Source organism: Shewanella indica (genome assembly GCF_033842865.1).
GTDB lineage: Bacteria > Pseudomonadota > Gammaproteobacteria > Enterobacterales > Shewanellaceae > Shewanella > Shewanella indica.
The window spans coordinates 1,318,505-1,490,000 of the sequence record NZ_JAWXXR010000001.1; the positions used below are offsets into that span (position 1 = coordinate 1,318,505).

Consider the following 171,496-nt stretch of genomic DNA (forward strand, 5'->3'; position numbering starts at 1 on the left):
ACGATCATAAAGGTTGGGACTGTCAAAACTGAGTTTGGCCGGTGCAGCCAACAGCTCAGTCAATCTGTGGGCAAAGCTGCGAACATGCAGCAGTGCCTGGGTTGGCACATCCTGCACGTAGCGCTTGGCAGTCCGGTACTCCCGGGCCAAGTCTTCCGACACACTGGCAATAAAAGCAACATCATCCAGCACAGTCTGACCTCACAAGGCCGCAGGAGCGGCCAGTAGAGAGTTGATTATTAACCCTTACGGGCAACCCGATAAAGGCGGAATAAGGCCACATTGACGAACAAACCAATGAAAGCCACCAAGGTATCCACCAGCAACTGCAGTGGCATACCACCAGCCTGCCCAAGTTGCGACAGCACACTCCCCATGATCAGTAGCGGAAAGTAGCTCAGCAGCACCAAGATTGTCTTGCCGGTGAGTCCGCTACTGAACTCAAAACTGGCCTTGATGGCCTGCAGCGGGGTCAGACGCTCGACCACCACCATAAAGTTAACAAAAGCCAGGCGGGCAAACAGATACAGGCTGATCCCCATCCCCAGGATCCATACTGGCCCTATGGCCGCCAGGATCATAGTCGGTGCAGCAATCGCCATGCCGGAGAACACCCCGGCCAACATCAAACCCGGCACAAACGCCAGACTGGACTTTAACACCTGGCCCGTGCTGGGCTGCATCCCCTCGGTACGCAGTTCCATAAACAGAGTCAAGGCCGCGATAAGCACAGAGAAGATCACCATCAAGGCGATCACCGCCAGCATATGAGGGGTACCGAATTGTGGATTTTCAGGATCGGCACTTTGCAACTCGGTACCGAGCCACATTTGAATACCCACCTGCAATAGCAGCAAGGGAACGGTCAGCATTGCCAGCTGAACGATATGATTACGGAAGAAGTTATAAGCTTCGGTCAGGATGGCAGACAGAGACATGCAGCTTTTCCAAAAAGGTTGTAATTAAAGGATCAAGATAGACGCCAAGGATACCCAAATTCCCACGCCAATGCACAAATGAAATACAGCAAAACGACCGCCTGTCACGCAAAAGCCGTGCATCGGCGCCTGAGATAAGACTAGAATATGGCCCCAGAACACCTTTTATATGCATAGGAAAGCAGAAATGAAAGCTTATATCACAGCAGCCGTAATCATGGGCTCACTGATGGCGGCCCCAGCGCAAGCCGGGTGGTTCGACAAACTCACCAGCAACCCCCAAACACAAGCCGATACGGCCACCAATAGCCAGACCGCCACTCAAAACAGTGAGCTGGTCGGCACTGTGATGTCACAGCTGGGCCTGACCCAAACCCAGGCCAAAGGTGGCCTTGGCAGCCTGCTCGGACTGGCCAAGACGTCATTGGGACAAGAATCTTTCTCTCCCATTGCCGACAGCATACCCGGTATTGACGGCTTGCTGGCCGCAGCGCCCAAGCTAGATGGCAACTCAGGGATGACGGGCCTATTGTCCAAAGCCGGCGACCTGGGTAACTCCTTGCAGGGCAGCGCCATGGTCTATGATGCCTTTGCCAAACTTGGGATCTCCAAAGAGCTGGCTGCGCCCATGATAGATATAGTCAAAAACTACCTGCAAAGTAGCGGTGGCGAAGGCACAGCCGATCTCCTTGTCAAGGGGCTGGGCTCACTGCTGTAAAGCGGTTCACGCTATCAAAGGGGAACCCGCGGCCACTGATGGCGTCTAAAAAATGTGGCCGCCCGGTTAAAGCGCGCATCGGCAAGGCCGGATTTACCCGGCGCCAAGCCGCAAACCGCGTGGCCCGACATGTTTAGAGCCTATACTGAACCAACTGACAGAGAAGCCTATGATCGCCAAGCTCAAGCAGTTTTTGAATGCCCATCAACAGAGTCAGTCCCCGCAGGAACAACAGAAACAACTGGAACTGGCAGCTGCCAGCATGTTGTTGGAAGTGGTTTATGCCGATGAGGAGATGTCCGGCACCGAATCGCAGCTGTTGCCCGAACTCCTGGAACAAACACTGGGTTTAGCTGCCGAAGCAGCGGCTGAGCTGATAATTGAGGCGAAGCGGACCCGTCACGATGCCACCTCACTGTTTGAGTTCACCTCGGCCATCAATGATAGCTTTACCCTTGAGCAGAAGCAGCAGCTGATCCTGGCGATGTGGCGTGTGGCCTATGCAGACGGCGAATTGTGCCGCTACGAAGACCAGATCATTCGCCGCTGTGCCGACCTGCTGTATCTCAAACACTCTGAGCTTATCCAGCTGCGCAACCAGGCCATGACTGGCAACTCAGACTGAACCAGCCCTTTATTGCATGCTTTTATTGCATGCTTTTATTGCATAGGAATCACCGGCGGCAATTGGCGTTTCTGCCACTGCCGCTGCAGTGTCAACAACACAGCCAACACACACAGCAAACCCAGGGCGTAAGCCATGGCGCTGCCGAGTGCAAACGCCAGCAAGACACAAAGCGCGCAGCTTAGCAGTACCAAAGGCAGGTAGCGTTTGCTCAGCAAGCGAATGGCTGCCAGCATGGACAACAGATAGATCACCACAAATACCCCATTACTCCAGGCAATCAACTGCTCAAGCTGTTGGCCTGAAATATAGGTCAGCACTATCACCAGCCCCATCACACCAAGCACAGCCGACAAAGCCCTGACCGGCACCTGATAACTGTTACGCTCACGGAACCAGGCCGGCAATATTCCCTCGGTACTGAAGCTCCAAAGCAGCCGCGATACACTGGCGGCATAGACGTTCACTGCCGCCAGACCACTGGCAATACCCAGCACACCTATCACCTGAGCGCCGTATCCGCCAAGCAGGGTATCAAATGCCCCTATCATAGCGACCTTGGTATCCACCTCCACCAGCAATAACAACAAGGTACAAACCAGATAAACCGCGCCGACCAAAATCACCCCTATCACCATGGCGGGGATCAAGTCTCGATCCGGGCGCTGGAAATCATTGGCCAAGTGGGTCATGGCCTCCACACCGAGGAAGCTCCAGAAGGCGATGCCTATTGCCAGCATCACACCGTCATAGTCGGGAGTGGAATGAGCGGTCAAAGACAGCAACTCACCGGCCTTGGCACCACCGGCGCCGAACATCATCACCACCACGGCCACAATCCCCAGTGTCAGGGCAAATTGCGCCTTGGCAGAAACCTGAATTCCCCTGAGATTGAGCAGCCAGAGCCCGAGCAGAACCAAGAGTTCGCAGCCCACCTGCACCCAACCGGATACGGGGATCAGGGCGTTAACGAATTGGAAAGTCATCAAAATGGCGGCGGGCGCACCGATAGGCACAGCCATCAAAAAACTCAGGCCTATGGTGCGACCCAAGGTACGGCCAAAGGCTCGTTCAACAAAATAGGCGGGGCCGGCAGCGTGAGGGAAACGGCTGGCCAGACGGGCAAACACCAAGGTCACCGGAATAATGGCCAGGGTCAACAGAGCCCAAGCCAGTAAGGCGCCACTACCGGCCTTATCGACTGTCATCTGCGGCAAAATAAACACCCCGGTACCCAACAATGTGGTGGCCATTAAGCCGGCACCCTGCCAGCGTCCGATTGTTCCTGTAACTTGATTCATCTGCTAAATTATCAGTATCTTGAATGGCGCCAGTATAGTCGTTCTCCGGCAGAATTTCTGTCATTCGTTTCCGTCAAATACGGCTTTTAAGCCGACGAAATGACGGCAAATCGGCAAAAAACACACAAAACGTCAGGTAGCATGGATAAGTTCGATAAAGCAATCATTAATGCGCTTAAAAAAAACGCCCGTCGAAGCATTTCAGATGTGGCAGCCGAAGTGTCGCTGTCCCGCAGTGCCGTCTCAGACAGGATCAAGAAGCTCGAGCAAAACGGTGTGATCCGTGGTTACCAATTGCTGCTCAGTGAATCCCAAAAAGAAGCCGTCAGTGCCTACTTTGAAATTCAACACAAATGCCCCCGCTGCAGCGATGTAGTACATGTGTTTCATGCAATTCCCGAAGTCGTCACCTGTCACGGGATCTCCGGCGACATGGACCTGCTGGTATTCGTCAAGACTCCCTCGATGCGGCGATTGCACGAGATCCGTGAATATATAGACACTCATACTGAGATAGTGAAGATTAAAACCCATGTGGTGATGAGCGAGTGGATTAATAACCAGTGAATTAAAACCAAGAAAAGCCACCCGCGTGCTCATTAGGTGGCGAGTCCCGTGGAGGATCGGGAAATGCGTCAAAGGCGCAATAACAAAGTGGCTTCCTGCCCAATCACTTCCTTGTCAGCAACGTAATAACGTTGCTTCAGGATGCGGCGGTGCTTGTTCTTGACTGCAAAGCCGCCGCATTCCTTAACCTCTTATCAGTGGCAGTCTTTACAACCCGCTGCCGGGTCTTTTTCTTCGTGAGCTGTGTGACAGTCAGTACAGCTGAGCACGCCATCATGTTTCTTGTGTGCCTCACCTTCGAGCGAATTCATATCACCGTGACAGGAAGCACATTGCTCGTTTTCAAAGGCATAATCGGCAGAAGGCGAACCATCTTTATGGCAGGCTTCGCAGCCGGACATTTCCGTGTGAGAATCAGCTATTGGGGCTGCCAGCAGTGAACCGGAGAAACCCAGAGCCATCATCAAAAGCATTTTTTTCAACATCACATTTTCCTTTTTATGGGGGTTAAGCAATCGTCATTTGTCCTGTGTACAGGATGAAGTGGCGCAGCAAAATGACCCCCAACAGACTCAGGGTTGCTGTCGCTGCCACATAAGACCATTTACGCTTGGCCGTGGCGGTCATAAACAGATTCATTGCCAGTGGGATAGAGAGACCACAACCCAGGATACCGAGCCAGAACACCCAACCCCAGAAACCTTCCCCGATGGCATTGAAGGCCGCAACTTTGCTTTGGCCACCGGTGAGCACCAGCCCGACAAAGAAAGTGAAGATCACCGCAATTTCCACCAGGATAAGAGGGATCTCTATCTTGTGAATAAAGTGCACTTCTTTGCCGTCGGGGTTGCCCTTTAGCAGCACACCACCAAGTAGAGACGCCGCCGCACCGGAAGATAGACCGGAGATCAGGAACAGCAACGGCAGTACCGGATTCTTCAGCATGGGGTAACCGGGCAGAGCCGACAGCAGGAAGCCGGTATAAGCCCCCAACGCCAGAGACAAGATCACCAATAAACCTGTTAAGCTGGGTTCATGTTTGGCCAAAAATCCGGTCACTTTGAGCACCACGGGGAAGCGTTGCTCACACCAGTCATCTATCGGTTGACGGAACACCATGGCAATCCAGGCGAACATAAACACCATATAGACCATGAGGATCATCACCCCGATGGACATCACCGAAGTGGGGTTATAGAACACCAAAATCTTCCAGAAATGGAACGGCTTGGTCAGGTCGATGACCAAGATCCCCAAACCTGCCATCACAGTGAGTGGGGCGACCAAACAAGCAGCCTGGACAAAGCCAGAGCGCCAGGCATCCTGTTGCAGGCAACGGTGTTTCAGCAATACGGCAAAGAACATGGCGCCCGCCGAAACCCCGGCGAAGAACAGATAAAACGCAATGGGCCAGTGCCAAACCAAAGTATCAAAATGAAAAGGACTCATAGCTTAATCTCCCCCTGTTTGGCCACTATCTTGAACAGCTTGGGCCGGGTGCCGAGATCAACCTTGGATCTCTGGGTTGGGTTGGCCCGAATCATCTGCACCACTTCTGAACTCGGATCTTTCAGGTTACCGAATACCAAAGCCTTGGTTGGGCAGGCTTCTACACAGGCCGGCTGTTTGCCCTGCTTGAGTTGAGTCTCACGGCAGAAATCACATTTGTCGGCCGCTTTGGTAACTGGGTTAATAAAGCGCACCTGATAGGGGCAAGCCGCAATACAGTATTGGCAACCGACACACTTCCAGGCATCCACAGTCACAATGCCGGTTTTCTTGTCCTTGAACGCCGCACCAGTTGGACAAACGTTGACACAAGGCGCGTCTTCACAGTGCTGACAAGACTTACGGCTAAAATGGTAAAACTGGTTCGGGTATTCACCATATGGGCCAGTGCGAATAATCTCCAACCGCGAGACCCCTTCAGGTACCTGGTTCACTTCCCGGCAGGCATCACTACAGGCGTTACAGCCAATACACTTGGTTTCATCATGGAGCAGGGCATAGTTGATGCCAGAGTCATGATCGGCGCTGGCAACCGCCTCATTGCCACTCAATGGATAGAGAGAGGCACCGGCCATCAGGGCACAGCCCCCTTTTAAAAAACGTCTTCTGGAATTTTCCATTACTCTTACCCCTTAGTTGACCGTATGACAGTCACGGCACAGCTTGCTGTGCTGTGTGCCAGTTGCTTGCTTCATTGGATCGTCCAACGGGTGCAGCTTGTGACAGGCGGCGCAACTCAACTTGTCGGCGTGAACATTGTGGGTCCACTCTTTCTCAGCCAATTTCTGTGGCTGGTGACACTTGAGACAAGTGGCATTCTGGGTTGCTGGGGCAATCCCTTCCTGAGGAGTAAAAACTCTTAAATCATTGGGTTTTCTTGGATGTTTTCCTTTTTCCCCATGACAGGTACTACAACTCATATTGAGCTGATCCTGACCATGGTGCCCCTGCATTAAGCCATTGCGTTTGTGACACTTCACACAGGGATCACTGTTGATTTTCAACGCGGTCTCGGCATAGGCAATGCCGCTTACCCCCAACAAACAGGTCATAGAGGCCGCGCCTAATATTGCACGCCATCGAATACTGGACATCTCGGGTCCTCACTTTCAATTGGATATACAGGGACTAAAGGGTAGCGGTCTAAACCGCCACCCGTTATTGCAGCCTAAGCCGTCAACATCTGCTCAAGGTGCTGTGCATCCAGAGGATTAGAGCGTTTCATATCGATGAGGCGAACGTTGAGCTTTTCGAGTAGGCTCTTTGAGTTGGCGCTTTCAGCATCACTGAAATCTGAAATTACCATTTTTATTTCTGAAGAATTCTGATCTATCAATACATAGTCCAGGCGCGAGTGACTCGCGGTCGCATGTGGGTCAATATCAACCACTGACTCCAACGCCACATTGCTACAAACTTCGTATCGACCATTGGTTAAAGACTTCAGAGATTTAAAAAAATCTAAACTCTGCTTGTCAAAGAACCTATTTTTGAGCTTTATCTCTTCGGCATTCTTTTCATCTGACTTAAAGAACTTGATACATGTCATCACAAACACCACCAGCACGAATGGCACTGCAATAAAAAGCACGAAGTAGATAAAGGCATAACTTAGAATAACTGAAGTATCCATATAACCCTCCAAACATCATTTTTAGTTTTAATACGCTTATTGCGCAGTTGAATTATTACTATCTACAGCAATATTAATTTTGATCGTCATCAAATAACCGTTGAGGAAAAGATTGAAAGATCGAAACATAAGACACTGACTACATTGCTATTTTCTAGAAAACGTTCTGCTAAAAATAAGAAATAGCATTTAGATAAAGCGATATTTGGAAATGTATTATTTCACTATGTGAAATACACACAGTTAATGAGAATCTCTCTCACAAACCTCTTTAAATTAGTCAAAAAAACAGCATTTAGTGATCTAGAATACAGAATCGAAAATAGCTTCGAATAAAATTATTCTTTCTGAAAAAACAGGTTAATATAGATGCTGAAGGTACCACTAAAGGAGTATTGCAGATGAACCATATTGACTTTGAAAAGCTGGATATTTTGAGCCTTTCCATCCTTGTTAGCTTATATGAAAACAAATCTGCAACACACGTTTCAAAGCTTTTAAATGTACCAGCCCCAAAAATAAGCCGTTGTTTAAAAACTGCCAGATCTATTTTTGGTAACGAACTATTTCTAAGAAAAAAGTATGGCCTTATTCCCAATGAATTTGCGGCTAAGGTTTACCCTATTGCCAAAGAAATAGTGAACAGTGCCAAGGGCTTCAATCAGCTTGGCAATCCAGCTATGGCGGGCAATAAAAACTTTGAACTTGTCACGCCGGGTCTTATCTCTTACGCCTATCCCAAGGCCTTGATGCAGGCCATTAAACAACAGAACAAACAGCTGCATATCAATTTGAATTCCTGGAGCTGTAACTCATTGCAAGGGCTCATAGATGGCAACATCAGTGCAGGACTTTGCAGTTGTCACTACCCACAAGAACTGCAATCTATAGGCAGCAAATTACAGATTGAAGCCCTGAGAAAACTAGATAGCCTCTACCTTATCTGCAACAAGAATCATCCGCTGCTCTCCCGCGAGCTAACGTTGGAAACCATCGCCGAGTATCCTTACATCAACACAGATTTGAGCATAGGCCCCAACACTCTAAGCCCATTTGAAGATTACTGCCGGATCAACAATCTGGATTTGAATGTCGAAATGACTATCACCGGCATCTCCTCCCTGAGTGCCTATCTGGAAGCCTCACAGGCGGTGGCTTTGGTGCCCTACAAGGCGGTATTCGATCTGTTGGGCGAAGAACCTCTGCTACACCTTTGCAAGCTGTCGGAAATGGAAACCACTCGCCTGTTCAATGTCACTGAGCCGCTGACACTGACACTGCTTAGTCCCAGCGGCCAACAAGACCCGGATCTGGAATGGATACGTTCACAGTTGCGTTTGGTGAGCGGGACCTTACTGTAGGCTTGTGATAACAATCTAAATAGGATCTCAGCCCGCTCTTTACGACTTGAAGTATACAGACAGATTTGCCCAAGAGTTCATACAATAGCGCTGCCAAAAGCGGTACACTAATGCGCATTCGATACTGGGTAAGCCGTCTATGCAAATCAATTCTCACGCCGAACTCAATCTCCTTTGGGGTTCCCTCATACTTGAAGAACTGGCACGCCTTGGGGCTCAGCATGTGTGCATGGCACCGGGCTCGCGCTCAACGCCTCTGACACTGGCAGCCGCCCGCCAGGACAAACTGAAACAACATCTGCACTTTGATGAGCGAGGACTGGGTTTTATGGCACTCGGACTCGCCAAAGCCAGTCGAGCTCCGGTGGCCATTATCACCACCTCGGGAACAGCCGTGGCCAATTTGTATCCGGCCATAGTCGAGGCCTGGTTAACTCAAGTCCCCTTGGTCGTGCTTTCCGGCGACAGACCGCCGGAGCTGATAGCTTGCGGCGCCAACCAAGCCATACTCCAACCGGCGATTTTCGGCCAATATGCCAAGCAGTTAAACCTGCCGACACCGGATCTGGCCATAGCTCCCCAAGCGCTGCTGACTCAGATTGATGAAGCCGTGGCCAACCAAAGCATGCCGGTCCACATCAATTGCATGTATCGTGAGCCACTGTACCCAAGCAGCCTGGATGCCCCCAGAAGTCAAGCCATAGAGCATTACCTGCAACCTCTGACGAACTGGCAACAGGCAAGCACACCCTATAACCAATATGCAGCTGTAGGCATGGGACAAGTCCCCAGTTGGGATACCATGGCGCGTTTTGTTCACGGCAAGGGTGTTATCATCGCCGGCACCCTGGATAGTGTCGATAATCCACAAAAGTTGGTCGAACTGGCCAGCAAACTCGGTTGGCCGCTGCTGACAGATGCCCAGTCTCAGCTGCGCCAACATCCTGCCGCGATAGGCAATGTCGACCAACTGCTGCTCAACCCCAAGGGCCGAGCCCTGCTGCAACAAGCCGACCGGGCACTGGTGTTTGGTGGACGCCTGCTGTCGAAACGCTTAATAAGTTATCTTGAACAGCAGAACTGGCACCAATATTGGCAAGTATTGCCGCAGCAGATGCGCCTGGATCCCAGCCATAAACCCAAGCAGCTCTGGCTGGCAGAGCTGCAGCAGATAGCCGCGCTTGAGTGGCCACGCTCGTCCTCCGCCAATTGGGCGCTGGAGCTCACCGCCCAGAATGAGGCGCTCAATGAGCTCTTTGTACGCCAAATAGATAACGGCGAGTTCGGTGAGGCCCAGGTGATCAGGGCCATAGCGGCAACCCGCACCGGCGAACAACAGCTGTTTATCGGTAATAGCTTGCCGGTGCGGCTTTATGATATGTTCGCGCCCATCAGTTGCTGCGCCGCCATCACCTACACCAACCGCGGTGCTTCGGGGATAGATGGCCTGCTGGCAAGTGCCTGCGGCGTCGCCAACCACAAGGGTCAGGCCACCACCTTGGTGCTCGGCGATCTATCGGCGCTGCACGACCTCAACTCTCTGGCGCTGGCACGCCAGGCTCAGGGGCCGTTGGTGATAGTGATACTCAACAATGATGGCGGCAATATCTTCAATATCCTGCCGGTGCCGGACGAGCAAGTAAGGGCTCACTATTACCGATTAAGCCACGGACTGGAGTTTGGTTATGGTGCGGCCATGTTTGGCCTGCCCTACAATAGGGTGGAAGACTTCCAAGGCTTTATGGATGCCTACAGTGAAGCACTCAACTATAACGGCGCCTCGGTCATCGAGGTTTGCGTCAGCCAAACCCAGGCCAGCGACCAGATAGCCAGCATAGGCCAATGGGTAAAACAAAGCTGATGTTAGCCACAACGACTCAGGGTTCAGCAACCCAGCCGCCTTTGGTGCTGCTGCACGGTTTTCTCGGCAGCAGCTATGATTGGCGCGAGTTGCTGCCGCTCCTGAGTCAGGACTACTACTGTATTGCGGTCGATCTCCCGGGACATGGCCGCAGCGGTGATATCCAAATCGACAGCCCAGGCTTCAGTGACTGTGTTGCCTTGCTGCGTCATACACTGCTCAAGGCCGGCATCGCGCGCTTTCACTTGTTGGGATACTCGCTTGGTGGCCGTATCGCACTGCATCTGGCTCAAACCTGGCCCGAGGCGTTGCTGAGCCTGCATCTTGAGTCCTGTCACCCGGGCCTGTTATCCCATGATGAACGTCAGCAGAGGGCGATGGCCGATAAGCTGTGGGCCGAACGTTTTAACACTATGCCGATTGAACAAGTGCTGGCCCTCTGGTATCAGCAAGCGGTATTTGCCGACCTATCAAGCGCCGAGCGAGAAGGTTTAATTGAGAAACGCCGCCATCAGCAGCCGCTTGGCCTAATCAGCTGTTACCAGGCCACTTCACTGGCACTGCAACAGGATCTGCGCCAGGTGCCGGCCAAGCTTGCTTGCCCAAGCCACTACTACCTCGGGGAGCAGGATGGCAAGTTTGGCGCTCTCGCCAAGGCCTGGCAGCCACAAGCCGGATTCAAGCTGCATACCATTGCCGATGCGGGCCATAATAGCCATCAGGCCCAACCCGGCGCTTTTGCCACGGCGCTCAAAGGCGCCCTGAACGCGATTTCAAGGGGTGAATGATGCATCCAGACTCACTGTCACTGGCCCGCTATAGGCTGCCGCTGGAAACCTCACTACCTGTGGGTAAGCAAAGAATCGAGCAGAGATCCGGGCTGGTTATCAAGGCCAGTTGCGGCAACGAAGAACATTTTGTGGAAGTCGCCCCCTTGAGCGGCCTGGATGCCAACGGCGAGCCACTGCTGGGTTTTAGCCGTGAATCGCTGGCGGAGGTGACAGAAGCAGCCTTGGCACTGATGCAAGCACTGGCCGCCAAAGAGCTTAAGTTGAGTCAGGCGGCCGATGCCTGTCAGTATCCCTCACTCGCCTGGGGGCTAAGTCTGCTCGATGCCAAACTCAAGGGACAACTGCCACAGCGCTGGCCGGCCGTTGAAACCATCCCGCTCATCTACCACAGAGAAGAAGAGCCACTGGCGCTACTGCAACAAAGGCTGGCGGCGCTTCCCGATACGGTTCTCAGAGCCAAGATAAAAGTCGCCCAGACCAGCATGGTCCAAGAGCTCAGACTGATCCATGCTGTATTGGCCGCCAAACCTCATCTCAAACTCAGGCTGGATGCCAATCAGGGCTTTGAGTATCAACAAGCTGTGGATTTTTGCGCTTGTCTGCCCAAAACCAGCATTGAATATATTGAGGAACCCTGCCGCCGCGCCGACGATAATCCGGCCCTATTCAAGGCCACAGGGATCCGCTATGCCCTGGATGAAAGTCTGCTGCAAAGTGAGTTTGTACCTGACTGCAATGACTTCGCGAGCGGCCTGACCGCGCTGGTGCTTAAACCTATGTTGCTCGGCAGCTTAACCAGACTGCAAACCCTGATCGAACAGGCCGAAGCGGCCGGTGTGCGCGCCCTGTTGAGCTCCAGCCTGGAATCTTCTCTGGGAATTGCCGATCTGGAGGCGGTCAGTGCCCTCTTGACCCCCAATGAAGCCCCCGGACTGGATACTCTGGCGCCTTTCGGACGCGATATTATTGTCGGTCAAGGCCACAAACCCTGTCTGGACTTTGCCGAGCTGGAACTCTTGGGTCAGTGGCCCTGTCTGTAACCGCCAAGCTCTGACAGCCTCTGCAACCTCCAATTTCAGTAACAGGAGAGCACATGACCTACTCGCCCCTTCACCTCAGTGGCCAACAAACGCCGGATGCCATCGCCTTGGTAGAGGGCGGTATCTGCCATAGCTATCAGGCAGTAAGCCGGCAGGTGTTGGCGCTCGGCACCGAGCTGCGAGCCTTGGGGTTGCAGCGCGGGGATAAACTGGCCTGTGTGGCCACCAACTGCCGCGAGCTGATATTGCTGTATTGGGCTTGTCTGGATCTGGGGCTGCTCTTTTGCCCGCTGTCACCCAAGTTTCCGGATAGTCAGCTCCAGGAGCTGCTTGAGCGTTTTCATATTCGCTTTATCTGGTGTCCGGATAACACCAGAAATAAGCTTTGGCAAACGCGGGATATCACCCGAGTGCTGGCGGATTTTGCTATTCTCGAATCGAATGGTATCCCAGCCGAGATAGCCACGGTCTCGGCCGATACGCCGCTCAATATCATTCTTACCTCGGGCTCCAGTGGCAGCCCCAAGGCCGCAGTCCACTGCCTTAACAACCATATCGCCAACGCCAATGGCAGTCGGCAGTTGATCCATTTGGCAAATGGTGATGCCTGGTTACTCTCGCTACCGCTGTTCCATATTGGAGGTCTGGCCATTCTCAATCGCTGCGCCCTGGCCGCCGCGGCCGTGGTGCTGCCGGATAATGAGCTGACTATGGCAGCGCAGTTAAAGCGCGATGCCATCACTCATCTCTCATTGGTGGCCACCCAGTTGCAACGCCTATTGGACGACAACCCCGAAAGCCTTATGGGGGTAAAGTGCCTGCTACTTGGCGGCGGTGCCATAGGCCAAGGCCTGCTGGACCGGCTATCCCCCTTGAAAGTGAAATCCTTTACCAGTTACGGCATGACAGAGATGGGCTCGCAGATCACCACGGGATTCGCCCGCAGTGATGGCAGCAGTGGCCGCCTGTTACCCGGGCGCGAACTCAAAATAGAACAAGGAGTTATCTGGGTCAGGGGCGAGACCCTGTTTATGGGTTATCTGCAGCCGGATGGCAGCATAGTTAAAGAGACCCAAGACGGTTGGTTCTGCACCAAGGACAAAGGCTTCTGGAGCCAGGATGGGCTACTGCATATTCAGGGGCGGGTCGACAATATGTTTATCTGCGGCGGCGAGAATATTCAACCGGAAGAGGTGGAAGCGGCGCTGAAACGGCACCCGGCCATCCTGGATGCCATTGTCTTTGGTGAAGATAACCCTGAGTTTGGTTTACTACCGGCCGCCATTTTGCGTTATCGAGGCTCACAGGCGCCGAGCGAAGCCGAGTTGACCGCCTTCCTGGCAGACAAGCTGGCCCGTTTTAAACGCCCGAGGCACTATTATCCCTGGCCGCAACAGGTTGCCGAGGGGTTCAAAGTACAGCGCAAACAGGTTATTGCCGCTATCTGTTCAGCCATGAAGTCTTAAAAGTTCATTCTGTAAAAAGCGTTTACAAAAGTCAGCTTCACTCAATGGATGCGAAAAGTAAAATCCCTGTCCCAGATTGCAACCGAGATTTTGCAATAACTTAAGCTGGGCAGCCGTTTCAATACCTTCAATAACTAGCTGCATATCCAATGAATCCGAGAGCGCTATCACACTGGATATCGCCGCCTTACATCTGGGCTCTGTATCCAAACCTTCCACAAAGCAGGCATCCAGTTTCATCTGTGAAAAAGGCAGATCACACAGGCGAGCTAAAGATGAATGTGCGGCACCGAAATCATCAATCGCCAATTCACAACCCAACATACGTAAACGGATCAAATTCTCCATGTTGAGGGCCGGTGCCAATATAAGTCCAGACTCTGTTATCTCTATGGTAACCAACTTAGGCGGAAGCTTATAATCCCGAATCAATTTGGAAATTTGATATACAAGTTCAGTGGAGTTTAATTGGGAAATGTCAAGGTTGTAGGCAAGCGATAAGCGATAGTTCTGTTCCAACAATCGCTTTTGCAATTTGATCCCCTGATGGAATAATTGAAGAAACATCTCGTCCAGCAGGCCATAACGAATGAGAGGTTCAATAAACAGATTAGGATGCAGTAACCCAAACACGGGATGCTGCCATCGCGCCAACACTTCCGCTCCTTCTATTTGTAAATCAGTAACGCTGAACTTGGGTTGATAGAAACCAACAAATTGATGTTGCGTGACCGCATCCTTAAAATCCTTGAAGTTTAACGAAAACCAATCCGGATGTAACTCCGGCTCAGTTGGTATCTTCGGCGGCTCATTGAGCTCACGATAACACTTGATCATGGCATTCAAGTTTTCAATTGTGGGCGACTTAGCCAAATCACCCAGATACTGAAATCCCAATAGCTTAACCATCTGAGACACCGCCCGACGCAGATCTTTGTCAACATCACTATAAAGCGCTACCCCACGGATTTTGAATCTGGCTCTTGCCTGGCGCAAGAAAGACAAACCATCGGTTCCAGCCAACATCAAGTCGCAAATTACGATATCGACCTCCCTATGCTGTTGTAACCAGGAAAAAGCGGCTGTCGCGCAGCCAAAGCTGAAGACTTCCACACAAGTTAGCGACTTGAGGTTGTGCTCCAGCACAGTGCGTTGAAAAGGATGATCCTCAAGCACCAACACCTTGCATTTCTTCATTGTTTAAGCCAAAAAAATGATATGGATATAAATGGCGGTCAGCATCATTTATCTGCAAAAATAGCTGACATTTGCTTTATTAAAATTAACCAAATCCTTATATGGCTATACTTACGCCAACACACCGAAAATGGTCTATATCACACTATTCCTAATTTACTTTGAAGCGATATATATTCAACCATATTATAGTAATTGTAAAACCCAAGAGAAAAGGCTGAAAGTTCAGTAGGAAATATCCTACTTACATGTAAAAATTATTCTGTAACAATTGGTTTAGAATGATAAGAGGGGTAGATATTTATAATATGAAGAACATTATTGTTGTTGATGACCATCCTGTGGTGATTATGGCCATAAAAATCATACTCGAGCAAAATGGCTTTCATGTCATAGCCACAACAGATAATGGAGTTGACGCGCTGAAGCTCATTCGAGAGCATCAACCAGATGCCGTTATTCTGGATATAGGCATACCACAACTAGATGGTCTAGAGGTGATTAACAGGTTAAATAATGTGGACTTTCCACCTAAAATCCTGGTGTTGACGGCACAGCCATCCGAGTACTTTGTTACCCGCTGTATACAAGCAGGCGCCTCTGGTTTTGTCTCAAAACAAGAGGATCTAACTGAGGTTTTAGGGGCTTTGAGGGCGGTGTTATCTGGATATTCCTACTTTCCCAACAATGCTTACATTCATTATAAGCAGAACAAACAACTGCCGGAGTCAGATAAGTTGGCACAATTATCAGGCCGAGAAATGATGGTACTTCAACAACTGTCACACGGCCTTTCCAATAAAGAGATTGCCGATCGCATGTTACTCAGTAATAAAACCATAAGTACATATAAGACTCGTTTACTGGAAAAGCTTAACGCTCGTACCCTGGTCGATCTTATCGAAATATCCAAGAGAAATCATATTATATGAAGAAAGCACCACTTCTATTGGCGCTATACTTAATATTGCTTTTTGTCACTTTTACTTCAAAGCAAGCAAAAGGGGCTCAATTGCATACTCCAACACTCTCAGGCCATGCCAGTATGAGTGAAATAGAGATAGATTTAGCCGATGAGCAGTGGCAGTGGTTACAAACACAGCAAAGTATCCGGGTAGGAGTTACGACACCTGACAATCCACCTTTCGATATGACAATGGATGGCAACAGTGACTATTACGAGGGCTTGAGTGCCGATTACTTGCAGCTTCTTTCCGACCTCCTAAAAGTCAGAATAGAGCTACGTTTATTTAATAACAAAGAGGACGCTATCTTAGCTATCAAGGACGGCGAATTGGATCTGCTCACCGGGGCCTCTGATTACGAAGCATCCCAAGGATTACTACTAAGCCGGGCTTATGTCGATAACCAAGCCGCATTATACACTTCAGAAAAAGTGCCTTCAGAACAAGCTCCGACTCATATTGCCATGGCTTATGATTACCTGCCAGATGCCGACTTAACCACACTTCTTCCTAAAATCCAAATCACCCCCTATCCCTCCAAAATAAAAACGGTAGCCGCAGCTGTATTTGGTGAAGCTGATGCCGTTATCATGGATCTGTTTTCAGCCAACTATATAGTTAACAACTATTTTGCCAAGAAGTTACGGATTAAGAAATTATTGCCCGTTGATACTCAAGGCATAAGCTTTGCTTTAAGCAATGATAAACAGCAACTTAAAGAGATAATAGATGATGCATTAAATCAAATCCCGCAAAGTGAGCATTGGGCCATCAAAAAACGTTGGAGTGGAGGCGGCCTGAATCTATCCAAAAAAAAACTCGGTCTGGATCTGACTGATACAGAATTAGCTTGGTTAAAGCGACATCAGCCTATAAGAATTGCAGCCAATAAGTTTAATGCACCTATGACCTATTTCGATCAAGAAGGCAGATTACATGGTTTCGCAGCTGATATTTTGGAGATTATAAAGCTTTATAGCGGGATTGACACTATCATTATCCAGACGCAAAACTTCCATGAAATTGCCAAGAGCCTACAAGATAACAGTGCTGATCTAGCATTGTTATCACCTTCAGATAAACGTAAAAAGGAACTGATTTTCACTAAAGAGTTAGCTTATGCTCCATTTGTATGGATCTCCCTTAAAAACTCTCACATCAATCAGCAAAAAAATAACTTAAAAATAGCCTTACCAACGGCACATATCTCTACGGAAATGTTACCTGAAGTATTACCTCAGATTAAAGTTCTAGAAGTAAGCAACTATATGGAAGCCCTTGAGGCCACGCTAAAAGGTAAGGTAGATGCCACTATAGCCCCGCTTGGGGTCGCAGATTATTACGTCAATCACTATTATGACCACAAACTTGAAATACAGGGTATTTTTGATAGTTTACCGCCGGCGACTGCAGCCTTTGCCACGAGCAAAGGTAACCCTGAATTAATCAGCATTCTCAATAAGGTTCTGGCCATTATTCCCGCAGATGAGTTGCAATCTATAGGAAATAGATGGCGCGGCAATGCCGTCCCCGGACAAGAGACCTGGCGTGACTATAAGTATACTATCTATTCCATCACTATTGCCGCTATATTGTTGATTACTGCATCTTTAATCTGGGCCTGGTTCACTCGTAGCCACTATCTCAAACGGTTAAAGGTAAAAAAGGAACTGCAAAAACAACTTATATTTATGCAAGAGGTTATTGACAGCATCCCCCACCCTATTTATGTACGCAATACAGAGCGTAAGCTAATTCTCTGCAATCAAAGTTATTTACAATTTTTCCACGTATCAGAACAGGAATTGATAAACAGAACAGTGTTGAAAAACGGTGACAGAATCAAAGATGTTCACACCATAGATCAAAAATATATTCAAGCCATAGATGAGAACAGAGCATGCTACGAAGATAGGCGTATATATATTGATGAAAAACCTATTGATGTGTATCACTGGTTCCGCCCTTATAAAAATGAACAAAATCAGATCCAGGGGATTGTCGGTGGATGGATAGATGTCAGCGACCGAATTGAATTAATGCAACAGTTGAGCCTAGCCAAGGAACAGGCCGAAAAGGCCAGCGTGGCCAAGACTCAATTTTTGGCGACTATGAGCCATGAAATACGCACCCCCATGAATGCGATTATAGGCTTGCTGGAGCTATCGATAAAACGCTCCCAGGAAAACTTGTATGATTTTAAGCCTATTCGTGTTGCTTATGACTCAGCCAAAGGGTTACTGGAACTGATTGGCGATATACTCGACATTGTTAGAATTGAGGCAGGGCAATTAAGCTTAAACCCTGTACAGACAGAACTAAGGCAAACGCTGGATTCGGTAATACGTATCTTCGAAGGTATTGCAACCCAAAAGGGCTTGCAATTATCGTTGGAAGTTGACCCTCAACTACCAACGTATGCGCTGCTAGACCCCCTAAGAATCAAACAGATACTGTCCAATCTAATAGGTAATTCCATAAAATTTACCGAGCAGGGCAATATAGTCCTCACAGCACTTAAAGCGAAAAACGCCGCAGGTCAGAATGAACTGGTCTTCCAAGTTGCCGATACAGGTATAGGCATGCCAATTGAAGAGCAACAGGACTTATTTAATCCTTTCGTTCAAGCCCAAAATGGTGCCCACAACAAAGGGGGAACCGGTCTGGGTTTACCTATATGCCGTTCCCTGTGTGAGATGATGGGCGGTTCTATTACTTTGGTTAGTGAACCAGGGCAAGGAACATGTATCAATATCCGAATACCTTTACAAATCGCCAATACCGATACTGCTGAAGAAAATCAAACCTCTTCTGTACCAGATGCCCTCCCAGCAACCCAAGCACAACATGTATTAATAGTCGATGACCATCCAGCCAACAGACTGCTGTTGTCACAGCAACTTAAATATATGGGGCACAGCATTGATGAAGCAAACGATGGTCAGGAAGCGCTCCAACTCTTCAACCAACACCCTTATCGAATCGTCATTACCGATTGTAATATGCCGGAGATGGATGGTTATGAGCTTAGCCGCAAGCTGAGACAACTTGAGAAAAGCCGTAATCTATCGCCAGCTGTTATCTTAGGTTACACAGCCAATGCCCAGCTGGAAGTCAAAAAAATCTGCATCGCCGCAGGCATGAATGATTGCCTGTTTAAGCCTATCAGTTTATCTGAGCTTAAAAGCACCTTGGATAGCTTCCATCAAGTACTTGAACAAGATGTTCCAAAGCCCAGCTTCCTACCTAGTACATTGGATAAATTAACCGGTGGCAATTTAATGCTAACAGAGCAGTTACTACATGAATTATTGAATGCCAATGAAGCTGACCTAATAAGTTTGAAATCAGCATTGAAAGATGGGGATGAAGATAAGACCAAGAGTATAGCCCACAAAATTAAAGGTGCGGCGAAGATTATTTCAGCTACTTCCATAGTCAAACATTGCGAGCAGTTAGAACAGGCAGAAACCCTAGAAGAAGCAAGTGTGTATCTGGTTACACTCAGTAATTCATTGGAGCATCTTGCTGAAGATATAAAAGCATACCTAATTTCAGAGAAAAACGAAACGATAGATTTTACAATCTAAATTTAGCTTAAATTTTCTATAAAATAAAACACCCAAGTTATTTCAACAACAAACACAAACTTGGCTACAAAGTAAACTATAAATATTTTTGCTGTGACCTTCTCGGCATCAACAGATTTTACCGCTTGATATTTATGGTACGCATGGCTATTATAAAAGTTTAATATTTATCAAAAGATTAATAGATTGCGACAATTGAACAACTAGATATTACACATAAGATTAAAAAACTATAAAAAGCATCACCCGTGTAGGACTTTTCCTATAGGGTTATTGTCATTTCCGATCCAATCCCAATCCTCTTTCATTCTAGTCACTACTAATTGTAGTATCAGCATCGAAGTGGTTCGAGCTTAGCTTGAAAATATGAAGCTCAATTTTAAGTTGAGATCTTAGGTTTTCCTAGGCTTCTAAATTCTACAAGTATAAAAGCGCATACCACCTATTCTTTAAATATTAAGGATTAATAGGTACACATATGAAGAAAATAATTGTATTAGCGGTATCTTTAGCTGGTTATGCTTCTCTAGGAACAGCTAACGCAGCATCAACAGGTACTATTCAATTCGTTGGTGAAATCACTGGAGCCACTTGTAATGCTACGGTTAATGGCACAGGCAACGCCACCGTAACACTGCCAACTGTCAGTAACAGTCAACTTCAAGCGGCTGGTAATACCGCCGGGAAAACCAGCTTTACCGTTGAGTTAAGTGATTGTACTGCACTAGGTACTATGACTCAGGGTTCTGCTTTCTTCGAGAGCGGCTCAGCAGTCAATATAGCAACTGGTCGTCTTAAAAATACCGCGGCAAACAATGCCGCAAGTAACGTGACATTGCAGTTACGTGACGCTTCATCTGATACAGCAATCAAAGTTGGCGACTCGAGCCAAACTACTACAAACACTTATGTCAATTTGCCAACCACAGCCGGAGGTAAGGCTCAACTTCCTTACACTGTAGAATATTATGCTGAAAATGCGGTGACTGCGGGTAAGGTTAATTCATCAGTAGTTTATTCAATCCAATATAAGTAAACCTTTTATTAAATAAGATATATAGGGGGGATCTCCCCCCCCTATCATCAAAAAGGATAATACAGTGCTTCGCTTCTTTTACCTTATTCTAATTATGGTTACATTAATATGTACTATAGGAGTTGCACCACAAGCATTAGCCAGCGTGGTGATTACTGGCACTCGTGTAATTTACCCTTCTGATGCGAATGAGGTGAGTGTAAAGCTGGATAACAGGGGAGAAACTCCTGTTTTGGTTCAAAGCTGGATTGACAATGGTGAAATTGATGAAAAACCTGACTTCATCGATGTTCCATTTATCATTACTCCTCCTGTAAATAGAATTGATCCAGATAAGGGACAGACTCTAAGAATACGTTACACAGGGGATACTCTTCCGACTGATAGGGAGAGTTTATTTTGGCTAAACGTACTTGAAATCCCTGCAAAACCAAGCTCAGAAAGCAATGAAAACTATTTGCAAATGGCGTTTAGAACGAGAATAAAGCTATTTTACCGACCAAACTCATTAGCGTTTGACGTTAAGGATTCTATAGAAAAGATCAGTTTCAACCGACTAGACAATGACACTGTAAGAGTTGATAACCCAACTCCTTTCCACATTTCCTTCGCCAAGATAGTATCCAATGAAAAAGAAATAGAAGGAGAGATGGTATCGCCACATTCATCGTTGAAGTTCCAACTACCTAACCGAATAGGAAGTAAAGTTGAAGCCACTTATATCAATGATTACGGCGCCATGAAACTTCAGGAATATTTAGTTAAATAATTAATAGCCTAATATGGATAACAATATTGGCATCAGCTAAATAACTAAATCGAGGTCAAATTGAAAAAATTACCAATCAGTAATTTTATTACATTATTAGTAGTGGGCTATACACTATCATTTGGCTGTAGGATAACTCTTGCTGATACCTCCCCATCTGTTGGTGCATCATCTACTAGCGTTACATTTGATTCATCTCTATTGAACATGGTGGGATCAGATAGCTTCGATTTAAGCTATTTTCAAGATGGCGCATCTGCTCTTCCTGGAAATTATAAGTCGGCAGTATATATCAATGGGGTATTACTTGGCTATTACAATGTTGAATTCAAGGTAGACAATAAGAAAAAGGTATATCCATGCCTGAGTCAAAAATTGATAAAAGACATTCAATTCAATCCAGATGAATTACCCATACCCATTGATAAAAATATCGATTCATGCATTGACTTGAAAAATCACATCTCTACGGCATACGTTAACTATGATAGCGGAACTCAACACCTTGACATTATTGTGCCTCAAGCCTATCTGTACAATAAGGCAAGGGGGGAAGTTCACCCTGAACTATGGGATGAGGGCATCAACTCTGGTATTTTTGGATACAATATCAATGGTTATAGTAGCCGTTCCAATGGAGAAAATTACAACTCATTATTTGCCAACTTTAGAACCGGAATCAATATCGGAGCATGGCAACTAAGACATAATGGTAACTACTCTTCAATTGAAGGAGGAAGAGAGAACTATAACGCTATAAATACATATATACAACGTGATATCCCTTCATGGAGAAGTAGTGCTTTAGTTGGACAATCAAATACTTCTGGACAAATATTTGACACCTTACCTTTCGTTGGACTTCATTTGGCAAGCGATAGAAGAATGTTACCTGAATCTCAGCAAGGCTACGCACCTCAAATAAGAGGTGTAGCTAAAACTAATGCGCGAGTTTTTATCCGCCAAAATGATCAAATCATTTATGAAACCAATGTAACTCCCGGTGAATTTCTAATTAACGATCTCTATCCTACCGGTTTTGGTGGGGATCTTGTTGTTACTGTAAGAGAATCTGATGCCAGTGAACACTCATTTAAAGTACCCTACGCTTCTGTAACCCAGTTGTTAAGGCCAGGTACAATACACTATGAATTTACCGCAGGTAAAATTCATAGTGATAGCTTATTAAGTAATCCTGATATCTATCAGGCGACTTACCAGTATGGTGTCAATAATACCTTTACTAGTTATGGTGGACTCCAGGCCAGTGATGATTATTACGCCGTGCAACTTGGTGGTGCTATCGGTTCTTCCATTGGTGCATTTGCTCTGGATATTACCCACGCAAGAACCCGCTTGGGAGACGGAGTTGAACCTATGGATATTAGTAAGAGAGTAGAAAATATAACAGGACAAAGTTATCGACTAAGCTATAGTAAGGCTATCAGCGAAACAAACACTAACTTGTCATTGGCTGCATATCGATTCTCAACCGATGGGTATATGGACTTTATGACAGCAATGCATACCCGTGATGCTGTATCTTTAGGAGATTCACCAGAGAATATTTTCAGATCTAAAAATCGCTTTACTGTTACCGCAGCACAGAGTTTACCTAATAATTGGGGACAATTTTATTTAAGTGGCTCATTACAAGATTATTGGAACCAAAAAGGGACAGAAAAGCAATATCATTTTGGATATAACAATCGTTATAAAATTTTGTCTTATGGTTTAAGTATAAACCGTAGCTTTTCCAGTATAGGAACAGAAGAAACCAACTATTTATTGAGCTTTAGTCTGCCCCTTGGAAAAAGTAACTTCTCGCCGCAGATGATGGTCGACCTTTCCCATGACACCAATGGCAATAATAGCCAGCAGTTGGCGGTATCTGGTGTATATGGAGCCGAAAGTGAATTAGGTTATGGTGCAACTATTACCAATACTGATAACGGCGGAACCAGTCATTCACTCAACGCCAATTATCGAGGGCATGCAACCACACTAACAGGTAGTTATAGCCATGGAAATAACTACAACAGCGCTGCGGCAGGGATTAATGGCACTGTCATAGCACATTCAGGTGGAATAACACTCACCCCCTATGTAGCCAATACCTTTGCCTTGATTGAAGCTATAGGTGCTGAGGGAGCAAGTGTATCTTCATATCCTGGTATTCATCTTGATAGCAATGGTTATGCTGCCGTACCTTATTTGAAACCTTATCAGATAAACGAGATTAACATTGATCCAAAAGGAACCTCTGCCGGGGTTGAATTGGAATCTACTTCTCAGAAAGTAGCCCCTCATGCAGGAGCTGTGGTGAAGTTAAGCTATAAAACCAAGCAGGGTAATCTGATTTTGGTCAAAGCAACCTATGAAGGAAACCCATTACCATTTGGGGCTTATGTTACAGATGGTCAAAACAATCATGTTGGCACTGTAGGCCAAGGTGGCGTTCTTTATGCCAGAGTCGATAAAAACAGTGGACAATTAAATATAAAATGGTCAGAACCTGATTCAAAAAGTTGCTCAATTGATTATGAAATAAAGAAAGATTTACCAAATTGGATCCATAAATTCAAAGCTGCTTGCCACTAACCAACTGAATTAACAAGCTTAGAAAAGTTTCACCTAAAGTAACAGGTAGATTAAGATGAAGTGTATAAAAAATTTTTTTTGGATCTTCTTATTGTTAGTCATAGGAGGATACTCTAGCGTAGCGGAAGCGATCCAATGTTCTCGAACCTCATCTTTAGTTAACGCACAAATGCCTTTGGCTGTAAATAACTTAACTGTTGGCCCTGACACGCCTAACGGCACAGTTATATTTAGGCAAGATTTTCGCGTAGGACAAAGGCTATCCGTACATTGCACCCCTTCAAGCTCGCCATATCAAATTTATAGGAGTTATAATTATACACGCATGCCATTGCCTAGTTCGCAATGGTATGGCGGACCTTATCCTAGAGCAACTATTTATCAAACCGGAGTGCCGGGTATTGGCGTAATGATATTAGCAGAGAATAGGCCTTTACCTATAGATATAAAAGCTAACGAAGTCACACCAGCGAATCAGTTCACTAATTATAATTTAAACTTAGGCATGGTTTTATTTTTCATTAAAATAGGAAATGTACAACCGGGAACTATTAGAGGATTTAACTTACCTTCCAGCAACATAAGGTTTAAAGCGCCTGGTGCTAATGTTTTATTGGCAAGATTAGCAATCACCGGCTCTATCAATATAGTGTCGCAAACGTGCAGGGTATCGAATGTGACTGTCCCTATGGGACAGCATAAGATAGGTGATAAATTAACAGGAAAAGGGAAAACCACTGAATGGGTCGACGCATCCATCAGGCTGACTAACTGTCCGAGATTTTACGGCACCCTAAAAGATGGTAAAAATACCAACTACAATTACACCACAGGCGTAGTGAACACCGGAAATTACACTCAAAATGCGTTGGGAGTATCAATATCACCTAACACAAGTACGGTAGATAATAGTGCAGGTATTATGAGTATCAAGTCCGGAACCAATAGCGCTCAAGGTGTTGCCATTCAGCTTGCCGAGTTTTCCAATCGTAGATTTAACAATTATATAAAGTTTGGAACTCCTTGGATATATACTTTATCAAATGAAAATAGTACAACTTTTACCATTCCACTGAGAGCAAGATATATCCAAACCGAATCAGAAGTCACTCCCGGTAGAGCTGATGCTACGGCTACTTTTACCTTGACATACAAGTAACATTAATAAAAATAATAGTTTTAAAAAAGGCAGCCAGATGGCTGCCTTTTCTATCAATTTTTTAATCAAGGATAATACTGAAATAAACTTAAGAACAGTAAGGTTGAAAATCAGCCTAATGTCATAATCAAGGAGGCTCGCCAACGACGATAATGATATGGCAAAATAGGTTGTGGCAAGACCCAGCGAGATTCACTGTCACTCTTGTAAAGCGGAATATCTTGGCTTCTTAAGAAACGCTCCAAACGAAAAGGGTGTAAACGACAAAAAATAATGTCACAGCCTGCCAACTGCTCAACGTGTAACTCATCTTTTGATATGCAAAGTCCAGCATCCATCAGCCAATAAAGTGTCTGATGATAAATTTCATATTTATGCTGTTTTAGAAAAGCTATGCCCCAACCTGGTTCAGCCGTTAATGCCAACTCTCGGTAAGTTCTGAAATCCATTTACAGCCTCCAAAAGATAGTTTAGGCAGACTATAAAGGCTTGCTTCAATTATATCGTTAAGAAAAATCTCTATTAATGTAAGAAAGTTCTGACATTGAAGTTCTGTCAAATCTCATTACTAGTAACCTGTCCAAATAACTCTCTTTCATGACATTGCTGACTAAAACAGACTAAAAATATTTTCCATAGTAAGCTAATAGCGGGTTTTCTAGACGGCGTTGTTGCCTAAATAAGCGGAACCTTTTTCGCTTTCCATGATCTGATCTTGCATAACAGGTCTTCGGTCAGTTTCATGGGTAAGTCAGAACGCAATATCACCAATTGGAAGCAATACAATCAGGCATTAGTCAACCGTGGTTCGGTTACCTTCTGGCTGGACGAGGCAGCGGTTAACGCTTGGCATTGCACAAAGCATCACGGCGGTCGTGGCCGTGGCTTTCAATTCAGCGACACCGCCATCGAAACCGCCTTGATGCTCAAAGGGATTTTTAAGCTGTCATTACGTGCGACCGAAAGGTTCATCAACTCCTTATTTCAGCTGATGAAAATACCGTTAATTGCTCCAGACTACAGCTGTATCAGTAAACGCGCCAAGACGGTGAACGTCAAGTACCGCAATCCCTCAAGAGGTGCGGTAGCGCATGTTGTCGTCGATGCCACAGGCCTCAAAGTGTATGGCGAAGGTGAATGGAAAATGCGTAAGCATGGCAAAGAAAAACGTCGGGTTTGGCGCAAGCTTCATTTGGCTATCGATGCCGCTACACATGAAATTATCGGTGCGCAAACAAGCCTTGAAACTGTAGCAGATAATGAAGTATTTCCAGCGTTACTGGCTCCCCTAAGACGCAAGCTTAGACAAGTCTCCGCTGACGGGACTTACGATACCAAAGCTTGTCATAAATTATTGCGACGAAAGCAGGCGAAGCCAACGATTCCACCCCGCTCAAATGCCGGATACTGGGAACCAGGGCATCCTCGAAATGAAGCTGTGGATGCACTCAAGGCAGGAGAGTTGAAGCAATGGAAATTGATGAATCACTACCATCAGCGTTCCTTATCTGAGACCGCCATGTATCGCTACAAACAACTCATTAGCGCCAAATTAAGTTTGCGTGACTATAACGGGCAGGTGGGTGAGGCATTAAACAAAGTCATAAGACTGGGTATGCCTGTTCGCCAGAAAATCTCGTAAAGCAGCTGAAAGCCTAGGGGTAGTTGCGTTCAAGCGAATGATTTGATCAACAACGCCTTTCTAGACTGTTACTAATGCAGTCTCCGAGTATGACGGAAAATAATCCTCTGCATTGAGAGCTGTGGAGCACTGCGTTATCCGACTTCGACAGACTCCGGCATACCTTCAGGCAGATGCCTTGAATGCCAATTGCTGTGCAAGCCACTCTCTACAAAAGAGAAGGCCACAAGGACTTATTCTCACCTTCCTTAAACGCTTACATTCAAAAGGTCTCTATCTACTAATAAGCACTTGCTGCAAAAATTAAAAGTATCAGGAATTTAGAAACCGATGTAATTGGGGAAAGGCACGATAAGGTTCACCAAATCTAAATAGGTCAGATTGATCTATTTAGATTTGGTTGACCGTTATTTTTTACCAGAAAAATTTACATCATCAACTTAGCGGCTATCGCGCTTTTGCTGCAACGCTTCGGCGCCCGTTGCCACCATTCGCAGTTGAGTCACCAGTCGGTCGGCCAGAATCTTGCGATCGGCCCGTTTCATATCCAGGGCGGCGGCGCCGGCATTGAACACCAGAGTCACCAATGCTTCGGCCTGTGCCCTGGCCAACTCAGGGCTGCGGCCGGCGGTGTCCTCGGTGTAGTGCGCCAGTTCCGAGATAAAGTGTTCAATCTCCCGCGCCACAGCGGCACGAAAGGCGGCCGAGGTGCCTGAGCGTTCATGCAACAGGATCCTGAATACGTTGGGGTTGGATTCCAGTACTTCCATAAAGGTGTCGACCGAGATGCGGATAACACTGCCGCCGGCCTCGGCGCGCTGACGTCCCTTACGCATCATCTGTCTCAGCGTCAGGCCACCTTCATCGACCATGGTCAGCCCTAGCTCATTCATATCCTTGAAATGACGGTAGAAAGAGGTTGGCGCTATATTGGCTTCCCTGGCCACTTCCCTAAGACTCAGGCTGGAAAAGCTACGCTCGGCACTCAGTTGATTGAATGCTGCATCCACCAAGGCGCGGCGGGTTTTCTCTTTCTGCTGTGCTCTGATACCCATCTTTATTCCATTCACTGGATCTGTTGCGCAAATAATACAGGCTTTACTCAATAATCACATCCTCGGCTGGTGTCACTGTGATTGTGCTCCAATAGCAACTTAGCATACACTTGTTAGCTTAAAGCGTTTTGGAAGTCATCATAATGAAAAAACCTCCCCTCATCTGGACCAACCTGATCCTCTTCCTGCTGACGTTTGCCGGTGCCTGTATTCTGGTGCCTTGGCGAGGCATCAGTCATGGTTTTGAGCTCAGCGAGTGGCTCACCTTCGTACTGTTGGCCTTCGCCAGTGGTTTGTCTATCACCGCCGGTTACCACAGGCTGTGGTCACATAAGGCTTATAAGTCTCACCCTGCCGTGCGTTTCCTGTTTGCCCTGGGCGGTGCGCTGGCTTTGCAGAACAGTGCCTTGCATTGGGCTTCGGATCATCGTATCCATCACAAGCATGTGGATGACAATGACAAGGATCCCTATTCAGCGAACATGGGTTTCTGGTATAGCCATATTGGTTGGATGCTCAGGGAATATCAGGCACAGCGTTATCACGACTATAACAACGTCAGAGACCTGCAAAACGATACCATAGTCATGTGGCAGCATAAGCATTATCTGCTGCTGGCACTATTGATGAATGTGGGCCTCCCCGCTCTGCTTGGTTGGTTGAACGGCGATATCCTGTCGATGTTGCTGCTGGCCGGTCTGCTGCGCCTGGTAGTAGTGCATCACTGCACCTTTTTTATCAACTCGTTGGCGCATATCTGGGGCAAACAACCCTATACAGATCGCAACAGTGCCCGAGACAACGGCGTGCTGGCACTGTTTACTTATGGTGAGGGTTACCATAACTTCCACCATATCTTTGAAAACGATTACCGCAATGGTATCCATTGGTGGCATTACGACCCTACCAAGTGGCTGATCCGTTTCCTGTCCTGGTTTGGCCTGACCAAAGATCTGCGCAAGAGCCCCCAGGAGCGCATCGAAGCCGCCAAACTGCAGATGCAACTCAAGCGCGCCCAGCATAAGGTGGCCCATCTGCCCAATTGCGAGGAAATCCTGGAAAAGCTGCAGGCAGAATACGAGGAATTGAAGAGCCACTTGCTGGCCTACTTTGAAGCCAAGAAGGCGCTGCTTGAAGCACGCAAGCAGCAATTGGCCGATAAGCATCTGCTGTCTCAGGTGACGGAAATGCGCTTACGTTTTCGCGCCCAACGAAAACAATGGCGCCAACTGCAAGCCAGCATAGCCTAAAACCTTGTCGTAGCCACCCAAGGCCTGGCGATCGGCTTAACAGAATTTACCTGAGTTGTGAAACGGTCGGCTTGTACTGCGGCCGTTTCTGTTTATGATCAGGGGTTATTTCAATCACTCAGGGACCCGGCTATGTCAGATCAGTCAGTCAAACTCACGGAGTACAGCCACGGCGCAGGTTGCGGTTGCAAGATTTCTCCCAAAGTCCTCAGCACCATTTTGGCCTCTCAATTGCCGGACTTTAAAGATCCCCGCCTGTTGGTCGGCAACCAGAGCCGGGATGATGCGGCCGTGTATCAGTTGGATGATCACACGGGCATTATCAGCACCACAGACTTCTTTATGCCGATAGTCGATGACCCTTTCACTTTCGGCCGTATCGCAGCCACCAATGCCATCAGCGATATCTATGCCATGGGCGGCAAGCCTATTATGGCGATTGCTATTCTGGGCTGGCCGGTGAACAAGCTGTCACCCGAGATTGCCCAGCAGGTAGTGGATGGCGGACGCCAAGCCTGCATGGATGCCGGGATCATGTTGGCAGGAGGCCATAGCATAGATGCACCCGAGCCTATTTTCGGCCTGGCAGTAACCGGCACAGTGGCACTGGAGCACCTCAAGCAGAACGATACCGCCAAGGCGGGTGACAAGCTCTATCTCACCAAACCTCTGGGAATTGGCATACTGACTACGGCACAAAAGCAGAAAAAGCTGGCACCGCAGGACGTCAATATCGCCCCCGAAGCCATGTGCCAACTCAATAAAATAGGTGCCGAAGTCGCCAAGATAAGCGCGGTTCACGCCATGACAGATGTGACGGGCTTTGGTCTGGCGGGCCACCTGCTGGAAATGTGTCAGGGCTCCAACCTCAAGGCCAGCATAGATACCGCCAAACTACCACTGCTGGAAAAAGCCTCCGAGTATCTGGCTGTGGGTTGTATCCCGGGCGGCACCCACAGAAACTTTGACAGCTACGGTGAGCACCTTCCCGAGGTTTCCGAGCAACAAAAGGCCTTACTGTGCGATCCGCAAACCAGCGGCGGCTTACTTATCGCTGTCGGCGCCGAGGGTGAGGCAGAACTGCAGCAACTGCTGACCAGCCAAGGGCTGGAGCTACACTGTATAGGTGCGCTCGACTGCCGCGACGACAGTCAGCAGTGGGTGGAGCTTATATGAGTCGACAGATAATCGCGCCTGCAGAATACCGGGAGATCTTCCTATCCGATCGTCCCCTGGTCGATCTGCGGGCGCCGGTTGAGTTTGCCAAGGGTGCCTTTCCTGCCAGCACTAACCTGCCATTGATGAACGACAGCGAAAGGCAGAAGGTAGGCACCTGTTATAAAGAGCATGGGCAGGCCGCCGCCATAGAGCTCGGCCATTCGCTGGTCAAAGGCAAGATCAAGGCCGCGCGTATTCAAGCCTGGCTGGATTTCTTCAGCGCCCACCCAGATGCCAACCTCTACTGTTTTCGGGGTGGTCTGCGCTCTCAACTGACCCAGCAATGGATCCGCGAGGCTGGTCTTGAAGTGCCCTATATTCAGGGCGGCTACAAGGCGATGCGCCAATACCTTATCGATACCATAGATAACACCCCGCAGCAGCAACAGCTGTTGATCCTCAGCGGTATTACCGGCTCAGGCAAGACAGAGTTTATTCTCAGTCGCAGCGAGTCTGTGGATCTGGAAGGTACAGCCAATCACCGAGGCTCAAGCTTTGGCAAAAATGTTACTCCGCAGCCCAGTCAGATCAATTTTGAAAACAGCTTGGCTCGGGAGCTGTTGAGGCATCAAGAGAGGCAAGAGTCCTGCCTGCTGCTGGAAGACGAAAGCTTCCTGATAGGACGCCGCGCCATACCCAAAGTCTTTTTCAGTGCCATGCAGCAGGCGCAGGTTTTGGTGTTGGAAGAGCCACTGGAGGCCAGGCTCCCCCGCCTTCTGGATGAGTATGTGCACAAGATGCAGCGAGGTTTTGAACAGCATTATGGCGCCGAAGAAGGCATGGCGGCGTTCGGTGCCTATCTGCGTCAGAGTGTCGAGGGCATACGCAAGCGTATGGGGCACCAACAAACTGAGCAACTGCTGGAGCTGGTCGACGCAAGCTTGCAGACACAGCAGCAACGCAACACTACAGAACAACATCTGGAGTGGATCTCACTGCTGCTGGAGAAGTATTACGACCCCATGTATCAGTACCAGCTGGAGAAAAAGGCCGAGCGGATCATCTTCCGCGGTGACCGTCAGGCCATTCATCAGTGGCTGGATGAGAGGCGATCAAACCGCCAGCAATGAGTGTAACGACGGGCCATCAAGCTTAATTGGCTCTTCGGCAAACAAAATGAGCCCGGCTGCGACCGGGCTCTTTCGTTGACATGACCTTAGCTATCAGATTTAGCCAGCAGATCGGCTACCCGCTGCTGCAACGAGTGACGGCTCTCTTCTGCGCCGGGTACCTGAGCTGCGATATTGACCTTAAGCCTGGACCAGAAACGTCTTGGCCGGGTCGTCAGGGCATGGCCATCTTTGTGGCTGAAATAAGATCCCCACAAACCTTTGAGCGCCATTGGCACCACAGGCACAGGATCCTTTGCCAGTATCTGTTCGATACCGGGCCGGAACTGATGCAATTCACCGTCGGGAGACAACCTACCCTCAGGGAAAATACACACTAACTCTTCATTGGTCAGCGCCTGGTGGATACGCTCAAAGGCCCGGGTATAGGTATCAATGCACTTTTTCGGTGAGCAGATAGGGATCACCCCGGCGTGGCGGAACAGATACTTGAGCAAGGGCATTTCACTTATGCTCTTATCCATCACAAAGCGCACCGGGCGAGTGGATGCTCCCAGCAGCACCAAGGCATCGACGTAACTGACATGGTTACACACCAGCACGGCAGCCCCCTGCTTGGGGATGTTTTCCCGGCCTTCCACCTTGAGACGATACAACAAATGGCTCAGCAGATAACTGATAAACCTCAGCGTAAACTCAGGCACCTGGCTATAGACATACAACGCTACCACGGCGTTGAATACCGCCAGCAGAGTAAATAACTGAGGAATCGACAGGCCCACCAGCTCCAGCAATATTATCGACAATATCGCCGAGCACACCATAAACAGAGCATTGATGATATTGTTGGCGGCTATGGCTTGGGCACATTCACCCGGGGCCGAGCGCGACTGAATAAAGGCATACAGAGGCACAATAAACAGGCCGCCACTGACCCCCACCATAAACAGTGCCAACATCAGCCTGAAGTGTTCACTGCGGCCGACAAACTCACTTATGTCGTAGAGATATCCCGCCGGCAGTTGGCTGTAGTCAGGAATGGCCCACAGCAGATCCAGGCCAAAGAAGGTTAACCCGGCCACCCCGAAAGGCAGCAACCCCAGCTCTACATGGCCAAAGGAGAAGCGCTCACAAACAAAGGAGCCGACCGCAATACCTATGGAAAACAGCGCCAGCAGCAGTGACACCACAGTGGCGTCCGAATGCAGCGAGCCTCTGGCAAAATTGGGGAACTGGGTCAGATAGGTGGCACCCAAAAACCAGAACCAGCTAATCGCCAGAATCGCCATCCAGATTGACGGCGTTTGCCGCACTCGCTTGATACTGGCCAAAGTACCGGACAGGGGCGCAAAGCGTACCTTATCTATCGGCAGCGGCGCCGGCAATGATGGAATCGCCCGGCTGGAGAGGAAACCGGCCAAGGCCAGCACACATACGGTTATTGCGGCCCACATCAGGCCGTTATCACTGGTTACCAACAGCCCGGCACTCAGGGTGCCTATCAAAATAGACAGAAAGGTACCCATCTCTACCCAGGCGTTACCGGTGACCAACTCATCTTCTCTAAGCGCCTGCGGCAAGAGCGAGTATTTTACCGGGCCAAAGTAGGCCGATTGAGTGCCGGTGAGAAACAGCAGCAGCAACATCAACATATAGCTTTGCGCCATAATCGCCGCGGCGGCGCAGGACATGATGATAAGCTCCAGCAGCTTTAATCTGCGGATCATCAGCGCCTTGTCCATATTGTCGGCCACCATGCCCGCATGGGCAGAAAACAGAAAGAAAGGCAGAATGAAAATCCCCGCCGCCAGATTGACAAACAGATCCACACTCATCGGCAGGTTCTCGACCTGACTGTAGGTCACCAGCAGCAGCAACACATTTTTGTAGATGTTGTCGTTAAGCGCCCCCAGACACTGAGTGGCGAAATAGGGTAAAAATCGTTTGCTCAGGAACATACGCCATCCTCCTGTTGCATTGCTGTCCACCACAAGTGCACCTGAAATGTCAGTAACTGCAACCAAGAAGCCTGACTGAAGAGCTTATCGTCCAGCGCCAGGCCGGTCAGCCCATGGATACTGCTCCAGAAGCTGCGACTGGCGAGTGCCAGCTTGGATGAGGGCAAGTTTGGCAACAAGTCACCGAGTTGCAGTTCGAGCAAGCCTATCAGCTCGGCAATCAGCTGTTGTTGCGATTCCGGCAGAGGTTCTTCCGGCCCCAGATGTAAGGCAAACACCAAACGAAATGCCTGGGGTTGGCTATGGGCAAACTCGGCATAAGCCTTGGCCAGTGCCAACAGCTTCTGCTCGCCGGTTGCGAATGTTTGTTCGCACACCAGCTGTATTTGCTCAAGCAGACGCTCCAAGACCCTGGCGGATACGCTCAGGAGCAGATAGTTGTAGCTACCAAAGAGGTTGATTAAGGTACTGGGGGCATAGCCCACTTGGGAGGCGATCCGTCTAAGACTCAGGCCGGTATATTCCTCCTGATTCAACAACTGCTCGACGGCATCCAGTGCCATGAGGCGGATCTCTTGATGACTGTGTTCCTTACGTCTTGCCATAGTGTCCATTCCTGAAAAGAGATGGCAGCAGACTAACAGCCTTTAAAATAAAAAACAATGTTCACAATATGACATTTTTTAATCAGAATTACGAAAGGCAATTGATATCTTCTAAGGTAATCACTACCTAAAAGTACACCAAATAATATGACTTCAGCTTACTGCCTCTAGTTCTAATAGGGTCAAAACGACAATAGGCCAGAAGCACTGCTTCTGGCCTATTTTACCTGTGATATGCATCCACTTGTTTAACGCATGGTAACAAACTCTTCTGCGCCTGTTGGATGGATAGCAACTACGGCATCGAAGTCAGCCTTGGTGGCGCCCATCTTGATGGCAACGCCAAAGCCTTGAAGGATTTCATCCATGCCAAAGCCGATACCGTGGATCCCGACAACTTTTTCATCGGCGCCGGCACAAACCAGCTTCATCTTACAGGCTTGACGGTGCGCAGTAACCGCTGTGTACATGGAGGTAAAGGATGAAGTGTAGACTTTCACCTGATCCTCACCGAAACGTTCTTTGGCCTCAGGCTCTGTCAGCCCCATGGTGCCAATTGGCGGGTGGCTGAAGACCACTGTCGGGATGCAGTCATAGTCCATCTTGGCATCCGGCAAGGCGCCAAAGAGACGCTCTGACAGCAAGCGACCCGCCTTGACGGCAACCGGTGTCAGCTCTACTCCGCCAGCCATGATGTCACCGACACAGTAAACCCCTTTGGCGCTGGTGTTTTGCTGGGCATCTGTTATCACATATCCCTTGGGATCCAACTGCACATCGGTATTTTCAAGGCCGATATTGCCTGTGGCCGGTGCCCGACCTATGGCCCAGATCAGGCAGTCCACTGTGTACTCTTCAGCGTTTTCCAGCACCAGAGTCAGGCTGCCATCGGCGTTTTTACGCACTTCCTTGGGAATGCTCTGGGTATGCAGCGAAGGCCCTTCGCTGGCCATGGACTCCATCAGTGTTTCATAGAGCATGGGGTCGAAGTTACGCAGCGGCGCATGTTTGCGTACAAACAGATGGGTTTCACTGCCCAGGGCATGCAATACACCGGCAATTTCCACCGCGATATAACCGGCACCCACTACGGCTACCCGCTTGGGCTGTTCACGCAGGGCAAAGAAACCGTCCGAGTCTATGCCATATTCAGCCCCGGGAATGTCGGGAATGCTGGGCGCGCCGCCGGTAGCGATCAAAATATGCTCGGCACTGTAGTGTTCGCCGTCAACCTCAATGGTGTGGTTATCAACAAAGCGGCCATAGCCGTTAACCACTGTCACCTTGTTGTTGGCCAGACCGCGTTCGTAAGAGCCATGGATCCGTTCGATATAGGCTTCACGACTGGCCACCAAAGTGTTCCAGTCAAACTGGTTGACGCTGACATCAAAACCGTAATCTTTGGCATAGAGATGCATGGCTTCGGCCACTTGGGCGCCATACCACATGACCTTCTTGGGCACACAGCCGACGTTGACGCAGGTACCACCCAGGTGTTTGGCTTCAATCAGCAAGACCTTGGCGCCACGCATAGCGGCTCTGTTGGCTGACGCAATACCACCGCTGCCCGCACCCAGGCAGATATAGTCAAAATGTTGTGCCATGTTTATCTCCGTAGATTGATACTGACTCACTCGCCCAACAGGGCGACCTCCCGTCTGGCGGGATACTTGTGAGCCATTGTAGGGGGATTCAGATCAAGTGACCAGACCAGAGTCTGCCGGTAAAAATTTCAGTGGTACAAGCTGCAGCGGGAATAATCCTGGGTCTCTGGCCCTGAGCCTGAGCACTTGAGGCAACGAAACTGCTGTTGATGCTCGCCGAGTTCAGCCTGCAAATATCTGGCAGTGTGGGAATCTTTCTGCCTGAGGCGCCGCTCCAGCTCTGTCATTCGCTTATCCAACCAGCGACAACCGGGATCATCGGCGATTTGGCGGCGAGGCTTGGATGGCTTCTTTTTTCGGGATTTGGTTGGTTTACTGTCGCGCGAGGCCTTGGGCAGGGGCGCAGACTCATATTCAAGTGCGGCTTCAAACTGCTGTGGAATGGCAATAGGATTGCCCTCGCTGTCGAGCACCCACCCCAGAGGGAGCGAACCAGGCTCTTTGCCCGGGTCGCTGAGTTGCTTATCTATTGAGGGCTCTGAACCCGACACTGGATTCAGGTCTGGATTCAGGTCTGAGCTTGATTCGGCCTGGGATTCAACCAATGGGGCGACTCCCAACCAAAGGAGCAGGCAGCAAAGCCCGCCGATTCTGTAGGTTAACATTCCCTGTCCCTCCGCATCGATCCGTCGACGCTTTTTGTCTTCACATCAGAGTCTAGAAGCTGCGGTGAATGTTAGCCAATTTAAAACTGCCACTCTAGATGCAAGCCGGCATAAGACTGAGCCAGATCGCCATGCCAACCCTCCTCTTGCGCCTGCTGCTTGATATCGTCCTGCGCTATGCTGTGGCTCAAATGCAAGGAAGCCACCAAAGAAGGGGTTAATGAGTAGCATGCCTCTACACCAAACTGCAGATGATTGGGGCCATCATGAGTCTGGCTGGCATAGCCAAAGTCGAATCCCTGGGTCACATAAGGGGTCAGAGTCAATTGCTCGTTCACTTGCCAGTGGCTGTGCAGGCTCAACTCAACAAAATAACCAGAGGCTTCAGTAGCATAGGTATAGTTAATCGATGGCGTCAGCCAGCTCAGCCCCTGATAGGCGAGATAGGCGTACACCTCATTGTCATGGCCGCGCTCATCACCGTAAAACTCCAACCGCTGCATGCCGACACCGGCTTCCACTGATTCGAGTGGGTTGAAACAGTATTCCACCCCGGCATTGAGCTCGGCGTAGTTCACACTGTCGGCTCGGCCAAACAACACGAAGGCCCCCAGGCCATCACGGCTATGGTGAATGCCACTCCAGGCAATCCCGCCCGCAGACAAGTTGTCACGCCCCTCGGAAATATAGCGGCTGTCCCACCCCAGCATGAGTTGGGTTTCAGTGGCCTCATCGGCCAATAATGGATTGCAGCACAGGAGTGTCAGCAACAAGAGCGGATAGCGCATAAAACGTACCAAACTTACAAAGTAAAGTTTATTTTATTCCACCACCCTATTATGTAAATGATAACGAATCGTGTTTTAGATCCAGTTATCATTTATGATTTTTTTGTGCATTGACGGTAGGCTCTCTTCCTCGGTAGCAGTGACTCGTGACTCACGGGTATTTCACTGCCGAGTTTGGCGGCTATGTTTCACTGCTATGTTTCACTGCTATGTTTCACTGCTATGTTTCACTGCTGTGTTTCACATCTGTGCCACTGCTATGGCACCAATCGCTTTTATCACCTTGATAAATCACAGCGGAACCCTTATCTATTAGCCACGCCCCTGAATATTCGCCGCCATGGCGGCAAGACCAGGCACCCAATGCAGGCCCTATGGCCCACGCCCAAAGAGAGGACAGACAATGACCAATCCGCTGCTGACAGCACAGGAGCTGCCACCCTTTTCCAGTATCAAGGCCGAGCACATTCAACCGGCGGTCGAACAGGCCATAGCCAAATGCCGCGATAAGATAGAAGCCGTGCTGGCCGCAGGAGGCCCCTTCACTTGGGAGAACCTGGTGGCCCCCCTGGAGCAGGTGGACGATGAGCTGAGTCAGATCTGGTCGCCGATTTCCCATATGAATTCAGTACTCAGCAATGAAGAATGGCGCGCCGCCCACGATGCCTGCCTGCCACTACTGTCTGAGTACAGCACCTTTGTCGGCCAACATCTGGGCCTGTATCAGGCCTATAAAGAGCTCAAGGCCTCGGCGGAATTTGCCCAGCTCAGCCAGGCACAACAGACTGTGATAGAACATAGCCTGAGAGACTTCGAACTGTCGGGAATAGGCCTCAATGATGAACAAAAAGCCCGCTATGGAGAGATTGTAAAGCGTCTGTCTGAACTCAGCAGCACCTATTCCAACCAACTGCTGGATGCCACACATGCCTGGAGCAAGCTGGTTACCGATGAAGCCGAATTGGCCGGTCTGCCAGAGTCTGCCATTGCCGCCGCCAAGGCGATGGCAGAGGCCAAAGAGCAGCAAGGTTGGCTGTTCACCCTGGATTTTCCATCCTATCTGCCGGTCATGACCTACAGCGACAACCGCAGTCTGCGTGAAGAGTGCTACCGCGCCTTTGTTACCCGCGCTTCGGATCAAGGCCCCAATGCCGGTGAGTTCGACAATGGCCCGCTGATGGACGAGATCCTGAGCCTGCGCCATGAGTTGGCACAGTTACTGGGCTTTGATACCTATGCCGATAAGTCTCTGGCCACCAAGATGGCGCAATCGCCCGAGCAGGTTATCGCCTTCCTCAATGAGCTGGCGCTGCGCTCCAAGTATCAAGCCAAGGCCGAGTTGGCCGAACTCAAGGAGTTTGCCAAGGAGCATTATGGTGTAACCGAGTTGGCGGCCTGGGATCTGGGTTACTACGGCGAAAAACTCAAGCAGCACAAGTATGAGATATCTCAGGAAGAGCTACGTCCCTTCTTCCCCGAAGACAAGGTGCTCAGCGGCCTGTTCTACACCATCAAGCGCTTGTTCGGCATGGATGTCAAAGAGCAGCAGGATTTCGACAAGTGGCATAAAGATGTGCGCTTTTTCCACATATTGGATGCCGAGGGCGAACACAGAGGCAGCTTTTATCTGGACCTCTATGCCCGTGAAGGCAAGCGGGGCGGCGCCTGGATGAATGATTGCCGTACCCGACGTATGACGGCCACAGGCCTGCAAAAACCGGTAGCCTACCTCACCTGTAACTTCAATCGCCCTGTGGGTGACAAGCCGGCGCTGTTTACCCATGACGAAGTCACTACCCTGTTCCACGAATTTGGTCATGGTATTCACCATATGCTGACCCGCATCGATATCGGTGGGGTTTCCGGCATCAATGGCGTACCTTGGGATGCCGTGGAGCTGCCAAGCCAGTTTATGGAGAACTGGTGCTGGGCCGAAGAGGCGCTGGCGGAGATCTCCGGCCATTATCAGACCGGGGAGCCGCTGCCCAAGGCGATGCTGGACAAGATGCTGGCCGCCAAGAACTTCCAGTCCGGCATGATGATGCTGCGGCAACTGGAGTTTTCTCTGTTCGACTTCCGCCTGCATCAGGAGTTTGATCCGGCCAAGGGCGCCCATATTCAGCAGATGTTGGATGAGGTTCGACGCCAGGTGGCAGTGGTCACACCGCCTGAATTCAACCGCTTCCAGAATGGCTTCGCCCATATCTTTGCCGGAGGTTATGCCGCCGGCTACTACAGCTACAAGTGGGCCGAAGTGTTGTCTGCCGATGCCTTCTCCCGCTTCGAGGAGGAGGGTATTTTCAACGAGAGCACAGGACGCGACTTCCTGCATAACATACTTGAGATGGGCGGCAGTGAAGAGCCTATGGTGCTATTTACCCGCTTCCGTGGCCGCGAGCCCAGCATAGACGCACTGCTGCGTCACTCGGGGATCCAAGCCTGAGACTGAAGCAATTGATTAGGCGCCTTAGGGCGCCTTTTTTGTGAGCCAGTTCTCGCTTGCCGTCTGGTATGACCTTTGGTAGCCTTTAATGCCTCTCAACTCTTGGACCCTTTGATGAACCTCTACTTTCGCCTGTTTTGGCTGCTGCTCTGGCGAGTGCGCCGGGCAAACGATATCGGTTTTCTCGGCACCAGCCGCATCCGTTATCGGGCTTTACCGAGTGACTGTGACATCAACCTGCACCTGACCAACTCCCGCTACCCGGCATTTATGGATCTGGCCCGCACCTATATGATGGCCGAAATGGGCTTGCTGAAGCGCTTTCTAAAACTGAAATGGATGCCGATAGTCAATGCCGCCGAATTCACTTATGTAAGGGATATCAGGCCATTACAGCAGTTTGAAATTGCCTCTCGCGTGGTTGGCTGGGATGAAAAGTATTTCTACATAGAGCAACGTTTCCTGTCGGACAGAGGCCTGCATGCCATAGTGCATGTCAGAGGTTTGTTCGTCTGCAAACGCAAACCTGTACCCACGGAAAACCTGTTGACGGAAGCCGGGTTCGATGAGACCACGCCCGAGTTACCGGCGGAGATCATCAAGTGGAAGTCATTCCTGGATCTCAAAAAGGCCCGCAACAGCTGAATTCTTGTTCAGGGGATGGGTCTGAGCCCGCTGCTGGCCTCCTCCTGAGCCAGAGTTACTTCATCCTGCACCAACATCCAGGAACCTCGCAATTGCGCCTGCAGCCAGTAGCGCCCCAAATGCTGGTAATCCAGTAAATTGAAACTGCGCTGCAGGTAACCAAGACAAGGAATTAAGGCACAATCGGCCAAAGTGAACCCATCTCCGCACAGCCAATGATGCTCAACCAGGCGCAAGTCCAGCGCCCGCAGGCAAAGTCTGAGACGGTTTTCAATTTGACGCTGCACCAGAGGAAGTTGCTGTTCTTCCGGTAAGCTATATTGCTGTTCCAACTGATAGAGGCTGTTGTTAAGGTCGTTGTCGGCAATTCTGTCATAGAGACGTACTTGCAGATTGAGCTCGGGCTCCTTGGGCAACAACCGGGTGCCGGCGGCCATTTTATTGTCCAGATACTCTATGATAATGCTGGATTCAGGCAACAGGCTGCCGTCCTGACACACCAAAAGTGGCAGCTTACCGGATGGATAGAAATGCAGATAGTGTTGGCGCTCCAATGGATCCTGCAGATCCGTTACCCGGGGAAAGAAGTTTGCCTGCTTTTCATAAAGTGCCAGCAGCACCTTTTGCGAATAACGCGACAATGGATGGTAGTAAAGCTCCATAGACAGGGATCCCCATGGTTACCAACTTTAACTTTAGTTGCTGGCTACCGCTTAGGGAAGGCGTGAACAGTTACCATGAGTGCCGCGAGCAGTTATCCGTCCTCTGTTTAGCCCTACTTCTGCTTGAGAAAGTCCCACATGTAGAGATGTGATGAGCACCTTTTCAGTCGGTAAACTTGCTAGCTGATTTCAAAGTCTCCACTTTGTTCTCAATCGCCATTTATGACATCAAACGTCTGTTGGGGCTGAACGTTCACTGAAAAAGCCCCGCTTGATCAGTCTTGAAACCAAGCCTCAAGTATGACTGTTAATCCGCTGCCATCTTTACCCCGATTGGTATTACACTGGTGCGGCAGCAACTGAGCCAATCAAAAGGGAAAAGCACATGATCAAGCCGGAAGATTTTGCCACCATCTATGCCAGAGCCTGTGAGCGTAAAGGTGGCGCCGAGCAACTGGAGAGCCTGTTACCCAAAGTCTGTTCCACAGAAGAATTGCTGGAATATACAGATGCCGAGTTGCTTTCAGCACTCAGCAAACAGGTATTTCAGAGTGGTTTTGTCTGGAAGGTAGTGGAACACAAATGGCCGGCCTATGAAGAGGCCTTCTTTGGCTTTGAACCCATGAAAGTGTTGATGCTCTCCCCTGAGCAGCTGCAGGCCAGAGCTGAGGACAGTCGCCTTATTCGCCACCAGAAAAAGACCCAGGCCATTTATGACAACGCGCTCATGGTGCAGGATATTGCCAGAGAACACGGCAGCCTGGCCCGTTACATCGCCCTCTGGCCAGTGGAGGAGATCACCTCACTGTGGCAAGAGCTCAAACGCCGTGGGGCACGCCTGGGTGGCAATACCGGCCCCTATTTTCTGCGTGGTATAGGTAAGGACTGCTTCCTGTTGACCGCTGATGTCCAAAACTATCTCAAGAGCCACAAACTGGTAGATGCAGGCTTCAGCTCAAAGAGCGGCCTGGCCCAGGTACAAGCTGTATTCAATCATTGGCAGCAGAGCAGCGGCAGGAGCATGGCCGCCATCAGCCGCATCCTGGCTTGTAGCACAGGGGATAATCGTATCTGAGGCCTGAGATAAATTTGACTTAAATACAAACAAAATAGTTGCAATCGAAAATGAGAACCATTATCATCTGTTTTGCGTTCCAAAACTCATCCTTAACTGAGAGTCAGTTAACCGCTAGTCGACTGAGATTTGCTTGAAGTTATGGTGTTCCTGAGTTTGCAAAGCACGACATTGCTCACACACTCTTTTAGGCCGGGTTAACTACCCGGCCCTTTTTTGGCTGATTGTTATTGTCGAAGCTTTATGCCCCTTATCCCCACTAACTATTTTTCCCTCTCACTGCTGTTTCAAAAGTTTGATGCCCTTCGCTACAAACCAATATTGGGAGAATCAGGCACCAAGAAAGGGGCCGAAATCTGGATTTAGCAGCAAAACTGCCAATGGTTTTCGACCAGTGATTTAGATTCAAACGCATCAAAAAACCACTTACTAATCAAATATTTTTGATAAACACCCAAGATGAGAACAATTAGGCCGGAAAGATTTTATCTAGAAAGGGCAAAAAAACAGTTGCAAACATAAATGAGAATGATTATTGTTAACTTGCGTTCCAAAACTCATCCTTAGCTTTAGGCCTGCATTACCCGCTGAGAGTTATGGTGTTCCTGAGTTTGCAAAGCACGACATTGCTCACACACTCTTTGTGGCCGGGTTAATTACCCGGCTCTTTTTTTGTTTGCACGCCAAGCCTATAACCTACCCGAACAGCAGACCATCATAGGGGCCTGACTGATCCTCTTTAGCTATATGATAAATACTGACAGTAAACTGCGTCCCCTTACCCAGAGTCGAACTGACCTCTATGGTGCCGCCTATACGCTTGATAATACCGTAGCTCAGCGACAAGCCCAGCCCGGTACCATCCTTACGGGTGGTATAGAAAGGATCGAATATCCGGCTCAACTGCTCCTGCGGGATCCCTGAACCTTCATCTTCAATCTCTATCTTGATCCCCACAGGTTCATCCTGCTCCACCCAGTCATAGGTGCGGATCCAGATCCGCCCCTTGCCATCCATAGCATGAGCGGCGTTGACCACCAGATTGATCAACACCTGCAGTAATTGTGGACGATTCACCTGCACCGGATAACTGGCGTTCAGCTCAGGCAACAACACCACTTCCTGCTTACCCAATGAGTGACGCACCAGCAGCTGCATCTCTTCAATAATAGGTGTGATTTGATGCATCTCCAGCGGCGCATTGAATTCACCGGGACGACTGTACTGCAGCAAGCTGCGAATAATTGTACTGATACGGCCTACCTGCTGGATGATGAGGTCTATTTCCTCCTCAACGACCTCAGCGTTGTCACCAAGCTCCACCCGCAGCAGTTCCATATTACCGAGGATTACGGCGGTAGGATTATTGATCTCATGGGCAATCCCAGCGGTCAATTCCCCTAGGGCGGTCAGTTTTTCATTGGTCACCAACTGCTGACGGGTTTCGTTCAGCAATTGTACGTTGCGCTGCAACTCTTCGGTTTTTTCCTGCAGGCTACGGGTACGTTCCTCGACCTTCATCTCCAATTGCTCGGCTGCCGCTTGAATTTGCGCATTGCGGCGCTGCAACAAATCGAGCATACGGTCAAACTGCTCTGCCAGGTTGGCCAGCTCATTGTCTCTATCCAGTCCCAGCTCACCGATACGCAGGTTACGCCCGGACTGCACCGCCTTAACCACTTGATGAATTCGTTCAATCGGTTGCAATAAACTGTAAGCGCCGCGATAAACCAAGAGTCCGGAAACCAGCAACACCAACATCAAAATGGTGCCCAACTCTATGATATTAAGCAGATAGTTGTGGATAAAAGGCGACTCGGAAAACCCGGAATAGATCATGCCTATCCGTTGACCGCGGATATCGGTCAACGGCGCATAGGCCGAGATAAACCAGTCATTGTAAACAAAGGCTCTATCAACCCAGAGTTGGCCTTTGACCAACACCTGCTGACGTACCTCCTCCGACACCAGTGTGCCCAATGCCCGGCCGCGATTCTCATCTTCTTTGGGGAAGAAATGCAGAGGCACATTGGTGCTGATACGGATATTGTCGAGGAAGATGGTCACAGTGCCTATGGAACGTTCCGGCAGTGTGCCCTTGTCATAGACCAGATCGCGAATATGATCGACGATGCGAGTGTTGCGGTTAAACAAGATCCCACCATCCAGATACCAGCCGATCTTGCCGTTTTCATCGGCTACCGGCAGCAGGCTGCGGCTGAGCATACCCCGCTCTTCAACTTCCCTATCGGGATTTTGTGCCCTCAAGGTCATTTTCACCGGGATCTTGGCACGTTCGGCCAACTCGGGATCGATTCGCGCCAGCCGCGAGCTGGAGAGTACCATCAACCCGGAATAGGCGCTTTGTCCCTGAACCAAGGGCAACATCTGCCGCAAGTCCGGATCGGCCGCCGCATCGGCGATTCTAACCAGACGCAAAAAATCGAGATCCAATGCCTTGCGTTGCTGATCCAGAAAAACATTGAGCTCTTTCTTTTTCAGCTGTTTACCTTCGAGTATAGAGCGAAAGTGGGTCTGGAAGTCGAAGGACTGCATCACATGTTCCAGCTGTTTTTCCTGGCGCTCCTGCACGGCATCCAAGGTGTTATTGGCCACGGTCAGGTCTGCTTTGACCTTCATAAACAGCTGTTTGCCTGTGTAGCTGATGTTCCAGTAAATGGTGATAAACACCAGGCTCACCAGTGTCAGCAAGATGGGCAACAGAGTCAGGATCAGAATGCGATAACGCACCTTTGCCTGTAGCTGCTGCCAGCTCAGGCCAAAGAGCCGTTTGAACAGTGACAAGCTCAGACCTCCGACTCGCAGTCAAACCACTCTTTGTATTTACGATCCAGTGTCTTGCGAGACACTCCCAGCACCCGGGCTGCCGCCGACTTGTTGCCTCCGTGGGAGTCAACGACGGCGGTGACATGGTCTTTCTCCACATCCTTGAGCGCCCAGTCGTGGGGATAGCCAGGCTGAGCATTCAGTTCGGCCTTGGGCTGTTCTTTCCAGTATTCCGCCGGTGGCTTACCGAGCAGAATGCAGCGCTCTATCATGTTACGCAATTCGCGGATATTCCCCGGCCACTGATGTTGCTGCAGTTTGAGCAGGTCCTCATGGCTCCAGACCACCTCTTTCACCCCGAGCTCTGCGGCCAACTGACGGGTAAAATGATGGGTCAATTCCACCACATCATCCGGCCTTTCCCGCAATGGCGGGATCACTATGTCGAGCACATTGAGACGGTAAAAGAGATCGCGGCGAAAATGCCCGGCTTCAACCTCTTCGGCCAGTTTACGGTTGGTTGCCGCTATCACCCGAACATCAATATTGACTTCTTTCTCGCTGCCAACCGGACGAATCGCTTTTTGTTCCAGCACCCGCAGTAAGGCCGTCTGCATTTTCAGCGGCATTTCCCCGATCTCATCGAGGAAGATGGTGCCGCCGGAGGCAAAACTAAATAAGCCTTCCCTATTGCCCTTGGCGCCGGTAAAGGAACCTGCAGTATGACCAAAGAGTTCACTTTCCAACAACTCTGGGGCAATGGCGCCGCAGTTAACCGGTACAAAGGGGCCCTGACGACCACTGAGCAGGTGAAGTTGCCTGGCCACCAGCTCCTTGCCCGTGCCGGACTCGCCTTCGATAAGCACTACGGCATTGGTCGGTGCCACTCGCTCAATCACCCGCTTGACCTCCATCATGGCATCACTGTTGCCTATGATGGTGGAGGAGTAGCCGCTGGACACTTCCCGGCGCAGCATCAGGTTTTCCCGCTTCAATAAGCGCCGCTCGATGCAGCGATCGACCGCCTTCATCATCTGCTCAAGATGAAAGGGCTTCATGATGAAGTCGGAAGCGCCGGCCCTAAGTGCCTGAATAGCCACTTCCATATCGGCATAGCCCGTCATAAAGATGATGTCGGAACGCCGCTCTTGATCATCCAGCGCCTCACGCCACTCAATACCTGAGCGGCCGGGCAGACGTATATCCACAATCAGCAGATCGAAGTGACAACGGCTTCGCAGTTGTTCAGCTTCTTCTATGCTGGCGGCGGTTTCTACCAGGGCAAATTTCTTTGCCAGCGCTTTGTTGAGGAAACTGCGCATACCGGGCTCGTCGTCGACGATCAACACGGACACGGCAGAAGGCATTGGCTTAGACTTAAGTGGCTTTTCTATCTGGCTCATATTGTCGGCTTCAGGACATTTTGACTCAATTGAAATAGATTCTATCATTGATACGGTAAAAATTGGTCACTATGAACCAGCGAAAAAGCCGATTGGGACAATTTGTCTGACACTTATTTACCAAGCTTGGGATCCAGTTCACATATTGGATCCCTCAATATCGGTTTATAGCTGACATTCATCTTTGGCACCCAAATTGCTTTATTGGGTGCGAGTACAAGGCCGTGGCCCGCTGGCTTATGGGTTCGGCACACTTATAAAATCATGCCAAGGAGCAATAATGTTGAACTTGAAACAACTGCTGGGTCTTGCCATTGCGGCAGGCCTGATGATCTCTGCCCCGGCTTCCGCTCAGGAAACCATCAAGCTGGCCACCACCACAAGTACTGAAAACTCAGGTCTGCTGGGTTACCTGCTGCCAAAATTCGAATCTGAATCAGGTTACAAGGTACAGGTGATCGCCACAGGTACAGGTAAAGCCCTGAAACTGGGTACCCAAGGTGACGTGGATCTGGTGATGACTCACGCTCCTGGCGCAGAAGCCAAGTTCGTTGCCGACGGTTTCGGTGTTGAACCTCGCGGTATCATGGAAAACGACTTTGTTGTCCTAGGCCCAAAGAACGACCCTGCCAAGGCTCGTGACAGCAAGAATGCCGAAGAAGCCTTCGCCAAAATCGCCAAGTCAGGCGTACCTTTCGTATCCCGTGGTGATGACTCAGGTACTCACAAGAAAGAACTGTTGATCTGGAAAGCCGCCAACGTGACTCCAGACTTCAAAGGCTATACTTCTGTAGGTCAAGGCATGGGTAAAACCCTGCTGATGGCTAATGAACTGCAAGGTTACACCCTGTCTGACCGTGGTACTTTCGTGGCTTACAAAGCCAAACTGGACCTGAGTATCGACTTCGACGGCGGCGCCACTCTGGCCAACCCTTATCAGGTTATCCTGATCAACCCTGCCAAATACCCTGATCTGAATCACAAAGGTGCACGTGCCTTCAGTGATTGGTTGATTAGCAAAGAAGCACAAAGCATGATCAACAGCTATAAAGTTCAAGGTGAACAACTGTTCAAGGCAACTTACGGCAAATGAGTGAAGGCTGGTTAGCCCTTATACAGCAGGCCCTCGGCCTGCTGTTTTCCAGAGACCCCGAAGTCTGGTCTATTATCTCCGTCTCTTTCTCGGTATCTTTCGCGGCACTGCTGATCACCTTGCTGCCGTCCATGATACTGGGGTTCGCCCTGGCGTTTGTTCAGTTTCCCGGTCGCTGGCTGGTAACCAACCTGGTGCAAACCCTGCAATCCATTCCCACTGTGGTGGTTGGCCTGTTGGCTTATCTACTACTGACCCGTAACGGTGCCCTGGGCGACCTGCGCTGGCTCTTTACCCAAAAGGGGATGATCCTCGGGCAGATGATGATCTGCGCCCCGGTACTGATAGCCATGAGCCATGCCGCCTTCACCAGTGTCGACCGCCGCGCCTGGGAAACCAGCCGCACCCTGGGTGCCAGTTGGAGCTCGGCTATCTGGGTGGTTTGCCGCGAGCTGAGAGTACCGCTGTTACTGGCGATTATCGCCGCGTTTTCCCGTATCATTACCGAAGTCGGCTGTTCCATGATGGTTGGTGGCAATATAGCCCATGTTACCCGTAACATACCCACCGCGATTTCGCTGGAAACCAGTAAAGGGGACTTCGCCCAGGCCATAGCCCTTGGCTTGGTGCTGCTGGTGCTGGCACTGATACTGAATTTTGCTCTGGGTACTCTGCGCGGCAGGGCCAATCCCAGAAGTCATTAGGACGCTTGATGATAAAGCTGATAGCCCAAGATCTTGAGATGCGTTTTGGTGAACGCCTGTTATTTCGCGCCCGGCAACTGGAGTTTTGCCAGGGCGAAGTCATCTATCTGCAAGGTGACAATGGCTGCGGTAAAACCACTCTGATGAAGCTGCTGGCCGGCTTACTCAAGCCCAGCGCCGGTACCATCTATACCCAAGGATTTCCAGCTGCGCCCTGGTGGCGAGGTGATACCTTGCTCGGCAAGGCTATTTACCTGCATCAGCACCCATACCTATTTGAAGGCAGTGTCAGCTACAATCTGCAACTGGCGCAGAAATACAGCAGCCTGGATAAAGCCGAGCAGCGCACTAGGATGCAAAGCGCGATAGAAAATGCCCAATTGGGGAAACTGCTCAAGACTAACGCCTCAACGTTATCCGGCGGCGAACGGCAACGGCTGGCACTGGCCAGAGCCTGGCTGTTGAAACCCAAGTTACTCATGCTCGATGAGCCCATATCCAATATGGACAGGGCATCGCAGCAAACCGTTTTTGCTATGATTGCCGAATTAAAGCAACAAGGTACTGGGCTGCTGATCAGTAGCCACCAGCACTCAGAGCTGACAGCACTTTGTCACCAACATTGGCATATAGAATCACAACAACTGACAACCTCAGCCAATTTGAGACTGGCCACGGAAGAACTGCAGGAGGAGAACTATGTCGCAGCGCATTGATGCGGTAATACTCGCCGGAGGCATGGCCAGGCGTATGGGCGGAGAAGACAAAGGACTGGTAGATCTGCTGGGGCGTCCCATGATTGCCCATGTTATCGACAGGGTAAAACCTCAGGTGAATCAGATCCTGATCAACGCCAACCGCAATCAAACACGTTATGCTGAGTTCGGTTTTCCAGTCATTGCCGACCTGGAACAGGGCTATCCCGGGCCGTTGGCGGGGATGATCAGCGCCCTGGACAAAACAGACGCCGATCTGCTGTTAGTGGTGCCCTGCGACTGCCCTTTGCTACCCAAAGACCTGGTTGAGCGCATGGCGCAAAAACTATTGGCATCAGAAGCGGATCTCGCCGTGGCATCCGACGGCGAGCGGGAGCAGCCAGTGGTTATGCTGCTCAAACCGACGGTGAGAGATTCGATGCAGGCGTTTCTCGATTCAGGCAGGCGCCGTATTGATCTCTGGTACAGTGAGCACCCGGTAGTGGTTGAATCATTCGCAGATCAACCCAACGCCTTTATTAACGTCAACACCAACGAACAAAAACAACAACTCGCGGCGGAAATATCCCAAGCTTAAGAGGTTTCTATGAGCACTGTCTTTACCAATCCCCTGTCCATTCCCGTGTTGGGCTTCTGTGCCTATAGCGGCACAGGCAAGACCACGCTGCTGAAGCAGTTGATCCCTGAACTGAATCGTCGTGGTTTGAGACTGGCAGTGATCAAACATGCCCATCACAACTTTGATATCGATGAGCCGGGTAAAGACAGCTATGAGATGCGCAAAGCCGGTGCCAGACAGATGTTGGTGGCCTCCCATGTACGTTGGGCCTTGATGACAGAAGATCCGCTGGACAGAGATCCGGACCTGCTGCATCTACTCGGCCAACTGGAACAGGACAAGGCCGATCTGGTGTTGGTGGAAGGCTTCAAGAAACTGGCGCTGCCCAAGATTGAATTACACCGAGCCGCCCACGGAAAACCCTTTATCCATACCGAGGATCCCAATATCCTCGCAATAGCCTGCTGTGACGAAACCAAGCTGCCAGGGGAGATCCGCCGCCTGGATCTCAACAATGTGGCGCAAATTGCTGATTTTGTGCAGCAGTATGTTCGCGATTATCGCCCCGAGTCCAAGCCCTCTTCAGCAAGAGCCCTGCCCTTAAGCGCCTGTGAGCTCGGCAGTGAACAGAATCTGTCGGTACGTCAAGGCATTGACCATATCCTGGAGCAAGTCAAACCCGTCACAGAGACAGAGCTGTTGACGCTCGATGAGGCCGACAATCGTATTCTGGCCCAGGATGCAATATCACCTGTGAATGTGCCACAGCAGACCAACTCGGCAATGGATGGTTACGCCTTCGCGTTTCAAGACAACATGTCACAACCCTTTGAGCTGAAAGGAGAAGTTCTGGCCGGTCATCAATATTCTGGCCAGTTGCAGCCGGGTGAAGCGGTACGAATTATGACAGGTGCGCCGGTTCCTCTGGGTGCAGATACCATTCAACCCAGAGAGCTTGCCACTGAAACTGATGGCAAGGTCAGCTTCAGTGGCAAAATCTACCGCGGCCAGCACGTGCGTCTGGCGGGTGAAGATATAGCCCAAGGCGCCGTTGCCCTAAGTGGTGGTACACGTTTGGGCGCTGCCGAGCAAGGCCTACTGGCTTCGCTGGGACTGTTTGAGATGCCCCTCAAACGCCGCCCCAGAATTGCCGTATTCTCCACCGGCGATGAAGTCAGCCAACCCGGCACTGAGCTGAAGGCCAACTGCATCTACGACTCCAACCGCTATACCATCAAGGCGATGGCCAAGCGTCTGGGCTGTGAAGTGCTGGACTTGGGGATCATCGAAGACTCAGAAGCGGTTCTAAGCCAAACATTGAGCCAGGCGGCGACTCAGGCCGATGTGATCATCAGCTCGGGCGGGGTGTCTGTCGGCAATGCCGATTATATCAAAACAGTGCTGGCCAAGCTGGGAGAAATCAACTTCTGGCGTATCAATATGCGCCCGGGACGCCCATTGGCATTCGGTAAGATAGACCAAACATTGTTCTTCGGCTTGCCCGGCAATCCTGTGGCCGTGATGGTCTCTTTCCTGATGTTTGTTCAACCTGCATTGCGTAAACTGGCCGGTGAACCAAGCGGGCAGCCAAGACTATTGCCGGCGATTGCCGATGAAGCCATGCGCAGCCGCAGCGGCCGCACCGAGTTTAGCCGCGGCATCATGACCCTGGGAGATGACGGCCAATTGCACGTACGCACGACCGGTGCCCAGGGCTCAGGCATGCTCAGCTCCATGGTCAAGGCCAACTGCTTGGTGATTATCGGTGAGGCCGATGAACGCATAGAGGCGGGTGAAACCGTCTATGTACACCCGTTTGCAGACCTGCTCTGAGGCTGCCCTTGAACAGCCTGAGTGACGGCTTTGGCCGCAAAATAGAGTATCTGCGCCTCTCCATTACCGACAGGTGTGATTTTCGCTGCATCTATTGCATGAGTGAAGATCCCTGTTTTCTAGCGCGGGAACAGGTATTGAGCCTGGAGGAACTGGCTTTTATCGGCCGCGCCTTTACCGAGCTTGGCGTCAGCAAGATACGCCTCACCGGCGGCGAACCCTTGGTACGCAGCGATTGCGACCGTTTGGTGGCGCAGCTCGCGGCATTACCTGGGCTCAAAGATCTTTCCATGACCAGCAACGGCTCCAGGCTGGCCAAACTGGCTCCGGCGCTGAAAGCCGCCGGCTTGAACCGCCTCAATATCAGCCTGGACACCCTAAAGAGCGAACTCTTCACCACCCTGACCCGCAACGGCAAGCTGGAGCGAGTGCTCAAGGGCATAGATGCCGCCAAGGCAGCCGGCTTTGACAGGATCAAGATCAACGCCGTGATCCTCAAGGGACGCAACGAAAACGAAATTATCGATCTGCTGGAGTATTGCCGTCAAAAGCAGCTGGATATCGCCTTTATCGAAGAGATGCCTCTGGGTGTGATGGAGGAGCGTTCTCTGCCAAGACACATGAGCAGCAGTGATGTCAGGGAAATTATCAATCAACGCTGGCCCTTGAGCCTGTCATCCAAGCGTACCGGCGGCCCGGCACGTTACTACAGCATGGCCGACAGCCCTATCCATATAGGTTTTATTTCACCCCACAGCCATAACTTTTGCCATGAGTGCAACCGGGTCAGAGTCACGGCCGAAGGCCGCTTGCTGCTGTGCCTGGGGAATGAACACTCGCTGGATCTGAAGCAGATCATCCGCAGCCATCCAGGTGACATAGACGTGTTGAAGCAAGCTATCTTCGAGGCGATTCAGCGCAAGCCCAAGGAGCATCACTTCGACGATCCCAATCAGGTGCAGATCCTGAGGTTTATGAACAGCACGGGTGGCTGATACCTGCCACCGTGCTACACTGGCGATTCGACCTCAATCAAACTATTTTTGCCCATGGCACTGACCCGCAAACAGTGGAATAACATCATTATTCTGGCCTCCATTTTGATGGTGTCGGTACTGACCTTGCTGGATAAACGCATGAACTCGGTGCCAGATACCCGCGAGCTGTTTGACAGCCATACTGAACTGCAACAGCTGCAACTGGACGGGATCTGGTTGGCACAGGCCGCCACTGGCCAATGGCAGTGTGATCCCAAGGTGCTCAATTGCGCCGACTGGAGTCAAGCCTGGCTCAGTATTCGGGTATCACCATTGGCCAGCAAGCCTGAACTCACCCAAGATGAGCGGCCACAAGAGTTGCTGCTGAAAGTCAGCGGCGCTGCCGAGCCACAACTTTGGCTGTTTTATCCCCATCAAGGACTGCTTAAATCTGCCGCCGGGAACTGGTATCTTATTCCCCCCAGCCTCAGAAGTGGTGTTGTACCTCTGCTGAGTGTATCCACAAGCTGATAGAGCAGAGAGCCTTATGCCAGAATTGCCGGAAGTGGAAGTGACCCGCCTCGGGGTTGCGCCGTATCTTGTTGATCAGACCGTCAGTAACCTTATCGTTCGGAATCCTTCACTGCGTTGGCCGGTACCTGAAACGGCCCGCAATATCATAGGACAGACCATCAGAGCCGTGCGCCGCCGCGCCAAATACCTGCTGCTGGATACAGATGCCGGTACCTGCATAGTGCATCTGGGGATGTCCGGCAGCCTGCGGATTTTGCCCCGTAGCACACCGGCGGAGAAACACGACCATATAGATTTGGAGCTGGAAAACGGCCGGGTGCTGAGGTTCAACGATCCGCGCAGATTCGGTGCCTGGCTCTGGTGCGAGTTGCCGGAAACGGCTCATCCACTGCTGGCCAAACTGGGCCCCGAACCCTTAACGGATGCCTTTAATGTCGAGCAACTGCACGCGGCACTCAAGGGCAAGAAGAAGGCGATAAAACTTTGTCTGATGGACAATGCCATTGTGGTGGGTGTCGGTAATATCTATGCCAACGAAGCCCTGTTTGCCGCCGGGATCCACCCGCAGGCCGATGCCGGTAAAGTGGATAAAGAGCGGCTGACAGTGCTGGTCGCCGAGATAAAGCTGATCCTGGCCCAGGCCATCAAACAGGGCGGCACCACACTGAAAGATTTCACCAATGCCGAAGGTAAACCGGGTTACTTTGCCCAAAAGCTGCATGTCTATGGCCGCGGTGGGGAAACCTGCACCCAATGTGGCCATCTATTATCCGAAATACGCCTGGGACAGCGCACCACAGTGTTTTGCAGCCTGTGCCAGACGCGCTGACCCAAGGCTATTCCCGCATCCACTGCCCCGGATGCGGGGTGTAGTAACTGACCATAGTCTTGGGCGACTGACATTCGGGCAGACTCGCCGATGCCGACAGTAAATACCAATCTTGCCTGTGGGCCGAGCCCATATTCTGCCCCTTACTCAAATCAAAGCATTCAAGGGTTACCCAACCGGGAACCAGGAGATAGCGTTGTTTACCTTGTTGCAGCCACTGCCAGGCCCGGCGCTCCTGCTCGGCAGTGGATGCCAGATAGCTAAAATGGGTAATACTTATGGGAGAAAACAGAATAAACTGCTCCTTGAAGCGGATTAATCCAAGCTCAGCTTCCTCACCTATCACCTCGGCAGTATGTTGCATCAAAGCCTTGGGAGTACGTATTTCATCGAGTAACAGATAACCCCAGGTGCTGACCAGGAGCCATCCCAGAATAGTTACAGCGCCGGCCCTGAACAGCGAAGGCTGCTTCCTTAGCCACCAAATCAAAATTAGCCAGGAGGAACCCAGCACCATAAACAGGTAGCCGATACCTGTGAGATCATCGGTATAGTCCGCCAACCTCTCAAGCAACTTGGGATGATGCAGCAATGCCAGCACCCCAAGAGTCAGCAGCAAGCCCCCCAACAACCACAACAGGGCGGACACCAAACGCTCAAACCACAGACACAACTGTGCTCCCTGCAATGCAGCCGCAATGGCCAGCGCGGCCATCGGCAGTGCCGGTAAAATATAGAGATTGCGCTTACCTGGGCTGATACTGAAAAACACCACCACCAACAAGACCCATAACAGCAAGACGGCAATGCCTGGGTCTGCCTTAATGGCCGCCCAGAGGCGCTTTCCGTAAGCCAATGCCAATAAAGGCAGAGGGAACCAGAGCCAAGGAATGACACTGAAAACAAAGAAATACCAAGGTTTGATATGATCCCAGGCGTTGACGTAACGTTCACCCGTTTGCTTAAACAAAATATTGTTCATGTAAGCCAGGTGATCCGGGCTCGCGGATGCTTGAACCGTCAGTATCATGGGAACCAACCAGAGCGCAATTACGGCCAACATGGCGACCGGCCCCAATAGCGCCCGCCAGCGCCAGCTCTCTCGCCATAAGCCTCGTTGCCAGCTGTAAAATGCCAACGGCAACAGCAACAGCAGAGGCAGAAAGCCAACCCCCTTGGTGATAACCCCCAACCCCATAAAGCCCCAGGCGGCGAAATACCAGCCCCAACTCGGCCCTTTGAGGAAATGGCGCAAGAGGCCATAACACCCTAAAGTAATCCAACACATCACCATGGCATCTATCTGAGCATTCTTGGCCTGCATCAAAAATTGCGGCACCAATAGCAGCAGCAGAGCAGCATTGCGGCCAGTGCGAACATTCCAAAGTCTGGCGCCCAGATCGTAGACCAGCATCACTGTCAACAAACCACACAGGGCATTGGGCAGCAAGAAAGCCAGCTTGAGGTCACCAATCAAGGCGTAGCAAAGTGCTATGGCCCACATGAAAACCGGCGGTTTATCAGGATAAAATTCGCCGCCGCGACTGGGAAACAACCACTGACCGCTACTGACCATTTCTCTGGCAACTTCGACAAATCTGGGTTCGTCAGCAGGCCAGGGAGAGCGGAATCCAATTCCCAGCAACATAATAAACAAGGTCAGCCAGAACAATGCCCAAAACACCCTGGTGTAACTATCACTGTCAAAGTAGCTACGCAGCCAATTCATCAAAGCTCCTGTTTGTCTGTGACCAAATCATCCACCTGACGACTCAGGCGATTGCGGTAAAGGTAAGTTCCTATAAAGCTGGAAAGCAGCAAGAGCACCAGGCTGATGCCGAGTTGATACTGATCAGACAAGCCCAAGCCGGCCCCGGCATAGGCAAAGATCAGCATCTGCGGTAAATAACCAATGAAACTGCCAAGCAAAAAACCGCCGACAGGAACCCGGGTTGCCCCGGCGAAAAGATTGGTCAACAGGTTGCTGCCCACAGGTAACAGCCTAATCATTAATACTTTGAGCCAGGTGCGATGGATGATCATCCGTTCAAAACGTTGCAGCCGTATACCAAAACGTTTTTGCAAGAATTCGCGTACCGTCAAACGGGCACAGTAAAAGCTGAGAAGGCAACCCGCCAAGGCGGCAAAGGTAGAAAACAGGGCGCCAACAGCCCCCCCAAGCGCGAAGCCGAAAACAAAGGCAATGATCTGTCTCGGGCCGCCCACTGCGGTAAACAGGGTGCCCACAGCAAACAGTAACGCCAGTCCACCACTCCCTTGGCGCTGAATAAAGTTGGCAACCCAGTTGCTGTCGGTGAGATGCTCAAACCAGCCGGCCTGAACGGCCAACATCAGCCCAAGCAAGACAGAGAGCAACAACAGTGTCTTTAGCAAACGCTTCAACTTAATCCCGGCGGCTGTGTTCAATGCTGTCTATCTCGGCAATTTTGGCCCGGCGGATCAACCACATCACCCCCAAGATATCGACGATTCCCACCCAGAGTCGATTCCAGGCAGTATATTTTGAAATACCGGCTTGTCTATCTCTGTGATTAACCACGGAAATACGCACATCTCCCCCAATACGGCGGATAAGCGCCGGAATATACCTGTGCATATGGTTGAAATAGGGAAGTTTCAGAAAACTGGCTCGTGGAAACAGTTTAAGGCCACAGCCGGTATCCGGAACGCCATCGTGCAACAAAGCATCGCGTACCCGGTTAGCAAAACGGGATTGAAAGCGTTTCCAAGCCGTGTCTTTACGGTGCTTTCGATAACCTGCGATACAAAAATCAGCACTGTTCATTTGCGGGATAAGCCGGATCATGGCGGGGATATCCGCAGGATCATTCTGCCCATCGGCGTCCAGGGTCACTATATATTCCCCCTTGGCCTCGCGCACTCCCGTGCAGATAGCCGTGCTCTGACCTGTACTGCGTTTATGACGGATAACTCTGGCATCACAACCATTTTGTTCTGCGGTTTGTAACACTTCGTTGGCAGTGTTATCGCTGCTGCCATCGTCCACAACCAGAATTTCAAATGGAGTTGTACTTGCCAAGGCCTGACAGATTTCATTAATGAGAGGGCCTATATTGCCGGCTTCGTCTTTGGCGGGTATTACGACTGAAATCAAAAATAAGCTCCCGGGATACTGACCTAAAAACAGTTCAAGCCTATGTTCCATAGGCTTGAACTGCAGCATAGAAGTCGTTTCTTAAGGCTAAATTATGTCAACGCCGCTTTTTACGCAACCATTAAAACCAATGCTGATAACATTTTAATTACAGACATAAAAAAGCCGGCTAAGCCGGCTTGGGGAAGGTGTTATTTCTCAGAATCTGTATTCGTAACTGCCAAATAGGCTGGCATCTGTATCGTTATCAGTATCGAATTCTGAACGGGAAGCAGTTCCCCCAAAAGTCATCATTCCCTTCAACAAGGGCATTCGATAGCTGAGCTCCAACATCAATAGGTCTTCCTTGGCAGGCTGAGGTGCCCAACCATGAGAAGGAGACTTGCCGTCTTTATTGAGTTGAGCATAACGCAGGTAAGCGTTGATGCCGTGGCTGTCGGCAAATTGCCCAACCAAACCCAACACATAAACCTTGGCATCGCTGTCATAGGTGGATCCCAAAGAACGTTGATAGTAACGTGAACCACTCAGGTAAGTGCTATGTTCATAGAAACAGTTAAACACATTAGGGTCGCTACCACAGGCTACCATTGTATCCGTATACTCAAAGAACAGCTTATATTGCTGCTGCGCCAGGTTGAAGCGGGTATCAGCGCCCACCAGCATGCCACAGTCGGCAATCTGCCATGGCGCCGAACCGCTGGAGTCTTCACAGGTGCGCTCCAGATAAAGGCCGAAAGGCACGTTAAACAGAGTGTCGGCATAGCGAATATCGAAACCCGCCATCTGGTTGCCTATCTTGGACTGCATGGAAGGGTCACAGTTAGGATCTCCATCGGCACACTCGGTACCACCTGAAATAGCATCCCAGAATGAACCAAAACCGCAATCCTGCCCCTCACCACAGAATTGCGTGGTCCAGGAAAGGCCTATTTCCAACTGTTTGAAGGGTCTGACACTGCCACGCATATTCCACAGCAGGGTATCTTCAATGGCCCTGTCGTCGTTCATCCAACTGATACCAGTAGTCAAGGTCCAGGGACCAATCCAGGATAGCCAAGGGGTTTCAAAGCCAGCGGCATTGTTACGACTGAGCATCACAGACGGCATGGGCCTGGCATTATTTGATTTATGCAAGGCCGAATCAAATCCAGGCCCCCACCACTGCTGCACAGCGCCTGCGGTCACTATCCAATTGCCCAATACCACAGCCATGTAGGAATCATCCGGACGAGCGTTCTCATCATCCTGAGCATCATATGCCCCGGTTCCTGCAACCTTGAAGGCAAAACGTTCTCCGACATATTCATAGGAGGCACTCAGTTGTCCCTTCTCACGATAGTCAGAACCAAAATGTTGAAATCTGGCAGCATCGGTTGCCGCCGTTGCCTTGATGGCCGCACTACCGCGACTGTCTATCGCCTGACGATAGTAAAAATTCACCCTGGAAAAGGCGTCGGTCAACGCCGGGGTCAGTGTGGCCGGCTCAACTTTGGCCAAGTCGGCACCGATACCTGCCCACATCAAGGGATAGGTATTGACCGGAACCGTGATTACCCCGGCATCGGCCAGCGCTTGTATATCGGCTCTTAAATAAATGTCAGAACTATCGACCCAAGGCGCCGCTTGACTCATAGTACTCATTCCCAGGCCAATGCCCAGCACCAAGCTTTTGTACAAAAAACTTCTCATTGAAATTAACTTCCTTGCTTTTTGATTCGGGTAACCAAGGCCTTGGCAACATCCGGATGAACAAATTGACTGACATCGCCCCCGTGCAGCGCGACTTCCTTGACCAAGGTCGATGAAATAAAAGAGTTTTCTTCCGCAGGGGTCAAAAAGACACTCTCCAGCTCAGGGTGGAGCCGACGATTCATATTGGCCAGTTGGAACTCATATTCGAAATCAGACACAGCGCGCAGCCCCCGCACCAACACATTGGCACTCTGTTCTTTGGCAAAGTCCACCAGTAGCCCGGTAAAGCCAACCACCTCGACATTATCCAGATGTGAGGTCACCTTGTTGAGCATGGCGACCCTTTCTTCCAGAGTAAAACAAGGCTGCTTCGATGGACTGGCTGCCACACCTATCACCAAGTGAGAAAATAGCGCAGCGGCACGTTGGATAAGATCCGCATGCCCATTGGTGACAGGGTCGAATGTTCCGGGATAGATGGCTTTCGTGTACATGACTCTGTGCCCTAAATTGATGGTGTAATCGCGCCTAGTTTAACGAGTTCTCTCCCTGGATTGAACCATTGACATCGAATCAGCTTGGTTAACCGCTTAACAGCGGTTGTACCCAAAGAGTCTGAGTTCAAGGCATTTGGTGACCCATGCAATTCTTTCAGACATGAAACCTGGTTATGAAAGACGAAAACACAGATCTATGGAATTTAAATTGGTATACTGACACGCCTTTTTTCGTGAGTGATCCATTGATGTTCACGAGGATGTAGACATCAATGGATCACTTAAGTTTTTACAATGAGTTGATTTTTTCATATGTTAAAAAGAGTATTGGTCATCAAACACGATAAAATTGGCGACTTTGTCCTCATGTGGCCTGCACTGTATCTACTCAGGCATGCTTTACCGCAAGCCAGTATTGAAATGTTTGTCTCTCCAGCCGTAAAGCCATTTGCTGAAGTATGCCCTTATGTTGACCATGTCATTGTCGATAACGGCAACGATGAAGAGATTGGCGAAGCCATCAGCGCCAGGCAATATGACGCAATTCTCATCTCTCAATCCGAATACCGTATCTACAAAATCTTACGTCACATAGATGTTGCCTATAAACTCGCTCCTAAGCATAACTGGTACCAATATCTCTATAAACACAGAGCCAACGTTCAGTATCGTAAGGGAGAGCCTTGTTGGCGTGGTGCTTGCTTACTGGTAGAGCACTTCCTTAATCATTTTGGATACAGTATCCCAGCGCTTCCCAAACAATATTGGGATAAACAAGCCGTGCGAGACAAATGGCAAGCCTATTACGGACATTATTCAGGTGAAAAGTTGATCTTTGCTCATCCGGGTACAGGTGGGTCATCCGGTGCGCTCGCCCCAAAGGACTTTGCCTACCTATTAACACAGATAAACGCCAATACTAAAATCGACTGTAAGTTTGTACTCACCTTTAACGGTGACGAAGAAGCATTAGCGCAAATAATCAATAAAGACTTACAAGCTAACGGAGTCAAAGTGGTGATGGCCAAACCTTTAGCCGGCCTTGCCGACTTTGCCGAATCACTGGTCGCTGCCGACATGTTTATCGCAGGTTCAACAGGCCCATTACATATCGCTGGGCTCCATGATGTGCCGACTGTAGGCTTTTATGCGGGGAGGCGTTCAGCGCCCAAAATTCGCTGGCAAACTTTGACCCAGAGCCACAAGCGTCTAGCCTTTACTCCACCGATAGGCAAAAAAACTGGCCGAAATATGGCACTAATCGATTTTGACGCTGCGGCACAGGAAATTGCTCAGTTCCTAGATACCTTTTATGGTGAGCCCCAACCACTCACCTCGGATTTATAACATTTAGCGACTCGACATTTATACGAGTCACACGAAAATTGGAAAATACTTATGATAGTAGTCACAGGTGCCGCAGGCTTTATTGGTAGCAACTTAGTTAAAGCGCTCAATAACTTAGGGCGTAGTGATATTATTGCCGTAGATGACCTGACCGACGGCACCAAGATGTTTAATCTCGCCGACTGTGAAATCGCCGATTATCTGGATAAAGCAGACTTCATCGAACAGATCAACCAGGGACAATTCGATAACAAGGTTGAAGTAATCTTCCATCAAGGCGCCTGTTCGTCAACCACTGAGTGGGACGGCAAGTTTATGATGGCTAACAACTACGAGTATTCCAAAACCCTGCTCCACTTCTGTGAGCGTACCGGCAGCCAGTTTATCTATGCATCCTCGGCCTCTGTTTACGGCGGCAGCGATAAGTTTGTCGAGCAGCGGGAGCTGGAAAAGCCGCTCAACGTCTATGCCTACTCCAAGTTCCTGTTCGATCAATATGTCAGGCAACATAGCTTCACGACTCAAGTGGCCGGACTACGTTACTTCAACGTTTATGGACCAAGGGAACAACATAAGGGCGGCATGGCTAGTGTAGCTTTCCACTTCAACAATCAGATTAAGGCGAATGGTATCTGCCGCCTGTTTCAGGGCCACGACGGCTTCGAAGATGGCAAACAACTGAGAGACTTCGTGTATGTCGAAGATGTAGTCAAAGTCAACCTCTGGCTATGGCAAAATCCAAGTGTCTCAGGGGTGTACAACTGTGGTACGGGTCAAGCACAGAGCTTCAACGACGTGGCCAATGCGGTGATCGCTTATCACGGTAAGGGGGAAATCGAATATATTCCTTTCCCGGATAAGCTCAAAGGCGCCTATCAAAGCTATACCCAGGCGGATCTCACTCGACTTAGGGCTGCTGGATATACTCAGGCCTTTAAAACAGTCGAGCAAGGAGTACCCGAGTATCTGGACTGGCTGGCCGCGCAACACTTTATCGGTCAGTAATTAAGCCTTGAGGAGCCCATTTGTAATGAAAGACAATCAATTGAAAACAGCTATTTTTACGCTTGCTATTGGTGATGAAAATCCCATGTACCGTGCCGCGTTACTCAGTTTCGAAAGATATGCCGAAAAAGTCGGTGCTGATCTTATCGTTTCAAAGGAGCTCCATTACCCAATCACCATCACAAATCCAAAACATACCGCCAGCCCTGCGTGGACAGAGAAGTTATATATCAAGGAGTTATTGAAAAAATACGATAGGGTACTGTACCTGGATGCCGATATCATTATTACTCCAGATGCTGACAACATTTTTGAAGTTTATAATGAACTGGATACTATTTATCTATTTAATGAAGGACAGTTGCTAGAGCGTCAACCTGTGATAGACAAAATCTCTGCTATCATGGGTGAAATAAAAGACTGGCCCAAAGAAAATGGACGCCCTGTCTACTATAACTTAGGCTGCATGCTAATTTCACGCCAATGTCCATTATTTGATATTGCCTCATTATCTGATCTTCAGAAACTTTGTAATCACATAAAGTACTATGAACAAACTTATGTAAATTACCTGATACAACGTGATAATCTCAAAAATAAGAGCATATCCTCACAGTTTAACCGCATGGATGTTTTAGGGGCAGATAATTATAAACAAGCCAGCTTCATCCATTATGCTGGTAGAGGCTATACTAACTCTTCCTTAAAACGTGAAGTCAGATTTGTAAACGACTTTTGCGACATCTTTGCTAACCAAATAGATGCTGACACTTTAAAAGAAATCAAAAGCGACGGCTGGGAATTGTTTATCGACAAAGCACATAAGCGTTATAAGCTACCGAGATCGATCATCAGTGCCTTGGCCAAAGCCTTCGTCACCATTTAAGGAAATAGCTAAAACTCATGATGAAGTATAAGGTTTTCGTTATCAATCTAGCCCGCTCTAAAGAGCGGATGGCCCATATTACCGAGCAACTCAATCGTGTTGGAGTCCCCTTCGAACGCATAGAAGGCGTTGATGGCAACCTACTAACAGATGAAGAAATTGAACAGGTTTCTCCTGCCAAATTAGTGCAAAAAAACTATTACAGGGCGCTAAGTAAAGGAGAGGTCGGTTGCAGTCTTAGCCACAAAAAAGCATGGCAAAAAATTATCGATGATGACTTGGATTTTGCCTTCATTCTTGAGGATGACATCTACCTAGAAGACAATTTCTCAGAAGTGGTCGACTTAATGCGAAACCTACCCACAAAAGAATGGGACTTCATTAAGCTTTATCCACTACGCAAGGGTGGCCAGAGCAATATTAGGAATGCTTATACTTACCATAAGCACAAATTTATTAGTTATCATAAGTTTCCAATTAGCGCTGTAGCACAGGTAGTGAGTAAAAAAGGAGCTAAAGCACTTATCAAAAACATGCCTTATGTGGTACAACCAGTTGATGGACACCTAAAATCCTGGTGGACGCTAGGTATTTATCCTTTTGGACTCATCCCATACTGCGTTTCAGTCGATCTGACGGGCCTATCGGACATCAACCCTCATGGGGGGCTTGAAAAGATGAAGCAACGCAAATTAACCAAGCTATATCTTAACTGGCAACGCGCTCTGGCGCGGCTTTTTGCAACGCCTAAGCTTGACAAAAAATTCACACAGTTTACCAACTATCTAAAATAGAGATTCTTGTGTCTGTCATAATTGAACATTCAAGCATACTGAAAGCTAAGCGTGTCTTGTACATGACACACTTGGCCATTGGTGATTTTGTCTACCAAGGTGTTTGGTTACGCGCCCTTAAAGCAAAATACCCTCATCTTAGTATCGATATCTGGTTTGACGACTGTCGCAGTAAGCCCCACGATTGGGCTAAAGGCCGCAACAAAATTCTATCGGAATGGATAAATGCAATAGGGGATTTCGACGACGTTTATCCTATTGTGAGCAATTTGGATCAACGTCAAGCAGCAATCCAAACAGCTCGAGAAAAAAAATACGATATCATCATTTTCGTAGGGAAAAATCGTAGCGAACAATTTGCAAAGATTGCACGTCAGATCTCATCGACAGCCATAGTTGTCGCCACCATGAACTACACCCTAAAAAATCTATTTACCAGTAAAATCTATGCTGGCAAACTCGATGGTACTCTCAACTACCGTGACATAGCTAAAAAAAGCTCACATGTTACAGACTTCTATGGTCATTGCTTTAATCAATTTCTAGGATTAGATACCACAGATCTCATTAACGGCAGTAAACAACTCGATATTTATATTAGTCCAGAGTATCAATCAAGTGTCCAACCCGTGATAACCTCACTCACACAGGGTGACTCAAATAAACTCATTATTTTTATCAATCACCTATCAACGGCGACGAAAAAAGACTACCCCTGGCCTCAAGTAAAACAACTGATCCAGCTGCTTAATTCAAAATATGCCAACCTGGTATTCATAGTCAATACACCGCCAGATAAGCTTGAATCTGTCACTGCAGAGATAAGAGCAGATAAAGATTTAAATCCAAAGCAGATCACTACCTTTACTGCACTGAATAATTTCTTTGAACTTCCAGCTATCATAGGTCTTTGCGACCTGAGCATAAGCGTCGATACTGCTACTGCTCATCTCGCTGTATGCATGTCGAAGCCTCAAGTAACCCTAATGGCCAGCGACTTTAAGCTCTGGCAACCACTGGGGGATAGCATCATCCTTGAAGGTACAGGTAAAGCAAGCTCTATTGCCCCTCACCAAGTCGCCAATGCAGTGGAAAAGCAAATCCTAAACTTCTATGGTGAAACAGAAAAATTTCAGCCTTTAAACAACAATTGAGTATATGTTGAACATAAACCTGGGCAGGGGAAACTTAATAATGCATTATTTATTAATGCTTTATATTTAGCCCACCAACACCGAGGCTTTAATATCAGGGCTTGTAAAACGATTAAACAAGCAAGAGCTTAAGTAATTGGGCTGCAAGTGGTAAAAGTGCTGAAGTTTTATTCCATTACCCTTAAGAGGACTCACAGAGGCTCAGATAATCGGCAACAATTTTGTCGATGGTCACCTGCGTAAGGATCTGACTGTCGGCAAAAGGCGGATAATACTCCAAGGCTTGCTCCAACTTCCGACTTAAAGCCTTACTATCCCGTCTCGGCACCAGATATTTAGCCAGTTCACCCGTTAAAATCTCATCAGGTCCATGGGGGCAGTCGGTACTGATCACAGGTGTGCCGCACAATAATCCCTCGACCAGGACATTACCAAAGCCTTCATAATCGGAACTGAGCACCAAGAGACTCGCACCCTTTATCCAGGGAAAGGGGTTGGCCTGAAACCCGGGACAGATGATGCGATCGGCCACACCGTATTTTCTGGCCAGTTTCATCGCCTTCTTGGGATTGTTACAAAGTAGCACCAGCGGCAAAGGCTTATGCATCTTGGCAAGAGCCTGAAATAGTATGTCATGACGTTTTTGCCGTGCGACGCGACCAACATGGATCAGATAGTCACCTTTGGGAATATCCGGGTGTTCCTCTACAGCTTTTGCCCTTATCGCTTCTATATCGAATGGGTTATATATAGTACGCATACTGCGGGGAGAAATTCGCCCGCTCTGGCGAATTTCCTGAGCGATCCCCTTGGAGACTGTGATCAACGCCTGGCCGTTTAGTGCCAGCTTGGTTCTGAGCATTGTAAGGTAAGCTAATAGTCCGAGTTTACGCTCACGCTTCAACTCCTCTTCAATAGAGTTATGCACCACAATATAGAGCTGTGATACACCGGCACGAGTTAGCAATAAATTGCTCTTGTCCAAATTAGACAAAATAAGGTCAAAACCACCATAAGTCTGTTCGAGTTCATCGAACCATTGCTTGACCCTGGCAACCGAGCGCCCCAACCGCCACCAGGCAATGATATGCCGCTCACCTTCATCGAAGCAGACATGCAAGGGAATTTCCTCAGGGACTGCATAATCATAATGAGGGGTCAGCACCAAAAGATGCGGCTCGTGTCCCAAACGTTTCAGTTCAGTCGCCAGAGTTAGGACTATCTTCTCTGCACCGCCACCGGCGAGGCTGTCTATAGCTAAGCCGATCCGTTTACTACTCATAATCAAGCCCCAATAGTCGTGCAATCTCCATTATGCAGATATCCAGCCCCTTGGCCTCCCCCTCTTTATCCATATTGGCAACTAACTGCCCCACGGTTTGTGGTTCCAACAGACGCTGTACCTGAGTACACATAGCATCTGTCTCGATATCGCTGCTGATGGCTAAGCCCCGCTGCACACAGCTATCAATCCGCTTGGGTTGATCCTTGGAAACTGCCACCGCCAACGTCGGCACCTTAAGAGCTATCGCCTGCAACAGGGTATCACCACCGCTTAGTACAGCGCCCACTGCGCCATCAAGCAGATTGATAAACTCCATGCTGGAGAGCCGCTCTATGCTCACTACCCCCTCTAACCTAGGCAGGGCTTTAGGATAATTAGGACCAAACACCATGACGCTGGGTATCCCCATCTTTTGATAACAGACCTGCGCTACTTGGGCAAAACGTTCAGCCGCAAGAGTTGCGCCGACATAATGACCGCCAGATCCTGCGCTATAGAGGAGATATCCCTTTGGCTTTAAGTTATATGCTTGCTGCAACTGCTGTTGCAACGCTTTATCGGGTCTTGCGAAGATAGGACCGGTAAAGATGGGCTCGGCCCGTTTGATCAGGTTTAACTTGAAGCGATCGAAACGACTAATATCGCCAATCACAAACTCAGGCTGCACTACCCAATGACTGTCAGTGACCAATGCCCGTACAAGCTTCATGCCTCGAGCACGTTTGCGTTTGTGCTGGCTGATAAAAACCACCTTGGCGCCACTGCGATAAGCATGTTTCAGCTGTGCTTTACGGCCGGCCGCATCAAAGATTACCAGGTCAGGCTTGAGCTCTGAGATCAACTGGTTCACCTCTTTCACTCGCTTGGTGGGAGTGTCGTCAACCAGATGCGTTGGATAGGAGCAATACTTGGCGTAGGGGGCGCGACTGTTAAGCACAAATTCAATCTGTGCTCCGGGCCAACGCTGCATGATCTCGTCGGCCACTATGGTGGAACGCATATATTCACCTATTCCCTCTTCACAGGAGACAGGTACAAATAGAAATTTTGGCGCCACGGACATCGACATTATCCCTAAAATTAAATGGAAAAACCCCATCCTCCCTCATTGCTTCACTCAACTGATGTTTGTCAGCAGATGAGCCTATCAAGCCTGAAGTTTACCATTAATCGGCAGCTCCTTACTATTGACCGGAGTATTGTTGAGGATCGCTCGATTAAGCGCTTTCGCTCGCTGGCAACAGACGATCAAATTGGGCTATTACAGATGCCACCGGGATCATCTCCATCAGATGCGCGCCCTTGGCGCGTGTCCCCCAGGGAACCTCGCCTGGATGTTGCAAGGCGATTACCTCATCATAGACACTGACCACGCTATCCAAACAGGTATAAGGCCCAGTGCGTCCAGGATTGGAATGGGCGTATAGGCCGATCACCGGCGTTCCTTGGGTCACAGCCATATGAGCAGGACCGGTATCCGGCGCCAGGACTATGCTCGCCTGTTTCAAAAGCGCCAAAAGCTGCGTCAGTGAAGTCTTACCCACCTGGTTTTCGATGCGGGCATCGCCATGTTCAATAATGGCCTCGGCAAGCTGATACTCCATAGGAGCGGGGCCGCCGCAAAGCAACACACGATAACCTCTTTCCAGCGCATGGTTGGCTACTTGAGCATAACGTTCGGGCAACCAATTTCGCTCTGCCTTACTGGCGGCAGCGCAAATAATCAGTGCCTTATCCCCATCAGGGATCAACTGACAGGCAAACTCAGTATCAGCGGCGGGCACAGGAATGTCCCACTTAGGCTGAAGATCTGTCACCCCCACAGCCTTAGCGAAGCCCATAAAGCCTTCCAATACATGGGGCGTGGCCAACGGGGCAACCTGCTCATTGGTCACCAACCATTGTCCCTCTTTGGCCCTGGCCCGGTCAAACCCTATGCGCACTTTGGCGGGGATCATCAATGAGGCTATGGTAGCCCGCAGCGCCACCTGCATGTGCAACAGCACATCGAAACGACGCCCCTTGAGCGCCCGCCGCAAATTGAGGTAACTCTTCCAGCCTTGACCTTTGTCAAACACCACAAACTCCACCCCGGGCAGGTGCTTGAGCAGCTGATATTCTATCTTGCCTACCACCCAGGTGATGGCCAGTTGCGGGTACTGGCGCTGAATTGCCTGCACCATGGCAACGGCATGACAAACATCACCAATCGCCGACAGGCGCAGCAAACAGAGAGATTGAATTTTCGCGGGGTCAAAACTCATGGACAGAATCGGCTTCTTGGGTGCAAACCCCAGATCTTAATGTAGAATAGACTCAGGTTCCACGCTTATAACGAACAAATAGCCGATGCAGATTAAAAACACCGCCAAGGGTTGCCTGGCGCTGAGCCTTGCCGCCCCACAAGCCCTGGATGAAACCTGGTTTGACGAGTCTTTTTGGCGGCAACAGCAAGCGATTGTCGGCTCATCCAAGGGGCGTTACACCACTTGGTTTGTCGAGCATGAAAAACAGCAGTGGGTATTGCGCCACTATTGGCGCGGCGGCTTGATGGAAAAGTTCAGCAAAGACGCCTACCTGTTCACCGGCCTCACCAAAACCCGCGCCGTGGCAGAACTGGCGCTCTTGGAGCAACTCTTTGAAGAAGGTTTACCTGTACCCGAGCCCATTGCCGCCAAAGTGGAACGCTTCGGGCTCTGGTACCGGGCCGATATCCTGATCCGTCGCATTCATGGTGCCGAGGATCTGGTGGCTCTGCTGCAAAAACAGGCCATGTCACGCCCACAGTGGCAACAACTCGGCGCCTTGATTGGCCGTTTTCATCAGCGCGGTGTCTACCATGCCGATCTCAACGCCAAAAATATTCTCAGCAGCGACCAGGGCTTTTATCTGATTGATTTTGACCGAGGAGAGCTGCGAACCCCGGCCGATGGCTGGCAACAGGCCAATCTCAGTCGGCTGCTGCGCTCCTTCAACAAGGAAAAACGCAAACAGCCCCAGCTGCAATTTACCGAAGAGAACTGGCAGTGGTTGCTGGAAGGTTACCGTGGCTCAGCGAGTGCCTGACAACAAGGCCTGAGCCAACTGCAACTGCTTCTGCAGTGCTCCTCTGTTGCTGCTAACCACTTTCAAGCCGGCTTGGGCGGCGTAGCGTCTCGCACCGCTTTCCTGTAACAGTGCCGTTATGCCACTCGCCAGCGAGGCGGCATCTTCAACCAGTTGCAAGGCCCCGGCACCTTGCAGCAGGCAAGTTATCTCGGCAAAGTCCCAATGATGGGGGCCGACAAAGACCGGCAAGCCCAAGGCTGCCGGCTCCAGCGGATTATGCCCGCCATTGGTGATCAGGGTGCCACCGACAAAAGCCAGATCGCCGCAGGCATATAACCCCAGCAGCTCCCCCATGGTATCCCCGAGCAGCACCTGAGTCTCGGCAGCTAGCCCTTGGCCGCTGCTGCGCCGCACATAGGCAAGCCCGGCCTGCTTGATTGCCGTGGCGGCATTATCGAACTGCTCCGGGTGTCTCGGTACCATGATCAACAAGGCCTCTGGCCACAGTGCCAATAGGCGTTTATGGCACTCCAGCATGGCGGCAAATTCCCCTGGATGAACACTGCCGGCAACCCATACCGGGGACGAGGCGCGTCCCCACAACTGCCTTTCGCCCCTGGCCCTGGTTATCTTGTGCTGATCCAACTGCAGGTCGAACTTGAGGCTACCGCAAACACTCAACTTGTCTCTGGCAACGCCCAAGGCGATAAAGCGTTCGGCCTCGGCTTGGGTCTGCACGGCTATCTTATCCAACAGTTGCAACATCGGCAGGCTAAGTCCGGCCCACTTCTGGTATTTGGCGGCCGACTTGGCCGACAACCTGGCATTGGCCAACATGATGCCTACGCCCTGTTTTTTGGCCTGATGCAGTAAGTTGGGCCAGAGTTCAGTTTCCATTACTATCAGGTTTGCAGGATTGAGCCTGTTAAGAAAACGTCGCACACACCAGGGAAGATCGAACGGCAGGTAACAATGCTGCACTGTGTCACCAAACGCCTTGCGCACCTCACGGGAACCTGTGGGACTGGTGGTCGTTACCGTGACAGATAAGTCAGGGTTGGCTTGCATCAATGCCTTGATCAGCGGCACTGCGGCCAGGGTTTCCCCCATGGAAACAGTATGGATCAACAGGTCTGTCGGTTTGGCCTTGAACAAGCCGAATCGTTCGCCCCACCTGCCGCGGTAATCCGGGCTCTTCAATGCCCTAAATGCCAGATACAGCAGCAAGAGTGGCGACAACAGATACAGCAAGAGTGAGTAACGGCTAAGGTTCATTGGCGGGATAATTGAGTTTTGCCTGATGGATTGTCACAATGCTAGCATAATACCCGAAGCAGCATAACCAAGAGCCATTCGCCGGATTGCGGATGATGCCGCAACCATTTAGGACTCAGATGAAAACCCGCGATAAAATCATCCAGGCCAGCCTGGAACTCTTCAACGAATACGGCGAACGCTCCATCACCACCAACCATATCGCGGCTCATCTGGGAATAAGCCCGGGCAATCTCTATTACCACTTCCGCAACAAGGAAGATATTATTCGTTGTATCTTCGACCAGTATGAAAATCATCTGGAACTGGGGTTTCAGCCCTATGAAGACAGGCAAGTCGATGTCGAGTTGTTGATTGGCTATTTCGATGCCATGTTCTATACCCTGTGGCAATTTCGCTTTATGTACGCCAACCTGGCCGACATCCTCAGCCGCGATGAGGCCTTGAAAAAGCGCTATCTGGAAGCCCAACAAAAGGTGTTGACCCGCTCTAGCCACGTACTTCAACAGTTGTGTCAGGATGGCTTTCTGCAGCTGGAGCAAGACAAGATCTCCAGCCTGGCCGATACCATCAAGATGATAGTCAGCTTCTGGATCAGCTATCAGCTGACCCAATCCAGCATAGCCAATATCACCAAGTCTTCACTCTATGAAGGCCTGCTCAGGGTGCTGATGATCTTCAAGGCCTACGCCACCCCCAGTTCCACCTCGACCTTCGAGCGTCTGGAGCAACACTACCAAAATTTGGCCCACCAGCAAGACTAGCTCACCGTCTTGGGCATCTGACATTCAGGTGCCTTGCTCTCTCAGCTTCCTTAGTTTTTCTCATCTGAAACAAGCACTAGCCCTAATCTGATTTATCCCTGACGGCCCAGCTCAAAAAAGAGTGTTGAGCCATTGGCTTTAGGGTTAAAATGCCACCACTCCAATAAACAGAATAATCCAATCAAGGAGACTTAAGGTGGCATCTACCTCATTCTACGATCAGATCAACCAACAGCTTGCCGACGTCAAGGCCGAAGGTCTGTACAAGAGCGAACGTGTAATAGTTTCTCCACAGCAACCAGCCATTCGCGTCAACGAAGCAGAAGTTATCAACTTCTGCGCCAACAACTACCTGGGTCTGGCCAATCACCCTGAATTGATCAAGGCGGCACAGGCCGGGTTGGCAGACCATGGCTTCGGCATGGCCTCGGTACGTTTTATTTGCGGAACCCAGGATATTCACAAGCAACTGGAAGCCAATCTGTCCGAATTTCTCGGCATGGAAGATACCATCCTCTACTCCTCCTGCTTCGATGCCAACACAGGTCTATTTGAAACCCTGTTAGGCCCGGAAGATGCCATAGTGTCAGATGCCCTGAACCATGCTTCTATCATTGACGGTGTTCGCCTGTGTAAGGCCAAGCGTTTTCGCTACGCCAACAATGATATGGCCGACCTGGAAACCCAACTGATCGCCGCCCGCGATGCCGGTGCCCGCCATATCTTGATAGCGACAGATGGGGTGTTTTCCATGGATGGGGTTATTGCCAACCTCAAGGGTATCTGTGACCTCGCCGACCAATACGGCGCCCTGGTCATGGTCGATGACTCCCACGCCGTTGGCTTTATCGGCCAGAACGGCCGCGGCACCCACGAATATTGCGATGTGATGGGTCGCGTTGACATCATCACGGGCACCCTGGGTAAGGCGCTGGGCGGCGCTTCCGGCGGCTTCACCGCGGCCCGCAAAGAAGTGGTCGATTGGCTGCGTCAGCGCTCACGTCCTTACCTGTTCTCCAACTCACTGGCACCTTCTATCGTCAGCGCCTCAATTCGGGTGCTGGAGATGCTCAAAGAGGGCCAGGAACTACGCGAAGCGGTATGGGAAAACAGCCGTTATTTCCGTGAAAAAATGGCTGCAGCCGGATTCACCCTGGCCGGAGCAGACCACGCCATAGTGCCGGTCATGCTGGGTGATGCCAAGTTGGCCAGTGACTTCGCCAACCGCCTGCTGCAAGAAAATATCTATGTTATTGGCTTCTCCTTCCCGGTAGTACCCAAGGGACAGGCCCGTATCCGTACCCAGATGTCGGCGGCTCACAGCCGTGAACAGCTGGACAAGGCCATCGAAGCCTTCACCCGAATCGGCAAGGAGATGGGTATCATCTGATACCTATCCCATGGAGTAACATGATGAAAGCACTGAGCAAACTCAAGCCTGAACAAGGCATCTGGATGGTAGACGCACCCAAGCCGGAAATGGGCCATAACGATCTGCTGATCAAGATCCGCAAGACCGCCATCTGTGGTACCGATGTGCATATCTACAACTGGGATGAGTGGTCACAAAAGACTATCCCTGTTCCTATGGTTGTCGGCCATGAATATGTCGGCGAAGTGGTGGACATGGGCCAGGAAGTGCGTGGCTTCAATATTGGTGACCGGGTGTCAGGCGAAGGCCATATCACCTGTGGTCACTGCCGTAATTGCCGTGGTGGCCGTACCCATTTGTGCCGTAACACTGTGGGGGTTGGGGTCAACCGCGAAGGTGCCTTCGCCGAATATCTGGTAATCCCGGCCTTCAACGCCTTCAAGATCCCCGATGATATCAGCGACGAGCTGGCTGCTATCTTTGACCCCTTCGGCAATGCGGTACACACTGCGCTATCTTTCGATCTCGTCGGTGAAGATGTGCTGATCACCGGAGCAGGTCCCATAGGCATTATGGCCGCCGCCGTTTGCCGCCATGTGGGTGCACGCCACGTGGTCGTTACTGATGTCAACGAGTACCGTCTGGAGCTGGCACGTAAGCTGGGGGCTACCCGAGCCGTCAATGTGGCCAAAGAAAAACTCGAAGATGTGATGAGCGAGCTCGGCATGACAGAGGGCTTCGATGTCGGCCTGGAAATGTCCGGTGTACCGTCTGCCTTCCACTCCATGCTGGATACCATGAACCACGGTGGCAAAATTGCCATGTTGGGGATCCCGGGTGGCGATATGGCGATAGACTGGAGCAAGGTCATCTTCAAGGGGTTGGTGATAAAGGGCATCTATGGCCGGGAAATGTTTGAAACCTGGTACAAGATGGCCAGTCTGATCCAGTCCGGATTGGATATTGCACCTATTATCACCCACCATTACAAGGTGGATGACTTCCAGCAGGGTTTCGATGCCATGCGTTCGGGTCAATCCGGCAAGGTCATTCTCAGCTGGGATTGATCCTCAAACAGGGCGCTGTACTCATGCAGCGCCCTGATGCACACTGTTAATAAGCACTACCTCTTTTACAGGCAAACTATGTCCAGTTACCAACACCTTTCTGTCGTTCAACTCCAGCAAATGATGGCCGAAGATGCCGAGCTGCAGATAGTCGATATTCGCGATCCTGCCAGTTTCGAGACGGCCCATATTCCCGGCGCCATTCGCCTCGGCAATGACAATCTGGCCGACTATCTCAGGGACGCCGATATGGATAAGCCCTTGGTTGTCTGCTGTTATCATGGCATCAGTAGCCAAAGTGCCGCGGAATATCTGCAACATCAAGGATTCGATGAGGTCTACAGCCTGGATGGCGGTTTCGCTGCCTGGCCGAGGGACTGAGACATGGAAATCGGCCGCCTCCCCAACGAACGCGCCGCTCAGGCGCTGGTAGACTACCTCAAGGGTGAAGGGATCCCCTGTCGCATCATGCATCTGGAACAGGGAGTGGCTATCCATGTCATCAAGGACACCGACCAAGCACAGGGGCGCAAAGCGTTTCTCGACTTTGTTCAGGATCCGTTAAACCCCAAATATCTGCAGGCTTCCTGGGACCATGGCGACAACCGCATCCGCTTTGACTATGGCGCACCATCACTGCAACTGCTGAGTCAATTTATTACCGGCGCCGGGCCGCTAACGCTGGTCATTCTGCTGGTCTGCATAGCTATCTTCGCAGCCATGAACCTGGGTTACGGCAATCAGGTTTTCGAAGCCCTGGCCTTCTTTGGCGCCACTTCAGATGCCGGTTTCAGCCAATTCTGGCGCTTGTTTACTCCGAGCCTGCTGCACTTCTCGGCGCTGCATATCACCTTTAACCTGCTCTGGTGGTGGGTCTTGGGTGGCAAGATAGAAAACCGTATCGGCATTGCGCCGCTGCTGACGCTACTGCTGGTCGCCGGCACATTGCCCAATCTAGTGCAGTACTACCTCAGTGGCCCCAACTTCGGCGGTCTTTCCGGGGTTGTGTATGGCCTGGTGGGTTATACCTGGATCAGCGGCCGCATGAGCCCAGAGAAAGGCATAGGCCTGCCACCTGCCATGATGGGCTTTATGCTGTTGTGGCTGGTGCTTGGCTTTATGGATATGTTTGGCCTGTCGATAGCCAACGGCGCGCATCTTGGTGGGCTCTTGGTCGGTCTGACCCAAGGCTGGCTCGACAACCGCAGGAAAAGATAATCCTATGTAGCTCGGCTTTGTAGACGCCAAAGTCATTCTGCACAGCAAGCAACAGTAAAAAGAGGGAGCTCAGGCTCCCTCTTGAATAGAAACTAAGTAACTTGGACGGGCTTAGGCCAGCTCCAACACCTTGGTCACCAGCTTTTCAATGCCGCTATTGGCCTCGGCAATGGAACCTGCCAGCATATAAGCCGGGGTGCTGACAATCTTGCGCTCACTGTCGACCACAATTTCATCTACCTTGGCATTTTGATGTTCACCGCCCATGGCAGTAAAGGCCGCTGCGGTTTCGGCGTCCGTCCCTATGGTGCCTTTGGCCCCCTTACCATAGAGGCCCGGGATCATCACAGGTGCAATACAGATAAAGCCCACCACCTTACCAGCGTTGATAAAACGGCTGATAAATTCACGCACCGGGGCGGCGATCTCACTATTGCTGCCATTTACGGCAAAGTTACAGAGGTTTTTGGCAGCTCCGAAGCCACCGGGAATGATCAGACCGTCGAAATCGGCCAGATTCAACTCGGACGTCGCCTTGATATCACCACGGGCAATTCGAGCTGCTTCTTCCAGCACGTTACGCTGCTCAGTCTCCACGACTTCACCCTTGAGGTGATTGACCACATGCATTTGAGGAATATCGGGGGCAAAACATTGGTACGCTGCGCCGGAGCGAGACAGGGACAGCAGGGTCAACACTGCCTCGTGAATTTCACTGCCGTCGAAGACACCACAACCACTGAGAAGAACTGCAATTTTTTTCATTAAAAAATCCCTCTTATGTCATTTAGGTTTAACAAACCAATTACAAACTGGTTGATCTGATTAAAAAACATGCTAACTTAATTCATCGTCTCTGCTAAGAGGCGATTTTTACTGCTACCAAGGTGCAAATCTGGAAAAGGAATTTAAAAAATCCACAACCGATAAGATTTGGTAAAACTTTTACCTGACTCACAAAAAAACAAATAACAAATAAATATCAACAAGTTATAAAAACAACTTCGAGTTGTTCTCTACAGCATTTCTCTATGTTGATTTTTTCACTCACAGACTTATCCACAGGCTGAGGGTGATTTTGTCATGGCCGAAAATGCCTTGGTATGGCATGCTTAGCAGCACTTAAGACAGCTTAGATTGAAACAAAACTATGCCAACAATAGCAGAAAACCCCCTCGTCCTTGTGGATGGTTCTTCCTACCTCTATCGGGCCTACTATGCGCCGCCTCACCTGACCAACTCCAAGGGTGAAGCAACCGGGGCGGTTTACGGCGTAGTCAACATGTTGCGCAGCTTGCTGGGTAAATACAAGCCACAGCAAATGGCGGTTGTGTTTGATGCCAAAGGCCCCACATTTCGTAACGATATGTATGCAGAGTATAAGGCTCACAGACCTCCAATGCCTGATGATCTACGTAGTCAGATAGCGCCTCTGCATGCCATCATCGAAGCCCTGGGTCTACCACTCCTGTGTATTCCCGGCGTAGAAGCCGATGACGTGATAGGCACTCTGGCCTCACGGGCCAGCAAAGAAGGACGTGCCATTCTGATCAGCACAGGCGATAAGGATATGGCTCAACTGGTGGATGACAATGTCACCCTGATCAACACAATGACAGACACCATAATGGGGCCCGAAGAGGTCACCAACAAGTTTGGTGTCGGCCCCGAGCTTATCATCGATCTGCTAGCACTGATGGGCGACAAGGCCGATAACATCCCGGGACTGCCTGGTGTGGGTGAGAAAACCGCGTTGGCCATGCTGATGGGCGCCGGAGGAGTCGCCAAGCTGTTGCAGCAACCGGATTGCGTCACAGCTCTTGGCTTCCGGGGTGCCAAGACCATGGCCAAGAAAATCATCGATAATGCCGAGATGCTACAGCTCTCTTACGATCTGGCGACTATCAAGACAGATTGTGATCTTGATCTGGACTGGCACCAACTCAATATTACGGCCCCCAATAAAGACCAACTGACACAGCTTTATGGTGAGATGGAGTTCAAACGTTGGTTGGCAGAAGTTCTGGATAACAAGATGCCGCATCCGTTAGCGGTCAATACTGCAACGGCTGAAACCCAGGAAGAAACTCCACCCCAACTCGCCATAGAGACAGAATACGAAACCATACTGACCGAAGCCGCCCTGGAAAAATGGCTGAAAAAACTGGTCAAGGCTGAACTAATGGCGATAGATACCGAGACCACCAGCCTCAATTATATGGATGCCGAGCTGGTGGGTCTGTCTTTTGCAGTCAAAGCCGGAGAGGCGGCCTACCTACCTCTGGGGCACGATTACCCGGAAGCCCCTGAGCAACTGCCCCGGGAAAAGGTATTGGCCAAGCTCAAACCGATACTTGAAAACCCTGAGATAAAAAAGGTCGGTCAAAATCTAAAATATGATATCAGTATTCTGGCCAATGCCGGTATCAAGCTGACCGGTGTTGCCTTCGATACCATGCTCGAATCCTATGTCTTCAACTCAGTGGCATCCAGGCACGACATGGACGGGCTGGCACTCAAGTACCTGGGGCACAAATGTGTCAGTTTCGAAGAGATCGCCGGTAAAGGCGCCAAGCAGCAGACATTCAACCGGATCCCTTTGGAAACGGCATCACCCTATGCCGCCGAAGATGCCGATATTACCCTTAGGCTGCATCAACACCTATGGCCCAGGCTCGAGCGGGAACAAGAGTTAGCCAATGTTTTCACTGAACTTGAGTTGCCGCTTATTCAGGTATTGTCACAGATGGAACGCGACGGCGTGCTGATCGACAGTATGCAACTGTCGCAACAAAGTGATGAGCTGGCGCAAAAAATAGATGCGTTGGAGCAAAAAGCCTATGAGATCGCCGGAGAGAAATTTAACCTCAGCTCCCCCAAACAACTGCAGGCACTATTCTTCGAAAAGCTGGGTTATCCGGTGATCAAGAAAACGCCGAAAGGCGCCCCCTCCACCGCCGAGGAGGTATTGATAGAGTTGGCGCTGGATTATCCATTGCCAAAGATTATTCTCGAACATCGCAGCCTGACCAAGCTCAAGAGCACCTATACAGATAAGTTACCGCTGATGATCAATGGCAAAACCGGCCGGGTGCATACCAGCTACCATCAAGCCAACGCTGCCACCGGCCGTTTGTCATCCAGCGACCCTAACCTACAGAATATTCCTATCCGCACCGAAGAGGGGCGTAGAATTCGTCAAGCCTTTATCGCACCTTCAGGACGCAAGATTCTGGCCGCCGACTATTCACAAATTGAGCTCAGGATCATGGCTCACCTATCCCAGGATGCCGGCCTGCTGGCGGCATTCGCCGAGGGTAAAGATATTCACAGAGCAACAGCGGCTGAAGTCTTTGATGTGGCGTTTGAAACTGTCACCCCAGAACAGCGTCGCCGCGCCAAGGCGGTAAACTTCGGTCTGATTTATGGCATGTCGGCCTTTGGCTTGGCGCGCCAACTGGATATTCCTCGCACTGAAGCACAAAGCTATATGGATACCTACTTCAAGCGTTATCCCGGCGTGCTCAAGTATATGGAAGAGACCCGGGCACTCGCCGCCGAGCAAGGTTATGTCTCCACACTCTTTGGTCGGCGCCTGTATCTACCGGAAATCCGCGACCGCAACGCCATGCGGCGTCAAGCTGCGGAACGGGCGGCTATCAACGCTCCGATGCAGGGAACAGCAGCCGATATCATCAAAAAAGCGATGATCAAAGTTGCCGACTGGATAGCCTCTGACACTAAGGGGGAAATCACCATGATCATGCAAGTTCACGATGAATTGGTGTTTGAGGTTGATGAAACGAAAGCCGAAGAGTTGCAACAACAGATCTGCAAACTCATGGCTGAAGCGGCTACCCTGGATGTCCCTTTGCTAGCCGAAGCGGGCCTGGGTGATAGCTGGGATCAGGCACACTGATAACCCACCTACTTCATCAAGAGCCATCCTTCGGGGTGGCTTTTTTGTATTTTGAACACAACGCAGTAATTATTCGCGCTTGCTATCGTCACTAGCCAACCTATCTGAACAGAAAACAACACTTTTCGGCAATTAATCGACAAATGCGTGCTAACAGGTTGCATTTTAAGCTCATTTCTGTAATTCACAGATCAAAAGTTGCTGTTTCAACCAAGATTTCTTGTGATCGACTCCACATTATTGTCGTATTTTTGAAAAAACAGTTTTCCCATTAAAGATAAATGCAGTATTATTCTCGGCGTAGGGTACAGAGGTTAAGATGTTCTATCTTTCAGACCTTTATTTCACTTTTAGTGATCAGCCAAATTCTGGCGCCCCAGCAATCATTTGCTGGGGCTTTTTTTCGTCTACAGTATTTTTTAGAGCAATTACTTTAAACTTGATTCGATTCGCGCTATGCTACCGTCATTGAGAGCCATCGAAGTCCAAGTTTGATGGTACTTGAGTCTTGTTGAAATTTTAGCTTCTCCCCAAAAGAGCTAATTTAACCGGTGACTGAGTCGCCGGTTTTTTTTGTCCTGGATTCTCCCAGCACAAACAACAGATACAAAAACGGCAGCCTCCATGGCTGCCGTATAGTGGTTTGGGTCCATCATCCTTGTTCGTTGTCTTCTTGTTCCAACCAGGCTGGATGGCACCACTCATCCAGAATTGCCAAAACCTTAGGTTTCCCGGTGCCCTTCAATGAAGAAAAAGGCTCGACTCTGACCCAATCACCAAAGTCAACCAGCGCTTTACGTACCTCATTGACCGTTTTCATCTTGGCACTCTGTGGCAACTTATCTGCCTTGGTCAGCAGCGCCAGTACCGGGATTTCACTGGCAACAGCCCATTCAATCATCTGCAAATCCAAGTCTTTCAACGGATGGCGAATATCCATTAGCACCACCACACCACTCAGGCAAGCCCGCTTTTGTAAATATTCACCCAAAGACTCCTGCCATTTAAGCTTCATGGCCAGTGGTACCTGAGCAAAACCATAGCCGGGTAAATCCACCAAACGGCGCTGCTCATCGAGCTCAAACACATTGATCAGTTGGGTACGGCCAGGAGTTTTACTGGTTCTGGCAAGGTTTTTCTGCTCGGTTAAAGCATTCAAAGCACTTGATTTACCAGCATTTGAGCGGCCGGCAAAAGCGATTTCCACGCCGGTGTCGCCAGGTAAATGCTTATCCAAATGGGCAATATCAGGCGCGCTGATAAGGAATTTTGTCTTGCGAAAATCGATACGAGTTGCTGTCACTTCTGACTCCGGAATTTTGCTGGGTGATAGCATAAATATTGAAGACTTGCTTACTTTTCCACGTTTTCGTGTAAAATATTAGCCCGATCACATTATTTGTATTTTACCACGCTTGCGGGTCACCCTAGTAAGCTCAGGACAATAATTTAACGAAAGAAGTTGGAACGCCATGAAAAAGTTAGCCCTTGCGCTGTCTGTAGTCGCCGCCATATCTTCACCTGCGATTGCTGAAGGTAATGCTGAAGCGGGAAAAACCAAAGCCATTGTCTGCTCTGCCTGCCATGGTCTTGACGGCAACAGCATGATCGACATGTATCCCAAGTTGGCCGGTCAGCATACAACCTATCTGCAAAAACAGCTGCGGGAGTTTCGTAGTGCAGCTCAAACCGGTGGCAAGGATGGCCGTATGGATCCCATCATGGGTGGGATGGCGGTAGCCTTGAGCGATCAGGATATTGCCGATGTTGCAGCTTATTTTGCCAGCCAAACATTGCAGGTTGCTGAAGTAAAAGATGTTCCTGATGCCGGCGAAAAGCTGTTCAAGGGTGGTGATATGTCTCGTGGCATAGCCGCTTGTTCTGCGTGTCACGGTCCTGAAGGTAAAGGCAGCGAACTGGCCGGTTTCCCGGCAGTTGCTGGGCAGCACGCCAACTATATCAAGATCCAATTGAATAAGTTCCGTGATCAGAGCCGTCATAATGACCTAAACGGCATGATGCAGGACACAGCGAAAAAGCTGAATGATGCAGACATTGATGCGCTGGCCAAGTACATCTCCAGCCTGAAGTAATTTTTGCTGTAGCTTGGAAAAGGGTGAAGTTTCACCCTTTTCTTAAGTCACAACGTTTACGTTTACGTAAACTGAAAACATTAACGCTTGACACAGATCACAGATTTAGGTTTAATGTGCCCGTACCGAGATAAACCCATCTGCTTGTATAAAAACTTTACCAACAACATTCAGGTTTCGGTATAATTTACATTCAAGATATAAGAATAAAGCAAGCCAATAACAATAAGACTACTAAGACCACTCGCAAATAATAATAATGAGTCGAGATTTCAGTTTGAAATCCAGGTCAATAAAAGTAAGGAACCGGCGATTTTGCCAAACCGCTTTTTAGCATTGTCCTTACGAATTAACAGGGGAACTTGCTCCAACAGGAAGATGTTTGCAGGACTCAAACATTGGCACGGGAAGCAACGCGCTTTGGATGCACTGGCTGGAAGCTTGTTATCACTGGAAGGTACTTGGTAGACAAGGATGGTCTGTTAGGCGTCACAGAAGACGACTGAATAATGATGAGTCAATTGGCCATCGCTATTTGCAGGAAACCCAAGAAAGTGTCTGGAAGACCGATAACGAGAAAAACTGCAGGGAAAGCTGTCAAAAAAAGAAGGATATCGACCGGGAAAGTCGCATAGCAAGTAAGGAAACTTGAAATCAGAATAGGGTGTTAGTTAGCACCATCATAAGGCGGCAGCCATACTGCCGCCTTTTTTTATGGCATAATTTGTTAACCCCCATTGAGCAGATATTAATTAGTCCATGCGTCGCTGTCCCCTGTGTCATAACGATCAGGCTGAACTCAGCTTTCAGGATAAGAAACGAGGTTTTTATCTCTGCCCTGAATGTCGGCTGTTGTTTGCAGACTCCAACAGTTACCTGTTACCAGATGCCGAAAAGCAGCGTTATGGACGAGCCCGCCAAGCTGGAAAGCAAAAGCAGTTGGCACGCTTTATCCACCCCTTGTTGGAACAGCTGCAATCTTTGCAGCCAACGCCTTTATTTGGCCTCAACTTTGGCCGAGTGCTAAGCGAGGATGGCCTGAAACAGATCCGCGACGCCGGACACCATTTACAACAGTTCGATCCCTTTTTTGCAGCAGATCACCAGTTACTACATCACCAATATGACTTTATCTGTTGTTTTCGGGTGTTCGAGCACTTCAGGGCCCCGGCCAAAGAGTGGAGCTTAATAGAAACCCTTTTGAAACCAGGTGGTTGGCTGGCCATATCCACCCCATTACTGACCTCTTTAGCCGCGTTCCCCAAATGGCATTACAAAAACAATCCAACCCATGTCAGCTTTTATCAGCAACAGACGTTTGCTTACTTGGCATCTCAGGGCAAATTTAGGCTAATATTTGCAGCGCAGGACTTCATCTTGATGCAAAAAACATCAGGATCTGCTATAACACGCGACCTTGATGCAGAACCGCCGCTTGTAGACTGAACCCGGCACGGTTCGGACGCAACCAACTACTTTTTATCGAGAGAATTATGTCCCGTAGTAAAAAGACCCGTAAAGTCGGCGAGAACAACCCCAAACTGGCCCCCAGAAGCAAGAAATCTGAGCGCGCTCCAGCCCGTAAGAAGCAGGATTCAGGTAATAAGGCGGGTAGCCGCCAGAACCCTGCAGCTCCAAAGGGGCAAAAGCGGGCAGGCTCTGACAAACAAGATATCCGCCTTGGCAGCAAAAGGCCTGTCGCTCTGGATATAGTCAAAGAAAAGGTTGCACAGCCAAAACAACCTAAACTGACCGATGAACAGTTGCTGCTGCAACTGGAGGAAGATCCGCGCCTGAATAAGCTGCTGGATCAGCTGGAAGAAGGTCGGGAACTGGCCGCCGATGACCAGCAATGGCTGGAGCGGCAATTGGCCAAGATAGAGAAGCTGATGGAAAAACTTGGCATTACCGATTTGGATCAGGCCGATGAAGCCCCAAGCAAGAGTCATAGCGATGACGAATTGCTGGAGAAATTCGAATCCGGTGCTGAGCTTCTGAAACAATACCAGGACAACTAACGGAGGCCGGGATGCAGTTTATCCTTATCACCTTAGCCATGTTGATCATCATAGGACTGAGTGCCTATGCCACAGTGTTGCTTTTGCGTCTGAGAAGACAAACCCAGGCCAGAGAGCAGGCGATGGCTGAACAAAAGGCGGTTATGGAAGCTAAACAGGCATCCCTGCTTGCCGATATCCGCTATATTGCCGCCGCAATGACAGAAGAGCGTTGTGAGTTGTCCGAAGGAGTAGTTAGAATCGTCAAACTGTTCGATCTGCTATCGCTGACAGAGAGAGTCAGTGGTGACTACCCGGATGTGTTTATGCATTTTGAGCGTATCAAGGATCATCCCATTCTGGAGGCCAGGGCTCAGTTACCCAAACAAGAGCGGATGCGGCTAGACCTGGCCAGAATGAAGTCTGAAGCCGAGCTGGAGCAAGGCATATTGGCCGACGCCAAAAAACTCTCCGAGTTTCAACTCAAACCAACTCACTAATGCAGCAACTGCCGGCTTGCTCTCAGCAGTCGGCAGCGCTTTATTCACCATCCCCGAAATCTTCGCCCCTGAAAGACAGTCCCAAACATCGGAGGCTTGTGTTTTAGTTACGCCTGAGTTCGCAGCCTTGTCTTGTCGTCTCAGCCAAACAACAATCAAGCCTGTTGAATCTTTTCTCTGGCGTGAGTCGGTGCACAAAACCTCAATAAGACAACAGACATTGAAAGCATTTTCAGGGATATTTCTTAACGTTTGCTTGTGTACATATAATTTTTACAACCTGGATCAAGGTTATTTGAGCCATAACCCTGCATACTTCGCTCATTGCTAATTTACTGTCGGAGGACACGCCTTGAAGCAGCCCACTCATATCAGCTGGGATCAATCAATGATCGAGAAATATAACTACAGCGGTCCCCGTTATACTTCCTACCCAACGGCGCTGGAGTTTGACGACTCATTCACAGAAGGCGATCTATTGTCGGCCATAGCCAACAGCAAAAGTGACAAACTGTCTCTGTACATTCATATCCCCTTCTGCGCCAAACTTTGCTATTACTGCGGCTGTAACAAGGTTATCACCCGACATCAGCACAAAGCCGATCAGTACATAGAGTACCTGGCAGCCGAGATCGTCAAGCGGGCGCCTCTGTTCAAACACTATACTGTGACCCAAATGCACTGGGGCGGTGGCACACCGACGTTCCTAAACCCAGAGCAAATCATTAAGTTATCGTCACTGTTGAAGAGTCACTTCAACTTTGCCGAACAGGGTGAATACTCTATCGAAGTCGACCCTAGAGAAATCGAACTCTCTATGCTGGATGCCCTGAAAGAGGCTGGGTTCAACCGTATCTCCATTGGGGTGCAGGACTTCAATAAAGAGGTTCAGGCAGCAGTTAACCGTGAACAGGATGAAGACTTCATTTTTGCGCTGATCAAAAAGGCCAAAGAGATGGGCTTTGTCTCTACCAACGTCGATTTGATTTACGGCTTGCCTCATCAAACACCGGAAACCTTTGCCGAAACCATTCAGCGCATTCTGGATCTGTCGCCAGACCGTCTGTCTGTATTCAACTATGCTCACCTGCCGGCCCGCTTCGCGGCGCAGCGGAAAATCAAAGATGAGCACCTGCCCAGCCCACAACAGAAGCTGGACATGCTGCATCAGACGATTGAGACCCTGACCGGCGCCGGCTACCAATACATAGGCATGGATCACTTCGCCAAGCCTGATGATGAGCTGGCCAAACTGCAAAGAGAAGGCCGATTGCACCGTAACTTCCAGGGTTATACCACCCAGGAAGAGTGCGATCTCCTCGGACTTGGGGTGTCATCCATCAGTCAGATTGGTGACTGTTATGCGCAAAACCAAAAAGATATTCGCCCTTACTATGAAGCCATAGATGAGCAGGGCCACGCTCTATGGAAAGGCTGTAAACTCAATCGTGATGACGAAATCCGTCGCGCAGTGATCAAGCAGCTTATCTGTCACTTTGAGCTTGATATGACCAAGATGGAGCAACAATTGGGGATCCAGTTTGAAGAGTACTTCGCCGAAGATCTCAAGCTGCTGCAAACCTTTATCGACGATAAACTGGTTAACATTGAAAATCGCCAGATCAGCATCAGTCCAACCGGGCGTCTGTTGATCCGTAATATCTGTATCTGTTTCGATGTCTACTTCCGAGAAAAGGCACGTCAGCAACAGTTCTCCCGGGTAATTTAACCCTGAGAAGAATAAAAAAGCCGATGAATGATTCATCGGCTTTTTTGTGTCTGAACCAAACTTTTATGCTTTAGCGGCGTAAAGTTCCCGACGCTCGCTGTCAGAGAGGAAGGCCATATCCACGCCATTACGCTGCAGCTTAGCCAATTCAGCAGCGGTGAAGCCCATCTCCTGCTTAACCACACGATATTCATGCTTGATATCTATGGCGCTGACGCCTGGATCATCGGTATTCAAGCCAACCAACACACCGGCTTCCATAAAGGTGCGCAGTGGATGCTCCTGATAGCTGTTAACGGTAGAAGTATGCAGATTACTGGTAGGACAGGATTCGATACCTATCTTATGTTCCACCAGATACTCCATCAATTTGGGATCATGAATGGCATTGACCCCATGGCCTATGCGAGTCGCCCCCAACTCCTTGATGGCTTGCCACATGCTTTGGGCACCGGCGGCCTCTCCGGCGTGAGCCGTGATCTGAAGTCCGGCATCGCGTACCCGCTTGAAATGCTCGTTAAACAGCTCACCGGGGAAACCCAACTCATCACCGGCCAAATCAACCGCGACCAAAGACTCCCTGTGCGCGAGTAAGCCATCCAACTCCTGGGTACAAGCCTGCTGACCAAATGAGCGTGACAGAATACCTATCAGTTTTATCTTGACCTGATAGTCCTTGAGCCCGGCTTTTACGCCATCAATAACGGCTTCCACCACGCCTTCTATCGGCAACTTATGATTCATTGCCATGTAGTAAGGGCTGAACCTTAATTCGGCATAGTCCAACCCGGACAATGCCACATCGGCGACATTTTCATAGGCCACCCGCTTTACCGCATCCAGATCGGCCAGCACGGCAACCATCCAGTCCAGCTTTTTCAGGAAAGCCACTAAGCTGGATTCTTTACCCTGGATCTGTACGTAAGGTGCCAAAGCCTCAAGCGAGGCCGCCGGCAAGGCAATGCCATGCTGCTGACCCAGTTCCCATATGGTCTCAACCCTGACATTGCCGTCCAGATGGCGATGTAAATCGACCAACGGAATTGAAGTATCAATCATAAAAATAACCCCTGCATGAACTACCCCGCCAATGTAATTATTTTTTGGTCTGGGGACGCTTAAGTGTAACACGCCTTTTGTTAGCACCTCTTAGTCTACTGACAGGCTTTGTTACCAAAAGGTGACGTTAAATCTCTGGGGCTCCATCCTGGCTTAAGGCATAATCCTTCATCAAGGATAAAAAAGGAACAAAATCAAATGAAAAAACTCCTGCTGCCCCTGTTGCTCACTGGATTCCTGGGCGCCTGCCAAACCCCTGCCCATGAAGCCAACACGCCAGAAATAAGCAAGCAGCTATCTCAAGCCGATAGCCAACTCCAGCAGTTAATAGCCGATGCCTGGCAGCAAAGGCTGGCAGAAAGCCCTCAGATGGCCTTGCTGTTTGGCGATGACTCGGCCGCGGGCAAATTAGCAGACTTGTCAGCTGAAGCTCTGACGGCCGATGCTGCGGCCAATTCAACACTATTGCAACGGCTAAAGGCGATCCCCAGAGAACAGCTGAGCAAAGAAGCCGCCATCAATGCCAGTATTCTCGAATACCAACTACAGGAGCGTGTGGATAGCTTCAGGTTCAAGGCCCATTACCTGCCGATTACCTCAGAGAGTGGCTTTCACGCTTACATTGCTTCTATGGCCTCAGGGCCATTCAAGACAGAAGCCGATTACCGTCACTACCTGCAGAAACTGCAATCTCTGCCGCGCTACTTCCAGCAACAGATACACTGGATGCGCCAGGGGCTTGCCGAAGGTATCACTCAGCCGCAATCTGTACTGAGAGGGTTTGAACAGAGTATTCAGGCTTATATGGTACCAGTGCAGCAAAGTAGCTATTTCAAGCCGTTTGAGACGTTTCCAGAGCACTTTTCTGCCAATCTTAAACAGGAACTGAGCCATGCCGGATACGTCAGTGTCGAGCAGCATGTGTTACCGAGCTATCAAGCCTTCTATGACTTTATGACCGAGAAATATATCCCCGGCGCCCGCCAGAGCATTGCCGCATCAGCTCTGCCCAATGGTCGGGCCTTTTATGAAAACAGGGTCAAGTACTACACCACTCTGGATATGACGCCTGAGCAAGTCCATCAACTGGGGCTGAGTGAAGTAAAACGGATCCGCGCCGAGATGGAACAGATCATCGAACAAACCGGTTTTAAAGGCAGCTTTGCCGAGTTTCTGCATTTTATGCGCACCGACAAACGCTTTTATGTGGACACGCCGGAGCAACTGCTCAAAGAGGCCTCCTATATTGCCAAAAAAGCCGACGCCATGTTGCCACGCTATTTTGGCAAACTGCCCCGCAAACCCTATGGTGTCGCCCCTGTTCCGGCTGAAATTGCCCCCAAATATACAACCGGGCGCTATTCCGGCTCCAACTCGGAGACTGTGGCGGGTTTTTATTGGGTAAACACTTATGCCTTGGATAAGCGTCCTCTCTATGAGTTGGAAGCACTCACCCTGCATGAGGCTGTTCCGGGTCACCACCTGCAGATTTCTCTCAATCAAGAGTTGGAGCAACTGCCCGATTTTCGCCGCTACAGCTATATCTCGGCCTTTGGTGAGGGATGGGGACTATACAGTGAATATTTGGGGCTGGAAGGGGGTTTTTATCAGGATCCCTACAGCAACTTTGGACGCCTGACTTACGAGATGTGGCGCGCCGCCCGCCTGGTAGTCGATACAGGTATGCAAACCCAAGGCTGGAGCCGTCAGCAGGCAATAGACTTTATGGCCGGTAATACGGCTCTGTCGCTGCACAATGTCACCACAGAGATAGACAGATATATCTCCTGGCCTGGGCAGGCGCTGGCCTACAAGATTGGCGAGCTGACTATCAAACGTCTGCGAAAGCAAGCAGAAGATGCCCTGGGGGAAAAGTTCGATATCCGCCAATTCCACGATGCAGTATTGGCGCAAGGCTCTGTGCCCATGTCTGTACTGGAACAGCAGATAGCCGACTTTATCGCCTCACAGCAATGAAACCCTGTTTCTGATACACTCGGCCAGTGCCTTTGAGCACTGGCTTTTTTAGATCAGGAAATATTGGATGGTAACGACCCAGGCCCGCAACACAGAACCCGCTTCAACCCAGTCTCAATTGGAGACTTTCTGGCAAGGTGTCACCCATGCCAAGCTGGCAGTGGGATTCGGTAAAGAGCTGGCCTACGGTTATATTTGCCATCCAAAGGCGAAACAAGCTGTCGTCATCAGCAATGGCCGGGTAGAGAGTTATCTCAAGTATCGGGAGCTGATCCATGACTTCTATCAGCAAGGCTATAGTGTCTACGCCTTGGATCATATGGGGCAAGGCCTATCCAGCAGGCTAACCGCCAATCCTCACCAGGGGCACATAGATAAGTTTCAGGACTATGTGGATCACTTACACTGTTTCGTTGAGCAAGTGGTAGTTGCAAACCAATATGAACAGTATTTTCTGGTGGGCCACTCCATGGGCGGCGCCATAGGCACTCTGTATTTGCAGCAATTCCCCCAACGATTTACTGCTGCGGCCTTCTCTGCCCCCATGTATGGTATTCGCCTGCCAATGCCGCGCAACTTCGTACGTTGGCTGGCAGGAAAACTCAATAGTTATGGCCCGCATACCGAGCCCAACTATGTGTTATCCGGCCATGATTATCGTCCGCTCGAGTTTAAAGATAATCAATTGACCCACAGCGAAAGCCGATATCAGGCATTACTGGATTTATGCCGGCAACATCCTGAGATCCAACTGGGCTCGCCCACCAATCAATGGTTGATAGAAGCATTGGATGCTTGCGAGCAGACCATCACCGCAGCCAGAGAGTCAAAGGTGCCAATCCTCATTCTTCAGGCTGAGCAGGACACTATCGTCGATAACCAGGCGCAAATCGCCGCCCTTGGCCCCAAGGTGACATTGGAAAAGATCGTGGGAGCCAGGCATGAACTCTTTATTGAAATCGACGCAATACGTGAGCAGGTGCTGAATATTATTTTCAACTTCCTGGCGCAGCATACGGTAACTCACGCCACGGAGGCTGCAGCAGAACTGCAAACTCAGCCTCAGGCAGAGGCTGACTAAACAGATACCCTTGGAAGTTGTCACATCCGAGCTGATTCAAAAAGGCTCTTTGTTGAACGGTTTCAACCCCTTCGGCAACCACTTTCAGCTCCAGACTGTGAGCCATTTCGATTATGGCCTTGACTATGGCATCGGCACTGCGCCCAGAGCCAATCTTCTGCACAAAAGAGGCATCTATCTTCAATCTGGATAGAGGCAGGTTCTGTAGATAACTCAACGAACTGTAACCTGTGCCAAAGTCATCTATCGCCACGGATATCCCCGCCTTCCTCAGCAGATCGATTCGGGTATTCATGATGCACAGATTGGTCAACAAGGCGTACTCAGTCAACTCCAACTCCAACGCATCTGTTGCAATCCCCTGGGCCTTCAGCAAGGCGATCAGACGCTCAACAAACTCGGGCTGATTAAACTGTCTGGCGCTGAGGTTGATGGCGATTTTTGGCACCCCAATGCCCCTGGCCTGCTGCTCGCGAATGAAGCGACAAACTTCGAGGATGACCCAATGACCAATTTCACTGATAAGGCCACTGCCTTCAGCCACAGGAATGAAATCCGCCGGTGAAATATTTCCCTGCTGCGGATGCTGCCAACGCAATAGCGCCTCAGCCCCAGTCAATTTCCCCTGGGCATCAACTATTGGCTGGTAAACCAAAGAGAGTTGTTGCCGTTCGATGGCATAGCGCAACTCATTCTGGATCAGCAGATTTTGGTGAGCCTTAACCTCCATCTCGGAGTTGTAGATCATGCAGTTATCTCGACCGCCTTCCTTGGCCTGGAACATGGCCATATCGGCTCGCTTCAAAAGCTCCTCGGCATCAATATCATCCTGATCATCAAACAGACAAACACCAATACTGGCAGACACATGCAGCTGCTTGTCACTGATATTGAAAGGCCTGGCAACCAACTGCCTGATCTCACTGGCCAACGCCAAGGCTCGCCTTGCTGCCATAGCTCTGTCTTGGGTTAGATCTTTCGCTAGAATAACGAACTCATCCCCCCCGAGCCTGGCAACCAAAGTATTGGCGCTAAAATAGCCCGAAAATCTAGCCGCCAGTTGGATCAATAACCGATCTCCCAGATGATGCCCGAGAGTGTCATTGATAGTTTTGAAATTATCCAAATCTATTAGGAACAGCGCTGCACACTGCAGACTGTTGCGACAATGCTTTTGCTGCTCATACAAGGCATCCATCAAAGAGCGGCGATTGGCTAAATTAGTCAGGGCATCATGGTTGGCTAAATGGGCCAGGGCTTGCTGATTACGCACATCATCCGACACATCGGCATGAGTACCTATAATCCGGCAAGGGCGGCCCTGTTCGTCCCATTCAACCAGCATTCCCCTGTCCAGCACCCAGATATAGTGTCCCTCTTTATGGCGCATGCGATGAACACTCTCAAACGCCTCGGTCTCACCATTGAGGTAAGCCTGCAAAGACGACAACACGGCTTCTTTATCGTCCGGATGCAGTCGGCTTTCCCAAGTAGAATAAAGCCCTTCGAGTTCATGGGGGCCGTACCCTATCATCTCTTTCCAGCGGTCCGACAGAAAAACTTCGCCGCTGGCGATGTTCCAATCCCAGATCCCATTGCGAGTCCCTTCCACCGCAAACAACCAGCGTTGTTCATTGTCCCTCAATTGCTTCAGGGTTCGCTGCAACTTCTGTTGGCTCCGGTGCAAGTAATCCTTTAGCACCCGTACTTCACTGAAAACCCAAGTGTTATCCATATGAAAAGGGTTGTTCTCGCCTTTCCTGGCCTGCCAAGCCAGAGCTCTTAAAGGGCGGATTAACATAAAGTGCAATACCAGCATAAAGCCCAAAACAAATAAGGCCCCCAGGCCCCAAACCCGCATAAAACGCAGATTGAGGTCATCAGTTACCTTGGCCATTGCAGGCGATAGATCATACTCGAGATAAAGCAGTTCGGCCTTGCCCCCAAAACCAACGGAAGCCTCAGTGATAACGGGATAATATGCCTGTATTGATAGCCTATCCGTGTTGGCAAATATCTGTGGTTTTCCAGATTCGACCACCTGCCGGTGCAACGCCATTGAATAGCCATCGATCACTTGCGAAGCCCGACTGTCGCGCCAAACAACATGATTGGCGTAGCGGATAAGACTGGTGTCATCTAACAGTATGTACACCATGATGTTGAAGTCTGTCGCCGCCAGAGATATCTCCTCGGCTACACTGTCTAAATTTTGATTGTGAATCGCTCTCTCAACAAGATGTTGCATCCTGAAAAGTTCTTTCTCAAGCTGCTTTATCTGGGCCGCAGACGCCTCGGATTCCAAAGACTGGCGTTCATAGAAATACTCTCCGGCAACCAGGCAGAGATAAATAAAAAAAACACAAAAAGGAACAACATAGGCCATAGCAGGCCTTGGCATCTTCACAAATGAAATCCTTGATGTTCATGACAAAAAGGCACACACAATGCTTAATGCTAACGGTAAATTAACCTACAGGCAAAGAGTCTGCCGCTAAAATTGTTTTCATGTTTTGAGTACACATGTTTTGAATACATAGGGAAGATGCATTGCAGGGAAAACATTTGTGTGCAACTTCTTCTCTAGGTCAAAGTGACGAGATAACTTGAACCACAAGGAACCAAACTAAAAGCCAATGAAGTCGGGTAAGGGGCAAACATGCCCCTTACCTGAACATAATTTACTTCTTGGCAGCCACTCTGGCGCGGGCGGCGTGCAGTTTCTTGTAGCTTTCGATCAACCGCTGGTGTTTTTCCAGGCCTTCGAGCTGCATATTGGTTGGGGTCAGGCCGTAGAAGCGCACAGTACCATTTACCGAACCTATAGCGGCACCCAGGGTTTCCTGGCCAAACATGCGTCCCAAGTTGTACCGGTAGTCGTCCAGCTCGAGTTCATCGTCCAGGCTGATCTCCAACACCGCCTGCAGGCATTGATAGAAGAGGCCACGAGCGACGGTATTATTGTTGTACTGCAGGAAGGTTTCGGTCAGCTCCAGCGCTTCTTCCAGTTCACCTATGGCCAGGCAGATCAGCAGTCTGAGTTCGAGTATCGTCAGTTGGCCCCAGACGGTGTTTTCATCAAACTCTATGCCTATCAGGGTGATGATATCCGTGTAGATATCCAATTGGCTGTCTTCGAGGCGCTCGGATAGGCTTTGCAGTTGGCTGTCGCTGAGGCGATGTAGGTTAAGAATATCTTCGCGGTAGTCCAGCGCCTTGTTGGTGTTGTCCCAAATCAGATCCGATACCGGATACACCTCGGAGAAGTCTGGCACCAGGATCCGGCAGGCATTACCTATCTCGGTAAACTCGGCGATGTAGACCTCTTTGCCCATATCTTCAAGAATCCCGAACAGGCTCTGACTCTCTTCGGCGTTGCTGCCGGAGAAGTCCCATTCGACAAACTCATAGTCCGGCTTGCTACTGAAGAAGCGCCAGGAGATCACCCCGCTGGAATCGATAAAGTGCTCTACAAAGTTCTCCGGCTCCTGCACCGCCATGCTGTTGAAAGTAGGCTTTTGCACATCGTTGAGGCCCTCGAAACTGCGGCCCTGCAGCAGTTCGGTGAGGCTGCGCTCCAGCGCCACCTCAAAACTGGGGTGAGCGCCGAAGGAGGCAAACACGCCGCCTGTGCGGGGGTTCATCAGGGTCACACACATGACGGGGAACTGGCCACCGAGGGAGGCATCCTTGATCACCAGCGGAAAGCCCTGCGCCTCCAGCGCCTCTATGCCGGCCACTATCGAGGGATACTTGGCCAGCACGTCTTTCGGCACCTCAGGCAGAACCAGCTCATCTTCTATGATGCGGCGCTTCACCGCCCGCTCGAAAATCTCGGACAGACACTGCACCTTGGCCTCATCCAGGTTGTTGCCTGCACTCATGCCGTTGCTGAGATACAGGTTTTCAATCAGGTTGGAGGGGAAATACACAGTCTCGCCATCGGACTGACGCACATAGGGAATGGCGCAGATGCCGCGCTCGACATTGCCCGAGTTGGTGTCGATAAGGTTGGAGCCGCAGAGCTCACCATCCGGGTTGTAGATTTCCAGGCAATAGTCATCAAGGATCCCGGGCGGCAGCTCATCGTTGGGGCCGGGCTGGAACCACTTCTCATTGGGATAGTGAACAAATTCGGCGTTGGCGATCTCGGGGCCGAAATACTGGTCGTTGTAGAAGAAGTTGCAGCTGAGACGCTCGATAAACTCGCCCAGAGCCGAGCAAAGCGCGCTCTCTTTGGTTGCGCCCTTGCCGTTGGTAAAACATTTGGGCGAAGCGGCGTCACGGATATGCAGCGACCAAACGTTGGGCACCAGGTTACGCCAGGAGGAGATCTCTATCTTCATCCCCAATTCGGCCAAGGTGTTGGTCATGTTGGCTATGGTCTGTTCCAGCGGCAGATCCTTACCCAGAATAAAGGTGCTGTGGCTGTCATCCGGCTTCAGCATCAACATCGCCTGGGCGTCCTGATCCAGGTTATCCACGGTTTCCAACTGGAACTCGGGGCCGGTCTGAACCACTTTCTTCACGGTGCAGCGGTCGATAGAACGCAGTATGCCTTCACGGTCCTTGTCAGAGATGGTGTCCGGCAATTCCACCTGAATCTTGAAGATCTGGTTATAACGGTTTTCCGGGTCGACTATGTTGTTTTGCGACAGGCGTATGCCTTCGGTCGGAATATCGCGGGCGACACAGTACACCTTCACAAAATAAGCGGCGCACAGCGCTGATGAAGCCAGAAAGTAGTCGAACGGGCTCGGCGCCGAGCCATCACCCTTGTAACGGATTGGCTGGTCGGCAATGACACTGAAGTCATCAAACTTGGCTTCGAGTCTGAGGTTGTCGAGAAAATTTACTTTGATTTCCATTGGATAGTTCCGAGTTCCGGCGGGGTTTCCCGCTCGCCCGATGACACTCGCCGCAGCGGTAAAACCGGCGACCGACTGTGATCTGGGTCAAATTGAGCAAAATTGGGGGAATTATCCGCTTTTTAGCGGCAAAAGTCATTGTTGACCACTAAAGGCGACTTGGTACCAGAGAACCGAACCAGAGTAGCAAACAGGTCAGAATCAGGATCCAGATACGATAAACATAGACGCACCTCACGCACCCAAGTGTTTTTGCCAACCATACTGAATACCTGACAGCTCCTGCCAGAATTTTTTATTGATCTAAATCAAATACATGTTTATTTTATCACGGAACATATAACTTAAATGAATCTTTGAGGTTGTCGTTATGTTGGATCAACACACTGTCCAAGTGGTCAAGAGTACTATTCCCCTGCTGGTTGCCGCCGGCCCAGAGCTGACCAAGCACTTCTATCAGCGCATGTTCCACCACAATCCCGAACTGAAAGATGTGTTCAACCTGGCTCATCAGCATAAGGGCGATCAACCTGTAGCCTTGTTCAATGCCGTCGCTGCCTACGCCCAACATATCGACAATCTGGCCGCTCTCAGTGAAGCCGTGGAAAGAATTGCCCAGAAACACACAGGCTTTCTGATCAAACCCGAGCAATACGCCATAGTCGGCAAGCATCTGCTAGCCACCCTGGAAGAACTCGGCGGCGATGCCGTCACGCCAGAGGTACTGGGCGCCTGGGAGAAGGCTTATGGGGTGTTGGCCAATATCTTTATTGGCCGCGAAGCACAGATCTATGCCGATGCCGCAGGCAAACAAGGAGGTTGGAGCGGCACCCGCACCTTTATTGTCAGCAACAAACGCCGCGAGTCAGCCGCCATTACCTCCTTCGAACTCACGCCCAAGGATGGCGGCCCTGTGGCCGACTTTAAGCCAGGACAATACCTGAACCTCAAACTCAGCCATCCGGCGCTGGCTCATACCGAGATCCGCCAATACTCATTGTCGGATGCCCCCAACGGCCGCAGCTATCGCATCAGCGTTAAACGTGAAAACGAAGGATTGGTTTCCAACCTGCTGCACAATGAATTCGATATCGGCAGCGAGCTTGAGCTGATCCCGCCGGCGGGGGATTTTTTCCTGAATACTGAGCCCGACACCCGGGTTGTGCTGCTATCTGCCGGAGTTGGACTGACGCCTATGCTGAGCATGTTAAACAGCCGCCTGCAGCAAGACTGCGCCGAGACACTATGGCTGCATGCCTGTGAAAATGGCGCCCAGCACGCTTTTGCCGAAGAGATACGCCGCAAGCAGGCCGAGCAGACAAATCTCAAGGCGCTGACCTGGTATCGCCAGCCGCTTGAAACTGATGTTCAGGGACAGGATTATGACCTGAAAGGCACCATGGTGCTGGAGCCGATAGCGTCCATGCTGCCGTCCGAGGGCCAATTCTACTGCTGCGGCCCCATAGGCTTTATGCAGAGCATCAAGGCGCAGTTGCTGGCCTTGGGTATTGAGGAAGCGCAGATCCACTATGAAGTATTCGGCCCCCATCAAGGGCTCTGATGCAGCCACACGGGCGCCGCTTCAGGCGCCCTGTTGCAGTAAGCCTTCCTCTTCGGGCTGCTCTTCCAGCGGCTCCACATGGATAAACACCGCCGCATGGGGAATAACAGCCATCAAGGCCTGCTCGATACGGTCACAAATGGCATGGGAATGGCCAACACTCATCTCCTTGGGCAAGGTCAGATGGAAGTCGATGTGACGCCGCCGGCCCGCCTGACGGCCGCGCAAGTCGTGAAAACCCCCTTCGCTGGGACAGTGGTGCGCTATTATCTCGGCGGCCTGGTTCAGCTCCTCTTCGCTGATGCTGTGATCCAGCAGCGGCTTGAAGGCCTGATCCAGCATGCTTATCGCTTCTTTGAGAATAAACAGCGCCACCCCTATGGCCACTATGGGATCCAGCAGCGCCAAGTTATGGCCAAAATAACCGCCCACCCAGATGAGCAACAGCCCCACGGCGACCCCGAGCGAGGTGAGCACATCGGCCTTAAGGTGCAGGGCATCAGCCTCAAGCGCTACCGATTGCTCTTCCCTGGCCACCCGGTAGAGATAGGCACTGACGCCTGTGTTTACCAGCGCCGACAACAGCATCACCAATACCCCCCAGCCCAGGCCTTCTACCTCTGAGGGGCTGAGCAACTTGCCGACGGCCTCAAAAATAATCCAACCGGCCGCCGCCAAAATCAACAGCGCCTCAATAACCCCGGAAACATTCTCTATCTTGTCGTGGCCGTAGGGATGATCCCAGTCCGGCGGCACATCGGCTCGGCGCACGGCAAACAGGGCGATCAAGGCCGCCACCAAATCCATGGCGGAGTGAATCGCTTCCGAAATGATACTGACCGAACCACTGACAATACCCGCCGCCACCTTCATGATGATCAGCGAAATATTGGAGCAGACCGAGACCATGGCGGCTCTGGCTTTTCTGGACATCTATTATTCTCCCTCAATACGGCTTGGGACTTGGACTATCGTCAGTCAAAGGTGATTACCTGGGTTCGTGCGCCCTCGCCCCGGTCAATCAACAGCAGAATCAGGCCAAACAACACTTGTGTCGGCAATAGCAGCACTAGCCAACTGCTCCACAGCAGGCTGTCGTCGACCCGAATAACAAACTTGAGTTGCACCGCCAGCAAAGCAAGCAGCCAGAGCGCAAAACAACGAAAACGGCAAAAGAAGCTGCAAAGGCCCATGAGCCACAGCAACCACATAGGCTCCGGCCACCAAGCGGCCCCCTCTGGAGTCAATTGCCCGGGCAGTTCGGCGCCGCTGAAATAGAGTTTACCGACCACGGCCGTGTCGCCTATCTCGACGGCCAGGGTAAAACTCGCGGCCAACCAAGCCATTAGCAGCAACAAACGTGCAGATAAAAAACGCATGCAGCCCCAACCAACAAACCAAAGGGCCCGATAGTGTATGACAATAGAAAAAGTTCAACAATAGCTTATAGTTAGAACAAAAACGGAACCATTTTCGTCCTCATTTACATAGTTAAACTCCCGCCTTGCGATGTCAACAAAAAGGGGCCAAAACTGTGTCCATTCGCGAGTGAGAGAATGACAAGCAATATTTTCAATACTTCTCTGTCATCAACTTAAACTTAACCTCGCCCATCGCATTAACTTTCCATTAGAAGTTTACTCACTCCCCCAGACAATCCCTAAATAACGGTTCCTATTTGTGCTACACCTTGCAGAACCCTTGTAGCGCAAGGGTTCCCGAACATGTGCTCTTGAAGCCCAGCTCACCAAGCTTGATGTTCTAACTGCGTCAAGTTACCACTCAGAAACGATATAGGTGCAATGATCTACTATTTGGAAATTATCTAGGCAAAAAGATGCTTACCCTGATCAGTGGCGATAGGAGTTGCAAGCATTCATCATCGATTGGCCGTAACCCATGTATAAACCATGTTCCATAGCACTAAGGCCGTTGGCTCCGGACTCTAGTTATCACCGGCACACGATGACAACCGCTAGCGTGTTTTGCTGGTGATATTATGTATCTGTCTTGCCTTGTCATAACACCTCAAAGCGGAAGTTTTTCACATTTAAAGTACGTCATATTGATTGGGCAATTTCTTGCCCGCCGGGCAATTTTTTGCTCAAGTTCGGGCAATTTTTTGCCCAGCCAGTTGGGCTATTTTTTAAACAGTAACGAAATCAATTGATTAAATTTTGGCGCGAAGGTTGCTTTAGCTAGGAAGGTTAATCCAAAACCTCTTTGAATTTTTAAAAAGGAATTTATCATGCCAACACCATGTTATATCTCTATCGAAGGCCAAACTCAGGGCAACCTCACTGCCGGCGCCTTTACTGCGGAATCCGTCGGTGACATCTTTGTGGAAGGCCATGAAGACGAGATGCTGGTTCAGGAGTTCAACCACATTGTGACTGTACCAACCGACCCTCAGTCCGGCATGCCTTCCGGTCAGCGTGTGCACAAGCCGTTCAAGTTCACTGTTGCGCTGAACAAAGCCGTTCCCTTGATGTACAACTCGCTCTCTTCCGGTGAGAAACTGACCAAGGTTGAGCTCAAGTAGTACCGCACTTCTATCGAAGGTAAGCAAGAGCACTTCTTCACCACCAAGCTGGAAGGCGCCACCATCATTGATATCAACTGTCATATGCCTCACTGCCAGGATCCCAACAAAGCCGACTTTACTCAGTTGGTTGAAGTGTCCATGGCCTATCGCAAGATAGACTGGGATCACGTCAGCGCCGGTACCTCTGGTGCCGACGATTGGCGTAAGCCCATCGAAGCGTAATTCAGTCAACGACTGATTTGCTTGAATGTATGCGAGCGTTTGCCCGCATACATTCTGCTATCTGATACAAGGTTTTTCCAAGTAGCGTCTCAATGGCAATAAAAGAGTGATTCTATCGGATTAGAGTCAGGACGAACTCGAACAAGGATACCGGCTATGTTTTATCTTGGCAGTGGTTTGCGGTTTCATTTCAAGGCAGAAGCGGAGGCGGACGATAGTTTCAACCTGCTGTCGTTTGATTTTGATGAGCAGTTGTCCTCGCCCTTCAAGGGAGAGTTGATATTACTGAGCCGCAGGGATGATATTACTGCCGAGCAGATAGTCGATAAGAATGGCGTCTTGAGTATTTGGCAGGACGGTGTTCGAGTCAGGAGTTTTCACGGCATAGTCAGTCGCTTTACCAAGGAAGACTCAGGCCATAAACATACTCAATACAGGCTGACCATGGAACCTGCCATGGCGCGGCTGCGGCTGAGACAAAACAGCCGTATCTTTCAGGAAAAGTCCCTCAAACAGATTTTCAGCACCCTGCTTGATGAAATGGGTATCAGTGATTATGCCTTCAGCTGGGATGCACGCTACGAGTCGGAAAAGCGCGAATACTGTGTTCAGTATCGGGAGTCGGACTTTGACTTTATCACCCGTCTTGCGGCTGAGGCTGGGGTGTTCTGGTATTTCGAATTCAGTGATGACAAACATACGCTGATTTTCTGTGATGCCACCAGCAAGCTGCCAGCGGCCAAACAACTATTCCCCTATAACGCCTTGAGCGGCGGCGACAGCGAAGTGCCTTTTGTCCGCAGCTTCAGTTACGCCAAGCAACTGGCGAGTGCCAAGGCCGAACTCAAGGATTACAGCTTCAAAAAGCCCGCTTATAGCTTTTTACAGGATGATATTGCCAATCAGCTCGACTTCCAGCAAGCGGGATCTGAAGTGCTTTATGAGCACTATGATTATCCTGGGCGTTACAAGGATGACGCCCAGGGAGAGCTTTTCACGCGCGCCAGATTGCAGGCGTTACGGAATGAAACCCAAATGGCATCGGCAATGTCCGATATTGTTGATGCCGGTGCCGGTATCAAGTTCAACTTGGGCGAACATCCAGAAGCGGCGTTTAACCGTGATTGGTTGCTGGTTGCCGTGAAACACCATGGTGTACAGGGCGCCGCAGCAGAAGAAGGTAACAGTACCACCCCGACCCAATATGATAATGAATTACTTGCCATTGAAGGGCACCTTCCCTGGTTACCGCTTCCGGCCACCAAACCCTTGGTGACAGGGCCACACATGGCTATTGTCGTGGGGCCGGATAATGAAGAGATCTTTTGTGATGAATTTGGCCGGGTCAAGGTGCAGTTTCCCTGGGACAGATATGGCCGGGCCGATGAGCACAGCAGCTGTTGGGTTCGTGTCAGCCAGGGGTGGGCCGGTGGTCAGTACGGTTTTATGGCGGTTCCACGCATTGGTCATGAGGTCATAGTCTCTTTTCTTGAAGGCGATCCGGACCAACCTATCATTACCGGTCGCACATACCATGCTGCCAACCCTGTGCCCTATGTATTGCCGACCAACAAAACCAAAACCGTGCTCAAGACCCAAACCCACAAGGGGCCGGGATTCAATGAGTTGAGTTTTGAGGATGCCGCCGAAAATCAGCTCATCTATTTGCATGCCCAGAAAGACCATAAGCTGGAGATCAACCACGACCAGCACTATCAGGTGGGTAACGATAGAGAAAAGCATATAGGGCGGGATCAGCGCCTGAACGTGGGGCAGGATGAGTTTCTGGAAATAGGTCGAGATCAGCAGGCATTGATTGGTCAGGATCAAAAGCTGGAAGTGACCAGAGACAGGCAAACCCTGATCAAGCGTCATTATCGCCTCGAAGTCATGGATCGTCGTCACGAGTACTCCAGAGCCAATCACGATTTGGAAGTGGGCGGCCATTACACCCAGAAGGTTGAGGGAAAGGTGTTATTGGAAGCCGGTGAAAGTGTACTGGTGCACACCAAGTCGCTCACCCTCAATGGCTCGGAGAAAGTCACTATTCAGGGGCCAGGAGGCAAGATACTTATAGATTCCGGCGGGATCACTCTCGAAGCTCCCAATATCAAGCTCAAGGGGCCAGTGGCTGTAACAACCGGAGCCAAGCCTCAATTGGCGACGTTGAAGAGTGCCGCAGAAGAGGGCAACCCGATAGTCGATCTTTGTCCCGATTGCGGAGAATAACAGTATGACTATGGTGAAAGAAAATAGCCTCAAGGCGTTTGGGCCCAACTACTTGGTCTTGGATGCAGCGCTATGCCCCGAGCCCTTGTGGTTTGCCAAAGGGGCCGGAGCCGAGTGTCATAGCCTGTTTGATTACAGGGATCAGGCATTGGTGGATAACGGCCCCTGGTTACTCCATCTTGCGGGACAGGATGAGCTGATACAACTGATGCTGGAGAAAGACACCCATGGTCACAGCGCGCTGTGGTGCAAGAGTGAGCTAGCCCTGCAGTCACTGAAAGAAGCACTGGGGCAAAGGTTGTATGCCGTCAAGCCTGATGGTGAAACTACTCGTTTTCGTTTCTACGACCCCAGGGTCTTACATCACTATTTAACCGAAGAAACGCAGGCCAGAAGGGATGCATTTCTGGAGCCTTTGGGGTCAGTGCTCTATGCATCGCTTAACCCCTTTCATTTCAATAGCCATTGGCTGAATTGGCAAAGGGAGCCGGACGGATACGGCTGCCAGGCGATATCGATTAAGGAGGATTAATATGGGGACTCCGGTTGCTTTGAAAGGACATCAACATATTTGCCCTATGTTCAGCGGCAATACCCCTCATGTTGGTGGACCGATAAACCAGGGAGAAAGTGCTCTGACGGTCAACGGTATTCCTGTGGCCTTAACCGGGCACAAGTGTGACTGCCAGGTTGGCGGGCCAGATACCCTGGTTCAGGGACATCCGAGTTTGACGGTCAATGGCATTGCCGTGGTATTGCAGGGTGCGTCCACGGCCCATGGCGGCAAAGTCATTCAGGGAGATGCTGCCTTGACAGTGTCTTAAGGAGAAGCGAATGAGCTGGGAATTGAGTCAGGAAATCATGGATGCGATGCCAAACTGGCAAAGGCGAAACCAGATCCATGCCCTCGCACGTCACCTATTATCACTGGAAAGTCCACCAACAGATGAGCAGGCATGCTATGACTGGCTCGAGCAGCAAGTGAGTCAGGCTTATCAATATGGATTCACCGAGCTGGGCCATCTGCGCTTGGTGGCCGAGGCCTTGTTTTTGGCACAAGTGTCACTCGATGACCCGAAAGTGAGTGCCATAGTCACCAAGACCGGCTTGCCTTCAGGACGAGCGGCTATCTTGTTGCAGTGGGCCAAAGAGCGGCAAGCGACCGTTAAGGAGTCTGGTTATGAGTTGTAACGCCGATTGTAAATGCCGCAAGGGTATTGTGGCGCTGGTGTTCGTCCCCGGCATTATGGGCACCCGATTGATGAATAAAAAGAGTGGCGACTCAGTATGGGATCCTGCTGCCGGGGGAAAGTTCAGTGGTCCCAGCAGTACCGCCATGGAGCTGAAGGCCGAACGTGAAGCCGAGCTTGCTGCGGCGCAGGCGGACGATGATGATGGTTTCTTTGAGGGGATAGGTAAATGGTTTAATCGAAAGTGGATAGGGATAAAGGAAAAGGGACGCGGAATAGCGGAAACCGGCCGTAAGTACCGAACCAAAGCCGCCGCCTGGCATCGGATCAAAGATTTGATTTTTGCCGGCCAGGTGCAGCGTAAGGCCTTGTTGGTTAATGGTAAAACTAAAAAGAAAGGGGATCCGATAATCGATCGGGATGATCATTTATTGGTGGAAGACCCAGGCACCGAAGACTATTTCAGGGTCTATACCTCAGTACCCAAGTCGCAGATGGAACTCAAAAAGCGTCGGGGTTGGGGCGAGGTGTTGTGGGACAGCTATGGCCCGCTGCTTAGATATCTTGAGTCGAAGGAGCCGTTATTTAAACGCCTGTATCCCGGGCTGCAATTCCCGGTATTTGCCGTGGGCTATAATTGGATGCGCAGCAATGAATACGCCGGGAAGCGACTCAAGGATAAACTTGAGGAATTCAGGACACAGTTACTCGAAGAAGATAAAGAAGGCGATAACCTGGGGCTGACCAGGGACGATATTAAGTTTGTGGTCATCAGTCACTCCATGGGCGGATACGCCTCCCGCGCCGGCTTTATCCTAAGCGGCTTGGAATCTCAAGTCGAAGCGGTTATCCATGGCGCTATGCCAACCCACGGCAGCCCCTCCACCTATTTTCAGTTTCGCTGCGGCGCCGTCGGCCACGGTGCTGTGGGGCAGGTCGTCAAAATGGTGCTGGGCAAGAACGCCGCCGATACCACGGCAATACTGGGCTTTTGTCAGGGCGGGCTGGAGCTGATGCCCAATAAGCTCTATGTGGATGTGGCCAATAAGGGGGAGTGGCTGTTTGTCAATAAGGACCCGGCGAAACAAGCCGTCAAACGAGAACTGTTGCAGATAGGCTATGGCAGTGGCATTTATGATTTCTACCGCCGTTTCGATACCTGGTATAGCCTGGTGCAGCCTCCCTTGTTGGCACCTGAGCTGGGCACATCAACGGATGAGCAGTTAATAGAACATAAGAAAGCATTTACAAAACGTATCACTGATTGTGAGAAATTTCATGACCAACTGGCGGCTAACTTTCACGCAACGACCACACTGCTCTACAGCAATAACCCGGACACCAAGGCGTTTGACACCTGTGAGTGGCAATTGCAGAACAGCTTGACCCCGGGGCTGGAGACGGCGGCGGTGGAGCGCTGGCAAGTCATAGGCGATGAAAACCACGACTGGCTCTCGGTCAAGGGCGAAGTCAAGCTGCTGAGCCGCAGTGAGCTGGCCGAGCATGAACGCAAGTTAAAGAGCTGGATGGAGCAGAACCGCTATGGCCATCACCATGCCCACATGCCGCCTAGGGCTCAAAGCGCCAGCTTCAGGTTGGGTAGCGAGACGGCCAAGGGTGATGGTACCGTGCATGAAGGCGCGGGCAAGTATCCCAAAGGGGTGCAGACTATCGGCTTGGTGGCGACCCAGGATCACCAGGGGTTTTACAATTGCCCCGATGTCAGGGAACTGATGGTCGGTGTGCTTCAGTCTTGGCTGCCGGATATTCACCAGAAATTCAAGGGGTAGAGATGGCAGAGGGTTATCGCAAGATTATCAAGCAAGGGCTGCTCGGCAGTCTGGTAATGGTTTGTTTTTGGCGGGGAGAAGTTGTGATGGCGCAAGCGGAAAAAATGCAGCAAGGACCGGCGAGTATGGTTTTTACCAAACACTGCGTGGGCCGTTTTGAGTTTGAGTTACCCCAAGAGATGCAACTGCTCACCTCGGGTTATGGTCAACCGCAGTTCTCTATCGATATCTATCATCAGGATGATAAGGCAGAAAAGAAAGGGGTGATCACCGGTGAGCATAGGCTTGAGCAATGGCTGGAGTATGTGGAGGAATTGCGTAGTAAGGCTGCGAAATATGGGCCTACCAAGTACGTGATTAGAGACCTGGAACCTGAACTTAAGACATTAGTTTATAACGAAGATTCCAGAGTTTTAATGAATGATCCTAATGCTAAGCATGATTTCTCTAGCTTTTTCTTCAAGGATTTTCCGGAGCAGCAGTTGGGGCTCAGCATTGATGGCCGTGCTAACAAATTCATTGCCCGTAATGCCCCCAATGTGGATGAGATATTGCAGCAGCGGCTGCAATGGATGCGTCAGGCGATAGAGAAGATTGAATATCAGCCCTGGCCGCATAAGCAGGCGGGTGTCTGTTTGCAAAGAAATATCTTGATCGCCAATCTTCAGCCACCGATTACCCCTTCAGGGCCTTATCCAACGAGCGCGTATAAGGAAGGCTCTTATCACGAAAACTATCAGGCGGAGTTTTTTAACGGAAAAGATTCACTGTTTGAGATCATCGTGAACGTGTATGGCAAAGGCGAGGAAAAGGGCTTGAAAGAGGAGCTGAGCCGCTACAGCGGGATGATGGCCTTTTTCGCCAGCAGCAAGACCAAGGTGGCCGGGCGGGAAGGCCGGCTGTTTATCAGTGATGGCAAATACTCGGATACCCAGCGGGAGTTCACCTGGGTCAGCACCGACAGCAAAATCAACAGTGTCCGTTATGCCCATATGGAGATCAGCGGCAAGATAGAGATAGAAGATTTTCCGGCGATGGCGCCCTTGAATGCCACCGAGATGATAGTAGGGCTGCTCAAAGGTGTGCGGGTGCGGGAAAACGGCATGGTCGGGGTGAAGGACTAACGAGTGGAATGAAAGGAAGGACCCGTTGATAAGAGAGTGCTTAAGTTTACTGCGGCGAAAGCTGTGGCCCTGCTGCCTGGTTTGTGCCGGTTTTCCGCTTTTGACGTACGCCAAGGAGATACCGCCAAGACCGGCCGGTATGGTGTTTACCAAACACTGTGTGGGCCGTTTTGAGTTTGAGTTACCCCAAGAGATGCAACTGCTCACCTCGGGTTATGGTCAGCCGCAGTTCTCTATCGATATCTATCATCAGGATGATAAGGCAGAAAAGCAAGGGGTGATAATCGGTGAGCATAGGCTTGAGCAATGGCTGGAGTATGTGGAGGAATTGCGCAGTAAAGCAGACAGATATCGACCCACAAAATACGTTATTAAAGACTTGGAACGAGAACTGAAGACGGTGGTTTTTTATGAGGGCTCTAGACGTAGTAGTCCTGAATCAAATACAAAACATAAGTTTGCCAGCTTTTTTTTCAAGGATTTTCCGGAGCAGCAGTTGGGACTCAGCATTGATGGCCGTGCCAATGAATTCATTGCCCGTAACGCCGCCAATGTGGATGAGATATTGCAGCAGCGGCTGCAATGGATGCGTCAGGCGATAGAGAAGATTGAATATCAGCCCTGGCCGCATAAGCAGGCGGGTGTCTGTTTGCAAAGAAATATCTTGATCGCCAATCTTCAGCCACCGATTACCCCTTCAGGGCCTTATCCAACGAGCGCGTATAAGGAAGGCTCTTATCACGAAAACTATCAGGCGGAGTTTTTTAACGGAAAAGATTCACTGTTTGAGATCATCGTGAACGTGTATGGCAAAGGCGAGGAAAAGGGCTTGAAAGAGGAGCTCAGCCGCTACAGCGGTATGATGGCCTTTTTCGCCAGCAGCAAGACCAAGGTGGCCGGGCGGGAAGGGCGGCTGTTTATCAGTGATGGCAAATACTCGGATACCCAGCGGGAGTTCACCTGGGTCAGCACCGACAGCAAAATCAACAGTGTCCGTTATGCCCATATGGAGATCAGCGGCAAGATAGAGATAGAAGATTTTCCGGCAATGGCGCCCTTGAATGCCACCGATATGATAGTAGGGCTGCTCAAAAGCGTGCGGGTTAGGGAAAACGGCATGGTCGGGGTGAAGGACTAGCTATAAGAATGAAAGGCTGGAACTCTTGATAGGAGCGAAAGGGAGAAACCTTTGATAAGAGCATGCCAGAAGTCCTTAAGTTCACTGCGGCAAAAGCTGTGGTTCTGCTGCCTGGTTTGTGCAGGTTTTCCGCTTTTGACGTACGCTAAGGAGATACCGCCAAGACCGGCGAGTATGGTGTTTACCAAACACTGCGTGGGACGTTTTGAGTTTGAGTTACCCCAAGAGATGCAACTGCTCACCTCGGGTTATGGTCAGCCGCAGTTCTCTATCGATATCTATCATCAGGATGATAAGGCGGAAAAGCAAGGGGTGATAACCGGTGAGCATAGGCTTGAGCAATGGCTGGAGTATGTGGAGGAGTTGCGCCTAAAAGATGCCGAACACTATCCGACCAAATATGTTATCAAAGATCTGGAGCCGGACTTGAAAACAGTGGTGTATTACACAGACGATCGAAGATATGGACCAGACGAAGATCACCATTTTGCCAGCTTCTTTTTCAAGGATTTTCCGGAGCAGCAGTTGGGACTCAGCATTGATGGCCGTGCCAATGAATTCATTGCCCGTAACGCCGCCAATGTGGATGAGATATTGCAGCAGCGGCTGCAATGGATGCGTCAGGCGATAGAGAAGATTGAATATCAGCCCTGGCCGCATAAGCAGGCGGGTGTCTGTTTGCAAAGAAATATCTTGATCGCCAATCTTCAGCCACCGATTACCCCTTCAGGGCCTTATCCAACGAGCGCGTATAAGGAAGGCTCTTATCACGAAAACTATCAGGCGGAGTTTTTTAACGGAAAAGATTCACTGTTTGAGATCATCGTGAACGTGTATGGCAAAGGCGAGGAAAAGGGCTTGAAAGAGGAGCTCAGCCGCTACAGCGGTATGATGGCCTTTTTCGCCAGCAGCAAGACCAAGGTGGCCGGGCGGGAAGGGCGGCTGTTTATCAGTGATGGCAAATACTCGGATACCCAGCGGGAGTTCACCTGGGTCAGCACCGACAGCAAAATCAACAGTGTCCGTTATGCCCATATGGAGATCAGCGGCAAGATAGAGATCAAGGACTTTCCTGCAATGGCGCCCTTGAATGCCACCGAGATGATAGTAAGGCTGCTCAAAGGCGTGCGGGTTAGGGAAAACGGCATGGTCGGAGTGAAGGACTAACGAGTGGAATGAAACTTGATAAGAGCATGCCAGAAGTCTTTAAGTGTACTAGTTCAGACTTGATCAGGTGATGCTGAATTAGTTCCGGCCAGGTCTGACACAGCTTCTTGAAAAGTTGAGAGTTATCCGTTTTGATTATTTGGTGATAAAAAGGCAGATTTCTCTGCCTTAGTAAACGTTATACACACTTTTAGTTACTGTATATAACCTAAGCCCCTTCCCACTAAAATCCTCAGTCATTCACTGTTACAGACTATCAGCCCGCCGGTGAATAGTAGGTAGCCGCACCTGGGCCAACCGGCAGCCCCAGGCCGAATACCCAAAGGAAGAAGAACAGGGTCCAACCGACGAAAAACACCAGCGTATATGGCAACATGGTGGCTACCAGAGTACCTATCCCCAGGTCCTTCTTGTAGCGCGCGGCGACCGCCAGGATAAGACCAAAGTAACTCATCATAGGCGTGATAAGGTTAGTCACTGAGTCACCTATTCGATAGGCCGCCTGAATGGTTTCCGGCGCATAACCCACCAACATCAACATGGGCACAAATATCGGCGCCGTCACCGCCCACTGGGCTGAGGCACTGCCGAGCATCAAGTTGATGAAGCCGCACATCATAATAAACAGCAGGAAGACTATCGGCCCGGTCAGCCCCAGGGCGCTGAGGGCATCGGCGCCTGTCACCGCCAGCACGGCGCCCAGATTGGTCCACTTGAAGAAGGCCACAAACTGCGAGGCGAAAAACACCAATACGATATACATGCCCATGGTGCTCATGCTGTGGGACATGGCATTGATCACATCGGTATCTTTTTTCATGGTACCTACCACCTTGCCGTATACCAGCCCGGGAATGGCAAAGCAGACAAAGATAAACACCACGATTCCCTTGAGAAACGGCGAGCCCGCCACCTCCCCCGTCTCTGGGTGACGCAGAGGCCCCCACTCGGGAACCACGGTCAAGGCCAAGACTGCGCCGAGCAGCGCCGCCGCCAAACCGGCCATTTTCAGCCCTTTTTTCTCCTGTTCGGTGACGGTTTCCATCCGCTGCTCTTCCAGATCGACACTGGCTTCAGAGACATCGTAGTGACCCAGTTTGGGTTCAACGATTTTCTCCGTCACCAAGGCACCGAGGAATGAGATCAAAAAGGTGGAGACAAACATGAAGTACCAGTTGACCTCGGGGCCCACAGTATAGTCAGGGTCTATCATCTGCGCCGCCGCTTCGGTGATCCCGGATAATAGGGGATCCACGGTTCCCAGCAGAAGGTTGGCGCTGTAGCCACCGGATACCCCGGCAAAGGCTGCCGCCAAACCCGCCAAGGGATGCCTGCCAAGGGAGTGGAAAATCATCGCCGCCATGGGGATCAGCACGACATAACCCAGTTCGGCGGCAGTATTGGAAACGATTCCGGCAAAGACTATGGTCAGGGTAACCAGACGCTTGGAGGCTCCCATTACCAGTGCCCGCATGCCGGCCGACAAGAGTCCGGAGCGTTCGGCAATCCCCACCCCGAGCAAAGCCACCAGTACAGTGCCCAGCGGCGTAAAACCGGTAAAGTTGGTTACCAGATTGGAGACTATCATCCGCAGACCTTCGGCATTCATCAGGCTGACCACATGGATCAGGCCATCGGCACTGCGGCCACTGGCGCCTTCGGGGCGAGGATCTACTACTGTGACTTCAAAATAACCGGCAACGCCGGAGATCAGGATGACGGCTGCACAAAACAGCGCAAATAGCGTGATGGGATGGGGCAAAAGGTTGCCCAGGCGCTCCACCACATTAAGGAAGCGGATAAACCAGCCACTCTTGGCGGTTTCGAGCGGTTGCTGAGAATGATTGGACTGCATCGGATTTCCCTGTCTGCCGGCTCGGTTGCCGGTTCTATTTTCATGGCCGTAACATCTACGACAAGCGGCCCGCCATTTTGCCGCGACACTTTTAACTGAAACTTAACCTGGAAGAATTGCTGGGAAATTGAGGTAAAAAAAAGGACCCAGGGCGGGTCCATAAAGGCAAATTCGCTGAACTAATCGCTTTGCCCCAACGTTGTGTCGTTACAATTTACAACACGCTGTCTGAACCTTGCCTGAACACAATAAAAGCTATTTGTAAATAGGATGAATCCGATTGTTCGCTTTGACCGATGCCAAACAATTTTCCTGCCATCCTTAACAGAATTCGCTCAACATGAGTCAAAAACTGCTGCTTTTTTACCACTCAAAAACAGATAAATACTCAATAAAAATCATTGTGATAACGTTTTTACGCGCTAAAAACATACAGTAAAAACCTCCAATTCAAAGGCTTTTACTTAAATCCACCTTTAAAGGGATATAAGTGGTGGTTTTTATTGGTTTGACGAGTCTTGTCGGTAAAGGGTAAGCACAGGTTCAAAATCACAACAAAGATGCATTTGCAGCCATTTTATGATTAGCTGGCGCAGTTCAAAAAAAAACTGCAGGGAACTTTAGCAAATATGGATGGATTTTTGTTGATACTGGCAATCGCCGTGATACTGATTTATCTCTGGTATGTCAGCCTGATAAAAAAACGCAACACGGCCCGTGAAGCCCTCTCAGGCATAGATGTCCAGCTCAAGAAAAGGGCCAATCTGCTGCCCAATATTCTCACCATAGCCAAGCGCTTCATGGACCATGAAAAACAGCTGCTGACCGAGATCACCGAATTACGCACTCAACTGACCCAAAGCTACAATCCGGCCGACACAGATGCGGTAAAACAACATCTGGATTTGGCCAACCAGCTCAACAGCCGTGTCGGCCAGTTGATGGTGTCGGTAGAAAACTACCCTGAACTCAAGTCAGACAACACCATGTTGCAGGCGATGCAAACCTATAACGAAGTGGAGGCCCATATTTCTGCGGCGCGGCGTTTCTACAACTCGGCGGTCACTGAACTCAACAATGCGGTGGAAATCTTCCCGGGTTCAATCATAGCTTCCATGGCCAAGGTACAGGCTTTACCCTTCTATGAGGCAGATGAAAGCGCCAAAAGCCCGGTCAATGCCGGCGACTACTTGAACTGAGACAGAGTAAAAGATTGACCCGTGAATATTATCACCTTCCTGATAGGGGCGAAGATTTCCCCGGTACGCCCGGGAAAAGGCCTACAGGCCCCCAGCGAAGAGCTGCCCAAGCTGCAACAATACTATCGCCAGCATATACAGCCCAAGGCCAGTCAATATGAAAGACTGAGGATCAAGAGCCTCAAGCAGTGCCGAACCCGGGTAGCCCTGTTTGTACTGACACTTGTGGTGACTCTGCTGCTGGTTTGGCACTATTGGTACGACCTTATGTACTACAGCTCCCTTGGCCCGGAAGCTTCGTTTGCCCTCGCCCTTACCCCGGTTTTGCTGATGTTTTTCTGGTGTAAGAAACCCATCAAGGCGTTTCAAACACAGGTTAAAAAAGATCTGTTCCCGCTGATCTTCCGTTATTTCGGCGACGACTTTACCTTTAGTCCCAACGATGGTTTGCCACTGCGCCCCTTTCGTGATGCCGGCATTTTGCCCAAGCACGACATAGCACATTCCAGTGATTTTATTACCGGTAGCTATAAGCAGGTCGAACTGGGGATCAGTGAATTAGTGCTGAAGTCAGAATATCGGGATAGCAAGAATAAGAAGCGTACCAGCGAGGTATTCAAGGGACTGGCCATGACCTTTACCCTGCCACAAAACTTCGGCTGCCATGCGGTATTGATCCGCGACCGCGGCCTGCTGGGGAAACTCTCTTCCAGTTATTCGGGGCTGAAGCAGATGAAGCTGGAAGATCCTGTGTTCGAGAAAGAGTTCGATGTCTTCGCCGACAATCAGATCAATGGCCGGGTGTTGATGAACCCCTTGTTTATGGAGCGTTTGCTGGACTTGAGCAAGAAGTTCGGCCGGGATCTGCGCTGCGCCTTCCACGGCAGGCAGCTGTTGATCCTGTTTCCCAGTAACAAGGATAGATTCGAAACCGCCTCCATCTTTGAGGGAGCCACCTTCGAAAAGGAGTTCAGCCAGATCCACAGTGAAATGCAGCAACTCTTTGCTATCATTGACATATTGAAACTGGAAACACGGACGGGTTATCAGGCGTGAAGCACACTTCCGGCCAAGGACTCATCTCTTTGCTACTCTGGCTGCTGAGCTCGGCGCTGCCCTTTGCTGCGCTTGCCGGCACCGAGATACCTATGCCTTCGGAAAAGGCCGCTATGAGTGAAGACCCCTCAGCTATAAGTAAAGAGCCTTCAGCCGTAGAAAAAAAGCCTTCATCTATGGGTAAGGAGCCTTCAGCTATAAGCAAAGAGCCCTCAGCCATGGGTGAAAAAACTTCAGCTATAGCTAAAGAGCCTTCGGCCAAACCCCGTATAGTGGCGCGTTACTCGGAACACGGCATCAGCGACAGCAGCCTGCCGAAGCGTAAAGTCTATCAGTACCGCCAGGCCAACGGTGTAATGGCATTCAGCGACAATCCCCCCAGCAGCCAGGAATATCAGATCATTCTCTATGATTGCTTTGCCTGCCGACCGGACTCCAAGGTGAACTGGCAGGCAATCCCTCTGTTTGGCAGTGACTATGCCGCCGAAATCGCCCTCGCCGCCCAAACCTACAATCTGGACCCTGCGCTTATTAGGGCGGTGATCCACGCCGAGTCGGCCTTCAACGCCAAGGCCCTGTCCCGTACCGGCGCTATGGGGCTGATGCAGTTGATGCCGGATACCGCCAAAGAGCTTGGTGTCAGCAACGCCTTTGTGGTATCACAGAATATCGATGCCGGTAGCCGCTATCTGGCGCAGATGCTGGCCCGTTTCGATGGCGACATGACCCGGGCGCTGGCGGCCTACAATGCCGGCCCTACCACAGTGACCCAATATCGTGGCGTGCCGCCCTACCCGGAAACCCGCGCCTATGTGAAACGGGTGAAGATTTTACTGGAGCGCTACCGCAATTTGAGCCGTGCCTGAGAGGCGCAACAACAAGGAAGTGAAGATGTTTAACCTCAAGTCCCTCGGCCTTTGTGCCTGTCTGCTGATGCCCTTTTCCACCGTAATAGCCTGTGATGACAGCCAACTTGGGCCGGTTCCCGCAACCGCCGAAGCGATAATGGCAGTAAAGCAAGTCATGCAAAGCCACAAGGGCGAGCTAGACAACAGCATGAACGACGAGGAGATGCTGGATAAGGGCAGCCAACTGACCCGCACCATCTTCTGTGAGGCGGGCTACAGTCTCAAGGCCACTTGGGCCGCCTGGGCTCAGGACCAGTGGAGCGAGCAGCCGGCTTACGATGGCCCCAACGGCATGGCGCTGCGCAATATGATGAGTATCAGCGCCTATATGATAGAGACCAATCCACAGCAGGCGCTGGCGCTCGGACTCATAGATGAGGCGACGTTGGCCGAGCTGAAAGCACTGTCGGAATAACTCACCACAGTCGCTTGTCACCACACTCGCTATCACACAGTCGCTTAGACGCCGTAAAGACCAAGGTTAACAAGCCGGGCAATTAGTACACACCTTGGTACCCGACTTAGTATCCAATCAATACCCGGTGACCCGGCCAAAAGTTTTTATGATGGAACCAAGCTTACTCGCCCACTTCCCAGGTGACAGTGACGCTGCCGCCACCCTGATTGAGCCTGGGGTGAAGCCATTCCAGCAGCTCTTCGGCCTGGGTATCCAACTGCCAGGGAGGGTTGATGACCCACAGACCCGCCGCCGTCATACCGAATTCATCCGAGTCAGGCTTGATACTCTGCTCTATCCGTAACTGCCGCCGAATGCCGCTGTCTTTCAGCTTCGTCAGCATGGCTTCGGTCTGGGCCCGATTGACGACCGGATACCAGAGCAGATACACCCCGGTGGCAAACTTGCGATAAGCTTTTATCAGGGTATCGGCCACATCCTGATAGTCACTCTTGAGCTCATAGCTGGGATCCACCAGCACCAGTGCCCGACGCTCCAGTGGCGGCACGGCGGCCAACAGGCCCTGCAGACCGTCACCGTGAACCAGCTTCACCTGACGGGCACCTTCAAAATACTCCTGCAGCAGTTCGACATCGGTATTGTGCAGCTCGTGCAGCAGCATTCTGTCCCGCTCTCTAAGGTGCATATCCACTATCGCCGGAGATCCGGGATACCAGGCCAGCTCGTCCGTGGCCTGCTCCTCATTGCCTTCATTGAAATGGCGCACCGCCTCCAGATAGGCAGTCATCGCCTGCGGCACAGTCGTTTCCTGCCAGAGCTTGCCTATACCTTCCAGATATTCCCCTGTCTTTTGGGCAAAATCATCTTCCAGCGCATAGCCACCGGCACCGGCATGGGTATCGATATAAACCAAAGGTTTATCTTTTTTCTGCAACAAGCTCAGCGCCTGCAACAAGATGGAATGTTTGAGCACATCGGCATAGTTGCCGGCATGAAAACCGTGACGGTAGCTGAGCATGGGTTCCCCAATGACTGACGGGTAAATGACCGCGGCATTATAGCGGCTCTGCCTGCGAGTTGCAGCTGAACGTATTCAGTCAGGTTGGCATTTGGCATAATGGCGCCAATTCAGCCAAGGACTCAAACACAGTGAAGCAGCCAAGCCATAGCATTTATTTTGATACCCGGGAGCCACGCCTGTGCGCTATTGCCGAGCGCTGGGGCCTGAAGCATGATGAAGACTCGGTGTTTGCCTTGGGGTTTGAGCAGGAAATGCTGACCCTTTTCAAACGTGACGAACCCAAGCTTGGCGGTATCTGTGTCGATTTTGTCGGCGGCGCCGTGGCCCACAGACGTAAATTCGGCGGCGGCCGTGGCCAGGCCATAGCCAAGGCAGTCGGTCTCAAGCAAGGCGCCTGCCCCTCTGTGGTAGATGCCACGGCCGGTCTTGGCCGTGACGCCTTTGTGCTGGCGAGCCTTGGTTGCCAAATGACTCTGATTGAACGTAACCCCTTGGTGGCAGCGCTACTGGAAGACGGTCTCAGCCGCGGTTATCGGGACAGCGAAATCGGCCCCTGGATGCAGCAAAGAATGGTGCTGCTGCACGACTCCAGTCTGGAGGCGTTGAGCCAGATAAGTCCGCGACCGGATGTGGTCTATCTGGATCCCATGTATCCTCACAGAGACAAGTCGGCACTGGTAAAAAAAGAGATGCGGGTATTTCAGACCCTGGTCGGCGCAGATACCGATGCCGACGGCTTGCTGGCCCCGGCGCTGGCACTGGCGAGCAAGCGGGTAGTGGTCAAACGGCCGGACTATGCCGAAGACCTGGCCGGGGTTAAACCCAGCACTGTTATCGCCACCAAGAAAAACCGCTTCGATGTCCATGTCAAAGCGGCGATGAACTGAGACCAAACCATACACTTGAGTCAGCAGCCATCTGGTTTGGCCGGAACTCAGGGAGGCATGATGCTTAGAACCATACGCGACTATCTCAGACTGCTGCTGTTCTTTGTGGGGGTACTGGCGGGGATTCAGCTCCCCGGCTTTGTCGATCAATATGGCAAAAGCCTGCAGGCCCACCTGAGCGAGCTCCAAACCCAATTGGCCGGGTTTCAGCGCGATGCCGACCGTTTCTTCGATGGCGATCTGGATAAGCTTATCGCCCACTATGTGACCAACAAAGATCCGGTATTTACCTCCGGCGGCGATAAGCTCAACGCCATGGTAGAACGCCGCTCCGAGTTGCAGCAGGCCTTGGCCGACTTCCGCGAGAGTCTCTACAGCCCCTACCTGCAACTGGCGTTTGCGCCACAGGCGGATATCCGCCGCGAAGTCTGGGACAACTACAGCCACAATATTCTGCTCAAGGGCGATGCCATTGCCATTGGCCTACTCAGTGGCCTGCTGCTTGCAGCCTCGGCAGAACTGCTGCTCAGCTTATGTTGGCTGGCGTTGCGGGCGCTGTTTCGGCGCCGGCCGGCTGCCGCCTGATTGCCCCTGTAGAATGTCTGTGTTTGTCCATTCCATTAACGGCTATGATGGTTTGTAATTCCCACAGAAAGGACAAATACCATGATTGCACAAGGTCAAACTCTGCCGGATGCCACTCTGAGCCAACTCGGTAAAGAGGGCATGATCAACCACAAGGTTAAGGAACTGTTTGCCGGCAAGAAGGCCGTGCTGTTTGCTGTTCCCGGTGCCTTTACCCCCACCTGCTCCGAGGCTCACCTGCCGGGTTATGTGGTGCTGGCCGATGAACTCAAGGCCAAGGGCGTCGATATTATTGCCTGTGTATCGGTCAACGATGCCTTTGTGATGAAAGCCTGGGGTGAAGCCCAAAACGCCGGTGAGATCATGATGTTGGCCGACGGAGATGGTGCCTTCACCAAGGCGCTGGGGCTGGAAATGGACACTGGCGCCTTTGGTGGCTTACGCTCACAGCGTTATGCCATGGTGATAGACGATGGCGTGGTTTCTTTGTTGAATGTGGAAGCGCCCAAGACTTTCGAAGTCAGCAAGGCCGAAACCATACTGGCGAGTCTCTAATAGCGACTCAGGCGGCTTTAATGCCGAGATTCTGTTCTATCTCGGCGACACCTGCAGCCACCTGAGAGGCGATTGCCTGCCCTTGCTCTGAGGCGGTGATCGCCTGGCTGCGCAGCTGTTCCATGGCACTGGAGAAGGATTGCAGATGCGCCAGCTGTGACTGGGCATACTCGGTACCCTGCTGAGTCCCGCTCGCCATGGCAAAAGCCTGCTGTCTCACCTCCTGCGCCAGTTGTTTCAGGCTCTCGGCTCTCTGTCTCTGCCTGTCGCTCGCCTCGGCTATGCCATCCATACTCTGCCCCAGACTCTTGTTGGCATTGGTGAGCCGATTGAGAATGGCACCTATCTCATCGAGCGAGCTCTGGGTGCGACTGGAAAGGCTGCGCACCTCATCGGCCACCACGGCAAAACCTCGCCCCTGCTCACCGGCACGGGCGGCTTCTATGGCGGCATTGAGCGCCAACAGATTAGTCTGCCCGGCGATATTGCCTATCACGTCGATGATTCCCGCCACAGCCGCCACTGAATCATCCAGACTGGCAAGCGCTTGATGACACTCGGCAACGGCGGTGCGGGTTGAATCTGTGGCTTCCAGCATCTGCTGCGCTTCGAGTTCACTCTGGTGCATCTGCTCGGCGGTATTGCCGGCACGGGAGGCCAGCGCAGCTGAGCTGTCACTCACCAGTCCGGCCAATTCACTGAGCTGCAGCGTTTGCTGCCGGGCCTGATCCACCACTTGTTGGGTCTCACGGGTACTGCCGGCCATTTCACTGATTTTTTGCACCAGCGCCGATAGGCTTTGGGAGATACGTGCCAATTGCTGCCGCTGCTGTTCATCCTCGGACTCGAAACGATTCAGCAGAGCATTGAAGTGGGCGGCTATCTGGCCGGTTTCACAACGGCGACTGATATTGAGGCGCTCGCGGGTATTGGACTCACTCAGTTGACTAAAGGCGGTGTTGAGCAGCTGCAACGGCTTCACCACCCTGAGCTGCTGCAAAATCAAATAAGCCACGGCAAATAAGGCCAGCACAGCCAAAGCCAGATAAAGCCACAGCTGTAGCTCGTGTTTGAGCTTGTCGGTACGTTGTTGCTGCTCAGCGGCCATGGTCAGCAAGTTCTGCTGCAACTTGTGCATATCGGCGCGCAGCGCATCCTGCATCTGACGGTTATCCAACAGTTGCTGCTCGGTATTGGTCACTTCCTTGGCGTAGCGACTGCTGAGACTCAGAAGTTCGGCGCGGTAGCTCTCGCCTATCTCCTCGCGCTCGGGTTCATCGTCACCCAGGGCAAATTCATCGGCCTCTACTGTGCGATAGAGACCAAGTAGTGGCAAGGCGCTGAGTCTGTCATGCCAGTCGGCCAACTGGGTTATGGTGCTGTCGAGGTAAGGCTTGAGTCTTTGCTCCCGTCCGAGCAGGTAATCCTGGGTCAGCTGTGACAACTGGTAAACCAGTGGCGGAAGCTCCCGACTGAGCTGCAGATATTCATGCGCTGCTTGTGGCGCCGTTGCCAGCCCTTGATCGCCGTAATCCGCCAGGCGCTTGTTGTTATCCAACATTTCGGTTTCGGCATGGGCCAACAGCTGCCTGGGATTTCCGGCCAACTTGCCGGCGGCGCGGTATTTGCCATCCAGAGCCGTCACCAATTGCGCCAGCTCCTGTGCCAACTGTGAATCTACCGGCAAACGGTCATGAATATCATTGAGCTGGGCTCTGGCCTGCTCCAATCGCCCGGCATCGCCACTGGCGAGATACTTATCCAGATTGGCACGGATATCTACCAAAAACTCTTGCTGCAAGCCTTGCAGCGTCTGGCTCTGCAGTTCTGCCTCTTGTCTCTGTTCACTGCTCCAGAGCACCAGAGAGGCGAGCAAGGCCGCCAACAAGAGCAACAACGCCGAAGCGCCGAGAGAAAGGGTGGAAATCTTCATGGCAAACTGCGCCCAATTGATTGAACTGAGCGCAGTTTATGACTGGAGCATGACAGTTGAATGACAGACAGCGTCTATGGCTAGTCCCTTGGCAACCACACCTGAGCGTGCAACCCACCCTGAGGGCGATTGCTGAGAATGACCTTGCCTTGATGCCTGTCTATGATGCGTTTGATGATCGCCAGTCCCAGCCCTGAGCCGACGCTGCCGCGGGCGCTGTCACCTTGGGTAAAGGGCTGAAACAGCTTGGGGATCTGGCTCTCGGCAATACCCGGGCCATTGTCTTCCACACTGAAACCTATGCGGTGTTTTTCCACCTGGGAAGCGATACGGATCCAGCCGCGGCCATAGCGGAAGGCGTTTTCCACCAAATTGCCGATCACCCGCTTGATGGCCAGGCTCTGCATCGGCACTTCGGGGCATTCGGCCAGTACCAGCTCTATCTCACCGACTCTGTTGCTCTCGGCCTGGGCCACTTCGCGGATTAAACGGTTGATCTGTTCCGGCTCGCGAATGCTCTCCTGATCCTGGCGAATATAGGCGATAAACTGATTGATGATGGCATCCATGTCTTCAATGTCTTTGACTATGCCCTCCTGCAGGTAGGCATCGTCGTCTACCATCATCTCGGAAGCCAAACGAATTCGGGTCAGGGGCGTTCTCAGGTCGTGGGAAATCCCCGCCATCAGCAGTGCTCTGTCCTGCTCCAGCTGTTTCATACTCTGAGACATACGGTTGAAGGCATTGGTCACTTCGACGAGCTCACTGGAACCGGTCAGCGGCAGCGGGTCAGGGAAATTGCCTCTGGAAACTGAGATAGCCGCCTTTTGCAGCCGCCGCAGCGGCCGGTTCTGTTGCCGGGCAAACCACCAACCACCGGCGACACTCAAGGCGCCTATCACCAGTAGATAGAGGTTTAGCGGCGACAGGGCATTTTCGTTCCAGCCATTGAGGGGAACCTTAATCCAGATGGAGGGAGCCTGAGGTGGGCGGATCCAGATCTGCAGCAGATTGCTCTGGGCAATACGCACTTCGGCCGGGCCACCGAGATACTCCGACATCTGGGTTGAGAGGAATCCATAGTAGGTCGCCCGCTCGATACCGGCTTCTCTGGCCTGTTTCTGGTTATAGACATGCATGCCATCGTCGCGCACCTTGGCATTGAGGGCATCCACTATGGTGAGGTGTTCACGGCCCACCTCAACCCCATCGACAAACAACAGATTGATCTGGCGGGCGATAAGCTGGTTGATCTGCTGGTAGCTGGGCTTAATGAAATAAACCGTCACAGTCAAATAGGAGACCAGCTGATTGATCAGCAGCAGGCAGCCTATCAGCATTACCGTTTGGCTGAAGGCACTCCTGGGCAACAGGCGTTGCCACCAGCGCAGCTTCATTTACGGGCGGCACCATCTGGCACAAACACGTACCCCAGGCCCCAAACCGTTTGGATATAGCGCGGGTTGGCGGGATCCTTTTCAATCAGCCGCCTAAGCCGGGAAACCTGGACGTCGATGGAACGCTCCAACGCCGAATAGTCGCGACCTCGGGCCAGATTCATCAGCTTGTCGCGGGACAATGGCTCCCTGGGATGAGTCACCAACACCTTAAGCACGGCAAATTCACCACTGGTGAGGGCGATGGACTCTTCGTTGTGGTACATCTCGCGGGTGGCCAGGTTGAGGCTGAACTCGCCGAAGCTGACCATCTCTTCCTGCTGTGAAGGCGCACCGGGGATCTCCTGCACCTGACGGCGCATCACCGCCTTGATCCGTGCCAGCAACTCTCTGGGGTTGAAGGGTTTTGGCAGATAGTCATCGGCACCGAGTTCCAGACCTATGATGCGGTCGACTTCATCGCCCTTGGCGGTCAGCATCACTATCGGCAGTGGATTGCCCTGTTGCCGCAGGCGGCGACAGATGGACAGGCCATCTTCTCCCGGTAACATAAGGTCGAGTACCAGCAGGTGAAAGTTCTCCCGCTCCAGCAAGCGATCCATCTGCTCGGCATTGGCGGCGCTGCGTACCTGATAGCCTTGTTCCATCAGATAGCGCTCCAGCAAGGCCCGCAGCCTCATATCGTCATCGACAACCAGAATCTTGGAGGTTTCTTGTCCCATGGGCTATTCCTCGAGTGCCAAGCTTGCAACTTGCACAATAGTATCTAAAAAAATGGCTAAATATCTTAAATTTAGCCATTTTAATACCAAAAATCACCCGAGACTTTGTAACAGTAGTTGATCTTCTGTTGTACCTCAGTGAGAACGAGCCAAATCGGCGGCCGTGAGGCTGACCCCTTTAATCTGGGCATAGAGCGACATTCCGGGCTGCAACGCCAGCTCCTCAAGGGCCCAGCGGGTAATATTGGCCCACAGTGGCATACCCGCCAACCTCAACCTGAGCTGCACATAGTCGCGGTTGTCGACCCTGCTCACCTCCTCCAGAGTTACCGGCAGGATATTGCGAATACTGCTGCCGCTCGGCACCTGCAGGCACACAGAGACCTGATTGCTGTGAACCCGCACCCGTATCGGCTTATCCTGTTTGGGTAACAGTTCATTGACCCACAAGCTGTTACCGTCGGCGAGTTGCAAACGGGTCATGGCATACTCGGGATGACTCTCGGCCACTGTGGCACTCAACAGTGAGCTTTGTTCCTGAGCACTGAGCCAGGGTCTCAGCTCGTCACTGTCCCACACCTGCTCCAGCGGGCCACTGAGGACGCAGCTGCCCTTGTCCAGCACCAGCATCTGATCCGCCAGTTGCAGAATCTCATCCAGACTGTGGCTGACATAGATAATCGGCAGCTTAAGTTCGGCGGTGAGCCTCTGTAGGTAGGGCAACAGCTCGCGCTTGCGCGGCAAGTCCAGCGATGCCAGCGGCTCATCCATCAACAGAATCTCTGGACGGGTCAGCAAGGCCCGGCCTATGGCGACCCGCTGTTTTTCCCCACCGGAGAGGGTGAAGGGAAAACGGTCGAGCAGTTTCTCCAGCCCCAGCAGTTGCACCACAGTATCAAACTCGCGGCTGTCTTTATCCTTGCGGCCATAGTTGAGATTGCCGCGCACCCGATAGTGGGGAAACAGCCTGGCATCCTGAAACACAAAGCCGGCGTTACGACGCTCAGGTGGCAGATTGATCTTCTTTTCTTTATGAAACAGCCAGCGCTCTCCCAAGCGGATCTCTCCGGCATCCGGGGTTGCCAGACCACCGAGAATATTGATCAGCGAGGTCTTGCCGGCGCCCGAGCGGCCAAAGACGGCGCTGACCCCGGAGAGAGGTAACTCTGTGTCCACATCCAGCAGGGTTTGTCCCAGCTGTTGCCTGATAGTGATTTTCAGCATTGTCCCAGTGTCCTCTGTTGCGCCCGCTTGCTGAGCCATTGGGAAGCGATCAGCGAAGCCAGTGAAATCAATATCGCAATCACACACAGCCTGGCGGCCTCGGCCTCGGCGCCCGGGGTCTCGATAAAGGAGTACATAGCCAAGGGAATAGTGCGGGTTTCACCGGGTATATTGGAGACAAAAGTAATGGTGGAACCGAACTCCCCGAGGCTGCGGGCAAAGGCCAGCACCATGCCCGAGACTATGCCGGGCGCGGTCAGCGGCAGGCTGATGGTGAAGAAGACCTTGAGTCGGCCGGCGCCCAAGGTACGCGCCGCCTGCTCCAGACGCACATCCACCCCTTCAAGCGCCTGACGAATGGCACGAACCATTAACGGGAATGACACCACCGCGGCCGCCAGTGCAGCGCCGCGCCAGCTGAAACTAAAGCTGAAGCCAAAAGTGTCATAGAGCCAACCACCGAGAAAACCGCTGCGGCCCATGGAGACCAGCAATAAATACCCTATGACCACAGGCGGCAACACCAGTGGCAGGTGGATCAGGCTATCGAGCACAGACTTGCCGGGGAACTCCAGCCGCGCCAGCACCCAGGCACACAAAATACCAAGCGGCAGGCTACAGAGCACTGCCACAGTGGACACCTTGAGACTGAGCAGCAAGGCGGCCACTTCATAGTCGGTCAACAAGCTCAAAGTCAGGATCTCAGTTTACGCCGAAGCCGTATTTGGCAAATACCGCCTTGGCGGCGTCAGACTGCAGGAATTGATAGAAACCTTCGGCGCCTTTGCTGTGCTCTTTACCCACCAGCGCCATGGGATAGCTGATTGGCTTGTGAGTCTCTTGGGGGAATACCGCCAGCTGTTTTACCCCTTGGGCCACTTTGGCATCTGTGGAATAGACAATCCCCAGAGATGACTCGCCGCGTTCGACCAACGCCAAGGCACCGCGAACACTATTGGCTCTGGCCAGCAGAGGTTCGGCCTGTTGCCACAAACCCAAGTTTTCCAGCGCCTGCTTGGCATAGCGACCGGCCGGCACATGATCTGGATCGCCAACCGCCATCCGGCTGTTACCCAATGCCTGTTTGAGATCCCAGGAAGCCGAGATTTCAACCTGGTTCAGCGCACTGCCTTTCGGCGCGATCAGCACCAGCGTGTTACGCAGCAGAGTGACCCGACTATCACTGTCAATGGCCTTGTTTTCATCGAGATAGTCCATCCATTTCTGGTTGGCCGACAGAAACAGCTCGGCGGGCGCACCTTGGGCAATCTGGCGTGCCAGAGTCGAAGAGGACGCAAAAGAGAACACTGTTTCAGTGTCATGCTTGCGGTCATATTCGGCGCCCAGTTCATTCATGGCATTGGTGAGTGAAGCGGCGGCAAAGACGGTGACTTTTTCCTTGGCACTGACGTTAAAGGCCAACAATAACCCCAGAGCCAAGCTCAGGGCAGGACGGAACAGGGACTTCATAACGACTCCTTGGTGAAATGATTGCACTATTTAGATACTGCCAACGTTATATACATAGTTATATAACGATAAGCAAGCCTGTGAGCGCCAGTGAGTGATCCCTGTGGTCTTTATCAGCGCAATAAGGGAGAATAACCCCGACACTGATAAGGAATATGCCATGGACCTCAAAGCCCTGTTAACTCTCAACAATGCCGATAAACTGTTTGCCAATCCCAAGCGCATTGCACTGTTGAAGCAGATACGCATTACCGGCTCCATCAGCCAGGGGGCCAAACAGGCGGGCATCAGTTACAAGGCGGCCTGGGATGCAGTCAACGACATGAATCTGCAGGCTCCCCAGCCTGTGGTCAGCAGTGAAAAGGGTGGTAAAGGCGGTGGCGGCGCCAAGTTGACCGAGTTTGGCGAGCGTCTGCTGAAGCTCTACGAACTGATGGATCAAATGCAGGACATGGTGCTCAAGGCGCTGTTGGATGCGGCCGTTCCCATGGATAACCTACTAGATCTGATGGCCCACTTCTCGCTCAAGACCAGCGCCCGCAATCAACTGGCCGGTGAAGTCATTGCGCTCAAGGATGATTCACTCAATGACAATGTCAGGGTCAAATTGGCCGGTGGACAGGAGATAGATGCCGCCATCACCCATGCCAGCACAGACAAACTGGGGTTGCATATCGGCAAGAAGGTATTGCTGCTGTTCAAGGCTCCCGCCGTCAGTATCCACTCGCTGCAGCAGCCCCTCAGCAGTGGCAATCGCCTCAAAGGCCAATTATTGCAAATCAAACGCGATCCCCAGCGCAGCGAAATTACCCTGGATATCGGCGGCAACGACCGCCTCTACGCTTCGGTATACAACGACAGCATTGAGGGCTTGCCATTGACTCTGGGCGATCATCTGCAGGCCTGCTTTGAGCCGGGGCAGACACTCATCGCCTGCGTAAAATGACATGCAAAGGCATCCTGTTTATCCCATTGGCAGAAAGGCGCACTTGCAAGCACGCCTGAGTTCTGTAAATCTTCAGCACTATTGGCATCGGCGCCTGGCGCCAACAGCAAGTTGATCGAATAAACCGATGAAAGCCCATTTGATTACCCGTAAGGGCTGGGAAGCCCTGGACAAAGAACTCAAATATTTGTGGAAGGAATACCGCCCCGAGATCACCCTCAAGGTACAAGAGGCCGCGGCTCAAGGCGACCGCTCCGAAAACGCAGATTACACCTACAACAAACGCTTACTACGGCAGATAGATCGCCGGATCCGCTATCTGGTTAAACGCCTGGAAGAGCTGAAAATAGTCGACTACTCACCGCAGCAGGAAGGAAAGGTGTTTTTCGGCGCTTGGGTCGAACTGGAAAATGACCAGGGCACTGTGGTGCGCTACCGGATTGTCGGCAAGGACGAGATAGATACCAAGAAAGGTTATATCACCATAGACTCCCCCATGGCGCGGGCTCTCATAGGAAAACAGGTTGATGATGAAGTCCAGGTGCAAACCCCATCCGGGATCAAAGAGTGGTACATCAATGTGATCCAATACCAGGCGTTTGAAACAGATGTGTCAGAATAATCTCAATTTAACAATTTGTTATTGAAAAAAATCTCAGGAAAAAGGTAGACTTCCCACGTTTGGCTCGAAGATGTGCAGGGAGATGCCTGCCGGGCCGGACGACTCAGCTTTCAACATAGGAACAAGGAAGTGCAGACTCTCAAAAAATCCGATAAGAGTTATGGCGTAGCCGTGTGCCTTTCAGGCATTTTCGGCATCTTGGGCATACACCATTTTTACTGTGGGCGTATTCTGCATGGCCTGTTTGATCTCGGTCTGGCAATAGTAGGTATTACGCTGATTTCGACAGATGATCCTACCTTGGTATTCACCGGAATAGCTGTACTGGCGGTCGATATTATCCACACAGTGATAATCACTTTCATGTTACTCGTAGGAAGCTATAAAGATGGGCAGGGTAGGCTGATCACTTACCCGGGACAAAAGTTAACTTAAGGACAAACAATGACAATCGAAAATGAGCAATTGAGCGACAAGGGTTTCGTACCTACTCTACTGCTGTGCTTCTTCCTGGGCAGCTTCGGCGTGCACCGTTTTTACACAGGTAAAATCGGTACAGGTCTGCTGATGTTACTGACCCTGGGTGGCCTGGGTATTTGGACTCTGATCGACTTTGTTCGTATCGCCATCGGTAGCTTCCGTGATGCCGAAGGCCGCCAAATCAAAGCAGCCTGATCCCTGTATGCCAGTGGCACCAGCCACTGGCATCCTTACTCACTCCTTAGAAAGTACCCTTCCATTACGTAACATCTCTTCCGCTTCTAAGCGCTCTTGCTCCCTTTGTGCCTGAGTGGTACATCTTCTTATCGGCATCCTCGAACCTGTCACTGTAACTTTTTCACAGTGGTAACCATCACTGCGCTCCACATCTGCCTGAGCCTGCTGCGATTCATCAGTACTACTACAGGCTCCCAGACACAACACCATAACTACCGAGGCAACACATCCTTTCATTCACTTTTTCCTGTAAAATTCTGCTGCATTGCCAAGCTACACAACTAATTGACAAGTAACAATTGCGCTTCATTTGCTCAACAAACACAAAGATACAAATTGGCGCCATTTATCTGCGGCCAAAAAGTCGGATATTCCGGCTATGGTGCATCAGCTCTGAGCCTTGAAGCCAAAGTTTAAGATCATCTATTTAACATAAGTTGCACTTCAAACCGATACAGATACAAAGTGTCACATGGCAAACAAAAATCTGCATGATGACAATTTCGTCAAAGAGGAACCTTATGACCCGCTTACTGATATTATTGCTGTGGCTGTTACCTGTCGGGATCATGGCAGCCCCCTTTTCCGGTGAGTTGCTGATAGACAAGACCTGCCCGCTGTTTCAATCGAAGAACAAGGGCACTAATCCCGGGCAGCTTTACAGCAACCCCGGACAAAGGCTGGAGATAGTTGAGCGCCTCGGTCACGACACGCCCACCTGGTTCAGGGTCAAGACCTCGGCGACACAATCACCTCTGCGCTGGATTGCCGCCGATTGTGGTCAGCTGCAAGCGGGCGCACTGCCTACTGAACCTCAAACCAAAAACGCCTGTAACCTGGCCGATAAATACGATAGCCATCTGCTGGCTCTGTCGTGGCAAAACGCCTTTTGTGAGTCAAAAGGTTCCAGCAAACCCGAATGTCGCAGCCAAAGCGCCGACCGCTTCGATGCCAGTCATTTCAGCTTGCACGGCTTATGGCCCAATAAGCGCTCTTGCGGCATCAGCTATGGCTATTGCGGCAAGGTCAAACACAAGCCCGATAACTTCTGCGCTTATCCCGCCATTGAGTTGAGTGAAGCCGTATCCGAGCGCCTGGCTCAGATGATGCCCAGTCACGCCTATGGCAGTTGCCTGGAGCGGCACGAATGGTGGAAACACGGCAGTTGCAGGGATGAAAATGCCGAAACCTACTTTTCATTGGCACTCAAACTGACCACAGAGGTTAACCAGGCAACGCCTCTGCTCAACCTACTGCAACAAAACATCGGCGCCAAGATAGCGACCGATTCTTTAAGACAAGCGTTTCAGCAAAGCTTTGGCCCTTCGAGCGAACACAAGCTGAGCCTTAAATGTCACCGGGGGATGTTGACCGAAATTCAGCTCAGTCTTCCCGAAAAGATAGATGACAGCGACCTAAAGACTCTGCTGCAACAGGCACCCAGAATTGCTCCCGGCAACTGTGGTAGCCAAATCCGCATCGATGCGGCCAACTGAGAGAAATTAGAGCGCCATGGTCAGCCGAATAATACTGAAAACAGCCCCTTGCGGGTCGTTGATCACCGCAAAACGCCCCACATTGGGGATATCTGTAGGTGGCACACAAACCTTGCCGCCCAATTCGGCCGCCCGACAAGCCATCACATCACAGTCATCAACACTGAAATAAATCATCCAGTGGGGCGGCACGTCACCCCACTGCTCGGTCATTTGCAGCATACCGCCAATGCCTTCATCACAGCTGTCGCTATTGAGAAACCATTCTGTATATTCAAAATCGACAGCATTCTCACTGCGACGCATCTGCCAGTTGAACACCTTGGGATAAAAGATCTTGGCCGCTTCAGGTTGCCGACAGGCGAGCTCAACCCAGCATAGAGTGTTGGCTTCCCACTTACGCCCGGCACCGGGATGTTCGATACCCTGCCAAACCGAAAAATGGGCCCCTTCGGGATCGGTAAATAGCGCCATCTTACCGGCACAGCCAACCTCATGGGGGCCCATCAGAAGCTGACCGCCGGCGGAGCTGATGGCCTCAATACAGTGGTTAATATCCTCCACCGCAAAGTAAACCGCCCAGTGACTGGGAACCCCCTGCTGCTGTAATTCAGTAGGCAATTGATAAATGGCACCTATATCTTCATGCGCCTGCTTCAACATGGTATAGGCGCCTTCCGGCATGGGGATATCTTCAGCTTGCCAACCAAAGAGACGACAATAAAAGTGCTTGGCACTGTTCCAGTCCTGCGTCCCCAGTTCTACCCAACAGGGCTCGCCATGTCTGTATGCTGTAATCTTCATTATCCGGTTTCCAATTCTGTGTTGCGCAGTGGAGGCTGATGAAGCCGGTTCCATTTACGTTAAACACTAATAGAAATTATACCAGGCTGTATAGAAAATATACGATGGCAATATCGAATTGAGAATATAAGGGTTTGACGATATAAAGAAGAAAAAAGGCCGTAGCCTGTTGGTTAGCACAAACTTTCCTTGTCACGCTTCCCTATGCTGCACAATGTGCCAAACAACAGACTACGACGGAACAATGAGATGCAAAATCTCATACATAAAAAGGATGCAGGGCAATGGACACAATCCCTTTATGCGTAAGTAATACTGGCTTATCGAGAGCAGGATAACTATCAGACAAATCCCAAGAGAGTTTGGCACCCTTCCTAAAGGGGCGCTATTTAGACTCAGAAGGCCAAAATGACCCGATCCCCTTTGAGAAATATATTGCCTTTCAGTTTATTGGCTTTTACGGATAGAAAAACGAGACCGGCACCTATGTAACTTAAATAGTCATAGGTTGCGGATAAAGCCCAGTGCAAAAAACGAATATTGATTCATGAGCTACTGGGAGCAAGTATCAACTATGACGAAACTAATTGGAGCGGGTGATGGGAATCGAACCCACGTATGCAGCTTGGGAAGCTGCCGTTCTACCATTGAACTACACCCGCACAAAACACTCGGCATGGACGATATAAATTACTGACTTTTATAGTCTTGTCAAGAAGCCGCTCTTTCATTCCTTTGAAAAAGAGAGCAGCTTCTCGCTTCAGGAATACTTAGGCAGTATACCAGCCATGGCCAACAGATGGCAGGCAGCCGTCAGTAATCCAAACAACACCACTATGGCTATCAAAGGTGTACCGCCCGGCACACGAAAGCCGTGGCTATCGGCAAATTGTTGTCTTGAGCGCCAAGCCATCAAGGCCGGCACTATGACGGCCCAAACTGTAGCCGCCAGGGCAGCAAAGCCGATAGCGACCAGGAAGCCATCGGGAAACAACATACCCAATAAAGTCGGAGGCAGGAAAGTCACCAAGGCGGTCTTGGCCCTGCCACAGCGACTGTCGTCAAAACCAAATAGATCTGCCAAATAGTCAAACAAGCCCAAGGTTACCCCAAGAAATGAAGAGGCTACCGCCAGATTGGCAAACAGAGTGAGCATGGTGTTTAGCAGCGAGTTATCCATCACCTTGGACAAGGCGCCAACCAATACGCCCATATTGCCGCCCTGAGCAATAATAGCGCCGAATTCGCCGCGGGAAATATTACCCATGGTCGCCACCAACCAACACAGGTAGATAGCCAAGGCGATAAAGGTACCTACAAAAATCGCCTTGATAATGGTGCCCGGTTGCTTGCCGTAGTATTTCACCAGCGACGGCACATTGCCATGATAGCCAAAACTCGCCAGCCCGAAAGGAATGGCCACCCACAGATATGAGCCATAAGAGTTCTCGCCATCAGGTAGTAACAACTTGCTGGTGTCTATGCCGATCAGCAGATTGCCTATCGCCAGAAAGAAGCTGATGATCATCCCGCCCAGCATTATAGTGGTGATGCGATCCACGGCCTTGGTACTTATCAGCACCACCAGTGCCAGCACCAGGGCAAACACCAGGGCGGCAAAGCTCTGCGGCAGGCTGATATCCATCCCTTCCAGGCTGTGATTGACTATGGAGCCGCCGCCACTGATATAGGCGTAAGTAAGGATATAGAGCACGAAGGTTATCGAAGCGCCGTTAAGCACCCGCCAGAATTGCCCCAAAGTTTCCTTGGTGAGGGTGTCAAAGCTGGCGCCGGGCTCAAAATGGAGATTGGTTTCCAGCAGCAGTAGCCCGGACATGAACATGCAAAACCACACCCCCAGCAGCATAAGCACAGAGTAGCCAAACCACATGCCGGCACCTTCTACCGGCAGCGAAAACATGCCGGCACCGACTGTGGTCCCGGCGATGATCATGGCGCCGCCCAGCAAAGACGCCTTGGCAGGCGCCGCATTCATATGATTGGCCATCAGGCCTCCTGTTCGGCGGCGACGCTGTCAACTATGGTTTGCTTGACCTGAGGACGCAGTAGCTGGTTGGCATAATCCCGGGTTCGCTCTATATCATGGCGGGTATCTTCCTTGGTGAGATACCCAAGCTCTTTGAGCTTGATACTCAAGATGCCGTAGAGTTTCTTGTCGTAAAATTCAGGGGCAGTAATCCCATGCAGCGCGCCAAGACGACTGGCCAACTTGTGGCTTTCGCGCTCCAAATCGCCACGCTCAATACCCGGGTGCGCGGCCAGCAAGTTAAAGATGATGGCGTAACGTTGAAGGGTTTCGCTCATGGTTTCGGCCAGCAACGCCAGCGGATTGATCCCGGCTTCCAGCACTCGGAAGCCATTGACTTCTTCGGCCACCAAACCTTTGGCAATGAAACGATCCAGCAGTTGATCGGCATAGGCTCTGACATCGGCCTTACCCATAAACAGCTCGGCCTGCAGCAAAGGATAGAAATCCTCAAGCACCGCTTGCATCCGAGATCGGCAGCACTGCTCTTGACGCACCAGGCAGCTGGCCAGCAAAGAAGGCACCATAAATAGGTGAATGATGTTGTTGCGATAGTAAGTCATGGTTACCGCAATCGACTCGTCGATTGAGATGATATCGCCCAGTTCATCTTCCTGAACCGTAAACTTATTCAGCTCCAGACCTTGTTGCAGCAATTGCTTACCGTCACCTTCGGCCACCGAGATGTACTGGGTGTAAGGCACTTCCTTGAGCAGATCCAAATACAAGTCCAACTGACGTTCCAACTGGTTTCGTTCCAGCGCATTCTGCTCTGAGGACAATAGTACCAAGCTGGTGAGGGTCACTGCGCTGGCAGCAGCAGCATCGTTGATATGAGTCATCACCCGATTGGCTAGAGTATTGACAGCCGGAGTCAACCAGCTGGGTTTCTGCTCGGGATCGGCTGCCACCTCTTCGCGCCAGTTAGGTGCCGCCTCACTGAGGAAATTCTGCAGCGTCACGGGCTCACCAAAGTTTACATAACCCTGACCAAAATTACCCAACTTACGCAAGGCGCCAACCACTTGCCAGACAGATTCTTTTTGCTTCTTCTTGCCGCTGAGTTCTTTGTGATAAGTGGCCACTTCCATAACGTGGTCATAGCCCAGGTACACAGGCACCAAAGTCACTGGTCGCTCAATACCCCGCAACACAGAGTTGACCGTCATCGCCAGCATCCCAGTCTTGGGCGACAACAACCGCCCGGTACGGGAGCGGCCACCTTCGGTGAAGTACTCAACCGAATAGCCTTTGGCAAACAGCTGATCCAGATACTCACGGAACACTGCAGTATAGAGTTTATTACCGTTGAAACTGCGGCGGATAAAGAAGGCACCACCACGGCGGAATATAGGCCCGGCAGGCCAGAAGTTCAGGTTGATACCGGCGGCGATATGAGGCGGAACCATACCCTGAAAATAGAGAATATAGGAGAGCAGCAAATAATCCATATGACTGCGATGGCAAGGTACATAAACTATCTCATGTCCATCATGATGCAGCTGGCGTATCTGCTCGGCGCCCTTGATGTTGATCCCCTTGTAGAGCTTGTTCCATAACCAGGTGAGGATCCGCTGGGCAATACGCACCAGGCTGTCTGAATAGTGGGCAGCAATCTCATCGAGATATTCCTCCGCCATTTCCCTGGCCCTGGCCTCGGGGATCTTCTTGGCTGCGGCTTCCTCTTTTATAGCCTTTTTAAGGGTTTCTGAACGCAACAGTTCATTAAACAGCGCTTGACGGTTGGGCAGTAATGGCCCGGTCATCACCTTACGCTGACGGCGGAAATGTACCCTGGCCACTCGCGCCAACTTATGGGCAATAGCTTTATCGGTTCCATGTTCATCGGCCATCAGCCGCAGCGAGACCGCATTGGAAAACTGCACAAAGTTGTCTCGCCCCAGGAACAAGATCATTAGAAACTTGCGCAACCAAGTGGGGTTTTCCCGCTCAAATACGGCGGCGCGCATGCTGTCATCTTCCTTACCCGGAGTTCGGCCCCAATAGAGACTCACCGGCACCAATTGAATATCCAGTTGTGGATTGGTCTGATGCAAATGAAGCAAAGAGGTGAAACAGCTGAGAAAAGGTTTATTGCCCTTGCGCTTGCCGAACAGGGGCTTTGCACCTTCCAGGCAGACGACTCTGGGAACGGTAATATCATCAACCTTGAGCGTCTCATAAGGGCAAGGCAAACCAAACTTACGGGTGACTTCCGCCAACGCCGCGATATCACTGACAGACTCCGTCTTCATCACGTAGGCCATCGGCTTGGCGAGATCCAGGTTCAAATCGGCGAAAGGATCCTGAGGCACCACAGTGGTATGCACCAGCTTGCTTTGGAGCCAGCGAAGTGATTTAAACCAGAATGAATCTTGTTTGGACATGTTTTTCAGTGTCTGAGCCACAATCAATAGCCCAATAGAATACCAGAACTTCCTGAATCTTAGCTAGGGAAGGTGCGAACCGGTCCCGGCAGCTCCTCTGGCAAATTCCTTGAACTCCACATAATTCGTAAGCCTGACTGTCCAAATCTGCCACAGGTTAAAACATTTACCCTCCCCTAAACGTTTCAATTTTGGTTAATACTTGCGCTGATCAAAATACTGTATATACTGACAGGTACTGTATGAAAAAACAGGAATCACCATGAGACCACTGACACCGCGCCAGGCACAGATTCTGGAATTGATTAAACGCAATATAGCCGACACCGGCATGCCGCCAACCCGGGCTGAAATTGCTACCCGGTTAGGCTTCAAGAGTGCCAATGCCGCAGAGGAACACCTCAAGGCACTGGCAAAGAAAGGCTGTATTGAGATCATGCCAGGCACCTCTCGTGGTATTCGCTTGTCACATGATGAACAAGCGGAGTCAGAAGCAGGTCTGCCCTTAATAGGCCAGGTCGCTGCCGGGGAACCCATACTGGCACAGGAGCATGTTGAGCAGTATTACCAGGTCGACCCTGGCATGTTCCATCCCTGCGCCGACTTCCTACTGCGGGTACGCGGCGACAGCATGAAGAACATAGGCATTCTCGAAGGTGATCTCCTGGCGGTTCACAAGGTACAAGAAGCCCGTAACGGTCAAGTCGTGGTGGCCAGGGTTGAAGACGATGTAACAGTGAAGCGTTTTGAAAAGAAAGGTAATGTGGTTTATCTACATGCCGAGAACGAGGCTTACTCCCCAATCAAAGTCGACCTGACTTTCCAGCCATTGACCATTGAAGGACTGGCGGTAGGCATAATACGCAATGGAGACTGGCTATGAGCATAATGACGGGCAACGCCCCAAGACACCCAGGCCTGTGGACAGACACCAGTATTGCCGGCAATCAGCCTTGGCAACATACCGGCATCTCCAGCTTGGCCAGCCATAGCCAGGGACGTCAGGAATTATTACGCCTCTGCCCTCAATTGGCGCAATTGAGTCAACAGGGACGCTGGATAGTCTTGATTAACGCCCCTGCCAACATAGGTTACAAGGAAACCTTAGCAAGGGCCGGTGTCAGAATGGATAGAGTTCTCTTGGTGCGCACCAAGGATGAAATCGAAGCCCTGTGGGCAACGGAAAGAGCCTTGACCAACGGCACCTCCAGTGCAGTGATCAGTTGGATAAACAGCCTGGATGCCCGTGATAACCGTCGATTGCAGCTGGTTGCCCGTAACGCCAGAGCCATGGGAATAGTGCTGGAAACAGGACGGCAGGCGAAAGAGATGGATAACCGCCTCAACGAACTTACCCGCTCCATCCATTAATTGTATGAATAAAGGCCATTCCTGGGATGGCCTTTATTCTGTGCCTTTTGGGTGCAATACCTTTCCTTGTAAATCGACGCAAAGCCGCGCTGGTCAGCCCCTCACGCAGAATTCACCTCTAGATTAACAGACGCTTTTCTTTCATACAGTTAGAAAATATCGTGATCTTGATCAATATTTAATCTACAAGTAATGTAAGAACAACGATTGTGTTATCTCCATGCAATTCGTCGTAGGTTGAACGTCCCATTTCGCTTTATAGCGAGTAAGGCCGTCGCCGGAAATGCTGAGTATATTCAGCGGTAAGTGCAACAGTGGTTACCACCTGTATACCTAGATCTAAGTGAAACCGCCGCCGCACTTTGAAGTCATCGTTGCTTTTTTGGGAACTGAAGAGTTTGCATAGAGCAAAGACTTACTGTGTGACTCTTCTTTGTAGTTGCGAATGCAATTGACAGAGGAGATGTCTTGTGAAGCAATGGCTGTGTGTTTTGCTGACCTTGTTGTGCGTCAGCTTGTTGTCTCCAGGTGCTCAGGCAGATATGCCCTTGAATATGACTCAAGGGGTAACTGAGATCAGTGGCAAGGTGTATCACCTGCACATGATCATTCTTTATATCTGCTGCGCCATAGGTTTGGTCGTATTCGGCGTGATGATCTACGCCATGATCAACCATAGAAAATCCAAAGGGGCAGTCGCGTCCCAATTCCATGAAAGTACCAAGGTAGAAATTGCCTGGACGCTTATCCCCTTCTTAATCCTTATCCTGATGGCAATCCCCGCAACCAAGACGCTGATTGCCATGGAGGATCCCAGTGATGCCGACCTGACGGTCAAGATCACCGGCTCGCAATGGAAATGGCACTACAGCTATTTCGGCGAAGACATCGACTTCTTCAGCATATTGGCAACGCCGAGGTCCCAGATAGAAGGCCAGGAAGCCAAGGGCGAGCACTACCTGCTTGAAGTCGACAAGCCGTTGGTATTGCCCATCAATCGTAAAGTCCGATTCCTGATGACCTCAGATGATGTGATCCACTCCTGGTGGGTGCCCGCCTTTGCCGTCAAAAAAGACGCCAATCCCGGTTTTATCAACGAAGCCTGGACCCGGGTGGACAAGCCGGGGATCTACCGCGGCCAATGTGCCGAGCTTTGCGGTAAAGACCACGGCTTTATGCCGATTGTGGTGCAGGTACTGGCAGAAGATGAGTTCGACGCCTGGATGGCAAAGCAGAAACAAGCCGCGGCTACGGCCGCCGAAGAAGCTCAGGCGGCCCTCAGTGAGACCATGAGCCATGATGAAGCCATGGCGCTTGGCGAACAGATCTATATGGCGCGCTGCGCCGCCTGTCATCAGCCAAACGGCGCCGGACTTCAAGGGGTGTTCCCGGCGCTCAAGGGCAGTGCTATTGCTATAGGTCCAATAGCAGCCCATCTGGACATAGTGATCCATGGCAAGACAGGCACCGCCATGCAAGCCTTCGGCAAACAGATTACCGCCAAGGAACTGGCCGCTGTGGTGACCTATGAGCGCAATGCCTGGGGCAATAACACAGGCGACACAGTGCAAGCCGCCGACGTCAATAACCACGGGCAGTAGGGGAAGAAGATGAACTCATTCAGTCAAGATGCGAAAGCCGGTGTTCAGGAAGTCACTGAACAGGAACACCAGCATCATCACGCCCCCAAGGGGATCATGCGCTGGTTGCTGACCACCAACCATAAAGATATAGGCACACTCTATCTCTGGTTCAGCTTCATCATGTTCCTAATCGGGGGCGCCATGGCCATGGTGATCCGTGCTGAATTATTCCAGCCCGGTTTGCAACTGGTCGAGCCCAATTTCTTTAACCAAATGACCACAGTACACGGTCTTATCATGGTTTTTGGTGCCGTGATGCCGGCCTTTACCGGCCTGGCCAACTGGTTGATCCCCATGATGATAGGTGCGCCGGATATGGCGCTGCCGAGGATGAACAACTGGAGCTTTTGGATTTTACCCTTCGCCTTCTTAATCCTGCTTAGCTCATTGTTTATGGAAGGCGGCGGCCCCAATTTTGGCTGGACCTTCTATGCGCCATTGTCGACAACTTATAGCGCAGACAGCACAGCCTTGTTTGTTTTTTCAATACATATCATGGGGATAAGCTCAATCATGGGGGCGATCAACGTGATAGTCACCATAGTGAATCTGCGCGCACCTGGCATGAACTGGATGAAGCTGCCCCTGTTCGTCTGGACCTGGCTTATCACCGCCTTCCTTCTGATAGCCGTTATGCCGGTATTGGCCGGGGCTGTGACCATGGTACTCACAGACAAATTCTTCGGCACCAGCTTCTTCGATGCCGCCGGCGGCGGAGATCCTGTGATGTTCCAGCATATTTTCTGGTTCTTCGGCCACCCCGAGGTGTACATAATGATCTTGCCGTCATTCGGCATCATCTCGGCCATCATTCCGGCATTCAGTCGCAAACCTTTGTTTGGCTACGCCTCAATGGTCTACGCCACTGCCAGCATCGCGATCCTCTCCTTCCTGGTGTGGGCACACCACATGTTCACCACAGGTATGCCTGTCTTTGCCGAACTCTTCTTTATGTACTGCACCATGCTGATTGCCGTGCCAACCGGGGTCAAGGTATTCAACTGGGTTGCCACCATGTGGCGGGGATCCATCAGCTTTGAAGCCCCTATGATGTTCGCCTGTGCCTTTATTATTCTCTTCACCATAGGCGGCTTCTCCGGCCTGATGTTGGCAATCACCCCAGCCGACTTCCAATACCATGACACTTACTTTGTGGTTGCCCATTTTCATTATGTGCTGGTCACCGGTGCCATCTTCTCCATCATGGCCGCCGCCTATTACTGGCTACCCAAGTGGACCGGGCATATGTACAGCGAGACCTTGGCCAAGTGGCATTTCTGGTGCTCGGTCATTTCGGTCAATGTGTTGTTCTTCCCGATGCATTTCCTCGGACTGGCCGGTATGCCCAGACGCATCCCCGACTACTCGGTGCAGTTTGCCGATGTCAATCAGATTGTCTCCATAGGCGGTTTTGCCTTTGGCCTGTCACAGCTGATATTTCTGGTACTGGTGATCAAGTGTATTCGCGGCGGCGCCCAGGCTCCGGCCAAACCTTGGGAAGGTGCCCAAGGACTTGAGTGGACACTCCCAAGTCCGGCGCCTTATCACACCTTCAGCACTCCGCCGGAGATTAAGTGATATGGCAGACTCCCGCCCCGACAACCGTAAACTGGTACGCCTGCTGCTACTTGGCGCCGTAGCCATGTTCGGCTTCGGCTTTGCCCTGGTGCCGCTCTATGACGTGCTTTGTCAGCAGTTGGGGATCAATGGCAAGACCAACACCAGCGCCGCCACTTATAGTGCCCAAGTGGATAACAGCCGCTTGGTCACTGTGGAGTTTATCTCTCAGGTGGCCAAGGGAATGCCGTGGGAGTTCAAGCCGGAAGTGACCCGTATCAAGGTGCATCCCGGCCAGTTGACCCATACCCGCTTTCTGGCCCGCAACCTGTCACACCAATACAAGATAGGTCAGGCGATCCCTTCCGTTTCACCGGGACAAGGCGCCGCCTACTTCAATAAAACCGAGTGCTTCTGTTTCAATCAGCAGCCGCTGGCTGCCGATGCCAGTGCCGAGCTGCCGCTGGTGTTTTACGTGGATCCGGACCTGCCGGACTCCATCAGCACTCTGACCCTCTCTTACACCCTCTATGACATCACGGATAGACAGATATCCGATGCCCTGGAGCAAGGAGCAGCGAAATGACCAGTAAACATGAACACTATTATGTTCCGGCTCAAAGCGCCTGGCCGATTGTCGGCGCATTGGGGCTTTTTCTTATCGCCTATGGTGCCGGTACTTATGTATCCCAGCTCAAGTCTGACGGTGGCCACGGCAGCTACGTACTGCTGACAGGAATTGCTGTCATTCTGTTCATGCTGATTGGCTGGTTCAGAAACGTGATCCATGAATCCATGAGTGGTCTCTATTCGCCACAGATGGACAGGTCATTTCGGCAGGGAATGAGTTGGTTCATCTTCTCTGAGGTGATGTTCTTTGCGGCCTTTTTCGGCGCCCTCTTCTATGCCCGTATGGTGGCAGTGCCTTGGTTGGGTGGTGCATCCAACAATGCCATGACCAACGAAGTGCTCTGGCCTGGATTCAGCGCAGGCTGGCCCTTACTGAAAACCCCGGACGGCACTGAAACCCAAGCCATGGGTTGGAATGGTTTACCCCTTTTCAACACCATTATTCTGCTTACCTCCTCTATTACCCTGCATTTTGCCCACCTGGGGTTAGAGAAAGGCAAACGCACCGCCTTAACCCTTTGGCTTGGACTCACCATCTTGCTGGGACTGGCGTTTTTAATCTTGCAGGGAGAGGAATATGTCCATGCCTACACTGAGCTGGGGCTGACGCTGCAGTCCGGCGTTTATGGCAACACCTTCTTCCTGCTGACAGGTTTCCACGGTATGCATGTGACTCTGGGCACGCTGTTCCTGTTGGTGCTGTTTTTCAGGGTTTTAAAGGGGCACTTCAGCGCTGAGCGTCACTTTGCCTTTCAGGCCGGCAGTTGGTATTGGCACTTTGTCGATGTGGTGTGGCTATGCCTGTTTGTTTTTGTGTATGTGCTTTAGTAAGGCCGGGGATTAGGGGAAATAATCCCCAGCGCCAATGCCAGCAGCAACAAAAGAACCACCAACGCCGAAAACAGCACCCGGCGGCCAAGAAAACGGCTCATGGGAACAGATGAATCGCCGCGCACCATGATCCACAGGGCGCGACCAAGGTTGAAAATGATGAACAGCAGTAGCAGTACCAATATGACTTTAAAGAAAAAACTGACTGACATTCACTCTCCCATCCCTTGGGGGCGTTACCTTGCACTGTTATTTACTTTGGGGCTGTTTCTACTCATGGTCAAGCTGGGATTCTGGCAACTGCAGCGCGCTGAAGAAAAGCAACTATTGGCCCAGGAGATTGCCGCCAGAGCGGATGCGGGGCCAAGCAGCTTTTCAGCTCTGCTGAGGCGAGACCCAGACACCCGACTCACAGGGCAGAAACTGCAGCTGAGCGCCAATGTATTGAGCGGTAAGCAATTGCTGCTGGACAACCAGGTGTATCAGGGACGAGTAGGCTACCTGTTGCTGCAACCTCTGCAAGTTGAGCCGGAGCAACCCTGGCTATTGCTGGAGCTGGGGTTTATCCCAGCCGCAGAAAAACGCAGTGAACTGCCAGAGATATTGCCATTACCGCCACGCCTCACCCTCGAAGGCCGATTGTGGCAAAAGGGCAGTAACCCACTGAGCCAGGAGCTCTTGGCCGAAGCCGGTTGGCCCAAGCGAATACAAAATCTCAACTGGCCGCAGCTCGAGCACTTGCTTGGGCACAAACTGATCCCGGCCGTGTTGCAGCCGGTTCAGCTGGAAGGTGTGGACTTGCCAAGACCCTGGCAGCCATTGCCCATGCCGGCTGAAAAACACCTGGGTTATGCCCTGCAGTGGTTTTCCATGGCTGCCGCCCTGTTGTTACTGCTTGTCTGGTGGCGCTGGAAACTGAATCGACACTAACCATAGGGCGAGCTGAATTCAGAACGCCCAATTACAGCAAGAGGAGCCAGGATGAACTCCCGAACCCAAAGACCACTCTTGATACTACTGCTGGCCTTTGCCCTGCCTGTGATACTGGCAAAACTGGTACTGAGCTTCGAGCTGTATCAAGGCGGAGCCACCAATAAGGGCCAGTTGCTGCCGGCTAATCTGGGTTATCAACAACTTGGGCTAGACAACCCGCTTCCCGGCCGTTGGCAAGTCCTATACCTGATACCGGCCAACTGCGATGAACTATGCCAGGAACGACTCTACATATTGCAGCAGAGCCATACGGCGCTGGGCGCCGAGATGGACAGGGTCGACACCCTGATTTTCATCAACCGGGAAAGCGACACGGAAGCTCCGCTAAACAAGGACTTTCATCGAGTCACTCTGGATAAACCTCTGACCGCCGAGAATCCATTACAGCAGCAGATGTTGGTGATAGTCGACCCTCTGGGCGCTTGGGTGTTGGCCTATCCGGGGGTAGTGGATCACCATGGCCAACTCTTGCAGGGCAAGGCCTTGGTCAGCGACCTGCGCAAGCTGTTGAAACTCTCGAGGGTGGGCTGATGAAACTGAACTTGCTACTGAAGATGACCCTGATCTGCACTCTGACGGTCATCCTGTTGGGCGCCTACACCCGGCTGTCGGATGCCGGCCTTGGCTGCCCCGACTGGCCCGGTTGCTATGGCCATATCAAGGTGCCTTCTCAGGCCCATGAATTGGCTCATGTCGAACGCCACTTTCCGGGACAAGAAATCGAACCCAAGAAAGCCTGGCTGGAGATGATCCACAGATACGTGGCCGGTTCACTGGGGATTCTGGTATTACTTATTTTGATCCAGAGTTGGCGTGGCAGAGAAACTCCGAAGAAGCTGCCGGGACTGATCGCCGCACTGATAGTATTTCAGGCGCTGCTGGGAATGTGGACTGTGACCATGAAACTGATGCCCGTCGTGGTCATGTCTCACCTGCTCGGGGGATTCACCCTGTTTTCGCTGTTGTTGCTGCTGTATCTCAGGCTCCGGCCGCTGCAAATTCCGGATGGCGATCCCAAAGCCCGCACCTTGGCGCCTTTGGCCATGGTAGCGCTGGCCATTGTGGTACTGCAAATTATGCTCGGCGGCTGGACCTCCTCCAACTACGCCGCCCTGGCCTGCACAGAGTTGCCTATCTGCGAAGGTGACTGGAGCAGCAACCTACGTCTGGCAGATGCCTTCTCTCCTTTTCAGGGGCAGCATCCCAGCTTTGAGTTCGGCGTATTGGATTATCACACCCGGATGACCATACATATTGCCCACCGAATAGGTGCCCTGCTGACCGCGATAGTGGTACTCACCCTGGCATTGATGCTCTGGCGCAGAGCCGACTCGAGCATGCTGAAACGCTCGGCTCTGGTACTCACCTTGGTGCTGGGATTACAGCTGTCATTGGGCCTGGCCAACGTATTGCTGCATCTGCCGCTGCCGGTGGCGGTTGCCCATAACGGCGGCGCAGCCCTGCTGCTGCTGACTTTGGTATTCATCAACTATGCGCTTTGGCGTAAAGCCTGAAGAGGGACTGTTTATGGCTAAACTACTCTCCATAGCCCAGGACGCGACCCGCACAGAGATCTCCTGGCGCGATTACCTGGAAATGACCAAACCCAAGGTGGTGGCGCTGATGCTACTCACCGTCCTGGTGGGTATGTGCCTGGCGTTGCCCGGTGCTGTCCCCCTACAGCCTTTGCTTGCCGGGTTAATGGGAATTGCCATGATGGCGGGCTCGGCGGCCGCCTTGAATCACCTTATCGATCGACGCATCGATGGCCTGATGGCCCGCACTTATAACCGCCCCTTACCCAAGGGACGAGTGAGCGTGAGCCGGGCCTTGAGCTTTGCCGTCTTGCTTGGAGTGGCGGGCTTTACCCTACTCTATTGGCTGGTGAATCCACTCACCGCCTGGTTGACCTGTGCCAGCCTGATTGGCTACGCCCTTATCTATACCGCCTATTTAAAGCGGGCAACCCCCCAAAATATCGTGATAGGTGGCCTTGCCGGTGCCATGCCGCCACTGCTGGGTTGGACGGCGGTAACCAATGACTTTCACGGCCACGCCTGGCTGTTGGTGATCATTATTTTCACCTGGACTCCGCCTCATTTCTGGGCCTTGGCCATTCACCGTCAAAAAGAGTACGCCAAGGTGGATATCCCCATGCTGCCTGTGACTCACGGGGTGGAATTTACCAAGACCTGTATTCTGCTCTACACCCTTCTGCTGGCCATCGCCTGCTTATTGCCGGTTTTGGTTGGCTTGAGTGGCCCCGTCTATCTGCTGGCTTCCACCATTCTCAGTTGCCTGTTTATCTACAAGGCCTGGCAACTCAAGTTTGCCGATCGTCCCGGGCTGGCGATGGCCGTGTTCCGTTTCTCTATCTATCAGCTGATGCTGCTGTTTATTGCCCTGCTGGTGGATCATTACCTCTGGAGTTGAATCATGAAGAAACGCATCTTGGTGGCGGGGATTTTGCTCATAGGTCTTGGCGGTTTGGCCAGTGTACAGCTGTTTCACCGACCTTCGTCTCAGCCGCCGCAGGCATTGCAAACCAGCTTTCAATATGAAACCCCAAGACCACTGCAACCTTTTGAGTTGCAGGACCAAAACGGCCATCAATTCGATAATGACAAGCTAAAACAGAAATGGAGTCTAATTTTCGCCGGTTACACCTCCTGCCCGGACGTATGTCCCACCACCCTTGGCAAACTCAGTGCCGTCTACCCGAAACTGGCACAAGTGGCACCAATACAGGTGATACTGCTCAGTGTCGACCCTGAGCGTGACAGCCAAAGCAAACTCAAGGATTACCTGGCCTTCTTTAATCCCGAGTTCATAGGTTTGCGAGCCGAGCACCCGGCATTACTGCCCTTCAGCCGCGATCTGGGCCTGGTGTATTCACTGGTCGGCGATGGCCCTGACTACCAAGTGGATCACAGCGCCTCTTTGATCCTGATCTCGCCCGACGGCCGCCGCTACGCCACCATCAAGCCCAGATCACAGACACCCGGACAACTGCCGCAAATCCGCAACGATGAACTGCTGGCCGACTTTCGCACTCTGGTTACTCAGTATCAAGGGCCTCACTAACCCCCTAAAGAGCCTAGTCATTCATATACCATTTTTTCTTTTGAAAAGAGGCAGAAGTGAAATTTGCCGACTATCTTTTGTGTGTTGGGAAAACAGGGAAGCACTATGTCCATCGACACACTGGCACTGGGTTCAGAAATAAGCATTCGCAATATTCAGCCACTCTACCAAAAACTATTGGAGCTCTTGCATCGGGTCGATGAATTGATCCTGGATGCCGGTGAGTTGCACAAGGTGGATACTGCCGGCGCCCAGTTGCTGTACCTGTTTGCTCTGAGTTGCGACAAGCGAGGGTTGAAACTGTCATGGCAACAGGCTCAACCCACCTTTATCGCTCAACTGACGCGCCTGGGGATCAGGATCCCGACACTCGATTCGGATTTTGAAAAGGAAACGCTCAATGAAGACAATCCTCGCAGTTGATGATTCAGCCTCCATGCGGCAAATGGTGAGCTTTACTCTCAAGACAGCAGGTTTCGACGTGACCGAAGCCAACAATGGCGAGGAAGCGTTGAAAGTAGCCCAAGGCAGAGAGTTTGACCTGGTGATATCGGACGTCAACATGCCAATTATGGATGGTATCGAGCTGATACGTAACTTGCGCGAGCTGCCCAACTACAAGTTTGTGCCCATGTTGATGCTGACCACAGAGTCGACCACAGACAAGAAGCAACAGGGACGAGCCGCCGGAGCCACCGGTTGGATAGTCAAACCCTTCAACCCGGATCAGCTGTTGGCCACGGTTCGCAAAGTATTGGGTTAGCCTCCGGCAAGGAGCGGATATATGGACATAGATCTGAGCCAATTCACCCAGGTGTTCTTTGAAGAAAGCCTCGAAGGCCTGGAGGTCATGGAATCTGAGCTGCTGAAACTGAACGTGCAGCAACCGGATCCGGAAACCATAAATACCATTTTTCGTGCCGCCCATTCGATTAAGGGAGGCAGCGCCACTTTTGGTTTCAACCAGGTCGCCGGATTCACCCACTTGCTGGAAACCCTGTTGGATAAAATCCGTGATGGCCGCCGGGAAATGACCGCCAATCATCAGGATATGTTGCTCTTGTCGGTGGATCTGCTGCGCAACATGCTGCAGGCCTTGATGGCAGGTCAAAGCTTTGAATCGCCCCAGCAACAAGAGCTGGAAAACCGCTTCAATCAGGAGCTGTCCAACGTTGCCGGGATCGAAGACACGCCGGATAACGCCTGCCAAAACAATGAAAAGTCAGCAGCCAAAGTATCAGAAACCAAAGAGTCTGAAACAAAAGATATTGGGCTCAGCTGGCAGATAGATTTCCATGCCGGCGCCGACATTCTCAGATGCGGCAACGACCCCATTTTGATGTTCAACGAACTCGCCGAGCTGGGTGAGCTAAAAGTCAGCCTGCCAGCGCAGGAACTGCCAGAGTTTGAAGACCTGGACCCCGAATCCTGCCGTCTGTATTGGCAACTGCAACTCAACACAGAGGCGCCACTTGAGCGGATAAAAGAGGTGTTTGAGTGGGTCGAGGACGACTGTGAAATCCATTATCAGCAGTTACCCGCCAAGGCACAGCTTGTCGAAGGTGTCTCACCGCAGGAACAAGCCCCCCTCTCGACTTCTGTCCCTGCCTCCCAAGAGACACAGGTCGCAGCCCCCACAGCCAAAGTGGAGTCCGGCAAGGCTGTTGCCAAAACGGCGGAAACCAGTTCTATCCGGGTCAGCACCGACAAGATAGACATGCTGATCAATATGGTGGGTGAGCTGGTGATCACCCAAGCTATGTTGGGGCAGATAGGCCAACAGGAACGCATTGACGATAACGCCCTGCTGTCTCTGCAGCAGGGGCTGGAGCAATTGGCCAATCACACCCGGGATCTGCAGGAAAGCGTGATGCAGATCCGCATGCTGCCTATCAGCTTCGCCTTCAACCGTTTTCCCCGCTTGGTACGCGATATAGGTCAGCAGCTGGGCAAGAAAGTCGAGCTGCTCCTCAAAGGTGAGGAGACAGAGCTGGACAAGACTGTGATGGAGAAAATTGTCGACCCCATGGTGCATCTGGTACGTAACTCCTTGGATCACGGCATTGAATGCCCAGCAGTGCGCAGCGCCAAAGGTAAACCGGAAACCGGCAGGATCACCCTCAACGCCTTCCATCAAGGCGGCAATATCGTCATAGAAATCACCGACGACGGCGCAGGATTGGATACCGGCAGAATTCTCGCCAAGGCCAGAGATAAAGGCTTGGTCGGCGCTGAAGAAGAACTCAGCACAGAGGCGATTCAGCAACTCATCTTTAAACCCGGCTTTTCTACCGCCGACAGCGTCTCCGACCTCTCTGGCCGGGGCGTGGGTATGGATGTGGTCAAACGCAACATTCAAGCACTCAGCGGCAGTGTAGAGCTGGCCTCAACGCCCGGCAAGGGGAGCCGTTTTACCATTCGTTTGCCTTTAACCCTGGCCATTCTCGACGGCCAGTTGGTGAGGGTCGGCGAGCATACTTATGTGGTGCCGCTGGTCTCCATCTATGAGTCGCTGCAAGTGGAAAGCAGCAAGGTCAACAAGCTGTCTGAAGAGCACGAAGTGATCCGCCTGCGAGACGAGTACCTGCCAGTCATCCGCGTTTATCAGCAGTTCAATCACCAGGCTCAGGCCAAAGAGGTCAAAGAGGGGCTGGTGATGGTGGTGGACAACAACAACCAAAAAGTCGGCCTGCTGGTCGATGAGTTGCTGGCGCAGCAACAAGTGGTGATCAAGAGTCTGGAAGACAACTACGCCAAAGTGCCCGGGGTGTCCGGCGCCACCATTCTCGGTGACGGCCGGGTGGCGCTGATAGTGGATATTCCCGGACTCGTGACCATGTCTGGCCTCAATCAAACTCAGGAACATGCAGCCTAGAAGGGAAGCGCAATGACAGAATCCAACCCTGCAACATCGGCAGCTGCGGAAGATCATTCACAGCAATACCTCACCTTTATGATGGCCGATGAGGAATATGGTGTCGATATTCTCTCGGTGCAGGAGATCCGTGGCTGGGAAGCAACCACGGTGATTCCCAATGCACCGCCCCATGTCAAAGGGGTGATCAATCTGCGCGGCACCATAGTCCCCATCATAGATCTGCGCCAAAGATTCGGTATCAAGACCCTGACATATGGCCCAACCACAGTAGTGATAGTGCTGAAGGTGCGCCTGGATAAACAGCACAAGGTGATGGGCATAGTGGTGGATGCCGTTTCCGATGTTTTCAGTATCACCCAGAGCGAGATCCGCAGTGCGCCCGATTTTGGCCAGGACACGGACATGCGTTTCATCCATGGGCTCACCTGTGTGGCCGATAAGATGGTCATACTATTGAATATCAATATGTTACTCGGTAATGAAGTGCTGCCGGATGCATCACAACTTTCCAGTTTGCTGCAGCAACTGGACTTGGAACAGCCTCAGGCTGCCAACCTTTAAGACATCGAGGAAAGAAGAATGGATGCCGCCAATGCCAACATAATCAACAGCAATCCCTGGAATCTGCTTGGCTTAATCACGGGCATCGCCGTAATGGCGCTCATGCTGCTAGGCCAGGATCCCAATATCATTATTATTCTGCAGGGCGTCACTCTGGTTTGCATACTGCTTGGGCTATTGCACTCACTCAAGCACAAAGGCACCCTGGATAGGGCCATCAACCAACTACAGAGGTTGCTGAAAGACGGCACGCAGCAGTTTGCCGAGCTTAATCTGCCGGGCTGGAAGCCACTGCTGGAGGAGCTCAGTCGTTGGCGTCAGAGCCAACGACAGCAGCAAGCCATTCTCAAGGCTCTGGATATCTGCCAGGCCAATGTGATGGTGGCCAATCCTGCCGGTGACATTCTCTACTTCAACCACTCGCTGCAACAAACCATGCAGGACGCCGAGGCCGACATTCAAGAGGTGTTGCCCAAATTCCAGGCCGACAAGCTGCAGGGTGCCAATATGGATGTTTTCCACCGCAACCCTGAGCATCAAAGGAAATTGATCGCCGGCTTGGAGCAGGTCTACTCGACTCAAATCAAGGTAGGTCGTCGTACCTTCAGCCTGATAGCTTCGCCGGTATTCGACGAAAACAAGCAACGTATTGCCACTGTGGTCGAATGGCAAGATCTCACCGAAGCCCTTGGCAAACAACAATTGGAGCAGCAAAGCGCTACAGAGAACACCCGCATCAAGCAGGCCCTCAATGTCTGCCAGGCCAATGTGATGGTCGCCGATAGCGACTACAAGATCATCTACCTGAACGACTCACTAAATGAAATGCTGGCCGGCAATGAGCAAAAGCTGCAACAGGAGTTGCAGACCTTCAACATGAGCAAGCTGATTGGCAGCAATATCGATATCTTCCATCGCCATCCTGAGCATCAGCGACAATTGCTGGACCAGCTCACCGACAGCTATAACACCCGCATCAAGGTGGCCGGGCTGACATTCAACCTGATTGCCACCCCGGTATTTGAACAAGGCAAGCGTACCGGCACAGTTGTGGAGTGGCAGGATATCACCGCCAGCCTGGCCAGAGAGCAGCAGGAAAAACAACTGGCGGCCGAAAATGCTCGCATTCGTCAGGCATTGGATAATGTCAGTTCAAATACCATGGTGGCGGATAACGACGGCAATATCATCTACCTCAACCAGGCTGTGCAGCAGATGTTTCAAGCAGCCGAGAAAGATATTCTTCGCGATCTGCCCAAGTTCAATGCCGACAAACTGCTGGGACAAAATATCGATGGTTTCCACAAGGTCCCCAGTCACCAGCGCAATATTCTCGCCGGATTAACCGAGACCTACGACAGCCAGCTGCAAGTCGGTGGCCGTACCTTCAGAATCATTGCCAACCCGATACTGGACGCGGAACAGGGACGAATTGGCACTGTGGTTGAATGGGCCGATCGTACCGATGAGGTAGCCATAGAGCAGGAGATTGATGCCATTATCACGGCGGCCAACGACGGTGATCTGAGCCGCCGCCTGGATATTCATAACAAGGAAGGCTTCTTCCTTAATCTTTCCAACGGCCTTAACCGCTTGGTCGGCATCGCCGACAATGTCATTTCCAAAGTCGCCGATATCTTCGATGGCCTGGCCAAGGGGCAACTGGATCATAAACTCGACGGCGAATATCAGGGTCAGTTTGCCAAGCTGCAGCAAGATGCCAACGCCACCATCAGCAAGTTGACCGAAGTGATTGGGGGTATCAATGACTCGGCCAATACCGTCACCTCTGGAGCCGAAGAGATAGCTCAGGGCAACGCCGATCTTAGCCAGCGTACCGAAGAGCAGGCCGCCTCCCTGGAACAAACCGCCTCCAGCATGGAGCAGATGACGGCCACTGTGAAACAAAGCGCCGAAAATGCCACTCTAGCCAACAACTTAGCCCAGCAGGCCAGCGAGAAAGCTGGCGAAGGTGGCAAGGTAGTCAAACAGGCCGTCAGTGCCATGGAGGAGATCAACACCTCGAGCAAGCGCATTGCCGACATCATCAGCGTGATAGATGAAATCGCCTTCCAAACCAACCTGCTGGCGCTGAATGCTGCGGTCGAGGCAGCCAGAGCCGGAGAACAGGGCCGTGGTTTTGCAGTTGTGGCCGGAGAGGTACGTAACCTGGCACAGCGCAGCGCCGGTGCTGCCAAAGAGATCAAAGAACTTATCCGCGACAGCGTCAACAAAGTTACGGATGGCACCCAGTTGGTCAATCAATCCGGTGAAACCCTGCAGGAGATAGTGCAAGCCGTCTCTAAAGTTGCCGACATGATCAACCAGATCAGCATAGCCGCCGAGCAGCAATCAGTTGGGATCCAAGAGGTCAATAAGGCTGTGTCGCAGATGGATGAAATGACCCAGCAAAATGCCGCCCTGGTGGAACAGGTCTCGGCAGCCGGTGATGCCATGGCCGAACAGGCCAGGAGCATGAAGTGTCAATTGGGCTTCTTCAATACCGCTAATCTGGAAAAGGGCGCCCATAAGCCCCTGACCCTGATCGCCGGGGATAAGTCTCCCAAGATCCGTGTCAGTTCAGAAGAGTGGAGCGAGTTCTAGGAGACACTGATTGAGCTTCGATGAAGAGAAGGCATTCCCGATGACAGCAGCGGACTTTGGTATTATCCGCGAGCTGGCCTATCAACATACAGGGATAGTGTTACCCGAGCGCAAGCGTCATATGGTGTATTCCAGGCTCAGCCGCCGACTGCGACTACTGCGGCTGACCAATTTCGGCGATTATTGTCTCAAGCTACAAAGAGACCCTCTGGAACTGGCGCCCTTTATCAACGCGCTGACCACCAATCTGACCGCTTTTTTCCGGGAACGGCACCACTTCAATTTTCTGGAAACCGAGCTGGTGCCCTATTGGCAGCAACGCAAACAGCGCAGGCTGAGAGTTTGGTCGGCGGCCTGTTCCAGCGGTGAAGAGCCCTACAGCATAGCCATGACCTTGGCAGAGCACTTTCCCGCCGCCTCGGGCTGGGATCTGAAAATATTGGCAACCGATCTCGATACCAATGTGTTAGCCAGAGCCGAAGCCGGAGTTTATCCCCTGACAGGGCTGGAGGCCATCCCCAAGCGGCAGCACCATTATCTGCAGAGCAGAGCGGAAGAGTTCAGCATTAGCAGCCAGATAAAAAAACTGATCTTCTTCAAACAACTCAACTTACTGGAACCCTGGCCAATGCAGGGCCCGTTCGATGCTATTTTCTGCCGTAATGTGCTGATTTATTTCGATCAGAGTACCAAGCAGAAGATAGTGGCCGGTTTCAGAAAACTCCTGGCCGATGATGGCGTGTTGTTTATCGGCCACTCGGAAAGCCTGACCAATATCTCCCGTGAGTTTGAAACCGTCGCCCAGACCACCTATCGCCTGCGGCATCAGAACTCAATTCTGCCGCGACAGTCCCACGCATCAGGAAGTAAGGAGTCATATTGATCATGGTAAGAGTACTGGTTATCGACGACTCGGCACTAGTGCGCCAGTTGCTGAGTCATATGCTCAGCCAGGCCAAAGACATTATGGTCGTCGGCTGCGCCGAAGACCCCTATAAAGCCAGAGAGATGATTAAAGTACTGCAGCCGGATGTGTTGACCCTGGATGTGGAAATGCCCAAGATGGATGGCCTGGCCTTTCTACGTAACTTGATGCGTCTAAGACCCATGCCTGTGGTGATGGTGTCGTCCTTAACCGAGCGCGGCGCCGATGTGACCTTAGAGGCCTTGTCCCTCGGGGCGGTCGACTTTATCGCCAAACCGAAACAGGACTTGACCAACAGGCTACTGGACTATCAGCAAGAGCTGATCGATAAGGTGCATCTGGCCGCCGCCAGTCATGTCACCCCGCAATATGGCAGCTCGGCGCCGCTCAGCAGCGATGCCAAACTCAAGCACCGCATCATAGCCATAGGCGCTTCCACCGGCGGTACTGAAGCCATTCAACGGGTAGTGGCGCCGCTGCCGGAAAATACCCCCCCCATAGTCATAGCCCAGCATATTCCCGCGACCTTCAGCGCTTCATTTGCCCGCCGCCTCAACCAACACGCCAGAATGGAAGTGATAGAGGCTCAGGGCGGGGAAAAATTGACTCAGGGCGTTGCCTATCTGGCACCGGGCCATGCGCACTTGGTTGTTGAACGTCGCGGTGCACATATCTACACCAGACTGCTGGACACAGAAACCGTCAACCGCCACAAACCCTCGGTGGACGTGCTGTTCAACAGCATTGCCGAGATTGCCGCTAAGTCGGCGATAGGGGTGATTCTCACGGGCATGGGTAAAGACGGTGCGGCCGGCCTGCTGAAAATGTGTCAAGCGGGAGCACACACCATAGCCCAGGATGAGGCCAGTTCCGTGGTATGGGGTATGCCGGGCTCGGCAGTGGCACTCAATGCCTGCAACGAGCAGTTGCCACTGGCGAATATCCCGGCCAGGTTGTTGCAATTACTGACTACTCCTTGACCCAGCTGCCGTCATCCTTTGGCCTAACCCATGCTTGGGAAAACCAATAATAGCTGCCGTGACGTTTACTGGGAGCAGTACAGTTGTATCTGGATCGCCCCGGCGGCAAGTCCAGTTCAGCCTGAATTCGGAAACGATTCGCCGACAACCATTGAGGTTTCTTGGCGCCCTGCCCCTGCACATAACACATGAGCTGCGACTGATTGATATCGCTCATGTCCAGAGTCACCTCAAGTTCAGGCCGCCACTGGCCCATGGGTAACTCAGGGTTACTGGGGGAGATGGCCTGCACCGGCATATTCAGGCTATGCAGTTTCACCTTGAGAACATTCATATCGGCATAGGCGCCGGCCACGGGGAATCGCGGCAAAGAGGTCAAAGCAGAGTGAAGGCCTGCCGCACCGGACTGCTGCCCCAAGCCAACAAATCCCAGTCGCTGCAACAAGGCCTCCAACTGGCTGTTATATTCGCCGTAGGGATAGGCGATTATCTTCAGATTGTCGCCGGTTTCTTTGGCAATTTGGGCCTCGGTTGCCAGTAGATTGGCTTCGATTCTCGCCAGCCACTGCTCCTCGGTTTCGGTGGCATAGCGGCGGATCAGATGCTCATGCCCCCAACTGTGATTGGCAATCTCGGCGCCTTCTGCCGCCAGTGTTCTGAGCTGCTCCCAGCTCATCATCTCACGATAACCCTTTTCTATCGGTTCTATTGCCACAAACAGTGTGTAAGGAAAACCAAACTCTTTCAGTATTGGGTGCGCCGCCTCGGCAATACTGAGGTAACCGTCATCGAAGGTGATGGCAACCGTTCTCGGTGCCAGCGCTTGAGACTGACGAATCGCCTCTATCACTTGGGTCAGCGGCACCACGTTGAAATCATGATCAGCCAGATACTGCATCTGTTCCCGAAACTGGGCCGGAGTCACACTGGTACTGGCCGGCGAGCTGTCAGAAACATGGTGATACTGTAGAATGACTGCCGCCAGGGTGGGCGAACTTATCAGCCCAAGACAACTGCAGAGCAAAAAGCACAGCTTTTTCAACATCATTAACCTCTGAGAAATTATGACCACCAGCATTGGCCTGTTCGACAGGCAAAAAAACCGCCAGCTGTTTGCACTGGCGCTTCCAATGATACTGTCCAACATCACAGTGCCGCTACTGGGTCTGGTGGATACGGCTGTCATAGGGCACTTGAGTGACGCCTATTATCTCGGGGGCGTCGCCGTTGGTTCGACCATTATAACACTGCTGTTCTGGTTGCTGGGGTTTCTGCGTATGGCTACCACGGGCCTGGTTGCCCAAGCCTATGGCGCCGATGACAAACCACGGCAACTGCAGCTGTTGTTGCAAGCCGGCTCGCTGGCACTTTTCCTCGGCTTGATGGCTCTGCTGTTGCAAGGGCCGATACTCAGCCTGGCCGCCAGTTTCTCCGATGCCAGTGAGCAAGTCAGCCACTACGCTGCCAGCTACTTTTCCATTCGTATCTGGTCGGCCCCGTTTGCACTGCTGAACCTGTCTCTACTTGGCTGGCTGCTGGGCCGTCAACAACCCAAGGCCGCCATGTGGCAGTTGATCATCGCCAACTGCGCCAATATAGCTCTGGATCTGCTGTTTGTTATAGGTTTGGGTTGGGGCGTGGAAGGCGCGGCCCTGGCATCCGTCATCGCCGATATGACAGCCTGTGCCGTAGCCTGTACTATGGTGTTGCGCCAGTTAAAACAGTTCAATGTGCCGCCTATTGCTGAGCTACTCGGGCAGTTACATCCCCGCGACTTTAGTCGCCTCTTGAGCCTGAATCTGGATATCTTTATCCGCAGCTTGTGTTTGCAGGCCACCTTCGCCTTTATGACCTTCAAGGGAGCCGGGCTCGGCGATGAAACTGTCGCAGCCAATGCCGTGTTATTGAATATGTTGCTGCTGATTTCTTACGCTTTGGACGGTATTGCCTACTATGCAGAGGCCGAAGTGGGCCGAGCTATGGGACAAAAACACTTGGATGCACTCAGGCAAGCGGTCGCCTTGGCGTTTAGCTGGTCGGCCATCATAGCCCTGGGCTTCAGCGGCTGTTTCTGGATTTTCGGTGAGCAGCTCATCGGCATGCTGACCAATATTCCCGAGGTTCGCCACACCGCCGTGCTCTACCTGCCATGGCTTATCGTCCTGCCGCTGCTGGCATTTGCTTCCTATCTATTTGACGGTGTCTATATTGGTGCCACCAAGGGTAAAGTGATGCGTAACAGCATGATTTTCGCCAGCTTGGCAGTATTTTTCCCGGTCTGGTTCATACTGCAACCTCTGGGTAACCATGCTCTATGGGTTGCGATGAGTGCCTTTATGCTGGCGCGTAGCCTGAGTCTCGGGCTGCACTTTCTCTGGCGCCAACACCACTTTATCCAGGCCTGATGGCAATAAAAAAGGACAGTTCAATACTGTCCTTTTCTTTGGTAGCCAAATACCAGAATTACTGGTAAGAATGGTCGCCATGTTGGTGATCAGTTACATCACGAACACCGGTTAATTCACCGGGGAAACGCTCCAACAGCTGAGTCTCAATACCGTCTTTCAGGGTCACATCGACCATGGAGCAACCGTTACAACCACCGCCAAACTGCAGTACCGCCACGCCGTCGTCCGTGATCTCCACCAACATGATGTGACCGCCGTGGCTGGCCAGCTGGGGATTAATCTCGGCCTGGATCATATACTCCAAGCGCTCGGTCAGTGAAGCATCATCAGACACTTTACGCATCTTGGCGTTGGGCGCTTTCAGAGTCAGTTGTGAGCCCAACTGATCGGCTACCAGGTCAATACTGGCTTCTTCCAGGAAAGGGGCGCTCTTTTCATCGACCATGGCCTTAAAGCCATTGAATTCCAACTCGATGTCGTCGGCTTCAACCGCATCCGGTGGGCAATATGAAACGCCACATTCGGCCTGAGGAGTCCCAGGGCTGATAACAAAGACCCGAATATGAGTGCCTTCCGGCTGACCATCCAGGAGTTTAACAAAGTGCGCCTGAGCTGCTTCGGAAATGGTAATCATGACAACCTGCTCCGTCAGGGTAAACCTGAGTAAATTAGTAAGAATTAGCGATATCATACTCCGACTGTCATGCGCTTTGTAGTCCCGAAAGCGATAGAGCTGAGTTTTTTGTTGTCGGGATCTCGATTTTATCTTCCACAATTTCAAGTCGAATCTTGATCTTTAGCTGGCATCATACTTACCACCTTTAGCCGCTCAGGAGCTATGACTCAATCCGGGCGCTTCTGCTCTGGCCAGGCACCACACCTGTATGTCCGGTGACCAGGGAGCCAGAGCCCTGGCAGCTTCCCGGATAGTGGTGCCTGTCGTCACCACATCATCCACCAACACCAATCGTTGCCACTGTAACTCTCCGCTCACGGCAAACGCCTTGGCCAGATTACGCCTGCGAGCCTTGCCACTTAGACCGGCCTGGGGTGCGGTATCTGCTACCCGCAGCAGCAAAGAGTCCACCAACGGCAACGCCAACTCTTGACTCAACATAGATGCAATCACCCAGGCCTGATTAAAGCCCCGCTGTTGCAACCTCGCCGGATGCAAAGGAACAGGCACCAAGACCTGGGGCCAACAGATAAGTCCGGCGGTCGCCAACGTCCTTACTCTGCAAGACAAGGCCCGAACCAATGCCGGCAGCGGGGCAAAATCCTGCTGGTATTTGACTCGGCCGACAAGTGGCCCCAATGCCGAGTGGTAGCTGGCCGGAGCCACCACAGGGATAGGATTGTGTTTCATACAAGAACCACAATAGCGACCAATAACAACCAACTCCCGACCACAGCCGAGGCAGATAGGTTGTCGGTAGCAACTGGCAGCAAGACAACAGGCACACAACCCCTGACTAGATGATGGGATCTGCTGATGACACAAGAGGCAACGGTTGGGTAAACTGGCGGCCAATAGGGCCCGGCATCCTGCCAATAGAGGGCTCCACATAACGAATCTTCCATGAGGTGTTTCAGTGAGTCTGCATATCGAAAGCCAGGGACAGGGACGGGATCTGATCTTGCTCCACGGTTGGGGCGTCAACAGTGCCGTTTTTCATCCCCTGCTGCCTGGCTTATCTCAGTATAGAGTCCACAGTGTCGACCTGCCGGGATTTGGTTTTAGCCAAACCATTGACGGGGAACTAGACGACTGGGTGGACGCCCTGGTGGCAGCTCTGCCCACACAGGCAGTATGGTTGGGCTGGTCGCTTGGTGGCTTGGTGGCCACCCGGGTAGCTCAGCGCTTTCCAGAGCGAGTTACCAGGCTTATCACAGTCGCCTCTTCTCCCTGCTTTATGGCCAGGAGCGATAACCAATGGCCTGGAATAGCACCTAATGTGCTGACTCAGTTTGCCGAACAACTGCAACAGGATCTGCAGCGAACCATAGAAAAGTTTCTGGCGATCCAAGCTATGGGCAGCGATAGCGCCCGCGACGATATTCGCACCATTCGCGAGCTGGTTCTGGCGCGGCCGCTACCCAATGAACAGGCTCTGACGCAAGGCTTGGAGATGTTGGCCAAGGTGGATCTACGCCCCGGACTGGAACGGCTCACCCTTCCCTGGCTCAGGGTTTGGGGAAGATTGGATGGGCTGGTGCCCAGAAGAGTCGCTAACCTATTGCCGGGTAACACATCAACCACAGATTTACTGCTGTCCAAGGCATCACACGCCCCCTTTATTTCCCATCCTCAGGAGTTTATTGAAGGGCTAAATAGCTGGCTAACAGAGAAAGACTTTAATTCCTTGCCCTAATTGACTATTATTTGGTCAGCAATGTAAGGAATGCCCTATGCAGCTCGTCTCACACTATCCACAGGTACCGATCGCGACCAGTAATCCCGCGACCGATGCCGCTCGGGTAGAGAGTCAGCAACGACCGCCGGTCATTCCGCCGCAGCAACCCAGTAAAGGCCATGAAGAAAGGGCCTTCAACCCGCAGCACGAACGCACGGCAGACTCGGCGCAGCAACAGGCCAGACTGGCCGACAGAGTCCAGGAGCGCCAACAACAATCCGGTCAACAACAGCAGCAAGAGCAAAAGCGGCGCCAAGGCAGTAAGCCTCTGCTGCTGAATCTACTCAGCAAGCCGGCTCTGGATCGCCGCGATATACGTAACCGTCAGTTTGAAGCTTCTACGTATCTCAAACCCACAGTTGTATTAAACAATGGGCCTCACCCCATGCCGAATGAAGCACCGCAGTTTTATCGCGAGCTGGGGCAGAGAATCGATACCTTCTACCATCAATGCACCGAGCCTATGCCTGCAGCCGGTATCTCTGCACTGGCTTGATCCATGGGCGGCAGCTTATACAAACCCTCCTGATACGCCATGCTACCCCATAGTGCCAACCCAAGCGCCGTGCGAGCCATTGATTCAGAGAGTGGCGCGGCGTGCAGTTGCTCCCTAACTGGATCGTAATCAAAGGTCGCAGGCGCTTTCTCCGGCTGCAATATAGTGACTTTGTTATCCTGCATATAAGCAAAGTTTTTGTTGTACTGCATCAAGGCCCTGCCCGGCCAGTTATCGGGCATCTTTGACAAATCTCTTCCCAACATGGGGTAGGTGGCATCGATGCCGGCCAAAGACAACAGCGTTGGCGGCAGATCTATCTGACTCACTACCCGCGGGTCCCGCTTAGCCGTTATCCCTTCACCCAATAATAAGCCGGGGATCCTGAATCTGGGCACTGGCACCAAAGACGCCCCGGAAACCCGACTGTCATGATCGGCCACCACCAGAAACAGGGTATCACGCCAATAGTCAGCCTCTTTCGCCAGTCGAAAAAACTCACCTATGGCGTAATCGGCATACTTGGCAGCATTGTTGCGGGTCTGTTTTGGCTGTTCATACAGTTCGATACGGCCATCAGGGAATTCAAAGGGATCATGATTGCTGGAGCTGAACACCAGGCTAAAGAAAGGTTTGCCCTCGGCATGAAGGCGCTTAAACTCTGAGTCGGCCTTGCGCATTAGATCTTCATCTGAAGCCCCCCAGGAGCCGACAAAGGCAGGTTTAGGATAGTCTTTCTGGTCGACTATGGTGCTAAAGCCATTGCCGAGAAAAAAGCTGCGCATATTGTCAAAATGGCTTTCACCACCGTAGATAAAGGAGGTGGAATACCCTTGAGTCTGCAGCAATGCAGCAAGACTGAAGAAACCACTTTGACTCTTGCCGAGTTTCACCACAGAACGCGCCGGCGTGGGGGTAAAACCAGTGGTCACCGCCTCTATGCCTCGAACTGAACGTGTACCCGTGGCATACAGACTCTCGAAATACCAGCCTTCATTGGCCAGGGCGTCCAGATTAGGTGTCAGTGGTAAGCCCCCCAAACTGCCAACGAAACGAGCACCCAGGCTCTCCTGCAATATGATGACTATATTCTTGGGTTTACCACGATAGCTGGCCTGGTTCTGACTCAAGCTGGGATACTGGTCTGATATAAAGTCAGCCGGCGCACGACCAGTCTCCTGGCGAATTATTTGATAGATCTCCTTTCTGTCCATATCGCCATAGATCCACGATGTGTCGGCCTCGTTATTCATTTGGCTGATAGCAAAAGCCAGCGAGTAACCTGAATTGACCACCAACGAGTTAACGAGTGGATCATCGGCGAAGGCCACCATGGCCGGATTCAAAGGTCTATGACCAAGAGTGGATCTGGCCCCCGCCAAGGACAAGACAATGATCAGCACACCAAGTACCGGACGCCAATACCACTTGGGGAAACGACAATTGCGACAGAGGTAACCTGAGAGTTTCCAACCGCTCCAAAGGATGGCTCCAGACAAAACCACGGAAAGGATCAACTCCAGCTTGCGGCCACTCCAAAGCATGGAAAGCACTTCTTTGGGGTAAATAAGATACTCAACATAGAGGCGATTTGGCCTGACACCATACTCTTCAATAAAAGAGGGTGTGGACAACTCCAAGAACAGCAAATACCAAAGCCCGAGAGTCAACCACAGACGCTGTATCCAAGACCAGCAACGTCCGAGCCAATGTTCGCCGCCAAACAAGGCTGTACCCAGTGCCACAACACCCCAGAGCCAACAAAGCATGGCCACATCTACCCGCAGCCCCTGCAACAACAGATGAGTCCAACCACCAACGGCTGCTACCCGTTCATATTGCCAAAGCCCCAGCCCAATTCGACTCAACATCAGGCATAACAGAGCCAATAAACTGAAAGTCAGTACACTACGAAACGGTCCAGTAAATTTAAAACGAGAAAACATCATTTCCAGGGTTCCTCACCACTCTTTTGCCTTGGCGTTTGTTAAAAAATTGACGATTTACCGCACGCCAACCCCCAGAAAGAGCCGATTTGCCGCGCAATTATGACAGAAAGGATAAGATAAAGTTTCATTAACATTTGTTTGTTATTGGCTATAGCACCAGAGGGTGAAGCCGTTCGCAAAAGATGGGGAAAAGTGTCAGAACTCATGGTTAGCGGGAAACGACATTATTGGTTCGAGTACTAGCAACAGAAAATCGCGTATAAAAAAATCCCCCGATAATTATCGAGGGATTCATCAACTGTCGGACTGTTAATAGGTATTCAACAACTTGTCGATCAGTTTTTCTTCAGCTTGGCAAAGGCATCGGCAAACGCATTGCCCATGGCGGCATTCACTGGCTGTGGCTTGGCGGCAGGACGTTGTTTGCCCTGACCAGATTTATTGCCCTTGGCCTGCGGCTTACCTGCTCTTTGTTGTGGCTTGCCTGGCTCAATCTTTTCGTCCAGGCGCATCGACAGTCCTATACGCTTACGCTCAATATCTACCTCCATGACCTTTACCTTGACCACATCACCGGCCTTAACCACGGTATGAGGATCGCTGACAAACTTGTCGGTCAATGAAGAGATGTGCACCAGTCCATCCTGATGCACGCCGATATCGACAAAGGCACCAAAGTTAGTGACATTGGTCACCACGCCTTCGAGGATCATCTCAGGTTTGAGGTCCTTTAGCGCCTCAACCCCATCTTTGAATTTGGCTGTCTTGAACTCGCCTCGGGGGTCACGTCCCGGCTTATCCAACTCTTTGAGGATATCCGTTACTGTCGGCAGACCGAATGCGTCTGTGATGAATTCGGCCGGATTGATACTGTTCAGCAGATCGCTGTTACCTATCAGTTCAGCAACCGGTTTACCCTTAAGCTTGGCGATATTTTCCACCAGCGAATAGGCTTCGGGGTGAACGGCCGATGCATCCAGCGGGTTACTGCCTTCACGGATCCGCAGGAAGCCGGCGGCCTGTTCGAAGGCCTTGGGCCCCAGACGTGGCACCTTGAGTAGTTCTTTACGGTCGTTGAAGCGGCCGTGTTCGTCGCGATATTCCACCAGATTTTTGGCTAAGGTGCGGTTAAGACCGGCCACCTGGCTCAGCAGCGGCATGGAAGCCATATTCACATCGACACCGACGCCGTTTACACAGTCTTCAACCACGGCTTCCAAAGAAGCCGACAGCTGACTTTGGCTGACATCATGTTGATACTGACCCACACCAATGGACTTAGGTTCAATCTTAACCAACTCCGCCAGCGGATCCTGCAGCCGTCTGGCGATGGACACGGCGCCGCGCAGTGAAACATCGAGATCAGGAAACTCATTGGCCGCCAACTCAGAGGCCGAATAGACAGAGGCTCCGGCTTCACTGACCATCACCTTAGTGATGCCGGGGTTGCTGTCTTTGACCATGGCAATCACTTCAGCGGCCAGCTTGTCGGTTTCACGGGAAGCCGTGCCGTTACCTATGGCGATCAGCTCCACCTTGTGCATATTGACCAGATTAGCCAGAGTGCGTATCGACTTGTCCCACTGGTTTTGCGGCGCATGAGGGAAGATAGTGGTATGGCCCACCAGCTTGCCTGTGTCGTTGACCACCGCCACCTTAACTCCGGTACGCAGCCCGGGATCCAGTCCCATGGTGGCCTTGGCTCCGGCGGGAGGCGCCATCAGTAAGTCGCCCAGGTTACGGGCAAAGACTTTAATCGCCTCGGTTTCCGCCGCTTCGCGCATTCTGGCGATAAACTCGGTTTCCATCTGCAGGGCGATTTTGATCCGCCAAGTGGCTGTGACAACCGTCTTCAGCCAGTTATCCAGAGCGCTGTCACTCAGCTTAAGACGCAAGTGCTCAGCGATAATCACCTCACAATAGCTCCCCGCTTTGGCTTCTGCCTCAGGGTCGGCATTCATCGACAGACTCAACACGCCTTCATTGCGGCCGCGCAGCATAGCCAGCGCCCGGTGAGAAGGCACAGAGCTGAGTTTTTCAGTGTGCTCAAAATAGTCGCGGAACTTAGCGCCTTCCTTCTCCTTGCCGGAGATCAGTCGGCTTTCAATGACAGCCGACTGTTGCAGGTGGTTACGCACCTTGGCCAGCAGCTCGGCATCTTCGGCGATCCGCTCCATCAGGATATAACGGGCACCATCCAACACCGCCTTGGCGTCGGTAAAACCGGCTTCCGGATTGAGATAGGCCTCGGCGGCCTGCTCAGGATCCATGGCGGCGCTGCCGGCGGCGGCATAGAGGGCATCGGCCAAGGGCTCAATACCGGCTTCAATAGCAATTTGGCCCTTGGTACGACGCTTGGGTTTATAGGGCAAGTACAGATCTTCGAGCCGGGTCTTGCTGTCGGCTTCATTGATGGCGTGCTTCAGCTCGGCGGTCAGTTTTCCCTGAGCATCAATCGAGGAGAGGATCACCTGACGCCGATCGTTAAGCTCCCGTAGATAACCTAGACGAGAGTGCAGGTTACGCAGCTGGGTATCATCCAGCCCCCCCGTCACCTCTTTGCGGTAGCGGGCAACAAAAGGCACTGTTGCACCTTCATCCAGCAAGCTGATGGTAGCAGCAACCTGCTGCTCACGAACATTCAGCTCCTGGGCAATAATCTGAGCAATATTATGCATAGTAAGGATCTGTTGGATTGACAAAATTCAGATGCGCCAACCATACCACAGGCAGCCTGAAAGTTTCATAGCCGGAGAGCGAGATTCCAGCCTTTAGTCAGCTAATCACATCCCAGGTTTAGCTCCTTGACACTCTTTACAAAAATTCATCACAGCTATGGACAGAGAAAACCAGCCTATTTTATACTCCTTAGCCGTTATGCAAATAACAATGATTTGTATTTATCAACTTGGCAAGGAGAGCCGGAAACCGCAAACCAATAAGCCGTCTTCCAAGATGGCAAACATTAGGAATAACGATGAAATTCACTCGCTCCCTCGTCGCTCTGTCAGTCCTTTCCGGGCTGGCTGCCCAGGCGGCTTACGCCAAAGAGCCCCAAATGGAAACCATGGTCATCACTTCCAGTCGGATGGAAAAACCACTCAGTGCCATCCCCAATACTGTGACCGTCATAGACCAGGAACAGCTCAAGCAACAGTTGGCCACCACCCGGGACTTGTCGACCATTTTGGGCAACCTGGCCCCCAGCTTCTCCCCCAGCCGCCAGAAAATGACCAATACCGGCGAAACCCTGCGTGGCCGCGCCCCACTCATCATGATAGATGGCGTGCCTCAGTCAAACCCTCTGCGCAGTGGTGGTCGTTCAGGCCAAACCATAGATCCCATGATGATAGAACGAATTGAAATTATCCATGGAGCCAACGCCATGCACGGCCTTGGTGCTCAGGGCGGCATCATCAACTACATCACCAAGAAACCCAGCGGCGACAACGAAAGTCGGGTAAGTTTTGATCTGTCCACCCCCACCAGCTTCGAGTCCGATAGCCTGAGCTTTGGTGCCAACTATGCCTTCTCCGGCCAAAGCGGTAACCTGGATATGCTGGGTTCAGTGGGATACCACAGCAATGGCGTTTACTATGATGCCAACGATGATGTCATAGGTGTCGACACCACCCAGGGCGAGTCGATGGACAGCCAGAGCAAGGACTTCTTCCTCAAGTTGGGCTATGAGTTCAGCGAGTCGCGACTGGAGCTGATGGTCAACCACTACGATATGGACAACAATGGTGACTGGATGCCGGTCAAAGGTAATGTCGCCACAGATACTCCAACGTCGGCGGTGAAACAGAAACAACCCTGGCAGGCTGCCAACAACAAGGTCACCACCAGCAGTCTCACCTATAAGCACCGCAACATCGCCGGGCAGCAGTTGGAGCTGCAACTGTTCAACCAGAACTTCAAGGGTGTCTATGGCGGTGGCTGTTTCGGCAGCTTCTATGATCCGGCCTTCGAAGGTGCTGCGAATCTGACGACCTGTGATACCGGCGCCAATGGCGAGCAGTACTTCTATGATCAGTCACGCAACAAGTCCAACAAGTGGGGCCTCAAGGCATCGATGATCGCTAATAATCTCGCCGACAGCGGTGTGGATCTGGCCTATGGGGTAGACCTTTTCAGCGATACCACAGAGCAGGATCTGGTACAGACCGGACGCTCCTGGGTACCCGAGACCCGTTACGACAATATCGCCCCCTATGCCCAGTTGAGCTTCTCACCTTTGGATGCCCTGACTATTTCCGGCGGCGTTCGTTATGAATATGCCAAACTCAAGGTCGATGATTTCCAAACCCTATGGGCCTCTGGCCACAAACAGGTTGCCGGTGGCGAACCGGATTTCAATGAAACCCTGTTCAATATAGGTGCCAGTTATAACTTCAGCTCAGCGCTGCGCCTCTATACCAGTTACAGCCAAGGTTTTGGTATGGCCGACATAGGACGAATTCTGCGTGACGGCAACAGCTTCCCGGATCAAAACCCCAGTGTGGAAGGCTCCTTGACGCTGGAGCCCGTGGTCACAGACAACTATGAACTGGGCTTGGACTATCAAGGCGAGTTGTTGGCAGCCAAGCTGGCCCTGTATCGCTCCGAGGCCAAACTGGGTGCCCGCTTGGCCCTGAATGAAGACGGCTTCTACAATGTGAAACGGGAAAAGAGCGTGATCCAGGGACTGGAAGCCAATGTCACGGCTTACCTGGGTAATGACGACGATCTGGGGCTGAACCTGGCGCTGCAACAAGGGGAGTATGACTCAAATAAAGATGGCAGCACAGACACAGATCTCGACGGCGCCAACATAGCACCCAATCGTCTCAACCTATTCTGGGAACACAGGTTCGATGCCGAGATGAGTGGGCGGATTCAGGCCAACTACTATATGGACCGTAGCTTCAAAAAGGCCAATGGTGAAGAGTACGCCGAGTTTGACGGCTATGTCACGGTTGATGCCTCCTTCTCTATGCCCTTATACCAAGGCACTTTGACATTGGGGCTACAGAATCTGCTGAATAAGGACTACTACAGTTACTACTCACAGACTATGGCTAACAACAATCGTTACTTCAAGGGCATGGGCCGTACTGTCAGCATAGGCTTCAGCTTGCCGTTTTGAGGAAACTTTCATCAGGGTTACTGTCGGTAGCCCTCATAAAAAGCCAGTTCAATAACTGGCTTTTGCTCATAATCGGGTACTGCGCCAGCAGCTTTGGGCTGCATGTTAAGTCGTGCTCGCTGGAAGCGAGAACCATAAAAAAAGGACGCTATTCTAGCATCCTTTTCCGGGATTGGAGATGACTCAGTCTGCCGAGGTTTCCGACTTTTTCTCTCTGGCCAGCAGTTCTTTGGCCGCATCAATAGGCGATTTGCCCTGATACAACACTTGATAGATCTGCTCGGTGATCGGCATCTCGACCCCCAAGCGCTTGGCCAGAGTGTAGACCTCTTTAGTGTTGCGGTAACCTTCAACCACCTGACCGATTTCAGCCTGGGCAGTATCGACATCACAACCTTTACCTAATGCCAAACCAAAGCGACGATTACGCGATTGGTTATCGGTACAGGTCAGCACCAGATCCCCAAGACCCGCCATTCCCATAAAGGTAGATGCATGAGCGCCCAAGGCTTCCCCCAGACGGCTCAACTCCACCAAACCACGGGTGATCAGGGCTGTACGGGCATTGGCACCAAAGCCTATACCGTCGGACATGCCGGCACCTATAGCGATGACATTCTTGACCGCGCCACCGAGCTGCAGGCCAATAAAATCGTCATTGGCATACACTCTCAGACGTTTGGGGCTGTGCAGCAGTTCCACCAGATCCTCGGTAAACTCGGCATCAGTACCGGCCACTGAGATGGCGGTTGGTAAACCTGCCGCCAGCTCTTTGGCAAAAGTCGGTCCGGACAATACCGCCAGCGGATATTTCTCCCCCAGCACATCGCGGGCAACATCCTGCAACAGGCGGCCACTTTCCGGCTCCAGCCCCTTGGTAGCCCAAATGATGCGGGCATCATCACGCAGCAGAGGCTTGGCCTGAGCCAGCACTTCGGCGAAGACATGACTTGGCACCACCACCAGAATATTTCGCGACGCCGCCAATGCTTTGGCCAGATCGGCCTCCATCACCAGGGAGTCGGGAAAGGCTATTCCGGGAAGAAAGGCTTGGTTACTGCGCTCGGCAGCGAGTTTAGCCACATGCTCGGGTTCATGCCCCCACAACAGGGTACTGTGTCCATTGCTGGCCAAAGAAATGGCAAGGGCGGTGCCATAAGAGCCCGCCCCCAATACCGTTATTTCGGCAGTGTCTTTCATCGGCTGATTACGCGTTTGCTTCTTCGGCCGGAGCTTGCTCGGCGGCGGCTTGACGCTGCTGCACATACTGAGCGAACAAGGCGTCGAAGTTCACAGGTGCCAGGTTCAGCTGTGGGAAAGTACCACGGGATACCAGGCTGGCCACGGTTTCACGGGCATAAGGGAACAGGATATTAGGGCAGTAAGCGCCCAGAGAATGAGCCAGTTGAGGATCGCTCAGACCTGAAATAGAGAAGATACCGGCTTGTTGTACTTCACACAAGAAAGCTGTTTCTTCACCATTTTTGGCGGTCACAGTCAGTGACAGTACTACTTCAAAAACGTCGTCGGCCAACTTGGCGCTACGGGTATCCAGATCCAGCTTAACTTCAGGATTCCACTCTTTCTGGAATACCGCTGGGCTGTTAGGAGTTTCGAAAGAAACGTCCTTGATATACACACGTTGAATGTTGAACTGTGGGGCTTGTTGTTCGTTGTTTGCTACTTCAGCCATAATTCCTACCTATCCATTTAGTCTCGGCTTGCAATGAGCCGGTGTTTAGGGTGTATGTTACTCGGGTCGATTGCGACTCCCAGTCATCATCCCTGCTATTCATCTGTTCAGCGCCGGAACAGAACTCAGGATGCCGGTTGCCACTTCAATATGGCCACTCTACTAACAGAGCGGCGCCAAATGCAATGACAACCGCCGACACTCATTATCTTTTGCTTTTGGATACAGGCATATTTGCTGCCTGCCAATCACCCATACCACCTTTGAGGTTAAAGACTTTTTCAAAGCCTTGCTTAACCAAAATCTGAGCCGCTTGAGATGAGGTCATGCCAGCGTTGCATACCAGTATAATGGGTGTGGTTTTGTACTTTTCAAGGTTGGTAGTCTGATTATTTTTGATATCGGCCATAGGCACATTCAAAGCATTGAGAATGTGTCCCTTGCGAAAATCGTCCTTGGCTCGCACATCGACCACCTTGGCGTCTTCCTTATTCATCAAGAAAATCGCCTGCTGATGATCTACGCTTTTAACCTTGGAAAAACCGGATTTGAACAGGGTTACAATCACGGCGATAAACAACCCCGCCCAGGCCAGGCTCAGCATGGGGTGGGCTTTAATAAACTCTATATATTCCTGCATTTTTTACTGCCTGTTATCTATTGGGCCATTTAGGACAAGCGCAGAGTATACCCAGAGGCCAGGCAGATTGCAGCTGTTTCGCCGCAGTTTTGCCCCTTGAGTCGGCGTTAAATCGCGACCCTTCCAATTGTCGCAATCGGGGTAAATGGCTTTTGCCCCCAGGGCAGACGTAGTAATATTTAACCAATTTCAGATTTGACCGATTCTTTCAACTTTACAGGTATCAACATGAACACAAGCAAACGTCCTTTGGCACTGCTTATTCTGGACGGCTGGGGTTATCGTGAAGGCACGCATATGAATGCCGTACATCATGCCAACACTCCGGTTCTCGACAGACTCAACGCCGAATACGCCCACAGTTTGATTTCCGGCTCAGGTAAAGATGTAGGTTTGCCTGACGGGCAGATGGGTAACTCTGAAGTGGGTCATATCAATATTGGTTCCGGCCGTATCGTTTATCAGGAACTGACCCGCATCAGCAAGGCCATTGAAGATGGCGAATTTGAGCAAACTCAAGCACTGATCGAGGCTGTCGACGCCGCCATCAAAACAGACGGCGCAGTGCACATCATGGGGTTGTTATCACCCGGCGGTGTTCACAGCCATGAAGATCATCTTGAAGCCATGTGCCGCATGGCCGTCAAACGTGGTGCCAAGCAGGTTTACCTGCACGCCTTCCTCGATGGGCGCGATACCCCGCCACGCAGTGCTAAAGCCAGTCTGGAACACTTCGACAAGCTGTTTGCCGAATTAGGCCGAGGTCGCATAGCCTCCATCGTTGGCCGCTACTACGCCATGGACAGGGACAATCGCTGGGACCGAGTCTCCCAAGCCTACGATCTGATCACTCAAGGTGAGGGTAACTACAGTGCCGACTCTGCCGTAACCGCATTGGAAGCTGCCTACGGCCGCGATGAAAACGATGAGTTTGTTGCCGCAACAGCGATTCTGGATCAAGGTAAGGCCACAAAGCTGCACGATGGCGATGCGCTAATTTTCATGAACTTCCGTGCCGACCGCGCCAGACAGATCACCCGCGCCTTCGTCAATCCGGACTTCAATGGTTTTGAACGCGCAGTGACGCCCAAGGTCAACTTTGTCATGCTCACAGAGTATGCCGCCGATATCAAGGCTCCGGTAGCCTTCCCATCGGAAGACCTGGTCAACACCCTGGGCGAGGTACTGCAGAATCGCGGTCTGACCCAGCTGCGTATTTCTGAAACCGAGAAATATGCCCACGTAACCTTCTTCTTCAACGGCGGCAAAGAACAACCATTCGAGGGTGAAGACCGTATTCTGATCAACTCGCCCAAAGTCGCCACCTACGACTTGCAACCCGAGATGAGTTCGACAGAACTGACAGATAAGTTAGTTGAAGCTATTGAATCAACTAAATATGATGTCATTATCTGTAACTATCCCAACGGTGACATGGTTGGCCATACCGGCAAGTTTGATGCTGCGGTCAAGGCTTGCGAAGCTGTAGATGCCTGCATAGGCCGAGTAGTGGACGCACTGGCCAAGGTAGATGGTGAGTGCATCATCACTGCCGACCATGGCAATGCCGAGCAGATGGTGGACGAAACCACGGGCCAGGCTCATACCGCCCACACCAGTGAGCTGGTGCCCTTTATCTATGTCGGCCGCAAGGCCACAATCGATGAAGGTGGCCGCCTGAGTGATATCGCCCCAACCATGCTGACACTAATGGGACAGAGCATTCCTGACGAAATGACAGGGCGTCCGTTAATCCATACAAAAGAGTAACACTGACCCGGTGCAGAAGCGTATTTTAGCCAAAGCCAGCATACTTGCTGGCTTTCTCGTGTTTTCCTCTCAGCTGCAGGCATCCGATCTGGAGCGGCGTCAGTCCGAGTTAAAGGCACTGCAATCCCAGATCACCGCTCAGCAAAATGCCCTGAGAGACACAGGCAAACAACGGGAAAAACTGCTGCAACTGCTGAAAAAAGACGAACAGGCTATTGCCGATGCCGCCCGTAAGGTCAACCACACAGAAAATGCCCTCCGCGATACCGAAAAACGCCTTGCAGACCTGAAACAAAGAGCCGTACAACTGGACAAGCTCAAAGAAAGCCAACAGCAAACCCTGGCCAAGCAACTGACCAGCGCCTATCTCGCCGGAAATCATGACTACAGCAAGATGCTGCTCAACCAGCAAGACCCGGCCACCATAGAACGAATGCTGGCTTACTATGAATACCTCAACAAGGCCAGAATGCAGGCCATAGAACAACTGAAACAGACCCGTCAGGAATTATCGGCAGTACAGCAGAGCGAGCAGCAGGAACGCAATAGACTCAACCAGCTGGTACTGGATCAGAAGGCTCAATCCAAACGCCTCAATCAAGAACAGGATCAACGACAGCAAACACTGAAGGAACTGCAACGCACCATCAGTAGTAAGGCCTCGGAGCTGGAGCAACTGCAGATAGAAGAAGCCTCACTGAAGCGGGTTGTCGAGCAAGCTCTGGCCGCTATGCGCGATAGCCCCAGCATGGAAGGGTTGGCCAAGTCCCGTGGCGCCCTCAACTGGCCCACCAAGGGCAGGATCAAAAACAGCTTTGGCAGTCAGCGCTCCGGCAGTGTGCGCTGGAAAGGTGTCATGCTGTCTGCTCCAGAGGGCCAGTCTGTCAGTGCCGTAGCCGCAGGTAAGGTGATCTATGCCGATTGGCTGCGCGGTTTTGGTATGGTGCTGGTTGTCGACCACGGCAAAGGTTATATGAGCCTTTATGGCCACGCCCAGACATTGCTGAAAGATGCAGGCGATTCAGTCAAGGCCGGCGAAGCCGTGGCACTGGTAGGACGTTCCGGAGGACAAACCGAGCCTGGCCTATACTTTGAAATAAGGCATAAGGGGCAAGCTGTCGACCCGGCAAATTACTGTCGGCGCTAATCATCAGCCCCCGGTACTTCAAAGGGGGCAACATGGGCAACTCTATTCGCAACCTGCTGTATATCGGCTTGGGTATCATCATGGGAGTCTCTCTCAGCCTGGCCAGCCACGAAAACTTTCCCAAACCCAGTCACACCCACGAGCTTTCATTATTGCTGGATGTGATGGATACAGTGGAAACCTACTACGTCAGGGATATCAGCCGCAAAGAGCTTGTCGATGCCGCCATTGAAGGCATATTCCAACATCTCGACCCTTATTCCGGCTTTCTGAAACCGGAGCAGATGAGCAGCCTCAGAGACAGCAACCGTGGGGAATACTTCGGCTACGGCTTTGAAGTGTCCACCGAAGGGGAAAAGCTCAGAATTATCGCGCCTTTTCCCGGTTCTCCGGCCGAACAAGCCGGGATCATGGCCGGCGATATTGTTACTGCCGTCAATGGTGAGAGTATTGCCAAGCAGTCTCTGGAAGAGGTGCTTAGCCAAATAAAGCAATTCAGCAGCAGCAACCGTGAGTTATCACTACAGCTGCATCATGCTCACTCGGATGTCAGCTTTGAAGTCAGCCTCAAACCGGCCACTATCAGCATCCACTCTGTGCTTGGGAAAATGCTCACTAACGACATTGGCTATATTCGCCTGGCAAGTTTTCAGGAAGATTCGACCCGCGACATGGTCCACCAGTTGAGCGAGTGGCAACAGCAGTCACTAAATGGTTTGATTCTGGATTTACGCAACAATCCCGGAGGCTTGCTGGATCAGGCGATTCGGATAGCGGATCTATTTCTGGATAAGGGCCGCATAGTCGCTACCGAAGGACGCTTTTTCGATGCCAACTCAGATTACTATGCATCTCCGCAAACCATGCTGGCCGGCGTGCCCATATTAGTACTGATCAATCGCGGTTCAGCTTCAGCATCCGAAGTACTGGCCGCAGCGCTGCAGGAGAACAACCGTGCCAAGGTGATAGGTGAAACCAGCTTCGGTAAAGGCACAGTACAAAGCCTGATCCCAACACTTATCGATGGTAATACCATCAAGCTGACCATAGCCCGATATACCACACCCAAGGGCCAGGATATTAACGCCAAAGGGGTGGAACCCGATATAAAAATCGCACCCAATACTGTTTCCGATAACAAAACTGTGCCTATAATCGACCTCATATCTCCCCATGCAGATACCGCCAGCGATAGAGCCATCAACTCGGCGGTGGCATGGATACAATCAAATAAATAAAATTAATATAAAACGTGCGCTATTGTTTCTACTTACTACTGCTGGTCGTAAGTTGCTCTCCCGCGTGGGGAGCCAGACTGGCAATCGTCATCGATGATATTGGCTACCGCCATACAGATGAGGCCGCCCTGTCCTTGCCTTCAGCCGTGACCTTGTCTGTATTGCCACATACCCCACTCGGGCAACAACTGGCTCGCCAGGCTCACAGCAAGGGCCACGAAATCATGGTGCACCTCCCTATGCAGGCGCTTAACGGCAAGGCCATGGGGCCTGGTGGACTCAACAACCAGATGTCAGAAACCGAGTTTAAAGCAACTCTCAAACAAGCCTTGCAGAGTGTGCCCTTTGCCAGGGGAAGTAACAACCATATGGGGAGTTTGTTGACTCAACTCGAGCAACCTATGGGCTGGTTAATGGAAGTATTGCTACAGGAAGATCACTTCTTTATTGACAGTGTTACTACCCGCTACACTAAAGCTGGCGAGAAGGCCGATGCCTTGGGTGTTCCGCTGCTGAGACGTCAGGTATTCTTGGATAATCAACTAACCGAACAGGCTTTCGAAAGACAGTTGGACTTGGCAATAGCCAAGGCCCAAAGCGAAGGTGAAGCCTTGATGATAGCTCACCCTTACCCAGAGAGTATGCAATTCCTCAAGAAGAGACTGCCAGAGCTGGCAAAGATAGGAGTCACTCTGGTGCCTGTATCTAACTTACTGCCAATCTCTTTGGCCCAGAAGCAGAATACCAGCGGTGAAAAACTCTAATCAGAGTTGTAATACAGGGATTTCCAGATCCGGCAGCAAGGCTCGCAGCTCCTGTTGGTTACTGACAATGTCTGCCAGGGTATAACGGTCGAGCACAGCCAGATAGGCATCCACAGCTTGAGCCAAGACCCCTTTCAACTGACAAGCAGGAGTCAGCCGACAATAAGGCTTGCTGCAATCAATAGGCGCCAGTGAATTTTCCAGTGCCCGCACCAGCTCGCCGACATTGATCAGCTCCGGAGTCATCCCCAAACGAAAACCACCGCTCTTGCCGCGTATTGTTTGCAAATATCCCAGCTTACCCAGGTGATGTACTATCTTGGAGACATGATTAGGTGAAAGATCAAAAACCTCTGTGATCTCTGCGATTCGAAATAAAGTCTCACGCTCCGGTTGAATTGCCAGATACATAAGAGTTCTTATTCCAAAATCTGTATAACGCGTTAACTGCATCTTTCACCTTCAGAAAGAGGTTTCCACCTCTAAAGAGCCTATCAGCCAGAGCGCCTCTTCGTTGCTGTTACCACATACATCTACCGATGCGGAGAAATCACTACACACATCGGGACGTTCAGGGGAACCAAAGAGGCGACATAGATTGTTGTCATCAAGTTGCACACAACGAACCCCTGCAGGTTTACCTTGCGGCATCCCAGGAATGGCACTGCTGATGGAGGGTGCAATACAACAGGCACCGCAACCGATACGACAATCCACAATCATCACCTGTAATAGAATATGACTATTATAACGACAAAAAAATTTCGGTTAAGTACCCAAGTCACAGACTCAAACGAATCCTACAGCCAAAGCGAATATAACGATAGCACTTATGCATTCTCAATCGTCAACCTCAAGAACCGGGATATTCCTGACCTATAAGGATGACTCTGTAAATTTGCAGAAAAGAATCAAAACGAAAAAAGCCTCATCTTTCGATGAGGCTTTCTCTTTAAGTTGGCGGAGCGGACGGGACTCGAACCCGCGACCCCCGGCGTGACAGGCCGGTATTCTAACCAACTGAACTACCGCTCCTTTAGTATCACGCCTTGGCGCACTACTAAAATTGGGCGTCTGGCGATGACCTACTCTCACATGGGGAGACCCCACACTACCATCGGCGCGATTGCGTTTCACTTCTGAGTTCGGGATGGGATCAGGTGGGACCACAATGCTATTGTCACCAGACATAAAATTGTACGGAACAAATTTTAAACGCGCTTTAGCGCGGCCCGTTAGGGTCAAATACAGGGATGTATTTGATAAATTCATTCCTAAATTCAGAAAGCTGTGCTCTTTTCAGAGCTTGAGTTTAAACTTCAATCAAGTATCGACTTCTTCAAGTCCGTAAAACCCATCTGGGTTGTATGGTTAAGCCTCTCGAGTCATTAGTACAGGTTAGCTCAACGCCTCGCAACGCTTACACACCCTGCCTATCAACGTCCTGGTCTCGAACGGCTCTTTAGAGGTCTCTAGGACCTAGGGATGACTCATCTTGGGGCTCGCTTCCCGCTTAGATGCTTTCAGCGGTTATCGATTCCGAACGTAGCTACCGGGCAATGCCATTGGCATGACAACCCGAACACCAGCGGTTCGTCCACTCCGGTCCTCTCGTACTAGGAGCAGCTCCCCTCAATCATCCAACGCCCACGGCAGATAGGGACCGAACTGTCTCACGACGTTCTGAACCCAGCTCGCGTACCACTTTAAATGGCGAACAGCCATACCCTTGGGACCGACTTCAGCCCCAGGATGTGATGAGCCGACATCGAGGTGCCAAACACCGCCGTCGATATGAACTCTTGGGCGGTATCAGCCTGTTATCCCCGGAGTACCTTTTATCCGTTGAGCGATGGCCCTTCCATTCAGAACCACCGGATCACTATGACCTGCTTTCGCATCTGCTCGACGTGTCTGTCTCGCAGTTAAGCTGGCTTATGCCATTGCACTAACCGTACGATGTCCGACCGTACTTAGCCAACCTTCGTGCTCCTCCGTTACTCTTTGGGAGGAGACCGCCCCAGTCAAACTACCCACCAGGCACTGTCCCTAATCCCGATAAGGGACCAAGGTTAGAACATCAACACTACAAGGGTGGTATTTCAAGGTTGACTCCACAAGAACTGGCGTTCTCGCTTCTAAGTCTCCCACCTATCCTACACATGTAGGGTCAATGTTCAGTGCCAAGCTATAGTAAAGGTTCACGGGGTCTTTCCGTCTAGCCGCGGGTATACGGCATCTTCACCGCAATTTCAACTTCACTGAGTCTCGGCTGGAGACAGCGTGGCCATCATTACGCCATTCGTGCAGGTCGGAACTTACCCGACAAGGAATTTCGCTACCTTAGGACCGTTATAGTTACGGCCGCCGTTTACCGGGGCTTCGATCATGAGCTTCTCCGAAGATAACCCAATCAATTAACCTTCCGGCACCGGGCAGGCGTCACACCGTATACGTCATCTTGCGATTTTGCACAGTGCTGTGTTTTTGATAAACAGTTGCAGCCACCTGGTATCTGCGACTGCCAGCAGCTTACGACGCGAGGTCTTCACCGCCGGCAGCGTACCTTCTCCCGAAGTTACGGTACCATTTTGCCTAGTTCCTTCAGCCGAGTTCTCTCAAGCGCCTTGGTATTCTCTACCCGACCACCTGTGTCGGTTTGGGGTACGATTTCTACTAACCTGAAGCTTAGAAGATTTTCCTGGAAGCATGGCATCAACCACTTCATCCCCTTGGGGACTCGTCATCAGCTCTCAGTGTATGTGTGCCCGGATTTGCCTAAGCACACCACCTACTACCTTAAACGCGGACAACCAACGCCGCGCTGGCCTAGCCTTCTCCGTCTCTCCATCGCAGTTAGCAGAAGTACGGGAATATTAACCCGTTTCCCATCGACTACGCCTTTCAGCCTCGCCTTAGGGGTCGACTCACCCTGCCCCGATTAACGTTGGACAGGAACCCTTGGTCTTTCGGCGAGGGGGTTTTTCACCCCCTTTATCGTTACTCATGTCAGCATTCGCACTTCTGATACCTCCAGCGTGGGTTACCCCTTCGCCTTCAACGGCTTACAGAACGCTCCTCTACCGCACTGATGCAAGCATCAGTACCCGTAGCTTCGGTGAATTGCTTAGCCCCGTTACATCTTCCGCGCAGGCCGACTCGACTAGTGAGCTATTACGCTTTCTTTAAATGATGGCTGCTTCTAAGCCAACATCCTAGCTGTCTAAGCCTTCCCACATCGTTTCCCACTTAGCAATTACTTTGGGACCTTAGCTGACGGTCTGGGTTGTTTCCCTTTTGACGACGGACGTTAGCACCCGCCGTCTGTCTCCCGGATAGCACTCTTTGGTATTCGGAGTTTGCAAAGGGTTGGTAAGTCGGGATGACCCCCTAGCCTTAACAGTGCTCTACCCCCAAAGGTGTTCGTCCGAGGCGCTACCTAAATAGCTTTCGAGGAGAACCAGATATCTCCCGGTTTGATTGGCCTTTCACCCCCAGCCACAAGTCATCCGCTAATTTTTCAACATTAGTCGGTTCGGTCCTCCAGTTGATGTTACTCAACCTTCAAC

At 51.4% G+C, this 171,496-nt stretch carries 152 protein-coding genes, 2 tRNA genes, 2 rRNA genes and 2 pseudogenes (2 of these 158 cut by a window edge); 96 read left to right on the forward strand and 62 right to left on the reverse strand.

Annotation, left to right across the window (positions count from 1 at the left end; translation table 11 throughout):
• Both SIL79_RS06150 and SIL79_RS06155 read right to left on the reverse strand, forming a co-directional pair.
• Nucleotides 1–192, reverse strand: partial view of a tetratricopeptide repeat protein gene (locus SIL79_RS06150; protein ID WP_039035731.1) — the beginning only. Its footprint begins 1,221 nt before the window's first position; the window shows 192 of its 1,413 coding nt (coding positions 1–192); it begins with the start codon at nucleotides 190–192; its stop codon lies off the left edge, out of view.
• Nucleotides 193–239: 47 nt separating this feature from the next.
• Nucleotides 240–938: a hypothetical protein gene (locus tag SIL79_RS06155; RefSeq protein ID WP_039035730.1), complete on the reverse strand. Its 699-nt coding sequence runs from the start codon at nucleotides 936–938 to the stop codon at nucleotides 240–242.
• A gap of 187 nt (nucleotides 939–1,125) precedes the next feature.
• On the opposite strand from SIL79_RS06155, the gene SIL79_RS06160 reads away from it, so the two are divergent.
• On the forward strand, nucleotides 1,126–1,656 hold the full coding sequence (locus tag SIL79_RS06160) for a DUF2780 domain-containing protein (RefSeq protein ID WP_071475525.1): 531 nt from the start codon (nucleotides 1,126–1,128) through the stop codon (nucleotides 1,654–1,656).
• Between the two features lie 169 nt (nucleotides 1,657–1,825).
• Complete coding sequence (locus tag SIL79_RS06165; RefSeq protein WP_039035728.1) at nucleotides 1,826–2,281, forward strand: tellurite resistance TerB family protein; 456 nt, start codon at nucleotides 1,826–1,828, stop codon at nucleotides 2,279–2,281.
• 35 nt (nucleotides 2,282–2,316) lie between these two features.
• Here the strand turns inward: SIL79_RS06165 and yjeH are convergent, their stop codons facing one another.
• Nucleotides 2,317–3,582, reverse strand: coding sequence for an L-methionine/branched-chain amino acid transporter (gene yjeH / locus SIL79_RS06170; protein ID WP_101094770.1), 1,266 nt, complete (start codon nucleotides 3,580–3,582; stop codon nucleotides 2,317–2,319).
• Nucleotides 3,583–3,723: 141 nt separating this feature from the next.
• Here yjeH and SIL79_RS06175 point away from each other — a divergent pair, with 141 nt between their 5' ends.
• Complete coding sequence (locus tag SIL79_RS06175) at nucleotides 3,724–4,149, forward strand: Lrp/AsnC family transcriptional regulator (protein WP_028780007.1); 426 nt, start codon at nucleotides 3,724–3,726, stop codon at nucleotides 4,147–4,149.
• Nucleotides 4,150–4,343: 194 nt separating this feature from the next.
• On the opposite strand, the gene SIL79_RS06180 is transcribed toward SIL79_RS06175, so the two are convergent.
• From SIL79_RS06180 to SIL79_RS06200, 5 genes are all read right to left on the reverse strand, one after another.
• Nucleotides 4,344–4,634, reverse strand: a complete 291-nt coding sequence (locus SIL79_RS06180; RefSeq protein ID WP_039035726.1) for a cytochrome c3 family protein — start codon at nucleotides 4,632–4,634, stop codon at nucleotides 4,344–4,346.
• 22 nt (nucleotides 4,635–4,656) lie between these two features.
• Nucleotides 4,657–5,598, reverse strand: coding sequence for a cytochrome c nitrite reductase subunit NrfD (gene nrfD, locus SIL79_RS06185; RefSeq protein WP_071475523.1), 942 nt, complete (start codon nucleotides 5,596–5,598; stop codon nucleotides 4,657–4,659).
• Complete coding sequence (locus tag SIL79_RS06190; protein WP_025010745.1) at nucleotides 5,595–6,278, reverse strand: 4Fe-4S dicluster domain-containing protein; 684 nt, start codon at nucleotides 6,276–6,278, stop codon at nucleotides 5,595–5,597. The genes nrfD and SIL79_RS06190 overlap by 4 nt, the downstream gene beginning before the upstream one ends.
• A gap of 12 nt (nucleotides 6,279–6,290) precedes the next feature.
• Nucleotides 6,291–6,752, reverse strand: coding sequence for a cytochrome c3 family protein (locus SIL79_RS06195; protein WP_039035724.1), 462 nt, complete (start codon nucleotides 6,750–6,752; stop codon nucleotides 6,291–6,293).
• A 74-nt stretch (nucleotides 6,753–6,826) separates the two neighbouring features.
• A complete protein-coding gene (locus SIL79_RS06200; RefSeq protein WP_039035723.1) occupies nucleotides 6,827–7,291 on the reverse strand; it encodes a hypothetical protein in 465 nt (154 codons plus the stop codon).
• A 638-nt stretch (nucleotides 7,292–7,929) separates the two neighbouring features.
• Here SIL79_RS06200 and SIL79_RS06205 point away from each other — a divergent pair.
• From SIL79_RS06205 to menE, 5 genes are all read left to right on the forward strand, one after another.
• Nucleotides 7,930–8,652: a LysR family transcriptional regulator substrate-binding protein gene (locus SIL79_RS06205; protein ID WP_160289587.1), complete on the forward strand. Its 723-nt coding sequence runs from the start codon at nucleotides 7,930–7,932 to the stop codon at nucleotides 8,650–8,652.
• 139 nt (nucleotides 8,653–8,791) lie between these two features.
• Nucleotides 8,792–10,513 carry a 2-succinyl-5-enolpyruvyl-6-hydroxy-3-cyclohexene-1-carboxylic-acid synthase gene (menD, locus tag SIL79_RS06210; protein ID WP_071475522.1) on the forward strand — a complete coding sequence of 574 codons (1,722 nt, stop codon included), beginning with the start codon at nucleotides 8,792–8,794 and terminating at the stop codon, nucleotides 10,511–10,513.
• Nucleotides 10,495–11,301 carry a 2-succinyl-6-hydroxy-2,4-cyclohexadiene-1-carboxylate synthase gene (menH, locus tag SIL79_RS06215; RefSeq protein ID WP_233962987.1) on the forward strand — a complete coding sequence of 269 codons (807 nt, stop codon included), beginning with the start codon at nucleotides 10,495–10,497 and terminating at the stop codon, nucleotides 11,299–11,301. The genes menD and menH overlap by 19 nt, the downstream gene beginning before the upstream one ends.
• A complete protein-coding gene (gene menC, locus SIL79_RS06220) occupies nucleotides 11,301–12,344 on the forward strand; it encodes an o-succinylbenzoate synthase (RefSeq protein ID WP_071475521.1) in 1,044 nt (347 codons plus the stop codon). Before menH ends, menC begins: the two co-directional genes overlap by 1 nt.
• Before the next feature lie 53 nt (nucleotides 12,345–12,397).
• Entirely contained in the window at nucleotides 12,398–13,810 is a 1,413-nt protein-coding gene (gene menE, locus SIL79_RS06225) for an o-succinylbenzoate--CoA ligase (RefSeq protein ID WP_071475520.1), read from the forward strand.
• Here menE and SIL79_RS06230 read toward each other — a convergent pair.
• Nucleotides 13,793–15,007: an EAL domain-containing response regulator gene (locus tag SIL79_RS06230; RefSeq protein ID WP_039035718.1), complete on the reverse strand. Its 1,215-nt coding sequence runs from the start codon at nucleotides 15,005–15,007 to the stop codon at nucleotides 13,793–13,795. The genes menE and SIL79_RS06230 overlap by 18 nt on opposite strands.
• 308 nt (nucleotides 15,008–15,315) lie before the next feature.
• On the opposite strand from SIL79_RS06230, the gene SIL79_RS06235 reads away from it, so the two are divergent.
• The 6 genes from SIL79_RS06235 to SIL79_RS06260 all read left to right on the forward strand — a co-directional run bounded on the left by SIL79_RS06235 (nucleotide 15,316) and on the right by SIL79_RS06260 (nucleotide 25,127).
• The gene (locus tag SIL79_RS06235) at nucleotides 15,316–15,939 is read left to right on the forward strand and encodes a response regulator transcription factor (RefSeq protein ID WP_234500733.1); all 624 of its coding nucleotides are present in this window, start codon (nucleotides 15,316–15,318) and stop codon (nucleotides 15,937–15,939) included.
• Complete coding sequence (locus SIL79_RS06240) at nucleotides 15,936–19,562, forward strand: ATP-binding protein (RefSeq protein ID WP_162206846.1); 3,627 nt, start codon at nucleotides 15,936–15,938, stop codon at nucleotides 19,560–19,562. Before SIL79_RS06235 ends, SIL79_RS06240 begins: the two co-directional genes overlap by 4 nt.
• Before the next feature lie 478 nt (nucleotides 19,563–20,040).
• Nucleotides 20,041–20,598: a fimbrial protein gene (locus tag SIL79_RS06245; RefSeq protein ID WP_071475519.1), complete on the forward strand. Its 558-nt coding sequence runs from the start codon at nucleotides 20,041–20,043 to the stop codon at nucleotides 20,596–20,598.
• Nucleotides 20,599–20,662: 64 nt separating this feature from the next.
• Nucleotides 20,663–21,367, forward strand: a complete 705-nt coding sequence (locus tag SIL79_RS06250; RefSeq protein ID WP_202932881.1) for a fimbrial biogenesis chaperone — start codon at nucleotides 20,663–20,665, stop codon at nucleotides 21,365–21,367.
• A gap of 60 nt (nucleotides 21,368–21,427) precedes the next feature.
• Nucleotides 21,428–23,968: a fimbria/pilus outer membrane usher protein gene (locus tag SIL79_RS06255; protein ID WP_319619071.1), complete on the forward strand. Its 2,541-nt coding sequence runs from the start codon at nucleotides 21,428–21,430 to the stop codon at nucleotides 23,966–23,968.
• Between the two features lie 55 nt (nucleotides 23,969–24,023).
• Nucleotides 24,024–25,127, forward strand: coding sequence for a fimbrial protein (locus tag SIL79_RS06260; RefSeq protein WP_162206844.1), 1,104 nt, complete (start codon nucleotides 24,024–24,026; stop codon nucleotides 25,125–25,127).
• A 110-nt stretch (nucleotides 25,128–25,237) separates the two neighbouring features.
• Here the strand turns inward: SIL79_RS06260 and SIL79_RS06265 are convergent, their stop codons facing one another.
• Complete coding sequence (locus tag SIL79_RS06265; RefSeq protein WP_143078329.1) at nucleotides 25,238–25,576, reverse strand: hypothetical protein; 339 nt, start codon at nucleotides 25,574–25,576, stop codon at nucleotides 25,238–25,240.
• A 293-nt stretch (nucleotides 25,577–25,869) separates the two neighbouring features.
• Between SIL79_RS06265 and SIL79_RS06270 the strand changes: the two genes are divergently transcribed.
• Nucleotides 25,870–26,769: an IS5 family transposase gene (locus SIL79_RS06270; protein WP_319619072.1), complete on the forward strand. Its 900-nt coding sequence runs from the start codon at nucleotides 25,870–25,872 to the stop codon at nucleotides 26,767–26,769.
• Nucleotides 26,770–27,209: 440 nt separating this feature from the next.
• On the opposite strand, the gene fabR is transcribed toward SIL79_RS06270, so the two are convergent.
• On the reverse strand, nucleotides 27,210–27,824 hold the full coding sequence (fabR, locus tag SIL79_RS06275) for an HTH-type transcriptional repressor FabR (protein ID WP_025010659.1): 615 nt from the start codon (nucleotides 27,822–27,824) through the stop codon (nucleotides 27,210–27,212).
• Nucleotides 27,825–27,967: 143 nt separating this feature from the next.
• Between fabR and SIL79_RS06280 the strand changes: the two genes are divergently transcribed.
• The 3 genes from SIL79_RS06280 to mnmH all read left to right on the forward strand — a co-directional run bounded on the left by SIL79_RS06280 (nucleotide 27,968) and on the right by mnmH (nucleotide 31,362).
• The gene (locus tag SIL79_RS06280; RefSeq protein ID WP_039035978.1) at nucleotides 27,968–29,074 is read left to right on the forward strand and encodes an acyl-CoA desaturase; all 1,107 of its coding nucleotides are present in this window, start codon (nucleotides 27,968–27,970) and stop codon (nucleotides 29,072–29,074) included.
• A gap of 132 nt (nucleotides 29,075–29,206) precedes the next feature.
• Complete coding sequence (selD, locus tag SIL79_RS06285; RefSeq protein ID WP_071475699.1) at nucleotides 29,207–30,250, forward strand: selenide, water dikinase SelD; 1,044 nt, start codon at nucleotides 29,207–29,209, stop codon at nucleotides 30,248–30,250.
• Nucleotides 30,247–31,362, forward strand: coding sequence for a tRNA 2-selenouridine(34) synthase MnmH (mnmH, locus tag SIL79_RS06290; protein ID WP_071475700.1), 1,116 nt, complete (start codon nucleotides 30,247–30,249; stop codon nucleotides 31,360–31,362). Before selD ends, mnmH begins: the two co-directional genes overlap by 4 nt.
• Before the next feature lie 86 nt (nucleotides 31,363–31,448).
• Here the strand turns inward: mnmH and SIL79_RS06295 are convergent, their stop codons facing one another.
• The 5 genes from SIL79_RS06295 to SIL79_RS06315 form a co-directional block, all read right to left on the reverse strand.
• Nucleotides 31,449–33,320 (reverse strand): MFS transporter, encoded by a 1,872-nt coding sequence (locus SIL79_RS06295; RefSeq protein ID WP_039035975.1) that lies wholly within the window; start codon nucleotides 33,318–33,320, stop codon nucleotides 31,449–31,451.
• A complete protein-coding gene (locus SIL79_RS06300; protein WP_162206841.1) occupies nucleotides 33,311–33,925 on the reverse strand; it encodes a TetR/AcrR family transcriptional regulator in 615 nt (204 codons plus the stop codon). The genes SIL79_RS06295 and SIL79_RS06300 overlap by 10 nt, the downstream gene beginning before the upstream one ends.
• Nucleotides 33,926–34,173: 248 nt before the next feature.
• Nucleotides 34,174–35,529, reverse strand: a complete 1,356-nt coding sequence (gene gorA / locus SIL79_RS06305) for a glutathione-disulfide reductase (RefSeq protein ID WP_045283799.1) — start codon at nucleotides 35,527–35,529, stop codon at nucleotides 34,174–34,176.
• A 128-nt stretch (nucleotides 35,530–35,657) separates the two neighbouring features.
• Entirely contained in the window at nucleotides 35,658–36,194 is a 537-nt protein-coding gene (locus tag SIL79_RS06310) for a hypothetical protein (protein WP_162206839.1), read from the reverse strand.
• An 80-nt stretch (nucleotides 36,195–36,274) separates the two neighbouring features.
• Nucleotides 36,275–36,982 (reverse strand): hypothetical protein, encoded by a 708-nt coding sequence (locus SIL79_RS06315; RefSeq protein ID WP_162206838.1) that lies wholly within the window; start codon nucleotides 36,980–36,982, stop codon nucleotides 36,275–36,277.
• Between the two features lie 403 nt (nucleotides 36,983–37,385).
• Here SIL79_RS06315 and prlC point away from each other — a divergent pair, with 403 nt between their 5' ends.
• Together prlC and SIL79_RS06325 are read left to right on the forward strand one after the other, a co-directional pair.
• Nucleotides 37,386–39,425 (forward strand): oligopeptidase A, encoded by a 2,040-nt coding sequence (prlC, locus tag SIL79_RS06320; RefSeq protein ID WP_144361657.1) that lies wholly within the window; start codon nucleotides 37,386–37,388, stop codon nucleotides 39,423–39,425.
• Nucleotides 39,426–39,539: 114 nt separating this feature from the next.
• Nucleotides 39,540–40,070, forward strand: a complete 531-nt coding sequence (locus SIL79_RS06325; protein WP_025009092.1) for a thioesterase family protein — start codon at nucleotides 39,540–39,542, stop codon at nucleotides 40,068–40,070.
• An 8-nt stretch (nucleotides 40,071–40,078) separates the two neighbouring features.
• On the opposite strand, the gene SIL79_RS06330 is transcribed toward SIL79_RS06325, so the two are convergent.
• A complete protein-coding gene (locus tag SIL79_RS06330) occupies nucleotides 40,079–40,732 on the reverse strand; it encodes a glutathione S-transferase family protein (RefSeq protein WP_039035965.1) in 654 nt (217 codons plus the stop codon).
• Nucleotides 40,733–41,117: 385 nt separating this feature from the next.
• Here SIL79_RS06330 and SIL79_RS06335 point away from each other — a divergent pair, with 385 nt between their 5' ends.
• Nucleotides 41,118–41,807 carry a DNA-3-methyladenine glycosylase I gene (locus SIL79_RS06335; RefSeq protein ID WP_162206836.1) on the forward strand — a complete coding sequence of 230 codons (690 nt, stop codon included), beginning with the start codon at nucleotides 41,118–41,120 and terminating at the stop codon, nucleotides 41,805–41,807.
• Between the two features lie 696 nt (nucleotides 41,808–42,503).
• On the opposite strand, the gene SIL79_RS06340 is transcribed toward SIL79_RS06335, so the two are convergent.
• Both SIL79_RS06340 and SIL79_RS06345 read right to left on the reverse strand, forming a co-directional pair.
• Nucleotides 42,504–44,612, reverse strand: a complete 2,109-nt coding sequence (locus tag SIL79_RS06340; protein WP_144361655.1) for a sensor histidine kinase — start codon at nucleotides 44,610–44,612, stop codon at nucleotides 42,504–42,506.
• A 2-nt stretch (nucleotides 44,613–44,614) separates the two neighbouring features.
• Nucleotides 44,615–45,997 carry a sigma-54-dependent transcriptional regulator gene (locus SIL79_RS06345; RefSeq protein WP_039035395.1) on the reverse strand — a complete coding sequence of 461 codons (1,383 nt, stop codon included), beginning with the start codon at nucleotides 45,995–45,997 and terminating at the stop codon, nucleotides 44,615–44,617.
• A 280-nt stretch (nucleotides 45,998–46,277) separates the two neighbouring features.
• On the opposite strand from SIL79_RS06345, the gene SIL79_RS06350 reads away from it, so the two are divergent.
• The 8 genes from SIL79_RS06350 to mutM are packed head-to-tail and all read left to right on the forward strand — an operon-like array spanning nucleotide 46,278 to nucleotide 53,242.
• Nucleotides 46,278–47,090: a substrate-binding domain-containing protein gene (locus SIL79_RS06350; protein WP_039035396.1), complete on the forward strand. Its 813-nt coding sequence runs from the start codon at nucleotides 46,278–46,280 to the stop codon at nucleotides 47,088–47,090.
• Nucleotides 47,087–47,794, forward strand: coding sequence for an ABC transporter permease (locus SIL79_RS06355; RefSeq protein WP_039035397.1), 708 nt, complete (start codon nucleotides 47,087–47,089; stop codon nucleotides 47,792–47,794). Before SIL79_RS06350 ends, SIL79_RS06355 begins: the two co-directional genes overlap by 4 nt.
• Before the next feature lie 8 nt (nucleotides 47,795–47,802).
• Nucleotides 47,803–48,510, forward strand: a complete 708-nt coding sequence (locus tag SIL79_RS06360; RefSeq protein WP_039035398.1) for an ABC transporter ATP-binding protein — start codon at nucleotides 47,803–47,805, stop codon at nucleotides 48,508–48,510.
• Complete coding sequence (gene mobA, locus SIL79_RS06365; RefSeq protein WP_039035399.1) at nucleotides 48,494–49,087, forward strand: molybdenum cofactor guanylyltransferase MobA; 594 nt, start codon at nucleotides 48,494–48,496, stop codon at nucleotides 49,085–49,087. Before SIL79_RS06360 ends, mobA begins: the two co-directional genes overlap by 17 nt.
• Nucleotides 49,088–49,096: 9 nt before the next feature.
• Nucleotides 49,097–50,902: a bifunctional molybdopterin-guanine dinucleotide biosynthesis adaptor protein MobB/molybdopterin molybdotransferase MoeA gene (locus SIL79_RS06370; protein ID WP_039035400.1), complete on the forward strand. Its 1,806-nt coding sequence runs from the start codon at nucleotides 49,097–49,099 to the stop codon at nucleotides 50,900–50,902.
• Between the two features lie 8 nt (nucleotides 50,903–50,910).
• Nucleotides 50,911–51,897 carry a GTP 3',8-cyclase MoaA gene (gene moaA / locus SIL79_RS06375; protein ID WP_215773699.1) on the forward strand — a complete coding sequence of 329 codons (987 nt, stop codon included), beginning with the start codon at nucleotides 50,911–50,913 and terminating at the stop codon, nucleotides 51,895–51,897.
• Nucleotides 51,898–51,951: 54 nt separating this feature from the next.
• Nucleotides 51,952–52,410 carry a hypothetical protein gene (locus SIL79_RS06380; RefSeq protein ID WP_071475707.1) on the forward strand — a complete coding sequence of 153 codons (459 nt, stop codon included), beginning with the start codon at nucleotides 51,952–51,954 and terminating at the stop codon, nucleotides 52,408–52,410.
• A 16-nt stretch (nucleotides 52,411–52,426) separates the two neighbouring features.
• Complete coding sequence (mutM, locus tag SIL79_RS06385; RefSeq protein ID WP_319619073.1) at nucleotides 52,427–53,242, forward strand: bifunctional DNA-formamidopyrimidine glycosylase/DNA-(apurinic or apyrimidinic site) lyase; 816 nt, start codon at nucleotides 52,427–52,429, stop codon at nucleotides 53,240–53,242.
• A gap of 7 nt (nucleotides 53,243–53,249) precedes the next feature.
• Here the strand turns inward: mutM and SIL79_RS06390 are convergent, their stop codons facing one another.
• The 5 genes from SIL79_RS06390 to coaD all read right to left on the reverse strand — a co-directional run bounded on the left by SIL79_RS06390 (nucleotide 53,250) and on the right by coaD (nucleotide 58,567).
• Nucleotides 53,250–54,971: an ArnT family glycosyltransferase gene (locus tag SIL79_RS06390; protein WP_319619074.1), complete on the reverse strand. Its 1,722-nt coding sequence runs from the start codon at nucleotides 54,969–54,971 to the stop codon at nucleotides 53,250–53,252.
• Entirely contained in the window at nucleotides 54,971–55,645 is a 675-nt protein-coding gene (locus SIL79_RS06395; protein WP_071475709.1) for a TVP38/TMEM64 family protein, read from the reverse strand. Before SIL79_RS06395 ends, SIL79_RS06390 begins: the two co-directional genes overlap by 1 nt.
• Nucleotide 55,646: 1 nt before the next feature.
• Nucleotides 55,647–56,378, reverse strand: coding sequence for a glycosyltransferase family 2 protein (locus SIL79_RS06400; protein WP_039035429.1), 732 nt, complete (start codon nucleotides 56,376–56,378; stop codon nucleotides 55,647–55,649).
• 198 nt (nucleotides 56,379–56,576) lie between these two features.
• A complete protein-coding gene (locus tag SIL79_RS06405; protein WP_144361652.1) occupies nucleotides 56,577–58,070 on the reverse strand; it encodes a capsule assembly Wzi family protein in 1,494 nt (497 codons plus the stop codon).
• A 5-nt stretch (nucleotides 58,071–58,075) separates the two neighbouring features.
• Nucleotides 58,076–58,567, reverse strand: coding sequence for a pantetheine-phosphate adenylyltransferase (gene coaD, locus SIL79_RS06410; RefSeq protein WP_039035407.1), 492 nt, complete (start codon nucleotides 58,565–58,567; stop codon nucleotides 58,076–58,078).
• 315 nt (nucleotides 58,568–58,882) lie between these two features.
• On the opposite strand from coaD, the gene SIL79_RS06415 reads away from it, so the two are divergent.
• Genes SIL79_RS06415 through SIL79_RS06435 form a run of 5 tightly spaced genes read left to right on the forward strand, consistent with a single transcriptional unit; the run spans nucleotide 58,883 to nucleotide 63,756 of the window.
• On the forward strand, nucleotides 58,883–59,917 hold the full coding sequence (locus SIL79_RS06415) for a glycosyltransferase family 9 protein (protein ID WP_071475711.1): 1,035 nt from the start codon (nucleotides 58,883–58,885) through the stop codon (nucleotides 59,915–59,917).
• Between the two features lie 51 nt (nucleotides 59,918–59,968).
• The gene (gene rfaD / locus SIL79_RS06420; protein WP_039035409.1) at nucleotides 59,969–60,922 is read left to right on the forward strand and encodes an ADP-glyceromanno-heptose 6-epimerase; all 954 of its coding nucleotides are present in this window, start codon (nucleotides 59,969–59,971) and stop codon (nucleotides 60,920–60,922) included.
• Nucleotides 60,923–60,947: 25 nt separating this feature from the next.
• Nucleotides 60,948–61,808 (forward strand): glycosyltransferase, encoded by an 861-nt coding sequence (locus tag SIL79_RS06425; RefSeq protein ID WP_226684949.1) that lies wholly within the window; start codon nucleotides 60,948–60,950, stop codon nucleotides 61,806–61,808.
• A gap of 17 nt (nucleotides 61,809–61,825) precedes the next feature.
• Nucleotides 61,826–62,602 (forward strand): glycosyltransferase family 25 protein, encoded by a 777-nt coding sequence (locus SIL79_RS06430; protein ID WP_052248225.1) that lies wholly within the window; start codon nucleotides 61,826–61,828, stop codon nucleotides 62,600–62,602.
• Between the two features lie 8 nt (nucleotides 62,603–62,610).
• The gene (locus SIL79_RS06435; RefSeq protein WP_071475712.1) at nucleotides 62,611–63,756 is read left to right on the forward strand and encodes a glycosyltransferase family 9 protein; all 1,146 of its coding nucleotides are present in this window, start codon (nucleotides 62,611–62,613) and stop codon (nucleotides 63,754–63,756) included.
• A gap of 181 nt (nucleotides 63,757–63,937) precedes the next feature.
• Here the strand turns inward: SIL79_RS06435 and SIL79_RS06440 are convergent, their stop codons facing one another.
• The 3 genes from SIL79_RS06440 to SIL79_RS06450 form a co-directional block, all read right to left on the reverse strand.
• On the reverse strand, nucleotides 63,938–65,038 hold the full coding sequence (locus SIL79_RS06440; protein ID WP_039035411.1) for a glycosyltransferase: 1,101 nt from the start codon (nucleotides 65,036–65,038) through the stop codon (nucleotides 63,938–63,940).
• A complete protein-coding gene (locus SIL79_RS06445; RefSeq protein ID WP_082014341.1) occupies nucleotides 65,031–66,104 on the reverse strand; it encodes a glycosyltransferase family 9 protein in 1,074 nt (357 codons plus the stop codon). The genes SIL79_RS06440 and SIL79_RS06445 overlap by 8 nt, the downstream gene beginning before the upstream one ends.
• 154 nt (nucleotides 66,105–66,258) lie before the next feature.
• Nucleotides 66,259–67,305, reverse strand: a complete 1,047-nt coding sequence (locus SIL79_RS06450; protein ID WP_039035413.1) for a glycosyltransferase family 9 protein — start codon at nucleotides 67,303–67,305, stop codon at nucleotides 66,259–66,261.
• Nucleotides 67,306–67,390: 85 nt separating this feature from the next.
• On the opposite strand from SIL79_RS06450, the gene SIL79_RS06455 reads away from it, so the two are divergent.
• Nucleotides 67,391–68,107: a 3-deoxy-D-manno-octulosonic acid kinase gene (locus SIL79_RS06455; protein ID WP_162206835.1), complete on the forward strand. Its 717-nt coding sequence runs from the start codon at nucleotides 67,391–67,393 to the stop codon at nucleotides 68,105–68,107.
• On the opposite strand, the gene waaA is transcribed toward SIL79_RS06455, so the two are convergent.
• Nucleotides 68,093–69,364 (reverse strand): lipid IV(A) 3-deoxy-D-manno-octulosonic acid transferase, encoded by a 1,272-nt coding sequence (waaA, locus tag SIL79_RS06460; protein ID WP_162206834.1) that lies wholly within the window; start codon nucleotides 69,362–69,364, stop codon nucleotides 68,093–68,095. The two genes, SIL79_RS06455 and waaA, sit on opposite strands and share 15 nt — an antisense overlap.
• Before the next feature lie 119 nt (nucleotides 69,365–69,483).
• Here waaA and SIL79_RS06465 point away from each other — a divergent pair, with 119 nt between their 5' ends.
• The 5 genes from SIL79_RS06465 to glpG all read left to right on the forward strand — a co-directional run bounded on the left by SIL79_RS06465 (nucleotide 69,484) and on the right by glpG (nucleotide 73,785).
• Nucleotides 69,484–70,128, forward strand: coding sequence for a TetR/AcrR family transcriptional regulator (locus SIL79_RS06465; RefSeq protein ID WP_039035416.1), 645 nt, complete (start codon nucleotides 69,484–69,486; stop codon nucleotides 70,126–70,128).
• Between the two features lie 196 nt (nucleotides 70,129–70,324).
• Complete coding sequence (locus SIL79_RS06470; protein WP_039035417.1) at nucleotides 70,325–71,518, forward strand: glycine C-acetyltransferase; 1,194 nt, start codon at nucleotides 70,325–70,327, stop codon at nucleotides 71,516–71,518.
• Between the two features lie 23 nt (nucleotides 71,519–71,541).
• Nucleotides 71,542–72,567 carry an L-threonine 3-dehydrogenase gene (tdh, locus tag SIL79_RS06475; protein ID WP_039035418.1) on the forward strand — a complete coding sequence of 342 codons (1,026 nt, stop codon included), beginning with the start codon at nucleotides 71,542–71,544 and terminating at the stop codon, nucleotides 72,565–72,567.
• A gap of 78 nt (nucleotides 72,568–72,645) precedes the next feature.
• A complete protein-coding gene (glpE, locus tag SIL79_RS06480; RefSeq protein WP_039035419.1) occupies nucleotides 72,646–72,948 on the forward strand; it encodes a thiosulfate sulfurtransferase GlpE in 303 nt (100 codons plus the stop codon).
• A gap of 3 nt (nucleotides 72,949–72,951) precedes the next feature.
• Nucleotides 72,952–73,785: a rhomboid family intramembrane serine protease GlpG gene (gene glpG / locus SIL79_RS06485; protein ID WP_039035420.1), complete on the forward strand. Its 834-nt coding sequence runs from the start codon at nucleotides 72,952–72,954 to the stop codon at nucleotides 73,783–73,785.
• Nucleotides 73,786–73,896: 111 nt separating this feature from the next.
• Here the strand turns inward: glpG and elbB are convergent, their stop codons facing one another.
• Nucleotides 73,897–74,550: an isoprenoid biosynthesis glyoxalase ElbB gene (elbB, locus tag SIL79_RS06490; protein ID WP_039035421.1), complete on the reverse strand. Its 654-nt coding sequence runs from the start codon at nucleotides 74,548–74,550 to the stop codon at nucleotides 73,897–73,899.
• A 385-nt stretch (nucleotides 74,551–74,935) separates the two neighbouring features.
• Between elbB and polA the strand changes: the two genes are divergently transcribed.
• Nucleotides 74,936–77,704 (forward strand): DNA polymerase I, encoded by a 2,769-nt coding sequence (polA, locus tag SIL79_RS06495; RefSeq protein ID WP_162206833.1) that lies wholly within the window; start codon nucleotides 74,936–74,938, stop codon nucleotides 77,702–77,704.
• 652 nt (nucleotides 77,705–78,356) lie between these two features.
• Here the strand turns inward: polA and yihA are convergent.
• Complete coding sequence (yihA, locus tag SIL79_RS06500; protein WP_039035432.1) at nucleotides 78,357–79,007, reverse strand: ribosome biogenesis GTP-binding protein YihA/YsxC; 651 nt, start codon at nucleotides 79,005–79,007, stop codon at nucleotides 78,357–78,359.
• A 169-nt stretch (nucleotides 79,008–79,176) separates the two neighbouring features.
• Here yihA and SIL79_RS06505 point away from each other — a divergent pair, with 169 nt between their 5' ends.
• The 5 genes from SIL79_RS06505 (at nucleotide 79,177) to hemN (ending at nucleotide 84,023) form a co-directional block, all read left to right on the forward strand.
• Nucleotides 79,177–79,797, forward strand: coding sequence for a c-type cytochrome (locus tag SIL79_RS06505; RefSeq protein ID WP_039035423.1), 621 nt, complete (start codon nucleotides 79,177–79,179; stop codon nucleotides 79,795–79,797).
• Between the two features lie 759 nt (nucleotides 79,798–80,556).
• Nucleotides 80,557–81,243: a methyltransferase domain-containing protein gene (locus SIL79_RS06510; protein ID WP_039035425.1), complete on the forward strand. Its 687-nt coding sequence runs from the start codon at nucleotides 80,557–80,559 to the stop codon at nucleotides 81,241–81,243.
• Nucleotides 81,244–81,290: 47 nt separating this feature from the next.
• Nucleotides 81,291–81,815 (forward strand): Der GTPase-activating protein YihI, encoded by a 525-nt coding sequence (yihI, locus tag SIL79_RS06515; RefSeq protein WP_039035426.1) that lies wholly within the window; start codon nucleotides 81,291–81,293, stop codon nucleotides 81,813–81,815.
• 11 nt (nucleotides 81,816–81,826) lie between these two features.
• Nucleotides 81,827–82,294, forward strand: a complete 468-nt coding sequence (locus tag SIL79_RS06520; RefSeq protein WP_039035427.1) for a DUF2489 domain-containing protein — start codon at nucleotides 81,827–81,829, stop codon at nucleotides 82,292–82,294.
• A 352-nt stretch (nucleotides 82,295–82,646) separates the two neighbouring features.
• Nucleotides 82,647–84,023, forward strand: a complete 1,377-nt coding sequence (gene hemN / locus SIL79_RS06525) for an oxygen-independent coproporphyrinogen III oxidase (protein WP_082014343.1) — start codon at nucleotides 82,647–82,649, stop codon at nucleotides 84,021–84,023.
• Nucleotides 84,024–84,086: 63 nt separating this feature from the next.
• Here the strand turns inward: hemN and add are convergent, their stop codons facing one another.
• Nucleotides 84,087–85,082 carry an adenosine deaminase gene (gene add, locus SIL79_RS06530; RefSeq protein ID WP_071475716.1) on the reverse strand — a complete coding sequence of 332 codons (996 nt, stop codon included), beginning with the start codon at nucleotides 85,080–85,082 and terminating at the stop codon, nucleotides 84,087–84,089.
• A 198-nt stretch (nucleotides 85,083–85,280) separates the two neighbouring features.
• On the opposite strand from add, the gene SIL79_RS06535 reads away from it, so the two are divergent.
• The gene (locus SIL79_RS06535; RefSeq protein ID WP_162206829.1) at nucleotides 85,281–87,059 is read left to right on the forward strand and encodes a DUF885 domain-containing protein; all 1,779 of its coding nucleotides are present in this window, start codon (nucleotides 85,281–85,283) and stop codon (nucleotides 87,057–87,059) included.
• A 67-nt stretch (nucleotides 87,060–87,126) separates the two neighbouring features.
• Nucleotides 87,127–88,140, forward strand: coding sequence for an alpha/beta fold hydrolase (locus tag SIL79_RS06540; protein ID WP_071475717.1), 1,014 nt, complete (start codon nucleotides 87,127–87,129; stop codon nucleotides 88,138–88,140).
• Here the strand turns inward: SIL79_RS06540 and SIL79_RS06545 are convergent.
• Nucleotides 88,055–90,541, reverse strand: coding sequence for a putative bifunctional diguanylate cyclase/phosphodiesterase (locus tag SIL79_RS06545; RefSeq protein ID WP_319619076.1), 2,487 nt, complete (start codon nucleotides 90,539–90,541; stop codon nucleotides 88,055–88,057). The genes SIL79_RS06540 and SIL79_RS06545 overlap by 86 nt on opposite strands.
• Nucleotides 90,542–90,821: 280 nt before the next feature.
• Complete coding sequence (locus SIL79_RS06550) at nucleotides 90,822–93,008, reverse strand: OsmC domain/YcaO domain-containing protein (protein ID WP_162206828.1); 2,187 nt, start codon at nucleotides 93,006–93,008, stop codon at nucleotides 90,822–90,824.
• A gap of 370 nt (nucleotides 93,009–93,378) precedes the next feature.
• Here SIL79_RS06550 and hmpA point away from each other — a divergent pair, with 370 nt between their 5' ends.
• Nucleotides 93,379–94,569 (forward strand): NO-inducible flavohemoprotein, encoded by a 1,191-nt coding sequence (hmpA, locus tag SIL79_RS06555; RefSeq protein WP_162206827.1) that lies wholly within the window; start codon nucleotides 93,379–93,381, stop codon nucleotides 94,567–94,569.
• A gap of 21 nt (nucleotides 94,570–94,590) precedes the next feature.
• Here hmpA and SIL79_RS06560 read toward each other — a convergent pair whose 3' ends face one another.
• Together SIL79_RS06560 and SIL79_RS06565 are read right to left on the reverse strand one after the other, a co-directional pair.
• Entirely contained in the window at nucleotides 94,591–95,502 is a 912-nt protein-coding gene (locus SIL79_RS06560; RefSeq protein WP_052248227.1) for a cation diffusion facilitator family transporter, read from the reverse strand.
• 41 nt (nucleotides 95,503–95,543) lie between these two features.
• Nucleotides 95,544–95,948 (reverse strand): hypothetical protein, encoded by a 405-nt coding sequence (locus tag SIL79_RS06565; protein ID WP_039035437.1) that lies wholly within the window; start codon nucleotides 95,946–95,948, stop codon nucleotides 95,544–95,546.
• Between the two features lie 869 nt (nucleotides 95,949–96,817).
• On the opposite strand from SIL79_RS06565, the pseudogene SIL79_RS06570 reads away from it, so the two are divergent.
• The 9 genes and pseudogenes from SIL79_RS06570 to SIL79_RS06610 all read left to right on the forward strand — a co-directional run bounded on the left by SIL79_RS06570 (nucleotide 96,818) and on the right by SIL79_RS06610 (nucleotide 105,974).
• Nucleotides 96,818–97,336: pseudogene (locus tag SIL79_RS06570) on the forward strand (Hcp family type VI secretion system effector).
• A 156-nt stretch (nucleotides 97,337–97,492) separates the two neighbouring features.
• Complete coding sequence (locus tag SIL79_RS06575; protein WP_319619077.1) at nucleotides 97,493–99,565, forward strand: type VI secretion system Vgr family protein; 2,073 nt, start codon at nucleotides 97,493–97,495, stop codon at nucleotides 99,563–99,565.
• A 4-nt stretch (nucleotides 99,566–99,569) separates the two neighbouring features.
• Nucleotides 99,570–100,097: a DUF4123 domain-containing protein gene (locus SIL79_RS06580; protein ID WP_039035440.1), complete on the forward strand. Its 528-nt coding sequence runs from the start codon at nucleotides 99,570–99,572 to the stop codon at nucleotides 100,095–100,097.
• 1 nt (nucleotide 100,098) lies between these two features.
• Nucleotides 100,099–100,389 (forward strand): PAAR domain-containing protein, encoded by a 291-nt coding sequence (locus SIL79_RS06585; protein ID WP_025012114.1) that lies wholly within the window; start codon nucleotides 100,099–100,101, stop codon nucleotides 100,387–100,389.
• A 10-nt stretch (nucleotides 100,390–100,399) separates the two neighbouring features.
• Nucleotides 100,400–100,756: a hypothetical protein gene (locus SIL79_RS06590; protein ID WP_039035441.1), complete on the forward strand. Its 357-nt coding sequence runs from the start codon at nucleotides 100,400–100,402 to the stop codon at nucleotides 100,754–100,756.
• Entirely contained in the window at nucleotides 100,746–102,545 is a 1,800-nt protein-coding gene (locus SIL79_RS06595) for a lipase family protein (protein WP_319619080.1), read from the forward strand. The genes SIL79_RS06590 and SIL79_RS06595 overlap by 11 nt, the downstream gene beginning before the upstream one ends.
• Before the next feature lie 2 nt (nucleotides 102,546–102,547).
• Nucleotides 102,548–103,669 (forward strand): hypothetical protein, encoded by a 1,122-nt coding sequence (locus SIL79_RS06600; RefSeq protein ID WP_319619081.1) that lies wholly within the window; start codon nucleotides 102,548–102,550, stop codon nucleotides 103,667–103,669.
• A 100-nt stretch (nucleotides 103,670–103,769) separates the two neighbouring features.
• On the forward strand, nucleotides 103,770–104,807 hold the full coding sequence (locus SIL79_RS06605; protein ID WP_233962975.1) for a hypothetical protein: 1,038 nt from the start codon (nucleotides 103,770–103,772) through the stop codon (nucleotides 104,805–104,807).
• A gap of 174 nt (nucleotides 104,808–104,981) precedes the next feature.
• Entirely contained in the window at nucleotides 104,982–105,974 is a 993-nt protein-coding gene (locus SIL79_RS06610; protein ID WP_319619082.1) for a hypothetical protein, read from the forward strand.
• 256 nt (nucleotides 105,975–106,230) lie between these two features.
• Here the strand turns inward: SIL79_RS06610 and SIL79_RS06615 are convergent, their stop codons facing one another.
• A complete protein-coding gene (locus tag SIL79_RS06615; protein WP_071475722.1) occupies nucleotides 106,231–107,829 on the reverse strand; it encodes an AbgT family transporter in 1,599 nt (532 codons plus the stop codon).
• Nucleotides 107,830–108,458: 629 nt separating this feature from the next.
• Here SIL79_RS06615 and SIL79_RS06620 point away from each other — a divergent pair.
• From SIL79_RS06620 to SIL79_RS06635, 4 genes are all read left to right on the forward strand, one after another.
• On the forward strand, nucleotides 108,459–109,028 hold the full coding sequence (locus SIL79_RS06620) for a LemA family protein (protein WP_025010793.1): 570 nt from the start codon (nucleotides 108,459–108,461) through the stop codon (nucleotides 109,026–109,028).
• 21 nt (nucleotides 109,029–109,049) lie between these two features.
• Entirely contained in the window at nucleotides 109,050–110,084 is a 1,035-nt protein-coding gene (locus SIL79_RS06625) for a DUF3137 domain-containing protein (protein WP_319619083.1), read from the forward strand.
• Nucleotides 110,085–110,260: 176 nt separating this feature from the next.
• Complete coding sequence (locus SIL79_RS06630) at nucleotides 110,261–110,950, forward strand: lytic transglycosylase domain-containing protein (RefSeq protein WP_405130432.1); 690 nt, start codon at nucleotides 110,261–110,263, stop codon at nucleotides 110,948–110,950.
• Nucleotides 110,951–110,975: 25 nt separating this feature from the next.
• Nucleotides 110,976–111,407, forward strand: a complete 432-nt coding sequence (locus SIL79_RS06635) for a hypothetical protein (RefSeq protein ID WP_039035346.1) — start codon at nucleotides 110,976–110,978, stop codon at nucleotides 111,405–111,407.
• A gap of 163 nt (nucleotides 111,408–111,570) precedes the next feature.
• Here the strand turns inward: SIL79_RS06635 and SIL79_RS06640 are convergent, their stop codons facing one another.
• Nucleotides 111,571–112,428: a 23S rRNA (adenine(2030)-N(6))-methyltransferase RlmJ gene (locus SIL79_RS06640; protein ID WP_039035345.1), complete on the reverse strand. Its 858-nt coding sequence runs from the start codon at nucleotides 112,426–112,428 to the stop codon at nucleotides 111,571–111,573.
• 152 nt (nucleotides 112,429–112,580) lie between these two features.
• On the opposite strand from SIL79_RS06640, the gene SIL79_RS06645 reads away from it, so the two are divergent.
• The 3 genes from SIL79_RS06645 to SIL79_RS06655 all read left to right on the forward strand — a co-directional run bounded on the left by SIL79_RS06645 (nucleotide 112,581) and on the right by SIL79_RS06655 (nucleotide 114,458).
• Nucleotides 112,581–113,318 carry a class I SAM-dependent methyltransferase gene (locus SIL79_RS06645; protein WP_152608451.1) on the forward strand — a complete coding sequence of 246 codons (738 nt, stop codon included), beginning with the start codon at nucleotides 112,581–112,583 and terminating at the stop codon, nucleotides 113,316–113,318.
• A gap of 57 nt (nucleotides 113,319–113,375) precedes the next feature.
• A complete protein-coding gene (locus SIL79_RS06650; protein WP_235370014.1) occupies nucleotides 113,376–113,903 on the forward strand; it encodes a DUF2937 family protein in 528 nt (175 codons plus the stop codon).
• A gap of 81 nt (nucleotides 113,904–113,984) precedes the next feature.
• Nucleotides 113,985–114,458, forward strand: coding sequence for a peroxiredoxin (locus SIL79_RS06655; RefSeq protein ID WP_039035343.1), 474 nt, complete (start codon nucleotides 113,985–113,987; stop codon nucleotides 114,456–114,458).
• A 7-nt stretch (nucleotides 114,459–114,465) separates the two neighbouring features.
• Here SIL79_RS06655 and SIL79_RS06660 read toward each other — a convergent pair whose 3' ends face one another.
• From SIL79_RS06660 to modA, 6 genes are all read right to left on the reverse strand, one after another.
• Complete coding sequence (locus SIL79_RS06660) at nucleotides 114,466–116,391, reverse strand: methyl-accepting chemotaxis protein (RefSeq protein WP_144361639.1); 1,926 nt, start codon at nucleotides 116,389–116,391, stop codon at nucleotides 114,466–114,468.
• An 80-nt stretch (nucleotides 116,392–116,471) separates the two neighbouring features.
• A complete protein-coding gene (envZ, locus tag SIL79_RS06665; RefSeq protein WP_028780858.1) occupies nucleotides 116,472–117,788 on the reverse strand; it encodes a two-component system sensor histidine kinase EnvZ in 1,317 nt (438 codons plus the stop codon).
• Complete coding sequence (gene ompR / locus SIL79_RS06670) at nucleotides 117,785–118,510, reverse strand: osmolarity response regulator transcription factor OmpR (RefSeq protein WP_025010803.1); 726 nt, start codon at nucleotides 118,508–118,510, stop codon at nucleotides 117,785–117,787. Before ompR ends, envZ begins: the two co-directional genes overlap by 4 nt.
• Before the next feature lie 135 nt (nucleotides 118,511–118,645).
• On the reverse strand, nucleotides 118,646–119,734 hold the full coding sequence (gene modC, locus SIL79_RS06675) for a molybdenum ABC transporter ATP-binding protein ModC (protein WP_039035341.1): 1,089 nt from the start codon (nucleotides 119,732–119,734) through the stop codon (nucleotides 118,646–118,648).
• On the reverse strand, nucleotides 119,728–120,420 hold the full coding sequence (modB, locus tag SIL79_RS06680) for a molybdate ABC transporter permease subunit (protein WP_028780857.1): 693 nt from the start codon (nucleotides 120,418–120,420) through the stop codon (nucleotides 119,728–119,730). The genes modC and modB overlap by 7 nt, the downstream gene beginning before the upstream one ends.
• A gap of 16 nt (nucleotides 120,421–120,436) precedes the next feature.
• Nucleotides 120,437–121,204, reverse strand: a complete 768-nt coding sequence (gene modA / locus SIL79_RS06685; protein ID WP_039035340.1) for a molybdate ABC transporter substrate-binding protein — start codon at nucleotides 121,202–121,204, stop codon at nucleotides 120,437–120,439.
• Nucleotides 121,205–121,364: 160 nt separating this feature from the next.
• Between modA and SIL79_RS06690 the strand changes: the two genes are divergently transcribed.
• From SIL79_RS06690 to SIL79_RS06705, 4 genes are all read left to right on the forward strand, one after another.
• A complete protein-coding gene (locus SIL79_RS06690; RefSeq protein WP_144361638.1) occupies nucleotides 121,365–122,150 on the forward strand; it encodes a TOBE domain-containing protein in 786 nt (261 codons plus the stop codon).
• Between the two features lie 127 nt (nucleotides 122,151–122,277).
• On the forward strand, nucleotides 122,278–122,772 hold the full coding sequence (gene greB / locus SIL79_RS06695; protein ID WP_039035338.1) for a transcription elongation factor GreB: 495 nt from the start codon (nucleotides 122,278–122,280) through the stop codon (nucleotides 122,770–122,772).
• Between the two features lie 171 nt (nucleotides 122,773–122,943).
• Entirely contained in the window at nucleotides 122,944–123,207 is a 264-nt protein-coding gene (locus SIL79_RS20675) for a hypothetical protein (protein ID WP_373297509.1), read from the forward strand.
• Nucleotides 123,208–123,216: 9 nt separating this feature from the next.
• Nucleotides 123,217–123,447, forward strand: a complete 231-nt coding sequence (locus tag SIL79_RS06705; protein WP_039035336.1) for a TM2 domain-containing protein — start codon at nucleotides 123,217–123,219, stop codon at nucleotides 123,445–123,447.
• A 39-nt stretch (nucleotides 123,448–123,486) separates the two neighbouring features.
• Here SIL79_RS06705 and SIL79_RS06710 read toward each other — a convergent pair whose 3' ends face one another.
• Nucleotides 123,487–123,726, reverse strand: a complete 240-nt coding sequence (locus SIL79_RS06710) for a hypothetical protein (protein ID WP_039035335.1) — start codon at nucleotides 123,724–123,726, stop codon at nucleotides 123,487–123,489.
• Nucleotides 123,727–124,010: 284 nt separating this feature from the next.
• Between SIL79_RS06710 and SIL79_RS06715 the strand changes: the two genes are divergently transcribed.
• Nucleotides 124,011–124,985, forward strand: coding sequence for a ribonuclease T2 family protein (locus SIL79_RS06715; RefSeq protein ID WP_177192580.1), 975 nt, complete (start codon nucleotides 124,011–124,013; stop codon nucleotides 124,983–124,985).
• A 6-nt stretch (nucleotides 124,986–124,991) separates the two neighbouring features.
• Here the strand turns inward: SIL79_RS06715 and SIL79_RS06720 are convergent, their stop codons facing one another.
• From SIL79_RS06720 to plsB, 4 genes are all read right to left on the reverse strand, one after another.
• A complete protein-coding gene (locus tag SIL79_RS06720) occupies nucleotides 124,992–125,789 on the reverse strand; it encodes a VOC family protein (RefSeq protein WP_039035334.1) in 798 nt (265 codons plus the stop codon).
• Nucleotides 125,790–126,377: 588 nt separating this feature from the next.
• Nucleotides 126,378–126,451, reverse strand: a tRNA-Gly gene (locus SIL79_RS06725).
• 98 nt (nucleotides 126,452–126,549) lie between these two features.
• Complete coding sequence (gene mtr, locus SIL79_RS06730; protein WP_319619084.1) at nucleotides 126,550–127,797, reverse strand: tryptophan permease; 1,248 nt, start codon at nucleotides 127,795–127,797, stop codon at nucleotides 126,550–126,552.
• Entirely contained in the window at nucleotides 127,797–130,223 is a 2,427-nt protein-coding gene (gene plsB / locus SIL79_RS06735; RefSeq protein ID WP_039035355.1) for a glycerol-3-phosphate 1-O-acyltransferase PlsB, read from the reverse strand. The genes mtr and plsB overlap by 1 nt, the downstream gene beginning before the upstream one ends.
• A 262-nt stretch (nucleotides 130,224–130,485) precedes the next feature.
• Here plsB and lexA point away from each other — a divergent pair, with 262 nt between their 5' ends.
• From lexA to SIL79_RS06765, 6 genes and pseudogenes are all read left to right on the forward strand, one after another.
• The gene (gene lexA, locus SIL79_RS06740) at nucleotides 130,486–131,106 is read left to right on the forward strand and encodes a transcriptional repressor LexA (RefSeq protein WP_039035332.1); all 621 of its coding nucleotides are present in this window, start codon (nucleotides 130,486–130,488) and stop codon (nucleotides 131,104–131,106) included.
• Nucleotides 131,103–131,594 (forward strand): cell division inhibitor SulA, encoded by a 492-nt coding sequence (locus tag SIL79_RS06745; protein WP_052248213.1) that lies wholly within the window; start codon nucleotides 131,103–131,105, stop codon nucleotides 131,592–131,594. Before lexA ends, SIL79_RS06745 begins: the two co-directional genes overlap by 4 nt.
• Before the next feature lie 470 nt (nucleotides 131,595–132,064).
• Nucleotides 132,065–133,186: pseudogene (coxB, locus tag SIL79_RS06750) on the forward strand (cytochrome c oxidase subunit II); the annotation flags it as partial.
• Nucleotides 133,187–133,204: 18 nt separating this feature from the next.
• Nucleotides 133,205–134,815: a cytochrome c oxidase subunit I gene (gene ctaD / locus SIL79_RS06755; protein ID WP_039035330.1), complete on the forward strand. Its 1,611-nt coding sequence runs from the start codon at nucleotides 133,205–133,207 to the stop codon at nucleotides 134,813–134,815.
• Nucleotide 134,816: 1 nt separating this feature from the next.
• On the forward strand, nucleotides 134,817–135,380 hold the full coding sequence (locus SIL79_RS06760; RefSeq protein WP_028780846.1) for a cytochrome c oxidase assembly protein: 564 nt from the start codon (nucleotides 134,817–134,819) through the stop codon (nucleotides 135,378–135,380).
• Nucleotides 135,377–136,252, forward strand: coding sequence for a cytochrome c oxidase subunit 3 (locus SIL79_RS06765; RefSeq protein WP_162207150.1), 876 nt, complete (start codon nucleotides 135,377–135,379; stop codon nucleotides 136,250–136,252). The genes SIL79_RS06760 and SIL79_RS06765 overlap by 4 nt, the downstream gene beginning before the upstream one ends.
• On the opposite strand, the gene SIL79_RS06770 is transcribed toward SIL79_RS06765, so the two are convergent.
• Nucleotides 136,249–136,467 (reverse strand): DUF2909 family protein, encoded by a 219-nt coding sequence (locus SIL79_RS06770; protein ID WP_025010819.1) that lies wholly within the window; start codon nucleotides 136,465–136,467, stop codon nucleotides 136,249–136,251. The two genes, SIL79_RS06765 and SIL79_RS06770, sit on opposite strands and share 4 nt — an antisense overlap.
• Between SIL79_RS06770 and SIL79_RS06775 the strand changes: the two genes are divergently transcribed.
• The 12 genes from SIL79_RS06775 to SIL79_RS06830 all read left to right on the forward strand — a co-directional run bounded on the left by SIL79_RS06775 (nucleotide 136,439) and on the right by SIL79_RS06830 (nucleotide 148,280).
• On the forward strand, nucleotides 136,439–137,185 hold the full coding sequence (locus SIL79_RS06775) for an SURF1 family protein (protein WP_101096270.1): 747 nt from the start codon (nucleotides 136,439–136,441) through the stop codon (nucleotides 137,183–137,185). The genes SIL79_RS06770 and SIL79_RS06775 overlap by 29 nt on opposite strands.
• Before the next feature lie 51 nt (nucleotides 137,186–137,236).
• Nucleotides 137,237–137,779, forward strand: a complete 543-nt coding sequence (locus SIL79_RS06780; RefSeq protein ID WP_071475733.1) for a hypothetical protein — start codon at nucleotides 137,237–137,239, stop codon at nucleotides 137,777–137,779.
• Nucleotides 137,779–138,762, forward strand: coding sequence for a COX15/CtaA family protein (locus tag SIL79_RS06785; protein ID WP_233962973.1), 984 nt, complete (start codon nucleotides 137,779–137,781; stop codon nucleotides 138,760–138,762). The genes SIL79_RS06780 and SIL79_RS06785 overlap by 1 nt, the downstream gene beginning before the upstream one ends.
• A gap of 13 nt (nucleotides 138,763–138,775) precedes the next feature.
• Nucleotides 138,776–139,681 carry a heme o synthase gene (gene cyoE / locus SIL79_RS06790; protein WP_039035326.1) on the forward strand — a complete coding sequence of 302 codons (906 nt, stop codon included), beginning with the start codon at nucleotides 138,776–138,778 and terminating at the stop codon, nucleotides 139,679–139,681.
• A 3-nt stretch (nucleotides 139,682–139,684) separates the two neighbouring features.
• Nucleotides 139,685–140,332: an SCO family protein gene (locus SIL79_RS06795; RefSeq protein WP_162207152.1), complete on the forward strand. Its 648-nt coding sequence runs from the start codon at nucleotides 139,685–139,687 to the stop codon at nucleotides 140,330–140,332.
• 105 nt (nucleotides 140,333–140,437) lie between these two features.
• Nucleotides 140,438–140,755 carry an STAS domain-containing protein gene (locus SIL79_RS06800; protein ID WP_028780840.1) on the forward strand — a complete coding sequence of 106 codons (318 nt, stop codon included), beginning with the start codon at nucleotides 140,438–140,440 and terminating at the stop codon, nucleotides 140,753–140,755.
• Nucleotides 140,733–141,095 (forward strand): response regulator, encoded by a 363-nt coding sequence (locus tag SIL79_RS06805; RefSeq protein ID WP_025010825.1) that lies wholly within the window; start codon nucleotides 140,733–140,735, stop codon nucleotides 141,093–141,095. Before SIL79_RS06800 ends, SIL79_RS06805 begins: the two co-directional genes overlap by 23 nt.
• 21 nt (nucleotides 141,096–141,116) lie before the next feature.
• Nucleotides 141,117–143,207, forward strand: a complete 2,091-nt coding sequence (locus tag SIL79_RS06810) for a chemotaxis protein CheA (protein WP_162207153.1) — start codon at nucleotides 141,117–141,119, stop codon at nucleotides 143,205–143,207.
• Between the two features lie 12 nt (nucleotides 143,208–143,219).
• Nucleotides 143,220–143,771 (forward strand): chemotaxis protein CheW, encoded by a 552-nt coding sequence (locus SIL79_RS06815; RefSeq protein WP_162207154.1) that lies wholly within the window; start codon nucleotides 143,220–143,222, stop codon nucleotides 143,769–143,771.
• Between the two features lie 18 nt (nucleotides 143,772–143,789).
• Nucleotides 143,790–146,375, forward strand: coding sequence for a methyl-accepting chemotaxis protein (locus SIL79_RS06820; RefSeq protein WP_162207155.1), 2,586 nt, complete (start codon nucleotides 143,790–143,792; stop codon nucleotides 146,373–146,375).
• 10 nt (nucleotides 146,376–146,385) lie between these two features.
• Complete coding sequence (locus SIL79_RS06825; RefSeq protein ID WP_039035321.1) at nucleotides 146,386–147,258, forward strand: CheR family methyltransferase; 873 nt, start codon at nucleotides 146,386–146,388, stop codon at nucleotides 147,256–147,258.
• A gap of 2 nt (nucleotides 147,259–147,260) precedes the next feature.
• Nucleotides 147,261–148,280, forward strand: a complete 1,020-nt coding sequence (locus SIL79_RS06830) for a protein-glutamate methylesterase/protein-glutamine glutaminase (RefSeq protein ID WP_039035320.1) — start codon at nucleotides 147,261–147,263, stop codon at nucleotides 148,278–148,280.
• On the opposite strand, the gene SIL79_RS06835 is transcribed toward SIL79_RS06830, so the two are convergent.
• Nucleotides 148,270–149,325 carry a polysaccharide deacetylase family protein gene (locus tag SIL79_RS06835; protein WP_319619961.1) on the reverse strand — a complete coding sequence of 352 codons (1,056 nt, stop codon included), beginning with the start codon at nucleotides 149,323–149,325 and terminating at the stop codon, nucleotides 148,270–148,272. The two genes, SIL79_RS06830 and SIL79_RS06835, sit on opposite strands and share 11 nt — an antisense overlap.
• Nucleotides 149,326–149,344: 19 nt before the next feature.
• On the opposite strand from SIL79_RS06835, the gene SIL79_RS06840 reads away from it, so the two are divergent.
• The gene (locus SIL79_RS06840; RefSeq protein WP_039035318.1) at nucleotides 149,345–150,685 is read left to right on the forward strand and encodes an MATE family efflux transporter; all 1,341 of its coding nucleotides are present in this window, start codon (nucleotides 149,345–149,347) and stop codon (nucleotides 150,683–150,685) included.
• A gap of 58 nt (nucleotides 150,686–150,743) precedes the next feature.
• Here SIL79_RS06840 and nfuA read toward each other — a convergent pair whose 3' ends face one another.
• Together nfuA and SIL79_RS06850 are read right to left on the reverse strand one after the other, a co-directional pair.
• Nucleotides 150,744–151,322 (reverse strand): Fe-S biogenesis protein NfuA, encoded by a 579-nt coding sequence (gene nfuA / locus SIL79_RS06845; RefSeq protein ID WP_039035317.1) that lies wholly within the window; start codon nucleotides 151,320–151,322, stop codon nucleotides 150,744–150,746.
• 195 nt (nucleotides 151,323–151,517) lie between these two features.
• Nucleotides 151,518–152,054, reverse strand: a complete 537-nt coding sequence (locus tag SIL79_RS06850; protein ID WP_233962971.1) for a ComF family protein — start codon at nucleotides 152,052–152,054, stop codon at nucleotides 151,518–151,520.
• A 226-nt stretch (nucleotides 152,055–152,280) separates the two neighbouring features.
• Here SIL79_RS06850 and bioH point away from each other — a divergent pair, with 226 nt between their 5' ends.
• The gene (gene bioH, locus SIL79_RS06855; RefSeq protein ID WP_162207156.1) at nucleotides 152,281–153,060 is read left to right on the forward strand and encodes a pimeloyl-ACP methyl ester esterase BioH; all 780 of its coding nucleotides are present in this window, start codon (nucleotides 152,281–152,283) and stop codon (nucleotides 153,058–153,060) included.
• 37 nt (nucleotides 153,061–153,097) lie between these two features.
• Nucleotides 153,098–153,598 (forward strand): hypothetical protein, encoded by a 501-nt coding sequence (locus SIL79_RS06860; protein WP_039035314.1) that lies wholly within the window; start codon nucleotides 153,098–153,100, stop codon nucleotides 153,596–153,598.
• Here the strand turns inward: SIL79_RS06860 and SIL79_RS06865 are convergent.
• Together SIL79_RS06865 and SIL79_RS06870 are read right to left on the reverse strand one after the other, a co-directional pair.
• A complete protein-coding gene (locus SIL79_RS06865) occupies nucleotides 153,550–155,544 on the reverse strand; it encodes an LTA synthase family protein (protein ID WP_162207159.1) in 1,995 nt (664 codons plus the stop codon). The two genes, SIL79_RS06860 and SIL79_RS06865, sit on opposite strands and share 49 nt — an antisense overlap.
• 338 nt (nucleotides 155,545–155,882) lie before the next feature.
• On the reverse strand, nucleotides 155,883–158,225 hold the full coding sequence (locus SIL79_RS06870; RefSeq protein WP_144361626.1) for a Tex family protein: 2,343 nt from the start codon (nucleotides 158,223–158,225) through the stop codon (nucleotides 155,883–155,885).
• 299 nt (nucleotides 158,226–158,524) lie between these two features.
• On the opposite strand from SIL79_RS06870, the gene SIL79_RS06875 reads away from it, so the two are divergent.
• Nucleotides 158,525–160,675, forward strand: coding sequence for a TonB-dependent receptor (locus tag SIL79_RS06875; protein WP_319619085.1), 2,151 nt, complete (start codon nucleotides 158,525–158,527; stop codon nucleotides 160,673–160,675).
• 183 nt (nucleotides 160,676–160,858) lie between these two features.
• Here the strand turns inward: SIL79_RS06875 and gpsA are convergent, their stop codons facing one another.
• From gpsA to SIL79_RS06890, 3 genes are all read right to left on the reverse strand, one after another.
• A complete protein-coding gene (gene gpsA, locus SIL79_RS06880) occupies nucleotides 160,859–161,875 on the reverse strand; it encodes an NAD(P)H-dependent glycerol-3-phosphate dehydrogenase (protein WP_039035311.1) in 1,017 nt (338 codons plus the stop codon).
• A gap of 7 nt (nucleotides 161,876–161,882) precedes the next feature.
• The gene (secB, locus tag SIL79_RS06885; RefSeq protein ID WP_025010842.1) at nucleotides 161,883–162,368 is read right to left on the reverse strand and encodes a protein-export chaperone SecB; all 486 of its coding nucleotides are present in this window, start codon (nucleotides 162,366–162,368) and stop codon (nucleotides 161,883–161,885) included.
• A 205-nt stretch (nucleotides 162,369–162,573) separates the two neighbouring features.
• Nucleotides 162,574–163,008 carry a rhodanese-like domain-containing protein gene (locus SIL79_RS06890; protein WP_319619086.1) on the reverse strand — a complete coding sequence of 145 codons (435 nt, stop codon included), beginning with the start codon at nucleotides 163,006–163,008 and terminating at the stop codon, nucleotides 162,574–162,576.
• Nucleotides 163,009–163,236: 228 nt separating this feature from the next.
• On the opposite strand from SIL79_RS06890, the gene gpmM reads away from it, so the two are divergent.
• The 4 genes from gpmM to SIL79_RS06910 are packed head-to-tail and all read left to right on the forward strand — an operon-like array spanning nucleotide 163,237 to nucleotide 167,927.
• Nucleotides 163,237–164,778 (forward strand): 2,3-bisphosphoglycerate-independent phosphoglycerate mutase, encoded by a 1,542-nt coding sequence (gpmM, locus tag SIL79_RS06895; RefSeq protein WP_039035309.1) that lies wholly within the window; start codon nucleotides 163,237–163,239, stop codon nucleotides 164,776–164,778.
• 10 nt (nucleotides 164,779–164,788) lie between these two features.
• Nucleotides 164,789–165,925, forward strand: coding sequence for a murein hydrolase activator EnvC family protein (locus SIL79_RS06900; protein ID WP_039035308.1), 1,137 nt, complete (start codon nucleotides 164,789–164,791; stop codon nucleotides 165,923–165,925).
• A 32-nt stretch (nucleotides 165,926–165,957) separates the two neighbouring features.
• Nucleotides 165,958–167,163, forward strand: a complete 1,206-nt coding sequence (locus SIL79_RS06905; RefSeq protein WP_071475748.1) for a S41 family peptidase — start codon at nucleotides 165,958–165,960, stop codon at nucleotides 167,161–167,163.
• A gap of 14 nt (nucleotides 167,164–167,177) precedes the next feature.
• Entirely contained in the window at nucleotides 167,178–167,927 is a 750-nt protein-coding gene (locus SIL79_RS06910; RefSeq protein ID WP_162207157.1) for a divergent polysaccharide deacetylase family protein, read from the forward strand.
• Here the strand turns inward: SIL79_RS06910 and SIL79_RS06915 are convergent, their stop codons facing one another.
• The 5 genes from SIL79_RS06915 to SIL79_RS06935 all read right to left on the reverse strand — a co-directional run.
• Nucleotides 167,928–168,380: an Rrf2 family transcriptional regulator gene (locus SIL79_RS06915; RefSeq protein ID WP_039035305.1), complete on the reverse strand. Its 453-nt coding sequence runs from the start codon at nucleotides 168,378–168,380 to the stop codon at nucleotides 167,928–167,930. It lies immediately after the preceding gene.
• A 9-nt stretch (nucleotides 168,381–168,389) separates the two neighbouring features.
• On the reverse strand, nucleotides 168,390–168,644 hold the full coding sequence (locus SIL79_RS06920; protein WP_039035350.1) for a YkgJ family cysteine cluster protein: 255 nt from the start codon (nucleotides 168,642–168,644) through the stop codon (nucleotides 168,390–168,392).
• 241 nt (nucleotides 168,645–168,885) lie between these two features.
• Nucleotides 168,886–168,962, reverse strand: a tRNA-Asp gene (locus tag SIL79_RS06925).
• 37 nt (nucleotides 168,963–168,999) lie between these two features.
• Nucleotides 169,000–169,115, reverse strand: a 5S ribosomal RNA gene (gene rrf, locus SIL79_RS06930).
• Nucleotides 169,116–169,294: 179 nt separating this feature from the next.
• Nucleotides 169,295–171,496 (reverse strand): 23S ribosomal RNA (locus SIL79_RS06935); it runs 690 nt beyond the window's last position.

What these genes read in the sequence shown, in the direction of transcription:
- SIL79_RS06380 (WP_071475707.1), top strand. Translation starts at nt 51,952, where the DNA reads ATGGCACTGACCCGCAAACAGTGGAATAACATCATTATTCTGGCCTCC.
- SIL79_RS06875 (WP_319619085.1), top strand. Translation starts at nt 158,525, where the DNA reads ATGAAATTCACTCGCTCCCTCGTCGCTCTGTCAGTCCTTTCCGGGCTG.
- SIL79_RS06775 (WP_101096270.1), top strand. Translation starts at nt 136,439, where the DNA reads ATGACTTTAAAGAAAAAACTGACTGACATTCACTCTCCCATCCCTTGG.
- SIL79_RS06245 (WP_071475519.1), top strand. Translation starts at nt 20,041, where the DNA reads ATGAAGAAAATAATTGTATTAGCGGTATCTTTAGCTGGTTATGCTTCT.
- SIL79_RS06280 (WP_039035978.1), top strand. Translation starts at nt 27,968, where the DNA reads ATGAAAAAACCTCCCCTCATCTGGACCAACCTGATCCTCTTCCTGCTG.
- waaA (WP_162206834.1), bottom strand. Translation starts at nt 69,364, where the DNA reads ATGAACCTTAGCCGTTACTCACTCTTGCTGTATCTGTTGTCGCCACTC.
- cyoE (WP_039035326.1), top strand. Translation starts at nt 138,776, where the DNA reads ATGGCTAAACTACTCTCCATAGCCCAGGACGCGACCCGCACAGAGATC.
- ctaD (WP_039035330.1), top strand. Translation starts at nt 133,205, where the DNA reads ATGAACTCATTCAGTCAAGATGCGAAAGCCGGTGTTCAGGAAGTCACT.
- SIL79_RS06650 (WP_235370014.1), top strand. Translation starts at nt 113,376, where the DNA reads ATGATGCTTAGAACCATACGCGACTATCTCAGACTGCTGCTGTTCTTT.
- SIL79_RS06325 (WP_025009092.1), top strand. Translation starts at nt 39,540, where the DNA reads ATGAACCTCTACTTTCGCCTGTTTTGGCTGCTGCTCTGGCGAGTGCGC.
- SIL79_RS06235 (WP_234500733.1), top strand. Translation starts at nt 15,316, where the DNA reads ATGAAGAACATTATTGTTGTTGATGACCATCCTGTGGTGATTATGGCC.
- SIL79_RS06705 (WP_039035336.1), top strand. Translation starts at nt 123,217, where the DNA reads ATGACAATCGAAAATGAGCAATTGAGCGACAAGGGTTTCGTACCTACT.
- SIL79_RS06690 (WP_144361638.1), top strand. Translation starts at nt 121,365, where the DNA reads ATGGACCTCAAAGCCCTGTTAACTCTCAACAATGCCGATAAACTGTTT.
- SIL79_RS06175 (WP_028780007.1), top strand. Translation starts at nt 3,724, where the DNA reads ATGGATAAGTTCGATAAAGCAATCATTAATGCGCTTAAAAAAAACGCC.
- SIL79_RS06360 (WP_039035398.1), top strand. Translation starts at nt 47,803, where the DNA reads ATGATAAAGCTGATAGCCCAAGATCTTGAGATGCGTTTTGGTGAACGC.
- glpG (WP_039035420.1), top strand. Translation starts at nt 72,952, where the DNA reads ATGGAAATCGGCCGCCTCCCCAACGAACGCGCCGCTCAGGCGCTGGTA.
- SIL79_RS06260 (WP_162206844.1), top strand. Translation starts at nt 24,024, where the DNA reads ATGAAGTGTATAAAAAATTTTTTTTGGATCTTCTTATTGTTAGTCATA.
- SIL79_RS06240 (WP_162206846.1), top strand. Translation starts at nt 15,936, where the DNA reads ATGAAGAAAGCACCACTTCTATTGGCGCTATACTTAATATTGCTTTTT.
- SIL79_RS06350 (WP_039035396.1), top strand. Translation starts at nt 46,278, where the DNA reads ATGTTGAACTTGAAACAACTGCTGGGTCTTGCCATTGCGGCAGGCCTG.
- SIL79_RS06155 (WP_039035730.1), bottom strand. Translation starts at nt 938, where the DNA reads ATGTCTCTGTCTGCCATCCTGACCGAAGCTTATAACTTCTTCCGTAAT.
- SIL79_RS06770 (WP_025010819.1), bottom strand. Translation starts at nt 136,467, where the DNA reads ATGTCAGTCAGTTTTTTCTTTAAAGTCATATTGGTACTGCTACTGCTG.
- SIL79_RS06520 (WP_039035427.1), top strand. Translation starts at nt 81,827, where the DNA reads ATGCAGTTTATCCTTATCACCTTAGCCATGTTGATCATCATAGGACTG.
- SIL79_RS06800 (WP_028780840.1), top strand. Translation starts at nt 140,438, where the DNA reads ATGTCCATCGACACACTGGCACTGGGTTCAGAAATAAGCATTCGCAAT.
- SIL79_RS06635 (WP_039035346.1), top strand. Translation starts at nt 110,976, where the DNA reads ATGTTTAACCTCAAGTCCCTCGGCCTTTGTGCCTGTCTGCTGATGCCC.
- SIL79_RS06565 (WP_039035437.1), bottom strand. Translation starts at nt 95,948, where the DNA reads ATGCGTTTTTTATCTGCACGTTTGTTGCTGCTAATGGCTTGGTTGGCC.
- gpmM (WP_039035309.1), top strand. Translation starts at nt 163,237, where the DNA reads ATGAACACAAGCAAACGTCCTTTGGCACTGCTTATTCTGGACGGCTGG.
- SIL79_RS06190 (WP_025010745.1), bottom strand. Translation starts at nt 6,278, where the DNA reads ATGGAAAATTCCAGAAGACGTTTTTTAAAAGGGGGCTGTGCCCTGATG.
- SIL79_RS06300 (WP_162206841.1), bottom strand. Translation starts at nt 33,925, where the DNA reads ATGGCAAGACGTAAGGAACACAGTCATCAAGAGATCCGCCTCATGGCA.
- SIL79_RS06655 (WP_039035343.1), top strand. Translation starts at nt 113,985, where the DNA reads ATGATTGCACAAGGTCAAACTCTGCCGGATGCCACTCTGAGCCAACTC.
- SIL79_RS06865 (WP_162207159.1), bottom strand. Translation starts at nt 155,544, where the DNA reads ATGTTTTCTCGTTTTAAATTTACTGGACCGTTTCGTAGTGTACTGACT.
- SIL79_RS06430 (WP_052248225.1), top strand. Translation starts at nt 61,826, where the DNA reads ATGATGAAGTATAAGGTTTTCGTTATCAATCTAGCCCGCTCTAAAGAG.
- nrfD (WP_071475523.1), bottom strand. Translation starts at nt 5,598, where the DNA reads ATGAGTCCTTTTCATTTTGATACTTTGGTTTGGCACTGGCCCATTGCG.
- yihI (WP_039035426.1), top strand. Translation starts at nt 81,291, where the DNA reads ATGTCCCGTAGTAAAAAGACCCGTAAAGTCGGCGAGAACAACCCCAAA.
- prlC (WP_144361657.1), top strand. Translation starts at nt 37,386, where the DNA reads ATGACCAATCCGCTGCTGACAGCACAGGAGCTGCCACCCTTTTCCAGT.
- SIL79_RS06315 (WP_162206838.1), bottom strand. Translation starts at nt 36,982, where the DNA reads ATGCGCTATCCGCTCTTGTTGCTGACACTCCTGTGCTGCAATCCATTA.
- gpsA (WP_039035311.1), bottom strand. Translation starts at nt 161,875, where the DNA reads ATGAAAGACACTGCCGAAATAACGGTATTGGGGGCGGGCTCTTATGGC.
- SIL79_RS06820 (WP_162207155.1), top strand. Translation starts at nt 143,790, where the DNA reads ATGGATGCCGCCAATGCCAACATAATCAACAGCAATCCCTGGAATCTG.
- SIL79_RS06585 (WP_025012114.1), top strand. Translation starts at nt 100,099, where the DNA reads ATGGGGACTCCGGTTGCTTTGAAAGGACATCAACATATTTGCCCTATG.
- SIL79_RS06835 (WP_319619961.1), bottom strand. Translation starts at nt 149,325, where the DNA reads ATGTTGAAAAAGCTGTGCTTTTTGCTCTGCAGTTGTCTTGGGCTGATA.
- SIL79_RS06535 (WP_162206829.1), top strand. Translation starts at nt 85,281, where the DNA reads ATGAAAAAACTCCTGCTGCCCCTGTTGCTCACTGGATTCCTGGGCGCC.
- SIL79_RS06445 (WP_082014341.1), bottom strand. Translation starts at nt 66,104, where the DNA reads ATGTCCGTGGCGCCAAAATTTCTATTTGTACCTGTCTCCTGTGAAGAG.
- SIL79_RS06295 (WP_039035975.1), bottom strand. Translation starts at nt 33,320, where the DNA reads ATGTTCCTGAGCAAACGATTTTTACCCTATTTCGCCACTCAGTGTCTG.
- SIL79_RS06345 (WP_039035395.1), bottom strand. Translation starts at nt 45,997, where the DNA reads ATGAGCCAGATAGAAAAGCCACTTAAGTCTAAGCCAATGCCTTCTGCC.
- tdh (WP_039035418.1), top strand. Translation starts at nt 71,542, where the DNA reads ATGAAAGCACTGAGCAAACTCAAGCCTGAACAAGGCATCTGGATGGTA.
- SIL79_RS06780 (WP_071475733.1), top strand. Translation starts at nt 137,237, where the DNA reads ATGAACTCCCGAACCCAAAGACCACTCTTGATACTACTGCTGGCCTTT.
- SIL79_RS06425 (WP_226684949.1), top strand. Translation starts at nt 60,948, where the DNA reads ATGAAAGACAATCAATTGAAAACAGCTATTTTTACGCTTGCTATTGGT.
- SIL79_RS06510 (WP_039035425.1), top strand. Translation starts at nt 80,557, where the DNA reads ATGCGTCGCTGTCCCCTGTGTCATAACGATCAGGCTGAACTCAGCTTT.
- SIL79_RS06805 (WP_025010825.1), top strand. Translation starts at nt 140,733, where the DNA reads ATGAAGACAATCCTCGCAGTTGATGATTCAGCCTCCATGCGGCAAATG.
- SIL79_RS06265 (WP_143078329.1), bottom strand. Translation starts at nt 25,576, where the DNA reads ATGGATTTCAGAACTTACCGAGAGTTGGCATTAACGGCTGAACCAGGT.
- SIL79_RS06595 (WP_319619080.1), top strand. Translation starts at nt 100,746, where the DNA reads ATGAGTTGTAACGCCGATTGTAAATGCCGCAAGGGTATTGTGGCGCTG.
- lexA (WP_039035332.1), top strand. Translation starts at nt 130,486, where the DNA reads ATGAGACCACTGACACCGCGCCAGGCACAGATTCTGGAATTGATTAAA.
- modA (WP_039035340.1), bottom strand. Translation starts at nt 121,204, where the DNA reads ATGAAGTCCCTGTTCCGTCCTGCCCTGAGCTTGGCTCTGGGGTTATTG.
- SIL79_RS06915 (WP_039035305.1), bottom strand. Translation starts at nt 168,380, where the DNA reads ATGCAGTTAACGCGTTATACAGATTTTGGAATAAGAACTCTTATGTAT.
- ompR (WP_025010803.1), bottom strand. Translation starts at nt 118,510, where the DNA reads ATGGGACAAGAAACCTCCAAGATTCTGGTTGTCGATGACGATATGAGG.
- SIL79_RS06795 (WP_162207152.1), top strand. Translation starts at nt 139,685, where the DNA reads ATGAAGAAACGCATCTTGGTGGCGGGGATTTTGCTCATAGGTCTTGGC.
- greB (WP_039035338.1), top strand. Translation starts at nt 122,278, where the DNA reads ATGAAAGCCCATTTGATTACCCGTAAGGGCTGGGAAGCCCTGGACAAA.
- SIL79_RS06710 (WP_039035335.1), bottom strand. Translation starts at nt 123,726, where the DNA reads ATGAAAGGATGTGTTGCCTCGGTAGTTATGGTGTTGTGTCTGGGAGCC.
- nfuA (WP_039035317.1), bottom strand. Translation starts at nt 151,322, where the DNA reads ATGATTACCATTTCCGAAGCAGCTCAGGCGCACTTTGTTAAACTCCTG.
- plsB (WP_039035355.1), bottom strand. Translation starts at nt 130,223, where the DNA reads ATGTCCAAACAAGATTCATTCTGGTTTAAATCACTTCGCTGGCTCCAA.
- SIL79_RS06785 (WP_233962973.1), top strand. Translation starts at nt 137,779, where the DNA reads ATGAAACTGAACTTGCTACTGAAGATGACCCTGATCTGCACTCTGACG.
- SIL79_RS06180 (WP_039035726.1), bottom strand. Translation starts at nt 4,634, where the DNA reads ATGTTGAAAAAAATGCTTTTGATGATGGCTCTGGGTTTCTCCGGTTCA.
- mtr (WP_319619084.1), bottom strand. Translation starts at nt 127,797, where the DNA reads ATGGCCAATCATATGAATGCGGCGCCTGCCAAGGCGTCTTTGCTGGGC.
- SIL79_RS06390 (WP_319619074.1), bottom strand. Translation starts at nt 54,971, where the DNA reads ATGAATTGGCTGCGTAGCTACTTTGACAGTGATAGTTACACCAGGGTG.
- SIL79_RS06405 (WP_144361652.1), bottom strand. Translation starts at nt 58,070, where the DNA reads ATGAGAAGTTTTTTGTACAAAAGCTTGGTGCTGGGCATTGGCCTGGGA.
- SIL79_RS06450 (WP_039035413.1), bottom strand. Translation starts at nt 67,305, where the DNA reads ATGAGTTTTGACCCCGCGAAAATTCAATCTCTCTGTTTGCTGCGCCTG.
- SIL79_RS06745 (WP_052248213.1), top strand. Translation starts at nt 131,103, where the DNA reads ATGAGCATAATGACGGGCAACGCCCCAAGACACCCAGGCCTGTGGACA.
- SIL79_RS06620 (WP_025010793.1), top strand. Translation starts at nt 108,459, where the DNA reads ATGGATGGATTTTTGTTGATACTGGCAATCGCCGTGATACTGATTTAT.
- SIL79_RS06560 (WP_052248227.1), bottom strand. Translation starts at nt 95,502, where the DNA reads ATGTCCAGAAAAGCCAGAGCCGCCATGGTCTCGGTCTGCTCCAATATT.
- SIL79_RS06440 (WP_039035411.1), bottom strand. Translation starts at nt 65,038, where the DNA reads ATGAGTAGTAAACGGATCGGCTTAGCTATAGACAGCCTCGCCGGTGGC.
- SIL79_RS06830 (WP_039035320.1), top strand. Translation starts at nt 147,261, where the DNA reads ATGGTAAGAGTACTGGTTATCGACGACTCGGCACTAGTGCGCCAGTTG.
- SIL79_RS06455 (WP_162206835.1), top strand. Translation starts at nt 67,391, where the DNA reads ATGCAGATTAAAAACACCGCCAAGGGTTGCCTGGCGCTGAGCCTTGCC.
- fabR (WP_025010659.1), bottom strand. Translation starts at nt 27,824, where the DNA reads ATGGGTATCAGAGCACAGCAGAAAGAGAAAACCCGCCGCGCCTTGGTG.
- SIL79_RS06310 (WP_162206839.1), bottom strand. Translation starts at nt 36,194, where the DNA reads ATGTTAACCTACAGAATCGGCGGGCTTTGCTGCCTGCTCCTTTGGTTG.
- selD (WP_071475699.1), top strand. Translation starts at nt 29,207, where the DNA reads ATGTCAGATCAGTCAGTCAAACTCACGGAGTACAGCCACGGCGCAGGT.
- SIL79_RS06815 (WP_162207154.1), top strand. Translation starts at nt 143,220, where the DNA reads ATGACAGAATCCAACCCTGCAACATCGGCAGCTGCGGAAGATCATTCA.
- polA (WP_162206833.1), top strand. Translation starts at nt 74,936, where the DNA reads ATGCCAACAATAGCAGAAAACCCCCTCGTCCTTGTGGATGGTTCTTCC.
- SIL79_RS06660 (WP_144361639.1), bottom strand. Translation starts at nt 116,391, where the DNA reads ATGAAGATTTCCACCCTTTCTCTCGGCGCTTCGGCGTTGTTGCTCTTG.
- SIL79_RS06545 (WP_319619076.1), bottom strand. Translation starts at nt 90,541, where the DNA reads ATGCCAAGGCCTGCTATGGCCTATGTTGTTCCTTTTTGTGTTTTTTTT.
- SIL79_RS06160 (WP_071475525.1), top strand. Translation starts at nt 1,126, where the DNA reads ATGAAAGCTTATATCACAGCAGCCGTAATCATGGGCTCACTGATGGCG.
- SIL79_RS06590 (WP_039035441.1), top strand. Translation starts at nt 100,400, where the DNA reads ATGAGCTGGGAATTGAGTCAGGAAATCATGGATGCGATGCCAAACTGG.
- menC (WP_071475521.1), top strand. Translation starts at nt 11,301, where the DNA reads ATGCATCCAGACTCACTGTCACTGGCCCGCTATAGGCTGCCGCTGGAA.
- SIL79_RS06715 (WP_177192580.1), top strand. Translation starts at nt 124,011, where the DNA reads ATGACCCGCTTACTGATATTATTGCTGTGGCTGTTACCTGTCGGGATC.
- SIL79_RS06230 (WP_039035718.1), bottom strand. Translation starts at nt 15,007, where the DNA reads ATGAAGAAATGCAAGGTGTTGGTGCTTGAGGATCATCCTTTTCAACGC.
- SIL79_RS06850 (WP_233962971.1), bottom strand. Translation starts at nt 152,054, where the DNA reads ATGAAACACAATCCTATCCCTGTGGTGGCTCCGGCCAGCTACCACTCG.
- SIL79_RS06610 (WP_319619082.1), top strand. Translation starts at nt 104,982, where the DNA reads ATGGTGTTTACCAAACACTGCGTGGGACGTTTTGAGTTTGAGTTACCC.
- SIL79_RS06335 (WP_162206836.1), top strand. Translation starts at nt 41,118, where the DNA reads ATGATCAAGCCGGAAGATTTTGCCACCATCTATGCCAGAGCCTGTGAG.
- SIL79_RS06465 (WP_039035416.1), top strand. Translation starts at nt 69,484, where the DNA reads ATGAAAACCCGCGATAAAATCATCCAGGCCAGCCTGGAACTCTTCAAC.
- mobA (WP_039035399.1), top strand. Translation starts at nt 48,494, where the DNA reads ATGTCGCAGCGCATTGATGCGGTAATACTCGCCGGAGGCATGGCCAGG.
- SIL79_RS06720 (WP_039035334.1), bottom strand. Translation starts at nt 125,789, where the DNA reads ATGAAGATTACAGCATACAGACATGGCGAGCCCTGTTGGGTAGAACTG.
- menD (WP_071475522.1), top strand. Translation starts at nt 8,792, where the DNA reads ATGCAAATCAATTCTCACGCCGAACTCAATCTCCTTTGGGGTTCCCTC.
- menH (WP_233962987.1), top strand. Translation starts at nt 10,495, where the DNA reads ATGGGTAAAACAAAGCTGATGTTAGCCACAACGACTCAGGGTTCAGCA.
- SIL79_RS06165 (WP_039035728.1), top strand. Translation starts at nt 1,826, where the DNA reads ATGATCGCCAAGCTCAAGCAGTTTTTGAATGCCCATCAACAGAGTCAG.
- SIL79_RS06630 (WP_405130432.1), top strand. Translation starts at nt 110,261, where the DNA reads ATGGGTAAGGAGCCTTCAGCTATAAGCAAAGAGCCCTCAGCCATGGGT.
- SIL79_RS06890 (WP_319619086.1), bottom strand. Translation starts at nt 163,008, where the DNA reads ATGCAGGAATATATAGAGTTTATTAAAGCCCACCCCATGCTGAGCCTG.
- elbB (WP_039035421.1), bottom strand. Translation starts at nt 74,550, where the DNA reads ATGAAAAAAATTGCAGTTCTTCTCAGTGGTTGTGGTGTCTTCGACGGC.
- SIL79_RS06355 (WP_039035397.1), top strand. Translation starts at nt 47,087, where the DNA reads ATGAGTGAAGGCTGGTTAGCCCTTATACAGCAGGCCCTCGGCCTGCTG.
- hmpA (WP_162206827.1), top strand. Translation starts at nt 93,379, where the DNA reads ATGTTGGATCAACACACTGTCCAAGTGGTCAAGAGTACTATTCCCCTG.
- SIL79_RS06270 (WP_319619072.1), top strand. Translation starts at nt 25,870, where the DNA reads ATGGGTAAGTCAGAACGCAATATCACCAATTGGAAGCAATACAATCAG.
- mutM (WP_319619073.1), top strand. Translation starts at nt 52,427, where the DNA reads ATGCCAGAATTGCCGGAAGTGGAAGTGACCCGCCTCGGGGTTGCGCCG.
- SIL79_RS06550 (WP_162206828.1), bottom strand. Translation starts at nt 93,008, where the DNA reads ATGGAAATCAAAGTAAATTTTCTCGACAACCTCAGACTCGAAGCCAAG.
- modC (WP_039035341.1), bottom strand. Translation starts at nt 119,734, where the DNA reads ATGCTGAAAATCACTATCAGGCAACAGCTGGGACAAACCCTGCTGGAT.
- SIL79_RS06760 (WP_028780846.1), top strand. Translation starts at nt 134,817, where the DNA reads ATGGCAGACTCCCGCCCCGACAACCGTAAACTGGTACGCCTGCTGCTA.
- menE (WP_071475520.1), top strand. Translation starts at nt 12,398, where the DNA reads ATGACCTACTCGCCCCTTCACCTCAGTGGCCAACAAACGCCGGATGCC.
- SIL79_RS06415 (WP_071475711.1), top strand. Translation starts at nt 58,883, where the DNA reads ATGTTAAAAAGAGTATTGGTCATCAAACACGATAAAATTGGCGACTTT.
- SIL79_RS06810 (WP_162207153.1), top strand. Translation starts at nt 141,117, where the DNA reads ATGGACATAGATCTGAGCCAATTCACCCAGGTGTTCTTTGAAGAAAGC.
- SIL79_RS06640 (WP_039035345.1), bottom strand. Translation starts at nt 112,428, where the DNA reads ATGCTCAGCTACCGTCACGGTTTTCATGCCGGCAACTATGCCGATGTG.
- SIL79_RS06905 (WP_071475748.1), top strand. Translation starts at nt 165,958, where the DNA reads ATGGGCAACTCTATTCGCAACCTGCTGTATATCGGCTTGGGTATCATC.
- rfaD (WP_039035409.1), top strand. Translation starts at nt 59,969, where the DNA reads ATGATAGTAGTCACAGGTGCCGCAGGCTTTATTGGTAGCAACTTAGTT.
- SIL79_RS06860 (WP_039035314.1), top strand. Translation starts at nt 153,098, where the DNA reads ATGCAGCTCGTCTCACACTATCCACAGGTACCGATCGCGACCAGTAAT.
- add (WP_071475716.1), bottom strand. Translation starts at nt 85,082, where the DNA reads ATGATTGATACTTCAATTCCGTTGGTCGATTTACATCGCCATCTGGAC.
- SIL79_RS06330 (WP_039035965.1), bottom strand. Translation starts at nt 40,732, where the DNA reads ATGGAGCTTTACTACCATCCATTGTCGCGTTATTCGCAAAAGGTGCTG.
- secB (WP_025010842.1), bottom strand. Translation starts at nt 162,368, where the DNA reads ATGGCTGAAGTAGCAAACAACGAACAACAAGCCCCACAGTTCAACATT.
- yjeH (WP_101094770.1), bottom strand. Translation starts at nt 3,582, where the DNA reads ATGAATCAAGTTACAGGAACAATCGGACGCTGGCAGGGTGCCGGCTTA.
- SIL79_RS06195 (WP_039035724.1), bottom strand. Translation starts at nt 6,752, where the DNA reads ATGTCCAGTATTCGATGGCGTGCAATATTAGGCGCGGCCTCTATGACC.
- glpE (WP_039035419.1), top strand. Translation starts at nt 72,646, where the DNA reads ATGTCCAGTTACCAACACCTTTCTGTCGTTCAACTCCAGCAAATGATG.
- SIL79_RS06580 (WP_039035440.1), top strand. Translation starts at nt 99,570, where the DNA reads ATGACTATGGTGAAAGAAAATAGCCTCAAGGCGTTTGGGCCCAACTAC.
- gorA (WP_045283799.1), bottom strand. Translation starts at nt 35,529, where the DNA reads ATGGCACAACATTTTGACTATATCTGCCTGGGTGCGGGCAGCGGTGGT.
- SIL79_RS06505 (WP_039035423.1), top strand. Translation starts at nt 79,177, where the DNA reads ATGAAAAAGTTAGCCCTTGCGCTGTCTGTAGTCGCCGCCATATCTTCA.
- SIL79_RS06540 (WP_071475717.1), top strand. Translation starts at nt 87,127, where the DNA reads ATGGTAACGACCCAGGCCCGCAACACAGAACCCGCTTCAACCCAGTCT.
- SIL79_RS06615 (WP_071475722.1), bottom strand. Translation starts at nt 107,829, where the DNA reads ATGCAGTCCAATCATTCTCAGCAACCGCTCGAAACCGCCAAGAGTGGC.
- coaD (WP_039035407.1), bottom strand. Translation starts at nt 58,567, where the DNA reads ATGTACACGAAAGCCATCTATCCCGGAACATTCGACCCTGTCACCAAT.
- SIL79_RS06370 (WP_039035400.1), top strand. Translation starts at nt 49,097, where the DNA reads ATGAGCACTGTCTTTACCAATCCCCTGTCCATTCCCGTGTTGGGCTTC.
- SIL79_RS06840 (WP_039035318.1), top strand. Translation starts at nt 149,345, where the DNA reads ATGACCACCAGCATTGGCCTGTTCGACAGGCAAAAAAACCGCCAGCTG.
- SIL79_RS06870 (WP_144361626.1), bottom strand. Translation starts at nt 158,225, where the DNA reads ATGCATAATATTGCTCAGATTATTGCCCAGGAGCTGAATGTTCGTGAG.
- mnmH (WP_071475700.1), top strand. Translation starts at nt 30,247, where the DNA reads ATGAGTCGACAGATAATCGCGCCTGCAGAATACCGGGAGATCTTCCTA.
- SIL79_RS06200 (WP_039035723.1), bottom strand. Translation starts at nt 7,291, where the DNA reads ATGGATACTTCAGTTATTCTAAGTTATGCCTTTATCTACTTCGTGCTT.
- SIL79_RS06600 (WP_319619081.1), top strand. Translation starts at nt 102,548, where the DNA reads ATGGCAGAGGGTTATCGCAAGATTATCAAGCAAGGGCTGCTCGGCAGT.
- SIL79_RS06575 (WP_319619077.1), top strand. Translation starts at nt 97,493, where the DNA reads ATGTTTTATCTTGGCAGTGGTTTGCGGTTTCATTTCAAGGCAGAAGCG.
- envZ (WP_028780858.1), bottom strand. Translation starts at nt 117,788, where the DNA reads ATGAAGCTGCGCTGGTGGCAACGCCTGTTGCCCAGGAGTGCCTTCAGC.
- SIL79_RS06765 (WP_162207150.1), top strand. Translation starts at nt 135,377, where the DNA reads ATGACCAGTAAACATGAACACTATTATGTTCCGGCTCAAAGCGCCTGG.